A 227,469-nucleotide genomic window follows, 5' to 3' on the forward strand; every position below is an offset into this window, starting at 1 on the left:
GCAGTTCGACCCCGACACCGCGATGCCGGTGCGCGAGGCGATCCCGGGTCTGGGACACGCGCTGGAGCTGCGGGCCTACCGCTCCGCCGGCGTGCTGCACCTGGACTGGTGGTATGACAGCCGACGCATCGAGGAGCCGGTGGTGCGCGCGATCGCCGAGGGGTTCACGACGGCCGTGATGGATCTGGTCCGCGAGGCCATCGCCGAAGACGAGCTGGACTCGGCCGACGCTGCAGACGGGGAAATGACCCTGGTCGAGCTGTCGTAGTTTTCAGGATTTAGGAGAGAACCGAAAGTGTTTGCCACGTCGGTCATTCGGAAGCTCGCGATCAGTGAGGAGATGCTTGCCGAGACCCACAACTTCGTGGGCCTGGCCGCGCACGTCACCGGTCCGGTCGACATCGACCTGCTCTCGGAGGCCTACGAGGCGCTGCTGGAGGCGCATCCGATCCTCACGGGTCGGCTGGAGCGACTGCCCGACGGCCGGCACCAGTTCGTCACCGATGACCTGATGCCCGACGGCATCGAGGTCATCGAACTCGCTCACCCCGACGCCGAGCCGCCGGCCCCGCATTTCGATCAAACGGAGTCGCTGGTTGCGCTGCGGGTGATCATCGCCGACGGTCAGGCGCAGCCGACGCTGTATGTGCACCACGCCGTCGCCGACGGTCACCACATGTACGCGCTGATCGAGGAGATGCTCTCCTATTACACCGATCTGGTGACCACCGGAAGGATCGGCGCGATCAACGTCGAGCCCGCGCCGCAATCGATCGAGGCGGTGCTGGCAGACCGGGGGATCGAAAAGCAGCAGCGCTCCGGCATCGAGCGGTTCATGCCGGCATTGTTCGCCTACGACCTTCCTCCCACCCGGCGGGCCGTCGCGGGGGAGACGCCGTCGTCGCCGGTGCGGGTTCCGATGGCGTCGTGCCGGCTGACTGAAAGCCAGACCAACGACGTGGTCGCATTCGGGCGGGCCCACGATCTGAGCCTGCATGCGGTGCTGTCGGCGGCCGTGCTGATGGCCGAATGGCAGTTGCGGGGCAAACTGAGCATTCCGGTGCCCTACGTCTACACCGTCGACCTGAGATATTTTCTGTCACCGCCGGTTTCGGCCACCGGATGCACCAACCCGATCGGTCTGGCCACCTATCTCGCTGAGATCGACGCCAAGACCGACCTGGTCGCGATCGCCCGCGACATCGCCGAGAACTTCCAGAAAGACCTCGATGAGGGCGTCATCCAGCAGTCGCGGCTGCACTTCAGCCCGCAGTACGTCGGAAACCCACCCGGCTTGCCCGACGTCGTGGTGCTGAGCAACAACGGTCTGGTTCCGCCGGTGCGGACACCACCGGGTGTGGAGGTGACCACCACCCACGGCGAACTGTATTTCGCGGTGAGCGCCGGGATCGACATCTACTTCACCCAGATCTTCGCCGGCCAGCTCAACATCGAATACCACTCGCACGGGCCCGAGCCGGAGCGCTCGGTGGAGGCGATCCGTTCACTGCTGTGCGGCATCGCCGAGCAGCATGCCGCCGCAGGCGTCAGCTGACCGGGCCGAAAGCGTAGCGGTGATACTGCAGCATGGTTCGCAGCGGCGGCAGCGCACGGGCAACCCGGGCGGAGCGCCGGAAACCGGCCGGCACCCGGCCGAAGGTCTCCGCGTCGAAGAGATTCGCCGCGGCCAGCAACCGAAGCCCGTCGACCGAGTCCAGAATGTCGTCGGGGCTGTTGACCGCCCAGTGCAGCGTGGCACCGGACTGACGTTGCAGCCGGTGGGTCTTCTGCGACTTGATCCCGAACCAGTTGTAGAAGTCGATCTGCAGTTCGCCGGCGGGGAACCTGTCGACGACACTCTGCAGCAGCGTCACCCCGTCGGATTCGGTCAGGTACATGCTGATGCCCTCGGCCAGCAACAGCACCGGGCGGTCAGCGGGAATCTCGTCCAACCAGGACGGATCGGTCGCCGAGGTCGCCATCAGGTGGTAACCGGGGCGGTCGGGATAGATCTGCTCGCGCAACGCGATCACCGGCGGCTGGTCGACGTCGTACCAGGTGACCTCCGGCCCCGGATCGATCCGGAAGACCCGGGCGTCCAGGCCGCAGCCCAGGTGGATGACGGTGGCCCGCCGGTGAGCGGCCAGGAACTGGCGCGCCCAGATGTCGTACTGGGCGGTGCGCACCGTCACCAGCGGCGCCCACCGGCCCGGGGCTTTGAGTGCGTCCCAGTCGAAGTCGATGCGCTCGACCGCCTCCTTGGCGTACCGATCGCCCAACACCGGGGAGTCGAAATCGGCGTCGAGGGCCTTGAGGTACAGCGTCGTCAACATGGTCTGTGCGGCGCCGTGCAGGTCGACGGGGATCTTGTCTGCCACGTCGGCGAGCCTAATACCCTTGACGGGCACGCGATGCACCGCACGGCCGAACCCGGCGGTTCAGCGAGGCTCGACGGAGGAGAGCCGAAGCTGGGACCGCCGCATGAACCGGGCGGTTCAGCGAGGCTCGACGGAGGAGAGCCGAAGCTGGGACCGCCGCATGAACCGGGCGGTTCAGCGAGGCTCGACGGAGGAGAGCCGAAGCTGGGACCGCCGCATGAACCGGGCGGTTCAGCGAGGCTCGACGGAGGAGAGCCGAAGCTGGGACCGCCGCATGAACCGGGAGGCACAGATGGCAGATGAGAACACCGCCCGCAACGGGCGGGCGCCGCGGGTGCTGCTGCTGTACTACAGCTACACCGGGCAGGCGCTCAAGGTCCTCGAGGCGGCCGGCGAGGTGTTCGCCGAGCGGGGCTGCGAGGTCACCAAGGCCGGTATCGAGTTCACCGATCCGCGCTACGCGCAGCGGTTCTCGCGGTTCCCGATGCGCCGGGTGTGGCCGGACATGCTCAGCGTGCTCAAAGCCCAGCAGCAAGGCGAGACGGGCCAGATCCGCACACCCGACGCGGTGCGCGACGGCGACTACGACCTGATCTGCATCGGCTCACCGACCTGGTGGAAGGCGCCGGCCATGCCGATCCGGTCGTTCCTGCAAACCGACGAGGCGCGAAAGCTGCTGGACGGCAAGCCGTTCGCGGTCTTCACCGTGTGCCGGGAGTACTGGCAGGAGAACTACGCCGAGGTCTGCCGACTCGGCGAGGAGTGCGGTGGCCGTTACACCGACGAGATCCACTTCACCTATCCCGGCGACCCGCTGCGCTCGATGCTGTCGCTGACCAGCTACCTGGGCAGCGGGCGCTACCGCAAGCGCTACCTGGGGCTGCGCCTTCCGCCCACCAACGTCCAGCCCGAGCAACTCGACCGGGTGCGCGCGTTCGCGGCGGGCCTGGCGAGCCGGCTGTTCGGCAAGTAGGGGAAAGGCAGGCATGCCCCGTTCCTTCGACATCGTGTTCGAGTCGCCGGCGAGCGTCGAACAGATTCAATCCGCGTTCGGCTCGCGTGATTACTGGCTGGCCCGCAACGCCGAGTTCGACGGCGGCGAGAAAACGCTGGACTCGCTGACCGTCGATGAGCAAGGCGCGGTCCGGGTGGTGGTCACCGAGGATCTGCGTCACGGCGCGCTGCCGGGGATGCTGACCAAGGTCTACCGCGGTGACCTCAACATCGTGACCACCGAGGTCTGGACGCCCACCGGCGACGGTCGGGTCAACGGCGACATCGACGTCGCGGTGGTCGGGGCGCCCGGCCGCGGCGGCGGGACCGCCCTGCTGCAGCCGGCCGGCAGTGGTTCGCGGATGAACCTCACCGGCACCATCGAGTTCAAGATCCCGCTGGTGGGTGGGCCGATCGAGCGGTTCCTGGCCAAGGAGTTCGCCGAGGGCATTCCTAATATTCAGCGGTTCACCGCCGGCTGGTTGGCCGACCATGGCTGACACCGTGCGGTTCATCCCCGCCAACGTGCCCGCTACCGCCGAGGCGCTGGCCCGGCTCGACATGCCGCTGGGCGAGGCCATGATGACCCAACGTGCGGTGCGCCGGGTCTACTCCGAACCGGTCGACGACGCGGTGGTGCTCAGGTGCATCGAGCTGGCGCTGCGGGCCCCCACCGGCAATGACGGGCAGAACTGGGAGTTCATCGTCGTTCGCGACCGCCGGGTCAAGGAGGAGCTGGCCAAGCGTTACCGGCAGGCGTGGAAGATCCAGCGCGACGTGGTATTGCGGCGCAGGCTCAAGACCGACGAGTCGATCGCCGGGATCGCACGGGCGATGGAGTGGCAGATCGACCACTTCGCCGAGATCCCGGTGCTGGTGGTGGCCTGCCTGCGGTTGGGGGCCCGGGAAGGACGACTGCCGGTGGTGCGGATGCCGCATATCGCCGAGTCGGCCTACTGGGGGTCGATCTATCCCAGTGTCCAGAACCTGCTGCTGGCGGCCCGTGCGATGGGGCTGGGCGCCTCGCTGATCACGCTGCCGCTGTGGAGTCAACGGGCGTCGCGGCGCATCCTGGGCCTGCCGCGCGACGTCACGCCGTGCTGCATCGTGCCGCTGGGCTGGCCGCGCGGACGCTACGGTCCGACCACCCGCAGGCCGGTCGGCGAGGTCGCCCATCTAGACGGTTACGGTAACCGAGCTTGGCTGGAAGAATGAGCCGTTTTCGGATGAAATAGTCCGGTCTGGTAGCCGAAAAGGCATCCTATCCGTCCTAGAAGATTATGAAGCCTTGTTTTTATTGGTTATCGCAAACCGAGTGATGTAGATTCAGCCGATCCTGTGTAACACATCGGTCGGGGGGCTCATGGACACGGCGAAATACACATCTGATTCGAAGGCTGCGCTCGCGGCGGCGGGAATGCTCGCCGCCGCGCTGGTCACACCGGTGGCGGCCGTGCCGGCGGGCCCCCTCGTCGTGGGCCGGGACCTGGTATTGGCCAGCGCTGGAGATTCGCTGCTCAATATTCCGCTGAACCTGTTCCAGGCCATTGTCAACATTCCCAGCACCGAGCTCGGCGCGATGACCGTCCTGGGTAACTCGCTGATCTACAGCGGGAACTGGTGGTCGCCGAGCGCCACCAACATCTGGGGTGAGGACCCGGGGGATCCGGGGCATTTCATGGGCACCATCGATATGGCGTTCCCGTTCACCCAGATCTCCGGGCAGGGCAGCCCGGCGCCGGGGGCTCCCGGTTTCGACTGGGATGAGGCGGCCGCCGGCCACCTGGGGCTGGGCCAGCAGTTCACCCTGCTCGCCGATGCCGAGATCCCGACGAGCGCGTCCAGCGATGCCGACTACAGCGCACCGCTGCTGCCGTCGAGCGAGATCACCGGCTCGTCGTTTCTCGACCACAACGCCTGGTTCTTCGCCGCGCTGTCCGGTATGCAGCCCTACCCGCTGTTCGACAACTGGTTCGGCGTGCCGCTGTCGGATCTGATGGCCGGCTATACCTTTCCGACGGTGATCAACCCCTCGATGGGGATCGGTGTCGACAGCGAGGGAAACTCCGACGGCTCCGTACCCGGTGATCCGGTCCTGGGTTTTGCGGGCACCCACCCGGCCACCCCGGACGACATCGCGAACCTGCCGCAGGACGCCGCGACCCAGTCGCAGGGCATCCACGTCGTGCCCGGCACCGACGAGGTCGTCAACGGCAACGGCAACCCGGTGCACCTGATGCCGTGGTCCAACGAGACCTTCAAGCTGGACCTGCTGTATCCGTTCCAGAACTTCTACGACAGCCTGCAGGCCCCGGTGGAGCTCAACACCTACGTCAGTGGGTTCCAGATCCCGACATTCGACGAGGTCGGCCGGGCGCTGCAGACGCTGGCCGCGGGCATGGTCATCGCCTTCGACCCGTCGTCTCCGGGCGACCCCTTCTGCGGTAGCACCTGTCTGGCGTATCCGTGGGCCACCCCGCTGGCGCTGGTGGCCGGCCTCGACAAGATGTGGCCGGGCAACCCCTATCTGGAGAACTGGCTCGCGCTGGCCAACGCGGACAGCCCGCTCAATGCGTTCTACGGCATGGCCAACGGGCCGACACCGCACCAGGTCGACGTCAATGACGCGGTGTCGCAGTCGCTACAGCAGTGGTTCGATGTCGGCAACGCCTCGCCGGATGACCCGCCGGCCAACGTCGACACCCCGATCGCATTCTCGCCGTCGCCGATGATGCAGCAGCTCATCGACTTCATGGAGCAGTCGGGGGTCCAGCAGTTCTTCGCCGACTGGGCCAATCTGGCCGGCTACCAGCCGGTGGACTTCGACGACTTCACCCCGGTCCTGGGGGCCGGCCCCGATCCCGGCGACATCGGTGGCGCGGCAGCCGGCACCGCGGACGGGTTCGCCGGCCTGCTCGACGCCGTCGGGCTGGCAGATCTGGCAGCGCTGCTCTAGAGCGGGGTCGCCCTGGTGCTGTGGCCCCGGGCCCGGTGCCGTCACCGGGTGCGGCCGGCCACGTCGTGCGGTATGGTCCGGCTGAATCGGCGGCGCGAAGTACATCCGGTGGTGACCAACGGTGACCGAACCGGTGAAACGGAGTAGAAGACCCGCCAAAGACGATCATGATGTACCACTTAGCAGACGCTTGTCCGCGCCCCATGTAAATTAATCGACACTCGCTTAGACACCGGACCGCGCCGCCGTTATGCTGGCACGGTTCGGTGGGGACTCAAGGGGGACATGTGAAGAATGGTGTGACGCGGAAGCGTCGGTATACGAACGCGGGTCGACACCGAGCGGTTCCTGCGCGTCGGAATCCGATCACAGGTACTCATCGCCTGGTCCCGCAGCGCCGCCACGTGACCGCCGGTGCCGCCGTCGCCGCCGCGGGCGTTGTCGCCATGGCGCCCGTCGCCCCGGTCGCGCCGTGGGAAGCCGGCCTGAGCGCCGCGGAGCGGGCGGTGGCGCTGGCCGCCGAGGCCTCCATCCTGAACATTCCGTTCAACCTGTTCCAGGACTTCGTCAACATCCCGTTCAACAACGTCCAGGCGACCAATGTGCTGGCCAACTCGTTCTTCTTCACCGGGAACTGGTTCACCCCCAGCGCAACCAACATCTGGGGTGAGGACCCGGGCGACCCGGGCCACTTCATGGCGGTGATGGACTACCTGTTCTCATTCTCCCCCCACGTCTCCGGTGCCTTCGACCCGACGATCGACCCGGAGGCGCTGGAGAACGGCACCGCGGGTCTGGGTCAGCAGTTCGCCATGTTCGCCGCCGCCCTGTTGCCGGTCAGCGCATCGTGTGACTCGATCCAGTGTTTTCCGATGTCGCCGGTGGAGCCGATCACCGGGGTGACCGCCATAGACGCCATGCTGAACTTCTTCATCAAGTTCAGCAACTTCCCCAACGACGACAACCAGCTGGACCTGTTCAAGTACTGGCTCAAGGTGCCCATCCAGGACATGCTGAACGGGTACACGTTCCCGGACAGCCCGTGGAGTGACCCCGACAACCCGACCTCTGCCGGCATCGCCAACCCGGACGCCGGTGTGGGTGAGGGCGGCGCGGTGCCGGGCTCAGACTTCGACGCGGTCCCGGGCAGCCACGCCCAGCCCGGCTTCGGCTTCCCGGGCACCGTTCCGCTGACCGACGCGGACGGCAACCTGATCCTCGACGAGTACGGCAACCAGGTCAACCTGATGCCGTGGGCGGGCCTGACCTTCAAGCTGGACCCGTTCGGCCCGTTCCAGCGGTGGTTCGACAGCCTGATGCAGCCGGTCGACTGGAGCGTCAACGGCGACGACCCGCTCACCGGCTTCCACTTCTCCGGCCCGGAGGAAATCTTCCAGACGATGAAGGCCCTGATCGCCGGGCTGGTCGTCGACTTCAACCCGTACGTCCCCGGTAGCCCGATGTGCCCCGGTCTGTGCAATATGCCACCGGTCTCCCCGCCGTGGGGGGTGACCACGCTGGATCTGGTCAAGTCGATCCAGACCATCGGCGCGCCCAACCCGCTGATCCAGCAGTGGATCGACCTGACCGAGCAGGAAGCCGCCAACGCCGTCGGCAATGCCAACGGCTCGACCGACGAGCAGGTGATGGCGGGTATCTCGGCGCTGCAGACCGGGATATTCACCTTCGACGCGGACACTCACAACGGAATCATCGATTTCCTGGCTGACATCAACCCCTGGTTGCCGAACCTGGTGGTGAACGGCGGCCTGATGACCGACCCGGGCTTGCTGGGGCCGTGGTCGATCAACCCGGAGACCGGCTACTACACGCCGCCGACCTATAACCCCGACCTGCCGCTGGACATGCAGGAGATCGGCGAATACGGCGGCAAGAACTCGCTGCTGCTCTGGAACGACTTCATCATGTTCCTCGACCCGAGCGGCGGGCTCAACACCACGCTCGAAGACCTGTGGGCCGAGATCGCGAGCTGGTTCACCTTCTAGACCCGCACGCAAAGTAGCCCGGCAACTGCGTTTCCGGGACGGGAGTGCTATCGGTTGCACTTATGTAATTCTTTGGTAGATTGCATAAGCGCTCTTAGGTCATGCCGTTCTGGCGTGCCTTCCCCCTCGGCTTCGGAGGTCCGCCAGGATGGTTTCTGCCCTGCGCTCCTACTTCAGTGCTGGGCTGGCGATCACCGCCGTAGGCCTCGTCGCCGTCACCCCGATGGAGCCGCCCGTGCCGGTTCCCGACGCCACCACCATTGCGCACCCGGCGCCCCGCTTGACCGCTGATGAATCGCTGCTGAACGTCCCGCTGAACCTTTTCCAGGACCTGGTCAACGTTCCGGCGAACTACATCCATGCGCTGGACACGATGGCAAAGTCACTGTTCTACAGCGGCCCGTGGTTCGTCGGCAGTCCGACCAACGCCTGGGGCGAGGACCCCGGCGACTTGGGACACTTCGAATTCGTCGCTCAACTGCTGGTTCCGTTCCCGGAGCTGTCCGGAGCCGGCCACGAAGGAGACTTCTTCCACCCGGGTCTGGGCCAGCAGCTGTCCATGCTGGCCAACGTGGAGATCCCGGTAGATCTGAGCTGCGCGGGGCTGGACTGCCTGCCGGTGATGCCGACCAGTCCGATCACCGGCTTCACCTGGATCGACCAGGCCATCTGGAGTTTGCTGATCGCCACCGGTGTGCAGAAGTTCCCGTTGATTCAGAATTGGTTCCAAATCCCGTTCTCGGCCATGATGAACGGAAATGCCTATTACTTCGACCCCAATGGTCCCGGCATGGTCAATGTCGGGTTCGCTCATGACGGGTTCTACTGGGAGGGCACCCGCACGCTGGAGGAGTTGGGGCTGAACCCGGAGGACTACCCCGATATCGACCCGGACGCCCCGCTGCAGCCGTGGGCGGGCAGCTACTACGAGATGGACTTCGAACAGCCGTTCATCAACTTCTTCGACAGCCTGATGCAGCCCTTCGACGTCGACAAGTTCCAGCTTCCCGACTTGGTGGAGTTCGGCAGGGCGCTGCAGGCCGTGATCGCCTCGTTCCTGGTGGCCTTCAACCCCTTCATCCCGGGCAGCCCGTTCTGCCCCGGGCCGTGCCTGCTGCCCGAACCCGGCGGCGACATCTTCAACCCCGAGGACTGGAACACGCCCAGTTACTACCTGCTGGCGAAACTGATCGGGGACCTGTGGCCGGGCAACCCCGTGATCGACGAATGGCTGGCCGCCTATGACGGCGGCACCGCCAATGTCTCCACGCCGGAGATCATCGAGCATGAGGCATGGCTGTGGCGACTGGGCACCGTGCTGCTCGACCTCAAGAATCCGCTGCCGGACGACCCGGCGATCGACACCACCGACTTCCTGCCCACCGTCGATCAGGTCCGGGATTTCCTCGGCGACTATCTGTTCAATATCGCCGACAACATCGGGATCATCGGGCCCTTCGATATCCAGGGGCTCTGGGATGCGGTGTTCGACGTCACCGCGGCTTGATCACCGGCCGGCCGGGCTGACCCGACCGGCCGGACGCGCTAAACGCCGATGAGCCCTGACAGGTCGGGCAGGTAGGGGTACAGGTCGGGCAGCTCGCTCTCCGGCAGCATCCCCAGTTGGACCTGGGCGGCTGTCCACCCCTGCTCGAAGCCCAGCTCGAGGTTCTGCGCCACGGTGTCCCAGTCGATCGTGGGCAGGCTCCACGACACCGGCGTGAGGACGTCGGCGGGATCGCTGCGGTCGTATCCCAGGTCGATCAGCACCCGCAGGGCGGGCTGCACCAGGTCGGCCATCGCCGGCCCGAAGAAAGGAACCCAACGGATCCCGTCGAGCAGCGGCAGGTTCTGCGTCGGGATGAGGAAGTAGTCGGTGTTGACGTCTTCCGAGGTCGGCAGCTGCACCGCGTCGGCGACCGAGCTCGGGTCGAACGTCGTCGGCCACCCGGGTAGCAGCGCCGGGTGCAGGGAGACGTAACCGGCCATCGCGTTTGCCAGGGCGAGGAAGTTCAGCGGGTACTTCGGGAAGTCGGTCGCCCCGCTGTACTCGATGGTGTAGCTGTCGGTGTGGTAGATCCCGTCCGGAGGGGTCATCGGCATGCCCGAGCCCTCGAAGCGAGTGAAGAACCCGCCGTTGGGGGTGCCGAGGTTTTCCAGCAACACGAAGCTCAAGTGATCTGGATCCGGCTGCTCTCCGGGGGGCAGTGCCAGCAGATTCACCAATTCCTGAGTCGCCACCGCGGCACTCATCGAGTATCCCCAGACGGTGACATTGTCGCCGTTGGCCAGGTGCTCCAAGATCGCCTTGTCGATGTCGGCGACGCCCTGGGTCAGGCCCGGGCCATAGTCGGTCTGCGGTGTGGTCACGCCGACGGGGCTGTAGCCAGGAAATGTGGGCTGTCCCGGAAATGGGTTCTGCGGGTTGAGGAAATAGTCCATGACCTGGTCGATATAGGAATCCTTCGGCGTCGGCTGAAATGCCGAGCCCATGATCAGCGCGGTGTCGTCACCGAGGGCCACCCCGGCCCCGACCGCCGACGTCATTCCCAATAGGCCGGCGCAGCCCCCCGCCAACAATCCGACCGTCATCCAGCGATTTCTCGAGCGTGTCATCAACGTCCCCCATTTACATCACACACATGTCCGCGTCAGCGTACACAGGAACTCGTCCCAGCGCCCGCCGAGGTAGGAGAAAGTTTCGCAAGCGTCAAATGATTTGGCGGGGGAGTCCGCCGACAAGCCGGGCGATAGGGTGGCCAGGTGGCTCTACCAGCACCGGGTCGCGACCGCGCGGCCATCGTCACCGGCGCGTCGTCGGGGATCGGTGCGGCGATGGCGCGCGAACTGGCCCGGCGTGGCCATCAGCTGATCGTGGTGGCGCGTAGCGCCGACCGGCTGCACGCGCTCGCCGCCGAACTGAGCCCACACCCCGTGCATGTGCTGCCGGCGGACCTGTCCTGCCGCACCGAACGCGCGGCCTTGGCGGGCCGGATCGCCGACCTGGGCCTGGTCGCGGACATCCTGATCAACAACGCTGGCCTGTCGGTGGTGGCACTGGCCGCCAACACCGAGCCGGCGAGCCAACTGAATCTGGTCGAGGTCGACGTGGCGGCCGTCGTCGACCTGTGTTGCCGGTTCGTGCCGGGCATGGTGGCGCGCGGCCGAGGGGCCGTGCTGAACGTGTCGTCGGTGGCCGGCTTCGGCCCGCTGCCCGGTCAGGCGAGCTACGGCGCCGCGAAAGCGTTCGTCGCCTCCTACACCGAGAGTCTGCGCAGCGAGCTGCGAGGTACCGGTGTCAGCGCCACCGCCCTGTGCCCGGGGCCGGTCGACACCCGATTGGACATCGACGCGGGGTTCCGCGAGGGCGAACGCAAGCAGGTCTTGCCCGCGGTCATGTGGAAGTCGGTGGATACCGTCGCTCGCGCAGCGGTCGACGGCATGGCCGCGGGGAGGGGCCGGGTGACACCCGGATGGGCGAACCGGCTGCTGGTGGCCGCCTACCGGATCGTGCCGCACGGCCCGCTGCTACCGTTGCTGGCGCGGCGCACTCCGCTGTCGACTCGCAGCGCGGGTGAGGGGCACACCGGGATCTCATCGACGTCACGGGACGGTCGATCACCGGACAGGGGGAGCAGTGTGATGCTTGAGGTGATCGACAAGGGCTGCGTGAGTGAAGCTCATCCTGCTCCGCTGCTGTTCGTCCACGGCGCCTGGCACGCGGCCTGGTGCTGGGACGAGAATTTCCTCGGATACTTCGCCGACCTGGGTTATCGCGCGGTGGCGGTCAGTTTTCGTGGCCACGGCGGCAGCGCGATCGACAAGCCGCTGCGCCGCTGCAGCGTCGAGGACTACGTCGAGGACGTCAGGTCGGTGGCCGACAGTTTGCCGGCGGAGCCCGTGGTGATCGGCCACTCGATGGGCGGGCTGATCGTGCAGAAGTACCTCGAGGGCCGTCGCGCACCGGCCGGGGTGCTGATGGCGTCGATTCCCCCGCAGGGCAACTACGGGTCCAGCCTGCGCTGGCTGCGGAGCCACCCCTGGCAGGCGATCAAGATGGCCGTCACCGGCAAGTCACTGCGCTACATCAATACGCCGGAACTGGCCCGGGAGAAGTTCTTCTCCGATCAGACCCCCGAAGATCAGGTGCTCGAGTGCGCGGCGCGACTGCAGGAGGACAGCGCCCGCGTGAGCATCGACTGCCTGATGCTCAATCTGCCCCGCCCGGCCCGGATCACCGCGCCGCTGCTGGTGCTCGGAGCCGAACAGGACGGTGCGCACACCCGCAAAGAAGTGCAGGCGACGGCGCGCGCTTACGGCACCGAGGCGGAATTCTTTCCCGGCATGGGCCACAACATGATGCTCGAGCCGGGCTGGGAATCGGTGGCCGAACGCATCCACGACTGGCTCGGCGGTCGCGGCCTGTAGCCGCCGTCCCGAACGGTCAGTCCTTGGCGAAGCAGTACAGCCGGTAGACGAATTCGCCGTTGCGCAGGGCGCCGTTGAACGTCCAGTCCGTTGCGGCGCTGGCGAAGCGGGCCATGCTGCCGTGGTGGGCGATCATGTCCTGCTTGCGGGCGAGGTTCTGTTCGTTACCGCGCAGCACCGCCATGCTGATGTCCTCCTGGGTCACCAGCCGCAGTCCGGTGTTGGCCAGCTCGGCGTCCCACTGGGCCAGCTCGCTGCGCCGGCGGAAGTCGGTGTAGAGGAAGTGCCCGCCGGGTGCCAGCACCCGTGCGGCGCCGTCGAAGAACCGTGCCGGATGCGGGTACAGGTGCGACGCCTCGACCTGGAACACCACGTCGAACGAGCCGTCGTCGAAGGGCAGGTTCTGGGCGTCGCCCTGCACGAAGTCCAACCCGGGCAGCCGGTGGCGCTGCCGGCAGAACTCGATGGCGGTCTCGTTGAGGTCCAGGCCGGTGTAGGAGGCGGGTTTGAAGGTGCGCGCCACATACGACGCGCCGCCGCCGTGGCCGCAACTGACCTCGAGCACCTTCTTGTCGGCCAGGTCCACCTGCGCGGCGGTGCGGTGGTACTGCTGGATGAAGAACCGGTTGGGTTCGTCGGACGCCTCCAGTGGCACCGCCATCGGCGGGTCTTCCTCGTAGCCGTAGTTCAGGAACAGCCAGTCGTCACCGCTGAGCAGCTTGGTCTGGGTGGCGAACCGCTTGGTCACGAACGAGGTGAACAGCAGGTGGTAGACGAACGGGTTCGTCATGACGCGGTGGGTTACCGGGTTGAATATCAGGCGGTTCATCGTGGCCACCGAGGGAGTATGTCACGGAAGAGGTTTGCGGCCAGTGATGGGGTCAGCGGCCCGCGATGGCTCAGTCCCGCAGTCCGCGCATCAGGATTCGATCCCACATCCGGTCGGTCAGCAGCGCCCGGGCGAGCACGGTGAGTTTGCCGGAGAGCCCGACGATATAGCGGGGCCGCGGGTTGTTCGCCCGGACCACCCGCTCCACGGCTCGGGCGACGACATCGGGTCCGATCATCACGCCGCGCTTCGCCGACAGCTGGCGAGTGTTCTCGGCGTAGCGTCGTTTGAAGTCGCCGTAGGGGTCGTCAGCGGCGTAGGAAGGCTGCGCCTCCTGCTGTGAGGTGACGAATGGGGTATGCACCACCGTCGGGTCGAGCAGGACCACCCGCACCCCGAACGGCGCCAGTTCGGCCCGCAGCGACAGCGACAACGCCTCCATGGCGTACTTCACCACGTGGTACCCGCCGGCACCCGGACTGGCGAAACGTCCACCGGTGCTGCCGATGTTGACGATGACCCCGGTCCCACGCTCACGCATGGCCGGCAGTACCGCTTGTGACAAGTTGAGTGCCGCAATGACATTGGTCTCAAACAGCTTGCGCAGATCCGACAACGGCAGTTGCTCAAGCGGACTGGTCAGCGGGAATCCCGCGCAGTTGACCAAGACGTTCACCGCGCCATGGTCGGCGTCGATCTCCGCGACGAGCCGCCGCGCCGCTGCCTCGTCGGTGACATCGAGGGTGCGGGCATCCAGTCCCCTCGCCGCAAGGCGTTGCAGCGCTTCGGGATTGCGGCCGACGGCGATGACGCGGTAGCCGGCGGCCCGCAGCCGGTCGGCGGTCGCCTCGCCGATCCCGCTCGTCGCCCCGGTGACCAGCGCAACCTGCTGGGCCGTCATCGGCTGCCGGTGGACCGCAGGTCGGTCGCGGTCCCGGCGGCGCCGGCCTCGGCGGGCACCAGCTCGACGGGCAGGTGCTCGAGGCCGCGCATTGTCGCGTTCACCAGGTAGCGGTACTCGCCGGCCAGCCGGATCTCCTTGACGTGGGGGATCAGCTGCGTCAGCACCCGGCTCACCTCGATGCGGGTCAGGTGGGTGCCCAGGCAGTAGTGCGCACCGCCGCCGAACGCGAGATGGTCGGTCGGATTGCGGTCCAAGTCGAAGGTGTCGGGGTGGGGGTAGTGGCGTGGATCGCGGTTGCCGGCCGCGTACAGCACCAGCACCCGCGCACCCGCCGGGATGGTGTGGTCGCCGACCCGGTAGTCGCGGGTCGCGGTCCGGTAGAACCCTTGCACGGGGGAGACCAACCGCAGCTGCTCCTCGATCGCGGCGGGGATCAACTCCGGGTGTTCGCGCAGCCGGGTGTAGACGTCCGGGCGCTGCGCCAGCGTCAGAAACAGGCCCGAGATCAGGTTCGTCGTGGTCTCGCTGCCGGCACCGACGAGCATCGATGCGCTCCAGAACACCTCGTCGTCGGAGAGGGTGTCCTCGCCGCTTGGCGCGGCCAGCATCGAGATCAGGTCGTCGCCGGGTGCGGCGCGACGCGCTTTGATCATCGGGTCCAGGCTGCGGTGCATCGCGATGACGGCCTGGCTCGAGCGCATGTTCAGCGCCATCCCGCGCGCGGTCAGCGGTGCGAACGCCGCTTCGTTGATGGTGTCGGCCCATTCCAGGAACTGGTGGCGGTCTTCCTGCGGGATCGCCAGCATCATCGTGATCAGCCGGTTCGGCAGCGGCTTGGCCAGGTCGTCGACGATCTCGACGCGGCCGCGTTCGATCATCGCGGCGACGAGTTCGTCGGCGACGCGATTGATGTTGATCTCCCACGCCTTCATCGCACGCGGGGTGAACGCCCGCGACACCGACCGCCGCAGCCGAGTGTGCACCGGCGGGTCTTGGGCGTTCATTGTCTGCAGCCGGACCCGGAAGCGGGCCTGGCTCTGCGCCGACGACAACGCCTCATCGTCGCGCAATGCCTGGCGCACCGCGTCGTACCCCGGGATGATCCAGATGCCCCGTTTGCGGCTGTACCAGACCTCCGGACCGCTCAGCAGCGTGCGGTATCCCGGGTAGGGGTCGCGCATCGTCGCGGGAGCGAACGGGTCGAAATCAGTCAGCGGTGCGGTCTCGCGGCCGGTCAGCGCGTACCGATAGGCGGTCGCCCGGTCACGGGCCACCCCGACCAGCCCGTCGATGCCGATCCTGAGCAGGCTGGCGCGAAAGCGAAGCCGACGCGTCAGTTCCCTCTGGTCCATCTGGCAAGCCCCTCGATCGTCAGATTTTTCAGCGCGATTGGCCCGCGATCGGGCACAGCCGTCACCCTAACCCGGTTTCCGGCGGCCGAAGCGACGCCGGTCGCAGAAAAGAAGCACCGGAGCGGGGGACAGCGTCCCGGCCCGCTCCGGCGATCCGAATGCCCTCGGTGGTTCTCAGTCCTTGACGAGGTCGAAGATGCGGTAGGTGATCTCGCCGCGGTCCAGGTCGCGATAGAACAGCGAACCCTCGACCACCGCGAATTCCCGGGCGAAGCGGCGCAGGAAGAACGGCATCCGCTCGTTGATCAGCTCGTTGGAGCGCGGCGAGTTCGCCGCCAGGCCACGGACGACCTCGCGGCTGATATCGCGCTCATTGACCAGTCGCAGCGGCGGCGTGGCCAGCGTCTGCTGCCAGGACTCGATGTCCTCCTTGGCGCGGAAGTCGGTGTGCAGGAAGTGCCCACCGGGACGCAGCACCCGCCCCACCTCGCGAACGAACTGCGCGAAGTCGGGGTAGATGTGGGAGGCCTCGACGTTGACCACCGCATCGAAGGAATTGTCCGGGAACGGCAGGTTCAGCGCGTCACCCTGCACGAACTCCAGTCCCGGCACCTGGTGGCGCTGCTGGCAGAAGGCCACGCCGTCGGGGTTGAAGTCCAGGCCGGTGTAGGAGGCCGGCTTGAGCGTGCGAGCCAGGAAGGATGCGCCGCCGCCGTGGCCGGAGCTGACTTCCAGCACCTTCTTGCCGGCCAGGTCGATCTGGGTGGCGGTCTGGTGGTAGAGCTGGATCGAGTACCGGTTCTCCTCGTCGGACTCGTCGAGTTTCAGGCCCAGCGGCGGATCCTGTTCGTAGCCCCAGTTGAGGAAGACGACGTCGTCGTGCCCCATCCGCTTGGTCATGAACGGGTACCAGTACTTGAAGGCCTTCTTGTACATCGGCATCGCCGAGATCCGGTAGACCAGATCGGCGCCGACTTTTTCCAGGGTCTCAGACGGAGAACGAACCATACCGGAAGTATGTCACAGCTCAGCGGGTGCTTTAGACCGCGGTGACTTGCGCAGCCAGCTGGGTGCGCTGCGGTTCGCCACGGTAACGCGACGGGGCACCGTCGATCTTGCACAGCCGCCACATCAGTCGTCCGGCGGGAGTCATCAACCCGATGTCGCCGCAGAGCATCCGGATGTCGGCGAAGGTGTCCCGCAGCGTCTGGCGCGACTCGGGCGAGCCGACCTGCAGCTGCTTGCGCACCGAACGCGGCACCTCGAACTGCCGGAAGAAGCGTCGCGGCGGCTGCACCATCGGCTTGGCCAGCAATCGCATGACGAACGGCACGTACACCGACATCCACAGCCGGTTGATCCGCCACACCTTCGGGACGCGTTTGCGCAGATACGCGTCGGCGAATGAGATATGCCGGGCCTCCTCGGCGATGTGGATGGCCATCACCTTCTCCACGACCGGATGCCCGGAGCCGGCCTCGCGAAGCGCGTTGGTCTGCAGCACGTCGACCGGCACCTCGCCTGCCAGCACACCGAAGAAGAACACATTCGGGAACGGTCCGGCGTACAGCGGCATCAGCGGAGACAGCCAGCGCATCCACCACTGCATCCCGGGCACGTCGAACCCGATGCGGTTCACCAGCTCCTGGAACATCAGCACGTGGTTGCACTCTTCGACCGACTCGTGCAGGCAGTAGCGGTGTTCCGGAGAGCCGTTGGGCACCCGCGACGCGTACTGCACCAGGCCGCGGATCAGCATGCTCTCGAACTGCAGGGTGACCTTGGCGATGTTGGCCTGCCGCCACATCCCGATCTCGATCTGCTTGCTCAGTGGCTGGCTGCGATACCAGCTGGTACGTGCCAGCGGATCGTCTTTCAGCACCCAGCGCGGGTCATCGGGCGTGATCGCGTACTCCGGCGCGTCCCACTCGATGTCGGTGAACGGATCGAAGCGGCGACGTACCGAGCTTTCGGAGAGGTTCGCCAGGGTCGCCATGTACTGGGTGTCGTCGGTGACGTCCATGTTGCGGCGGTAGCGGGCCATGGCGCGCACGCCGAGGACGAATGCCAACCCGGCGATCAACAGACCACCCACCAGTCCGACGATGTCAAGCCAGATCGGCATGAGCGAACATTCTCCCGTCGTTGGCGACGTGCGCTGAAACTGCGCGGCTGGGCCGAAGCTTACCGCCGAGTCTGGCAAATTACTAAGACAAGTCACGGTGTTGTGGTGTGATTGCCGCCATCTCGCGATCGCGCAGCGGCCGTTACTTTACCTTCGACCGGCATCGCCCGCAGGCCAAGGCGACCTGCGTGCACAGCGCCGCGTCATGCTGTTGCGGTAGCGTGTTCTCCTTATGGGGACCCAGCAGTACCAGCACTACCAGGCCGTCATCGTGGGTGCGGGCTTCGGTGGCATCGGCGCGGCGATCCAACTGAACCGGCTGGGTTACGACAACATCCTGATCCTCGACCGCGAGGACGGCCTGGGCGGGACGTGGCGGGTCAACCACTACCCGGGTCTGTCCGTCGACCAGCCGTCGACCACCTACTCCTATTGGTTCGAGCCCAACCCGTACTGGTCACGGCTTTTCGCGCCGGGCAACGAGGTCCGGGCCTACGCCGAGCATGTCGCGGACAAATACGACGTCCGCCGCTACATGCGTTTCAACGCGTGCGTCGACGGCGCGCAGTGGGACGAGGAGAGCCAGACGTGGCGGGTGGCGCTGGCCGGCGGCGAGACCCTGACGGCACAGTTCCTCATCGTCGCCACCGGTTTTCTGTGCCAGCCGAAGATCCCCGACATCCCCGGCATCGACACGTTCGCCGGGAAGATCATCCACACCGCCGCCTGGGATCACGACTACCCGATGGCGGGACGTCGTGCTGCGGTCATCGGAACCGGCTCCACCGGGATCCAGGTCATCCCCGAACTGGCCAAAGAAGTCGCCGAGCTGACCGTGTACCAACGGACCCCGATCCTGGTGACCCCCAAGTCCGACGTGGTGTTCCCCCCGGTCGTCCAGCGGATGTTCGCGCGGGTGCCGTTCACCCAGCGCATCGTGCGGTGGATCACCGACAACGTCACGGACTTCATGATGGTCTTGACCATGTGGCGCTACCGGCGCTTCAAGTTTCTCAACAAGGCGATGGCGGCCCAGTCCGCCCTGCATCGGCTGATGTCGGTGCGCGACCGCGAGCTGGCCCGCAAGATGAGCCCCGACTTCGACTTCGGCTGCAAGCGTCCGTCGATCTCCAACGACTACTACCCGACGTTCACCAAGCCGAACGTGCACCTGGAGACAGCCGGTATCGAGCGGATCGAGCCGGGCGGCATCGTTTCGGCCGACGGCACCAAGCGCGACGTCGACACCCTGGTGCTGGCGACCGGTTACGACGTGTGGGAGGGCAACCTGCCCGCCATCGAGGTGGTCGGTCGCGGCGGGCGCAACCTGGGCAAGTGGTGGCGGGAGACGCGTTTTCAGGCCTACCAGGGCATGACGGCGCCGCAGTTCCCCAACTTCATCCACATGGCCAGTCCGTTCGCCTGGGTGGGATTGTCCTGGTTCAACACCGTCGAGTACCAGATGCGGCACATGAACCGGTTGTTCGGCGAGCTGCAGCGGCGCCAGGCGCGTACCTTCGAGGTCACTGAAGAGGCCAACACCGCGTTCTACGAGCGGATGATGGGGCTGCTCGACAGTTCGGTGTTCCATCGCGGTAACTGCGCGACGTCGAACTCCTATTGGTTCAACCACAACACCGGCGAGGCCCCGCTGTTCCGGCCGACCTCGGTGCGCAGCGCGGTGAAGGAGCAGGACCACTTCCCGCTGTCGGACTACCTGATCGGGTAGTTTCCTTCGCCGCGGTCCTGAACTGGGGGTTAAAGTGATCGCTTGGGGTAAATCGTCTGGGGAGGGCCCTGGAAAGTGACGAAGACACACCACCTGGGCCTTGGCCGGTCGTCCGCGGCAGGGTTCGTCCGCAGGTTCGCGTGGCCGATAATCCTGGGCTGGGTGGCCATCACGGCGCTGGTGAGCGTCGCGGTGCCGCAGTTGGAGCAGGTCGCCAAGGACCATCCGGTGTCATTGAGCGCCAAGGACGCACCGTCGATTCAGGCGATGGCGCGGTTGGGGCAGGTGTTCGCCGAATCCGACACCGACAGCGCGGCGATGATCGTCATCGAGGGCGACGAGCCCCTCGGCGACGCCGCTCACCGTTACTACAACGAGCTGATCGCCCAGCTCAACGCGGACACCACGCACGTCCAGCACATCCAGGACTTCTGGGGCGACCCGCTCACCGCGGGCGGTGCCCAAAGCGCCGACGGTAAGGCCGCGCTGGTGCAGCTGAACCTCGCCGGCAACCAGGGCGAGGCGCTGGCGAACGACTCCGTCGAGGTGGTCCGCGACATCGTGAACCGCACGCCCGCCCCGCCGGGGGTGCGCGCCTACGTCACCGGCCCGGCGCCGATGGTCACCGACATGAACACCAGCGGCGACCGCGCGGTGCTGAAGATCCTGATAGCCACCGTGTCGGTGATCTCGCTGATGCTGTTGCTGCTGTATCGCTCGTTCAGCACCGTCGCGCTGTTACTGGCCGTGGTCGGGATCGAACTGGCGGCCGCGCGCGGCATAGTCGCGTTCCTCGGCCATGTCGGGTTGATCGGGCTGTCGACATTCGCGATCAACATCCTGGTGACGCTGGCGATCGCCGCGGGTACCGACTACGGCATCTTCTTCATCGGCCGCTATCACGAGGCCCGGCATGCCGGCGAGGATCCCGAGACGGCGTATTTCACCACGTATCGCGGGGTCGCCCATGTGGTGCTGGCATCGGGTTTGACGATCGCGGGCGCCACGTTCTGTCTGAGCTTCACCCGGTTGCCGGTCTTTCAGACGATGGGCATCCCGTGCGCGGTCGGCATGCTGGTCGCGGTGGCGATCGCGCTGACCCTGGTCCCCGCGGTGCTCGCGGTCGCCAGTCGCTACGGCTTGCTGGAACCCCGGCGCAAGATGTCGGATCGCGGCTGGCGCAAGGTGGGTACGGCGATCGTGCGCTGGCCCGGACCGATCTTCGTGGCCGCCAGCGCGGTCGCACTCATCGGACTGCTGGCGCTGCCCGGTTACCAGGTGAGCTATAAGGACCCGTCGTTCATTCCCCAGGACACCCCGGCCAACCTCGGCTGGGCCGCCGCGTCGCGGCACTTCCCGGAGTCTCGCCTGCTGCCGGAGGTGCTGCTGGTCGAATCCGATCACGACATGCGCAACTCGGCGGACTTCCTGGTGCTCAACAAGCTGGCCAAGAGTGTCTTCGCGGTCGAGGGTGTCGCCATGGTGCAGGGGGTGACCCGGCCCGAGGGGACGCCGTTGGGGCACACCTCGATCCCGTTCCTGCTCAGCATGCAAAGCGCCGGTCAGATGCAGAACCTGGACTTCATGAAGAGCCGGGTCGCCGACATGCGCAAGCAGGCCGACGATCTCGAGGGCACCATCGCGTCACTGCAGCGGATGTATGGGCTGATGCAGCAGTTGGGTACCAATACCCATGAAGCGACCGGCGTTTCGCACGAGGCGATGGATCTGGCCCAGCAGATGCGCAGCCACATGGCCGATTTCAACGAGAATTCCAAGTTGCTGCGCGAGTCGGTTGACACCCAGGATTGTCGTGGCGACCCGACCTGCCTGTCACTGCGGTCGGCGTACGCGTCGATGGACGGCGCGACCCAGCTCACCGACAAGCTCAACGAGCTGGCGCCGGTGATGAGCAATGTCGATGTGGTGACGCCGCAGCTGCTGGAGATGATGCCGGCGCAGATCGCTGCGCTGCGCAGCCTGCAGACCATGATGCTGACGCTGCACAGCACCATGTCGGGGATGATGGCGCAGGTCGAGGAGGTCGGCGGGGATTCGGCCGCGATGGGCCAGGATTTCGATGCGGCGAAGAGCGACGACTCCTTTTATCTGCCTCGGGAGGCGTTCGACAACCCCGACTTCAAGCGGGTGATCCAGCTCTTCCTGTCGCCGGACGGTCACGCCGCGCGGTTCTTCATCACCCACGACGGTTACCCGGCGACCCCGGAAGGCATGGCCCGGGTGAACCTGATCAAGAAGGCCGCCACCGAGTCCCTCAAGGGGACGCCGTTGTCGACCGCCCAGGTCTATGTCGCCGGTACCGCCGCGCTCTTCAACGACTTGCAGGGAATCGCCGACTATGACCTGTTGATAGCCGGGATCACCGCGCTGGCAATCATTTTCATCATCATGTTGTTGATCACGCGGAGCTTCATCGCCTCGCTGGTGATCGTCGGGACGGTGCTGGCGTCGCTGGGGGCGTCGGTCGGGCTGTCGGTATTGGTCTGGCAGTACATCTTCGGCATCCACCTGCACTGGCTGGTGATGGTGATGTCGGTGATCATCCTGCTGGCGGTGGGTTGTGACTACAACCTGTTGCTGGTCGCCCGATTCAAGGAGGAGCTCGGCGCCGGGATCAAGACCGGCATCATCCGGACGATGGGGGGTACCGGAAAGGTGGTCACTGCCGCCGGACTGGTATTCGCGTTCACCATGGCCTCCATGCTGGTCAGTGACCTGCGGGTGGTGGGCCAGGTGGGCACCACGATCGGGCTCGGCCTGCTGTTCGACACCCTGATCGTCCGCTCGTTCATGATGCCGTCGATGGCGGCGCTGCTCGGCCGGTGGTTCTGGTGGCCGCTGAACGTGCGGGAGCATCCGCCGCGCGCACCGCGTGCGGTGGCGCCGGTCATGGCCGGGGCGGCCGCAACGGCGGCCGGCGATTCCGCCTCGGTCGCAGCGCATGCCGCGCCGGCCGCGGAAGCCACCGCGGCGACGACCGGCCCGTCCGACGCCCACGAGTGGACGTTCGAGGACATGGTGGCCACCGCGTTCCCGGAACTGTCGGCACCACCGGCACAACCGGCCGAGGACCGGCCCACCGAGGTGCTGGCCGCCACCCCACCGCCGGAGGACGAAACCGAGCACTAGAACGCCGCTGATCCGCCCTGGCCAGCACCCCGCCAATGGACTAGATTTAGACAAGTCCTGATTGTAAAAAATAAGGCGGGTTCCGGCTCGGTTCGGGCGGTGTCCGCACCGGCAGAGGAGGCGGCGGATGAGCATTGCGGATCGGACTGTGCAGACCAGCTGGGAAGGGCCGCTGGCAACCGGGGCGGGCGCCCTGGGCAGCGGCAGCAGCGGTGCGCTCGACGGGCTGCCGGTGACCTGGGCCGCCCGCACCGAGCAACCGGGCGGAAAGACCAGCCCGGAGGAATTGGCCGCCGCCGCCCATTCCTCGTGTTTCGCCATGGCGTTGTCGCTGAAGCTCGGTGAGAACGACACACCGCCGCAGCGACTCGACGTCACCTCGACGGTCACCCTCGCCGAGGTCGACGGGCTGCCCACCATCACCACGTCGAAGCTGACCGTTCGCGGCGAGGTCGCCGGCCTGGACGCCGCCGGCTTCGCCCAGATCGTCGACGCCGCCGCCGCGCTGTGCCCGGTGTCGCGGCTGTTCGCCGGTGCCGAGGTCAGCGTCGACGCGCAGCTTGCCTGAGGGGAGTGGGTGAAATCATGTCCACCGCAACGCTTTCGGTCGCACTCGAACGTGAACACCAGGAAGTCGACGCCGGGCTCGCGGACTTCCTGGCGAAGCTGGCTGCCGGCAGCGTGGCCGCCGACGCGCTGCGCGACACACTGGCCGTGCTGCGACGCCACATCTACCTGGAGGAACAGCTGCTGTTCCCACCGATCAGCAAGGGTGCGCAGATGATGTCGGTGTTCGGGATGATCCGCGGCCACGGTGAGATCTGGCGCACCATGGACGCACTCGAGGATCTGGCGGCCGGACCGGGCGATGCCGCCGACCACAATGAGTTGCGGGAAGCCTGCCAACGGCTGTTGACTCTACTTGCCGACCACAACAAGGTGGAGGAACCGGTGATCTATCCGGCCGCCGACACCGGCCTGGCCCCGGAGCAGGCCGCCGAGGTCGCCGACTTCCTCGAATCCGGCCGGATGCCCGACGGCTGGGTTTGTGCGAAGGCCGCTGCGTAGAGGTAGTAAGGAGATCGCAACGCCCCCAGAGAAAGCCCGCGTGGCCGTGTCGGCCGCCCTGGAGCGCGAGCACCAGCAGATCGACGCCGGTCTCGAAGCCTTCCTGATCGACCTTCGCGACGGCCGGGTGGACGCCGCCGGCCTGAGCGCGGCTCTGGAAGGGCTCCGCAAGCACATCTACCTCGAGGAGCGGATCCTGTTCCCGCCGATCCGGCAGGCCGGCATGGCGATGCCGGTTGCGGTCATGATGACCGAGCACGGCGAGATCTGGCGCACGATGGACGCGCTGGTCGGACTGCTGCCCGACGGCGACACCGCGGCGCTGATGGCGGTCTCCCGGCTGCTGCTCGATCAGCTTGCGGTGCACAACTCCAAGGAGGAGCAGGTCATCTACCGTGCCGCCGACAACGGGCTGGAACCCGACCAGGCGGCAGCGGTGACCGAGTTCATCGAGACCGGCTTGCTGCCCGACAGCTGGGAGTGCCTGGAGGCAGGCTAACGGTTTGAACGAATCCGGGCGGCAGGGCCGGCGCAGCACCGGACATGAGGGCCGGGCCGCGTCCGGGGAATCGGCGGCGCTCCGTACAATCGGCTCATCGGCAATGATCCGGCCATCACCGGGGAGCCTTCGGAGGAACGGGCCCAGCGCTTGACAGCCGGGCCTCACTAGAACCGAACGGGTTGGCCCGTCACAGCCTTGTGGAGCGGTCGCGCCGGCAGCGCGGCAAGCGGGGTGGTACCGCGGTGCTCGCGCAACCCGCGCGGCGTCGTCCCCGGGCCGGGCGCTTGGGAGGCGACACAGCATGAGCAAACGCAGCTATCCGAAGCCGGCCGCCGGTGCCCCCGACTTCCCGGCGGCTGAAATCGAGGTCCTCGACTACTGGGCGGCCGACGACACCTTCCGGGCCAGCATCGCCCGCCGCGACGGCGCCGAAGAATACGTGTTCTACGACGGCCCGCCGTTCGCCAACGGGCTACCGCACTACGGGCACCTGCTCACCGGCTACGTCAAGGACATCGTGCCGCGGTATCGCACCATGCGCGGCTACAAGGTGGAACGCCGGTTCGGCTGGGACACCCACGGGCTGCCCGCCGAACTCGAGGTCGAACGCCAGCTCGGCATCACCGACAAGTCGCAGATCGATGCGATGGGCGTCGCCGCGTTCAACCAGGCCTGCCGGGAATCGGTGCTGCGCTACACCGCCGAATGGCAGGACTACGTCACCCGGCAGGCCCGCTGGGTCGACTTCGACAACGACTACAAAACCCTCGACCTGCCGTTCATGGAATCGGTGCTGTGGGCGTTCAAACAGCTGTGGGACTCCGGCCTGGCCTACGAGGGCTATCGCGTACTGCCGTACTGCTGGCGCGACGAGACGCCGCTGTCCAACCACGAACTGCGGATGGACGACGACGTCTACCAGAGTCGGCAGGACCCGGCGCTGACCGTCGGGTTCCGGGTGGCCGACGGGGGACCCGCCGCTGAGCTGGCCGGCGCGCACCTGCTGGTGTGGACCACCACGCCCTGGACACTGCCGGCCAACCTGGCGGTGGCGGTCAACCCGGAGGTGACCTATGTGCAGGTAGCGGTCGGGGACCGCCGGTACCTGCTCGCCGAGGCACGGCTCGGCGCCTACGCGCGCGAATTCGGGGAAGAGCCACAGCTGTTGGGCAGCTACCGCGGTTCGGAGCTGATCGGGATGCGCTACCTGCCGCCGTTCCCGTATTTCATGGCGGCGGCGGGCGCATTTCGGGTGCTGGCCGCCGACTTCGTGTCGACCGACGACGGCACCGGCATCGTGCATCTCGCGCCGGCCTACGGCGAGGACGACAAGAACACCACCGACGCCGCCGGGATCTCCCCGGTCACCCCGGTCGACGCCAAGGGCCGCTTCGATTCCAGCGTCGCCGACTACGCCGGACAGCACGTCTTCGACGCGAACAAGGCGATCATCGCCGACCTGAAAGCGGGCGCTGGCCCTGCTGCCCCCAATGGCGCGGTGCTGGTCCGCCACGAAACCTACGAGCACTCCTACCCGCACTGCTGGCGGTGTCGCAACCCGCTGATCTACAAGGCGGTGTCGTCGTGGTTCGTGCGCGTCACGGAATTCCGGGACCGCATGGTCGAACTCAATGAGCAGATCACCTGGTATCCCGAGCACGTCAAGGACGGGATCTTCGGCAACTGGCTCCGCGGTGCGCGCGACTGGTCGATTTCGCGAAACCGCTACTGGGGCACTCCGATCCCGGTGTGGAAATCCGACGATCCGGCGTACCCCCGAATCGATGTCTACGGCAGCCTCGATGAGCTGGAACGCGATTTCGGGGTGCGACCCGACAACCTGCACCGGCCCTACATCGACGAGTTGACCCGGCCCAACCCCGACGACCCGACCGGCGCCTCGACGATGCGACGCATCCCCGATGTGCTCGACGTGTGGTTCGACTCCGGGTCGATGCCCTATGCCCAGGTGCACTATCCGTTCGAGAACCGCGACTGGTTCGACGGTTCGGCGGCCGAGCCCGCGCACTACCCGGGCGACTTCATCGTCGAGTACATCGGCCAGACCCGCGGCTGGTTCTACATGATGCACGTGCTGGCCACCGCGCTGTTCGACCGTCCGGCGTTCAAAACCTGTGTGGCACACGGCATCGTCTTGGGCTCCGACGGGCAAAAGATGAGCAAGTCGCTGCGCAACTATCCCGACGTCAACGAGGTGTTCGACCGCGACGGTTCCGACGCCATGCGCTGGTTCCTGATGGCCTCGCCGATCCTGCGGGGCGGCAACCTGGTCGTCACCGAGCCGGGCATCCGCGAGGGGGTGCGCCAGGTGATGCTGCCGCTGTCGAACGCCTACAGTTTCCTGGCCCTCTATGCGCCCGAATCCGGTGTGTGGCGCACCGATTCACCGCACGTGCTCGACCGCTACATCCTGGCGAAGCTGGCGGCGCTGCGCGACGATCTGACCGCCGCGCTGGACGGCTGCGACATCTCCGGGGCGTGCGAGGAACTGCGCCAGTTCACCGAGGCGCTGACCAACTGGTATGTGCGACGCTCCCGGCAACGGTTCTGGGACGAGGACCCGAACGCCATCGACTCCCTGCACACCGTGCTCGAGGTGACCTGCCGGCTGGCCGCACCGCTGCTGCCGCTGACCACCGAGAAGATCTGGCGCTCGCTGACCGGGCAACGGTCGGTGCACCTGACCGACTGGCCCGAGGCCGACGAGCTACCGCACGACCCGCAGCTGGTCGAGGCGATGGATCAGGTGCGCGACGTGTGTTCGGCCGCGTCCTCGCTGCGTAAGTCGCACCAACTGCGGGTCCGGCTGCCGCTGCCCAAACTCACCGTTGCCGTTGAGGACCCGCAGCGGCTGGCGCCGTTCTCCGGGCTGATCGCCGACGAGCTCAACGTCAAGGCCGTCGAGCTGACCGAGGACATCGACCGCTACGGCCGCTTCGAGCTGGCGGTCAACGCCAAGGTGGCCGGTCCGCGGCTGGGCAAGGACGTGCAGGCCGCGATCAAGGCCGTCAAGGCGGGGGAGGGCGTGGTCAACCCGGACGGCACGCTGAGCGCCGGGCCGGTGGTGCTGCTCGACGGCGAGTACACCGCGAAACTGGTGGCCGCCGACCCCGAATTCACCGTGGCGCTGCCCGACGGCGCCGGGCTGGTGGTGCTCGACGGCACGGTGACCGAGGAACTCGAAGCCGAGGGCTGGGCCAAGGACCGCATCCGCGAACTGCAGGACCTACGAAAGAACACCGGCCTGCAGGTTTCCGACCGGATCAGCGTGGTGATGTCGGTGCCCGACTCGCGGCTGGGCTGGGCACAGGCCCACGCTGAGCTCATCGCCGGTGAGATCCTGGCCACCGGCTTCGAATTCGGCGAGCCGGGCGCCGATGCGGCCGAGATCGGCGACGGGGTGCGGGTGACGATCACCAAGGCCTGAGCGACGCCGCCGAACGGCCGGCAGCTCAGCGTTTGACGGCGCGCCAGCGTTGCCGGCCGGCTGCGGTCGCGACAGCGACGTCGGTGAATCCGCTGTGCCGCAACCGGTCCGGCAGCGACTCGGGGGGCATCGGGTTGTAGGTATCCCGGAAGTGGAGCAGCCGAAAGTGCCAGGACGGCACCCCGTCGCTGCCGGCGAACACCCCGCCGGGCCGCAGCACCCGGAACGCCTCGGCGAACAGTCGGTCCTGCAACTCCGGTGTCGGCACGTGATGCAGCATCGTGAAGCACACCACCGCGCTGAACGCGCCCGCGGGCAGCCCGGTGGCGGTGCCGTCGCCGTTGATGATGCGTGCGCGCGAGCCGTACTCGCCCTGCAACCGCTCGGCGAGCACCGGATCGATCTCCACCGCGGTGTAACGCGCAGCCCGGTCGATCAACACCTTGATATTGGCGCCGTAGCCCGGGCCGATCTCAAGGACGTCGTCCCCGAGGTCGACGCCGGTCAGCGCCCAGGGGACCAGCTGGTCTTCGACTTGCCGGGCCCACCGCCGTGAGCTGCAGCAGCGACGGTGCAGCAGGTTCATCGCCATGTCGACCACCCTAGGCGGCGGCGCAATAACATTCATCGGTGTGGATGCCCGGTGGGTCCTGCACCTGGACATGGACGCATTCTTCGCCTCCGTCGAGCAACTGACCCGCCCGACGCTGCGCGGTCGCCCGGTGCTGGTCGGCGGGCTGGGGGGCCGCGGTGTGGTGGCCGGCGCCAGCTATGAGGCGCGGGTCTTCGGGGCGCGTTCGGCGATGCCGATGCACCAGGCGCGCCGACGGGTGGGCGCCCCGGCGGTGGTGCTGCCGCCGCGCGGGGCGGTGTACGGGGTGGCCAGCCGGCGGGTGTTCGAGACCGTGCGCGCGGTGATCCCGGTCGTCGAGCAACTGTCCTTCGATGAGGCGTTCGGCGAACCGGCCGAGTTGTCCGGCGCCGGCAGCGAAGACGTGCACAGGTTCTGTGAGCGGTTGCGCCGCCGGGTGCGCGACGAGACCGGCCTGGTGGCGTCGGTGGGGGCGGGCTCGGGCAAACAGATCGCCAAGATCGCCTCCGATCTGGCCAAACCCGACGGGGTGCGGGTCGTCACCCGCGCCGAAGAACGACTGCTGCTGGACGGGCTGCCGGTGCGCCGGCTGTGGGGTATCGGTCCGGTGGCCGAGGAGAAGCTGCACCGGCTGGGCATCACCACCATCGGCGCGTTCGCCGCGCTGACCGACAGCGAGGTCGCCGACATCCTGGGCGCCACGATCGGGCCCGCGCTGCACCGGCTGGCCCGCGGGATCGACGACCGTCCGGTCGCCGAACGCGCCGAGGCCAAACAGATCAGCGCCGAATCCACCTTCGCCACCGATCTGACCACGCTGGAGCAGCTGCGGGCCGAGGTCGGCCCGATCGGCGAACACGCCTACCGCAGGCTGCTGCGCGACGGGCGGGGCGCCCGTACGGTTACGGTGAAACTCAAGAAGGCCGACATGAGCGTGCTGACCCGCTCGGCGACGCTGCCCTATGCCACCACCGACGCCGCCGCGCTGACGGCCGCCGCCGGCCGGCTGCTGCTCGACCCGGCGCAGATCGGCCCGATCCGGCTGCTCGGGGTGGGATTCTCCGGGCTGACCGATGTCCGTCAGGAATCGCTGTTCCCGGAGCTGGAGTTCTCGGAGGCCGCCGCTAATTCACCCGAAACACCAGCGCTGCAACCGGTTTCACCGTCGATCGCGGCGTCGTGGCGGGTCGGCGATGACGTCACCCATGTCGAGCTGGGGCACGGTTGGGTGCAGGGCTCCGGCCACGGAGTGGTAACGGTGCGGTTCGAGACCCGCAGCTCCGGCCCGGGCCCGGTGCGGACCTTCGCCGTCGACGAACCCGGGATCACCCGCGCCGATCCGGTCGCCAGCCTGGACTGGCCCGACTACCCGGCCGTCCCGGACGAGCCCGGGTAAAACCGCATCACCACAGCACACCGTAGACAGCGGAGATGGTGAAACCATGGGACCCGTAGCCTTGGCAGGTCACGGTGCCCTGGTAGCCGACCGCGCAGCGCGAACCCCAGTTCTCCAGCCGGTAGCCCTGCGGCAACACATCGACGTCCCTGGTGAACGATGCGGTCTCGGCGCGGCGGTAGGACGCGGGCACGCCGCCCACTTCGATCACGGTCTGGTTGGCGCCGGCCGGCGCGTCCATCGGCACCGCGTCGCAACCGATCGGCCCACCGTTGGGGCCGATTCCGCAGGACCGGCCGTCCGGGGTCTTGAAGAAAACCCAGTAGAAGTCGCCGGGTGAGGAGTAGCGGCCGGTGGCGATCGGGTAGCTGTCGACGGCCCCCGCTCCGGGCGGGGGCTCGGCCCGGGTTGCCGGAGCCAACCCGACCGCGAGAACCGCGGCGCAGCCAAGCGACAGAACTTTTCTCACCGGTCAACCCCACCGGTCCACGGCGTCGGCCACCGGCGGGCCCGCGCACAGCGCCGCCATCAGCAGCACCCGCGCCTGCGGCGGGCGAAGCCGGGGCACCATGACCGCACCGGCGTCGACCAGTGCCCGGCCCGGTCCGTAGGCCGCCCCGACCCGCGCGCCGGGCACCCGGCTGGACACCGCGACGGCCACCCCGTCGCGGCAGTGCCGGCGCACCCCGTCGATCACCGCTGTTCCGGCGTTGCCCGACCCCAGCGCCTCCAGGACAATTCCGCGCGCGCCCGCGGCCACGCAGGCGTCCAGTGCTGCCGCATCCGCGCCGGCGTAGAGCGCGACGATGTCGACTCGGGGCGGGGCTGTCACCGGCAGTTGCGGCCGCACCTTTTCGCCGTCCAGGGACACCCGATCGCCGGCCACCGTGCCCACCCGTGCGCCACTGAAGCCGGTCAGGTCGGAGGTGGTGGTCTTGTGCAGCCCGAGCGGGGCCAGCACCTGCCCGGCGAAGCACACCAGCACACCCAGACCGCGGGCCGCGGGATCCGCGGCCAGCCGCAGCGCGTCACGCAGGTTGCCCGGCCCGTCGGCATCCGGGGCATCGGCGCTGCGTTGCGCCCCGGTCAGTACGACCGGGGCGTCGCCGGTGTAGCCCAGCTCCAACCACAGCGCGGTCTCCTCGCAGGTGTCGGTGCCGTGCGTGACGACCACCCCGTCGGCACCACCGTCGACGCCGGCCCGCACCGCGGCCAGCATCCGGCCCCAGTCGACCGGGGTCAGCTCCGAGCTGTCGCGCGCCATCAGGTCCACCACGGTGACCTCGGCGGAGCCGGCGCCGACCCCGGAGACCAGGTCCGCACCGTGGACGGTGGGCCGGCGCACCCCGTCGTCGTCGGTGCTGGCGGCGATGGTTCCGCCGGTGGTGATGACGGTCAGGCGCTTGGACACCATGCCGCGATCATGCCGTACCCGCGTTAAGGAATGATGGGGGCGTGACTGAGGAGACAACCGACTCGACCGAGCCGGCCACCGAAGCGGCGCCGGCGCCGGCCGCGCCCCGCCGACGGCTGGGCCTGCTGCTGTCGGTGGCCGCGGTCGTGCTACTGGTCGACGTCGTCACCAAGGTGCTCGCGGTGAGGCTGCTGACCCCTGGCCAGCCCGTGCCGATCATCGGCGACACCGTCACCTGGACCCTGGTGCGCAACTCGGGGGCGGCGTTCTCGATGGCCACCAGCTACACCTGGGTGCTGACGCTGATCGCCAGTTCGGTGGTGCTCGGCATCATCTGGATGTCGCGCCGGCTGGTGTCGCCGTGGTGGGCGGTCGGATTGGGCATGATCCTCGGCGGGGCACTGGGCAACCTGGTGGACCGGTTCTTCCGGGCGCCCGGGCACTTGCAGGGCCACGTCGTCGACTTCCTGTCGATCGGTTGGTGGCCGGTGTTCAACGTCGCCGATCCCGCGGTGGTCGGCGGTGCGATCTTGCTGGTCACCCTCTCGGTGTTCGGTTTCGACTTCGACACGGTGGGCCGCCGCCGCGCCGGCGACGATGCGCGACGGGGCGACGCGAAACGTGACGATGCCGGTCGGGACGATGCCGGAAGTGACGACGCCGAGGAGCAGCGCGCGTGAGCACTGCCGGCAGCGACCAGGCTTGCTGCGGTCGTGGCTGAACGCTCCATGCCGGTGCCCGAGGGGCTGGCCGGCATGCGCGTCGACGCCGGGCTGGCCCGCCTGCTGGGGCTGTCCCGGACCGTTGCCGCGACGCTGGCCGAGAACGGTGATGTCGAACTGGACGGGACGCCCGCCGGAAAGTCCGACCGGTTGGCCGCCGGCGCGTGGTTACAGGTGCGGCTGCCCGAGGCGCCGGCTCCGTTGGAGAACACCCCGGCCGAGGTCGAGGGCATGGCGATCCTGTACTCCGACGCCGACATCGTCGCCGTCGACAAGCCCGCCGGGGTGGCCGCGCACGCCTCCGTGGGCTGGACCGGATCCACCGTGCTGGGTGGGCTGGCGGCGGCCGGCTACCGGATCACCACCTCCGGGGTCCCCGAACGCCAGGGCATCGTGCACCGGCTGGACGTCGGCACCTCCGGGGTGATGGTGGTGGCGATCTCCGAGCGGGCCTACACCGCGCTGAAACGGGCCTTCAAGGCGCGCACCGTCGAAAAGCGCTATCACGCACTGGTGCAGGGCCATCCGGATCCGTCCAGCGGCACCATCGACGCACCCATCGGCCGGCAACACGGCCGCGACTGGAAGTTCACCGTCACCGCCGACGGCCGGCACAGCATCACCCACTACGACACGCTGGAGGCGTTCGTCGCGGCCAGCCTGCTCGACGTGCATCTGGAGACCGGCCGCACCCACCAGATCCGGGTGCATTTCGCCGCGCTGCGTCATCCCTGCTGCGGCGACCTCACCTACGGCGCTGATCCCACGCTGGCGAAAAAACTCGGGCTGGAACGCCAGTGGCTGCATGCCCACTCGCTGGCCTTCGCCCACCCGGGCGACGGTCGGCGCATCGAGATCACCAGCGAATATCCGGCCGATCTGCAGCACGCCCTGGACGTGCTGCGGCGCTGACTCAGCTCTTCCTGGCCTCCACCAGCACCCGGGTGGCGTGCGCGACGAACGGGCCCTGGGACTCGATGAGCTCATGCATCTCGCGCAGCCGGTCACGGTGGTCGTCGACGGCGAAATCGGGCACCGTCCAGATCACTTTGCGCAGGAAGTAGATCACCGCGCCGACGTCGAAGAACTCGGCGCGGAGCCGCTCGAGGCGCAGATCGAGAATCTCCATGCCGACGGCCGTCGCGCCGGCCCGCACCGCCTCCGGCTCGTATTCGGCGCCCTTACCGGGCATCGGCCCGAGAAAGAACTCGCTGAGTTCCAGCATCGTCGCCGGCCCGATCTGCTGGGCGAAGTAATGGCCGCCGGGCCGCAGCACCCGGGCGATCTCGGACCACCACGTCTCCAGCGAGTGCCGACTGCTGACCAGGTCGAAGGCTTCGTCGCCGAACGGCAGCGGCGGCCGGTCGGGCACCGCCACCACCACGACGCCGCGCGGATGCAGCAGCTCGGTGGCGCGTTTGGCATTCGGCGGCCAGGATTCGGTGGCCGCCATCGTCGGGGGGAACGTGCCGAACTGCTCGATGCCGGCCAGCACCTCGCCGCCACCGGTGTGCAGGTCGACGGCGGCCGAGACGCCCGACAGCCGGCGTGCCAGCTGACGCTGATAGCCCCAGGACGGCCGCTGCTCGGTGGCTCGGCCGTCGAGCCAGGAGAATTCCCAGCCGTCGACCGGAGCGGCGGTGGCCTCGACCACCAGGTCGTCGAAGCTTCGCGACATCGGGGCGGTCAGCCGGAGTCGCGCGGCGATTTCGGCGGCCGGATCTTGAACGAGATCCGCAGTTTGGTGCGGTAGATGATCCCGCCCTTGTCGTCGAGGGTGAGATCCTGCTCGACGACCTGGGCGACGCGGATGTCATCGATGGTTTGCTTGGCGCGGTGCACCGCTTCGGCCGCGGCGTTCTCCCAAGACGACGGGCTGGTCCCGATGATGTCGATCACCCGGTACACGCTCATGTATGTGTCTCCTCCGCTTCAGACGAACTTCAACGTAGTGCACGGCGGCGGCCGCTGTCGCGCGAAACGCCCGCCGGGAAGACACACCCGGCGACACGCCCGGCTCGGTCGGTGGCCGGCCATAGACTGGCGGACCTATGGGATCTTCGTTTGTACACCTGCACAATCACACCGAGTACTCGATGCTCGATGGCGCGGCGAAGATCGCCCCGATGCTGGCCGAGGCGCAGCGTCTGGAGATGCCGGCGATCGGAATGACCGACCACGGAAACATGTTCGGCGCCAGCGAGTTCTACAACGCCGCCACCGCAGCCGGTATCAAACCGATCATCGGGGTGGAGGCCTACATCGCTCCCGGTTCCCGGTTCGACACCCGCCGGGTCCACTGGGGGGACCCCGGCCAGAAGAGCGATGACGTCTCCGGCAGCGGCTCCTACACCCACCTGACGATGGTGGCCGAGAACGCCACCGGCTTGCGCAACCTGTTCAAGCTGTCCTCGCTGGCCTCCTTCGAGGGCCAGCTCGGCAAATGGTCGCGGATGGACGCCGAGATCATCGCCGAGCACGCCGAGGGGATCATCGCCACCACCGGCTGCCCCTCGGGGGAGGTGCAGACCCGGTTGCGGCTGGGCCAGGACCGCGAGGCGCTGGAGTCGGCCGCCAAATGGCGGGAGATCTTCGGGCCGCAGAACTACTTCCTGGAGGTGATGGACCACGGCCTGGCCATCGAACGCCGGGTTCGCGACGGGCTGCTGGCCGTCGGCCGCAAGCTCGGCATCCCGGCGCTGGCCACCAACGACTGCCACTACGTCACCCGCGACGCATCCCAGAACCACGAGGCGCTGCTGTGCATTCAGACCGGCAAGACGCTGTCGGATCCCACCCGGTTCAAGTTCGACGGGGACGGCTACTACCTGAAGTCGGCCGCCGAGATGCGTGCGCTCTGGGACGACCAGCTGCCGCAGGCGTGCGACTCGACGCTGCTGATCGCCGAGCGGGTGCAGTCGTACGCCGACGTCTGGGCGCCGCGCGACCGGATGCCGGTGTTCCCGGTTCCCGACGGCCACGACCAGGGCTCCTGGCTTCGCCACGAGGTGGCGGCCGGGCTGCAACGGCGCTTTCCGGCCGGGGTGCCGGCCGAATACACCGATCGGGCCGCCTATGAGATCGATGTCATCTGCGGCAAGGGATTCCCGTCCTACTTCCTGATCGTCGCGGACCTGATCAACTACGCGCGTTCGATCAACATCCGGGTTGGCCCGGGCCGCGGCTCGGCCGCCGGATCGCTGGTGGCCTACGCGCTGGGCATCACCAACATCGACCCGCTCCCGCACGGGCTGCTGTTCGAACGCTTCCTCAACCCGGAACGACCGTCGGCTCCCGACATCGACATCGACTTCGACGACCGCCGGCGCGGCGAGATGGTGCGCTATGCCGCCGAGCGGTGGGGTAGCGACCGGGTCGCCCAGGTGATCACCTTCGGCACCATCAAAACGAAAGCGGCGCTGAAGGACTCGGCCCGTGTCCATTACGGCCAGCCCGGTTACGCGATCGCCGACCGGATCACCAAGGCGCTGCCGCCGCCGATCATGGCCAAGGACATCCCGTTGTCGGGCATCACCGACCCCAACCACGAGCGGTACAAGGAGGCCGCCGAGGTTCGCACGCTGATCGACACCGATCCCGACGTGCGCACCATTTACGAGACCGCGCGGGGCCTCGAGGGCCTGGTCCGCAACGCCGGTGTGCACGCCTGCGCGGTGATCATGAGCTCCGAGCCGCTCATCGACGTGATCCCGTTGTGGAAACGGCCGCAGGACGGCGCCATCATCACCGGCTGGGACTACCCGTCGTGTGAAGAGATCGGCCTGCTGAAAATGGACTTTCTGGGCCTGCGCAACCTGACGATCATCGGGGACTGCCTGGAGAACATCAAGGCCAATCGGGGCATCGATCTGGATCTCGAATCGGTGCCGATGGACGACCCGGCCACCTATGAGCTGCTGGGCCGCGGCGACACCCTGGGGGTGTTCCAGCTCGACGGCGGCCCGATGCGTGACCTGTTGCGCCGCATGCAGCCCACCGAGTTCAACGACATCGTCGCGGTGCTGGCGCTGTACCGGCCCGGCCCGATGGGCATGAACGCCCACAACGATTACGCCGACCGCAAGAACAACCGCCAGGCGATCAAACCCATCCACCCCGAGCTCGAAGAGCCGCTGCGCGAGATCCTCGCCGAAACCTACGGCCTGATCGTCTACCAAGAGCAGATCATGTTCATCGCCCAGAAGGTGGCGTCCTACACGATGGGCAAGGCCGATGCGCTGCGCAAGGCCATGGGTAAGAAGAAGCTCGAGGTACTGGAAGCCGAGTACAAGGGCTTCTACGAGGGAATGACGGCCAACGGGTTCTCCGAGAAGGCCGTGAAGGCGTTGTGGGACACCATTCTTCCGTTCGCCGGCTACGCATTCAACAAGTCGCACGCGGCCGGCTACGGCCTGGTGTCGTATTGGACGGCGTATCTGAAGGCCAACTACCCGGCCGAGTACATGGCCGGCTTGTTGACATCGGTCGGTGACGACAAGGACAAGGCCGCCATCTACCTCGCCGACTGCCGCCGGCTGGGGATCACCGTGTTGCCGCCGGACGTCAACGAATCCGAATTGAATTTCGCCTCGGTGGGTTCCGACATCCGCTACGGGCTCGGCGCGGTGCGAAACGTCGGCGCCAACGTGGTCGGGTCACTGATCGCCACCCGAACCCACAAGGGCCGCTTCACCGATTTCTCCGACTACCTCAACAAGATCGACATCGCAGCCTGCAACAAGAAGGTCACCGAGTCGTTGATCAAGGCCGGCGCCTTCGACTCGCTGGGCCATCCGCGCAAGGGCCTGTTCCTGGTGCACACCGATGCCGTGGACTCGGTGCTGGGCACCAAGAAGGCCCAGGCGATGGGCCAGTTCGATCTGTTCGGTGGCGGCGATGGCGAAAGCGCCGGAGCCGACGCGGTTTTCGGCATCCGGGTACCCGACGAAGAATGGGCCGACAAGCACAAACTGGCCCTGGAACGGGAGATGCTCGGACTCTACGTCTCCGGGCACCCGCTCAACGGCATCGCCCATCTGCTGGCCGCCCAGGTCGACACCGCGATCCCCGCCATCCTGGAGGGCGACATCGCCTCCGACACACAGGTGCGGGTCGGCGGGATCCTGGCATCGGTGAACCGCCGAGTGAACAAGAACGGTCTGCCCTGGGCGTCAGCGCAATTGGAGGATCTCACCGGCGGCATCGAGGTGATGTTCTTCCCGCAGACCTACTCCGCCTACGGCGCCGAGGTCGTCGACGACGCCGTGGTGCTGGTCAGCGCCAAGGTGAACATCCGCGACGACCGGATCTCGCTGATCGCCAACGAGCTGGTGGTGCCGGACTTCTCCGCCAACGCCGCGGATCGCCCGCTGGCGGTCAGTCTGCCGACCCGGCAATGCACCATGGACAAGGTCAGCGCACTCAAACAGGTGCTGACCCGCCATCCCGGAACGGCACAGGTGCAGCTGCGGCTGATCAGCGGGGAGCGGATCACCGTGCTGGAACTGGACCCGTCGCTGCGGGTCACGCCATCGTCGGCGCTGATGGGGGACTTGAAGGCGCTACTAGGGCCGGGCTGCCTCGGCGGCTGATACATCTGACTACATGTAGTCATGGCTGCTCCGACCTCTGTCCGGTTCGACGCCGACGTCGCCGCCCGGCTGGCCCGGTTCGTTGCCGCCCGTCCCGGCTTGAGTGCCTCTGCGGCGACGAATCAGCTGGTCGACGAGGCGCTTCGGTGCCAAGAGCACCCCTTGGTGGTGTTCCGGGACGGCCCGGCGGGCCGCCGGGCTCGACTGATCGGCGGGCCGGATGTCTGGGAGGTGGCCCGCGCGCTCCCACGACCGCTGGGTACGTGAGCAGGAACTGCTCGGCCAGTGACGCCGGGGCTGCTTCTCGACGAGATGTTCCACCCCCGCATTGCCACCGACTTGATCGCGCGCGGCCACGACCGCCTGGCGGTTGCCGGACACCCGGATCTCCGAGAAACCTCGGACGCTGACCTGCTGCAACGAGCCGTCGAGGAGTAGCGGCGCTCAGCGGGCATTCAGCGTCACCGCCACGATGGCACTGTCGGGCCAGAGGGCGCGGCTGCGCGCCCGACGCAGTTTTTGGCGCAGCGGCAACTCCCGATGCACATTGGTCACGCCCGGGACCTGGATCATCGGAATCACGTTCCACTGCCAGCCGTAGCGCCGGTGCAACCTGCGATTGGCGGCCTCGGCCTCGTCGCCGGAGAGAATCGTGGCCCGGCCGGCAACGGTGATGGCGCCGGGGCGGCACCGGCCGCGGTAATCGCAGGGGACCACCTCGACATCGGGGTGTAGCGCCAGTCGCCGGGTCTTCGGGCCGATCTTGGTCCGGAACACCACGGTGTCGCCGTCCAGCGCGAACCACACTGGGGTGGCCACGGGCGAGCCGTCGCGGCGGAAGGAGCGCAGCAGCGCATAGCGGGCTTGGTGCAGCTCTTCGAGTCGTTGTGTGGGCATGGCGCCAGTGAACAACCTAGAGTTGGCTCTAAGTCAAGCACCGGGGGGGTCCTGTTGTCCGGCCGATTGACCATTGGTGAGGTGGCCCGCCGCAGCGGCGTCGCCGCGACCACCTTGCGCTACTACGAGCAGATCGGCCTGGTGGCACCGCCGGCCCGAATCGGTGGACAGCGTCGGTACGACGAGGCGATGCTGGCCCGGCTCGAGATCATCGGGCTGTGCAAATCCGCGGGTTTCGCTTTGGCCGAGATCCAGCTGTTGTTCGGCGACGACGCGCCCGGGCGTCCGGCAAGCCGCGCGCTGGCGCGGGCCAAGCTCGCCGAGATCGACGCCCAGCTGGAGTCGTTGGCTCGCGCCCGCCAGGTCATCGAGTGGGGCATGCGCTGCACCTGCCCGTCCATCGACGCCTGTAGCTGCGGTGTTCACCCACCGCCCCGCCCCGGCGCGAGCTGAGCGGCTGCCGGCCCGGCAACCAGCTGAACCTAAACGTAACGTTTAGGTCCGTTTCCGATAACAACACCGCATCACCGGTGTACCGTCTGAAACTTCACACACAACTTGTGTGACCCGGGGGGAAGGGGACCATTTGTGATGCCTGTGCGACACCGCGTTATAGCGCTGCTTGGAGGAGCGGCCGCCGCCCCGCTCGGTGGCGTGGTGATGCCGGCCGCTACAACCGGTACGCCGATGGTGCGGCCCCGGCTTTCGTGTGGAATAGTCTCGATAACTCGAGTTATGTCGCGGCGCCCGACTACCTGGCTCCCGATGACCCGTGGGCGGTCTGGACTTCGACCCCAGCGAGTACGGAGCGGTGGCGTAACCGTGGAGCAGCACATAGGGTGTCGAAGTTGAACAAACTGCGCGCTCAGTGTTAACAAAAAAATACGTCAGATTCGGATGTGAATCGGGTAACACAAGTGTAACGTTTGGTCACCTGAGCTTCACAGGTACACATTTGCAACAAGCTTAACGGAGGCAGTCATGTGGAAATCGCGCCGTCTTCTTACCCTGCTCGGGGTGGGCGTCGCTGCTGGGTTCGCCGCGCTGGTGCTGCCTATGTCGGTCGCTAACGCTGCGGGCGAGTCCGGTGGCACCAGCCCGGTGCCCGGTTGGGACGGTCCCTACGAGACCTGCGACGGGGTGGTCTGCCTAGTGATGGAGCCCCTTACTCGGGAGAGCGTGGGCCGCGACTGGTCTTACGAAGGTATCCGCCCGTGGATCACCGACTGGAAGGGCGACCAGCTCTACAACGTCGAGGTGAACGGCGAAGAGGTCGGTGGCTACAACATCAAGATCGAGGACTTCTGGAACTCGTTCTACTCGACCTCGGCGTACCAGTTCGGTGACTTCATGCCTAACGCTGACACCCCCGACGACTTGAGTGCGCTGGGCAACTTCGGCTACCTGTCCGGAGCCTCGATCTACCAGATCAACCTCTTCGACGGCGCGTTCACCAATCTCACCATGAACGGCGTGGGGCCGCACGATCTGAACTACTGGGTGATGTCGGCCAACGATCTGACCTACTCGGTGGTCACCGACCCCCTCAAGGGTGTCTCGGCGGCCTTGATCCAATTCGGCGACGACGCGCCAATGCAACTGTGGAACAGCCTGTTCCACTCCTGGACCCCGGAGATTCCGGACTACCTCATCCCGAACGACCCATTCGCCGCGCTGGACTTCGATCCGTGTGACTTCCTTGGTCTCTGCGACCTCGTCGGTTAACCGTTCGGCTCAGAATTTGTAGCGCAGCACCCGGGCCTTGCCTGCCACCGCTTTGAAGCGGCCGGCAAGCCGGGTCATGCGCCGGGCCGCCGGGGGGAATGAGTCGACCTCGGCGGCATGCGCGAGGCAGGCCTGCTCCACCAGGCGCAGCCGCGGCTCCCACCGCTCCGGGGTGTGCGGATCGGTGAAGCCGGGGTTGGCCCACACGTGGCGCAGCAGACTGAACATGCCGCGCGGCGCGAGCTTCATCGACAGCGAGCTGAGCGGCCCCACCCGGCCGTAGTCGTTGAACGCCAGCTCACCGCTGCCGAAGTGGTCGATGAGCTGCCCCAACACCGCGGTGACCTGCGCTTGGGTGAGAAACGCGAACAGGCCGTCGGCGATCACCATGGTGGGCCGGCCGGCCGGGATGCCGGCCGTCCAATCGGCCGCGGTCAGATCGGCGGCGATGACGTGCTCTGAGGGCTGGGCCGGCAGCAGTTTGTCGCGCAACGCGACGACACGCGGGAGATCGATGCTGTACCAGTCGACACCCGACGGCGGCTGCACCCGGACGAGCGGCTCGTTGAGGCCGGCCCCCAGATCCACGACGACGGCCGCCGGGTTCGCGGCGGTATACCGGCGGACCCGATCGTCAAGCATCTTGGCGCGCAGTGCGGTTTGGCGCACCACACTGGCCGGAATCCGCAACCCGGCGAAGTCGTAGTCGATCAGGCCGATGACCCGGTCGGAGAACGCGTCGCCGAGGATCGGCGTCTCGGCGCGGTGGTCGAGGGCGCGCGCGTAGGCGGTGAGAAATGCTGTCTGCTCGACCTGGCTGAATTCGGTGACGGCAATCGGCATGAGGCCACCGTAAGCGATCCAGCGGCGCCCGGGCGGGCGCGGGCAAAGCCGCGGCGCCGCGGTGGCGGCGCCGCTACCGTCGACACCATGGAATCGCAGCAGGCCGCCACCGTCGCGGTGACGGCGGACGGTGCGCTCGGCTCGATCACGTTGAATCGCCCGGACAAACTCAATCCGTTGAGCACGGTCACCCTCGAGGAGTTGGTGGCGGCGGCCCGCTGGTTCGACGCCCGGCCCGCGGTAAAGGTCGTGGTGATCTCCGGCAGCGGCCGGGCGTTCTCCGCCGGGGCGGACCTGGCCGCGTTTGCCGCCGCCACCGACGGCGCTGCAGCCCTGCGGGAGGCTGCCGACGCCGGACGGCGGATGGCCGATGCGATCGAAGCGATGCGGGCGGTGACGGTGGCGCGGCTGCACGGTCACTGCGTCGGTGGCGGCGTCGTGCTGGCCGCCGCCTGCGATCTGCGGGTGGCCGCTGCCGACACCCGGTTCTCGATACCCGAGGTCGATCTGGGTATCCCGCTGGCATGGGGCGGCATCCCGCGGTTGGTTCGCGAGATCGGGCCCGCATTGACCAAGGAGCTGGTGATGACCTGCCGGCCGTTCGGCGCCGACGAGGCGAAGGCGGCCGGCTTCATCAACCGGGTGGTCGCCGAGGCGGACTTGGACGCCGAGGTCGAGGCGTTGGTCGGCCGGTTGGCCGGCAAGTCCGCGCTGACCCTGGGCGGCACCAAGCGCCAGGTCAACGCGGTCACCGAGGGCATGGTGGGCACCGCGCGCAGCTGGAACGATGCCGACGCGCTGGTCACTGCGGTGCACGACACCGAATCGCAGGCCTCGGCGATGGCGTATCTGGAACGGGTCCATCGCCGCTGAGCCCGCCGACGACAGGAGGAGTAGATGACAGGAACACCGCCGGCGACGACCCTGTGCGAGGCGTTTCAGCGCACGGCCGCCACCGATCCCGACGGGGTGGCACTGCGGACCGTCGGCGGCGGGCAGACGCTCACCTGGCGTGAGTATGCGGCACAGGTGCGGCAGGTCGCGGCCGGACTGGCCGGGCTCGGGGTGTGCCGCGGGAACACGGTATCGCTGATGATGGCCAACCGGATCGAGTTCTATCCGCTCGAGGTCGGCGCTCAGCACGCCGGCGCCACGTCGTTCTCGGTGTACAACACGCTGCCCGCCGAGCAGCTCGGCCACCAGTTCGGCAACGCCGGCACCAAGGTGGTGATCTGCGAACAGCCCTATGTCGAGACGATCCGGTCCAGCGGTGCCCCCGTCGAACACATCGTGTGCATCGACGGCCGTCCGGACGGCACCTTGTCGCTCGCGGATCTGCTGGCCGCCGGGCGCCCCGATTTCGACTTCGAATCCAGTTGGCGGGCAGTGCAACCCGACGACGTCATCACCCTGATCTACACCTCGGGCACCACCGGCGCCCCCAAGGGGGTGGAGATGACCCATACCAACCTGCTGTTCGAGGCGGCGGCGCTCGATGCGGTCCTCGGGGTGCGCTTCGGTGACCGGATCACCTCCTACCTGCCGTCGGCGCACATCGCCGACCGGGCGATGGGGCTCTACAACCAGGAGATCTTCGGTGTCCAGATCACCGTCGTTCCCGATGTCCGGGCCATCGGGGCCGCACTGCCCGACGTGCGTCCCACCATCTGGGGAGCGGTACCGCGGGTCTGGGAGAAGCTCAAGGCGGCCATCGAATTCGCGGTCGATGCCGAGCCGGACGGGGACCGTCGCGCAGCACTGCAATGGGCGCTGTCGGTAGGCGCCAAACGCGCTGCGGCGCTGATCGGCGGTGAGCCGGTTCCCGACGCCGTGGCCGCCGAGTGGTCGCAGGCCGACGAGCTGGTGCTGTCGAAACTTCGCGCCAAGCTGGGCTTCGGCGAACTGCGGTGGGCGGTGTCGGGCGCGGCGCCGATTCCCAGGGAGACGCTGGGATTCTTCGCCGGAATCGGCATTCCGATCAGCGAGGTGTGGGGCATGTCGGAGCTCAGCTGCGTCGCCTCGACCACCCATCCTCGCGACGCCCGGCTCGGCACCGTCGGAAAGTTGTTGCCCGGGCTCGAAGGTCGCATCGCCGACGACGGCGAGTTCCTGGTGCGGGGACCACTGGTGATGCGGGGCTACCGCAAAGAGCCGGCCAAGACCGCCGAGGCGATCGACGCCGACGGCTGGCTGCACACCGGCGACATCCTCGAAGCAGACGCCGAAGGCTATCTGCGCGTGGTCGACCGCAAGAAGGAACTGATCATCAACGCCGCAGGCAAGAACATGTCCCCGGCGAACATCGAGAACGCCATCCTGGCGTCGTGCCCGATGATCGGGGCGATGGTCACCATCGGGGAGTCCCGGCCCTACAACACCGCCCTGCTGGTCTTCGACGCCGACTCGGTCGGCCCGTATGCGGCCGCGCACGGATTGCCGGAGGCGACACCTGCGGCGCTGGCCGCCGACCCGGCGGTGATCGCACAGATCGCCGCCGGGGTGGCAGCCGGCAACGCCAAGCTCTCGCGAGTCGAACAGATCAAGCGCTTCCGGGTGTTGCCCACGCTGTGGGAGCCCGGCGGTGAGGAGGTCACACTCACCATGAAGCTCAAACGCGGGCCGATAGCCGCGAAGTACGCCGACGAGATCGAGGCGCTCTACGCGCCCGAACCCGCACCGCACATCCATCACCCGGCGGGCGCCGAGGATGCCCGCCCGGCGACGGCCGTCTGACAGGGGGCCTACCACGGCGATTTTCACCTTCGGGCACGGCACCGCGGACGCAGCGGAGATCACCGAGCTGCTGACCGGCGCCGGGGTGCGCGGTCTGGTCGACGTGCGCAGCGCACCGGGCAGCCGCCGCAATCCCGACAGCGCACGCGAGGCGATGCAGCAGTGGCTGCCCGAAGCCGGCGTCGGATATCGGTGGGAGCCGCGGTTGGGCGGTTGGCGGCGGCGCAGCGGCGACAGCCCGGATGTCGGACTGCGCAATGATTCATTCCGCTCCTATGCAGGCTATATGCGCACCGAGGACTTTCGGGGCGGCATCGCCGACCTGCTGGCCGAAGCGGCCGACCGGCAGGTCGCGGTGATGTGTGCGGAGACCGTGTGGTGGCGATGCCATCGGAAGCTGATCGCGGACTACCTCACGCTGATCCACGGCGTGCAGGTGTGTCACCTGATGCACGACGGAAAACTGCGGGAGCACCGCCCGATGGCGGAGGCGCGGATCGACGGTGATGTCCTGGTGTACGACGGTCCGTCGGACTAGCCCAGCTTCAAGCCCAGCGCCAGCCATAGCGCGGTGCAGACTCCGGCGGCGCTCAGCACCGCGGCCGCGGCACTGGCCGTGGCGGCGCCGACGACCAGCAGGGTGGCCAATCCGACCGCCAACGCGATCAGCTTGTAGGCCGGCCACGGCACGCCGGCGATCGGCACCTGGTGCCGTGGGCGCTCGGCCGTCGTCATGCTGTTAACGGTACGCGATAACCAATTGTTCGACCACCCGAAATTCCACAGACGGCTGGCCGTGTTGCGGTACCGGTCTAGTCTGGGCGGCATGCCTCTGAGCGGAGAATACGCACCCAGCCCGTTGGATTGGTCCCGGGAGAACGCCGAACAGTACATGTCTTCCGGTGGCACCGAGGGCACCGAGATGAAGGGCAAGCCGGTGGTGCTGCTCACCACCGTGGGAGCCAAGACCGGCAAGCTGCGCAAGACCCCGCTGATGCGGGTGGAGCACAACGGGCAGTACGCGATCGTCGCCTCGCTGGGCGGCGCGCCCAAGCACCCGGTCTGGTACCACAACGTCGTCAAGAATCCGCGGGTCGAACTGCAGGACGGCACCGTCACCGGCGACTACGACGCCCGCGAGGTGTTCGGCGATGAGAAGGCGCAGTGGTGGGAACGCGCGGTGGCCGCCTGGCCGGACTACGCCGACTACCAGCAGAAGACCGACCGCGAAATCCCGGTGTTCGTGCTGACCCCGGTAGGCTGAACCCGCTGCTGGGTGGCACCATATTGCGGTGTCCGCCGAACTGCGCCAGAACCGTGGCTCCAACGCCTACCCGCTGAACGCGGCCGATATCGACGCGGCGGCGAAGCGAATCGCCGACGTGGTGGCGCCGACTCCGCTGCAGCTCAGCGACCGGCTCTCGGCGATCACCGGTGCCACGGTGTACCTCAAGCGCGAAGACCTGCAGTCGGTGCGGTCCTACAAGCTGCGCGGTGCCTACAACTTGCTGGTGCAGTTGACGGCCGACGAGATCGCCGCCGGCGTGGTCTGCTCATCGGCCGGCAATCACGCACAGGGCTTCGCCTACGCCTGCCGATCGCTGGGCATTCGCGGTCGGGTGTACGTGCCGGCCAAGACACCCAAGCAGAAGCGCGACCGGATCCGCTACCACGGCGGGGAGTTCATCGAGCTGATCGTCGGCGGGGCGACATATGACATGGCTGCGGAGGCGGCGCTGGCCGACGTGGCGCGCACCGGGGCCACACTGGTGCCGCCCTACGATGACCTGCGGACGATGGCTGGTCAGGGCACCATCGCCGTGGAGCTCCTCAACCAGCTCGACACGGCGCCGGACCTGGTCGTCGTTCCGGTCGGCGGCGGCGGCTGTATCGCGGGGATCACCAGCTACCTCGCGGAGCGGACCGCCGAAAGTGCGGTGCTGGGGATCGAACCGGCGGGGGCGGCCTCGATGATGGCCGCCCTGGCCGCCGGCGAACTGGTGACCCTCGATCACGTCGACCAGTTCGTCGACGGCGCGGCCGTCAAGCGTGCCGGCGCCCTGCCCTACGCCGCGCTGGCCGCCGCCGGCGACATGGTGTCGGTCACCACCGTCGACGAGGGCGCGGTGTGCACCGCGATGCTCGACCTCTACCAGAACGAGGGGATCATCGCCGAGCCGGCGGGTGCGCTGTCGGTGGCCGGGCTGCTCGAGGCCGACATCACGCCCGGTGCCACCGTGGTCTGCCTGATCTCCGGCGGGAACAACGACGTGTCGCGCTACGGCGAGATCTTGGAACGCTCGCTGGTCCACCTCGGCCTCAAGCACTATTTCCTGGTCGATTTTCCCCAGGAGCCGGGCGCATTGCGGCGGTTCCTCGACGAGGTTCTCGGGCCGGGGGACGACGTCACGCTGTTCGAATACGTCAAGCGCAACAACCGGGAAACCGGCGAGGCGTTGGTCGGAATTCAACTGGGCTCGGCGGCGGACCTCGGTGGACTGCTGGCCAGGATGCGTGCCTCGCAGATCCACGTCGAGCCGCTGGAGCCCGGCTCGCCGGCGTATCGCTTTCTGCTCTGACGGCCGGATCCGGCAACGGGGGTGACCCGGGGTCACTGAGCGGGTAGCCGATGGGCATGGTGTCATCGGAGACGATGAGTATGGATGAAACCGATGTTCGCCGGGTGCTCGATATCGCCCTGCGGTTCGGGCAGCTGCTGTTGGGATCGCAGGCTGGAACCGCCGATGTCGCCTCGAGCATCCTCGCGATCGCGACCGCTTACGGGCTGCCGCAGACCCAGGTGGACATCATGGCGAACTCGATCAGGGTGTCGGTGCCTCGCGGGGTGCCGGGCGCCCCGGTCACGGCGATGTATCTGGTGCAGTCGCGCTCACTGGACTACACCCGGCTGCAGCTGGCCACCGACCTCGCCGAGCATGTCGTCACAACCACGCCCGATCCCGAATGGGTGCAGCAGCAACTGGACATCGTCAGCCGGGCCGACCATCCCTATCCGCGATGGGTGGCCACCGCCGGCTGGGCGGTCATGGCCGGTTGCTTCTCGGTGCTGATCGGCGCCGGGCCGGTGATTGCCGTGATCTCGGCGGCCACCACCGCACTGATCGACCGGGTCGGCAGGGTACTCAACGGCTGGCGGCTACCGCTGCTGTTCCAGCAGGTGGTCGCCGCAGCGGTGGCCACCGGCGTGGCCATCGTTCTGCACGCCGTCGGCTGGCTGCCCGCCGGCGCGTCGGTGTCACCGGTGGTGGCCGCCAACATCGTGGTGTTGTTGTCGGGGCTGGCCACCGTCGGCTCGGTGCAGGACGCCATCACCGGCTACCAGCTCACCGCGGTCTCGCGGGGCATGGACATCCTGCTCTCGTCGGCGGGCATCCTGGTCGGCGTGTCCATCGCGGTGCGCATCGGTGGCTGGTTCGGCGCCCAAGTCCGGGTGAGCGCCGAGATACCGGTCGCAGTGCTGAGCATGCCGGTGTACGTGCTGGCGGGCGCCATGGGCGCCGCGGCCGCGGCGATAGCCGGTTACGCGCAGCTCAAGGCGGCATTGGCGGCAGGCCTTGCGGGGGCGACCGCCACGTTGCTGGTATTCGGACTGCGACTGGTGGACGCCGACCCCATTGCGGGCTCCTTCATAGCGGCCGCGGCGACCGGTCTGGTCGGCACCCTGCTGGCGCCCCGGCTGCGGGTGACGCCGCTGGTGATCATCATGGCGGGGATCATTCCGCTGGTCCCCGGGCTGACCGTGTTCCGCGGCTTCGTGCAGTTCGTCAACGGGCACCCCAATGCCGGGGGCACGGTGGGCCTGGCGATCGGGCTGGCGTTGGCGCTCGGTGCCGGCGCGGTGTTGGGCCCGTTGCTGGCGCCCTCGGTGCGCCGGGAACTCGGCCGCTATCAGCTGCGTGGCCACGGGCACCGGACCCGCCGGCTGCGCAGCCCGTATCGGGTTCCGCAGCTGGCCGGTATCCGCTACCGCGGGCCTCGACCGCGGCGCACTGCTTAGTGGCGTTTTCTTGTCGCGTGCCCGACCCGGCGGCCGCCAGGCTTCATCATGATGCGTTGATGATTCGATGGGTCGGTGCCCTGGGCCGAGATCCCCGACACCAATTCTGGTCGGAGAGTCTGTCGTTCGCCGATGTCACGCTCACGGGCGTCATCGGCCATCGGCAGGTAACCAGGTCCTCAGCGGCTCCTGCACAAGATGATCAGTGAGCGTGCCGCCACGGTGACGGTATGTCCCGCCTCAACCGACAGCTCGCTGCGGCCCGCGGCGTCGGCGGTGTCGATCACCGCGCGCCAGCCCTGCGCGTAGCCGCCGTCAGGGGTCACGAAGTCCACTGGTGTCTCGCCGGCGTTGAAGCACAGCAGAAACGAGTCGTCGACGATGCGCCGGCCGCGGGCATCGGGTTCGGGCAGTGCCTCGCCGTTGAGGAAAACCATGACGCACCTGCCGAATTCGCTGTCCCAGTCCTGCTGGGTCATCTCATGCCCGGCCGGGGTCAGCCAGGCGATGTCGCGCACCTGGTCACCGCCGCGGATCGGTCGGCCCTCGAAGAACCGCCGCCGCCGGAACACCGGGTGAGCGGTGCGCAGCGCGGTCAACGCCCGGGTGAACGCCAGCAGGTCGGCGTTCTTGTCGACCAGCGACCAGTCCATCCACGACAGCTCGGAGTCCTGACAGTAGACATTGTTGTTGCCGTGCTGGGTGCGGCCCAACTCGTCGCCGTGGGCGATCATCGGGGTGCCCTGGCTGATCAGCAGGGTGGCCATGATGTTGCGGACCTGGTGCGCGCGCAGCGCCAGGATGGCGGCGTCGTCGGTCGGTCCCTCGACGCCGCAGTTCCACGATCGGTTGTAGCTCTCGCCGTCGGTGTTGTCCTCGCCGTTGGCCTCGTTGTGTTTCTCGTTGTAGGACACCAGATCCGCCAGCGTGAAACCGTCGTGGCAGGTGACGAAGTTGATGCTGGCACCGGGACGGCGGCCGGTCGCCTCGTACAGGTCTGACGAGCCGGTCAGTCGGGAGGCGAACTCGCCGAGGGTTTCCGGCACACCGCGCCAATAGTCGCGCACGGTGTCGCGGTACTTGCCGTTCCACTCCGTCCACAGCCCCGGGAAGTTGCCCACCTGATAGCCGCCTTCGCCGATGTCCCACGGCTCGGCGATCAGCTTGACCTGGCTGACCACCGGATCCTGTTGCACCAGATCGAAGAACGCCGAAAGCCGGTCGACGTCGTGCAGTTCCCGGGCCAGCGTCGAGGCGAGGTCGAAGCGGAACCCGTCGACGTGCATCTCGGTCACCCAGTAGCGCAGTGAGTCCATGATCAGCTGCAGGGTGTGCGGATGCCGGGCGTTGAGACTGTTGCCGGTGCCGGTGTAGTCGGTGTAGAGGCGCGGATCGTCATCGGACAGCCGGTAGTAGGCGGCGTTGTCGATGCCGCGGAAGTTGATCGTCGGGCCCAGGTGGTTGCCTTCGGCGGTGTGGTTGTAGACCACGTCGAGGATCACCTCGATGCCGGCCTGGTGGAAGGTGCGCACCATCGCCTTGAACTCCGCTACCGCGCCGCCGGCTTGGCGGCTGGCCGCATACGAGTTATGCGGCGCGAAGAATCCGACGGTGTTGTAGCCCCAGTAGTTTCGCAGCCCCAGCTGCCGCAGCCGATGATCGTGCAGGAACTGGTGCACCGGCATCAGTTCGATGGCGGTCACGTTCAGCGACTTGAGGTGATCGATGATCACCGGGTGTGCCAACCCGGCGTAGGTGCCGCGCAACTCCTCCGGGACGCCGGGATGGGTCTGCGTCATGCCCTTGACGTGCGCTTCGTAGATGATCGTCTCGTGGTAGGGCGTGCGCGGCGCGCGGTCGGCCGCCCAGTCGAAGAACGGGTTGATCACCACGCTGGTCATGGTGTGCCCCAACGAGTCCAGCGTAGGGGGAGGGCCGTCGGGATCGTTCAAGTCGTAGGAGAACAGTGCCGGGCCGAAGTCGAAGTCGCCGTGGAACGCCTTCCCGTAGGGATCCAACAACAGCTTGTCGGGGTCGCAGCGTTGGCCCGCGGAAGGGTTGAACGGCCCGTGCACCCGGAATCCGTAGTGCTGACCGGGCCCGACGCCGGGCAGATAGGCGTGCCAGACGTACCCGTCGACCTCGTCGAGGCCGATGCGGGTTTCGGTGGTGTCGCGGTCGTCGATCAGGCACAGCTCGACGCGGTCGGCGACCTCGGAGAACACCGCGAAATTGGTTCCGGCCCCGTCGTAGACGGCGCCGAGCGGGTAACTGTGGCCTGGCCAGACCGCGGCGACCGGGCTCACCACCATCCGGTGGCCGCACCCATCTGCCGGCCGAGCTCACCGGTCATGGTGCGCATGTAGGTCGCCGAGAGGTGATGGGAGTCGTGATAGATCAGCACATTGCCCTCCACCGCGCGGCAGATATCGGTGTCGCACACGGCGTCGGACAGATCCAGCGGCTTGAGTAGCGGGAAGCGTTCGACGAAATCCAGGGTGGGGTTGCGGTCGACGAGGACTTCGGAGCGTTTGATGCCGCAGGACTCCGCGTCGCCGCCGGAGGCCAGGCAGTCGGCCGGCTGGAATGGTTTGCCGTCGCGCACCAACCAGGGGGTGTCACGTACCCCGAGGATGGGAATCTTGTTCTCGGACAACCTTTTCCAGATCCCGATGTAGGTTCCCGGCATCACGTCACCGGGTTTGATGTTCCACGGCCGGGTGGCGGTGGTGAACACGTAGTCCGGGTGGTCGGCGATCAGCTTGTCCATGGTCTTGCCCACCCATTCGTAGCATTGCGGGTAAGGCGCGTTGTTGCCCATGATCAGCGGCACCTTCTCGGTGGACAGCGGGCAGCCCATCTTGAGGTAGGTCACCACCTTGAAGTGGTGTCGCTGGCCGAGGATGTCCAGTGCCGGCAGCCAGTGCTCGGCGTGCGATCCGCCGGCCAGCGCAACGGTGCGGCTGGCGTCCGGGTCGCCGTAGGTGCAGTTGATCAGGGCCGGATTGCTGAACGTGCTGATGCAGCCGTCCCGGGTGGAGCGGGGCAGGTCCTTCTTGGCCTCCAGGATGGTGGGCCGCATCCGCAGCTTGGGCACCCGCTGGTGTTTGAGCAGAGCGCGGGCGCCCGGGTAGTCGTCTTTGCTGAGTTTGGCCAGTTCCTTGCCGCTGGCGCGCTGGACGGTGACGTGCTCCCGCCAGGTGAACGACGTCGCCGTCAGCGCCACGCCCAGCAGCACCACCGTGGAGCCCAGCGCCAGCGTCGGTCGCTTCCACCAACCGGGCGATGGCTTGCGCCAGGGGTTGCGCCGCGCCGGAGGGGCGCCGGCGCCGGCCGGACCGCGGTAGCGCAGCGGGTCTTCGACGAGCCGGGTGGTCAGGTAGGCCAGCACGCCGGACAGCAGCAGGATCACCGCCCCCTCGAGCACCGACGCGTGCCGGTTGCCGGTATAGGACAACCAGAAGATCAGCAGCGGCCAGTGCCACAGGTACAGCGAGTAGGCCATCGCCCCGAGCCTGACCAGCGGCCCGCTCGCCAGCCACCGGTTGGGCCACGGCAGTTTGTCGCTGGTGCTGGGGTGCGCCTGGCGGTTGGCCCCGGCCAGGATGAACGCCACCGTGGCGCCGACCGGCACCAGCGCCCAGGGGCCGGGGAACTCTTGCACCCCTTCGATCAGGGCGCCACAGCTCAGGATCGCGGCCAGCGCCAGGGTGGCCACGGTGGTGCGCAGCCACATCGGCCAGCGGATGTAGGGGATGAGCGCCCCGGCCAGGGCGCCGAGCAGCAGTTCCCAGGCGCGGGCGAAGCTGTTGTAGTAGGCCAGCGCCTGGTTGGCCTGGTGCGCGACAATCGCGTACCAAAACGACGCCACCGTCAGCGCGGTGAGCAGTACCACGAAGGCCGAGCGCAGGTGGGTGCGCAGCAGGCGCCGGAAGGCGAACGCGAAGCCGAAGATCAACAGCAGGAAACTGAGGTAGAACTGGCCCTGCACCGACATCGACCAGATGTGTTGCAGCGGGCTGACGGCCTCACCGGCGCGCAGGTAGTCCGAGGCGGTGCGCGCCAACTCCCAGTTCTGGTAGTAGCCGAGGCTGGCCAGGCTCTGGTCGGCGAAGGTCTCCCAGCGGGTCTGCGGCTGGATCCATATCGTCAGCACCGCGCACGCTGCCAGCACCACGACCAGGGCGGGCAGCAACCGGCGAACCAGCCGGATCAGGTCGGGCACCGGGGACAGCGACGAGGACGGGTTCAGCGCCACCCGCAGTAGCTTGCCGCCGAAAAAGAACCCGGACAGCGCCAGGAAGACGTCGACTCCGCCGGAGACCCGCCCGAACCAGACGTGGAACACCGCCACCAAGGCGATCGCGATGCCGCGCAGCCCGTCGAGGTCGTGGCGGTAGAAGCCCGCCTTGCGGGTTCCCATCGCGGCGGCGGTCCCGGCGGCCGGCCCGGCGGCCGGAACGGATCCGGCAACGGACCCTCCGGCGGGGGGTGCCGCAGCAGGTGTTGCCGCCGGTCGCGGCGGGGAGAGGGCAATCATGATCGCCCGATAATCTACCTAACCGGGCGGTAGAAACCGCATTCCAACCGGTGTGACGTCCGCCGGGTGTGTCAGGGGATGACCCGGGTCAGATACGGGACCATGTTGGAGGTACGCGCCGGCGATACGGCGACCGCCGGGCTGGTGCCCTCGATCATCTGATTGTTGCCGAGGTACAGTGCGACGCTTTGCGTGCCGCCCGGCCCGTAGCAGAGCAGGTCGCCGGCCCGGGCCTGCGCGGGCGGGACCTTCTGCCCGACGCTGCACTGTTCGCCGGAGGTGCGCGGCATCTTGATGCCGGCGCCGGCGAACGCGTACTGGATCAGGCCGGAGGCGTCGAACCCGACGGTGGTGGTGTCGGGGATGTCCTCGCCGGGCGCCGGCGTGGTTCCCGGCAGGCCGGGGGTGGTGCTGCCGGCCGCGATGGGGCCCCCGGGCCGGCTGGTGCGGCCGGTGAGATCGGTCAGCGCGCCGCGGGTGGTGGCCGCCCTGGCCCGTGCATTGTTGGTCGGGCCGTTGATGTCGCCGCCGCCGTAGACGAAGGGCACGCCGCGTTGCGACAGCGCGCGCTGGACAACGCGGTCGATGAGCTGGTTCTGGCCGGTCTGGGAGAGCGGGTCGGCCCCGGCCGGGCCGGCGGCGCTCAACGTCGGGGCCATTGCCGCTGCCAGTGCGATCGCGGTGGCGCAGATGCGTTTCATCGGTCATCTCCTTTCGCGCCGGTAATCACGGCAGCATCATTGGTCACTCCTGTCACAGAGCCTACCGGCGCTTACGCGTGGTTCCGCGCCGCTGGGGAGAAATTGGGCAACCTGTGACCGAACGGTTACGCCGGCGGTCGCCCGCATTACTGTCGTCAGTCATGTCCGCGTTGAGTCCCGAGCAGATCAGCGCGATCGACGCCGCACATTTGTGGCACCCCTACAGCACGATCGGGTCCGAAACGCCGGCCCCGACGGTGGCGGTGGCGGCCCGGGGTGCCTACCTGACGCTGATCGTCGATGACGCCCCGGTCGAGGCGCTCGACGCCATGAGCTCCTGGTGGACCGCGATCCACGGGCACGGCCATCCGACGCTGGACGCCGCGCTCACCGCGCAGCTGGGCACCATGAACCACGTCATGTTCGGCGGGCTCACCCACGAGCCGGCCGCCCGGCTGGCACAGCTGCTGGTGGACATCACCCCGGCCGGGCTGGACACGGTGTTCTTCTCCGACTCGGGTTCGGTGTCGGTGGAGGTGGCGGTGAAGATGGCGCTGCAGTACTGGCGCGCGCGCGGCCGCCCCGGCAAGCACCGGCTGATGACCTGGCGCGGCGGCTACCACGGCGACACGTTCACCCCGATGAGCATCTGCGATCCCGACGGCGGCATGCACACGTTGTGGACCGGCACGCATTCGGTGCTGGTCCGGCAGCTGTTCGCCCAGCAGGTGCCCCGCGATTACGACCCGGCCTATGTCGCCGCGTTCGAGGCGCAACTGGAGCGTCACCGCGACGAACTGGCGGCCGTGGTGGTCGAGCCGGTGGTCCAGGGCGCCGGTGGGATGCGCTTCCATGATCCGCGCTACCTGTCGGATCTGCGCGAGGCCTGCAGCCGGCACGGCGTGCTGCTGATCTTCGACGAGATCGCCACCGGTTTCGGCCGCACCGGTGAGCTGTTCGCCGCCGAGCATGCCGGTGTCAGCCCCGACATCATGTGCGTTGGCAAGGCGCTGACCGGCGGCTACCTCAGTCTGGCCGCCACGCTGTGCAGCACCGAGATCGCCCATGCCATCAGCGGCGGGGAGGCCGGTGCCCTGATGCACGGCCCGACCTTCATGGCCAACCCGCTGGCCTGCGCGGTGTCGGTCGCCAGCACCGAGCTGCTGCTGGGCCAGGACTGGCGGTCCCGCGTCGGCGAGATCGGCTCCGGGCTGACCGCCGCGCTGCAGCCGGCCCGCGACCTGCCCGGCGTCGCCGATGTGCGGGTGTGCGGAGCGATCGGGGTCATCGAATGCGAACGGCCGGTGGACCTGGCGCTGGCCACCCCGGCCGCACTGGCTGCTGGGGTGTGGCTGCGCCCGTTCCGCAACCTGGTGTACGCGATGCCGCCGTATATCTGCACGCCCGAGGAGATCGCCCGGATCGGTGCCGCGATGCTCGGTGTGGTCCGTGCCTTAACCTGAACGGTGTTCAACGACGAGGGAGCACACGGTGACCCGCACGGACCTGTCGCCACTGGCCTGGCTGGCCGAAGTGGAACAACGCCGTCGGCAGGCCGGGCTGCGCCGCTCGCTGCGGGTGCGGCCCGCGGTCGCCACCGAGCTGGACCTGGCCTCCAATGACTACCTCGGGCTCGCGACGCACCCGGACGTCATTGCCGGCGGCATCGAGGCGCTGCGCATCTGGGGGGCCGGCGCCGGCGGGTCCCGGCTGGTCACCGGCAACACCGAACTGCACGCCCGGTTCGAACAGGACTTGGCCGACTTCGTCGGTGCGCCGGCGGGCCTGGTGTTCTCCTCGGGCTACACCGCCAACATCGGCGCCGTCGTCAGCCTGTCGGGGCCGGGCTCGCTGCTGGTCTCCGACGCTTACTGCCACGCGTCGCTGGTGGACGCCTGCCGGTTGTCGAAGGCGCGGGTGGTCATCACCGGTCACCGTGACGTCGACGCGATGGCCGCGGCCCTGGCCGACCGTGCCGAGGAGCGCGCCGTGGTCATCACCGAGTCGGTGTTCAGCGCCGACGGGGCGCTGGCCCCGCTGCGCGAGCTGCACGAGGTATGCCGCCGGCACGGCGCGCTGCTGATCGTCGACGAGGCACACGCGGTCGGTGTGCGCGGCGACGGCGGCCGCGGCCTGGTACACGAGGTCGGGCTGGCCGGGGCGCCCGACGTGGTGATGACGACGACGCTGTCCAAGGCGCTGGGCAGTCAGGGCGGTGCGGTGCTGGGACCGGTTGCGGTGCGCGATCACCTCATCGACGCCGCCCGGACCTTCATCTTCGACACCGGCCTGGCTCCGGCGGCGCTCGGCGCTGCGTCGGCCGCCCTAGGCGTGCTGGCCGCGGAGCCGTCGCGCGCCACCGACGTATTGCGCCACGCCCGCACGCTGGCCGCGGTCTGCGGGGTGCCCGAACGCCCGGAGTCCGCAGTGGTCTCGGTGATCCTCGGCGACGCCGAGACCGCGGTGTCGGCCGCGGCCGCCTGCCTGGATGCCGGGGTGCGGGTGGGCTGTTTCCGGCCGCCGACGGTGCCGGCGGGAACGTCGCGGCTGCGGTTGACCGCCCGAGCGTCGCTGACCGAGGCGGATCTGGAGCTGGCCGGCCGGGTGCTGACCACGGTGTTGCGTGATCACCCCGCCGTGACGCGATGACGGTCCTGGTGATCACCGGCACCGGCACCGGTGTCGGCAAGACGATCGCCACCGCGGCGTTGGCCGGTTGCGCACGGCAGGCCGGCCTGGAGGTGGCGGTGGGCAAGCCGGTACAGACCGGCACCGCCGGCGGCGACGACGACCTGGCCGAAGTCGGCCGGTTGTCCGGGGTAACCGACCTGTTCGGGACCGCCCGATACCCGGAGCCGCTGGCCCCGGTCGCCGCCGCGGAGCAGGCCGGGATGGCACTGCCCACCGGCGCTGAGTTGCTGGCCGCGATCCGCGCCGCCGACCGGCCGGGCCGGTTGACCCTGGTCGAAGGCGCCGGCGGGCTGCTGGTTGAACTGGCCGCCGATGGTGTCACACTGCGCGATCTGGCAGTCGATCTCGGCGCCGCCGTGCTGGTGGTGGTCAACGCCGAACTGGGCACCCTCAACCACACCGCTCTCACCTTGGAATCGCTTGCCGGACAGGGATTGTCGTGTGCCGGCCTGGTGATCGGCAGCTGGCCGGGCCAGCCGGGTCCGGCCGCCGCCGGCAACCGGGCCGCGTTGGGTCGCCTGGCGCCGGTGCGCGCGGTGCTGCCGGAGGGTTGCGGACGGCTCGACGCGTCGCAGTTCTCGGGCATGAGCCGCACCGCGTTCGACACCGGCTGGGTGCGCTCGCTGGTGGGCTGAGCGATGGTGCACTCGATCGAGTTGGTCTTCGACACCGACACCGAGACGGCCATTCGGCGGATCTGTGCGGACCTGGCCGCTGCCGGGGTCCCGAGCCAGGCGCCGGCTGGGCGCCCGCACGTCACCCTGGCGGTCGCCCAACGCATCGATCCGCAGGTCGACGACGCGCTGACCACGGTGCTGGAGCGGCTGCCGCTGGAATGCGTCCTGGGCGCGACGGTGATCTTCGGGCGCTCCCACGGTGTGCTTGCCCGGCTAGTGGTACCGACCGTCGAGCTGCTGGAACTGCATGCGCAGACGTACCGGGTGTGCGCCCCGCACCTGATTCCCGGACCGATGCCCAACGTCGTGCCCGGCCGGTGGACCGCCCACGTCACGTTGGCCCGGCGCGTCGGCCCAGCGCAGTTGGGCCGCGCCCAGCGCATCGCCGGGCGCGGTGAGATCACCGGCCGATTCGTCGGATTGCGGCGCTGGGACGGCGACAGCCGCACCGCGTACCGGGTCTGACCGCCAGCCGTTGTCAATAACGCGGCCCTGACAAATAGTTTGGGCAGTGGATTTCGGGTATAGTCGAATGTATGTTCGAACAGTCTTCGTCGAGGCTTCCGTCGCCAGAGTCGGTCGCGCGGCTCAATGAGCGGTTTCGGCGGCGTTATCCGGCGGCGACGCCAGAGTCGGCGGCGTTGGTGGATCGGATCTGCGCCTCGGCGCGGGCGGAGAACCGGGCGGCAGCAGCGCACCTGGTGGCGATCGGGGAGTTGTTTGCGCTGCGGTTGAGCCGCTGTGGTGAAACTCAGGACTGGGCGGTCGATACCGAGGCGGCAGTAACTGCGGAGGTGGCGGCGGCGTTGCGGATCAGCCAAGGGCTCGCCGGCAGTCGGTTGCGGTATGCCCGGGCGATGCGTGAGGAGTTGCCGCAGGTGGCGCAGGTGTTTACGGCCGGCGATATCGATATCCGGCTGTTCCAAACCATCGTGTATCGCACAGGTTTGATCACCGATCGTGAAGTGTTGGCGGTCGTCGATAGGCAACTGGCGGCGCAGGTGACGCGCTGGCCGTCGCTGACCAGGAACCGGTTGGCGGCGCGCATCGACAAGATCGTCGCCAAGGCCGATAAGGACGCGGTGCGGCGCCGCAAGGATCGCCAAGCCGAACGCGAGATTCTGTTCGGCACCTTTGCCGAAGGTGGGCTGTCGGAGATCCAGGGCAGCATGTTCACCCCCGATGCGCGTGCGCTGGATAAGGCGTTGGATGCGCTGGCCGCCACGGTGTGTAAACACGATCCCCGCACTCGCGAGCAGCGCCGTGCCGACGCGATGGGCGCGTTGGCGGTGCGAGCCGAGCGGCTGGGGTGCCGTTGTGGTCGCTCCGACTGCGCAGCGTCAGGGCGCCCAGCCGCCTCACCAGTGGTCATTCACATCATCGCTGAGCAGGCCACCGTCGACGGAGCCGGTGATGTGCCGGGCTCCTTAGTCGAAGCTGACGGGCTGATCCCGCCGGAGCTGATCGCTGAACTCGCCCGATCGGCCCGGTTGGTGTCGTTGGTGCACCCCGCTGACGCTCCGCCCGAGTCCGGGTATGCGCCCTCGAAGGCGTTGGCTGACTTTGTGCGGTGTCGGGATCTGACCTGCCGGTGGCCGGGCTGTGATCGGCCGGCGGCTGACTGCGACATCGACCATACGATTCCTCGTGGCGACGGCGGACTCACCCACCCCTCGAATCTCAAATGCTATTGCCGCACACATCATTTGGCGAAGACATTCTGGGGCTGGCGCGATCAGCAACTGCCGGACGGGACGGTGATCCTGACTTCGCCGGCGGGGCAGACCTACGTCACCACCCCGGGCAGTGCGTGGCTGTTCCCGGGCTTGTGTGCACCCACCGCAGAACTACCGACACCGCAGCCACGTGAAGATGACCGCTGTGGTGATCGCATCGCGATGATGCCCCGCCGCCGACGCACCCGCGCCCAACACCGCGCGGCCCGCATCGCCACCGAGCGCAACCAGAATCGCAAGGCTCGCGAAGCACGACGCGCCGCCTTCGAAGCCGTCTGGTTTCCCAAAGTCGACGTCACCGCTGACGACGACCCGCCGCCCTTCTAACGGGGTGAACGTTCCATCTACCTCACCCGTTGCGCCGGCCACCGGGGTCATGAACCACGTCAGCGACTAACTCGGCGAAGCACGGGCTCCTTGGGCTCCATGGCACCGAAGTCTTTTGGACCTCGACGGGTCCTAGCCGAGCGTAGCTCCGGCCCGCATCGCCAGCCCGTCGATCAGCAATCCCAGCCCGAACCCGAATGCGCTGCTCGGGTCGGCCTCGGACGTGATCTCGGCAGCCCCGGCGGCGTCCCACTGCAGGCGGGACTGTTCGTCGGCGGTGAATCCCAAGACGTAGTAGACGACGGTGCGGGCGACCTGCCCGGCCTGATCCGGGTGCACGCCTGCGGCTGTCGCCGCCTCCGCCAGCAGGGCCAGGATGTCAGTGGCCGCCCGGGACTGACCCGCCGCCATGCTGGCCGACACCAGCTCGGCCCCGTCGGTGTGCGATAGCAGCGCATCCCGCAGGCGTTCACCCACGGTCTGGATCCGCCACTGCCAGCCGCCCGGCCCGGGGTCGACGCGGGCCGGCGTCAGCACGCGGTCGGCGACCGCGCCCAGCAGTTGCTGCTTGTTGGCGAAGTGCCAGTACAGTGCGCTGGGGCTGACGTTGAGCTCACGCGCCAACCGGCGCATCGACAGATCGGCGATGCCGTAGTCGTCCAACAGGGTGGCCGCCGCGGCGACTATCCGGTCTTTGGAGTCAGGTTTGTGCAGCTGCACCCCGCTACCCTAACCTGAACACCGTTCAAGTCTTTGAGGGGAACACCTTGTGACCCGCGTCGACGGCGATGCAGTGCGGGCACCCGGCGAGGGACGAAGCGATGAGAAGGAGCTACCGCGCATGACGGACGACATCCTGGCGCTGGCGCGTGAACAGGTACTGGAGCGCGGCGAGGCGTTGGGGGCCGATCAGGTCCTCGAGGTGCTGCGGCTGCCCGACGACCGGCTCGAGGAGCTACTGGCGCTGGCCCACGATGTGCGGATGCGCTGGTGCGGCCCCGAGATCGAGGTCGAGGGCATCATCAGCCTGAAAACCGGTGGCTGCCCGGAGGATTGCCACTTCTGTTCGCAGTCGGGGCTGTTCTCCTCGCCGGTGCGCAGCGCGTGGCTGGACATCCCCAGCCTGGTCGAGGCGGCCAAGCAGACCGCCAAGACCGGAGCCACCGAATTCTGCATCGTGGCCGCGGTGCGCGGGCCCGACGCGCGGCTGCTGGCCCAGGTCTCGGCCGGTATCGAGGCGATCCGCAATGAAGTCGACATCCAGATCGCGTGCTCGCTGGGCATGCTGACCCAGGAGCAGGTGGACCAGCTGGCCGCGATGGGCGTGCACCGCTACAACCACAACCTGGAGACCGCCCGCTCCCACTTCCCCAACGTGGTCACCACCCACACCTGGGAGGAGCGGTGGGAGACGCTGCGGATGATCGGCAAGGCCGGGATGGAGGTCTGCTGCGGCGGCATCCTGGGCATGGGCGAGACCCTGGAGCAGCGCGCGGAGTTCGCCGCCGAGCTCGCCGAACTCGACCCCGACGAGGTGCCGCTGAACTTCCTCAACCCGCGTCCGGGCACCCCGTTCGGTGACCTGGAGGTGCTGCCGGCGGCGGATGCGCTGCGCGCCGTCGCCGCGTTCCGGCTGGCGTTGCCGCGCACCATGCTGCGGTTCGCCGGCGGCCGGGAGATCACCCTGGGCGACCTGGGCGCCAAGCAGGGCATCCTGGGCGGTATCAACGCCATCATCGTCGGCAACTACCTGACCACGCTCGGCCGTCCGGCCGAGACGGACTTGGAGCTGCTCGACGATCTCCAGATGCCGATCAAGGCGCTCAACGCCACCCTGTGATGGTTCGTGATCTGCCCGCTCCGGTGGGAGCCGGCGTCTACAACGTCTACACGGGCGTGCAGTGCGACGATCCCGCCGGTGGATCGCTTCCCACGGCCGCCCAATTGGGACTGGAGCCGCCGCGGTTCTGCGGCGCCTGCGGACGCCGGATGATGGTGCAGGTTCGGCCGGATGGCTGGTGGGCCAAGTGTTCTCGGCACGGGCTGGTGGATTCTGCCGACCTGGACACCCGGCGATGAGTATTCCGGGCGCACCGTCGGGCCATGCCGCGCCACGGCTGAGCCGCCGGCGGGCCTGCCTGATCCTCGCCGCGGGATTGGGCATCGCCGGGCTGCCGGTGGGGGCGCTGTGGGGGTGGATCGCGCCACCGGTGCACGGCGTGGTGGCCCTCACCCGGGGCGGTGAGCGGGTACAGGCCTACCTGGGCAACGAGGCCGACCATTTCTTCGTCGCGCCGTTTCTGCTACTGGGCATGTTGGGGGTGGTCGCGGTGGTGGCGGCCACGCTCGCCTGGCAGTGGCGTGCCCATCGGGGCCCCGGCATGGTCGCCGGGCTGTCGGTGGGCCTGACCGCGAGTGCGGCGCTGGCGATGCTGGTCGGCGGCGCGGTGGTGCGTCACCGTTACGGCGTGATCGATGTGGACGGTGCGCCGGTGTCTGCCGAGAATCGGGTGCACTACGTCGTGGAAGGCCCGCCGGTGTTCTTCGGGCACACGCCATTGCAGATCGCGGCCACGTTGCTGTTGCCGGCGGCGACGGCGGCGTTGGTGTACGGCTTGTGCGCCACCTGGAGTACCCGTGATGACCTGGGCGGCTATCCGCCCGAGCCGGCGAGGCGGTTGCCGCCGGCCCCGGCCGTCACAGTGGAAGGCGGCGCAGCGCCCCACCGGTGATCACCCGCGCCGCCACCAGGCCCAGTCGCGCCAAGCCCAGGTAGGTCTTGGGGTTCAGCAGCGTCGGCCACTGGGTCTGCACCGTGCCGGCGGGCAGCGGCCGGTTGGCGAACCGGTCACGCAACCAGTCCAGCACCATCGGCGCCGACAGCGGGTGCAGCAGGATGTGCTCGCTGAGCAGATCGCGGTGATAGGTCAGCCGGGCGCCGGCGGCGATATAGGCCTCCGCCAAGTGATCGATGTGCACGACGGAGATCACCTGGTCGTGAACTGCTTGCAGCATCAACACCGGCGGTTTCGGAGCATGGTGACCGAGCTTGGTGTCCTCGAAGACGTGTTGTACCGCAGGCAGTTCCACCAGGTCCTGGAGCGGCTGATCGATGAACTCCCCGAGTGACTTGTGGTGCATCCGCATGATGGCGCCGACCGTGGTCATTGACTCGAGTGAACGCATCAATGCCTTGCCCTCGGCGGTGGCGTGGTCGTCGATCACCTTCTGCAAGTCGGGGTAGACCTTCGCCAAGGTGGCGATCATCACCGCGGGCAACCCGGAGAAGAACGTCCCGTCCAACCCGAGGAAGGTGTGCCCGAGATCGCCCACCGGCGACCCGAGCACCGCACCGACGATGTTGAGTTCGGGGGCGTAATCGCCGCCGACTTCCGCCGCCCAGCCGGTGGCCAAACCGCCGCCGGAATAGCCCCACAGGCCCACCGGGTCGTCGCGGGACAATCCCAGTTGCTCGCAGCCCAAGGCGGCGCGCACCCCGTCGAGCACGCAGTAGCCCGGTTCGTAGGGTGCTCCCCAGCGGCCGTCCCGCCCCTCGTGGTCGGGGATCGACACCGCCCAGCCCTGCTCGAGGGCCGCGACGATGAGCACGAACTCGAGCTGGGTGAACGAGCCGTGACCCTTGGCTCGCCGGCGCAGCGCATAGGAGGGAAAGCAGCGGCCGTCCACCGCGTCGATCGCGCACTGGTAGGACACGATCGGACAGCGGCGGCTGCGATCACGGTTGGCCGGGACCAGCACCGTTGTGACCGCCGCCTGCGGGACGTTGTTGCGGTCGACGGTGCGGTAGAGCAGCTGGGTGGCGACCAACTGCTGCGGGATCAGACCGAGAAACGCCAGCTCGACGTCGCGGGAGCGCAACACGGTGCCGGGCACGGCGTGCTGGAAGCCGGCCGGCGGTTCGTAGAACGGGTCCTCGGCCGGCCGCAGCGGGCGGTCGCCGGATGTTAGTGGCTCGTGGGGGGCCTGCCCGATCCACTCGACAGAGGTTTCGCGGGCCAAGCTGTCGAAGTCCATCCCGGCATTGTTGCTTAAGAGGGCACTAAGATTCCAGTCCGACCCACCCTGGCGGCCGCAGTGCCGCGAATTCGTCGGTCACCCGCAACTCGGAATCGGTGAACCGGTACCGGGCGGCCGGGCGTCCGCCACTGCGTCCCGAGCGGGCGGTGGTGCCGGTGCGCGTGATCACCCCTCGGCGAACCAGCACCCGCTGCAGATTGGTGGCATCGACCTGGTAGCCGAGCACGACGCTGTAGATGTCGCGTAGTGTTGAGATGATGAATTCGGTTGGCGCCAACCCGAATCCAATATTCGTGTAGGACATCTTGGCCACCAGACGGCTGTGGGCGTGCGCCACCATCGGAGCGTGGTCGAACGCCATCGGCGGAAGGTCGTCGACCGGATGCCAGTGCGTGTCGCCGGGCAGCTCGGGGTCGGCGGGGGAGGGCACCAGTCCCAGAAACGTCGAAGCGATGGTGCGTGCGCCCGGAACCCGGCCCGGGTCGGAGAACACAGCCAGCTGCTCAAGGTGGGCGATCTCACGCAGGTCCACCTTCTCGGCCAATAGCCGGCGAGCCGAGGTGGTCACGTCTTCGTCGTCGCGCAACAGTCCACCCGGCAGCGACCACCGTCCGAGCTGGGGTTCTCGAGCCCGCTGCCACAGCAGAACGTTGAGTCGGGGGCGGGGTCCTTGCTGGCCGCCGCCGTTGCCAACCTGGAAGACCGCGGTGAGCACTTCATGCGCGGTGCTAGTATGAACCATGTTTTCGATTGTAAGTCGAAAACCTAATTCGCGAGAGGAGTCACCATGACCACCCTCACCGAGACCGGTGTGCAGGCCGGCCGCCTGGCCGACCGCATCGTCAACTCGCCGGCCGGCTACAGCGGTATCGAGCCCGACCAGGAGTGGGTGGCCGAGATCCTCCGGCTCAAGAAGCAGCGCAACGCCACGATCCTGGCGCACAACTACCAGCTGCCGCCGATCCAGGACATCGCCGACCACGTCGGGGACTCGCTCGGACTGGCCCGCATCGCTGCCGAGACCGACGCCGACACCATCGTGTTCTGTGGCGTGCACTTCATGGCCGAGACCGCCAAGATCCTGTCGCCGGACAAGACGGTGCTGATTCCCGACGCCCGGGCCGGCTGCTCGCTGGCCGATTCGATCACCGCCGAGGACCTGCAGGCCTGGCGTGACGACCACCCCGGCGCGGTGGTGGTGTCATATGTGAACACCACCGCGGCGGTCAAGGCGCTCACCGACTACTGCTGCACGTCGTCCAACGCCGTCGACGTGGTCAATGCCATCGAGCCGGACCGCGAGGTGCTGTTCCTGCCCGACCAGTTCCTGGGCCAGCACGTCGCGCGGGTCACCGGGCGCAAGAACATGCACATCTGGGCGGGCGAGTGCCACGTGCACGCGGCGATCAACGGCGACGACCTCGAGGAGAAGGCCCGGGCGAACCCGGATGCCGAATTGTTCGTGCACCCCGAGTGCGGGTGCGCGACGTCGGCGTTGTACCTGGTCGGCGAGGGCCACTTCCCCGAGGAGCGGGTCAAGATCCTGTCCACCGGCGGCATGCTCGAGGAGGCCCGGCGCACCCAGGCGCAGAAGGTGCTGGTGGCCACCGAGGTCGGCATGATCTACCAGCTGCAGAAGGCGGCACCGCAGGTCGACTTCGAGGCGGTCAACTCCAAGGCGGCCTGCAAGTACATGAAGATGATCACTCCCGCGGCCCTGCTGCGCAGCCTGACCGAGAATGCCGACGAGGTCCACGTCGACCCCGAGACGGCGCGGCTGGCGGCACGCAGCGTGCAGCGCATGGTCTCGATCGGGCACTCCGCCCCGGTCAGCAAGTGAGCGGTGGCCCCGGCTGGCAACAGCGTGCCGACGTCGTCGTCATCGGCACCGGGGTCGGCGGGCTGGCCGCCGCCCGCGCCGCACGCCGGGCCGGCCGGGAGGTGGTGGTGCTCAGTAAGGCAGCCAGTGGATACGCGGTGACTGCGACACACTACGCCCAGGGCGGGATCGCGGTGGTGCTGCCGGGCACCGACGACTCGGTTCAGGCCCACGTCGCCGACACACTGGCCGCAGGCGCGGGGCTGTGCGACCGCGACGCGGTGACCTCGATTGTCGCCGACGGCTATCGCGCGGTCTCCGAATTGGCCGGTGCCGGTGCGCAATTCGACCAGGATCCCGACGGCAACTGGGCGCTGACCCGCGAGGGCGGGCATTCGCGACGGCGCATCATCCATGCCGGCGGCGACGCCACCGGAGCCGAGGTGCAGCGGGCACTGGATCACGCCGCGGCCGGCCTGGACATCCGTCACGGCCAGCTGGTGCTGCAGATCCTGCGTGACGCCGACACGGTCACCGGTGTGCTGGTGGCCAACGCCGACGGCATCGGGGTGATCCACGCCCCGTCGGTGGTGCTGGCCACCGGAGGTCTGGGCCAGCTGTACCGGGCGACGACCAATCCCGGCGGCGCCACCGGGGACGGCGTGGCCCTGGCGCTGCGTGCCGGGGCCGCGGTGAGCGATCTGGAATTCATCCAGTTTCACCCGACCATGCTCTACAGCGACGCCGCCGGTAGCAGACGCCCGCTGGTCACCGAGGCGGTGCGCGGGGAGGGCGCGAATCTGATCGATGCGCGGGGCGCCTCGGTCACCGCCGGGGTCCACCCGATGGGCGATCTGGCGCCGCGCGACGTGGTGGCGGGCGCCATCGACACCCGACTGCGGGAGACCGGCGACGCCTGCGTCTACCTTGACGCCCGCGGGATCGCCGGCTTCGCTGACCGGTTTCCGACCGTCACCGCGGCCTGCCGCGACGCCGGTATCGACCCGGTGGCCCAACCGATTCCGGTGGTGCCCGGCGCACACTACAGCTGCGGCGGCGTCGTCACCGATGTCACCGGCCGCACCGAGCTGGCCGGGCTGTTCGCCGCCGGCGAGGTGGCCCGGACCGGCATGCACGGCGCGAATCGATTGGCCTCCAACAGCCTGTTGGAAGGGTTGGTGGTCGGGGAGCGCGCCGGGTCGGCGGCAGCCGCTCACGCCGTGGCGTCCGGACCGGTGCAGGCCGTCGCGGCCGAACCGGCCCGGCAGGTCGCAGTCGAGCGACAGACCCTGCAGCAGGCCATGTCTCGCGATGCGTCGGTGGTCCGCGACGCCGACGGACTGCGGCGGCTCGCCGAGCTGCTGTCGGACGCCGAGGAGCGGACTGCCGCTCATCGCAAGGGTTGCGAGGACGCCGCGCTGACGCTGGTGGCCCGAGTGGTCGCCGAGGCCGCGTTGGCGCGCACCGAGAGCCGCGGCTGTCACTATCGGGCCGAATACGCCGGTCCCGACGCCGGCCAGGCCCGCAGCACCACGGTCCGACTGCGTGACGGCGCAGTGGTACTCGAGGAGCCGGTGGCGCTGTGACACTTTCGCAGCCGCTGTCCCAGACCGAACTCGACGAGGCCCGTCTCATCATCGCCCGGGCCCTGGACGAGGATTTGCGGTACGGCCCCGACGTCACCACCACCGCGACTGTGCCGGCCGATGCGGTGACCGAGGCCGCGCTGGTGACCCGGGCCGCCGGTGTGATCGCCGGGGTCGACGTCGCGCTGCTGGTGCTCGACGAAGTACTCGGGCGCGATGCCTACCGGGTGAACGACCGGGTGGCCGATGGCGCCCGGCTGCAGCCCGGTGCGGTGGTGCTGAGCCTGCAGGCCGACACCCGCGGGCTGCTGACCGCCGAACGCACCATGCTCAACCTGATCTGTCACCTGTCCGGGATCGCCACGGCCACTGCGGCCTGGGTGGACGCCATCAGCGGAATCGCCGGCACGTCGGCGCAGATCCGCGACACCCGCAAGACGCTGCCCGGCCTGCGGGTGCTGCAGAAGTACGCGGTGCGCGTCGGTGGCGGGGTGAATCACCGGATGGGGCTGGGAGATGCCGCGCTGATCAAGGACAACCATGTCGCCGCGGCCGGATCGGTGGCCGCGGCGCTGCGCGCGGTCCGCGCCGCCGCCCCCGAGGTGGCCTGCGAGGTCGAGATCGATTCACTGGAACAGTTCGACGAAGTGCTCGCCGAGGGGCCCGAGCTGGTGCTGTTGGACAACTTCCCGGTGTGGGCGACCCAGACCGCGGCGCAGCGACGCGACTCCCGGGCGCCCGGGGTGTTGCTGGAGTCATCCGGCGGACTGACCCTGGACAGTGCGGCCGCCTACGCCGCCACCGGTGTCGACTATCTGGCCGTGGGTGCGCTCACCCACTCGGTCCAGGTGCTCGACATCGGCCTGGACATGTAGCTTCTTTCCGCCGAGAAGACGTCAGGCGATGTCGGTCACCAGCACCGCCACCTTGCGGTTCTGCAGCCGGACTGCCCACGGCAAGGACGCGTCGGCGGTACCGGCCGGCAGGATCCGGGGATTGGTCAGGTGCAGCTCGCTGCGGAACAGTCGCACGTCGGCCTCCCCGGCGGCCAGCACGTTCTTGACCCAGTCGGCCTTGCCGTGGCCCAGGGCGATCGCCAGCACATTTCCCTTCCGATAGGTCGTCACCACCGTTTCGTAGGGCTTACCGGATTTGCGGCCCCGATGCTTGATCACCGACATGCCCGGCAGGAACTTGGACAGCGGTTTGACCACCGGGTTCATGTATTTGATCTGCAGTCGGTCCAACCATGGCGGGAACACCACCGGCAGCTTGGACGCGTCACCGGCACTCTTGTCGACAGCCATACGGACTCCGTTTCTCATGGGTACTTCAGGTGATGTCTGCGGCCAGTATCCCGACCCACCGCGCTCCCACGCGCGCGACCAACGGCAGGCCGTCGGTATCACCGCCGACGGGCACGATCCGCGGGTTGGTGATGTGGACGTCGCGCCGGAACAGGCGCACGTCGGCCTCGCCGGCGGCCAGCACGTTCTTGACCCAGTCGGCCTTGCCGTGACCGAGCAGCACCGCCAGCACCGGCCCTTTGCAGAACGCGCGCACCACCGTCCGGTACGGGTTGCCGGATTTGCGGCCCCGATGTTCGATGACCGCGAAGGTGGGGAGGTGGAATCGTTTGACTAGGGGGCTTTCGATCGTGCGCTGCAGGTGATCCAGCCAGTCCGGAAAGATGTAGGGCACCCCGGGAACGCTCTTCGGGTGATCCTTGGTGGACAACCGGCGACTCCTTTCCCGAGCTCACATGTGCCGTCCACCCTAGTCGGGTTGTCGACCGCACCGGAGCGGCTTCAACCGCCGTCGAGTGAGCGGTTTGGGCGCCTTCCCGGCCCGAATCCCGGCCAAACCGCGCACTCGACTCCCAGGGCGCCGACCGACGGGGCGAAATCCACTTGAGCTGTTCTGGGACAATGGTCGGCGTGACCACACCGCTGATGTCGCGCATCGATTTGCGTGGCGCGAACCTGTCGGCAGCTTCGCTGCGGGCCGCCCTGCCGCGCGGCGGTGTCGACGTCGAGGCGGTGTTGCCACAGGTGCGCCCGATCGTCGAGGCGGTCGCGGAACGCGGCTCGGCCGCGGCGCTGGAGTTCGGCGAATCGTTCGACGGGATACGCCCGGCCGCGGTCCGGGTGCCCGAAGCGGCGCTGGAGGCCGCGCTGGCCGAGTTGGACCCGGCGGTGCGCGCCGCCCTGGAGGTGGCGATCAGCCGCGCCCGCGCGGTACACGCCGACCAGCGACGCACCGACACCACCACCATGCTGGCGCCGGGTGCGACCGTCACCGAACGCTGGATTCCGGTCGAGCGCGTCGGGTTGTACGTGCCGGGCGGCAACGCCGTCTACCCGTCCAGCGTGGTGATGAACGTGGTGCCGGCCCAGACCGCGGGGGTGGACTCGCTGGTGATCGCCAGCCCGCCGCAAGCGGACCTGCAGGGCCAGTTTCAAGGCCTGCCGCACCCGACGATCCTGGCCGCGGCCCGCATGCTCGGCGTGGCCGAGGTCTGGGCGGTCGGTGGCGCCCAGGCGGTGGCGCTGCTGGCCTATGGCGGCACCGACACCGATCAGGCAGAGCTGGTTCCGGTCGACATGATCACCGGGCCCGGCAACATCTACGTGACCGCCGCCAAACGGCTGTGCCGTTCCCAGGTCGGCATCGACGCCGAAGCCGGACCCACCGAGATCGCGATCCTGGCCGACCACACCGCCAACCCGGCGCATCTGGCCGCGGACCTCATCAGCCAGGCCGAGCACGACGAGCTGGCCGCCAGCGTGCTGGTCACCACCAGTCCGCAACAGGCCGACGCGACCGACCGCGAAGTGACCGCGCAACTCGAGACCACCGTGCACCGCCAGCGGGTCGTCACCGCACTGACGGGACGCCAATCGGCGATCGTGCTGGTCGACGACCTGGACGCCGGTATCCGGGTTGTCAATGCCTACGCCGCCGAGCACCTGGAGATCCAGACCGCCGACGCCGCCGCGGTGGCCGCCCGGATCCGTTCGGCCGGAGCTATTTTCGTCGGCCCGTACGCCCCGGTCAGCCTCGGTGACTACTGCGCGGGCTCCAACCACGTGCTGCCGACGGCGGGTAGTGCACGGCACTCCAGCGGGTTGTCGGTGCAGACCTTCCTGCGCGGTGTCCACGTGGTGGACTACACCGAGGCCGCGCTCAAAGATGTCAGCGGGCACGTGATCGCGCTGGCCGACGCCGAGGATCTGCCCTCGCACGGCGAAGCGGTCCGGCGGAGGTTCGAGCAGTGACCCGGCCCGGAGGCGAGATCACACTGGCCGACCTGCCGCTGCGCGACGATCTACGCGGCAAATCACCCTATGGGGCGCCGCAACTCGAGGTGCCGGTGCGGCTGAACACCAACGAGAATCCGCACCCGCCCAGTGCGGCGCTGGTCGACGACGTCGCGGCTTCGGTGCGGCAGGCCGCGGCCGAGTTGCACCGCTATCCCGACCGTGACGCGATGGCGCTGCGCACCGATTTGGCCGGTTATCTGAGCACCCAGACCGGCGTCGGGGTCGGCCCGGAGAACGTCTGGGCGGCCAACGGCTCCAACGAAATCCTGCAGCAACTGCTGCAGGCGTTCGGCGGCCCCGGCCGCAGCGCGATCGGCTTCGTCCCGTCGTATTCGATGCACCCGATCATCTCCGACGGCACCCAGACCCGGTGGCTGGCCGCGAACCGGGCCGAGGACTTCGGTTTGGACGTTGCCGTCGCGGTCACCGCGATCACCGACAGCAGGCCCGACGTGGTGTTCGTCGCGAGCCCGAACAACCCGTCGGGCCAGAGTATTTCGTTCGACGAGCTGCGCAGGCTGCTCGACGCGGCACCGGGAATCGTGATCGTGGACGAGGCCTACGGGGAGTTCTCCTCGCAGCCCAGCGCGATCGGGCTGATCGGTGACTATCCGGCGAAGCTGATCGTCACCCGCACCATGAGCAAGGCCTTCGCGTTCGCCGGTGGCCGGCTCGGCTATCTGATCGCTGCCCCGGCGGTGATCGAGGCGATGCTGCTGGTGCGGTTGCCCTATCACCTATCGGTGGTCACCCAGGCCGCCGCCCGTGCCGCGCTGCGGCACGCCGACGACACGCTGGGCAGCGTTGCGCAGCTCGTCGCCGAACGCGAACGTGTCTCGGCCGCGTTGGCCGCCATGGGATTTCGGGTCATTCCCAGCGACGCCAACTTCGTGCTGTTCGGCGAATTCGCCGACGCGCCCGCAACGTGGCAGCGCTACCTGGATGCCGGCATCCTCATCCGCGACGTCGGCATCGCCGGATACCTGCGCGCCACCACCGGACTGCCGGAGGAGAACGACGCGCTGCTGGCCGCCAGCCAACGCCTGGCGGCCACCGAACTCGCACAAACATTAGGAGCCTCATGACCGGCAGCCGCCGCGCCCGGATAACCCGCACCACCCGCGAATCCGACATCGTGGTCGAACTCGATCTGGACGGCACCGGAGTCGTCGACATCGACACCGGGGTGCCGTTCTACGACCACATGCTGACCGCGCTGGGCAGCCACGCCAGCTTCGACCTGACGGTGCGCGCCAAGGGCGACATCGAGATCGAGGCGCACCACACCGTGGAGGACACCGCGATCGTGCTCGGCCAGGCCCTCGGCCAGGCGCTCGGCGACAAGAAGGGGATCCGCCGGTTCGGTGACGCGTTCATCCCGATGGACGAGACGTTGGCGCACGCCGCCGTCGATGTGTCCGGGCGGCCCTACTGCGTGCACACCGGCGAGCCCGACCATCTGGTGCACACCACGATCGCCGGTACGCAGGCGCCGTACCACACCGTGATCAACCGGCATGTGTTCGAGACGCTGGCCTCCAATGCGCGCATCGCGCTGCACGTCCGGGTGCTCTACGGGCGCGATCCGCACCACATCACCGAGGCCCAGTACAAGGCGGTCGCCCGTGCGCTGCGGCAGGCGGTGGAGCCCGACCCGCGGGTGACCGGCGTGCCGTCCACCAAGGGTGCTCTGTGAGCGCCGAACCCGCGGTGGTGATCCTGGACTACGGCTCGGGCAACCTGCGCTCGGCCCAGCGTGCCCTGCAGCGCGCCGGCGCGGAAGTCGAGGTCACGGCGGATGCCGACGCGGCGGCCGCCGCGGACGGTCTGGTGGTCCCGGGCGTCGGGGCGTTCGCGGCGTGCATGGCCGGACTGCGCCAGGTGCACGGCGAGAAGATCATCGCCGAACGGGTGGCTGCCGGTCGTCCGGTGCTGGGCGTGTGCGTCGGAATGCAGATCCTGTTCGCCCGCGGCGTCGAGTTCGGCGTCGAGACGGCCGGCTGCGGCCAGTGGCCGGGCGTGGTCAGCCGGCTGGACGCCCCGGTGATCCCGCACATGGGCTGGAATGTCGTCGACGCCGCACCCGGCAGCACGCTGTTCGCCGGGATGGCTGCCGACACCCGGTTCTACTTTGTGCACTCCTATGCCGCGCAGCACTGGGAGGGCCGTCCGGAGGCTTTGGTGACCCGAGCGACCCATCAGGTACCGTTCCTGGCGGCTGTCGAGGACGGGCCGTTGGCCGCCACCCAGTTTCACCCCGAGAAGAGCGGGGATGCCGGGGCGAGACTGCTGAGCAACTGGGTGGAGGCACTGTGAGTACGTCTGTGAACAACGCACTGGTTCTGCTGCCGGCCGTCGACGTCGTCGACGGCCGTGCGGTGCGGCTGGTGCAGGGCAAAGCCGGCAGCGAGACCGAGTACGGCTCGGCGCTGGATGCCGCGCTGGGCTGGCAGCGTGACGGCGCCGAATGGATTCACCTGGTCGACCTGGACGCCGCCTTCGGGCGCGGTTCGAACCGAGAGCTGCTCGCCGATGTGGTTGGGCGCCTTGACGTCAAGGTCGAACTGTCCGGCGGCATCCGGGATGACGAGTCGCTGACGGCTGCGCTGGCCACCGGTTGCGCCCGGGTGAACCTGGGCACGGCCGCGTTGGAGAACCCGCAGTGGTGCGCTCGCGCCATCGCCGAGCACGGCGAGAAGGTCGCGGTCGGGCTGGATGTGCAGATCGAGCCCGGCCATCCCGACGGCGCGCACCGACTGCGGGGCCGCGGTTGGGAGACCGACGGCGGTGATCTCTGGCCGGTTCTGGAACGCCTTGACCGTGAAGGCTGTTCGCGCTATGTCGTCACCGATGTGACCAAGGACGGCACGCTGGGCGGTCCCAACCTGGAACTGCTCGGCGAAGTCGCCGCCCGCACCGACGCACCGGTGATCGCATCCGGGGGAGTGTCCAGCCTCGATGACCTGCGCGCCATCGCCACGTTGGTGGACCGCGGCGTCGAGGGCGCGATCGTCGGCAAAGCGCTCTACGCCGGACGGTTCACGCTGCCCGAGGCGCTGGCCGCGGTGCGGGGCTAGGACCGCACGTGGCGCTGGACACCGCAGAACTGGACGCCCTGGTCGTCGAGGCGTCGAGAATCCTGGATGTCGCGGCGCAGCCCTTCCTCGAGGGCCACCGGGCCGGCTCGGCAGTTCGCAAGGGGGGCAACGACTTCGCTACTGAGGTCGACCTGGCTCTGGAGCGTCAGATCACCGAGGGGCTGGTGTCGGCGACCGGAATCGGTGTGCACGGCGAAGAGTTCGGCGGTCCACCGATCGACTCGCCGCTGGTATGGGTGCTGGACCCGATCGACGGCACGTTCAACTACGCCGCCGGATCGCCGATGGCCGCGATTCTGCTGGGTCTGCTGCGCGACGGTGAACCGGTCGCCGGGCTGACCTGGCTGCCGTTTACCGACCAGCGCTATACCGCGGTGGCCGGTGGGCCCCTGCTGCGCAACGGGGTGGCGCAGCCGAGGCTGGGTCCGGCGGCGCTGTCGGACTCGTTGGTCGGCGTCGGCACGTTCAACGTCGACTGGCGTGGACGCTTCCCGGGCCGCTACCGGCTCGAGGTGTTGACCGGCCTGAGCCGGGTGACGTCGCGGCCGCGGATGCACGGTGCTACCGGAATCGACCTGGCCTATGTCGCCGACGGTACCCTCGGCGGCGCGATCAGTTTCGGCGACCACATCTGGGACCACGCCGCCGGAGTCGCCCTGGTGCGCGCCGCCGGCGGCATCGTCACCGACCTGACCGGTGCGCCCTGGACGGCCCAGTCGCGCTCGGCACTGGCCGCCGCACCGGGGGCGCACACCGAGATCCTCGACATCCTTTCCGCCGTCGGTGCACCGGAGGACTACTGACATGCAGCAGCACAGCGGTTCAGCGAGGCTCGACGCAGGAGAGGCGAAGCTGGGACCGATGCATAAGCACAGCGGTTCAGCGAGGCTCGACGCAGGAGAGGCGAAGCTGGGACCGATGCATAAGCACAGCGGTTCAGCGAGGCTCGACGCAGGAGAGGCGAAGCTAGGACCGATGCATAAGCACAGCGGTTCAGCGAGGCTCGACGCAGGAGAGGCGAAGCTGGGACCGATGCATAAGCACAGCGACGTCGCGGTGCGGGTCATCCCGTGCCTGGACGTCGACGACGGCAGGGTCGTCAAGGGTGTGAACTTTGCGAACCTGCGCGATGCCGGCGATCCGGTCGAGCTGGCGGCGGCCTACGACGCCGAGGGCGCCGACGAACTGACCTTCCTCGACGTCACGGCGTCGTCGTCGGGCCGGGCCACCATGCTCGAGGTGGTCGCCCGCACCGCCGACCAGGTGTTCATCCCGCTCACCGTGGGCGGCGGGGTGCGCACCGTGGCCGACGTCGACGTGCTGCTGCGGGCCGGCGCGGACAAGGTGTCGGTGAACACCGCCGCCATCGCCCGCCCGGAGCTGCTGGCCGAGCTAGCCCGCCACTTCGGCTCGCAGTGCATCGTGTTGTCGGTCGACGCCCGCACGGTTCCGGCCGGATCGGCGCCCACCCCGTCCGGGTGGGAGGTCACCACCCACGGCGGTCGGCGCGGCACCGGCATCGATGCGGTCGAGTGGGCGGTGCGCGGTGTGGAGCTCGGGATCGGTGAGATCCTGCTGAACTCGATGGACGCCGACGGCACCAAGGCGGGGTTCGATCTGCCGATGTTGCGCGCGGTGCGGGCGGCGGTGAGCGTGCCGGTGATCGCCAGTGGGGGTGCCGGCGCCGCCGAGCATTTCGCGCCGGCGGTCGCCGCCGGCGCCGATGCGGTGCTGGCGGCCAGCGTGTTTCACTTCCGGGAGCTGACGATCGGACAGGTCAAGGCTGCGATGGCGGCCGAAGGAATCGTGGTGCGATGAGTGAACGCCGTTTGGATCCGGCGATCGCGGCCCGGCTCAAGCGCAATGCCGAGGGATTGATCGCCGCGGTGGCACAGCAGCGGGGCAGCGGCGAGGTCCTGATGGTCGCCTGGATGGACGACGCCGCGCTGGCCCGCACCCTGGCAACCCGTGAGGCGACGTATTTTTCGCGGTCCCGCAACGAGCAGTGGGTCAAGGGCGCCACTTCCGGGCACACCCAGTACGTACATGCGGTGCGGCTGGACTGCGACGGTGACACGGTGCTGTTGGACGTCGATCAGACCGGCGGCGCCTGTCACACCGGAGACCGCAGTTGCTTCGACGCTGACGTGTTGCTCGGTCCCGCAGATTGATTCACCCGCGGCGGCCGGGCGGTATGCTGGCCGACTGTGAACTCCGACGAGCCTGACGACTGGTACCGGTTGGAACACCAGCAACGGCCCAGAGGTTTGGAGCTGGAGCGGCTCTCGGCGCAGATCGACGCCCACTACGCCAAGGGGACGGTCAGCGACATCGAGGCGCACATGCCCCGCGACGGGTCGCGGATCGTTGCGCTGACGAATCAGTTGAGTGAGTCGCAGGCGAACCTGGAATCTACGTCGGCGCGTTTCAACGAGTTGGCATCGGAAATCCCCGGCGATATCGTCGGATTAAGTGAACGACTGTCCGGAATTCTCAACGGGGCGGTCGCCGAGGCCGATGATATTCGTGCTGAGGCTCAGCGCTTCGCCGACGAGGTGCGCAGCGCCGCCGAGAACGAGGCGGCCGCGATCCTCCAAGACGCCGAGGCGCAACGCCGAGAGGCGGCTGAGTTGCGGGCCGAGCTGGAGACCCAGCACAAGCAATTGCGCACTCAGGCCGCCCAGCTGCGCCGACAGGCCGTGATGAGCGCCGCCGAGATCATGCGAGAAGCCGAGAACCACGCTTCGGCGATCTTGACCGAGATGAATCAGGCGATCAACAGCCACGTGGCCGACGCCCAGCAGCGCCTGGCCGAACTCATCGACGCGCGGGCGAAGATCGTCAACCAGATAGAGCGCACGACGTTTCAAGTGAATCGCAGGCCCGAAGTTAACGACGCAAACCCGGTTAACGACGCCGTTCCGGTCAGCCGGGAATCGACGCCACCGCCCAGGGAATCCTGGTTTCGCGAGAATCGTCCCCACTGACCCCATTTTTTCGCTATCGTAAATTTCGGCTGACACCCAGCCATCATCTGCTACGCTCACCTCGCACGGCGGCTTGACCATGCCTGTTGAGCTGCCCTTATTCGGCGAACAGTCGGCTAGACGCCCGGTGTTGTCGAGCCGAGGGCAAATCCTGTCGGGAGGAGTTGAACCGGTGGTGCCAGCGATTCCGGAATTCGAAATGCAGCTACGCGGGTTCGATCGCAATGAGGTCTCCAATTACATTGCCCGGCTCCATCATGAAATCGGAATTCTGCAGGAGAACACCAAATCGCTCGACGCCGTCAAAGCGCAGGCCCGATTTGACCGTGAGCAACTCGCCGCCGAGGTGAAACGGCTTCAGCACGACATTGTGCGGATGACCGCCGACGCCGAGGCCGAACGTCAAGAACTCACCGCGGAACTGCGGCGACTGCAAAGCCAGTTCGAGCAGGTCAGCGCTCCGGTCGACTCGGTGGAAGGCATGTCGGATCGCATCTCGCGGATGATGCGGCTCGCCTCCGAGGAAGCGCGGCGCACCAAGGAGTTGGCCCAACAGGACGCCGAGTCGCTGACCGCGGAACTTCGTGAGCAACTGGAGGCCGCCAGGCTTGACCGGGCCGCCGCCGGCGAGGCATTGGCTGAGCTGCAGGCTTCCGCGAACTCGCGGCGGGCGAAGATCCTCGAGGTCGCAACCGCCGAAGCCGAGGAGATCCTGCGACTCGCGCACCGGGAACGCGCCCGGATCACGCAGGAGATCGAAGCCGCCGAACGCAGCCGCCGAGAGGTCTACCAGCGGCTGGCCGAAGACGACGAGCGCAACCGCCGGGCGGCGCAGGAGGCCCTCGACGAGCAGGTCAAGCTGGCCTGGGAGGAAGACGAGCACAACCGGCGGGAGGCGCGGCGGCGGCTGGACCAGAAGATGCAGGCCGCATGGGAACAGACCGAGGCCAGTATCGCCAGGCTCGACAACGAAGCCCGGCTGGAGGCCTCGACGCTGATCGCCACGGCCCGGCGCGAGGCCACAGTGCTCAGCGATCGCGCGCGGACGGCGGTGGAGCTACTGGGGCGAGAGCGTGCCGACATCCTCACGCACCTCAACGCGATCAGGAGCTGGATCGACACCGCCGTCGGCGACAACGGCGAGCGGCATTCATCGGCTTGACGCAAACGGCGAATCGTCCGGGCGGGCAAAAGAGTCCTCATTTCGCGAAAGCCGTCCGCGCTTGAGCTGAAGTCTGCCCCCGATGAGACCGGTGACACGCTCTGCCAGGTCTGATACGCTCCGTCGCACGGTGCGTTGAGTGCGCATGCCCATTTAGCTTCGCGCGCAAGCCAACTCAGTTGCACGCTGCTTGGCTGTCGAACCGAGAACCGAACCTGACGGGTACCTAGGAGTAACGCCGGTGGCGCTGGAGATTCCGGAATTCGAAACGCAGATGCGCGGTTTCGATCGCAATGAAGTAGCCGACTACATCGCTCGCCTCCACCGGGAAATCGACATTCTGCAGGACCGCAACAAATCCCTCGAAGCCGCCAAGTCGCAAACTCGATTCGACCGGGAGCAACTCAGCGCGGAGGTCACGCGGCTGCAGAACGACATCGTGCGGCTGACGGCTGAGGCCGAGTCCGAACGGCAACGTCTCACCGGCGAACTGTCGCAACTGCAAAGCCAGTTCGAGCAGGTCACCGGTCCGGTCAACTCGGTGGAGGGCATGTCGGACCGGATCGCGCGGATGATGCGCATCGCCTCCGAGGAAGCGCGGCGCACCAAGGAATTGGCCCAACAGGACGCCGAGTCGCTGACCGGACAACTGCGCGAGCAGTTGGAGGCCGCCAGCCACGACCGTGCCGCCGCCAGCGAGGCGCTGGCCGAATTTCAGGCTTCCACCAACGCGCGCCGGGCGAAGATCCTCGATGCCGCGACCCAGGAGGCCGAGGAGATCCTGCGGATTGCGCACGAGGAGCGCAGCCGCATCGCACAGGAGATCGAAGAGGCCGAGCGCAGCCGACGCGAGGTCTACCAGCGGCTGGCCGAGGAAGACGAGCGCAACCGCCGGGCGGCGCAGGAATCCCTCGACCAGCAGATCAAGCTGGCCTGGGAAGAAGACGAGCGCAACCGCCGCGAAGCCCAGCACCGGCTGGACCAGAAGATGCAGGCGGCCTGGGAGCAGGCCGAGGCGAACATCGCCAAGCTCGACAAGGAGGCTCGGCTGGAGGCGTCCACGCTGATCGCCACCACCAAACGCGAGGCCAAACTGCTCACCGAGCGCACCCAGTCCGAAGTGGATCTGTTGGTACGGGAACGCTCCGGGATCGTCACCCACCTCACCGAGATCCGCAACTGGATCGACACCGCCGTCGGCGACAACCTGCGGGCACCCGAAGACGTCCCGCCGGCCGCTTCCGACGAAGCACCCGAAGCCGAACAAGCCGACGACAACGACACCGCTGACGACAACGACACGGCCACCGACGAGTAGACATCCCCAACCCGCCGGGCCGGCCCGGCGGTCTAGGCGGAGGAACGCGCCCGCAGCAGCTCCAGCGCCTTGTCGGCGTGGGCATCCATGGCGAACTCGCTGGCGATCACGCCCAGCACCGTGCGATCGGTGTCGATGACGAACGTGGTCCGCTTCACCGGCAGCAGCTTGCCCAGCAGCCCGCGCTTGACGCCGAACCGGGCGGCCACCGTGCCGTCGGTGTCGGACAGCAGCGGGTAGTCGAAGCCCTGCTGATCGGCGAACTTGGCCTGCTTGGCCACCGCGTCGGCGCTGATGCCCACCCGTTGCGCCCCCACCGCGGCGAACTCGCCGGCCAGATCCCGGAAGTGGCACGCCTCCTTGGTGCAGCCGGGAGTCATCGCCGCCGGGTAGAAGAACAGCACCACCGGCCCGTCGGCCAGCAGCGCACTGAGTCGCCTCGGTGTTCCGGTCTGGTCGGGGAGCTCGAAGTCGGCCACGGTGTCGCCAGTGTTCATGGCCGCCAGGCTACTCCCGGCCGCACGGGTGGGGTCTGGGAAGATGGGCCCGTGCACACCCCCAGCAGCGCCGGCGTCACCTCCCGGGCGGACTTTCGGGCGCTGGCCGCCGAGCACCGCGTGGTCCCCGTGCTCCGCAAGGTGCTGGCCGATGCCGAGACGCCGCTGTCCGCCTACCGCAAGCTGGCCGCGAACCGGCCCGGCACCTTCCTGCTGGAATCGGCCGAGAACGGCCGGTCCTGGTCGCGGTGGTCGTTCATCGGCGCCGGGACGTCGTCGGCGCTGACGGTCCGGGACGGCGAAGCGGTGTGGTTGGGTCCGGTGCCGCAGGACGCCCCCACCGGCGGCGACCCGCTGCAGGCGCTGCGCGAGACGCTGGCACTGCTGGAAACGGCCGCCATTCCCGGGCTGCCGCCGCTGTCGAGTGGCTTGGTGGGCTTTTTCGCCTACGACATGGTGCGCCGGCTGGAACGTCTTCCGGAGCTGGCCGTCGATGACCTGCAGCTGCCCGACATGCTGTTGCTGCTGGCAACCGACATGGCCGCGGTCGACCACCACGAGGGCACCATCACGCTGATCGCCAATGCGGTCAACTGGAACGGCACGGACGAGCGGGTCGACGAAGCCTACGACGACGCGATCGCACGGCTCGACGTGATGACCGCGGCGCTGAGTCAGCCGCTGGAGTCCAGTGTCGCCACCTTCGACCGGCCCGAGCCGGTCTACCGGCGGCAGCGCACCCCCGAGGAGTACGGCACCATCGTCGAGCGGCTGGTCGGTGAGATCGAGGCCGGCGAGGCGTTTCAGGTGGTGCCCTCGCAACGTTTCGAGATGGACACCGACGTAGATCCCATCGACGTCTACCGGATGCTGCGGGTGTCCAATCCGAGCCCGTACATGTATCTGCTGCAGGTGCCCGACGACGTTGGGGGAGTGGCCTTTTCGATCGTGGGATCCAGCCCCGAGGCGCTGGTGACCGTCCAGGACGGCCGCGCGACCACCCACCCGATCGCCGGGACTCGCTGGCGCGGTGCGACCGAGGAGGAAGACCAGCTCCTGGGCAAGGACCTGTTGAACGACGAGAAGGAGCGCGCCGAGCACCTGATGCTGGTCGACCTCGGCCGCAACGACCTGGGGCGGGTATGCGTCCCGGGCACGGTGCGGGTGTCCGACTACAGCCACATCGAGCGCTACAGCCACGTCATGCACCTGGTCTCCACGGTCACCGGGCTGCTCGCGCAGGACCGCACCGCACTGGACGCGGTGACCGCCTGCTTCCCGGCCGGCACGCTGTCCGGGGCGCCCAAGGTGCGGGCCATGGAGTTGATCGAGGAGGTCGAGAAGACCCGCCGCGGGCTGTACGGCGGCGTCGTCGGCTATCTCGACTTCGCCGGCAACGCCGACTTCGCGATCGCGATCCGCACCGCCCTGCTGGCCGGCGGTACCGCCTACGTGCAGGCCGGCGGCGGCGTGGTGGCCGACTCCAACGGCCCCTACGAGTACACCGAGGCCTCCAACAAGGCCCGCGCGGTGCTGGCCGCGATCGCGGCTGCCGAAACGCTGACGGTACCGGGCAGCGATGACTGAGGACGGGGTCCGCGGCGGCAAGCGGGCGCTGCGGGTGGCGCAACTGCTGCTGGTGCTGGCCGCCGGCGGGTTGTGGGGCGCCGCTCGGCTGCCATGGGTGCTGATCCGCTCCTTCGACGGGCTGGGACAGCCCAAGGACATCACGGTCAGCGGCGCGTCCTGGTCGACGGCGCTGGTGCCGTTGGCCTGGGTGTGCCTGGCCGCCGCGGTCGCCGCGGTGGCGGTGCGGGGCTGGAAATTGCGGGTGCTGGCGGTGTTGATGGCCGCGGTGAGCCTGGCGGCCGGCTATCTGGCCGTCAGCATGTGGGTGGTGCGCGACGTCGCGCTCCGCGCCCTCGATATCGCCGAGATCCCGCTGACATCGCTGCTGGCGGCCGACCGCCGCCTCACCGGGGCGGTGTTGAGCTTGCTGGCGGCGCTGGGTGTGCTGGCCGCTGCGGCGTTGCTGATGCGGGCCGCCGCCCATCACACGAACGACAACGCCAAATACGAGACGCCGGCGGCGCGGCGGGCGGTGACGCGGGACGCCGACGCCGCCGCGGGGACCCCGGAGATGTCGGAACGAATGATGTGGGACGCGCTCGACGAGGGTTGCGACCCGACAGAACCGCCACCCGGGCCGGCGGCCGAGGGCCGGTGACACCGGTGACGGTGACGGTGGTTACCCTTCGATGAAGGTCCCGGACAAGGGGAGCCAAGCGGGAGAGGAACCGGCAGACATGAGTTCGGCAACCGTGCTCGACTCCATCATCGAGGGAGTCTGCGCCGACGTTGCCGCCCGGGAGGCCGTCGTCAGCCTGGCGGAAGTCAAGGCGGCAGCCGAGGCCATGCCCGCGCCGCGCGACGTCATGGCGGCCCTGCGAGAGCCTGGAATCGCGGTCATCGCCGAGGTCAAGCGCGCCAGCCCGTCCAAGGGGCAACTGGCCCCGATCGCCGACCCGGCCGAACTCGCCTGCGCCTACGCCGAGGGCGGAGCCCGCGCTATCAGCGTGCTGACCGAGGAGCGCCGCTTCAACGGCTCGCTCGCCGACCTCGACGCGGTGCGTGCCGCGGTGTCGGTTCCGGTGCTGCGCAAGGACTTCATCGTGCGGCCCTACCAGATTCACGAAGCTCGCGCCCACGGCGCGGACATGCTGTTGCTGATCGTGGCGGCGCTCGAACAGCAGGCGCTGGTCTCGATGCTCGACCGCACCGAGTCGCTCGGGATGACCGCCCTGGTCGAGGTGCACACCGAGGAAGAGGCCGACCGGGCCCTGACCGCCGGCGCCAAGGTGATCGGGGTCAACGCCCGCGACTTGCACACGCTGGAGGTCGACCGGGACTGCTTTGCGCGGATCGCGCCGGGCCTGCCGACCGAGGTGGTCAAGATCGCCGAGTCCGGCGTGCGCGGCACCGCGGACCTGCTGGCCTATGCCGGTGCCGGTGCGGACGCCGTCCTCGTCGGCGAGGGACTGGTCACCAGCGGCGACCCGCGGGCGGCCGTTGCCGATTTGGTCAGTGCGGGTAAGCATCCGTCCTGCCCGAAGCCCGCCCGCTAAATGTCGGATACCGCGCACCCGAACCTTCCGCGCGCCAGCGCCGGAGTCGCCGAACCCAGCCGGCACGACCCCGATGCCCGCGGGCACTTCGGCGCCTACGGCGGCCGCTACGTCGCCGAGGCGTTGATGGCGGTCATCGAAGAGGTCACCGCCGCCTACGACAAGGTGCGCAACGACCGGGAGTTCCTCGACACCCTCGACAACCTGCAGACGCACTACACCGGCCGGCCCTCGCCGCTGTACGAGGCGCAGCGCCTGACCGCCCACGCCGGCGGCGCCCGCATCTTCCTGAAGCGCGAGGACCTGAACCACACCGGCTCGCACAAGATCAACAACGTGCTGGGCCAGGCCCTGTTGGCGCGGCGGATGGGCAAGACCCGGGTGATCGCCGAGACCGGCGCCGGCCAGCACGGGGTGGCCACCGCCACCGCCTGCGCCCTGCTGGGCCTGGAGTGCGTGATCTACATGGGAGCCGTCGACACCCGCCGCCAGGCGCTCAACGTGGCCCGGATGCGGCTGCTGGGCGCCGAGGTGGTCTCGGTGGAATCGGGCTCGCAGACGCTCAAGGACGCCATCAACGACGCGTTCCGGGACTGGGTGACCAACGCCGATCGAACCTACTACTGCTTCGGGACCGCGGCCGGGCCGCACCCGTTCCCGACCATGGTGCGCGACTTCCAGCGGATCGTCGGGCTGGAGGCCCGCACGCAGATCCAGCAACTGGCCGGCCGGCTGCCCGATGCCGTGGTGGCCTGCGTCGGCGGCGGGTCGAACGCCATCGGCATCTTCCATGCGTTCATCGACGACCCCGCGGTGCGGCTGATCGGCTACGAAGCCGGCGGCGACGGCGTGGCCACCGGTCGGCACGCCGCGACGTTCGCCGGTGGCTCCCCGGGGGCGTTTCAGGGCTCGTTCTCCTACCTGCTGCAGGACGAGGACGGGCAGACCATCGAGTCACACTCGATCTCGGCGGGTCTGGACTATCCCGGCGTCGGCCCGGAGCACGCCTGGCTGCGCGAGACGGGGCGCGCCGAGTATCAGCCGATCACCGACGCCGAGGCGATGGAGGCGTTCGGAATACTCTGCCGCACCGAGGGAATCATCCCGGCGATCGAATCAGCGCACGCGGTGGCCGGCGCGCTCAAGCTGGCCGCCGAGCTGGGCCCGGGCAAGGTCATCGTGGTCAACCTGTCCGGACGCGGCGACAAGGACGTCGAAACCGCGGGCAAGTGGTTCGGACTGCTGGGCGACGATGACGATGCAGCGCGAAGCGATGCCGACGAACGGCGCGTGATCCAGAACGAGGGTGGGCCGGCATGACCGGCCACATCGGCGACCGGCTGGCCCCGATGTTCGCCGCGTGCCGGGCCGAGGGGCGCGCCGCGCTGATCGGCTACCTTCCCACCGGGTACCCGGATGTGCCCGGGTCGGTCGCGGCCATGACCACACTGGTCGAATCGGGTTGCGACCTCGTCGAAGTCGGCGTGCCCTACTCCGATCCGGGAATGGACGGCCCGACCATCGCGCGGGCCACCGAGGTGGCCCTGCAGGGCGGCGTCCGGGTCCGCGACACCTTGACCGCGGTCGAGGCTATCGCTGGTGCCGGTGGCCGTGCGGTTGTGATGACCTATTGGAATCTGGTGCTGCGCTACGGCGTCGATGCGTTCGCCCGCGATCTGGCCTCGGCCGGTGGGCTGGGGCTGATCACACCCGATCTGATCGTCGACGAGGCCGACGACTGGCTGGCGGCATCCGAGCAGCATGGGCTGGATCGCATCTTCCTGGTGGCGCCGTCGTCGACACCGCAGCGATTGGCCGAGACCGCGCATGCCTCAAGCGGATTCGTCTACGCGGCGTCGACGATGGGTGTCACCGGTGTCCGCGACACGGTGTCGAACGCAGCGCCGGAGCTGGTGCGCAGGGTCCGGGAGGTCTCCGACATTCCGGTCGGGGTGGGCCTGGGTGTGCGTTCCGGCGCACAGGCCGCCGAGATCGGCACCTATACCGACGGTGTCATCGTCGGCTCGGCGCTGGTCACCGCGCTCGCCGATGGCCTGGGTGCCTTGCGCTCGCTGACCGAAGAACTGGCATCCGGTGTGCGTCAAAGGATTCCACAGCCATGACGTTGAACTGGCTCACGTACTTTCCCAGTCCGGCTCGCGGTGTCTGGCATCTCGGTCCGGTCCCGATCCGCGCGTATGCCCTGTGCATCATCATCGGCATCGTCATCGCCCTGCTGATCGGTGACCGCAGGTGGCGGGCGCGGGGCGGTGAACCGGGGGTCATCTACGACATCGCGTTGTGGGCCGTACCGTTCGGCTTGATCGGTGGGCGGCTGTACCACCTGATGACCGACTGGCGAACCTACTTCGGTGAGGGCGGCGCCGGCTGGGAGGCGACGCCGCGGATCTGGGACGGTGGCCTGGGGATCTGGGGTGCGGTGGCACTCGGTGGGATCGGCGCATGGATCGGCTGCCGGCGTCGCGGGATCCCGTTACCGGCGTTCGGTGACGCGGTCGCGCCCGGCATCGTGTTGGCGCAGGCGATCGGCCGGCTCGGCAATTACTTCAACCAGGAGCTCTACGGCCGGGAGACGACCTTGCCGTGGGGCCTGGAGATCTTCTGGCGGGAGGACGCCGCCGGGGTACGCGATCCGCACCTGCTCGACGGTGTGTCGACCGGCGAACTGTACAAGATCGTGCAACCGACGTTCCTGTACGAATTACTCTGGAATTTGGCCGTTTTCGCGGTGTTGATCTATGCCGACCGGCGGTTCCGCATGGGTCACGGCCGGCTGTTCGCGCTCTACGTCGCCGGTTACTGCATCGGGCGCTTCGGCATCGAACTGCTGCGCGACGACGCGGCCACCCACATCGCCGGGATCCGGGTCAACTCGTTCACATCGACGTTCGTGTTCATCGGAGCGGTGGTCTACATTCTGCTCGCCACCAAGGGCCGCGAGGACCCCGAGGTCATCCGTCGCGCGTGGGAACCCGGCGCACCGGACGACCAGGCCGCTGTGGCCGAACCCGAGCCGGCACCGGAAGAAGAGCTGGTGGCGGTCGGCGCTGCGAACGGCGTCGGGTCCGTGGTCCGGATACCGAATCGGCTTGCCGGCGAAGACGAAACCGAGCCGGACGAGGCCGGTGCCGACGACACCGTGGGCCCGGGCACCGACGACGCAGAGGCCTCCGACACCGAGGCAGGCGACGGTACCGACGTCGAAGGCGACGAGACCACCGAGCTCGAGGCTGACACCGACCGCGACGGCGTCGTCGAGCAGGCTGACGAAGCCGACGAGGCCGAACCCGAGGACGTTGCCGAAGACGACGGCAGCGTCGCCGACGAACCGGCCGAGGGTGACGAAGTCGCCGAGGGTGACGAAGTCGGCGAGGGTGACGAAGTCGCCGAACCGGTGGACCAGGCCGACGAGGACACGGCGGAGGCCACCGAGGAATCCGTCGCGGACGGCGCCGAAGTCGTCGAAGACACCGAAGATCTTGTGGCGGCACCGGAGCCCGACGAAGCTGCAGAGACCGAAACCGACCCGGTCGCCACAGCCGACGACGATTCCGACGATGATTCCGACGGCGGCGCCGACGGGGAAACCGACGTCGACAGCGACGAGGACACGGCTGAGGCCGACGCGGCCGACGTGGCTGACGGGGACGACGAGCCCGACCAGCGCTGATTTCGCTCCGACCGGCATCGCCGGTTTTTCTGGCATGCTGCAAGACATGACCGATCCGTCGTGGCCGCCGGCAGGTCCGCCGGACGGTTGGCAGCACCACCCGCACCAGCCCGGCTATCCGCCCCCGTATCCGGGCTACCCCGACGCGTTGGCGCCGCACGGCCGCCATCCGGTCACCGGGCAGCCGTACTCGGACAAGTCGAAAGTGATCGCAGCGCTGCTGCAGCTTCTGGGCTTGTTCGGCTTCCTCGGATTCGGGCGTATCTATCTGGGCCAAACCGCGCTGGGTATCGCGCAGTTGCTGGGCTGTCTGCTCTTCACCGCGGCGACGTGGGGCATCGGTGCCGCGGTCCCGATCATCTGGGGCATCGTCGATGCGATTCTGATGCTCGCCGGGCGGGTGAGCGACAAGCAGGGTCGACCGCTGCGCGACGGGACCTGACGCGCCAGACGGCCGCTCGCCACGCGGCTTTCGGCCGGCGCCAACCGTTCCTGAGGGGAGCGGCTCAGTCGGCCCGACTATGCTTGGGTCGTGAATCGACGCGGCAAGATCGTCTGTACTCTCGGTCCGGCGACCCACTCCGCGGAGATGGTCCGAGCATTGGTCGACGCGGGCATGGATGTGGCCCGGCTGAACTTCAGCCACGGCGACCACAAAGACCATCAAGCCTCTTACCAATGGGTGCGCAGCGCTTCGGATGCGACCGGGCGGGCGGTCGGTGTGCTGGCCGACCTGCAGGGACCCAAGATCCGGCTGGGACGCTTCGCCGACGGCTCCGCCTACTGGGCCAACGGCGAGACCGTCCGCATCACGGTCTCCGACTGTCCGGGCGGCCATGATCGGGTATCCACCACCTACAAACACCTCGCGGCCGACGCCGCACCCGGCGACCGTGTCCTGGTCGACGACGGCAAGGTCGGCCTGGTGGTGGAACACATCGACGGCGAAGACGTGGTGTGCACCGTCACCGAGGGCGGCACGGTCAGCAACCACAAGGGCATATCGCTGCCGGGCATGAACGTCTCCGCTCCCGCGCTGTCCGAGAAGGACATCGAAGACCTGGAATTCGCGCTGAACCTCGGCGTCGACATGGTGGCACTGTCCTTCGTGCGCTCGCCGTCGGATGTGGAGCTGGTGCACGAGGTGATGGACCGGGTCGGTCGCCGGGTCCCGGTGATCGCCAAACTGGAGAAGCCGGAGGCCATCGAGAACCTCGAGGCCGTGGTGCTGGCGTTCGACGCGGTGATGGTGGCCCGCGGCGACCTGGGGGTGGAGCTCGCACTCGAAGAAGTGCCGTTGGTGCAGAAGCGCGCCATTCAGGTGGCGCGCGAGAACGCCCGCCCGGTCATCGTCGCGACCCAGATGCTGGAGTCGATGATCTCGAATTTCCGGCCCACCCGCGCCGAGGCGTCCGACGTGGCCAATGCGGTGCTCGACGGCACCGACGCGGTGATGCTGTCCGGTGAGACGGCCGTCGGCAAGTACGCTCTGGAGGCGGTACGGACGATGAGCCGGATCGTGTGCGCGGTGGAGGAGAATTCCACTGCGGCACCGCCGTTGTCGCATATTCCGCGGACCAAGCGCGGGGTGATCTCGTATGCGGCCCGCGAGATCGGCGAGCGCCTCGACGCCAAGGCACTGGTGGCGTTCACCCAGTCCGGTGACACCGTTCGCCGGCTGGCCCGGCTGCACACCCCGCTACCGCTGCTGGCGTTCACCGCGCTTCCCGAGGTCCGTAGCCAGCTCGCAATGACCTGGGGCACTGAGACTTTCATTGTTCCGCAGATGCAGTCGACCGATGGGATGATCCGTCAGGTCGACAAGGCACTGCTGGACCTGGGCCGTTACAAGCGCGGCGACCTGGTGGTGATCGTCGCGGGCGCGCCGCCGGGCACCGTCGGTTCGACCAACCTGATCCACGTGCACCGGATCGGCGAGGACGACGTCTAGTGGCGGCCGAGCCGAACACGGACTTCCAGGAGCTGTTGGCCGTTTTGGACCTCGAGGCCACCGAACCCGACGTGTTCACCGGATCGCACCCGAGCAAGACGCCGCTGCGCACTTTCGGCGGACAGTTGATGGCGCAATCGTTCGTGGCCGCGAGTCGTACCGTCTCGGAGCACCTGCCGCCGGGCGCGTTGTCGGTCCACTTCATCAACGGCGGGGATCCGGGCCGCGACATCGAATTCCGGGTCCACCGGCTGCGCGACGAGCGGCGGTTCGCCAACCGCCGGGTCGACGCGTTGCAGGGTGACACCCTGATCGCCACCGCGATGGTCTCGTATCTCTCCGGTGGTCGCGGGCTCGAGCACGGCGCGGAAGCGCCCGCGGTCGCCGATCCGGAGACGCTGCCCCGGGTCCGGAAGCTTCTGGAGGGCTACGAGGAGGTCGTGCCCGGCTTCGTCAATGCGCCGCACCCGATCGACTGGCGCTACGCCAACGATCCCGCCTGGGTGATGCGGGACAAGGGAGGGCAGCTCGCCCATAACCGGGTCTGGATGAAGGCCGACGGGGTGTTGCCCGAGGATCCGGTGCTGCACACCGCGCTAATGGTGTACTCGTCGGACACCACGGTGCTCGATTCGATCATCACCACCCATGGGCTGTCGTGGGGTTTCGACCGGATCTTTGCCGCGAGCGCCAACCACACCCTGTGGTTCCACCGGCCGGTGCGTTTCGACGACTGGGTGCTGTACGCGACGTCATCACCGGTGGCTGCGGACTCCCGCGGGCTGGGCGCCGGGCACTTCTTCGACCGATCCGGGCAGGTGATCGCCACCGTCACCCAGGAGGGTGTCCTGATGTACTTCCCCAACGCCAAGCGCTGAGCGACTGCCGGCGCGGCTTGGCCGCCCTTGCGGTCTTCGTTAGGCCGGCATCAGTGCCGAGTCCGACGACTCCTGCACCATAGGGGCTTCGGCGGTGCCGAACTTGTTCTCGAAATGCTCACGGAACCGGTCGGTGCACTGCTGCTGGGCGGCCGCGTCCGATCCCGCTTTCGTCATGCAGTCCACGTAGTCGCCGCCGCCGGCCGTCCGCCAGATGCCGACGTAGACGAAGATGCAGCCGATTCCGGCGACGACCGCCAGGGCGCCGAGCACGATGCCGGAGATCGCGACCCCGCCGTTGTCGGCTTCACCGCGTTTGGCGCGGCCGCGGCCGATGAACCCGAGGACCACCGCCACGATCCCCAGCACCACACCGCCGACCACCGACAATGCGGTCACGATTCCGGCGATGGCGACCACCAGGGCGGCGATGCCCGCACCGTTGCGGGGGGCGCTGACCTGGCCGGGCGGTGGGTAGCCCGGATAGGTCCCGGGCGCCGGATATGGGTACGGGTACGCCGGCGGGGGGTAACCACCGCCGGCCGGAGGCCAGGACGGTTGAGACTCGGGCATTGCGCGCGCTCCACATCAGGGCATTCGACAGGTGTCAGCAGGGTCAGATCTCAGGGTACCCGCGTCGGCCCGTTCGGGCGCTGGAGCAGGCGGGCGCCCGCTAGGGGCCCGACAATGCCGTGGCGACGTTGCGGGCGGCCCGTCGGATGCTGATGGCGGTGATGATCTCGGCGATGCCGATGACGATCAGCCAGCTGCCGACGACCAGCGCCAGGATCCACAGCGAGGTGAACGGCGCGGCCAGGGTCACCAAGCCGGCCAGCAGGCTGAGCACGCCCATGAAGATCTGCCAGCCGCGGCCGGGCAGTTCCGGGTCGCTGATACCGGCAACGGCGGTGGCCACACCGCGGAAGATGAAGCCGACCGCGATCCAGATGGCCAGCAGCAGCACCGCCAGCGCTTCCTCGTCGGAATTGAAATGCCGGAAGCACAGCACGGCCAGGATCAGCGACGCCGCCCCGCTGATGAAGAGCAGCACCCGGCCGCCCACCGACATCACCGGCAAGCTGAACGCGAAAATCGTCTGTGCCACACCGGTTATCAGCAGGTAGACGCCGAACAGAATCGCGGCAACCAGGATCGAGTTACCGGGCCGAGCCAGGATCAGCACGCCCAGCACCAGAGCGAGGACACCGGAGACCAGCGTCGATTTCCACAGATGCGGTAGCAGTTTCGGGGCGGCCGTCGTTTCCATGCCCGGAGTTTGGCACATGGGCCGCTGGAGGGGGCGGTTTCAGCGTTACCGGCGTGCCGTGTCCCGGGCGTAGATTTCGGCGAGGAACTGCTCGACGGCCACCGCGGTGTGCGCCGCCCGTGGCGAGCCGAAGATGTCGAATGCGTGCTGGGCCACCGGCAACTCCGCATAGACAACGGGGTTCGCGCTGACATGGCGCAACCGGGCGGTGAACGCGCGGGCCTGCTCGACCGGGACCAACGAATCGTTGCTGCCGTGCAGCACGAAAAACGGCGGGGCGTCAGCCGAGATGTACGTCATCGATGACGCGGTGCGATAGGTGTCGGGGAACCGGCGCCGGCTCTGTTTGAACACATACGCGCTGAGCGCCGGTGCCAGCAGCGGATGCAGATCGGTCTCGCCGGTGAAGTCGTAGACGCCGTAGAACGGAACGGCCGCGCGCACGCTGGTGTCGGCATCGGCGAAGCCCGGCTGGAACTTTGGATCGCCCGCGGTCAGTGCGGTCAGCGAGCACAGGTGGCCGCCCGCCGAGCCGCCGGTGACCGCGACCCAGTCCGGGTCGCCGCCGTAGTCGGCGATGTGGGCTTTGGTCCAGGCCAGCGCCCGCTTGACGTCGATGATGTGGTCCGGCCACGTGGAGCGGGGGCTGAGCCGGTAGTTGATCGACACGCACACCCAGCCCCGTTCGACTAGATGGCTCATCAGCGGATGCGCCTGACCGCGTTTGCTTCCCACCATCCAGGCGCCGCCGGGGACCTGCAGCAGGACGGGAGCGCGGCCGTCACGGGGCAGGTCTCGGTGCCGCCATACGTCGAGGGTGTTGCGGCCGCCGTATTCGCCGTAAGGAATGTCGGCATCGGTGGCGTAGTCGCGGTAGACCCGCATCATGCGCACCAGACCGGTTGCCTTGGCGATCTCGCCGTCCGGGCCCGGTCGCTTCCAGAGCTCGCGGCCGTCGGCGCGCCGATCCGCACCGAGTTCGGCGTCCAACGCAGCGGTCAGCGGTCGATTCGCGGTGCGACCGAGATGGTTGAGCCCGAGCAGGCCCAGCCAGGACAGCACCGAAACCAGCCAACTGAACCGTCGTACCCGCGGCGGCAGCCCGCGCGATACCGCTGCCAACGCCGCGGACTGCCCGGCCACGAGTTGCAGCGGAAGCTCCGAGGCGAACACGCCGAACGCGAACGCATACAGCGACGGATAGCCGTGCTTGCTGAGCGGGCGGTAGCCATTGAGCGTGGTGGCGAGTCCGGCGAGCGAGCCGAATACAGCCAACAGCCTCGTCATTGCGCTCCTTCGCATTGGGGGATGACCCTCCGGCACCCTACCGAAACCGGTCGAATCGCCCCGTCAGCGCGCAGGCACCGACAGTGATCGTGACGCCGGACCGCGGGAGGCCGGCGGGCGCGCGCCGACCAGGAACCAGGTATGCATGACGCCCTTGCCCTTGACGTCGACGTCGCCGCGCTCCTCGAACACGAATTCGCTGGTCAACCGCTCGTAGACGTCCTGTGGAACCTGGATACGGTTCGGTACGCCGGTCGACTCCATCCGGGAGGCGAGGTTGACCGCGTCCCCCCACACGTCATAGAAGAACCGGCGATTGCCGACCACGCCGGCGACCACCGGGCCGGCGGCCAGACCGATCCGCAGCGACACCGGCCGGCCCAGCGGATCGCGCAGTTCGGCAATGGTGCCGGCGATGTCGAGGGCCAGTTGCGCCAGCGCGTGCAGATGGTCGGGTCGCGGATCGGGGACTCCGCTGACCACCATGTAGGAATCACCGCTGGTCTTGATCTTCTCCAGCCCGTGCCGATCGACGAGCCGATCCAGCCCGGTGTAGATCTCGTTGAGGAATTCGACCAGCTGCCCAGGGTCGGTCTGGCTGGCCCGCCGGGTGAAGTCGGCGATATCGGCGAACAGCACCGAGGCATCGGGATAGCTGTCGGCGATGACGTCGACCGCCGGGTTCTTCAGCCGGTCGGCTACGGCGGTGGGCAGAATATTCGCCAGCAGCGCTTCGGACCGATCGTATTCGGCCTCCATCGCCGCTTCGGCGTGGCCGATCTCGCGCAGCGCGTACCAGATGGTGGCGATCACTATGAAGCACGCCGAGACCACCACCAGGGCGAAGGACAGGTCGCGCAGCCAGGCCGGCTGATCCAGCTTGTAGGTGGGAACCAGGAACTGCAGGGCGATCGTCAGCGCCGCACCGATGCCCGCCACCACCGCGGCCAATTTGATCCGGTCCACGCCGAGAATGAGCACGCTGATCGACGCCGAGGCCAGGAAGTAGAACTGGACACCCGATCCGGTCCCGACCACCCAGCAGATTACGAAGGTCGTCAGGTAGGCGATGCCGACGAACGCCAGGGGCGCGATCAGCTCGCCGTAGTGGTAGAGCAGCGGGGTCAGCACAAAGGCGGCGGCGGCGATGAGATTGAGCGCACCGATCCACCAGTAAGCGGGGTCCGCCCAGATCTCCAGCAGTCCGAAGCCCGCGCTGATGATCGCGGCGAGGCCGGCGGAGACCTTGAGGATCCGCAGCCGCTGCGACAGCCGCGCTGCGTAGTGGCGGGTGCGCGCCGGCATGCAACGCCAGTGCCGGTCGGAAGGCTGGGATTCCGCCGATACCGCGAGAAACCGCTTGACGGTCACCTTCAACAGCCTAATCCCGTGAGGTGCGGAGCTGGGCTTTCATTCGGCGGCTAGGGTCACCGAGCATGCTGCTGCGTTCCATTGCGCTGTTCGTGCTGGCCGCCGTCGCGGAGATCGGCGGTGCCTGGCTGGTCTGGCAGGGGGTGCGTGAGCACCGCGGGCTGCTGTGGGCCGGGGCCGGTGTGATCGCCTTGGGCCTGTACGGCTTTGTGGCGACGCTGCAGCCCGACGCCCATTTCGGCCGGATCCTGGCCGCCTACGGTGGGGTGTTCGTCGCGGGCTCACTGGCCTGGGGCATGGCCTTCGACGGTTTCCGGCCCGACCGGGCCGACGTTCTCGGCGCGCTGATCTGCCTGCTGGGCGTGGGTGTGATCATGTACACGCCCCGCTGAGCCCGAAGCAGCAGGGGACTCGCCCGTGCGGGTCTCCGGCGCGATGTACGGTCGGTGACCGGGTGTTTCTCAGTGCCCTCGGTGAGATTCGAACTCACACTGTACGGGTTTTGAATCCGTTTCCTCTGCCAGTTGGGATACGAGGGCCGAGCGCCTGCGCGCGGGTCTCCACGATAGACGATGCCCCGAAGGGTTGCCGCCGCCGGCAGGCGCGACAGAATGGGGTGATGACTGCGTCGACATCCGAGGGCGCTCCGCGTCCTGCCCGCCGGGTCCTGATCGCCGAGGACGAAGCGCTGATCCGGCTCGACCTCGCCGAAATGCTGCGGGAAGAGGGCTACGAGGTCGTCGGCGAGGCCGGCGACGGCCAGGAGGCCGTCGAGCTGGCGGAGCTGCTGCGCCCCGATCTGGTGATCATCGACGTCAAGATGCCGCGCCGCGACGGCATCGACGCGGCGTCCGAGATCGCCGGAAAACGCATCGCGCCGATCGTCATGCTCACCGCATTCAGCCAGCGCGACCTGGTGGAACGGGCCCGCGACGCCGGGGCGATGGCCTATCTGGTCAAACCCTTCTCGGCCGGGGACCTGGTGCCCGCCATCGAGCTGGCGGTCAGCCGCTCGGAGGAGATCACCGCGCTGGAACGCGAAGTCAGCAGCCTGTCGGAGCAACTCGAGACCCGCAAGCTCATCGAGCGCGCCAAGGGACTGCTGCAGAGCAAGCAGGGCCTGAGCGAGCCGGACGCATTCCGGTGGATTCAGCGGGCGGCGATGGACAAGCGGACCACGATGCGCCAGGTGGCCGAGGTCGTGCTGGAAACCCTCGACACGGCGGCGACCCCCCCGACCTGACCACCGTTGCCCTGGTTCAACCAGTAGTCTCGATGACGTGCAGCGCAGAATCATGGGCATCGAGACCGAGTTCGGTGTCACCTGCACCTTCCACGGCCACCGGCGACTGTCACCCGACGAGGTGGCACGGTATCTGTTCCGCCGGGTGGTGTCCTGGGGTCGCAGTTCGAATGTGTTCCTGCGCAACGGCGCCCGGTTGTATCTGGATGTCGGTAGTCATCCGGAGTACGCCACCGCCGAATGCGACAACCTGGTGCAGCTGGTCACCCACGACCGGGCCGGCGAACGGGTGCTCGAAGACCTGCTGATCGATGCCGAGCAGCGGCTGGCCGATGAGGGGATCGGCGGCGACATCTACCTGTTCAAAAACAACACCGACTCGGCGGGCAACTCCTACGGCTGCCACGAGAACTACCTGATCGTCCGCGCCGGGGAGTTCTCCCGGATCTCCGACGTGCTGCTGCCGTTCCTGGTGACCCGCCAACTGATCTGCGGCGCCGGCAAGGTGCTGCAGACCCCCAAGGCCGCCACCTTCTGTCTGTCGCAGCGCGCCGAGCACATCTGGGAGGGCGTGTCGAGCGCCACGACCCGATCGCGTCCCATCATCAACACCCGCGACGAGCCGCACGCCGACGCCGAGAAGTACCGCCGGCTGCACGTCATCGTCGGGGACTCCAACATGTCCGAGACCTCCACCCTGCTCAAGGTGGGCAGCGCGGCACTGGTGCTGGAGATGATCGAGGCGGGGGTGCCCTTCCGCGACTTCTCGCTGGACAACCCGATCCGGGCGATCCGCGAGGTCAGCCACGACGTCACCGGCCGACGCCCGGTGCGGCTGGCCGGCGGGCGCCAGGCCGGCGCGCTGGACATCCAGCGCGAGTACTACGGGCGGGCGGTGGACTACGTGCAGACGCGGGCCAGCAACCCGCAGCTCGAGCAGGTCATCGACCTGTGGGGCCGCCAGCTCGACGCCGTCGAAACCCAGGATTTCGCCAAGGTGGACACCGAGATCGACTGGGTGATCAAACGAAAGCTGTTCCAGCGCTACCAGGATCGCTACGACATGGAGCTGTCCGATCCGAAGATCGCGCAGCTGGACCTGGCCTATCACGACATCAAGCGGGGCCGCGGGGTGTTCGATCTGCTGCAGCGCAAGGGGCTGGCCGCCCGGGTCACCACCGACGAGGAGGTCGACGAGGCGGTCGACACGCCGCCGCAGACCACCCGCGCCAAGCTGCGCGGCGAATTCATCAGTGCCGCACAGGCCGCCGGCCGGGACTTCACCGTCGACTGGGTGCACCTCAAGCTCAACGATCAAGCCCAGCGCACCGTGCTGTGCAAAGACCCGTTCCGGTCGGTCGACGAGCGGGTCAAGCGCCTGATCGCCAGCATGTAGCACCCACTTCCGACCGACCCGCCCGCCGCCACCGCCTATCCTCCTTGCATGGCGACTGCCAAAGTCGAACGACTACTGAATCTGGTCATCGCATTGCTGTCCACGCGCGGTTATCTCACCGCGGAGAAGATCCGCGCCACCGTGATCGGCTACGGTGACAGCCCCAGCGACGAAGCGTTCTCCCGGATGTTCGAGCGGGACAAGAACGAGCTGCGGGATCTGGGCATTCCGCTGGAAACCGGGAAGGCTTCGGTGTTCGACACGGTCGACGGCTACCGCATCAACCCCGATGCTTACGCGCTGCCCGCCATCGAGCTCACCACGGAGGAGGCCGCCGCGGTTGCCGTGGCGGTCCAGCTGTGGCAGTCGCCCCAGCTGCGGGCCAATGCCCAGGGGGCGGTGGCCAAACTGCACGCCGCCGGTGTCGAGGTGGACCCGGCGCGCGCCGACGTACTGGTGGCGCCCCCGGCGGCGCTCCCGGGCATCCACCGAGCCGAGCCGGCGCTGGGCGCCCTGATGGACGCCGTGCAGGCGGGGCAGGCCGTGCAGTTCGGCCACCGCCCGTCGCCGGTCGATCCGTACGTCACCCGCACCGTCGAGCCGTGGGGGGTGGTGACCCACGGCGGCCGCTGGTATCTGGTCGGCCATGACCACGATCGCGATGCGGTGCGCACCTTCCGGATGTCACGGATCGCCGACGAGGTCACCCCGATCGGGTCGCCGGGTTCGGTCACCCGCCCCGACGGCGTCGACCTGCGCGCGATCGTCGCCGAGGCCGTCGGCGAAGCCCCGACCGGGCTGCAGGCCCGGATCTGGGTCGCCGACGGCCGGGCGGTGGCATTGCGCCGGGCCGGCGCCGTGCTGGGCCGGCAGGCGCTCGCCGGCCGCGACGGCGACATCGTCGGCGTCGACATCGGCACCCACGACCGGCTGGCCCGCGATATCGCCGGGCACGGCGCCGACGCCGTCGTGCTGGATCCGCCGTCACTGCGCGACGACGTGGTGGCCCGGCTGACCGCCAGCGCCCGGGGGGTGCTCGCGTGAGCCAACTGTCCAAGCGGCTGGTCCGGCTGCTGAACATGGTGCCGTATCTGCAGGCGCGGCCCGGCATCACCAAGAAGCAGGCCGCCGCCGAGCTCGGCGTGAGCCTGGCGCAGCTGCAGGCCGACCTGCATCAGCTGGTGATGTGCGGCATGCCCGGTTACGGGCCGGGAGAGCTGATCGACGTGACGTTCTACGACGACCGCCTCGACGTGCACGAGACCGCGGGGGTGGATCGGCCGTTGCGGCTGACGTCGCCGGAGGCCACCGCCATGCTGATGGCGCTGCGGGCGTTGGTCGACATGCCCGGCATCGTCGACCCCCGAGCGGCACGCAGCGCGATCGCGAAGATCGAGAACGCCGCCGGCGAGGCCGCCCACCGGGCAACCGACGCCGCGGACGAGGACGACCCGGTCGCCGCGGTCGTCCGTGACGGCGTGCACCGCCGCCGGGCGATCAGCATCGACTACTACGCCGCCTCGCGGGACACGTCGTCGCGCCGGGTCGTCGACCCCATCCGGGTGGTGCTGATCGCAAACCACAGTTACCTGGAAGCCTGGTGCCGCGACTCCGCCGGGGTGCGGTTGTTCCGCTTCGACCGCATCGACGACGCCGAGCTGCTCGACGAACCCGCGGCGCCGCCGGAACCGGCACGCCAGGCCGAGACCGACACCTCGCTGTTCGACGCCGACCCGTCCCTGCCGGTCGCCACCGTGAGGGTGGCGCCGGCGGCGGCCTGGATGTTCGAGTACTACCCGATGCGACTGGTCGGTGATTCGGCCGACGGCTGGCGGGAAGCGGAGATGACCTACGCATCCGACGAATGGTTGACGCGGCTGCTGCTGGGCATGGGTGACGAGGTGCAGATCGTGGCACCCGAGTCGGTGGTCGACCGGGTGCGCGAGGCCGCGGCCGCCGCGCTGGCGGCCTACGGGGAAGTACGCGCGTGACCGCATTCAGTGCCGGGATGCTGATAGCCGATGTCGTCTTCCTGGCCGTGGTGATAGGCGTGGTGGTCGGCATCGTTTTCCTGGTCAAGGCCAAGTCGAAGCCGGCGGGCCAATCAGCGGTGCCCCCGGCTTGGTATCCGGATCCCGCCGACCCGGAACTGCTCCGCTACTTCGACGGTCAGAGCTGGACGGGGGCCACCCGTCCGCGGCGTGCGCCGCCGGGGTCCTGAGCTGCGGTAGCATCGATACGACGTCTGGAGGTAAGCAAAGTGAACGCTTTAGGACCGTCGCACCTGGCGATCCTCGCCGTCGCCGTGATCATCTTGTTCGGCGCCAAGCGCCTGCCCGACGCGGCGCGCTCGCTCGGTAAGTCGATGCGCATCTTCAAATCCGAGGTCCGCGAGCTGCAGAACGAGGCCAAGCCGGATTCGACCGCCAACTCGACCACCGTCTCCTCCGAGCGGGTCGATCCGCCGGCGGCCGGCGGTCCCTCGGCGTAGCCCGGCATCGCCGTCGCGGCATCCGCGTCTGATCTACTGTGCCCACGCTCGGAGCTCTGCGGCGGCTGGACCCGCGACTGCGTCGCAGCCGCACCAATCCCGACGGGACGATGTCGCTCGTCGATCACCTGCGTGAGCTGCGGACCCGGTTGCTGATCTCGCTTGCCGCGATCGTGGTCACCACCATCATCGGCTTCGTCTGGTACGGTCGGCCGTTGTTCGGGCTGGAGAGTCTCGGTGAGTGGCTGCGCCACCCGTACTGCGAGCTGCCGGCGTCCTCGCGCGCCGCGATCGCACCCGACGGGCAGTGCCGACTGCTGGCCACCGCGCCCTTCGACCAGTTCATGCTGCGGCTCAAGGTGGGGCTGGCCGCCGGAGTCGTGCTGGCCTGTCCGGTCTGGTTCTACCAGTTGTGGGCGTTCATCACGCCGGGGCTGTACCGCAAGGAGCGGCGCTTCGCGGTGGTGTTCGTCGTGTCTGCGGCGGTGCTGTTCGTCACCGGCGCCATCCTGGCCTATCTGGTGCTCTCCAAGGCGCTGGGTTTTCTGCTGACCGTGGGCAGCGATGTTCAGGTGACCGCGCTGTCCGGTGACCGCTATTTCGGATTCCTGCTCAACCTGCTGGTGGTGTTCGGCATCAGCTTCGAGTTCCCGCTGCTGATCGTCATGCTCAACCAGGTCGGGGTACTGAGCTACGCCCGGTTGAAGGAGTGGCGGCGCGGCCTGATCTTCGCGATGTTCGTGTTCGCGGCCTTCTTCACCCCCGGGTCGGACCCGTTCTCGATGATCGTGCTCGGCTGCACGTTGAGCCTGCTGCAGGAGTTCGCCATCCAGATCGCCCGACTGCACGACAAGCGCAAGGCCCGGCGGGAGGCCACCACGCAGCTACCCGACGACGCAGCCTCGCCGCTCGAGGCGCCGGCACCCGTGACAACCCCGCATGAGTAGTCCTCCCGGCACTCCCGGCGCCACTGAGCTCACCCGGTTCACCGCGGACCTGCCGTTCGGACTCGACGACTTCCAGCGCCGCGCGTGCCTGGCGCTGGCGGACGGTCGGGGAGTGCTGGTCTGCGCACCGACCGGCGCGGGCAAAACCGTGGTCGGCGAGTTCGCGGTGCACCTGGCGCTGGCCGCCGGCGGAAAGTGCTTCTACACCACCCCGATCAAGGCATTGAGTAACCAGAAGCACACCGACCTGGTGGCCCGTTACGGCAAGCACCGGGTCGGTTTGCTGACCGGCGATCTGTCGGTCAACGCCAACGCGCCGGTGGTGGTGATGACCACCGAGGTGTTGCGCAACATGCTCTACGCGGATTCACCCGCGCTGCAAGGGCTTTCCCACGTGGTGATGGACGAGGTGCACTTTCTGGCCGACCGGATGCGGGGCGCGGTCTGGGAGGAGGTCATCCTGCACCTGGCCGACGAAGTGCGGTTGGTCAGCCTCTCGGCGACGGTCAGCAACGCCGAGGAGTTCGGCGGCTGGATCCAGACGGTGCGCGGGGACACCGCTGTCGTCGTCGACGAGCACCGCCCGGTGCCGCTGTGGCAGCACATGATGGTCGGCAAGCGGCTTTTCGACCTGTTCGAGTCACGACCCGACACCGACGGGCAGGGAGCCGCCGGCCGGCCTCGCGTCGACCCACAACTGTTGCGGCACATCGCACATCGTCGCGAAGCCGACCGGCTCACCGACTGGTCGCCACGACGCCATGGCGGTCGGGGCGGCCCGGGGCGGCCGAGCTACCGGCCCCCGATGCGCCCGGACGTGATCGCGGTGCTGGATTCGGCCGGACTGCTGCCCGCGATCACCTTCGTGTTCTCCCGGGTCGGTTGCGATGCCGCCGTCAAACAGTGCCTGCGCTCACCGCTGCGGCTGACCACCGAGTCGGAGCGCGCCCGCATCGCCGAAGTGATCGACCACCGCTGCGGCGACCTCGCCGACGACGACCTGGACGTGCTGGGCTACTACGAATGGCGGGAGGGGCTGCTGCGCGGGCTGGCCGGCCACCACGCCGGGCTGCTGCCGGTGTTTCGCCACACCGTCGAAGAGCTGTTCGCCGCCGGCCTGGTCAAGGCCGTGTTCGCCACCGAAACCCTGGCGCTGGGCATCAACATGCCGGCCCGCACCGTGGTGCTCGAACGGTTGGTCAAGTTCAACGGTGAACAACATGCCGCCCTGACGCCGGGCGAATACACCCAATTGACGGGCCGGGCCGGGCGGCGCGGCATCGACGTCGAGGGCCACGCGGTGGTGCTGTGGCATCCGGGGGAGAGCACCGCCGACCCCGAGCAGGTGGCCGGCCTGGCGTCCACCCGTACCTTCCCGTTGCGCAGTTCGTTCGCCCCGTCCTACAACATGACGATCAATCTGGTCCAGCAGATGGGCCCCGAGCAGGCCCACCGGCTGTTGGAGCAGTCGTTCGCCCAGTACCAGGCCGACCGGTCCGTCGTCGGCCTGGTGCGCGGCGTCGAACGCGGCGAACGGACCCTCGAGGAGATCGCCGCCGAACTCGGCGGCCGCCATTCGCCGGTGCTCGACTACGCCCGGCTGCGGGCGAAGATCTCCGAACGGGAACGGGCCCAGGCGCGCGCCTCACGGCTGCAACGCCGTCGGGCCGCCAGTGACGCCCTGGCCGCGCTGCGCAAAGGCGACATCATCACCCTCGCGCGCGGTCGCCGCGGCGGTCTGGCAGTGGTGTTGCAGGCCGATCGGGATTCGGACGAGCCGCGGCCACTGGTGCTCACCGAGCATCGCTGGGCGGGCCGGATCTCCGCGGCGGACTACTCCGGCGCCGAGGGTCCGATCGGCTCCATGAACCTGCCCAAGCGGGTGGAGCACCGCCAGCCGCGGGTCCGCCGCGATCTGGCCTCGGCGTTGCGGTCGGCGGCAGAAGGTCTGGCGGCGCCGAAGCCGCGCGGCCGACGCGGCGGCGGGGCCCAGGAGGACCCGGTGGATCCGGAGCTGGCCGCACTGCGGCAACGGATGCGCGACCATCCCAGCCACAGCGACGCCGACCGCGAGGACAAGGTCCGCACCGCCGAGCGTTACCTGCGCGTGGAGGCCGACAATGCGCAACTGCGCAAGAAGGTCGACGCGGCGACCAACTCGCTGGCCCGCACCTTCGACCGGATCGTCGGCCTGTTGGCCGAACGCGGCTTCATAACGACCGGTGACGGCGATCCGAAGGTGACCGCGGATGGCCGGATGTTGGCCCGGATCTACAGCGAGAGCGACCTTTTGGTCGCCGAATGCCTACGCACCGGCGCGTGGGACGGGTTGGGGCCCGCCGAACTGGCCGCGGTCGTCTCCGCGGTGCTCTATGAGTCCCGCGGTGCGGACGGCCCGGACGGCCCTCCGACCCCGTACCCGCCCACCGAGCCGGTGCGCCGCGCACTGCACCGGACCCGCAAGCTCTCGGCGACGCTGCGAGCCGACGAGAGCCGGCACCGTATCGCCCCCAGCCGCGAACCCGACGAAGGGTTCGTCGCCGCCGTGTACCGCTGGGCCCGCACCGGCGACCTGGCGTCGGCGTTGGACGCCTCGGAGGGATTGGCGGCCGGTTCCGCGGCGTCGTTGTCGGCGGGTGACTTCGTGCGCTGGTGCCGCCAGGTGCTCGACCTGCTGGATCAGCTGCGCAATGCGGCGCCCGGCGCCGAATTGCGGACGACCGCAAAACAGGCGATCGACACGGTTTTACGCGGCGTCGTCGCCGTTGACGCCGGGTAGGCTGGTCCGGGCGCTACGGTGGAGAGCCGGCGGTGATCAGCACCCGCTACGTGAGAGGACTTGAGGAACAACGATGAGCGGACCGCAGGGATACGACCCGACGCAGCCGTGGCAGCCTCAGCAGCCCGGGCAGCCCGAAGAGCAGCCCGGCAGCGGGCAGGGACCTGCAGCCGGCGCCGAGCAGCAGTGGCAGCCGCCGGCCTACACGCCGTCGCAGTACCCGCAGTCCTACCCGTCGGCACCGCAGTATCCCGGCTACCCGCAGCCGGAGCAGTACGGCCAGCCCGGCGGTTACGGCCAACCCACCCAGTACGGCCAGCCCGGCGGTTACGGCCAACCCACCCAATACGGCCAACCCGGCCAGTACGGTCAACCCGGCCAGTACGGTCAGCCCGGCCAGTACGGTCAGTATCCGCAGCAGCCGGGCCAGTTCGGCCAGCCCGGCTCCGGCGGCAAGCGCCCGACGGCGCTGGTGGGCACCGTGCTCGCCGCGTGCCTGGGCATCGCCGCACTGGTGGTGCTGGTGCTGGGCTTCTGGAAGCCCGGGTTCTTCGTGACCACCAAACTCGATATCGACAAGGCGCAGCAGGGCGTGCAGCAGATCCTGGCCGACCAGACCAACGGCTACGGCGCCAAGAACGTCAAGGACGTGCGCTGCAACAACGGTCAGAGCCCGGTGGTCAAACAAGGCGACACGTTCAACTGCGAGGTCAGTATCGACGGCACCAAGCGCCAGGTGACCGTCACCTTCCAGGACAACTCCGGCACCTACGAGGTCGGCCGGCCCAAGTAGTCCGCGTTGACCCGGCTCAGTCCGGCAGCGTGTCCAGGGCCCGCTGCAGCCGGGCGATCGAAGACCCGACACCGAGTCGGTCCGCCAGCTCGGCGACCCGGGCCGGGTCGGCAGCCACCCGCGGCAGGGTGTCCGAGGGCGTCGACAGCGTGACCAGCGCGTCGGTGGCCACCCGCACCACCGGACCGGCGGCGGCGATGTAGTCGCGGGCCGCCTGCAGCTTGGCCCGCACCCCCTTGGCCATCGCGGAAGCCGGATCGGCGGCAGCGGCCAGGACCGCCGCCAACGAACCGTACTGGGCCAGCAGCCCGACCGCGGTCTTCTCGCCGACGCCGGGCACTCCGGGCAGCCCGTCGGACGGATCACCGCGCAGCAGCGCCATTTCGGCGTAAGCGGCGCCGGCCCGCTGCGCCGGCAGCCCGTAGCGCTCGGCCACTTCCGCGGGCCCGAACAGCGTCGCCCGTGCCAGCCCGCGTCCCAGGTAGAGCACCGACACCGGTACCGGCTGCTCAGCGACAACCTGCAGCAGATCCCGATCCCCGCTGACGACGATCACCGGGTCACGCCGCTCCGCTGCCGCCAGCGTGCCCAGTACGTCGTCGGCCTCGTGGTCGGGGGCGCCGGCGGTAGCGATCCCGAAGGCATCGAGCAGTTCGATGATCATGTCCACCTGCGGACTGAGCTCGTCGGGGACCTCCTCGATGTCGGTGCCATCGGCGTCGTCCGGTGCTTCTTGGGCCACCCGGTGCGCCTTGTAGGACGGCACCAGGTCCACCCGCCACTGCGGGCGCCAGTCCAGATCCAGACAGACCGCCAGCCGACCGGGTTCGTGGCGGGTGATCAGGGTGGCCACCGAGTCGAAGAAGCCGCGCACCGCGTTCACCGGCCGACCGTCGGGCGCGGTGATCGAGGACGGCACCCCGAAATAGGACCGGAACCACATACTGGCACCGTCGAGCAACAGCACGGGAGCAGGCATGGCAGCCACCCTATTTGCCGCTAGTCACCCCGCGAAACGGAACACTACGACACCTCTCAGGCGTGTCGCGTCGTGAGTTTCCCACTCGCCGACCGGATAGCCTGATGTGCGTGACTTCCCGGTTCGACAGCAGCGTCTACGCCCACCGCCTGGCCGCCGCGGCAGCCGCCGCCGCGAAAGCCGGCCTGGCCGGCCTGGTGATCACACCGGGCTATGACCTGCGCTACCTGACCGGGTCGCGGGCTCAGACCTTCGAACGGCTCACCGCGCTGGTATTGCCGGCGTCGGACCCGCCCACCATGGTGGTGCCGCGACTGGAGCTGGCGGCGCTGCGCGAATCCGCGGTGGCGGATCTGGGCGTGGCGGTGCGCGACTGGGTCGACGGCGAGGACCCCTACCGCATGGTGGGTGAGGCGCTGGGGGGCCGGCCGGCGACCGCGGCGGTCACCGATGCGATGTCGGCGCTGCATCTGCTGCCGCTGATCGATGTTCTCGGCGCCGCCCCGGTGCTGGCCACCGCTGTGCTACGTCAACTGCGAATGATCAAGGACCCCAGCGAGATCAACGCGCTGCGCAAAGCCGGCGCGGCGATCGACCGGGTGCATGCCCGGGTACCGGAGTTTCTGGTGCCGGGCCGCACCGAAGCCGACGTCGCCGCCGACATCGCCGAGGCGATCGTGGCCGAGGGCCATTCGGAGGTGGCCTTCATCATCGTCGGTTCGGGCCCGCACGGCGCCGACCCCCACCACGAGTGCTCGCAGCGTGAACTTGCCGCCGGCGACATCGTGGTCGTCGACATCGGCGGCCCGGTCGAACCCGGATACCACTCCGACTCGACTCGGACCTACAGCTTGGGCGAGCCGGAACCGGTGGTGGCCCAACGGTATTCGGTGTTGCAGCGAGCACAACGTGCCGCGGTCGACAGCGTCCGTCCGGGAGTCACCGCGCAGCAGGTCGACGCCGCGGCACGCGATGTGCTGGCCGAGGCGGGGCTGGCGGAATACTTCGTGCACCGCACCGGCCACGGCATCGGCCTGTCGGTGCACGAAGAGCCTTACATCGTCGCCGGTAATGACCTCGCGCTGGCGGCCGGGATGGCGTTCTCGATCGAACCCGGCATTTACTTCCCCGGCGAGTGGGGCGCACGTATCGAGGACATCGTGATCGTCACCGCCGACGGCGCCGAGTCACTGAACAACCGGCCTCACGAGCTGGTGGTGGTCGAGGTCTAGCGGGTACCGCGGTCGAGCAGATCCGCCGACCCCAGCACCCGTTCCACCTGCACCTCGATCACCACGCGCTGCGGATTGACCCGCGGGGTCCGGTATCGCTGGGCGTAGCGCAGCTCGGCGTCGCGGACGGCGGCGACAGCGTCGTTGACCGTCGCGCGGCCCTCCAGCGAGAGCCAGCGCGCGCCGTCGACCTGGCTGAGCACGGCCACACCGGCACGGTCGGCGTTGACCGCCTTCTGCGAGCCGCCGGTGGTGATCACCCGAGCGATATGGGTTTTCGGGTCGAACGTGAAACCGACCGCGACCACATGGGGTGAGTTGTCGGCGCGCAGGGTGGTCAACATCGCCAGGTGGCGCTCAGTGAGAAACGCCAGTGCGTCACTGGTGAGCCGGGTCGTCGCGTTCGCCATCACCGTTCACGCTAGCGCAGGCGATAATCACAGCCGTGAACGACACGGTTGACGGGCCGGTGGTGGTTTTCGGCGGGCGCAGTGAGATCGGGGGAGAACTGGCCCGCCGGCTGGCGCCCGGGGCGACAGTGGTGCTGGCCGCCAGGTCCGCTGACCGGCTCGACGCGGAGGCCGCCGCGGTGCGCAACGCGGGAGCCGTGGCCGTGCACACCGTCGAGTTCGACGCCGACGACCTGGCGAGCCACGGGCCGCTGGTCGCGCGGCTCATCGCCGAGCACGGACCGATCGGCACGGCCGTGGTGGCCTTCGGGATGCTGGGCGACCAGGTACGCGCCGAGGCCGACGCCGCGCACGCGGTGGCCATCGTCCACACCGACTACGTCGCTCAGGTCAGCCTGCTCACTCACCTGGCCACGGCGATGCGAGCCGCCGGCCGGGGACGCATGGTGGTGTTCTCGTCGGTGGCCGGAGTGCGGGTGCGGCGCGCCAACTACGTCTACGGCTCGGCCAAAGCCGGCCTCGACGGGTTCGCCGGCGGGCTTGCCGATGCGCTGCACGGCAGCGGGGTGGGGTTGCTGATCGTCCGCCCCGGGTTCGTGATCGGACGGATGACCGACGGCATGAAACCGGCTCCGTTGGCCAGCACCCCGGCGCAGGTGGCGGCGGCGACGGCCCGCGCACTGGCCCGCGGGCGGCGCACGGTCGCGGTTCCCCGGCGGCTGCGGATGATGTTCGTCGTGATGCGACTGGTGCCACAGACCCTCTGGCGCCGGATGCCGCGGTGAGGCCCGAATAGCCCCTGCTACCGGGCAATTTCGGGCCGTCGGAACGCCCTAACCTATCAAGTTAATTAACATTCACATGTAAATCACATGTGATGAGCTGGTTTCCGCCCGCCGAACAGGACTATGGTGTAAAACCATGGACGACCGTGATAAAGACCCCTCGGTGGTGCTGCCGTACCTGATCGGCCGGCCGCTGCCCGCCACCGAGGTTTACGAGGCCTTTGGCTACCGCAAATCCGCCTATTACAAGGCGGCCCACGAGGGCAGGCTGATCACCGCCGACAACCTGCTGCGGGTTGCCCAGCACTTCGGCCTGAACGCCGTGGACCTGCTGGTGCGCTACGGCCTGATCTCGCCCGACGCGGTGGCCGCCTACATCGACTCGGCGCCGCCGACGGCCCCGCCGTTGCCCAAGATCGCCGAACTGCACCCGGTCGCGAGCCGGCCCCCGCTGTAGCCGCGCCGGCGCAGCTCACCCGTTGGCGGATCGTCCCCGGCGCCGCGGCGCCGGGCGAGTAGATTCGCCACTGTGGCCCCAACCTTCGCCGAGATCGCCAAATCCGACTACTTATTGCTGACCACGTTCACCAAGGACGGTCGCGCCAAGCCCACCCCGGTATGGGCCGCCCCGGATGGCGATCGGCTCTTGGTGATCACCCAGGAGTCCTCCTGGAAGGTCAAGCGGATCCGCAACAGCCCGCGCGTCACCTTGGCGCCGTGCGACATGCGGGGCCGGCCCAAGGGCGAGGCCATCGAGGCGGTGGCCGCCGTGCTGGACAAGGCTCACAACGGCGCCGTCTACGCCGCGATCGCCAAGCGCTACCCGATCATCGGCCGAGTGTTCAACGTGTTCAGCAAACTGCGCGGCGGGATGCGCACCAATGTCGGGCTGGCGTTGACGCCGGCTGCCGGCTGAGCCCGGCGATTCAGCGAGGCTCGACGAAGGAGAGGCGAAGCTGGGATCGCCGCATGAACCCGGCGGTTCAGCGAGCCTCGACGGCGGAGAGGCGAAGCTGGGACCGCCGAATAAGCCACGACTGCGTCACATATAGTGGACTTTAATCATTAAAATTAGGATGGTTGGTCCGAACCACCCGCCGACAACGAGGAGTTCCCGTGGCCGCCTTCACCTCCGACCAGATCCTCGGCGACATCGTCACCGCCGACCCGTCGACGACCCGCATCCTGAGCAGGTTCGGGATCGACTTCTGCTGCCACGGCCAGCGGACGCTGCGTGATGCGTGCGCCGCCGACGGCGTCAACGCCGACGAGTTGCTCGCGGCGCTGAACAGCTCCGGTGAGCCCGCTCAGCGCGCCGACTGGGCCGACTTCGACGACACCTCGCTGATCGCCCACATCGTCAGCACCCATCACCGGTTCCTCTGGGACGAGTTCCCGCGGCTGGCGGAGCTGGTCGACAAGGTGGCGCGGGTGCACGGGCCCAACCACGGTGAGCTGGTACGCGTCCGCGAGCTCTTCCATCAGTTGCGCGCCGGCATGGAACCACACCTGCGCACCGAGGAGACCATGCTGTTCCCCGAGATCAGCCTGCGGGCCGGCCGGCCAGACCGGCCGCTCTCCGACGAGCTGCGCAACGAGCTGGCCGAGAACCAGCAGGAGCACGACAACGCCGGCCACCTGCTCGCCGAACTGCGCAAGCTCACCGACGACTACACCGTTCCGGCGGACGCCTGCGCCAGCTACACAGCGATGCTGGCCGGCCTGGCGGACCTGGAGAGCGACATCCACCTGCACGTGCACAAGGAGAATAACGTGCTGTTCCCGCGGGTACTCGCCGAAGCCGGCAGCCCAGCCTGAGCTCAGCCGGCAGCCTGCAGGTGTTCGCCGAAGAACGCGAACACCCGCGCCCAGGCGTCGGCGGTCGCGGCCTCGTTGTAGCCGAAGCCGGCGATGCGCAGCAGCGGCTGGGCCGGCAGGTTGTTGGCGAAGCTGTGACCGGCTCCCGGATAGGTCTTGATGTCGTGCGGGATGTCGTGGTGCTCGACAACCCGGCGTAGCCGGTCGGGCGCGCCTCGGCCCAGCGGATCACGGCCGCCGAAGCTGGCGACGATCGGGCAGGCGCCGCTGAGGGTCTCCTCGAGATGCCGGGGCAGTGGGGTGCCGTAGAACGGGGCCGAGGCTCCGAACCCCTTGGGCGACAAGACCAGTGAGAACTGCCCGCCCATGCAGAAGCCGGCGATTCCGACCTTGCCCGAGCATTCCGGCACGCCCAGCAGGTGATCGCGGGCGGCCAGGATGTCATCCAGCGCGCGGCCACGCTGGGTCAGCAGTTCCCGGAATACCCGGGTGATACAGCGTGCCCGGCCGCCGCGGGAGTACAGGTTGGGCGACACGGCCAGATAGCCCGCGTCGGCGATGCGCTCGGAGATGGCTTTCATGTCCGCGGCGTAACCGATCGCATCGTGGACCACCACCACGCCGGGCCACGGTCCGGGCCCTTCCGGAATGTCCAGCAGCGCTTCGATGGGCCCGTCGGGAGTGGCAATGTCGATGGTCGTCATGGCCTCAAGGTATTCCCCGGGGCGCCGGGTGGGAACCTCCTCGACGGTTCAGACGTTGGGGTGGCATGGCGAGCGCTGTGTTGCGGATCGTGCTGATCTACGTCTTGGTCGAGTCGGCGGCGGTTGCCGCGCTGATCTGGGGGATCGGTTTCGGCTGGACCGCACTGCTGTTGTTGGGCGCATTTCTGGTGGGCCTGGCATTGTCGGCCGGGCAGATCAAGCGCCAGGTAGCCCGGTTGCGTTCCGGCGCGGGGCAGCGTGTGCTCGCCGACGGTGGGCTGATCGCGGCGGGCACGCTGCTGGTCGTGGTCCCCGGACCGGTGACCACGCTGGCGGGCCTGGCACTGCTGGCGCCTCCGACCAGGGCTGCTGCCCGCCCGCTGCTGGCCGGGGCGGCAGCCGCCGGGCTCGGCCGTCGCACACCACTGGTGGCTGCCACGGTCGTCGGTCGACGCTGGTACACCGCCCGGCGCACGCCGGGCCGCCGCACCGACTACATCGACGCCGAATTCGTCGACGTCACCGAGACCCACCGGCCCGCCCTGTCCCGCGGTTGATCCGACACCCCGTACTTTCTACGTCGTGACCGTTGTGCCCGGGGCTCCCACGTCGCTGTTGCTCGGCGGACGTATCCACAGCCCGAGTCATCCCGATGCCACCGCGATGGCCGTCCGCGACGGGGTGGTCGCCTGGCTGGGCAGCGACGCCGTCGGTCGCGAGCAGTTTCCGCAAGCCGACGTCACCGACCTCGACGGGGCTTTGGTGACGCCGGGTTTCGTCGACAGCCATGTCCATGTCACCGAGACCGGGCTGTGCCGCACCGGCCTGGATCTGCGGCCGGCCAGCTCACAACGGCACTGCCTGCAGTTGATCGCCGATTACGCGGCGGCTCATCCCGACCAGCCGATCTGGGGGCACGGTTGGGACGAGTCGGGCTGGCCCGACGGTGCCGCCCCGGACACCGAAGCGCTCGACGCGGTGGTGGGCGAGCGCCCGGCCTACCTGTCCCGGGTCGATGCCCACTCGGCGCTGGCTTCGAGCGGGCTGCGCAAGCGGGTGCCGAAACTGTCGGCGGACTCCGGCATCGGGCCGCTGTCCGGCTCCGACCACCACCTGGTTCGCGCCGCGGCCCGAGAGCTGCTCACCGCACCGCAGCGCGCCGCTGCCCGCACCGCCGCCCTGGATGCCGCCGCCGCGGTGGGCATCGTCGCGGTCCACGAGTGCGCCGGCCCGGACATCGGCGGCTCCGATGACTGGCGGGAGTTGCGGGCACTGCACCACGGTGTCGAGGTCATCGGTTACTGGGGCGAACCGGTCACCAGTGCCGCCCGGGCCCGCGAACTGCTCGCCGACACCGGCGCCCGGGGTCTGGCCGGCGATCTGTTCGTCGACGGTGCGCTGGGCTCACACACCGCCTGGCTGCATGAGCCCTACGCCGACGCCGCCGGCTGCACCGGGGTGTGTCACCTGGACGCCGAGTCCGTCGCCGCCCATCTGTGGGCGTGTACCGAGGCCGGGGTGACCGCCGGGTTCCACGTCATCGGGGACGCCGCGGTATCCGCGGTGACCACGGCGCTGCAGCAGGTGGTGCAGCACTTCGGAGTCGCGGCGGTGGCGGCCTGCGGGCACCGGCTGGAGCATCTGGAGATGGTCAGCGTCGAGCAGGCCGCCCAGCTGGGATCGTGGGGCGTGATCGCCAGCATGCAGCCGGGATTCGACGCGCTGTGGGGCGGCGACGACGGCATGTACGCCCAGCGGTTGGGCGCGCAACGCGCCGCGGGACTGAACCCGTTCGCGCTGTTAGCATCCCGAGGCGTGCCCCTCGCGTTCGGTTCCGACAGCCCGGTCACCGAGCTCGATCCGTGGGCCGCGGTCCGCGCGGCCGCGCACCACCGCACGCCGGGCAGCGCGGTGTCGATGCGGGCGGCATTCGCCGCCGCAACACGCGGTGGCTGGCGCGCCGCCGGCATCAACGACGGCATCAGCGGCACCCTGGTGCCCGGCGCACCGGCCTCCTACGCCGTCTGGGAGCCCACCCGGCTGGCCGTCGAGGCGCCCCGCGACACGGTTCAGCGATGGTCGACCGATCCGCGCTCACGGGTGCCGGCGCTACCGGTACTGGAGCCGGGCGACTCACCGTTGTGTCGGCGCACCGTGCACCGGGGTGTGGTGCTGCATGGCTGAGACCACCGACCATCCCGACACCGTGGTCGATGCCGGCCCGAATCGGTTGGAACGCCTCGGTATCGCGGCAGCCGACCGCTGGGCCCAACTGGCGGCGTCGGTGTTGGCCGGGATGCTGCTTCGGGCCAGCTTCCCGCCGCTGAACTGGTGGTGGGCGGCGATCCTGGCCTTCGGGCTGCTGGGGTGGGTGCTCATTCGCCGCGAGACCACCCTGGCCGGCGGTTTCGGTTACGGCCTGCTGTGCGGCCTGGCGTTCTATCTGCCGCTGCTGCCGTGGGTGGGCGGGCTGGTCGGCGCGCTGCCCTGGCTGATGCTGGCGCTGCTGTGCGCGCTGTTTCCCGCCGTATTCGGGGCGGCGGCGGTGGCGGTGCGCAATCTGGCGGGCTGGCCGGTGTGGTTCGCGTTGCTGTGGGCCGCGCAGGAATGGGCGAAGTCGGTGATCCCGTTCGGCGGATTCCCTTGGGGGGCTGTCGGATACGGCCAGACGGCCGGACCGCTGCTGCCGCTGGTGGCGCTCGGCGGGGTGCCGCTGCTGTCGCTGGCCGTGGCGCTGACCGGCTGTGCCGGGACCGCGCTGAGCGTCGAGATCATCCGGTGGCTGCGGTCGGATACACCGCCGACCGCGGACAACGGCCGCCCGCCGGCGGTGCTGCTACCCGGCCTGTGCATCTGTCTGGTGCTGTTGTCGGCGGTGGTGGTGTGGCCCGGGGTGCGCCGCTCCGGCGCGGGCGCCGGTGACGACCCGGCGATCACGGTGGCGGCGGTGCAGGGCAACGTGCCGCGGCTCGGGCTGGACTTCAACGCCCAGCGCCGCCAGGTGTTGGACTATCACGTCCGGGAAACGCTGCGGTTGGCCGACGACGTCGAGGCCGGGCGGGCGGCCGCGCCGTTGTTCGTGATCTGGCCGGAGAACGCGTCCGATATCGATCCGATGGCGAACGCCGATGCCGCGCGAGAGATCACCATGGCCGCCCAGGCGATCGACGCCCCGATCCTGGTGGGCACCGTGCGTGCGGCGCCCGGCTGGACCCGGGAGAACCCGGTGGCGACGAACTCGGTGCTGGTGTGGGATCCGCAGACCGGTCCGGGGGAGAGCCACGACAAGCGGATCGTGCAGCCGTTCGGGGAGTACCTGCCGTGGCGCGGGTTCTTCCGTCACCTGTCCGGCTACGCCGACCGGGCAGGCTATTTCGTGCCGGGCGGCGGCGACGGCGTGGTGCATGTCGCGGGCGTTCCGGTCGGCGTGGCCACCTGCTGGGAGGTGATCTTCGACCGGGCGCCCCGGGAATCGGTCTTGGCCGGCGCCCAGCTGCTGGCGGTGCCGTCGAACAACGCCACGTTCGACGAGGCGATGAGCGAGCAGCAGCTGGCGTTCGCCAAGGTGCGCGCGGTCGAGCATGACCGCTACGTCGTCGTCGCCGGCACCACCGGGATCAGCGCGGTGGTCGCTCCCGACGGGCGCGAACTGGCCCGCACGGCGTTCTTCGAACCCGCCTACCTGGACGCTCACGTGCGGCTCAAGACCGCGCTGACCCCGGCCACCCGGTGGGCGCCGATCCTGCAGTGGGTGCTGCTCGGCGCGGCTGTTGCCGGCCTGCTGGCGGCAGTACGGCAAAATGGTCGCTTCACATGGTTCAAGCGTCGTAGCACCGGCGCCGATGTTGACTCCGAGGAGCGGCGCCGATGAGTGATCGTCCCAGCCTGCACACGCTGGTGGTGGTTCCCACCTACAACGAGTTGGAGAATCTGCCGATCATCCTCGGCCGGCTGCAGCAGGCCCGCCCAGACGTGCACGTCCTGGTGGTCGACGACGGCAGCCCCGACGGGACCGGCAAGCTCGCCGACGAGCTGGCCGCCGCGGACCCGGAGCGTATCCACGTGATGCACCGCACCGCCAAGGCCGGCCTGGGCGCGGCCTATCTCGCCGGTTTCGCTTGGGGGCTGGCCCGCCATTACGAGGTGATCGTCGAGATGGATGCCGACGGCAGCCATGCCCCCGAGCAGCTGTACCGGCTGCTGGAGGCGATCGACGCGGGAGCCGACGTGGCGATCGGTTCGCGCTACGTCGACGGCGGCGCGGTGCGCAACTGGCCGGTGCGCCGCCTGGTGCTGTCCAAGACCGCCAACACCTATGCCCGGCTACTGCTGGGGGTGGGTATCCACGACATCACCGCCGGGTACCGGGCCTACCGCCGCGGGGTGCTGGAGAAGATCGGTCTGGACGCGGTGGACTCCAAGGGCTACTGCTTCCAGGTCGACCTCACCTGGCGGGCGGTCAACAACGGTTTCACCATCGCCGAGGTGCCGATCACGTTCACCGAGCGCGAACTGGGCGTCTCCAAGATGAGCGGCTCCAACATCCGCGAAGCGATGGTCAAGGTCGCCCGCTGGGGGATCGGCGGCCGGATCAACCGGCTCCGGGGCCGGCGCGGCTGAGAAAACCCGGGGGCTCAGCCGCGGCGGCGGCTCTTGATCAGGTCCAGGCGCTCCTTGAGCAGCTCTTCGAGGTCTTCGATCGAGCGGCGCTCCAACAGCATGTCCCAGTGGGTGCGCGGCGGCTTGACCTTCTTCGGCTCGGGCACGTCGCCCTCGAGCAGGGTGCCCTCCAGGCCGTTGCGGCACATCCAGGTGCCCGGGATCTCCGCGTCGTCGGCGAACGGAACCTCGAACTCTTCACCGTTGTCGGTGCGGTACCGCGCCATCCGGCGTGGCGCCAAGTCATGGTTGCGGTCGGTCTCGTAGCTCACGGCACCCAGTCGACTGCCCCGCAGTACACGATCAGCCATGACCCACACTCCTTAGAACCTGTTTGTCTTCGAATTCGTCTCGCATTGACAACGCGAGCGGGCCCTGTGCAGTTCCCGGCGCACGCGGCACAGCCCCTAATGATACCGGGATCGGCGCAACGGCCGGACTAAGGTGTTCAGGCGTGCCGCGCAGTCCCCGCCCCCAACCCTGTCGCTGGTGCGGCCGCGACGTGGGCGACGCCGGGATCGGCCGGCGCCGACAGTACTGTCGGCAATCTTGCCGGCAGCGCGCCTACGAGCAGCGTGCCCTGATCAGCAGCGGTAAGACGACCGTGCTGGCGCCCGATTCGGTGGTGCTCTCCGCCGAGGAGGCGACGGCCTTGTCCGACCGGGTGTATCAGGTGCGGTGCGCGGCCGAGGACATCGCGACCGCCCTGGCCGAGGACGCGCCACACGATGAGCTGCGGCAGCTGTGTGAGGCGTTGCTGCAGGCCGTCGAATCCGCCGACCGGTGGCGTTGAAGCGTCAGCTGGCGCAGCTGTACAGCTTGCCGGCGTCGGCGGGCGGCGGCACCGGACGCAGGCAGCCGAACACGCCGATCTCTTCCGGGCTGAACCGCACCGCCGAGCGGTGCGCGTAGTTCACGCAGAACAACCCGGCCCGATCCGCCCGGCAGCGGTAGTCGCCGAACGACAGCACCGCTCCGTCGGGCAGTTCGGCCCCTTCGCCGTGCAGGAATCGGCCCGGGTCGCCGTGAGCAGACCCGACACGCAGCGTGTCGCCGGCGTAGTCGACCCAGCCGCCCTTCCACTGCCCGTAGATCTGCTCGGGCTGCGCCGGCGGGTTCACCAGGTCCACCACGCAGGCCAGCGGGCTGTCGGCGGAGTCGGAATCGGTCATGCATTTGGTGGCGCGGCGCGGCGCGGCCGAGACGGTGAACGCGACGTCCTCGATCAGGTCGGTGGTGGCGCCGTCGCGGGTCGCGCTGTGGTAGCCGGCGGCGTCCACGAGCCGGCCGGCCTCGATCCAGGCGATGACGTCGGCGATCGGCGCGCCGGGGGCGGGAGCGGCCGCCGGCTTCGGCGACGTCGAGGCCGGCGGGGCCGCTGATGACGGTGCGCTGGTAGCCGTGGTACTCGACCCGCTCGGGGTCGGCTCCGGCTCGTCGACCGTCGCGCGGGAGCATCCGGCGAGCAACAGCAATACGACGATGAGCCCGGTGAGACGCATGCCGTTAGGCTAGCCGCCGGCCGGTTCGCTAACGTTCGGCTCATGCATGACAACCCTGTGCAGGCCAGCATCGCCACCGGTGTCGTGGAGGGTTTCGCCCGCGACGGGGTGCGCCGGTGGCGTTCCATTCCGTATGCCCGGCCGCCGGTGGGCCCACTCCGCTTTCGGGCGCCCGAGCCTGCTGAGCCGTGGTCGGGGGTACGGCATTGCCACGGGTTCACCAACTGCGCGCCCCAGGCGCGGATGTACACCATGCTGGGCCCGGGCCGCTTCCAGCCCACCAGTGAGGACTGCCTGACCCTCAACGTGGTGGCCCCCGAGGAAGCCGGTGACGGCCCGCTGCCGGTCATGGTGTTCATCCATGGTGGCGGCTACATTCTGGGCAGCTCGGCCACCCCGATCTACGACGGGGCGGCGCTGGCCCGCCGCGGCTGCGTGTACGTGTCGGTCAACTACCGGCTCGGTGCGCTCGGCTGCCTGGATCTGTCGTCGCTGTCGACCTCCGCGGTCACCGTGGACAGCAACCTGTATCTGCGGGATCTGGTGTTGGCGCTGCGCTGGGTCCGCGAGAACATCGCGGCGTTCGGCGGCGACCCCGGCAATGTCACCATTTTCGGCGAGAGCGCCGGTGCGCACATCGTCGCCACGCTCCTGGCGGTGCCGCAAGCCGAGGGTCTGTTCGCCCGGGCGATCGCCGAGAGTCCCGCTGCCGGCATGGTTCGCGGTCCCGAAGTGGCCGCCGAGTTCGCCGACCGGTTCGCGGCGCTGCTGGGGGTGCGTTCCCCCGACGCCGCGCACACCCTGCTGCGCGTGTCGCCGGCCGAGCTGCTGGCAGCCCAGGACCGGTTGCTCGCCGACGGCACCCGCGACATGCTCGGCGCGTTCCCGATCGGGCCGGTGTTCGGCGACGACCTGTTGCCGCTGGACCCGGTCGAGGCGATGCGACGGGGTTCGGCCCACCAGGTACCACTCATCGTCGGCAGCAACGCTCACGAGGGCCGGTTGTTCACCCGGTTCTTGAAGATGTTGCCGACGACCGAGCCGATGGTCGAGGCGGTGCTGGCCAACACCGAGGCGGGCGTGCGCGACCGCATCATCGCCGCCTACCCCGATTACCCCGACCGGAAGGCCTGCATCCGCTTGGGCGGCGACTTCGCCTTCAACGCGGCGGTGTGGGAGATCGCCGAAGCGCACGGGGCGCACGCACCCACCTACGTCTATCGCTACGACTACGCGCCGCGGATGCTGCGCTGGTCGGGGATGGGCGCCACGCATGCCACCGAACTGTTCGCCGTGTTCGACGTCTACCGCAGCGGCGGTCTCGGCCGGCTGCTCACTGCCGGCGCGGACCGGCGGGCGGCGCTGCGGGTCAGTGGCCAGGTGCAGCGGCGCTGGCGGGCATTCGGCCGGGACGGAGTGCCCGGCGACGACTGGCCGGCCTACGACCGATCCGACCGTGCCGTCATGGTGTTCGACCACAAGACACGGGTGGAGTTCGACCCGTCGCCGGAGCGCCGGATGGCCTGGGCGGGGTTCACCCTGGCGCGCTAGCGATCGGGCGCGCCGCCGATCAGGTGCGAATCACCCGGGTGCCGCCGGCCAGCTCATCGTGCTTGCCCTGTTTGGTCGCGCTGCCGCTGATCGTCACCGCGATCACGAGATAGGCGACGAAGGCCAGCAGCGGACCGAGGTAGGGCAGTACCGCCAGCAGCGTGAAGGCATTGCGGACGGCCGACTGACCCAGCGTGGGCTTGGATGCACCGTCGGGTCCGCGCACCGCCAGCCCGAGCAGCCGTTTGGCCGGGCTGGACCCCTGGGTGACCTCGAACAAGACGAAGTAGCCGTAGGTCAGCACGCCGGAGAACAGGCCGGTCACCAGGAACGGGTAGTCGTCGGCGAACACGAACAGTGACAGCGCGAAGGCCACGATGCTGACCAGCACACCGTCGATGAGCCGGGCCCAGAAGCGCCTGCCCAGGCCACCCGGCTTGTGCCCCCATGTGGGCTGCTGTCCCCAGCCCTGCGGCGGCGGGTAGGGGCCGGGCTGGCCATAACCGGGGCCGTTCGGGCCGAAATCGCCGCTTGCCATCAGATGCGCTCCTGACCACGTTGGATGTCCGCCAATGTACCGTGGCGGACCGGGACGAAACGGGATTCTGCGCCCACTATCTGACCGGCGTTGCTCTACCCGGCCGGCTGGAGCGCAGCCGTCGAGGCGGCGGTGCTGGCAGCCGTCGGCGTGTCGTGGGTGATCTACGGCCGGGCCGTGCTGCGGCGCCGGCGATACGGTGGTGATCATGCGGGCGCTGATCATCGTCGACGTGCAGAACGACTTCTGTGACGGCGGCGCGCTGCCGGTGACCGGCGCTGTCGCGGTCGCCCACGGCATCACCCGTTACCTCGACAGCGAGACCGCACGCGACCGCTACCACTACGTCGTGGCGACCAAAGACTGGCACATTGACCCCGGTGGGCACTTCTCGCAGCGGCCGGACTACGTGACGTCGTGGCCGCCGCATTGCCGTGCCGGAACACCCGGTGCGGATCTTCATCCCGCGCTGCGCACCGACCGGATCGACGCCGTCTTCACCAAAGGTGACTACGACGCCGGCTACAGCGGATTCGGCGGCGTCGACGACGCCGGCACCGCCCTGGGCGACTGGCTGCACCAGCGCAACGTGGACCGTGTCGATGTGGTCGGCGTCGCGACCGACTACTGTGTGCGCCGCACCGCCGAGGACGCGGTCCGCGCCGGGTTCGCCACCGCGGTGCTGCCGCAACTGACCGCGGGGGTGGCCGCCGACTCGGCGGCCGCTGCGCTGACGGCAATGCGCAGCGCCGGTATCGCTGTGGGGGAGGAAGCCCGATGACGGACTCGATAGCGCAAGATCTGCTGGCCACCGTCGAGCAGTCGCCGGTCGCGGCCGCCGCCCACGACCGGACCGGCTGGGTGGGTCTGTTCAGCGCCGACGGCCAGGTGGAGGACCCGGTGGGCTCCCGCCCGCACGTCGGTGCCGAACAGATCGGCCGGTTCTACGACACGTTCATCGGGCCGCGCGGCATCACCTTCCACCGCGACCTGGACATCGTGCGCGGCACGACGGTGGTGCGGGACCTGGAACTCGAGGTCGCGATGGGGCCATCGGTGATCATGCACATCCCGGCGATTCTGCGATATGACCTGACCGAGGACGACCTGACCGCGAACGACCTCACCGAGGCCGGCCGCCGATGGAGGCTGCGGCGGTTGCGGGCCTACTGGGAACTGCCGGCGATGATGCGCCGGTTCCTCGGCAACGGCGTTGCGGCGACGCCCGCCGCGGTTCAGCTGTCGCGATCACTGCTGCGCAACCAACGCCTCGCCGGCACCGCCGGGTTCACCGCCGGATTTCGCCGTCCGGCCGGCCGGGGCAAAAGGCCGGTGCGGGCGTTCCTCGCCGCCGTCTCCTCCGGCGAGTTGTCCACTGTCACTGCGGCGCTATCACCCGCTGTGACAATGACCTACGGCGATGACACCGCCATCGATCTCGCCGAGCTCGCCACCCGGCTGGTGGGCGCCCGCCCGACGAAGTTGCTGGCGGCCGGCCGCACCGTCGCGGTTTCCCTCACCGCTGCGCAGCAGCGCGGGGTGCTGTTCGCCGACGTGGACCGCGGCGGCCGGGCGATCACCACGATCCGGTACTTCGCAGAAGACTGAGTCGCCGGTCCCGGCGAGGATAAGCTCAACGGCGTGCCAAGCTTTCGAATCGCCGAAGTCGCCGAATTGCTCGGGGTCAGCGACGACACCGTGCGGCGCTGGATCGACTCCGGTCGCCTGTCGGCGTCCACGGGCAGTGGACCTCGGGTGGTCGACGGAGCCGAGCTGGCGCGGTTCGCCCAGGAGCGCGCGTCAGTGGAGCCGGTGTCGCGCAATCCGGTGGTGGGCCAGTCCGCCCGTAACCGGCTGGTCGGGCTGGTCACCAACGTGACCCGTGACACGGTGATGGCGCAGGTCGATGTGCAGGCCGGTCCCTTCCGGCTGGTGTCGCTGGTCAGCCGGGAGGCCGCCGACGAACTGCAGTTGCAGCCCGGCAGCCTGGTCGTCGCGTCGGTGAAGGCCACCAACGTCGTGCTGGAACTGCCGCGCCGGGCCGGTTCCGCCGGTCACACCGATCCGGCGGCCGAGTTCGGATAGCTCAGGCCAGCAGCATCACCAGCGACGCCGTCGACAGCACTAGGTACACGGCGGGAAAGCCGATGTTGTGCCACACGCCGGCCCGCAGATGCGTCACGACGGCCCCGATGAAGAAGGCGACCAGCCCGGCCGCGGCGGCCGGACCGATGAGCGGGACGCCCGCCAGTCCGATGAGCAGACCGGCGCCCCCGGCCAGCTTCAGCCCGCCCAGCATCGGCAGCCACGATCGCGGCACCCCCACCTGAGCCGAATTGGCCAGGACGAACGGTGCCGGAATGAAGTCGGCGACGGCGATGGCGATCGTGATGACGGCCGTCACGGTGATGGTCGCCAGGTAGAGGGTCGATACGCTCATGATGTTGGTCTTCCTTTCGTCGGTGGATATGGCTATCCCTGTCAATGACGACTCCCGGACGGCGAAGGTGACCCATGAACGATGTGAAAGTCCTGGCGGAGCAGTTCGAAGACCTTCGCCACCGCCTGCACGCGGTGGCATTTCACCTGCTCGGGTCGAGCGCCGACGCCGACGACGCGGTTCAGTCGGCCTGGCTGAAGGCCAGCGGTGCCGACTTCACCGCTGTGGACAACCTGCCCGGCTGGCTCACCACGATCACCGCCCGCACCGCGATGGATCAGTTGCGGGCGCGTGCCCGGCGCGGCGAGCGACCGCTGTCCGAAGCAATCGGCAGCGCCGCCGTTCCGGCCGCCGACGAAGCGGTGTTGCGCTCCGATGCGGTCAGCCGTGCGCTGCTGGTGGTGCTGGACCGGTTGTCGCCGGCACAGCGGGCCGCCTTCGTGTTGCACGACGTGTTCGACATACCGTTCGAGCAGATCGGTGACGTGCTGGATCGGTCAGCGGATGCGGCCAAGAAGCTGGCCAGTCGGGCACGCGCCCGATTACACGCCGGGCCGGTCGCCGAACCGCGGCGCCGTGCCGAGCATCTGCGGGTGGTGTCGGCCTTTTTGGCGGCCTCGCGCGGTGGCGACATCCCGGCGCTGCTCGAGTTGCTGGCGCCCGAGGTGGTGCGCCGGGTCGACCCGCTGCTGGTGCCCGCCGATGTGCCCGTCGAGCTGCGTGGTGCCGCCGACATCGCCACCGAGACCCGCCGCTTCACCCGCCGGGCACGCGCCGGTGCGGTGCTGTTGGTCGACGACGCACCCGGCATCGCGATCGCGCCCGGGGGCCGGCTGCTGGCCGTGCTGCGCATCGGTATCGGTGACGACGGGCGCATCGACTCCATCGATATCGTCGGCGATCCCGACCGGCTGCGCCCCTTGACGCTGCGGCTGCCGGGAACCGGCCGGGCGTGAACCCCCGCGACGGCTGATCGCCGCCGCCCGGTTCTGCTTGGATGGGTCACGCGAACCGATTCGGCCGTCGATAGGGGGCATCTCATGCCAGAGGAAGTGAAGGCTCCGGAGGAAGCGAAGGCTCCCGCGGAAGCGCCGGTGGCGGTCAAGGCACGCGGCATCGCCATGACCGGCCCGTGGGGGCGGGTTTTCGGCCCGCTCGATCTGGACGTCCAGGCCGGCGGGGTCAGCTTGCTGATCGGACCGCCCGGATCGGGCCGCACCGCGTTGCTGATGAACCTCGCGGGCCGGATGAAGCCATCGGCGGGATCGGTCACGGTGTTCGGACACAGCAAGGCCCGCGACATCTTCGGTGTCGCCGCCCTGGCCGGCGTGGAACACCTCGACGCGATCTTCGAGTCGGTCACGGTCCGCGACCTGATCACCGAGCAGATCCGCTGGAACGCAGCCTGGTACCGGCTGGTACGGCGCGCCGGCGACGCCGAACGCGACGCCGTGTGCGGGCCGGTCTTCGGTGAGCTGCCGCTGCCCCGGCTCGACGACTACGTCGAGCAGCTTGACGAACTGACCGGTCTGTTGTTGCGCATCGCGCTGGCCAATACCGCGCGTCCGCCGCTGCTGGTGGTGGGCAGCATCGACCAGGTCACCAGCGACCGCGACCGCCAGGTGCTGGTCGGCCGGCTGGTCGAGCTGGGGGAGCACCAGACCGTGATCACCGCCTCGGCCAACGAACTCCCGGAGGGCTCGGGGGTCGCCGCGCAGATCCACGTCGAACACCTGGAACCGGCCGAAGTCACCGGTCACGGCAGACACGAGAAGAGGGACTCCTGATCATGCTCGCCGGAATGTCGTTGGGCACCGACCTCAAACGCTACTCGCGCGGCACCATGCCGCGAGTGGCCCTGCTGACCATCATCGTGCTGCCACTGCTCTACGGCGCCATGTACCTGTGGGCGTTCTGGAATCCGTTCGCCGCCATAGACAAGATCCCGGTCGCGCTGGTCAACTCCGACACCGGCGCCACCGTCGAGGGACAGCAGCTGCGGGCCGGCGACGAGGTGACCCGCGGGTTGGTCGACTCCGGTCAACTCGATCTACACGAGGTGTCGGAAAGTGAAGCCGCCAAAGGGGTTTCCGACGGCACCTATTACTTCTCGATCACGCTGCCGCCAAACTTCAGCACGGCGGTGGTCTCACCGGCCGGTCCGCACCCGCAGAAGGCGCAGATCCAGTTCCGGTTCAACGACGCCAACAACTACCTGGCATCGGTCATGGGGCAGAACGCCGCCCGCGAGGTGCTCAACGAGGTCGGCGCCAAGGTCGGCCAGCAGGTGATCGGGACCGCGCTGACCCAGGTGACCGACGAGGTGAAGCAGGCGGCCGACGGCGCCGGCCAGCTGTCGGAGGGCTCGAAGACGTTGGCCGACAATCTCGGTACGGCACGCGACGGTTCTGCCGCGCTCGCCGATGGCAGCCGGCGGTTGTCGGCGGGCATCCAGCAGGCCACTGATCCACTGCTGAAGCTGACCGACGACCTCGACGCCATGGGCTTCGACCCGAACGCCGCCGGCGCCGCCGCGACCGCGTTGAGCGGCAACATCAAAACGGTGTCCGACCGGATCGCCTCGCTCAACGTCAATTACCAGCAGGCCGCCGGAATCGTCAACCAGGTGGTGGACGCGTTGCGCGCCAACCCCGACCCGGCGGTGCGCGGGCTCGGTGACACCCTTGCCGGCGCTCAGCGGCTCCTCGCCGTCAAGGGGCTCGACCCGGCCACCGACGAGGGACTGAACCAGTTGCGCGGTAACGCCCAGAAGCTGGAGGGCGACCTGGCCGACCCGGGTAGCGGGCTACGCACGTTCATCACCCACGCCCTCGACGGCGGACTTAAGAACGATCTGGTCGCGCTGCGTGACGGCGCAACCGACCTCGACGCCGGAGCGCACCAGCTCAGCGACGGCCTGGTCCAGCTCGCCGACGGCAGCAACCGACTCGAGGACGGTGCCAGGCAGTTGGCCGACGGGCTGGGGCAGGCGGATCAGCGCGCCTCGACGATCACCGACCAGCAGCGCGTGGAGGTGTCGCAGATCCTGGCCAGCCCGGTCGGTGTCGACATGGACTTCACCCATCACGCCGCCACCTTCGGCACCGGGTTCGCCCCGTTCTTTTTGCCGCTGGCATTGTTCATCGGTTCGCTGATCGTATGGATGTTGCTGACCCCGTTGCAGACTCGTGCCATCGTCAACGGCCTCGGCGCGGTGCGGGTGGTGCTGGCCTCCTATTGGCCCGCGCTGCTGCTGGGTGTCTGCCAGGTGGTACTGATGTATGCGGTGGTGCATTTCGGGGTGGGGCTGCAGGCGCGCTACGCCGCGGGCACGGTCGCCTTCCTGGCGTTGATCGCCGCGGCGTTCCTGGCGATGATCCAGGCCTTCAACGCGGTGCTGGGCGTCGCGGTCGGCCGGGTGGTCGCGTTGGCGTTCCTGATGTTCCAGCTGGTGTCCTCCGGCGGGGTCTATCCCGTGGAGACGACCGCCAAACCGTTCCAGATCCTGCACCCCTACGATCCGATGACCTACGCCGTCAACGGGTTACGGCAGTTGACCGTCGGTGGCATCGACACCAGGTTGTGGACGTCGGTGGCGGTGCTGGCAGGCATCCTCGTCGTATCGCTGGCGGCCAGCGCCTGGGCCGCGCGCCGAGATCGCCAGTTCACCCTCGAGCGCCTCTACCCGCCGATCGAAGTGTGACGGTCGCGCCGGTGCGGTCTTCGAGCGGAACACCGTTGCGGCGTCGCACCGTGCTTCGCGGTGCCGCGGCGCTGGGGCTGGCCGCCGCGGCACCGTGGCCCTCGGCGTGCGGAGCCGACGACGACGCCCTGCGGTTCTTCTTCGCGGCCAACCCGGAGGAGGCCGACGCCCGGATGCGCATCGTGGACGCCTTCCAGCACCGGCACCCCGACATCCGGGTGCGCACCGTGCTGGCCGGAGGAGACCCCACCCAGCAGATCTCGACGTTCTGCGCCGGCGGCAGGTGTCCGGATGTGCTGATGGCCTGGGAGTTCAACTACGCCGAGCTGGCCGGACGCGGCGTGCTGGCGGACCTGAACGCCCTGCTGGACGCCGACCGCGAGTTCGCCGCGGCGTTGCGCGCCGACAGCATCCCGGCACTCTATGAGACGTTCGGCTTCAACGGCGGTCAGTACGCCTTTCCAGAGCAGTGGTCGGGGGCGTTCTTGTTCTACAACACCGCGATCTTCGCCGAGGCCGGCGTTCCGCCACCGCCGGGACGCTGGGATGAGCCCTGGTCCTTTGGCGAATTCCTGGACACCGCAACCGCACTGACCCGGCGCGACACCAACGGCAGGATCATCCGGTGGGGGTTCGTCGACACCTGGTCACCGCCGTATTCGGCGGCGTTGTTCGGCATGAACAACGGCACACCCTGGGCGGTGCCGCGGTTCAACCCCACCCACCTCAATTACGACGACGACGCCTTCCTCGCCGGCATCCAGTTCTACGCCGACCTGGCAAACGTGCATCGCGTGGCGCCGGCCGCCTCCGACACCCAGGCGATGTCCACCATGGGCTTGTTCACCGCGGGCAAGGCGGCGATGGCATTGGGCGGGCATTGGCGCTACCAGACTTTCGCCCAGGCCGAAGATCTCGATTTCGATGTGGCGGTGCTACCGACGGGGCCGGCCGCGGCCGCCAAGGGCCTGGCCGCCCGCTCGGCCATCGGCAGCACCGGCCTGGCCATCGCCGCCGCCAGCCGCCACCGCCGGCAGGCGTGGGAGTTCGTCAAGTTCGCCGCGGGCCCGGTGGGCCAGTCGCTGATCGGGGAGTCCGGGCTGTTCGTGCCGGTGCTGCGATCCGCGATCGCCGCACCCGGGTTCACCGCCGCCCACCGCGGGATCACCAATCTGGCGGTGCTCACCGGCGGCCCGGCCCACTCCGAGGGACTGCCAATCTCGCCGGACTGGCAGCGGGTGCACGCCTTGATGGACCGGGCGATCGGGCCGGTGCTGCGCGGAAAGCGCCCGGCCGCCACCCTCAAGACCGGTCTGTCACCCCAGATCGACGAGTTGTTGGCTTCCTGATGAATCCCACACGAGCATGAACCCGACACGCAGGCGGGCGCGGGCGGGCCGGTGGTTCATCGCCCCGAATCTGGCGGCGGTCGCGCTGTTCATGGCGTTTCCGCTCGCGTTCTCCCTCTACATGAGCTTTCAGCAGTGGGATCTGTTCACGCCGCCGAGGTTCATCGGCGCAACGAACTACTCCGACCTGTTGACCGGGGACCCGCTGTTCGGTATCGCGGTACGCAACACCACGGTCTTCACCGTCGGCACGGTGGTGCCGACGGTGGTGATCAGTCTGGCGGTGGCCGGATTGCTGAACCGGGCGGTCAGAGGCATCGGGTTGTTCCGGGCGATCGCCTTCCTGCCGTTGGCGGTGTCCTCGGTGGTGATCGCGGTGGTGTGGCAGTTCGTGTTCAACACCGACAGCGGCCTGCTCAACATCATGCTCGGCTGGTTCGGCGTTTCGCCGGTGCCGTGGCTCACCGAGCCACACTGGGCGATGGCATCGCTGTGCCTGGTCAGCGTGTGGAAGAGCGTGCCGTTCGCGACGGTGATCCTGTTGGCGGCCATGCAGGGTGTTCCCGAGTCGCTGCACGAGGCGGCCCGCATCGACGGCGCCGGGCAGGTCCGGCGCTTCGTGTCGATCACGGTGCCGATGATCCGGGGCGCACTCTGGTTCGTCGTGGTGATCTCGGTCATCAACGCGTTTCAGGCGTTCGACCTGGTCTATGTGCTCACCGGCAGCAGCGGCGGCCCGGAGACCGGCACGTATGTGTTGGCCATCATGCTGTTTCAGCACGCGTTCGCGTTCCTGGACTTCGGTTACGCATCCGCCCTGGCGTGGGTGATGTTCGCCGTGCTGCTGGTGTTGACGATCATCCAACTGCGGTTGTCGCGGCGAAACGCGGTGGACCAGTGACGGGGCGGCCGGTGCGGCACCGCATCACCGGACTGCTGGCCGTGTACGCCGGGTTGGCCGGCGTCGCGGCATGTGCGCTGTTCCCGATCCTGTGGGCGCTGTCGGGGTCACTGAAGCGCCAGGCCGAGATCAGCCTGCCGATGCTGTTGCCGGCGCATCCGCAATGGTCGAACTACCTCGAGGTGTTCGCCCGGATGCCGTTCTGGCGGATGTTCTTCAACACCGTGCTCTACGCCGGTTGTGTGACGGTAGGGCAGGTTTTCTTCTGCTCGCTGGCCGGCTATGCCTTCGCCCGGCTGCCGTTCACCGGACGCGACACCCTGTTCGTGCTGTACCTGGCCACGTTGATGGTGCCGCTGACGGTCACGGTGATCCCGCAGTTCATCTTGATGCGAGTGTTCGGCTGGACCGACACCGTGTGGGCGATGATCATCCCGGGACTGTTCGGCAGCGCGTTCGGCACCTATCTGATGCGGCAGTTCTTCGCGACGTTGCCCGTCGACCTCGAGGAGGCGGCCATTCTCGACGGCTGCTCGCCGTGGGGTGTCTATTGGCGGATTCTGCTGCCGCACGCCAAGCCGGCGGTGATGGTGTTGGCGGTACTGACCTGGATCAACGTCTGGAACGACTTCCTGTGGCCGCTGTTGATGATCCAACGCGAGGAGATCGCCACCCTTACGCTCGGACTGGTGTGGATGCAGGGGGAGTACGTCGCCGAATGGCCGGTGCTGATGGCGGCGTCCATGCTGATGTTGGCTCCGCTGATCCTGATCTACGCCGTGGCGCAGCGCGCTTTCGTCAGCGGGATCGCCGCCACGGGCTTCGGCGGACGGTAGCGGGGGCGCAGTGGCTTCAGTGACGTTCGACTCGGTGACCCGGCGCTATCCCGGTGCCGAACGCCCGGCGCTGGACGCCTTGGAGCTGTCGGTGCGTGACGGTGAGTTCATGGTGCTCGTCGGGCCGTCCGGATGCGGCAAGACAACCACCCTGCGGGTGCTCGCCGGCCTGGAACCCGTTGACGCCGGCCATATCTTCATCGGCGACGACGAGGTCACCGAGACTGACCCCGGCCATCGCGACATCGCCATGGTGTTCCAGAACTACGCGCTGTATCCGCACATGACGGTGGCGCAGAACATGGGTTTCGCGCTCAAGGTGGCCAAGACCCCGAAGGGCGAGATCCGCGCCCGGGTGCTCGAGGTGGCCCGGCTGTTGGGGCTGCAGGACCACCTGCAGCGCAAGCCCAAGGACCTGTCCGGCGGTGAACGCCAGCGGGTCGCGATGGGCCGGGCGATCGTGCGGCGCCCGCAGGTGTTCCTGATGGACGAGCCGCTGTCGAACCTGGATGCCATGCTGCGGGTACAGACCCGCAATCAGGTCGCCGAACTCCAACGCCGGCTGGGCATCACCACCGTCTACGTCACCCACGACCAGGTGGAGGCGATGACGATGGGTGACCGCGTGGCGGTGTTGCGCGACGGGGTGCTGCAGCAGTGCGCCACGCCACGCGAGCTGTACCGCAGCCCGGCCAACGTGTTCGTCGCCGGATTCATCGGCTCGCCGGCGATGAACCTGTTCACCGTCCCGGTTGTCGAGGGCGGGTTCGCGCTGGGCGGCCACACCATGGCTCTGCCGCGCGAAAGCGGTTCCGCGGCAGCCGAACTGATTGTCGGTGTCCGGCCCGAGCAGCTGCACCTCGCCGATCGTGGGATCGGGGTCGAGGTCGACTTCGTCGAGGAACTGGGTGCCGACGCCTACCTGTACGGTCGGACCGTCGGCCCGCAGCCGCCGCAGTCGGTGGTGGCCCGGGTCCCGGGCGGCACCGACGTGGACCGGGGCTCCCGGTTGTCGCTGCAGCTCGACGTGGCGGACCTGCACTTGTTCACCGCCGACGGCGCCCGGCTGGGTTGATGCGCCTGATCCCCGCGTGCGGCTAGCGTGCCCGCTTGGGCGCTTCGGGGACCAACGTCACCGCGAGGTGGTGCAGCATCAGAACGAACGTTATGGCCCAGGCGGCCAGCGCGATCCAGCTCTGCACCGAGCCGATGTAATAGACGATCGGCAGGTGGTCAGCCTGCCCCAGATAGTGGCTGCCCACCCCGTACATTCCCAGCGGGAAGATCACGCTCCACCACGGTGCCTCGTAGCGCAGTGAGATGCGGTGCACCACATGCCGCCACACCCCGGCGGCGATCAGCGGCGGGATCAGCCAGGTGCCGAAGGCCCAGAACAGCACCGACGTTCCGGCGATGAGACCACGGGTGGCGGTGACCATCGGCGCCTCGGCCATCTCGACGATCCTGGCACCGGCCAGCACCGTGATCGAAGCGGCGCCCATCGCCACCCAGTACTGCGGGATGAGGTCCCGGGGCAGCAGCGGGTAGAGCAGCAGTCGCAGCGCCACGAAGATTCCGGCGGCGCCATAGAGGAACACCCCGATCGACCACGAGACCACCGCCAGCAGCGCCAGACTCTGGCGCCAGGGCTCATCGATCTCCACCTCGAGGACCGCCGCCAGCACCGCGACGGATTGGCTGGCGACCACCCAGATGAACCAGGTGCCGTTGGCGCGTCGCACGACCGGCCGCTCCGAGCTGCCCAGCACGGCGGTCCAGGGAATCAGATAGCCGAGCACCAGCCAGGCCAGCGTACTGACCGACAACAGGCCGACCGCAACACCGGTGTGACCGTCGATGACCAGCCGGGCTCCCAGCACGTTGGTCGCCGAGACGAAGGTGAACAACCCGAACGCGCGACCGGAGTCCGACAGGTCGGCCCGGAACTCGTGGCGAAAGGCGATGAGCCGCACCGCCGATACTGCCACTAGGACCAGATACGATAGCACCGTCACCCACAGCAGCGGGACCGACAACCAGTAGGCGTCCTGGTGGTACATGGCCATCGACACCATTCCACTGGCCATCACCAGCGCGAAGTAGCCCGGGTTGAGGGTCCGCACCGCCTCTCGGATCCCGGTCGTCGGCCCTGTCATCGTTGCGCCCACCCGGTTCCAGCCCCTTTCATCGCGTATTGAAAGCGTGTCTGGGTATACCACCGGGCCGCATTCCGCGATGGCGGGTTAGGGGCAATCGACACCGATCTCTACGCTGCCGCCCACCCCGCCGGAAGTAGATCGCGCGACGATGTTCTTGCGGTTCAGTCGAGCAGTTGCCGCAGCACGTACTGCATGATGCCGCCGTGCCGGTAGTAGTCGGCCTCACCGGGGGTGTCGATGCGCACCTTGGCGTCGAACTCCACCGATCCCGCCTTCACGTGCACCGTGTCGGGGATGGCGTCGTCCAGGGCGGTCACGCCGGTGATGTCGAAGGTCTCCTCACCGGTCAGGCCGAGCGAGTCGGCGTCGGCGCCGTCGGGGAACTGCAGCGGCAGCACCCCCATCCCGATCAGGTTGGAGCGGTGGATGCGCTCGTAGGAGACCGCCAGCACCGCTCGCACGCCGAGCAGCACGGTGCCCTTGGCGGCCCAGTCGCGGGAGGAACCGGACCCGTATTCCTTGCCGGCCAGGATCACCAACGGCACCCCGGCGTCGAGGTAGTTGACCGACGCGTCGTAGATGGTGCTGACCGGAGCGTCCGGTTGGGTGAAGTCGCGGGTGAAGCCGCCCTCGGTGCCGGGCGCCAGCTCGTTGCGCAGCCGGACGTTGGCGAATGTGCCGCGGATCATCACCTCGTGATTGCCGCGCCGGGAGCCGTAGGAGTTGAAATCCTTGCGCTCAATACCGTGCGCGGACAAGTACTTTCCCGCGGGTGAGTCATACCGGATCGATCCGGCCGGGCTGATGTGGTCGGTGGTGACCGAGTCGCCCAGTTTGGCCAGCACCCGGGCCCCGGTGATGTCGGTGACTGCCGCCGGCTCGGGGGTCATGCCGTCGAAATACGGCGGCTGGCGCACGTAGGTGGAGTCGGGATCCCAGGAGAAGGTGTCGCCCGCCGGCACCTCCAGGGCCCGCCAGCGGTCGTCGCCGGTGAAGACGTCGGCGTAGCTGGCGGTGAACATCTCGGCCTGCAGGTTGTCGTCCACCACGGCGGCGATCTCCTCGGTGGTGGGCCAGATGTCGCGCAGATACACCGGCTCGCCGTCGCTGCCGGTTCCGATCGGGTCGGTGAGCAGATTGATCCGCAGCGTGCCGGCCAGCGCATAGGCGACCACCAGCGGGGGCGAGGCCAGGAAGTTCATCCGCACCTCGGGGTGGATGCGGCCTTCGAAGTTGCGGTTGCCCGACAGCACCGAACACACCGTCATGTCGTTGTCGACGACGGCCTTGCTCACCTCGGGGATGAGCGGACCGGAGTTGCCGATGCAGGTGGTGCAGCCGTAGCCGACCAGGTTGAAACCGAGCTTGTCCAGGTACGGGGTCAGGCCGGCCCGTTCGTAGTAGTCGGTGACCACCCGGGACCCGGGCGCCAGCGTGGTCTTCACCCACGGCTTGCGCGACAGTCCCTTGTCGACGGCGTTGCGCGCCAGCAGCGCCGCGCCGACCATCACCGACGGGTTGGAGGTGTTGGTGCAGGAGGTGATGGCGGCGATCACCACATCGCCGTTGTCGAGGTCGGTCTTGGTGCCGTCGGCCAATTCGATCGACTCGGGATCGCTGGGCCAGGGCAGCTTGTCGTCGCCTTCCCATGGTCCACGCGGCTTGCCTTCGGGCTGGGGTTGGGCGAAGGCGATCGGGTCGCTGGCCGGGAAGGAATCCGCGGACGCCTCGTCCAGGGCCGACAGTGCCTGCTCCGTCGTTTCGGTGCCGCTGAGCAGCGCCGAGACGGTGGCCGGGGCCAGCCGCAACGGGATCCGGTCCTGCGGGCGTTTCGGGCCGGCGATGGACGGCTCGACGCTGCTCAGGTCCAGTTCGAGGATCTGCGAGTACTCCGGTTCGTGTCCGGGGTCATGCCACATGCCCTGTTCCTTGGCGTAGGCCTCCACCAGTTTGATCCGATGTTCGGACCGGCCGGTCAGCCGCAGGTAGTCGCAGGTGACGGCGTCGATCGGGAAGATCGCGCAGGTGGCCCCGTACTCTGGGCTCATATTGCCGATCGTCGCCCGGTTGGCCAGCGGGACGTTGGCCACGCCGGGGCCGAAGAACTCGACGAACTTGCCCACCACGCCGGTGCGTCGCAGCAGTTCGGCGACGGTGAGCACCAGGTCGGTGGCGGTGGTGCCGGTCTGCAGCTCACCGGTGAGTTTGAGCCCCACCACCTGGGGGATGAGCATGCTCATCGGTTGCCCCAGCATGGCGGCCTCGGCTTCGATGCCGCCGACACCCCAGCCGAGCACACCGAGACCATTGACCATCGGGGTGTGCGAGTCGGTGCCGACCAGCGTGTCCGGGTAGGCCTGTGGGCCTTCGTCGCTGTCGCGGGTGAACACCACGCGGGCCAGGTACTCCAGGTTGACCTGGTGGCAGATGCCGGTGTCGGGCGGCACCACCGAGAAGTCGTCGAATGCCTGCTGGCCCCAGCGCAGCAGTTGGTAGCGCTCGGCGTTGCGCTCGAATTCCAGTTCGGCGTTGATGGCGAACGCGTCGGTGCGACCGAAGACGTCGGCGATCACCGAGTGGTCGATCACCAGCTCGGTCGGGCACAGCGGGTTGATGCGTTTGGTGTCGCCGCCCAGCTCCGCGATCGCGTCGCGCATCGCCACCAGGTCGACGACGCACGGGACGCCGGTGAAGTCCTGCATCAGCACGCGGGCTGGCGTGTAGGCGATCTCCCGGCCGTGCTCGGCTTTCGGGTCCCAGGCGGCCAGCGCGTTGATCTGATCGACGGTCACCAGCCGGCCGTCCTCGTTGCGCAGCAGGTCCTCCAGCAGCACCTTGAGGCTGTAGGGCAATCGCGCCGAGCCGTCGATGCGATCGAGGCGCCGAATCTGATAGCTGGTGTCGTCGACGGACAGCTGGTCTTTGGTTCCGAAGCTGTCGAGGATGGTCTGCTCGGCCATGGTGGGCCCCTCTCGCTGGGCGAATCGGGATACCACCGACCATAGTCCGCACCGGCGGCACGACCAGCAGGAAGTCGAACCTAACTAATTTAGTGGATGTTATTTGTGGACGGCGAAATGGGTGATCGCGCCGGAACATTCGAGTTCGTCGACCGTGAGGCCGGCTTCGGTGAACCACCGGCGGGCGTCGGCCAGGGTGCCGCCGGGCCCGAAGGTGCCGCTGGCCCGCATCAGCACCATGTAGGCGTCAGCGCGGGGAACCTGCCCGCGGGTGGCGAAATCGCCGACCAGCCGGCCGCCCGGCTTGAGGCAACGGGCGATCTCGCGGATGGCGGCGGCCGGGTCGGGTAGACAGTGCAGCCCGTTGAAGCTCACGCACAGGTCGAACTCGTCGTCGGCGAACGGGATCGCTTCGATGCTCGCCTCGACGAACTCGACGGTGTCACGCTGCTCGGGGCGCAGCCGCCGGCGGGCGTGGTCGAGCATGCCCGCCGAGATGTCCATCGCCACATAGCGCACGCGTTTGCCGGGCGCCAGGCGGGCGATGGTGATGCCGCCACCGCAGGGCACATCGAGTACGGCCGAGCCGTCAGGCAGCTCCGCGACGACGTCCATGGCCTGATAGATGCGGTCGACGTCGGTGCCGAAGAGCAGCCGGCCAAAGACTCGAGCCGCCGCGGGCCGTTCGATTGCGCGGGCATAGGCCGCGCCCACGGTCGCGGCGAAGATCCTGTTCTGCCAGAGCCGGCTGACGTTCATCAGCCGTGCTGGGCGGCGGCCTGTTCCAGCACCGGCCGCTTGTCCGGGCAGTAGGTGTGGATGGCCGCGCCCAGGAACTGCCAGACCTGCGGCTGGGTGGTGCCCTTCTGCAGGTTCGGGGTGATGAAGCGGACCGACTTGGCCGCGTCGCCGTCCACGCCCTTGTCGAGGCGCTCGCAGACGATCTTGCCCAGCCACGCGTTGTAGTCCCGAGGCCCGTAGATCCCGTAGCTGTGCAGTTCGTTGGCGAAATCAATGTCGGGGTCGGCCTGCGCCGGTGCGGCCAGCGCCACCGCCAAGCCCAGGACCGCCGCGGCGAGGGTCGTCGACTTCATGAGTTGCAGTGTAGACCCAGCTGGTTAGGTGGGCTTCCTTTGCGGTCGCCGGGGCGCTCGGGCACGCCCCGCCCACCTGGGTGAACGGCGAATTCGGGGCAGCGGGAAACCCAATCCGGTGTGACGGGTCAGACATAAGGAATTTATGAGGTTTATAAATTTGTGACTATTAGCCGAATTTCTCGTATCCTGTCTTTCCGTGGGCCGACATGAGTTAGCCAGGAAGCGCCAACGGTCATCGGTTTTGATGGCTGCGCTCATCGCACCGGCAGCTATGTTCTTTGCTGTGGGAGGCAGTGCCAATCCTACGGTCGCGAAAGAAGCCGATCCGGTGGTTGCTGTAGACGATTCACCGGGCGGATTGCAGTTGGTTGCGGCTCCTGCCGATTACCTGCGGCAGGGTAGTCCGGAAGGCGTTGCCGCGGCCTCGCGAATGCGGATGGTGTCGCGCTTTCTGCCCGCCGGGGTCGCCTCCGAACGCGGCCTTCAGGTCAAGACGATCCTGGCCGCCCGCAGCATCAGCGACGCCTTTCCGCAGATCCACCAGATCGGTGGGGTGCGCGCCGACGCCTTGCGCTGGCACCCCAACGGCCTGGCGCTCGATGTCATGATCCCCAACCCCGGCAGCGCCGACGGCATCGCACTCGGCGACGCGATCGTGGCCTACGTGATGGAGAACGCCGATCGGTTCGGCCTGCAGGACGCCATCTGGCGCGGGATGTACTACACGCCCGGCGGTGGGGCGCAGCGCGGTGGCTACGGCCACTACGACCATGTCCACGTCACCACCACCGGTGGCGGATATCCCAGCGGCAGCGAGGTCTACCTGCGCTGAGGCTGCCGGTCGACGAAGAAGTCCATCAGCGGCTCGGGCCCGCCGCCGTAGACCGAGAAGTCCGTCACACCGGTCTCGGCCAGCACGTCGGCATCGATGAAGCACTGCCCGCTGGCCTCGGAGGCCGAGCGGCGCAGGATCGCCACGGCGGCGTCCGCCATGATCTGCGGACTGCGGGCCTTCTCCAACAGCTCGCCGCCGTCGGGGGAGTTGGCCACCGCTGATGTCGCGATGTAGGTCTCCGGCCACAGGCAGTTGGCCGCGATTCCGGCGTCGGCGTATTCAGCAGCCCAGCCCAGGGTCAACAACGTCATGCCGTACTTGGACAGCGTGTAGGACGGGTGCACGCCCAGCCAGTAGGGGTTCATGTTGATCGGGGGAGCGACCGTCAACACGTGCGGTGCAGCAGAGCGCTGCAGGTGCGGCAGGCACGCCTTGGTCAATAAAAACGTCCCGCGGACGTTGATGTCCTGCATCAGGTCGAACTTCTTGGCGGACAGCTTGTCCGTCGGCTCGGTGGCGATCGAGCTGGCGTTGTTCACGCAGATGTCGATGCCGCCGAACCGCTCCACGGCGGCATCGACGGCGCGCTGCACGTCCTCTTCGCTACGCACGTCTCCGACGACGGCCAGGGCGTTGCCGCCGGCCGCCTCGACCTCGGCCGCGGCGGTGTGCACCGTGCCGGGCAGTCGCGGGTGCGGTTCGGCGGTCTTGGCCAGCAGCACCACGTTGGCGCCCAACCGAGCGGCGCCCAGGCCGATCGCCAATCCGATGCCACGGCTGCCGCCGGACACCACCATGGTGCGGCCGGAGAATTCGCTGCCTGCCACCCGCTGACTCCTCGTTCGTCGATGCGTTGCCGTAGCGCCTATCCGAGCGGATTCGCCCGCCCCGCGCCCGACCGCAAGAGTGACAGTTTGATACAGAATTGTAAAGTTCGCCAGGTGTCTGCCGGAGCCTTGAGCGCGGCGGCCGACACCTGATTGCGGGTCGGGCCGGCGCTCACCAGATCAGTCCCTTGACCATGGCGACCGGAGGGATGTCCTCGACGGCGATCAGCCCGGCGGGGGCATCACACACCCAGTCGATCACGTTGACGATGCGCGCCGCCGTGGAGATACAGCCGGCGTCGGTCGAGTCGTAGTCGGGGTGCGAGAGTTGGGTGTTGAGCTCCACCCGCGGCTCACCTTCGACGACGACCCGGTGTACTCCGATCTGACCGTCCGGTGGGTACTCCCAGTCGGGCGCCGACGCCGGAGTGAGGCGGGTGATGTGTTCCATGGTGATGACCGGTGCACCGTTGATCACTCCCTCGACGGCGAACCGGGCGGCGGCCATCTGCCCGGGCTCCACTGTGGTCATGGCGCATTCGATCCGATCGGTGGCATACCAGGCATCGGCGCGTTGCCGCACCTCGTCCAGCTCGATTCCCAGATGGTGGGCCAGATTTCGCACCGGTCCACCCCACATCGAGGTGATCACACCGGGCAAGAACAACGCCGGCATCACGTCGCTGCCGCGGGGTAGCCCGAAACCCATGGTCCTTCCGGTGAATTCGAAATCGTCGTAGTTGCCGTAGTCAAAGATCTCTTGCACGGTCACGGATGTGATGCGGGTGGCCAAGCTCATGGCCGCGAGCGCCTCGGTGTCGCCCGAATACCCGGGATCCACTCCGTTGACGTAGAGCGAAGAGTTTCCGGCCTTGCAGGCCTGGGCCAGTGGTTCGCGCAGCCAGTCGTCGGCCAGGTGCGGCGTAACCATCCAGACCATCGACGAGGCGACGACGTTGCTGCCGGCGGACAAGAACCTCGCCATCTGCTCGATCGCGTCGAGCGGACGTGTCTCGGCCTGGGCCGTGTACACCACGCAGTCTGCGCCGAGCGCCAGTAGCGCATCGATGTCGTCGGTGGCGAGCACTCCGGTGGGTTCACGGCGGCCGCAGAGTTCGGCCGCGTCGCGACCGATCTTGTCCGGACTCGAGGCGTGCACGCCTACCAACTCCAGATCCGGCCGGCCGATGATCGCCCACAACGAATGGCGTCCGACATTGCCGGTGGAGAACTGAACTACTCTGCGCATCCTCAGTCCGTTCAATTGGAGAACAGCGGTGCCCGGATCATGGACGGTAACCATGTTGACTGACTCGAGTCAACAACCGGGCCGCTGCCCCGAGCGCCTAACGACGCCGCTGCCGGCGAACGAGCTTGATGAACTCCACCGTCGATCTGCGCACCGACTCGAATTCCAACGACAGCAGCAATGTGTCGACCATCGCGAAGGGCAGCGTTGTTGCCACGGCACCGCGGCCGTACTCGATGTGCCAGGAGTTGGGCGCGATGGTGAGGCCCCGGGCGCGGCCCCTCTCGAGGCAGGTGTGCTCACCGGGTAGCAACGTCATCGGCTCAGCGTCGTCGGATTCGAGGTCGTAGGAGTCGATCCGTCCGGCCAGCAGGAATTTGTGAATGTCCACGCGCTTGTAGCGCCCCGAAAACCCCTGGGTGCCGGTGGGGGAGCCGAAGATGACGACGTACTCCCGCGGGCTGAAGTAAAGAAAGCGGACCTTGCCCAGGATGCCGCCGGCCTTGCTGCCGACCCAACGACCTGCCGTCGGATCGATCAGGTCCGGATACTCCTCCGCGAGCAACACGACGGCCCGCGTGACCGCTTCGTCACGCACCGCTGACTCGGCAACGACCTGTTTGGCGACCCTGTGCAAGGTCTCCGGGTCGATCTTGTATGCCATCGTTCGAACACTAGCGACACAGCAGTGCCACCGCCCCCGGATCGGTACTGACCGGTACCTACGGTTGGCCGGTGGTCGGCGGTCCTACGACCTCTATCCTCGGCGGAGTGCCCGAGCCCTCCGTAGCAGCCTTGCGCAGCCGGCTCGACGGCCTGACCATTCGCGACGCCGCGCATTTCGGCAGGCGCCTCAAGCAGCTGCGTGATGGCCAGTCGCAGCAGCTGCGGCAACTGGCGGAGCAGCTCACCGCCGCCGAAGCAGTCCTCGCCGCGAGACGCGCCGCCGTACCGGCGATCAGCTATCCCGACCTGCCGGTCAGCGATCGGCGTGACGAGATCGCCGCGGCGATCCGGGCGCACCAAGTGGTGGTGGTGGCCGGGGCGACCGGGTCGGGCAAGACGACGCAGCTCCCGAAGATCTGCCTCGAGCTCGGCCGGGGCATCCGCGGCATGATCGGCCACACCCAGCCGCGTCGGCTCGCCGCGCGCACGGTCGCTCAGCGCATCGCCGACGAGCTCGACACCCCGCTCGGCGACGCCGTCGGTTACAGCGTGCGGTTCACCGACCGGGTCAGCGACCGCACGTGCGTCAAGCTGATGACCGACGGCATCCTGCTCGCCGAGATCCAGCGGGACCGGCGGTTGCTGCGCTACGACACGGTGATTCTCGACGAGGCCCACGAACGCAGCCTCAACATCGACTTCCTGCTGGGCTACCTGCGTCAGTTGCTGCCCCGACGGCCCGATCTGAAGCTGATCATCACCTCGGCGACCATCGAGCCGCAGCGCTTCGCGGCGCACTTCGGGGGCGGGACGCCCATCATCGAGGTGTCCGGCCGGACCTATCCGGTGGAGATCCGTTACCGCCCACTGGAAGTGGCGGTCACCACGAGTGCCGACGACGACCCCGACGATCCCGACCGGGAGATCGTGCGCACCGAGATGCGCGACGAGATCGAGGCGATCATCGACGCGATCGGCGAGCTGACGGCTGAGCCGCCCGGCGACATCCTGGTCTTTTTGTCCGGTGAGCGCGAAATCCGCGATACCGCCGACGCATTGCAAGGACTGCGTCCAGGCGGCCACCCCCTTGAGGTATTGCCGCTGTATGCCCGGCTGCCGACCGCCGAACAACAGAAGGTGTTCGCCCGGCGCCCGGCATCCAACATCACCCGGCGAGTGGTGCTGGCGACCAATGTGGCCGAGACGTCGCTGACCGTGCCCGGCATCCGCTATGTCATCGACCCCGGCAACGCCCGAATCTCGCGCTACAGCAGGCGACTGAAGGTGCAGCGACTGCCCATCGAACCGATCTCGCAGGCGTCGGCCGCCCAGCGATCCGGCCGCTGCGGGCGCACCGCCCCGGGGGTATGCATCCGGCTGTACTCGCAAGCCGACTTCGAGGCCCGGCCCGCCTACACCGACCCCGAGGTGCTGCGCACCAATCTCGCCGCAGTGCTGCTGCAGATGGCGGCACTGCGGCTCGGCGAGGTGGCGGACTTCCCGTTCCTAGACCCACCGGATGCGCGCAGCATCCGCGACGGGGTGGCGCTGCTGGTCGAACTCGGCGCGTTCGACGCGAACGGGCAGATCACCGATCTGGGTCGCCGGTTGGCCCGGCTGCCCGTCGACCCGCGGCTGGGCCGGATGATCCTGGCCGCCGGCACCGAAGGCTGCGTTCGCGAGCTGCTGGTGGTGGCGGCGGCGCTGACGATCCCCGACCCGCGGGAACGCCCAACCGACCGGCAGGAGGCCGCCCGCGCCCAGCACGCTCGCTTTGCCGACGACGAGTCGGACTTCATGTCCTACCTGAATCTGTGGCGGTATCTCAATGAACAGCGAAAGACGCTGAGCGCCAGCGCGTTCCGGCGGATGTGCCGAAACGAGTTCCTGCATTATCTGCGAATCCGCGAGTGGCAGGATCTGGTGGGGCAGCTGCGTAGCGTCGCGCGGGATCTGGGCCTGGATGAGTCCGGGGTCGATGTCGACGAGCCGGCCGGCCGGGCCCGGGTGCACGCGGCGCTGCTGGCGGGGTTGCTGTCGCACGTGGGGATGCGTCGGGTGGACGGGCGCGACTATCTGGGGGCGCGCAACTCCCGGTTCGTGTTGGCGCCCGGATCGGTGCTGGCCAAACGACCGCCGCGGTGGGTGGTGGTGGCCGAGCTGGTCGAGACCAGCCGGCTCTACGGGCGCACCGCGGCGCGCATCCAGCCCGACGTCATCGAGCGGGTGGCGGGGGAGTTGGTGCAGCGCAGCTACAGCGAACCGCACTGGGATGCGCAGCGCGGTGAGGTGCTGGCCTACGAACGGGTGACGCTGTACGGGCTGCCGCTGGTGGCGCGGCGCCGGGTCGGCTATGCCCGGGTCGAGCCGACGCTGGCCCGCGAGCTGTTCATCCGGCACGCGCTGGTGGAGGACGACTGGCAGGGCCGCCACGGTTTTGTGGCCGACAACGCGCGGTTGCGGGCTGAGCTCGACGAGTTGCAGGACCGGGCCCGCCGTCGCGATCTGATCGTCGACGACGACGAGATCTACGCGTTCTACGACGCCCGGATACCGGCCGACGTCGTCTCCGCCCGGCACTTCGACGGCTGGTGGAAAAAGCAACGGCGTCAGACCCCCGACCTGTTGACGTTGAGCCGCGACGATCTGCTGCGTGCCGATGGCGCGGTTGTCGCCGGCCGGCCCGACAGCTGGCAGACCGGTGACGCCAGCCTGCCGCTGAGCTACCGGTTCGAGCCCGATGCCGCCGACGACGGCGTCACGGTGCACGTGCCGATCGATGTGCTGGCCCGGCTCGGCGGTGACGCCTTCACGTGGCAGGTGCCGGCACTACGCGAGGAGTTGGTGACCGCGCTGATCCGCTCGCTGCCCAAGGAGCTGCGGCGAAACTTCGTGCCCGCCCCCGACACCGCCCGCGCAGTGCTGCCCGCGCTCGACCCCGACGGCGGCTCCTTGCTGGCCGCGCTGCAACGCGAGCTGCGACGGCGCACCGGTGTCCTGGTGCCCATCGAGTCGTTCGATCTGAGCGGGCTGCCTGCCCATCTGCGGGTGACGTTCAGCATCGAAGCTGCCGACGGCTCGGAGTTGGCGCGCGGGGAGGACCTGGGCGCCCTGCAGGAGCGCTTCGCCGCGTCGGCGCGCGACGCGGTCGCCGGGGTGGTCGCCGGTGAGCTGCAGCGGAGCGGACTGCGCGACTGGCCCGCCGACCTCGAGGACCTGCCGCAGGTGGTTGAGCACGTGGTCAGCGGGCGGGTGGTCCGCGGCTATCCGGCGTACGTCGACACCGGTACCGCCACCGACCTACGAGTCTTTGCCACCGCCGGCGAACAGGCCACGGCCATGACGGCCGGCATCCGACGGCTGCTGCGCTGCTGCGTCCCATCGCCCGTCAAAGCGATTGAGCGGCAGCTGGATCCGGGCACCCGGTTGGCATTGAAGGCCAACCCGGACGGGTCACTGACCGCCCTGCTCGATGACTGCGCCGACGCGGCAGTCGAGTCGCTGATGGACGGCCCGGTATGGACGCGCGAGGCGTTTTCCACGCTGCGGGCCGCGGTGGGCACGGCCCTGCCCGCGACGACGCAGGACATCGTGGTTCGCGTCGAAAAGCTGCTCGCCGCCGCCCGCGACGTCGATCTGCTGGTGCCCGCGCAGCCGCTGGCCGCCCACCGCGACGCCGTCGCCGATATTCGCGACCAGCTGCACCGGCTGTTGGCGCCCGGCTTCGTCGCCACCGCGGGGCGCGCACGCCTGACCGACATCACCCGCTATCTGGCCGCGATCCGGCGGCGCCTCGACCAGCTGCCGCACGCCAGCACCGCCGACCGGCAGCGGATGGACCAGGTACACGCCGTGCAGGACGCCTACGGCGAACTGCTCGCCGAATTGCCCCCGGCTCGGCGCACCGCCGCCGACGTGCGCGACATCGGTTGGCAGATCGAAGAACTGCGCGTCAGCCTGTGGGCTCAACAGCTCGGCACCCCGCGGCCGGTGAGTCAGCAGCGGATCTACCGGGCGATTGATGCCGCCGGCGGCTCCGATTGAGCTGTGGCCGGGACAGTCCTGCGGTTATGGTGCTAGCTGTGAGCACCGTCGCGATTCCGCCGCCGCTCGTCGACCGCCACGGCATGAGCGCAGAATGGTTCACCCAGGTGCTGCGGCACTGCGGCGCCCTTACCGACGCCACGGTGACCGCCGTGACCGCAGCGCCCATCGGCACCGGCCAGGTCGCAGACACGCTGGTGTTCACCCTCAGCTACGACCGGGCCGATTCGGGCGGGCCGGCCAGTGTGGTGGCCAAACTACCGGCCGACGACGCCAACAGCCGCCAGGCCGCCGTCATGCAGCGGCTCTACGAGCGTGAGGTGCGGTTCTACCAGAACCTGCGCGACCAGACCGCCGTGGCGACACCGGGCTACCTCTACAGCGACATCGACCCCGCCACAGGCCAGTTCGTGCTGCTCCTGGAGAACATGACCCCAGTGGCCGCGGTCGACCAGCTCAGTGGGTTCACCGTCGAGCACGCCCGCTGCGCGCTTGCCCAGGCGGCGGCATTGCACGCGCCGTTCTGGGGTCGCTCGGAGTTCGGCGACCACGACTGGCTCAACCACAGCCGCAACACCGCCGATATTCTCGCCGAGGTCGTTCCGCTGTTGATCGAGCAGTTCTGCGAACGGTACGCCACCCAACTGGGACCCGACATCACGGGGCGGATGCGCCGGCTCAGCGTCCACGCGCAACAACCCGCCGAACCGCAAGGCCCGATCACCGTCGTACACGGCGACTTCCGAACCGACAACATGCTCTTCGACGCGAAGGGTGGCGACGTGCCCGTGGCGGTGGTCGATTGGCAGACCGTCGACCGGGGCAACGGATTGATCGATGTGGCGTTCCTGCTCGGCACCGCATTGGATCCGGAACTTCGGGCGGCCCACGAGCAGGAACTGGTCCGCTCCTACTTCGACGCGCTCACCGCCGCCGGAGTGTCCGGCTACGACTGGACACAGTGCTGGAACGACTACCGACGTCAGGCGGCCTACGCGGTGTTCTTCCTGGCGCCGGCCGCCATGCTCGTCGAACGCACCGAGCGGGGCGACGCGATGTTCCTGACGATGATCCGCCGGGCATGCGCCCAGATCAGCGATCTGGGCACCGAGGCACTGCTGGACAGCTAGAGCACCGCCGTGTTGACACCGTTCGACGACTACCCCGTCCATCAGGCCCCGGTAGCACTGGCGCACGCCGGCAACGGCAACCCCGACCACTACGACAGGTTCTGGTTCAACGGCTACACCAAAGACTTCTATTTCGCTGTGGCACTGGGCATCTACCCGAACCGGGGCGTCATCGACGCCGCACTCAGTGTGGTCAGTGACGGGGTGCAGCGCTCGGTTTTCGCCTCCGGCCGTGCGCCGTTGGATCGCACCCAGACGGCGATCGGGCCCATCAGGATCGAGATCGTCGAACCGATGCGCATCAACCGTGTCGTCGTCGACGCACCCGAGTACGGGCTGGGCGCCGATATGACGTTCACGGCGCGCACCGCCGGGTACGAGGAACCCCGCCAGACCCGTTACGTGGGCACCCGGTTGGCCATCGACATGACACGTGCCTCCCAGCTGGGCCGGTGGGCGGGATCGCTGACGGTCGACGGGGCCACCAACGACTTCGACAACCAGACCGTCTACGGCACCAAGGACCGCTCCTGGGGTCTGCGTCCAGTGGGGCTACCGGCCTCGGCGGCGCCCGAACCGTCGGCGGGGCAGATATTTTTTCTCTGGGCCCCGTTGAATTTCGACGACGTCGCGCTGCACTACCTGACCTTCGAGGATCAGACCGGGGCCTCATGGGCTCAAAGCGGAGCCGTGCTGCCCATTCTGCGGCCCGGTGATCCGGTCTACGGTCCCCAGGACGGTGTCGAGCATGTCGATGTCAGTCACACGATCGATTGGGCGCCGGGGCTGCGCCGCTCTCGTGGGGCGCGCCTGGACTTCCGCCGCGGTGACGCCGCGGAAAGCGTTGAGCTACAGCCGTTGCTGACCTTCCGGATGAAGGGAGCAGGGTATTTCCATCCCCGGTGGTCGCACGGCCTGTGGCACGAGGAACTCGCCGTGGGTGGCGAGCAGACCCCGGTCTCAGAGCTCGACAACCTTGCACTGGACAACATTCATGTCCAGCAGGTCATGCGGGCGCGGTGGGGGGACCGCACCGGCATCGGGGTGCTCGAACAGCTGGTGATCGGGCCTCACGCCCCCAGCGGGTTCACCGGCCTGGTGGATGTGCCCGCGGTTGGGTGATCCGCCGTCCACTCGGCGTTTGTAGGACGTAGATTCGCCGGTGGAAGCTGCCGCGGTTGCGACGGTGAGAGGAGCTGCGATGTCTGATGACCTCGCCATCCTGCAGAGCTACATCGACCGCTGCTCCAACTGGGGCCGATGGGGAGCCGATGATCAGCTCGGCACCATCAATCTCATCACTCCGGAGAAGGTTCGCGAGGCCGCGGGATTGGTCAAAACCGGCAAGACCGTGCACAACTGGACGGCAAGAATCGTGACCCGCGGGGTGTTCGTCGACCTGGCCGCAGACCGCGGCGTCGAATCCCTCGAGCTCGGGTATGCGATCACCACCGATGATCTTGAGGAATACCTCGACGCCAAGGGTCTCGAAATCCGTTCCGGCGATGCACTGCTCATCCGGACCGGTTTCATGACCGCCCGTCGAGGTTGCTGGGGCGACTATGCCGGCGGCCCGTCACCCGGATTATCGTTGCACACCGCGCCGTGGCTGCATGACAGAGACATCGCGGCCGTCGCGACCGACACCTGGGGGATCGAGGTGCTGCCCAGCGAAATCGATTGCTGGGAGCCGCTGCACATCGTGTGTCTGGTGCACACCGGCCTGGCGTTCGGGGAGATCTTCGACCTCGATACGCTCTCGGCCGATTCGAGGGCCGACGGGGTGTACGAGTTCATGTTCGCCGCATCGCCGCTGCCGTTGAGCGGCGCATCCGGGGTAGTCCGGTCGCAGCGATGGCGATCAAGTAACGCACGTGGTTACCAGCCCGACCGCAAACGTGGGTTGTCAAAGGCCGGCCAGCAGTGCGCCGATGTCACGCGTCTGCCACAGGTTGAGCACGTTGACCAACTTCTGCAGCGGAGCGCGGACGCTTTCGTCGTGTTTGATCGGTGCGTCGTACCTGGTCATCGCCCGGGCTGATTCACCGAGGCGGGAGGAGATCAGTGCCGGCACGTCAAGCAGCCAACTGACCCCCATGATGCCGGCATAGATCAGGACCTGGCGGGTCAGTTCGCCCGGGTCGATCGGCGGGCCGCCCGCGGCGGCCAGCTCGGTGACGAACAGCGTCACCAGTGCATCGAAATGTTCATTCCATAAGGCGGTCTCGGCCGCCGACATCGCACCCCACAGCGCCATCGCCACATTCATCTGACTGACGCATCCCCAGTCCATCAAGCCACACTGCAGAACATCGTCGGCGTCACGCCAGAACCACGCGTTGTCGACGTTGGCGTTCCAATGGCACAGCGCGATGTGGTTCGGATCAGCTGCCAGGTGCCGCCACACCGCCGCTTCTGCCCGAGCGATCATAGGTACCTGTTCTGCGAAGCCCGAAAGGAAGTGCGGTGCGCGGACGCCGGCGGGGAACAGCCGGGGATGGGTGCTGGTGAAGTCGGTGAGACGTGCCAGCTGCCGCGCCAATCTGTTTTCGCTGAGGGGACGCCGCTCGCCGACACTGGCTGCCTGAAGGCCGACGGGGAAGTCGTCGATCGCACCGCCGGCGGCACCGCTGCGGTGCCAGCCGGCCAGCCTGGCCAGCGAGACCGTCACGGTCCGGTAGTGATCCAGCGGATCAGGCATCTCATAGTCCAGGCACTTGTGGTGTTGTTGCTCGATTCCGTTGTCACCAAACATGATCCGCTCGCTGATCAGCAGTCCGGTGCCGGACTCGCTGTGATAGTCGGCGAACAGCGTGGCGGGCACGGTGATCGGAAATCCGGGGGTGCGAGCCAACTCGGCAAAGCGAACTTCGGCCTTCATCTGTGTTCTGCCGGCATCACGAACGGGGTCATCGAGATCGCGGGAGAACTTCGCGAAAAGTTCGGTGGGCAGCTGCGGATCACGACCGGCGTACTCCACCGACAGCCGAGCCTTGCGGCCGGTGCTTCCGCCGCCGACCTCCGCGAACTCGGTGACGTTCGCTACCGCATTGTCTGCCGCCAGAGTTCCGTAGCTGCGCAGCGCACGGGTCAGATATCCGCTCCCACAGCTCAACAACTCTCCGGGACCGACCGGCAGCGCGATGCCGGTGTCATCGCCGGGAACCGCGGTACCAGCGGTGGCCGATACCGGGCGAGAAGGTGTCATGGCTACCAGATCTATTCCGTGGGGCGCAGCAACAGTATGTGGTTGACCGCGATGCGCGCCGACCGCGGGTGACCGAGAGTTCTCTTACTCTTCTTGCACCGAGCAAAATCAACCAGTCCATCGTTTCACACGGCGCCGTGGTGGCTGCTTCCTGTGCCTGCACAGGCAATGTCACGCACCGTGCTCGTGGCCTTCATTTCGTCACCGCGACTATTGGCGTCCACGCGTCCCCGGTGGAATTCGTGATTGCGACTCCGCCGGAGGGGGTAGTGCTAATGGATCGACATCCAGATCGGGGATCTGGACACTTCCGAGGAGGGAGGCAATCATGGGGAAGTTCGTTTTTCGCATGGCATGCGCCGCGGCCGTGGCGTTCGCACCGGGCGTGTATGTGACAGCGGTAGCGCCCGGCGTTGGCTCGGCTCAACCGCCTGATTGCGGTCCTGGCAATTTCTGGAACCCGGGCGCCAATGCCTGCCAGCCGTCAGCGCCGCCCAATTGCGGTCCTGGCAACTGGTGGAACCCAGGCGCCAATGCGTGTCAGCCGGTAGCCCCGCCGCCGCCGCAACGGTAAAGCGACGGCGTTGCAACATCGATGACGCTGAGCGTGACGGGTCCGCTGCGTTAGAGAGCGGATGGCGGCGCCCCGTCATGTTCACGCAGGCATACTGAGCAGCATGCCGACTATCACCGCGGTTTGCGGCGACATCACCGAGCAGCGGGGCGACGCCGTAGTCAATCCAGCCAACAGCGCTATGCGCGGCGGTGGCGGCGCGGATGGCGCGATCCATCGCGCCGGCGGCGCCGCCATTCTGCGCGACTGCATCAAGAGGTTCCCCAACGGGCTGGCCACCGGTGACGCGGGATGGACGACCGCAGGCGACCTGCCTGCCCGGTGGGTCATTCACACGGTCGGTCCGAATTTCAACGCCGGCCAGACAGACCGTTCACTGCTGGAGTCCTGCTACCGTCGGGCTTTGGAGGTTGCCGACGAACTTGGTGCGCGAGTCGTCGCCTTTCCGCTCATCAGCGCCGGCGCCTACGGCTGGCCGCAGCGAGATGCCATCGCCGCCGCCATCGAAACCATTGCCGCCGTCCACACTCGGGTCGACGAGGTGCGACTGGTGGCCTTCGACGCCGGGATGCACGAGCACGTACTGGCGCAGTTGGCTTTATGAACCCCGATCCGCATCTTGCAACGGGTTCAGGTCCTACCCCATGCGGCTACCACCGATTGCGCATTCTGCCGGGAATGAGTCCCTCCGGGATGTACTGGCGAGTCAAGATCACCGTGTGCGACAACCGGATCGCGATATGGCACGCCCGGATGCCGTCTTCCTCGACGCCGTAGCTCGATACTCGACAGGCGGGTTCAGCGAATTCGCCGGGGGCGGTGACCACCCCGGAGTGATCCGCGTGACTGTCGCCGGAAAGGGGCCGGTCTGCCCTCGAACGCCCGCGCCGAGAAGGCAATTCGAACTTTTGGTCACTTCCCGAGAGGTACGACGCATTCGGGCATCTGACCAGCGCAGCTGAGGAGCGTCGCAGTGATGCTGTCGCGGGCCGAGCTAGTCCTCAGCGGTGGTGAAGCGGCTGCGGTACGAGGTCGGGGTAGTGGCGTACCGCGCTACGAAGTTCTGGCGGAAGGTGACCGCGCTGGCGAAACCGCACGCTTTCGCTACCCGCGTGACTGGCCAGCTTGTGGCCTCGAGGAGGTGCCGTGCCTCATCGAGTCTGCGTGCGAGCACCCATCGCGCCGGACTCAGGCCTGTCGCCTCTCTGAAGCGTCTGGAGAAGTTGCGAGGGCTCATGGATGCATGGGCGGCCAAGGTCTCGACGTCGAGGCTGTCATCGAGATGCGCTAAGGCCCAGGTGATCGTCTCGCCGAGCGGGGTGGCGTCGGCATCAAGGATCGGCCGGTCGATGTATTGGGCTTGGTCCCCATCGCGGTGCGGTGCCACCACGAGGTGCCGGGCGATCGTTCGCGCTGCGTCTGACCCCAGCGCGGCACGGACGAGGTGGAGGCTGGCGTCGAGGGAGGATGCCGTACCCGCGGAGGTGAGCACATCGCCATGGTCCAGGTAGAGGGCGTCAGCTTCCAGATCGACATCGGGAAACTCCGTTGCGAAGCGACCGGCCGCTGCCCAGTGCGTCGTCGCGCGTCGACCGTCGAGCAGTCCTGTCGCCGCTACTGGAAATGCCCCTAGGCAGAAGCCTGCGATCCGGGCTCCTCGTCGGTGAGCAGAGACAACTCGATCCACCAAGTCAGTCCCTGGGTCAGGAAGGTCCAGCGGCCATGACGGAAACACGATGAGATCCGCTTCGTCGGTGACTTCAGGCCCGGCGAGATCGCCAAGGGTCGGCCCGTCGCACGTCGGGACGGGACCTGAATCCGAGGACCAGACATCGACGGACCACCCGGCATCGGAGTATTGGCGGACTACCTCACCGAAAACGAGAAGGGGAGCGGCGAGGTGGAAGGTGGTGATCCCTGGGAACGTGTGGATGGCTGCAGCGAAGGCTAGCGACATCCCGGTCGTGGTGGTCAAGCACGAGTTTCCGGCTGGAGCGCCGGTCTTCGCAGCCGGGTCACCGACCTGCGAGAACCATCCCATCGTGGCCAAATACGAGGCGGATGCGGACAACCGGATCACCAAGGTGATCTCCGACGCCACCGGCGCAGTCGACATCGCAAACGATGCCGGCTCCGCTAGTGCGCAACAGGTCCACGAAACACTGATGGCGCTCTTGCATTCGAACTGGGCGGCCGTCACTGGCACGAGTAGATGGAAGTCCGCCATCGCCACGGGGCACGCCCTGGACCGAAGCGACCTCGGCAGCTCGGCGGCAACGGGTCGTGCGGCCCACCAGGCCGGGTGAAGTCACCGCGAGCGAAGCGAAGATCAGACACATCGCCGGACCCACAAGTCCACGTGGCGAGCGCCAGAACGATGTTGGCGGATCTTCGGAGCGCGGCACCCCGCTTCCTGTTCCTCGGAAGCTATTGTCCGTTGTCGATCTATCTGGGGCAGGTCTGGGACCCTGACCTGCGGTGCCTCAGATCAAGTGACGACCGGCAACGGACGGTTTGCCATTTGAACTGGGGTAGGTCGACTTTCGTGGCAGCGAGCGAGCTTGATGGGGTCTCAGTTGTCTCTGGAGCGGAGTCGCCTGTGGGGTAGGGGCGGGAGGATTCCGAACGCCTGGTCCAGCGCGCGGCCGGGGTTTGTCAGCCATCAGCGGGTCCTGCTTGGTCCGGCTGGGACCTGAAGATGCCGCCAGAAACCCCGGCCCGCGCTCGCGCCGTCGACACAGTCCACGTCAGCCTCGCTCACCGGTTCCCGGAACGCCCTGACCATGCCTGGCCAGTCCACCAGTGGATGTACGATCAGCAACTCATGCGGCACGCCGGCCGCGATGACGGTGCCGCACGTTGGGCCACCAGCTGGCTTCGCGCAGCAGTGTGGCGATGGCGGGGACGGTGAGGGTGCGCACCAGGAAGGTGTCGAGGAGTAGCCCACAGCCGATGATGAGTCCGGCCTGGATCATGATGGCGATCGAGCCGGTGGTGAGGCCGAACATGCTGGCGGCGAAGATCAGGCCGGCTGAGGTGATGACGGAGCCGGTGTTGGCGACGGTGCGTAGTACGCCGACGCGGATATTGGGTCCGGATTCTTCGCGCAGCCGTGAGACGAGCAGCATGTTGTAGTCGGCGCCGACTGCTACCAGGATGATGAACGCCAACAGGGGTACCGGCCAGGCGATTTCGTATCCGAGGCCCCATTGGAATATCAGAACGCCGATGCCTAGTGAGGCCAAGTAGTTCAAAACGACGGTGCCCAGCAGGTACAACGGGGCCACTATGGCGCGCAGCAACACCACCAGGATGAGCCCGACAATGAGCAGGGTGGCGATGGCCAGTTGGGCGAAGTCCGCCCGCAGCAATCGCTGGATGTCGGAGTTGACGGCGGGGAACCCGGCAACCGAGACGGAGGCGTCGGCCAGTGAGGTGTTGGGCCGCGCCGCGTTGGCAACGTCGACGATCTTGTGTGCCAGGCGGATTGCTGCGCCACTGTAGGGGTCGGGGGTCGATTCGATGGCAAAGCGTGCGGTTTTGCCGTCGGCTGACAGGAATTGTTTCGCTACATCGGCGAATCGGCGGTTCTCAAAGACATTGGCGGGCAGGTAGAAGCCGCTGGCGGAGTCCGAGGAGGCGCTGGCGCGAGCGGAGTTCTGCAGTTGGGTGGCGATCTGGTTCATCCCGGACAGCAGTTCGATGTTGCTGTCGACCAGCGTGTGCACGCCGGTCGCCAGTGCTTGGGCGCCCGCGGCGAGTTGGCTGATGCCGTCTTGGAGTCGACTGATGTTGCCGGCCAGGTCGGCGGGATCACCGAGGGCTCCGAAGGCCTTGTCCAAGGCGGTGACCGCGGTTTGGACATTGGCGAGGGTGCCGGCCACGGTGGCATTAGTGTCGGGGTTGTAGTGGTCGCCGAGGTCGGCGACCTCGGTGAAGAATCCGCTGTCGCGCAAGCTCACCAGAATCTGAACTTGATCGCGGATTTGGGCGCACTGCGGTGTGGTGGCGCACCACGGGGAGGTGTTGAGGGCGCCGACGAGGGGGTTGAGGATGGCGATGGCGTTTTGGGCTTGTTCGGCCAGGGGCCGCAGCCCGGGGCCGGATTGGATGGCTTTGTCGACGGCCGGGGCGGTGGCTGAAAGCTGTTGCAGCAAAGGCTGGAACCGCTGAACCTGAGTGCCGGCGGACTGAGCTTGAGCCAGTATCCCGGTCAGTGGTGTCAAAGCGCTGCGCAGGGTGGTGTCAAGCTGAGCGAGCCCGCCGGCGAGTTGGTCGGCGCCGTCGGTGAGCCTGGCGAGATCGTCCTTGCGTTCGTTGCCGTCGGCGACGGCGCCAGCCAACTTGTCGCCGATCTGGCCGTTCTGCCACGAGAGTTGGGCCTGCTCGAGGCGCTCTCCGGTGGGCCGGGTGACCCCGGAAACTTTTTTGACGCCGGGAATCTGGGAGATGCGGGAGGCCATTTCGTCGAGGTCGGCCAGCCCCTTACCGGTGCGCATGTCGGTGGGGCTTTCCACGACCAGGAATTCGGGGATGACGATATCTTTGCCGAAGTGGCGGTCCAGCAGCTGGTAGCCCTGGTTGCTGGCGGTGCTGGTGGGCTGGCCTTTGCGGTCGTCGTAGCTGATTTTCATCGTCGCCGCGACTCCTGCCAGAGCCAGCAGGATGACCAGGCTGGTGATCAGCAACCGGCCGGGGCGCCGGACCACCGCGACGGCGACGCTGTTCCAGTACCGGCGGGTCCGATCGGATTTTGGTTCGCCGATACGGCGTTTGGCGGCCAGCGCCAGCACCGGCGGCAGCAGCGTGACCGTGGCTGCGAATCCGACGAGCACCGCGACCGCGCACGCCGGGCCGAGCGCGGCGAACACACTCAGGCGGGCGAAGACCATCGCCAAAAACGCGAACGCGACGGTGGCCGCCGAGGCCAGGATCACCCGGCCGATGCTGGCTGTAGCGTGGATAACGGCCTGATCGGCGGGCACCTGCGCGCGGCGCTGCTCGTGATAGCGGCTGATCAAAAACACCGTGTAATCGGTGCCCGCGCCCAGCAGGATCGCGGTCATAAACGCCACGGTGAACTGCGAGACAGGCATACCCATCTCGCCCAGTGCGGACAGCACACCGCGCCCGACGGCCAGGCTCACCCCGATCACCAGCAGCGGCAGCAGCGCGGTGAACACCGACCGGTACACGATCAGCAGGATCAGCGCGATCAGACCTGCAGTCGCGATCGAAATCAGCAGCAGGTCGTGCTCGGCAGAAGCGATCATGTCACTGAACGTCGCCGGCGGCCCCGTCACATACGCCGTGGTCGACGTGCCGGCGAACACCCCAGCGGCGATGCCACGCACCGCCTGCACGGAGGCGGCCGCGGTGGGATCACCCAGCGTGCCGGCCACGCCCACCGGCAGATACCAAGCCTGGTGGTCGTGGCTGACCGCGTGGGCCGCGGTGACCGGGTCGGCCAGCAGGTCTTCAACCAGCAAGACGTGATCGGTGTCGGCGCGCAGCCGCGCCACCAGCTGGTCGTAGTGCTGCCGCGCCGCGGGGGTCAACCCGGCGGGGTCTTCCATCGCGACGAACACCATCGTTTTGGAACCCTGTTCGCCGAACGCCGCGCTCATGCGGTCCACCGTTTGAAACGACGGCACATCGCGCGGGAGCAGGTTCACCGACTGCTGCCGCACCACCGTCTCCAACTGGGGAAACAACAGCGCCAGCACCACCGCAACGCCGACCCATGCCCCCATCACCAGCGCCTTGTGCCGCACCGTGAACCCAGCCAGCGCCGCCAACCGCGCGCTGTACTCGCTGGAATCGGCCGTAGGGGTCGAACGACCATTGCGCTTCAGCAGTGTCGCCGTGGTACCCGAGAAGTCCCGATCGCCGTCGGCCACCACACCTCCATCAAACGAAACTATCGATATCGCTACGCTACTCGCAGTACCACATCGTCGATACATGCGCTATTCAGCGGCGCACGCGCGACGCAGCGCGGAATAGACCATTAACGACGTGCGGCGAGATCTACCTCGGCGTCGTCGGCCTCGGGGATGTCATAGCGGACCACCCGGACCCGCCCATGCGGCAGGCACGCCATGTAGCCGTGGTGCCTGCCGTACAACTCCCAGGCGGTGACCTGCGGGTGGGCGTCAACATCGATGCGGTGTCCGCTGGAAAAACCAAGGTGCAGCCCACCACCATCGCCGCACCATGCCTGCGTGCACACCGCGCCGGCGAGATCCAGCAGTGGGCGCTCATGAGTCGCGACCCGGCCGGGATCGATGAACACTGCCTCGACCGGAAAGTCACCGACGGCGGGCAGCGTAAGCCGCAGCGGGCGGTAAATGACCACCTCATTGCAGTCATCGAAGTCCAACACCAGCCCATCACGCAGCGACACGCGTTGCACAACGCACGCTTGAATCCATTGGGGGTACATGGCGCCTCCGTCGACACATCCTCGGGTGATGCACAAATAGTACTACTAGTAGCGCTCCGCTACTAGTAGTAGCGTTAACTGCGAGCCACGGAGGCCGAACGGACACTACGGCGCTCCCACTACGAACCGTTTCGCTGCGCTACCGTTAGTGCCATAACCGTCGGCCTAAGCGCGCAACGCCGGCCAAAAACGCGGAAGCAGCGAGGTGAGCGAGGGTGAGCAGCCGGCTGGAGTTCGGCCACGACGACGGCAACGACGATGACAACATCGACCCCCGCCGGATCCGATCCCGCAATCGCCTACTGGACGCAGCGGCCGCACTGCTCACCAGCGGCGGCATTGAGGCCGTCACCATCGATGCGGTCACCAAAGCCTCCAAGGTGGCTCGCACCACCCTCTACCGCCATTTCAACAACTCGTCGCAGTTGCTCGCAGCGACCTTCGAGCGGCTGCTACCTCAAGTCACCCCGCCCGCACCGGCCAGTGGAACGCTGCGCGAACGGCTCATCGAACTGCTCACCCGCCAGGCCGCCTTATTCGCCGACGCTCCGCTGCACGTCACCGCGCTGGCCTGGCTCGCCCTGGGCCCCACCGCAACCACCGATCACACCAGCGGTGAGCACGCCCCCAGGGCGCTACGCGCACGAGTCATTGACCAATACCGACAACCCTTCGACGCCATCCTGCAAAGCACCGAAGCCCGCGCCGAACTCGGCGACTTCGACGTCGAACTCGTACTGTGCCAACTCATCGGGCCATTCGCCTTCGCGCGAATGACCGGCCTACGCACCATGACTGCCCACGACTGCACACGCATCGTCGACGACTTCCTCACCGCCCACCGTCACAACGACAGCGAACCCGCAACCACACAGGTCGGCGATAATTTCACCGCAGGTCAGGCACCAAACAGTGCCTCAGGTCAAACGAGAACGGACACCCGCGCTGGCCGTGGCCGACGCGCACCCACTTCTCGGCCGAATGAGGGCGATTAGCCGACGTTGCACTACGTTGCGGGCTCGTTCCCTGCCTTGGAGTCGGGCCGGTTGACGCGTGTGGCGCTGAGTTGCTGATCATAGATCCACTGTTCGATGGGGCGGGTGTGGTCGCGGCGCCGGGGAAACCGGCCGCCGATACTGACGTAGACCGCATCGACGGCGCGGGCTCGCGCGGGTGTTGCTGCCACGGTGTTCCAGATCCGGACGCGAGCGTCAGCCAGGATGGCGGCCAAGGCGATCAGATCGGGGTAGGCGGCGATGTGGGCGTCGACGTCGGCGTGGGCGGGCGGCAGCGTGAACAGGCCCGCGCTGCGTGACCAGCAGCGGTGGATCCGCGCGGCATCCTTGACCGCGAAGCGCGCGGTGTTGTTGTGGCGGCGGTGCAGTCGGGCATGGCGCTGCGCGGCGGCGATCACGACGGGTGCACAGCGCAGATCGCGTTGATCATCGAGGGTGTGGGTGCCCGGACCGATCCATCTGCGGTGTTGGCGGCAGACGGTGGCGTAGTCGGGCAACCAGCAGTAGACGGGCTCGTAGACCCCGCGGCGTGCCATGCAGAGCCGGCATGCGGGCCGGGCGTGGCGGCGTTGTCGGGTGGTGTGGCGGTCGCGGTCGGCCAGCCCTATTAGTCGGGCATCAAGAGTGACTAAAGGGTGGTTGCTGGCGGTTGCCAACCAGTCCGGCCTGGGACGGCAGATCGCGGGACCGTCGGCCAGGTAGCACCGCAGCTGCCGGGGTTTCACATGGTTGGCGTGCGCGAGGCGATCAAGGTAGGACTGGACGGTCTCGGTGTGAAACGGTGTGACGGTTCGGGGTAACGGCGCCACGGGCCCCTGGGGCCACGCCGGGGCGGTAGACACCTCAGCTGGCACTGCGTTGTGCCGATGTTTGGGCCGCGTAGTCGATGAGCACGGTGTCCATCAGCTCTCGGGTGACGCTTTCGGTTTCGTCGAGCATGCTGCGGATCGCCGCCGCGCGGATCAGGTGCGCCAGGCTGCCGATCATGCCGCCGGTGCGTTGATGCAGGTACTTGGCCTCGGCGACCAGCGTTCCCGCGTTGTGACGGTGCAGCCGCAGGGTGCCTTCCATCGCGGCCACCAGCGACTTCCATTCTCCGGCGTATGGGAACGAGCTGGTGTTGATCACGCCGCAGCGCCCGGCGAGCTGGCGGCCGCGGGTGCCGGTGAACACGCCGGAGCGCTCGACGTCGATGCCAGCGTAGACGAAGGTGGCCGGTAGGTGTTCGGTGAAGTACTTCAGATGATCGGACAGTTCTTCGCCGGCGCGGGTGTCGAGGTTGAGGTTGTGGATCTCATCGACGATCACAATGTCGGTGCGGGCGTCGATGAGGACCTGACAGACAGCATCAGAGATGTCGGTGACGTTCATCCGCGGTTGTATCATCGGAAGGCCCAGAAATCGGGCGAACTCCATCGCGAGTTTGCGCGGCGAGCCTTTCGGCGGCGCCGTCGCATACACCACCGGAATCCGGGACTTGTCGGCGAATCGTGTCCGGATACGCAGTTCGTGAAACCGACCGAGCTGTTTGACCGCGGTGGTCTTCCCAGTTGCGGCTGCCCCGGAAATGATCAGTCCGCGCCGGGCGCCGATCTCGCGTTGGTTGAGCAGCGTCAGCAGCCGGCCCTCGTTGGTGATGCGCTGGATCGCCGACGTGGTGACCACGACCAATTCACTGTGATGAGCGACGCGGGCCTCGTTGTAGTTGGTCCGCTCGGCCTCCGACAGGGCGCTCCACTGCGCATCGGGCAACAGGATGAACTCGGGTGGATCCGCATCAACGAAACGGCGCCAACCCTCCAGCGTGGTGGTGGGTTGGCGCCGATCCTCGAGTTGGCTCACCGGGGCAATCGTGTTCACAGCCGCCACGATTCAGCCTCCTTGCGTGCATCAAACACCGGAAGTGGTATGACCTGCGCGGTCTCGGCGTCCTCGCCGTCGTCTTCGTCGTCTGACGGCGCATCTGCCTCAACGGAGGGTGCTGCGGCGTCCGGCCGTGGCCACGCCGGCGCCGTGGTCGCCCGCGTTCGGCCCGCCACCCGGCGATCCTTCGATTCCTGTCGGGAGGGTTCGGGGCCTTGTGCGGCTCGGTCGAGCAGTTCGTCGGCCGCGCGGGCGATCTCGGCCTCGGTCGCTTGATCCTGCCCGCGCTGGGCCAGCACGGTACGCGCATGCTGCCACATCGATTCGCCGAACGGCACCGGGTGGGTGCGTAAATACGTCCAGGTCGCGGCCAGCCAGCCCTCGTCGTGATGGTTGCGCACCCAGATCCGCGACACGTCGTAAGGGTCGTGATGCACTTCCCACTGGCCCTTCTTGGATTCCACCCCCGAATGCTGGCGGCGGTAGGGGTTGAGTGCCTTGGCGTCGTAGGTGCGGTTGTTGACCCGAATGCCGTAGGAATTGATGCGTCGCCAGCACGACGGCAGCAACTCGATGTAATCGTCGGCCGACAGCGGCACCGGAACATACCCGGCGACTTCGACCAAAGCGGCGTACTTCTCGTTGGGAGTCAAGGGTTTTCCCGGGGTGACGGGGTCACGCAAGCCGTCGTGGGGACGGTTTTGCCAGACTGCGACGATCCACTCGTCCAGCAGGGCTTGCAGTTCCACGATCGACCACACCGCGTCCTGTTCGGCGTTCTTGCCGCGCCGCTCGACGCTGGAGCCGACATACCCGGCGACATGCTGGGCGAACAAGGTGGCCACCGACTGCAGCGTCCGCTCGATCTTGGGTTTGTCGGTCGGCGTGTCGGGATGGGCGGGCTGCAGATTGATACCCAGCGTGCAACAAGCCTGGCGGAAGGTTTGCGACAGATAGGCCTTCCCGTGGTCCCACACCACGGTCTCCGGGGCGATCACTGGCCGGGCGGCCGCATCGGCCAACCGCTGATCCACTTCGGTCAAGCAGCGGTGCGGCAGCACTGAGCGCGACATGCGCAGCGCATCGGACCATCCCGGCCGCATCGGCTCCGGCGTCAGTGCCCGCGCCAGCAGCAGCGCAGCGTCGACCGCTTTGGTCGTGGGCCGCAATACCGCCGCCGGAACTGAGCGGGTCGCATCGTCAACCATGCCGGTCAGCTCGACCCGGTCGACCGTCCCGTCGTCGAGGACCACCCGCACATCCAGTGGAGTCGAATCAATCTCGACCATCTCACCGGGCCGTGCCACCGTCAGCACACCGAACGGGCTACCTGGCTGTTTGGCCAGCGAACGGCGGGTGCGCGCGGACCCGAACGTGTGCCGGCCCGCCGACAACCTCTTCACCAGGCGATAGAAAGTGCGCTGCGAGGGCATCGCCGGAGCGTCCTGCGCGCCGTATTGAGCCACCAACGATTTTGTCACCCGTCGCTGCAAGCGGCTGACCGTCCCGGTCGACAGGTCGGTCTCGTCATCGATTGCCTGCCGGATCGCGGCCACCAGCCGCTCGTCGACGCGGCCGAACACCGGCCGGCGGGGGATGTGACGACGATCGACAACGCCCAATAGGCCGTCTCGTTCGTAGGCATAGCGTTGCCGCTGCAACGTGTTCAAGCTGATCTCGTGGCCGGCCGACTGCAGCTCGGCGAGCTTGGTCAGCTCGCGCTGCCGCAGCGAACACGACGTCGGATCGAACTCGGGTCGCGGCCGACTCCCTGCCTCGGCATCAACCCGTCGACCCGTCAACACCTCGATCAAGTGCCGTTCCCACCAGCGGGCCCGCTCCGCGGCAGCCTCCGGCACACCGGCCAAGGCTTCCTCGGAACACAGAGCAGGTCGCGACCCCGACACCAACTCCAACGTCGTGTCACCCAGCAGCCGAGACAGCGGTACCACCGACTGCCCGCCGACCGCATCGGTCAGCCTGGCTGCGCCACCAGAAAGTGTGGCAACCGTGAACACCCCGTCGGATAAACGGATTTCATCGCCTTCACGGATGACACCTGAACGCATACCCGTCATCGCCACAAGGCGGGGCCGACGATCGACTCCTCGGCCAACACGGCCCCGCAAAGGTCAACACCCAGCCGCCCATGCCACAGCAGGTGGAACAGCACCGGCAACACCATGATCGCTTCGCCGACCGATCTCACACCGGCCATCAGCGGCCGCGCCGAGTCGAACACCGCTTCCAACGCCGCAGCGACCGCCGGGCGGTACACCCGTGGATGCCGATACCCAGATAACCAGCGCAGGTTCGCCGTCACCACCGGATCTGCCTCGCCCACACGCTGATAGGCCCATCCGAGCGACCGGCACGCCTGATCCGATCGAGCGAATAACTCAGCATCAGCATCCGATATCCGGTCATCGCGGCGCACGTCGAGAACCCTCGCGGATCCGTCGGACAAACGCACGAAGTAGTCAGGCACGTGGTGCCTGCCATCACCCCAGTGCAACCGGAACGGCTGCGACGCAACGCCAGTGACCGCGGGGTCAGCATCCAGCGCCATCAAATGGTCACGCTCCACCCACGACTCATACCCGATGTGTTCACGAGTCGTCGAAAACCACCACATCCCTGGATAATTACTCTGTCCACGAAACGACGGGAAACCGCGGATAGGTGAACAGTCCAACTCAAAGTCCGCCGTGGCGCACTCCGCTAGCGGCAAGCGCGAGCGCCCTCCTCCGGTGGAGCTGAATTCAAGCTCAACACCACCGTTGACCTGCGGCCACAGCGCCGCCGGAGCCGTACGCACCTAAATAACGCTACCGGCGGTACCTCAGATAGATTGGCAAAGACACGCCGATACCTCAGATATCGCGACAATGCCCAACGTCGGATGTCAACGGACAGCTATGCGCGGGAAGATAATTCGGCAGCCGGGACACCCGAATATTTCGTCACTGTGACGTATTGCCAGCCAGGCGGGAACCGCTGCGCGTCCGACACTTGCCACATCCAGACGGATTGGGGTCCGGCCGGGGTGATGCCGATCTGAGGTTCGTCGATTGGCAGCAGCGTTCGCGCTGGGGCGGCCGCCAGTGTCCGATGGTTTCGGGAAGCCGGACGCAACCGGTCAGCCGTCAAGTCGTCGCAGCTTGTTGCCAACTTGTTCCGGATCGACAGAAGAGATCAGCGACACCGGCTCGGTCGGAAGCCACATCCAGCGGACATACCTGCTGGTACCGGTGCGTGCTCGGCAGGTGCGAGTTGCCGCGTGGCCGCGGCGAGGAACATCGGCCTTAATTCAAGCCGATCATCGGCCGTGATTTAGGCTAATGTGGATGACATGCGGATACTGGCCATCTCGAAGATGAAGGACAAGCTCAACGAGTACGTCGATGCGGTCGCCCAAACGCAGGATCAGATCACGATCACCAAGAACGGTGCACCGGCGGCGGTGCTCGTCGGCGCCGACGAGTGGGAATCGTTGCAAGAGACGCTCTACTGGCTTTCCCAGCCCGGGATCAAAGAATCGATTGCTGAGGCCGACGCCGATATTGACGCTGGGCGCACGTACGGCGAGGACGAAATTCGTGCCGAGTTCGGCGCGCCTCGGCGTGCCGGCTAACGTAGCCGATGGGTTACACGGTTAGGTTCACCAGCACCGCGCGGCGCGACCTGCACAAGCTGCCGCCACGGGTGCTCTCGGCCGTGATTGAGTTCGCTTTCGGCGACCTGGCACACGAACCGCACCGCGTTGGCAAGCCGCTCCGGCGTGAACTGACCGGGCTGTATAGCGCCCGGCGCGGACCGTACCGCCTGTTGTACCGGATCGACCAGGGGCGCTCACTGGTGCTGATTCAGCGTGTCGATCAGATAGCGTCCCGCTGAGTGGTGGACTTCGGATCTGGCGTGGTTCACGCGTTGCGATCAACGAGTCATGTTGAACGCTAGGCGATTTGGTGTTGTTTGGCAAGTGCTTCCGCGGCGTGTTTCTTCGCGATGACCGCCCGTAGTTCGTCCATGGAGACATCGGAGAGATAACGCCGGGTGACTTGCCATTCGTCGTGGGATTCGATGACCACCGCGGTCGCCAGGCGCAGAAACGAAGCCGGGTTGGGGAAGATCTCCACGACATCGGCGCGGCGTTTGATCTCCTTGTTCAACCGCTCGATCGGATTGTTCGACCAAATCTTCTGCCAATGGGCCTTGGGGAACGCGGTGAACGCCAGCACATCGGTCTTGGCCTCGCCCATCATTGCTGCGACCTTCGGGAAACTTTCCGCCAGGGTGTCAGCGACGCGGTCCCACTGCTCGGCCACCTCCTCGGGGTCGGTGTGAGCAAAGATCGTCTTGACCGCCGCCGTCACCGCTGGAGCATGCTTGGCCGAGACCGCAGTGTGCAGATTCCGCATGAAATGCACCCGACACCGCTGCCACGACGAACCGGCGAACTGCTGGGCCACCGCCGATTTCAGGCCGGCGTGGGCATCAGAGATCACCAGATGCACCCCCGCGAGGCCACGTGCCTTCAGCGAGGCGAGAAACTCACGCCAGAACTCATAAGACTCACTGTCACCGACAGCGGTCCCCAGCACTTCGCGGGTGCCGTCGATGGACACCCCGGTGGCCACCACCAGGGCCTGAGAGACCACGTGCGCCCCGATCCGGACCTTGCAAAACGGGCTCTTCCGAGTTAGCAGGGGCGTAGCCGCCTGGCTCTGAGTGGCGCTCGCCGTGATTGGCGGGTGCAGGCCCACCGTACTCGGCGGCGTTGGTTGGTGGGGTTACGGAAGCCGAAGGCGGTCCGGCCGACGTGCTTGACGATCCGGTTGTAGCCTTCACTGCGGGCATTTGTCAGGCCGGTGGTGATCGCGAGAATCATTGGTGCCTGCCAGGTTTCGATGGTCTTTGCCAGGTCGTGAATCTCCGGGACAGCGGTGGCGGCGCAGAAGTCGTAGAACTGCCACAGGGCGGCGTTGACGTCGGCGCGAGCGCCGCCGGTCGTAGCGCAGGCCAGCACGTCGCGCAGCAGCTCTTTGGCGATCCAGGCGGCCAGGATGTTGCCGGCGGGATCAGCAGCGGCCAGGGCGGCGACCAGGCGAGCGTGCTGGTCATCGGTGAGACGTTCAGCAGCACGCAGCAACCGGCGCCGGTTGAGCCACTCGCCGTCGGCTTTGCGGCCCCGTCGTCCCCGGTTGTCCCAAGTGGTGCGCCGGCGCACCGCCTCAACGGTCTGGTTGGCTCGTTTGACCAGGTGAAACTTGTCGACGATCAGCTGGGCGTGGGGCAGAGCGTCGCGGGCGGCTTTGGCGTAGGTGTTCGACATGTCGATCGCCACGTAGTCGATGGCGGCCCGCCAGGCTGGGTCACGCTCAGCGAGCCAGTTGGCTACGGGTTTGGCCGAGCGGCCGTTGATCTGCACCAGCAGGCCCCCGGCGCCGGCGATGTCGACCAGTCCGGTGTCGAAGCGGTCGACCCAGATCCGCGCGCCGGTGTCGGGGTCGGTCTCGTAGTGGGCCTTGCCGCGGCGGGTCTCATCCATGCCGAGCACGGTGATCGGCTCGGGCTCACCGTCAAGGGCCGCATCGGCGGTCGTGGCCACCGCGGCGTGGCAGGTGTTCCAGGTGCAGCCGTAGGCGTCAGCGACCGCGACCACCGACCGGTCATCGTCGAGGACCGCGTGGGCCATCTCGGTCTTCGCCCGTAGCGTGATCCGGGCACGCGGTGGGACCGCTGGTGTCGCCTCGGTGAACGTCTTCTTCTCACATGAGTCGTTGGTGCACAGCCATTTCCGCTTCCGCCACACCATCAGCGGTCGTCCTGGCCCCATCTTGACATCACGCGGTCGGGTGATCACCCAACCGCGGTGGCCGGCAGTGGACCGGGTCTGGCACGTCGTGCACCGGCCGACCCAGTCCGGGGCGGTGCGGACCTCGAGCACCCGGACACCATCGTGACCGACGCGGACCGCATCGACGACGATGCCATCGAGACCGAGCAGCAAGGAACTATCGTTGGACAAGGCTCGCGCCCTTCTTGTGTTGGATGCGTGAAGAACACCCAGTTCACAAGGGCGCGAGCCCTCAATCAGTCACCGACACGATCCGAATCGGTCACCCCAGGACCCCCATCAAGTCGGAAGAGCCGCAAAACGTCGCGTCACAGAACACGTACGGAAACGTCGTGTGAGCCAGGCTGCGGGTCCGAAACGCTTCGATCTCCTTGTCGAGGCCAGCGCAGATCCGCGAGACCTCCGATTTGGACACCCCTGACTGCACGCCCATCGCGGCCACCAGGTCATCGACACTGCGGGTGGACACGCCGTGCACGTAAGCCTCCATGATGACCGCGTGCAGTGCGCGGTCGATGCGGCGGCGGCGCTCCAGCAGCGACGGAAAGAACGACCCGGCCCGCAGCTTGGGGATGCCCACCTCGACATCACCGGAGGTGGTCGACACCGTCTTGGGCCGATGGCCGTTACGGTGCACCGTGCGCCCATCGGCGCGCTCATAGCGGCCGGCACCGATCGCAGCAGTGGCCTCGGCCTCGATCAGCGCCTGCAGCCCAGCACGGATCAGCTCGGCAAACACCGCGCCGCCATCAGCGGACTTCAGTGCATCGAGCTGAGCAAGCAGGGCAGAATGATCCTGGGTCATCGCGTCGTGTGTCTTCCTGTTGAGTCACTTGGTAGGTAACTCACTGACCACTACGCGATGGCCCACCCCAACACCGGCAACGACACACCTCGAACGTGTCCGCACAGTTCAACCCCGGTCACGAAACCCCACCACCCCAGGGGACTTACCCGTCGATCATCGCGCGGACGTTTACCGGCGCTGAGGATGGCAGCCCCGGCGGAACGTAACTTTGCACCCGCCACAAGGTCCGACAGCCGAATCGTCATCAAGGGGTGCGAGCCCTTTCACCTAATGCAACTCGGTGTAGTCTAACGCCGATAACGTACATTATGTCAGCTCAAGGTCGCCGATTTGCCGTTCGCTCCGACCCCTAGCGCCTCAGCACGATCAGCCTCGTCCTCCGCAAGGCTTTCCGCTTCGGCGCGGTAAGTCGGCGTATGACACTGCCCCTGACGCGAGTGCGTAGTAGCCGACGACGCCCCCCTGGCACGTGACGAAGCAGCGAGATGCGCCGCCGGCGTGGTTGGCCAGCGCACGGGTGCGGAGGTAGTCGTCCAGACTTAGTTCTCCACCGTCAAATATCCCGACATCGTCGGACTCGCTGAGTGGCCGTGGGCGGCTGTAGCCACTCACGCCTCAGGATCGAACAGCGATGGCTTGTCGAACATCTTCGCCAATGCCGGCCTGTATTGGACGGGCCGGTCGAGCAAGGCGCTGAACTCAGCCCAATTGGCGTCATCGAGTAAGAAGTGCCGCCGGTCTGCGAGAACATCGCGAGCGTGCGCGACGGTGGCACACACCGTAAAGGTTGTCAGGTCGGTCCCCTCCACCTCGGCGGCACGGCGAAATCAATGCGTCCTGCTCAGGTGTCAGGCGCACCGCGAAATGGGGTGACCGTAGGCGAAGCGATTCACAAATTCATTGCCGCTACTCGTCCTCGGCGTCATCGCGGCGCGCAGCGTCGATCACCTCAGGCGATACCGGCCTGCGCAACCACGCCTGCAGTCGCATCAGCCCGCCGGCGATCGTCCCGACAGCGAGCATGGCAACAATGATCCAGAGCGCGGTCGACATGCAGCAATTCTCCCCGTGCCCAGGCGGCATGAGGCGATATTCTCAGCTCTAATGTTTCGCGCTGAGGTGTTTACGCGCCCACTCCTCGGTGGTCGTGGTGGGGATGCCGCGGGTGACGTTGAACGTACCGGCCTTCGGCCATGCCACGCCCTTGCCCTGGGCAAACACCGCACGGTACTTCCTCAGTCCGTCGTCGGGGTTCCGGTCGAGGTCGTGCAGTAGATGCGCGACGGTCCATTCATTGCGGATGACCTGGGCTCCCCTGGTCCGTCCGACGATCTCGGCGAGTTCGCGGTACGTGATCGTGTCACCGGCGACGTATATGACCTGGTTCGCGATGCGCGGGCGGGTCTGGACGATCTCCGCGGTGAGCACGCCGATGTCCTCCGGAGTGGTGACGGTGACTTCGGTGTCCCAACTGCCAAGTGCGTTAACAGTATTGGCGGGGAGGTCGACGACGCCGAAGCCGGGTTCGAAGAGGAAGCTGGTGAACATGCCCGTCGACACGATCACCCACTCGGTGGTGCTCTGGGCGCGGAGCATATCGCGCACGTCGAGTTGTTCGTCGAACAGGTCGTGAGGACTACCGCGTCCGATCGCGTCATAGTCGACGCCGAATTGCCACGGCAAGTATCGCGAAACCCGCGCCGCCAATGCGGCCTCGGTGATCTTTCGTTGGGTTCCCACCCCCGCCGCGAATCCGATGCAGCTCACCACCGTGTGGAACCGTCTAAGCACTGTCGACAGCTCAGCCGCCGACACCGTCGCAATGTCGGCCTCGACGATTCCGACGCCGCGGGCCGCGAACTCATCGCGGAGGCGGGCATGTCGGGGTGTGTCCGACGACCGTAGCAGCACCGTCACCGGCGGTGCGTCATCCCGACGAGTCAGTGCGGCAACAACGTTGCCGCCGAGCTCACCGGCTCCGATGACGAGGTGCTCTCTCCCAGTTGATGCTTGCTGTGACGCCATGATCCCTCCGGGGCGCTGATCAGGTCACGAATGCGAACGGTCGCGACAACAACCCGCTGCGGCGCAGCATTCCCCGCCATCGAAGTCGTGCCATGCAGCCGCCACGACCGCAATCGGCGCTTCACAGGAGCCGGCCCCGGCGGTGATCCTTTCGACCCGACCATTGGTGAGCTGCCGCCGTCCCCCCCGTAGGCTCACCGCATGCACAAGGTGACGCTGGCCAGCTCCGGGCAAGCGGCGATCCTGACAGTGGGACTGTCGGTCTATGCAGCGTTGGTCCTCGCCAGCATCGCGGTGGCGATCGACAGCGCCCACCGAGGCCGGCGACGCCGCGCGATCTGCTTCTCGGCGATCGCTGGGGTGCTGACCCTGGGCGGGCTGGTTGCGGCGATTTTCAGCAGCGTCGCGTGAACCCTCACAAAGCAGGACGGTCAACCCCGGATGATTGGCGGCGTCGGCCCAGCGCCTCTGCCCTGACAGATTCCATCTGACCTGCTGCTCCGCATCGCCGGGAATACGGCGGGATCGAATACGGCGGATTTCCAGCCATCTACGTCGTATTGCACTGCTAGCCAACGTCTTTCGGCGCGCCGCCGAGTCGACACGCCCGCGAGCCGAACGTCATAGATCGAGGACGACGCGTAATACCTGGTCAAGGGCCCGCATCTGGTCTGAGCCGATCATTCCTTGGCGAGATGACAGGCGTTCGACTGAGACGGCTCGCAATTGGTCGCAGCGAGCGTAGGACGTGTGATTCAGTCCGCTACCCTCGGGCTCCAATTCAACGTGGCTTCGCAGGCCGTAGCGGGCGGTCGTGATCGGGACGACCATCACGAGCCCGCCCGGCCCGTTGTTGAGGATGTCGACCGACACCACGACCGCTGAGCGGCGGAAAGCCGGCTCGTGGCCGACTGGCTGACCGAGATCTACGTAGTAGATCTCTCCTCGCCAGATCAAGCCAGTGCGTCCCACTCGTGACGCTCACCCAGATACTGCTCCCAGAGGTCGGGGTCCTTGCGCAGCCGCTGGTAATCCTCGTTGAGTCCCCGGAGGAACTCCTGCCGCTCCAAGGCGTCGATTGCTGCGTGTACGACGTCGACGACGGCGGCTTGACGATCCTTGGCCAGCGAGTGGAGACGCTCAGAATCCGACCGGCGGACTCGCACAGTGGTGGTTTCTGCTGCCATGCACTAAGTGTAGACGAAATGTAGATGCGAGGTAGGTCGTGGCTATCCAGGCTCCGGGTGTGTGACCACACGCAGGTCTAGCTGGGGTATCCCAGAGAAGTCACTGGGATTGCACGTGTACAACGGCACACCGTGCGCGACGGCACTGGCCGCGATGAGCGCGTCGTAGGCCCGCGCGGCGGGTTTGCGGCCCGACGTCCGCAGCGCGGCAGCGACGCCCCCAAAAGCACGTGCGCTCTCGGCGTCGAACGGAAGGGCCTCGAAATCCGCCTCCGCCTGCTGCAAGTGTTGCTGACGGGCACTACGTTCGGCATCGGTTCGAGCGACATGCGGCCCCACGGACAGCTCGGCGAGAGTGATGGCACTTATTACCGACTCGTTCGGCAACTCGTCGGGATCCGCCAATCGGCCGAGCAGAATCACCGTCGACGTGTCGAGCATGCCCCTTGACTGGCCAGCCGATCCCTTCACAGCGACGGATCCATCACGCTGTCCACGTCCGAACGCAACGCCGCGACGTCCACCCGCGGCAGGTTCCGGCGCCGGCGAATCAGCTCAGTCGGACTCACGCTAGGCCGTGGCAACGGGCACAGTTCGGCCACTGCCGCGCCATCACGCGTCACCACGATTCGTTCGCCCCGTTCCACCCTGCGCAGCACTTCCCCACCGTGGTTGCGCAGGTCGCGAACGGTCACCACCCCAGCCATATGCACAGGGTATCACCGGTGATACATATCTGCGCGGACGATGCAGCATCGTCCGCAACAACCTTGCGAGCCAGGAATACGGCAGGATCGAATATGGCGGGTTTCCGGTACTACGGAATCAAATATGGCGGATGCCACTAAGGTCGGTCAGCCGGCCGACTCGAGCCTGGACGTTCGCCCTTGACCCTGCGTTACAGCCCGGAGGGTACGGCCTTGCCGTTGACCGTCACCTCGACCTGGCCGGTCTTCGTGTCGTAGGCGATCTTTCCGTGCTCGAACGTCGACACCAGTTGATCGCCCACGGTGGTCTGGTCACTCGTTGGGATGCCCAACGGCCCCGCCGAACCGTTGTTCCCGGGAACTGCAGGCACGCCATCCTGGTCGCGTTCGACATTCCAGGCGTCCCGGATCTTGCCCTCGGCGATGTATGCCGGCGTGCCCGCTTCGCCGTTCTTGGCGACGATCGCGCCGCCTTGGAATTGCTGAAACACCACGCCGCTCTCTCGTGTGCCTGCGTTGTGGTCGCCAGTCAGCGGCTTGCCGAGAGACTCCTTCTGACTCTCAGTTGCCGACGAGTACTTAGCAGCGATCGGCCCTGTCAGGGTTACCTCGACGCCTCGCTCCCCGATGAGCTTCACATCGGCAGGTGGCGCCGGGACTCCAGCCGTGGTGGTGGCGATCAGCAAGACCTGAGGTGGCGCCGATGCGTCGGAAGTTTCTCGATGGCTGCACCCCACCGCGGTCACTGTGACGGCGATCAGGCCGATGGCTGCGGCGTGGCGGTGTGTGATCGTCCTCATGGACTTCCTCTCGCGCTTTGCTGTTCACCAAATCAGGCTGATCTCCTCGCCCGAACAGGACTATAGCCAAACCAGTAGCGTGGCGCAGGCGTGCCGCCTTGTCCACGGCATCCCATCGATCCTCGGCCCGGCGCGAATGGATGAAGTGTAGACATAACGCGATCATGACCAGGCTTCGAATTTCTGCGTCCGAACTCGATTCTGCGGCAGCACATTTAAGTGTCGTAATGATTCCCGTCACTGCGGGGTCGGCTTGGGCCTTGCTGGGATATCTGCGGGGTTGGCGAACTGGCAAGCGCGACAGTCCAGATCGTGCGCCATCCCGACGTCCCACCACCTCAAGAAACCCGCCTGGTCTAGCTGACCGGCGCCGCTACCCAGCCGCCAGCGACACGGTGTCGGTGTAGAACAGCATGCGTTCGCGCAGAGCCTGCGGGTCGATCCCGAAGTCGGTGGCCACGTACCGATGTTGGCCCTTTCCGTGGCGGGGTTGGGCACTGTGGTGCTCAGCGATCATCGCCGTGGAGTCCCCGGCGTCCAGGTCGGCGGCGGCGTAGATCCGGCGCAGGGTCGCGTCCGGATCGGAGACCAGGTCTGGGTAGTGGATGTCCAGCCATTTAACGGTCTGTGCCGCTGAGGATTTGCGAGCTGTGACCGCGCGCCGCAGCCACAGCTCGGTCTGCTCGGTCTGGAACCGGCCGACATCGTGACCGTCGACATGATCGCTGTAGGTGGATCGGTAGGTGGCGAACAGGCTGGCCCCGGAGACCACCGTCTCGACGATGTCACGGTGCAACCAGATCACGCAGGCACCGGGATAGGTCGCGATCAGATGTTCGAGCTCAGCGGTGTGTGCCGGCGCCTTGAGGACCCATCGCCGTCCGTCGTCGGCATCGAGGATCTGCAAGATGCGCCGGTGTTGAAAGTATTCCGCGGCGAACGACTCGCCTGCCAGCCAGCGGGCATACCCGTCCAGCCGGGTGGTGGCGGTGAAGCCCCAGTTACGCAACGTGGTGCCCATCGCCAGGACGCATTCCTCGGCCAGGTCCGGGCCGGAATCGTGGACGGCCGCCATGGTCGGGTTCAGGATGTGCAGCATCTGATGGCCGGATGCGCCGGCAGCCAACCGTTCTGCTCGCTGCTGGGGCTTCAGATCGCCGGCCATCAGCCAGGGCGCGCCGAGTTCCGCGGGCAGCGGTACCCGCAGTCGGGAGTCGCGACCCAGCAGCCGGAACAAGAAGGTGGTCCCGGTACGCCAGCCGCCGGTGATGATGATCGGTGCGGTCAGCGGCCGCTGCTCCAGGTCGGGATGCTCGCGCAGGTACGTGTCGATCGCCGCTCGGGCACGCAGCCGTCCCACCGCGGTGCTGTGCGCATTCTTGGCACCCAGGGCGTTGAGCCGGCCGTCCTCGGCCGCCGACCCCAGATAGTGCTCCAGGCCGGGCTTCCAGTCCGCCACCTCGCCGAACATGGCATCGCCACGTCCACGCGAGGCCCGGTCGATCACCGGGTCTATGGCGTCGACACCGAGCCGATACCTCTCGGGCCGCACGCCCCGGTCCTCTTCGGCCGACCGGTAGATCTGCTGTGCCGCGGCAGTCCGCTGCGGCGCATGCCACCGGGTCATCCTTGCGCCCGGATGTCACTGCGCCGCACACGCGTGACCGTGGGAAGCTGCGGTGTGCGGACAGGCTGCAAGAACCGGATCACCACGATGCCCTCCGGACGGCCCTCGGTGTCGATCCAGTCGGCGTCACTCGCCCCCGGATCCTCGGCAGCCAGCACGAACCGGTACCGGTCGCCGACGACGGTGGCGGTGGCTCCGGTGTAAGAGACGCGGCGATGACGGTGGTCGAGGGAATTGAGAAAGCGGCTGTAGACCAAAATGTTCCAGTAGCGGCAGTCCACCGTCTCCCCCTCGATCAACAGTGCCTCGCCTGGTGCCAGTTGCCACCCCCCGCGCACGTAATGGATGCCGGGCTCGGTGTACACCGCCCCGCCGGTCATCTCCTCCCAGTGCCGCATCTGGTTGGGTTGGGCCAGGTCTGCCGCGGTGGCGGCGGCCCAGATTTGCGGCAGATAGGTTGTCGCCGTTGCGAATCTGATCAGCTGGCGGGAGAACCTCTCCAGGTCGATCGGCACCGGTATCGCAGGTTGGGCGGCCGGGTCGATGGCACACCATCCGATGGCGTCGTGATGGACGTCATTGTGAAAGTGCCGGACCCACACCACGGTCGCGCCCGCGGGCAGATCCAGCCAGTCCCCCGTCGTCGGCCGCTGACCGCCGAGACTGACCTGATAGCCGCCGGCTTCATCGAAAGTCAGGGCGTCACTGTCTATCCGCGCGCTGGCCTGGGCATCGGTACCGCCGGCACCGGCATAGACCGTGATCGAGACATAGGCGGCATCGCCACGGTTCCCGCGAATCCGGTACCGCCCATCGGCACGGATGTCGGCGACCCAGTAGCGAAAATCCGGGTTGTCCATCAGGAACTTCTGCCGCCAGCCGTTGAACGGGACCAACTCGGGTTTGTCCCGGTCGACCTCGAAGCGGCCCAATTGATTCGCGAACGACCGCAGCAGCGCCCGGAGTCCGTCGGCCTGCTCTATTCGAGACAGCTCCGCGGTATCGGTGAGCACCTGCTCCCCCGCGGCACGCATGGCGTCGACAAGCCGGCGCCAGGCGTCGGCCTCGGGGCCTGGCGGCTCTGCAAGTCCGTCATGCTCCGTCGCACTCATACGTGATTCACCCGCGGATCGTGCCGGCAGTGGGTGAAGGGTCTTCAATGCGGATGCCCGCCTCAGCAGCACACACCGCGGGCCCCTTCCTGGCAGCGGGCTTCATCGCCCTGACACCGTGAAACACTATCGTGCGATGTGTCCGCAGGAGCCCGATCACTGCGGGTGACGTGTCAGCACCAGTACCGCCTCGTTGTACGGGAACAGCAGGTATAGCGGCCGCGAAAGCGGTTTGACGGTGTGAGCGGCTTGGCTCTTGCTGAGCAGGCGCGGCTTGGCGACCTGGTGGGTGCGGCCGTGCTTCCGGATGGCGGCCGAGCCATGGACGAGAACGTTGCGGACCCAATGCGTCGTAGGCCCGTAGCCGATGAGCAGGGCGTAGCCGTCGGCGGTGTCGAAAACGAGCAGCGGTGTGCGGTAATGGTTTCCGGTTCGGTGTCCGGTATGTTCTAGTATTCCCAGGGCGGGCAGGCGTCCTACGACCCGCAGCGCCGCCCGGTTGGTGAAGCGGCTATTGAATCGAGCAACCGAGCGCCCAACGCGCATTGTCGCCTCCTTGTTCGGCGGGTCAGCGTGCGCCAAGCGGTACCGCTGCCGCGGGGATGGCGTTGTCGATGAGGACGGCGGCGATGGCGGCTGCGGTGGCGAAGTTCTCGGAGTTGAGGACGCGGTTGCGTGCCGAGGCGCCGTCGAGCAGCAGAGCCAGTTGTTCGCCGAGCTGGTCGGGATCGGTGGCGCCGGCCTCGCGTGCGGTCGCGCTGAGCCGCGCGGCAAAGGCTTTCTTGTAGTCGCGGGCGTGCAGGCGGGCCGGGTGGTCCGGGTCGTTGATCTCGACGGCCGCGGCGATGAACGGGCACAGCGGGCCGTGGATGTCGAAGGCGGCAAGCAGCCGTTCGCGCGGGCTGAGGTCGCTGCGGTCGAACACCTCGGGCAGCACGTCAGGATCGAATCGGCGTAGGTGCTCAGCGATCAGCTCATCCTTGCCGCTGAAGTGCTGGTAGAACGTCCGTTTGGACACCTGGGCCACCGCGCAGAGCTGATCCATGCCGGTGCTGTTGATGCCTTGATCGCGGAACAGCTGTTGGGAAGCGCGCAGGATGCGTTCTCGTGCACCCCTGCCGCGGCGCAGCCCCTGCGGCCCCTTCTCCATCTCCGTCATCCGCCCAGCATAGCCCAGTTGGGTACCGATCGGTGTGCATAGCTTGTCATCGCTGCGATCTTCCGATACGGTACATACACTGATCGGTATACATAGTCTCAAATGAAGTGAGCGGAGCGGATCATGGGAAAGCTCGAGGGCAAGGTCGCGGTGATCACCGGCGGGACGAGCGGTATGGCGCTGGCCGGTGCCAAGTTGTTCGTTGACGAAGGGGCGCAGGTCTTCATCTCGGGCCGGCGCAAGGATGCGCTGGACGAGGCCGTCGAACTGATCGGCCGGAACGTGACCGGCGTGCCGGGCGATTCAGCCGACCTCGACGATCTGGACCGGTTGTTCGACACAGTCAAACGGGAAAAGGGCGCGATCGATGTGTTGTGGGCCAGTGCCGGGACGGGCGAGCAGGCCACACTCGGCGAGATCACCGAGGAGCAGTTCGATGCCACTTTCGGGCTAAACGCGCGCGGCACGCTGTTCACCGTTCAGAAGGCGCTCCCGCTGTTCAACGATGGCGGCTCGATCTTCATGACCGGGTCGAACGCATCGCTGCGGGGCTACCCCAACTGGAGCGTCTACGCAGCGAGCAAGGCCGCGCTATCTGCCTACGCACGGGTGTGGGTGTCGGAGTTGCGGGACCGCAGGATCCGGGTGAACGTGCTGATCCCCGGGCAGGTCTCCTCGCCGATGCTGGCGAAGGTGATGGACGAGGAAATGAAGGCGCAGTTCGAGTCGGTGATCCCGCGCCGCGAGATGGGCAAACCCGAGGAGATCGCTTCGGCCGCATTGTTCCTCGCCTCCGATGACTCGAGCTACGTCAACGGCATGGAGTTGGTGGTCGACGGCGGCACCACGGTCATCTGACACGGAGAGACAAGGACACAAGGAGTAGCCATGACCACATTCGCCCCGCACCGCGAGACGGTAGAGGCCTTTGTCGACTGCATGAACGGCGGTGCAGACAAAGACGCCCTTTCCGGCATTCTTGCCGAGGACGTGGTCCTGTACAGCCCACTCGACGACGAACCGGTCACCGGCCGTGAGGCGGTGCTGGAAGCCATCCGGACCGTCAGCGTGATGGCGGCCGACCTCCGCTATGGGGAGGTTCTCACCGGCGAGACGCACCACGCCGCGCACTTCCGGTTGGAGATCAACGACACCGGGGTCAATGGAATGGACAACATCCGCCTCGACGCGGACGGCCAGATCGCCGAGGTGACGATCTGGTGGCGCCCGCTGCCGACCGGCGTCGAGATGCAGGGACATCTTGCCGGTCTGCTCGGCATGAAGCCCTGGGAACTCCTCACCCACACGGGGTAACGGCCAAGCCCACCCCGACCTCACCCACCCAGACCGTCGGCCTGCACCCGAACGAGACCACAACCGGAAGAGAGCACATCATGAACAGCATCAGCATCATCGGCTCGGGCAACATGGCCAGCGCCATCGGCACTCTCGCCGTCAAGGGCGGCAACGCCGTCGAAATCATCGGTCGCGATGCGGCCAAGGCCGCAGCCCTGGCCGGGACGCTCGGCAACGGCGCGACGGCCGGAACGTGGGGCGCCACCCCAACCGGCGACATCGTCATCCTCGCAGTGCTTTTCGACAGCGCCGTACCGATCGCCAGCCAGTTCGGGGACGCGCTGGCCGCAAGACCATCGTCGACATCACCAACCCCTTCAACCCCAGCGCGACCGGACTGGCTGTCCCCGACGACACCTCCGTCGCGACAATGATCGCCGAGGCCGCCCCGGTCAGCGCCCACGTCGTCAAGGCGTTCAACACACTCTTTCGCGACGTACTGGCCGCCGGTGGTCCGCTGGATGTGTTCATCGCCGGCGATGACGCTCAGGCCAAAGCGCGCGTGTCTACGTTCATCAGGAGCCTCGGCATGCGCCCGCAGGACACCGGCGATCTGGGCATGGCGCACTGGCTGGAGGGCGCCGGCCTGCTGTCAGTAGGCCTGGCCGGCAACGGCGTGGGGAACTTGAACTTCTCTCTCGGCGTGAACCTCGGCTGAGACGCCGGTGCGGGCCAAGCCGGAGGAGGTTTCGCTATGTCAGAAGTCAGCTCAGGCCGACAATTGTGCGCCTGGAGAGGATTCACGCGATGAAGCTCGGTTCCGTCATTCCCATTGTCGAGCCTGCCGTTACCAGCGCTGTTGGCCTGAGCGCATTCTGCCGAGGTGCACATGCGGGCCATCTATCCGGGCAAAGAGCAGCCGTACCCGCCGCAGATGACCCGCTACCTCGATCCGGTGCTGCTGTGGACGGTCGCCGCCACGGCGACCAACCGAGTGCGACTGAACGCCAGCACGCTTAGCACGTTCTACTACGAGCCAACGCATTTGGCCCGGCAGCTGACAACGCTCGACGTGCTCAGCGACGGCCGCCTCGACATCCGTGTGGGAGTCGGCTGGATGAAGGACGAACATGACACCGCCCGGGGCGCCGACTGGCGCCGCTACTCGACTTCGCCGGCCACGCAATCACCACGTGGGGCAATCGTCGGACGGTCTGACGGGCTTGGTGGTCACTCCCCGGTCGTGCGTAACTCCCAGGGCTGCATACCGATTGCATCCGCCAGGTTTCGTTGCAGCGCAACGCCATCTGGCAGGGTGCGGTAGAAGATGCTCACCTCGGCGATCTTGCCGTCCGCGTCGGGCAGGACGAAGAATATGCCGTTGACCGCCGCATCTCCGACTTGCAGCCGGAAGTGTGCGGCGTGGTGGGTCTCGCCGCTGAGCACCTCCAGGTAACTGTCGTCGGATGCGAGTCCGTTCACGGTCTTTATGGTCTCCACCGCGACCTCGCGGCCGGTGACCGGCTCACCGCCGAACGGGCTGTAGATCACCACCTCCTCGGCGAGCAGATTGGCGAGGGTGTCTTTGTCGGCGCCGCCATGAATGCAGTCGACGAAGTACTCCAAGGTTTCGCGGTGCGGGGCGAACGTGGTCATGAACCCTCCTGGGACTAGGTGTGGTCGGGCGCGCGGCTAGGCCGTCAACCGGCCGGGGAAGTAGTTCCCGTTGTCCAGATCGGCGAGCAGGCTGGGTTGAGTGGGTTCCCAGCCGAGGGTTCGGCGCGTAATGAGGTTGGAGGCCGGAAGGTTCAGTGTGACCAGATTCGTGAACATGCCGAAGTATCCCGGCAGCATCAGTTCATCCACCGGAATGCTCACGACGGGCAGGCCCAGACGGCCGCCGATGGCCTCAGCAATCTCCCGGAACGGGATACCCCCGTCTTCCACCGCGTGCCAGTAGCTGCCGACCGGGCCCTTTTCCAGCGCCAAGCGGAACAGGCTGGCGACGTCGCGGATATGCACTGCGCCCCAGAGGTTCTCGCCGTCGCCGGGGTAGCCGACGATGCCCTTCTCTTTCGCAAGCGCGATCACCCCCGGCAGGAAGCCGGCACGATCGGTCGTGCTGTGCGCGACTGTGGGCAATCGCACGATCGAAGACCGCACTCCCCGCTCGGCGAGGCCGATTACGGCGAGTTCCACAGCATTGCGGAAACGCAGGGTGCCCCCGTACTCGTTCCCACTGGGCCGGGCCGGGTCCGCCTCGGTGACCGGACGCCCCAGGTTCCCGGGCGAGGCCATGCTGCCCGCCGCGACCAGTGGCTTCCCGGTTCCCGCGAGTGCCTCGCCGTAAGCGAGCATGACCGGTACTTCCGCGGCGGTCACGGCGTCGATCCCGCCGGACGGAAGCAGGTCTTGGCGGTGCGCGACGTGGATCACCCCGTCGGAGCTCGCGGCCGCCTCCTTGAGCCCGTCGAGATCTTCAAGGCTGCCGCGGTGCACTTTCGCGCCGAGCGCGGTCAGGGCCGCGGCTGCCGTGTCCGACCGGGCCAGGCCGGTGACCTCGTGCCCGGCGGCGACGAGTTCGGGGATGATGTACGAACCGGAGTGGCCGGTCCCGCCGGCGACGAAAATGCGCATGTGACTGTCCTTTTCAATGGAGGTGCAAGGGGTGGTTGTTCTCGGGTTGTCGCTCAGCTGAGAACGTTGGCGCCGACGAAGAAGTCGGTGTGCTTGATGGAGTGGTTGAGAAGGCTTAGCTCCAGCAGGCCGACATTCTCAAGTGCCCGCGCCATCGACAGCGGCCCGGCGTCCAGCGGACGCAGCCCCAGGCTCTCGATGAAGTCCGACACGCGCGCCTTGGCCGACGCGTCGTCGCCGGCGATGAACACGTCCGCCGGGCGGCCCTGGGCCGGGCTGTCCGCCACAACGTTGGCGAACAAGGTGTTGAATCCCTTGACGACATGCGCGCCGGCGGGGGCGGCCTCGGCGATCTCCTGCGCGCCGGAACTGCCTTCGGGGGTGACAAAACCCGTCAAATCGGGGGTGACGGGGTTGGTGATGTCAACGACGACCTTGCCGCGCAAAGCATCCCCGTACTCGCTGACCACCGCTGCTGCGCTGGCGTACGGCACGGCCAGGATGACGATATCGCCGGCCGGAGCGGTCCCGGCCGTCCCGGCGGTGGCGCCGAGCGCGGCGGCCAACTCCTTGGTTTGGACCGGGTCGCGGCCGATGATCTCGACTTCGTTGCCGCCGGCGAGCGCCCGACCGGCCAGCGCGCCGGCCATGTTGCCCAGGCCGATGATGCTGATGCTGTTCATGAGATATCCCGTCTTGGTCGACGAATCAAAAGGTTGACCTCTCAACCTTAATCCGATTTGGATGATGCGTCAACCAATTTGGGGTAGCATCTGTGGATGGAACCGAACTGGCTGAACCCTCGTGAAAGCCGCGCCTGGCGAGCCTTCATAGACGCCAACCAACAGATCGAAGCCCACTTGAGCCGGCGCTTGCTGGAGGCCGGCCTGTCCGGGGCCGACTACTCGGTCCTGGCGGCGCTCTCGGCTCTCGACGGAGACCGCATGTCCGCCCGCCAGTTGAGCCAGACACTGGGCTGGGAGAAGAGCCGCCTCTCCCATCAGGTGCGGCGCATGCAGAAAGACGGGCTGATCGGCCGCGAGCCCAACCCCAACGACGCCCGCAGCACCATGGTCTGTCTGCTGCCGGCCGGCCGCGCCGCGATCGAGAAGGCCGCACCCGGACACGTCCAGGACGTCCGCCGGAACTTCGTCGACCTCTTCACCCCGGCTGAGCTGGACACGCTCGCCACCCTCAACGAACGAATCCTGCACCACCTGGCCACACACCGCGACTCCGCCATCGACGCGGAGCCTTGATGACTCCTGCCGATGGCGGCCGGCACTTCGGCGCGAGCCGGCGAACCCGGTTCGCAGCCGACGTGCCGGATCGGCTTTCCCCCATTGGACGTTTGCTCGCCGAACTTGTCGGACACTCCTGCAATGCTGATGTCATGTCCTCGACCGCACCTGCCGGCAGCACCAAGTTGGGTCCGTGCCAGCGCATTGATGTGCTGTTCGATGAGTTGGCGGAGTTGGCCGGGCAACGCAATGCCATCGACGGGCGCATTGTGGAGATCGTCGCCGAGATCGAACGTGACCAACTGTGGGGGGGCCACTGGGGCGCGCTCGATCCCGGCACTGGTGGCCTGGAAGACCGGAGTGTCCCCGAGTAACGCGCACACCATCAGCACCGTGGCGCACCGGCTCGACGAGTTTCCACGCTGCGCACAGGGGATGCGGGAAGGCCGGGTGTCGCTGGACCAGATCGGGGTGATCGCCCAGCGCGGCGGCGACGGCTCCGATGAGCACTACGCGGAGCTGGCCGGGATGGCCACCGTCAGCCAGCTGCGCACCGCGGTCAAACTCGAACCACGCCCGCAACCCGACCCCCGGCCAGAACCGGCACGCTCGATCACCAAGACCAGCGACGAACACGGCAGCTGCTGGCGCATCAAACTCGACCACCACGACGCGGCGAAATTCGACGCCGCCCTGCAGTCGCATCTGGATGCGCTGATTACCGCGTGGAAACACGACCATGACAATGATGACCGCGCATCAGGGCAGCAGCTGCCGTTGCCGACTACCGCCGATGCGTTCATGCGCCTGATCGAAACCGGCTGGGACAGCGAAGCCGCCCGCCGACCCCACGGCCAACACACCACCGTGGTGGTGCACCTCGACGTCGAACACAAGGCCGCCGCACTGCACCTGGGCCCAGTGCTCTCCGAGGCTGAGCGCCGCTACCTGCTCTGCGACGCCACCTTTGAGGCCTGGTTCGAGCGCAACTGCGAACCCATCGGCGCCGGGCGCACCACCCGCGGAATCAGCCGCCGGTTGCGCCGCGCCCTCGAGCATCGCGACCGGACCTGTGTGGTTCCCGGCTGCGGCGCCACCCGCGGGCTGCACGCCCACCACATCGTGCACTGGGAAAACGGCGGGGAAACCGAACTCAGCAACCTGGTGCTGGTGTGCCCGTATCACCACCGCCAGCATCATCGAGGCATCATCACCATCGCCGGTCCACCCGAGCACCTGGTGGTGACCGATAGCGGCGGTACGGAACTCCATTCAGGGTCGCTGGCGCGCCCGCCCAGCGGCCCGCCGCCCGAGGTTGCGCCCTACCCGGGGCCGACCGGTGAGCGTGCCGATTGGTGGTGGTACCAGCCGTACCAACCGCAGGCGCCACCGACGGTCAACTGACGCCCGCCGGCTACGAGCCGGTCGGTCCCTGGGCCCCGCAGCAGCCGAACAACGGCGCTGATCCGACCGCCAGGCGCGACATCAGTTGCACAGATACTGCCTGTTGAGCACACAGTTCACTGGTGGCGAATACGTCCCGGTCAGCACGCCCCGGAAACCACCGGTGGCCGAACCACCCGGCGCGATGATGCGATTCCAATTGGCGGGACCGAGAACATGGTGCGTACCCGATCTCGCAAAGGTGCTGCTCCAACTGTGCGAGATGGACTGTCCCGCCGGCATGTCGAATTCGAGCCGCCAATCGGTGAGCGGCGCCGCGCTCCTGTTCGTGACGACGAAGCGCGCGATGAAGCCGGTCTGCCACGTCGATGTCACCGACAGCGTCGCGCTGGCCGCAGCCGCATGAGCCACGGCGGTGGTGGCCAGTCCCAGGATGACAACCATCAATGCCGCCACGCCGACGTGAAGCGCAGTACGTAAGCGCTTCGCGCACCTGTCCAGCCGGCCCATAGCAGCAGACCGTAGATCCGGACAGCTGATTTCGGCCCTAGGGCACGGCACAAGCTGCCATACGTTGCCTCAACCGACATCGTCGTGAAATCTTCACCTCGACATTCAAGAACTGGTCTGACCACTTGACCTCTGGCCACGAATCGGGCAAGTTGGCAGTATGGCTCTGCGGCAGGTGACTCGACGCTCGGTACCCGAACACGTCTTCGAGCAGATCATGTCCGAGGTGCTCAGCGGCGAGATGGCACCCGGCGAGGTGCTGCCGAACGAGCGCCGGCTCGCCGAAGTGCTCGGCGTGTCCCGACCGGCGGTTCGGGAGGCACTCACTCGGCTCAACGCTGCCGGCCTGATCGAAGTCCGGCACGGCGACGCCACCACCGTGCGGGACTATCGCCGTCACGCGGGCCTGGACCTGCTGCCCCGCCTGCTGGTACGCGGTGAGGAGTTGGACCTCGAGGTCGTGCGCAGCATCTTGGAGGCCCGGCTGCACAACGGGCCCAAAGTCGCCGAGCTGGCGGCCCAGCGCAGCGGCCCGCAGGCGGCCGCGGTGCTCAACGGCGCCGTGGACGCCCTTGTCGCCGAAGCGGACCCGGTGCAGCGTCAGCGCGCGGCACTGACGTTCTGGGACCACGTCGTCGATGCCGCCGACTCCATCGTCTTCCGGCTGATGTTCAACACGCTGCGTGTCACCTACGAACCGGCCCTGGAAGCCCTTGCGACCGTGATGGCCGTCGAGGTCAGCCATCCGCAGCCGTACCAGCGGGTGGCACAGGCGATCGCCGCCGGCGACCCGGCGGGCGCCCGCCGCGCCGCCGTCGAGCTGCTCGCACCGGCCACCGACGCCCTGCTCACCGCCCTGTCCGGCTTGGACCAACAGCAATGACCACCCGTGCGCGATGCCGCCTCACGCTGTCCGATGCGGGCCGGGAGTTTTGGCGCCATCCCTCCCCCTGGTGCCTGGCGCTGACGTTCATCGCGGCGCTGACCGCCCGGATCGCCGTCGGCGACTGGCAACTCACCGATGCTGTGCTGCCGGCGCTTATGATCGTCGCTTTTCCAGTGTTCGAGTGGGTCATCCATGTCGGCATCCTGCATTGGCGGCCCCGCTCGGCCGGCCGCTTCACCCTGGATCCGTTGCTGGCGCGCAAACACCGCGAGCATCACCGTGACCCGCGGCAGGTCGAGCTGATCTTCATACCCCGACAGACCCTGCTCTGGTTGATCCCGACTGCCGTCGCGGTGCCGTTGCTCGTCTCCAACCGGCTCGGCCTGGGACTAACATCGGTGGTCGTGTTGACCGGCCTCGGGTTGGTCTACGAGTGGACCCATTACCTCATCCACACCGACTACAAGCCGAAAACCAGTGCCTACCGGTCGATTTGGCGCAATCACCGCCAGCACCACTTCAAGAACGAGAACTACTGGTTCACGATCACCACCACCGGCACCGCCGATCGGCTGCTCGGTACACACCCGGATCAGTCGACGGTACCGACATCCCCGACCGCTAGGAATCTGCACGGCGCGACCCGCTGATCCGCGAGTCACGCCGCACAGCCCACGAAACCGGGCACCGCGGGAACGCTACGGTTGCCTCACATCGAAATCGCCCCGGCCGCGAAGGAGCACCGACATGCTGAAGTACGAGGTCCACGGCACCGGTGCGCCGCTGGTGCTCGTCCACGGGATCACCCACCGCAGGCAGGCGTGGTATCCGGTGCTTGAGCACCTCACCGACCACCGCACCGTGGTGCTCTTCGACCTTCCCGGGCACGGCGAGTCCCACGACCTGGTGGTCCGCGACGGCGATGTGCAAGGAACCTTGCGTACCGAGCTGGTCGCGATGCTGGACCAGTTGGGTCTGGAGCGCCCGCACATCGCCGGAAATTCGCTCGGCGGACGGATCGCGCTGGAGGCCGCCGCAGATGATCTGGTAGCCAGCGCGACCGTGCTGTCCCCCGCCGCGTACTGGCACAACGCCCTCGATTTCGCCTACATCCGGTTCGTCTTCTGGTGTCTGACTACTAGCGCCCGCGCACTGGCGCCCGTGGTCCCGACGCTCGCGCGGTCGGCGCGGGCCAGGCGGATGATGGGCGCGGTGGTGTCGGCCCACCCCGACCGGATCCCGGCCGACGAGTTCGTGGCCGACCTCAACGGCATGCGGCGGGCCGTCCCCGCGATGAAGAAGATCTTCCCGGCCGCCGAAGTGTTCCACCGCGAGATCCCGGCCGACATCCCGGTGACCGTCGCCTGGGCCGCGCGTGACCGGATCCTGCTGCCCTATCAGGCACGGATCGCCGAGCGACGACTCCCCAAGCCCGCCACATCCGACTGTCGGGGTGCGGCCATGTGCCGATGGCCGACGACCCCGAACTCGTCGCACGCGTACTACTCGAGGGCAGCGCCCCCGACCGGCGGGCCGAGGCCTCGTAGCACGTGCGGTGAATTGGGGCCTCGCTTGGCGGCTTCACGGCGCACCGCGAGTGCTTGAATGAGCTGTGGCCAACCGCATTCAGGCGCTGCTCGGGGTCGACTGCGCCACGGCCTCGATCTGCCCGCGGGCCCCCAGCTGGGTCGCCAGGCTGGGCGAGGCACGACCTCGGGTTGGACCGTGACCTCGCCGGTTCCGCGGCGCGGTTCCGCAAACTCACCGGCTCAGTTGTTCGCGGCGCTCGGAGTGATCGCCGTACCGGCCTTCGGCTGGTTCGGTCAGCATTGGTCCGGCGCAACGACGCTGGTGGTGTACTGGTTCGAGAACGTCGCGATGTGCCTGTTGATGATGGCGCGCATCGCCGTGCACCAACGTCTCTCACCCAAATCCGGTCATTTCCGCTATCGCGGCCCGGGAACCGGCGGCCCGGCGACCTCTTCCTTCTTGTCGGGCTTCACTCTGGTCAGTCTGGCTTTCTGTGCTGCCCACGGGGCCTTCCTCGGGGCCATTCTCGCGCTGCTGACTCACAACCGGGCGCCGCAGCTTCAGCTGATCGACCTCGACTGGCGCAGCGTCGGGTGGGGATGTCTGTCGGTATTGCTGTTTCTGGCGGTGGGTTTCCTGCTCGATCTGGTCCATCTGCGCCGATGGTCCTTCCGCGACCTCGAACGCGCCGCCGACGTCGGACTGGGCCGAGTGATGGTCGTGCAGCTGACGTTGCTGCTCGGCTTCGCCGGGATCGCCGCCACGGACGCGCCGGGCACGCTGTTCGGGATTTTCGTCATCCTCAAGACGCTGGCCGCGCTCAGCGCCGTGGTTCCCCAATGGGAGCCGGACCGCCCGCCGCGTTGGCTGAGCAACCTGATGAACCGAATGCCCAATGTGCATCCGGGAGAACGCTTCGAGGACTTCTGGGCGCAGGATCAAGACCGCGAGCGGGATCGGCAGCGACGCAACGAGCAGCCCTGGCGGACGGCCCCGTAGCGCTAACCGCCGGAGATCCGGCGCGCGATCTGGCCGTACCGCTCAAAGCGTTCTGGATCGCCGAGAGCGTTGTACAAGACCAGCCGAGTCGCCACTGCGCCATACTTGTCGAGCAGCTTGTCGGCCAATTCATCCCAGGTCGACTCGGTCGCAAAGGTAGCCAAGTGCTCATCGGTGATCTGTGCCGCCATGCCCGCGAAGTCGCCCGCCTTCTGCTTTTCGCGGAGTCGGGCGGTGGTGCCTTCGAAGCCGGCCTCATCCCAGATGAACGCATAGTTCGGGGTGCTGCCGTAGAAGCTCATGCTGGCGCGCACCAACTCTCGTTCCCGGTGTCGCTCTTCATCGCTGTCGCCGACGATCGTCATCGCGGGCACGATGATGGCGATGTCCGACGGTGCGCGGCCCGCCTTCCGGGCGCCTTCGGCCACCATGGGCACCACGTGACGTGTGAGGTAGCCGGGTTCGCCGAGCGGATGGACGTGCACACCGTCGGCCACTTCGCCTGCCATCCGCAGCATCCACGGATTCACCGCCGCAACATCGACTTTGGGGTCGGGCGCCTCGATGGGTCCGGGACTCCACTGCGGAGTGATGAAATCGAGGTCGTAGAACTCTCCGTGATGGTTCAACGTCCCCGTCCGGAACGCGTCGAAACACGCCTTCACGGCGAGCACGTAGTCACGCAGCCGAGGGCCGGGGCGGTCGAACGCCGCACCGTAGCGCCGCACGACGTGGGTACGAACCTGGGTTCCCAGACCCAGTCGAAACTTCCCGGCGGTCGCCTCCTGCAACTCCCAGGCCGTCGCCGCCGTGACGAACGGGCTACGCGGAAAGGCAACCGCGACTCCGGTCGAAAGCTCCACTCCGGGAGCGGCCTGAGATGCCGTGGCGGCGTTGAGATATGCGGTACGACCGGCTTCGGTGAACAGCAGGCCCGAGAAGCCCGCGGCCTGGGTGCGCCGGGCCAATGCGCCGACCTTTCCCAAGGGCTGCGGAACGGTCATCACGTCAGTCTGCACGGTGCGATCCTACGTGCTGGGACCTGCCGGAAGACGGTCGCAGCCCGAGCGTCTAACCGGCGACGGCGACCACCACAGCCGCGGCCAGGAACACGATCTCCTCGGCGGTGCGCACCGACAGTCGCGTCGTCATCGACTTGGGCGGAGCCGGCATCCGGGCTGCGTAGATGTTGGCCGGGAACATCGCCAGCATCAACAGCACGAGACCGACGGCCGCCACGCCGCGGGTGGCGGGCATCAGCAGACCGACCGCCCCGGCGAGTTCCAGCACACCCGTCACGCTGACCAGCAAGCCCGGAGCGGGCAGCGCCGGCGGAACGATCGCGATCAGATCGCGTCGCAGCGGCGGTGCGAAATGCGCCGCCCCGGTGACCACGAACATCGCGGCCAGGCCGACGGCGATCGCGCGGACCCAGCCGTCGACGTAGTCGATACCGCACCAGCCGGCGATCCGGGCGACGACGCTGCCGACCAGCAGTGCGATCAGTGGCACCACGGCCATCCTCCAATCTAGACGTTGCCAAGTTACCGCCGCCGAGATTACGAGTCGTATCTAGTCGCTGTCAAGACTCGGGGTATGCTGCTCGTCATGGCTCGCTCGACGTACCACCACGGCGATCTACGCGCGGCGATCCTGTCCGAGGCCGCCCGCATGGTGGCCGAACAGGGTGCGGACCGGATGTCGCTGCGGGAGCTGGCGCGCGCCGCCGGGGTGTCACATGCGGCCCCGGCGCATCACTTCACCGACCGGCGCGGCCTGTTCACCGCATTGGCCGCCGAAGGTTTTCGGCTGCTGGCCGAGGCACTCACCGCGGCTCGGCCACGGTTCATCGACGCCGCCCTGGCCTACGTACGGTTCGCCCTCGCCCATCCGGGCCACTACCAGGTGATGTTCGACAAGTCGCTGCTTGACGCCGCAGATCCTGGCCTGGGTGCGGCAGAGGCGGCGGCCGCCGCGGAGTTGTCCCGCGGCGTGGCCGGGCTGGCCGACCCGCACGCCCGTGACGACCCGACCGGCGCCGAGCTGGCGGCCTGGTCGCTGGTGCACGGCTTCGTCACGTTGTGGCTCAACGACGCCGTCGACGCGGCGGTGAAGGCCACAGATCCCATGCGCACCGTCGAACGCATCGCCCGCATGCTGTTCGACGGCTAGTTTCATTGTCGCTGCCGGGTGCCCGAAGGCGTATCCCCGCCCATCGGTGCGCAATCCGGTCCAGACTGTAGGTCGTGACGATCACCGCCGACATCGCGGCCGAACGGGCAGCACTTGCGGCGTCGTTGCTCGCCGCCGGCGCCTCGGCGCCGACCGGTTGCGGTGACTGGACCGCGCTGGATCTCGCATCGCATTTGGTGGCCGAGGAGCGCCTCGGCGGCCTGACCACGTTCATCGCACGGTCGCTGGCGGTGCGCGGCGTGGCGGTGGCGGGCCCGCCGACCTTGGTCGACAACGCCATTCGCCTTGAGCGCCGACACGGTTTCGCAGCCCTGGTCAACCGATTGCGGCTCCCGGTGCCACGATTGCTGCTGCGGCCGCGGGTGGCGCCGCTGGCATTGTTCGAGTACTGGACCCACCACGACGACCTCACCCGCGCCACCGGGAGCGCCCATGCGGTGCCGGCGACCCTGAGCACGGTCATCCCGTTACTGCTGCACCATCAACGCAACAAGCTGCCGGCCGCTGTGCGGGTCACCGTCGCCACTGCCGACAACACCATTCGGTGCTCCGCCGGGCCTCTATCGGCTGCTGAGGTCACCGTCTGCGGGAGCACCGAGAACCTGGTGCGCTGGCTCGCCGGACGCCGACCGCCGACCGGCATCACCATGACCGGCGCCGGACCCCCGGTGCAGATGCTTCGGGCGTTCCGGGCTCAGGTCTGACATCACCGGTCTCCGCCCCGCGGCGTTGTCGCGCTACCACTGGTCAAGCGCATTTCACCCGGGCGCCAAGACGGCGGCTGACGGCTGCGAAAAAATCCTCCGATCAGCGTTTGGGGCGCCTTTCGCCGGGGAAACCTGCGCGGCAGCGCGCCTCGGTTCTCAATAGGCAATCCCGCCGAGCTGAGACCGCTGACCGTTGTGCAGCGGGTACGAGTGGGTTCAGCGTTGCGCCCACGATTCGGTGCGTGGCGGCCTGGCCGCGGCTAACCACCTAGCGGGAGAAAGCTGATGACCGACACCGAACTCAAGCCGGACGTTGCGCACGTCCAATCGCACTACGACCGGTCCAACGAGTTCTTTCGGCTGTGGCTGGATCCGACGATGACCTACAGCTGCGCCTACTTCGAGCGCGACGACATGACGCTGGAACAGGCACAGCTGGCGAAAGTGGACCTGGCGCTGGGAAAGCTGGGACTGCAGCCCGGGATGACACTGCTCGACATCGGCTCGGGATGGGGGTCCACGATGCGGCGCGCCATCGAGAAGTACGACGTCAACGTGATCGGGCTGACACTGAGCGAAAACCAGGTGGCCCATTGCGAACGCAAGTTCGCCGAGATGGACAGCCCGCGATCCAGGCAGGTGCGGTTGCAAGGTTGGGAGCAGTTCGACGAACCGGTGGACCGCATCGTGTCACTGGGCGCCTTCGAGCATTTCGCCGACGGCGTGGGCACCTACGAGCGCTACGACGACTTCTTCAAGATGTGTTATCAGGTCCTGCCCGACGACGGGGTCATGCTGCTGCATTCGATCGTGGTGCCTTCCGAAGCGGAAGCCGAGCAGATGGGGCTCAAGCGCACGATGTCGCTGATGCGCTTCATCAGCTTCATCCGCAAGGAGATCTATCCGGGCGGCCGGCTGCCGATGATATCCGTGGTCGACGAACACGCCAGCCGATGTGGCTTCGAGATCACCCGACACCACATGATCGGCTCGAATTACGTTCGCACGCTGGACACTTGGGCCAGGGCCTTAGAGGCCCACCGGGATGAAGCGATCGAGCTCAACGGTGAGCAGATGTACGACACCTTCCTGAAATACCTGACCGGCTGCCGGGAGCTCTTCCGCGACGGCTACACCGACGTCTGCCAATTCACGATGGAGAAGCCGACCAGGTAAGGACACACCGGAGGTGACGACGATGACCGATCTGAAGCCGTTCTACGAAGAATCCCAGGCGGCTTACGACATCTCGGACGAGTTCTTCTCGCTGTTCTTGGACCCCAGCATGGCCTATACCTGTGCGTACTTCGAGCGCGGGGACATGACCCTGGAAGAGGCCCAGAACGCCAAATACGATCTGGCATTGCGCAAATTGAACCTGGAACCCGGCATGACCGTACTCGACATCGGCTGCGGCTGGGGCGCGGGGCTGGTCCGAGCCGTGACCATGTTCGACGTCAACGTCATCGGCATCACGCTCAGCCGCAACCACTGCGCCTACAGCGCCGCCACCTTGGCGAGGTTGCCGACCGACCGTCACGTCGAGGCTCGTCTACAGGGCTGGGAGGAGTTCGACGAACACGTCGACCGTATCTTCACCGTGGAGGCGTTCGACGCGTTCAAGAAGTCTCGCTACGCCGCATTCTTCGAGCGCGCCTACGATCTGTTGCCGCGCGACGGCCGGCTGTTGCTGCACAGCATCTTCACCCATCCACAGACCTACTGGCGCGAGCACGGCATCCGAATCACCATGGACGATCTGCGGTTCGTCCGGTTCCTTGGCAAGGAGATCTTTCCCGGCGGCCAGATGGCGGGCCTCGACGACATCTATGACTACTCGAAGGCCGCCGGTTTCCGCCTCGAGCACGCCGAGTTCCTGCCCGAGCACTACGTGCGGACGCTGGAGATCTGGGCGGCCAACCTGTCGGCCAACCGCGAACGAGCGATCACGCTGCAGTCCGAAGGGGTTTACCAGCGCTACATGCGTTACCTCACCGGCTGCGCGGATCTGTTCCGCCGCGGCATCAGCAACGTCGGCCAGTTCACCCTCAGCAAGTGATTCGCCGCCAGGAAACCGGATAAACGACCATGACCAGGTTCTCGACGGGCAACGGATTTCCCGATGTGGTTGTCACCGGCGTCGCCATGACGACGGCGCTCGCCGCCACCGTGGACGACACCTGGAAGAAGTTGCTGGACGGTCAGAGCGGCATCCGCCACCTCGACGACCCGTTCGTCGAGCAGTACAACCTGCCGGTGCGCATCGGCGGACACCTACTCGAAGAGTTCGACCACGAGCTGACCCGCAAGGAACTGCACCGGTTGTCGTATCTGCAGAAGATGTCCACCGTGTTGGGCCGACGGGTCTGGGCCAACGCCGGATCCCCCGAGGTCGACACCCGCCGCCTGATGGTGTCGATCGGTACCGGCCTGGGCTCCCCGGAAGAACTGGTCTGGGGCTATCAGGGCATGGTCGAGCGCGGCATGAAAGGCGTGTCGCCGTTGGGAGTTCAGAAGTACATGCCCAACGCGGCGGCCGCCGCGGTCGGCCTGGAACGCGGCGCCAAGGCCGGGGTGCTGACGCCGGTCTCCGCGTGCGCCTCCGGCGCCGAGGCCATCGCCCAGGCCTGGCGTGACATCGTCTACGACGAAGCCGACATCGCCATCTGCGGCGGCGTGGAGACCAAGATCGAGGCGGTACCGATCGCCGGCTTCGCCGCAATGCGCATCGTGTTGTCGACGACCAACGACGACCCGGCCGGCGCCTGCCGCCCGTTCGACCGGGACCGCAACGGGTTCGTGTTCGGTGAAGGCGCCGCGATGCTGGTCATCGAAACCGAACAGCACGCCAAAGCGCGCGGCGCCACCATCCTGGCCCGGCTGATGGGCGCGGCGATCACCTCCGACGGTTACCACATCGTGGCGCCCGACCCGTCCGGGGAACGGGCCGGCTACGCCATGACCCGGGCCATCGAACTCGCCGGGCTGGCACCGTCTGACATCGACCACATCAACGCCCACGCGACCGGCACCCGCATCGGTGATCTGGCCGAGGCGCAGGCCATCCACAACGCGATGGGCAGCCACCAACCAGCCGTCTACGCACCGAAATCCGCGCTGGGCCATTCGGTCGGCGCGGTCGGCGCCGTCGAGGCGATCCTGACCGTTCTGGCGCTACGCGACGGGGCGATCCCGCCCACGCTCAACCTGCACCACCTCGACCCGGAAATCGATCTGGACGTGGTTGCCGGCCAGCCGCGGCTGGGCGACTACCACTACGCCATCAGCAATTCGTTCGGGTTCGGCGGTCACAACGTGGCCCTGGCCTTCGGAACCTACTAGTGCCAGAAAGCAGCTGCCTTATGCCCAAAGATCTCGAACCGCATTTCGACGATGTACAGGCCCACTACGACTTGTCCGATGAGTTCTTCCGGCTGTTCCTCGATCCCAGCCAGACCTACAGCTGCGCCTACTTCGAACGCGACGACATGACGCTCGAGCAGGCCCAGCTCGCCAAGATCGATCTGTCGCTGGGCAAACTGGGCCTGCAACCGGGGATGACGCTGCTCGACATCGGCTGCGGTTGGGGCGCGACCATGCGGCGCGCCATCGAGAAATATGACGTCAACGTGATCGGCCTGACCCTGAGCAAGAACCAGGCCGTCCACGCCCAGGCGTCACTCGACGCGATGGACACCTCCCGTAGCCGCCAGGTCCTGCTGGAGGGCTGGGAGTGCTTTGACGAACCGGTCGACCGGATCGTCTCCATCGGCGCATTCGAGCACTTCGGTCATGACCGCTACAACGAGTTCTTCGCCCGGTGTTACGACATCCTGCCCGACGACGGCCGAATGGCGATCCAGAGCAGCGTCAGTTACCACCCCTACGACCTCAACGCCCGCGGCAAGAAGCTCACCTTCGAAACCGCGCGCTTCATCAAGTTCATGGTCACCGAGATCTTCCCCGGCGGTCGGCTGCCCACCACCGAGATGATGGTTCAGCACGGCGAGAAGGCCGGATTCGTGGTCCCGGAAGCCCTCTCCCTGCGGCCGCACTACATCAAGACTTTGCAGATCTGGGGTGACGCACTCGAAGCCCACAAGGACGAGGCCGTCGCGATCCAATCCGAGCAGGTCTACCAGCGCTACATGAAGTACCTGCGCGGATGCCAGCATTACTTCACCGACGAGATGCTCGATGTCAGCCTGGTCAGCTACCTCAAACCTGAGGCCGAATCGATCACGACGCGGTGAACCAAGCCCCGCCCCGGGTGGTGATCAGGGGGGTGGGGCCGATCAGCCCAGTGCTGCGATGGCCGCGTCGTAGTCGGGCTCGCTGGCGATCTCCGGTACCAGCTCGGTGTAGGCAACCTTGCCGTCCGCGTCAATGACCACCACGGCACGCGCAAGCAGGCCAGCCATCGGACCGTCGGCGATGGTCACCCCGTAGTCACCGCCGAAGCCCGAGCGGAAGGCCGAGGCCGTCGTCACGTTCTCGATGCCCTCCGCACCGCAGAAGCGCTTCTGCGCGAACGGCAGATCGTTCGACACGCACACCACGGTAAGACCGCTGGCGGCGGCGCGCTCGTTGAACGTCCGCACGCTCGTCGCACACACCGGGGTGTCGATGGACGGGAAGATGTTCAGCAATAGCGGCTTGCCGCCGAACTGAGCACTCTCGACCGCACCGAGGTCCGTTCCGGTCAGCGAGAACGCGGGCGCCGCATCCCCAACCGCGGGTAGTTCTCCGGCCGTCGTCACTGGATTTCCACGCAAAGTTATCTGTGCCACGCCAGTAGTCTGCCAGTTGCCGCCCACCCTGCGGAAGGCAGCTGCCGGACACTCTCGGATTGCCGATTCGGGCACTGTCCAAAACCGTTGTCCGCCAGCTATTTTAACGACCATTGCCAGTCGCAAGCCCATCCGGTACCGTGCGCTCATGGCCGATCGAAACCGTCGCTTCCTGCTCCGCGAGCGCCCCACCGGCCGCATCGGCCCGGACACCTTCGAATTCAGCGAACAGGCGGTGCCGGCGATCGGCGACGGCGAGGCGTTGGTGCGCGTCGAATGGATCTCGCTGGACCCCACCAACCGCATGTGGATCAACGACACGCCGTCGTACCTACCGCCGGTCGCCATCGGCGAGGTCATGCGCGCGGCCGGACTCGGTGAAGTCGTCGCGTCGAACAACCCGAATTATCCGGTCGGCCAGGTCGTGCAAGGTCTGACCGGTTGGCAGGACTATGTGGTCGTCTCGGACGCCATGCCGCTGTTCCCCGTCGACGTCGCGCAAGGTGTCTCACCGAGCACGTACCTCGGTGCACTCGGGATGACCGGCCTCACCGCGTGGATCGGAATCCGCGACATCGGCAAACCCAAGCCCGGCGAGACCGTCGTCGTCTCGGCCGCGGCAGGCGCGGTCGGTTCGGTCGCCGGTCAGCTGGCCAAGGCCGACGGCGCGCGTGTCGTCGGGATCGCCGGCGGCCCGGAGAAGTGCGCGCTGCTGACCGACCAGCTCGGTTTCGACGCGGCCGTGGACTACCGCGCCGACGACTGGGGCGCCCGGCTTGCCGCCGAGACCCCCGACGGCATCGACGTGGACTTCGAGAACGTCGGCGGCGACATCATGGATGCGATCTTTGCGCGCGTCAACGTCGGCGCCCGGATTGCACTCTGCGGGCTGATCTCCGGTTACAACGCGACCGACCCGCCGCCCGGGCCGCGCGCGTTCGGAAACCTGCTCATCCAGCGGGCAACCCTGCAGGGCTTTATCGTGCTCGACCACTTCCTGCGCGCACCGGAGGCCAACAGCGAGATCGCCGAGCTGATCGCCGCCGGAAAGCTCACTCCGCTCGAGACCGTCGTCGAGGGCTTCGAGCAGCTACCGACGGCCATCAATATGCTGTTCGACGGCAAGAACGTCGGCAAGCTCGTGGTGAAGACCGCCGGCTAGGTCCGGTACACCGGGCCGCGAACGTGCTTTCGGCAGCTGACTGCCGGTGTGCGGCCGAGCCGGGCTGTAGCGTTGCGCAGGTGAATTCTTTTCGTGCGCCCTATGTCCTCGCCGCCGGTGTCCTCTGCTTGGGAATGACGCTCACCGCGTGCGGCGGCTCCGACACCAATACCTCATCGGAACGCACCTCGACGGTCACCGATCTGTTCGTGCCGCCGGCCAACCAGACGCCGTCGGCGTGCCCGTCGTCGGCCCCGGCCGACGACGGCGCCGCCGATTGGACGCTGCCCGGCGCGACCGGCAGTGTCGCGGTGACCGGCTCCACCGACACCGCCGCACCGCGGGTCGCTGTGGAGGCGCCGTTCAAGGTGACCCAGACGCAGGTGCAGACCCTCAAGGCCGGCGACGGACCGGTTGTGGCGGACACCGCGACCGTCTCGGTCTGCTACATGGGCGTCAACGGACGTGATGGTTCCGTCTTCGACAGCAGCTATGAACGCGGCGAGCCGGTGGAATTCGGGCTCGACCGCGTTGTACCGGGTTTCCAGAAGGCGATCGCCGGCCAGCAGGTCGGGTCGACGGTGGCGGTCGCGATGGTTCCCGCCGACGGCTACCCCGAGGGCCAGCCGGCTGCGGGCATCCTGCCGGGCGACACCCTGGTCTTCGCGATCAAGATCCTCAAGGCGCGCTGAGCCACAGACCCATGGAATCGGCGCGGGTGGATCGACGGCTGTGGGCGGTGCGGGTGACCAAGACCCGGCCGGGCTGAGGCGTTACTGCGGGTGCGCGGCCAGGTACTGCTCGACCGGAATCCGCGTCGTCGAAACGTAGCCGATCGGCAGCAGCAGATCACCGGCCGTGGTGCGGTAGTAGGTGTCCCAGCGGTAGTAACTCGCGAACCCGGCCGGATCGCCGCCGATGACAGCGGCATAGTCGTTGACTGCCCGCACGTAGTGGTCGGAATGGTTGTAGCCCCAGATCGCTTTGTCGCGATTGGTGGCAAACCCGTTGGCGGCCAGCAGCCTTCCGGCTGCCATGATGGCATCGCGCGGCGAGTTGATGTCGCCGCCGTTGCCGTAGGCGGCGAACGTCGAGGGCAGGAATTGCATCGGGCCCTGCGCAGCGTCATCGCTGACGCCGTTGATGCGGCCGAAGCCGGTCTCGACGAAGTTGATCGCGGCCAGGTAATTCCATGGCACACCTGAGGCGGCCTCGGCGGCACGGTAGGCGGCCATCAGCTCGTTGGCCGGTACCGGTGGCACAACGCGCCACGGCGGCATGGTGGATTTGGGCTCGGTGAGTGCCATGAGTTGCCGGCGGGCATCGATGTTGCGGTCGTAGACCTCCAGCAGTGCGGCTGGGATCTGCGGGCGGACGATGGCGTCCCACTCCGGATGTGCGCCGAGGGTGCGGTAGGCGACCTGCTGGCGGCGGGCCGCGGCAGCGAGTACCTGCTCGGGCGCGGACGGGTTACGCAGCGCCTGGTCGGCGGCGACCAGATCGGCGGCCACCGCGGCGGGATCCGCTCCCGGCGCCGCACCGGCAGGTACCGTTCCCGCCACCGTCAGAGCGAGGACGAACACGGCGATAACGCGCAGAAACCGAACAGCCATACCGATCATCTTGGCCTTTGAACCGGCCGAAACGGCGCAAGGCGGCGAGTCGAACGTTTTCCGCGATGACTAGAACACGTTCCCTTCGCAACTGGATGCACATCTATACACGCTGGTCACCCTCATTTGGAAGTGACTATGGACTGTTACATTGATGGCCGACCAGCTCATGCCATCGAGGGGACAGCGCGTGACCACCACCAGTGTGACGACCGACGTCGTCATCGTCGGATTCGGCGCGGCCGGCACCTCCGCCGCGATCACCGCCCGCGAACACGGCGCCGAGGTCATCGCGGTGGACCGGGCCAACGGCGGTGGCGCCACCGCCATCTCCGGGGGCATCATCTACGCCGGAGGCGGGACGTCGGTCCAACAGGCCGCCGGCGTCGACGACAGCGCCGAGCAGATGCTGGACTACCTGCGCCTGGAAGTCGGCGACGCGGTCAGCCCGGAAACGCTACAGCGCTTCGTCGACACCAGCCCGGAGATGATCGACTGGTTGCAGCGCCACGGGGTCCCGTTCAATCCGGGCCTGTGCCCCTACAAGACGTCGTTCCCGAACAATCGCTACTACCTGTATCACTCCGGCAGCGAGAACGCGGGCGTCTCCCGTGCGGTGACCCCGCCGGTGCAGCGCGGCCACCGCGCGTACGGCAAAGGCACCTCCGGGAAGCAGATCTATGCGCCGCTGGCCGAATCCGCCCGCCGGCTCGGCGTGGACTTCCGCCCGCACACCACCGTCACCGAGCTGACGCAGGACCCGTCGGGACGGGTGACCGGCGTGCGGGCCATGACGATGGGCCAGGCGCCCCGGCGCATCCAGCGCCGCTATGCCAGGCTGGCCGCCATCTCCTCGAAACCCGGTGTCTACTACCCGCCGCTGCGTGCCGCGATGGACCGTCGCCTCAAGAAATTGGAGCAGCGCTATGCCCGGCCCATCGAGATCACCGCGCGCCGCGGGGTGGTCATCTGCGCCGGCGGTTTCATCGCCAACACCGAATGGCGTAAGCGCTACGCCCCGGAATTCAACGGCGGACTTCCGTTGGGCACCAGCGGCGACGACGGCAGCGGCATCGCGCTGGCGGCCAGCGTCGGCGGCGTGCCGGACCGGATGGACAATGTCTCGGCGTGGCGGTTCATCACCCCGCCCAGCGCGTTCATCTCCTCGATCGTCGTCGACGAGAAGGGCAGTCGGGTGATCGACGAGACCCGCTACGGCGCGGCGCTGGGGCAGGCCTTGGTGAAAAACCATGGCAGCAAAGGCTGGATTCTGGCCGACGCCACCCTCATGGCCGAGGCCCGGCGCCAACTGCTCACCCAGACGCTGTGGTTCCAGCGCGCCCAGGCCGCGGCGTTGATGTTGACCGGCGCGGCGCGCGGCAAGACGCTGGCGGACGCCGCCCGAGCCGCCGGGATCGACCCCGAGGGCCTGCGGGCCACCGTCGCCGCGCACAACGACGCGATCGACTCCGCGACGGAGGATCCGGCCGGAAAGCCGACCGAATTTCGCCGCCGCATCGACCGCGCCCCTTTCACCCTGCTGGACATCTCGGTGCGGCCAAACGTCTTGCTGCCCACCCCGATGCTGACGCTGGGCGGGGTGCGCGTCGCCGAGGACACCGGCGCGGTCATCGACGCCGACGGCACGCCGATACCCGGGCTCTACAGCGCCGGTCGCACCGCGATCGGTGTCGCCTCACGCTCCTATGTCAGCGGACTGTCGATCGCCGACTGCGTATTCGCCGGCCGTCGCGCCGGAGCCAGCGCGGCCGGTGCCACCGTCTAACACTGCGCTGCAACGAAATAGCCGCGCGGCAGGTCGGGGCCCTCGGAGGCCTGCCAGCGATTCCAGCGCATGCCCGGTTCCGCCACGTCGGTCACGGTGGCCGACCAACCGAGACGTTCGGCCAGCTGTCCGGGCTCGTCGGTACCGAAAAGCCACGGCGAGCCCTGCTGCGCCATGGCTTGCAGCAACGGCGCCATCGACGGCGCTTCCAGCAATGTCTTACCGACGACGTCGTAGAGCAGCATCGATCCGGGCGACGACAGCGCATCCACACGCTCGAACAGAGTCGCTACCGCCGCTTCGTCGAGATACTGCAGCAGCCCCTCGATAAGCCAGACGCTGGGAGCGTGCGCGTCGAAGCCGGCGGCTTGCAGGGCGCTGGGCCAGTCGTCGGCCAGGTCGATACCGATCGGCACACGCCGGCAGCGCGGCCGATCGTCGGCGAGCAGGTCGGCTTTGGCGGCGATCACCGCCGGTTGGTCCACCTCGTAGACGGTGGTCAGCTCCGGCCAGGGCAGCCGGTAGGCCCGGGCGTCCATGCCGGCGGCCAGGATGACAACCTGCCTGATCCCCGCCCGCAGCAGGGCCTCGTCCCAGAACCGGGTGCGGACCACGATCGCCCAGGTCGACTGATCGCCGGCGTCCGCGATGGCCGCCGCCAGCATCCGCCGACCCTGCTCCCCCGCAAGCCCGTCGGCGAGCGGATCCTGGAACAGGGCGTCCTGGCGGGCGGATTCCCTGGCGCGGATCGCGGCCACCAGGATTCCGGTGCTCGCCACGGCCTCTCGGGTGCGGTACATGACCCCATCATCTGGGATGACGGCGACGGCCGTCTTGGATATTTTTGTCGCTGTCGACGAAGTCGACATGCCCGGGTAACCACGAACGACGCCGCTGGTACTCGGTGGGGGTTGTCTCGGTGAAGGCCCGGAACTCCCGCACAAAATGGGCCTGATCGAAGTAGCCGAGCTCGGCCGCTATCGCCGCACCGCTCACCGGGCCCATGTGAAGGCGCCTGAGCGCAGCCTGTAGCCGCCGCACCCGCAGGTAGGCCTTGGGTCTCAGGCCCAGCTGGTCCCGAAACAAGGTGATCAGCCGTCTGTGTGACAAACCGGTCAGCGCAACGGCGTCCGCGACCCGCATCGACGGGTTGTGTTCGGCGCATGCCAGCACCGCGGCCACACCAGGGTCGACAGAAAACCCTTCTACCCGCATCCGGTTCAACAGAAACGTTTCGACCAGGCTGACCCGAGCCGCAGCGGACGGGGCATCAGTCAACCGCTCACGCAGCGCTATCGCCTCGTGGCCCCACAGCTCACCGATGCCGACGCAGGCATCGGTCAGGTCCCCCAACGCCGTCCCCAGGAACGGTAGCGCGCCACCGGCCCGGAAATGAACCGTGACGACCGTCTGAGGCGCATCGATCTGCGTCACGTATGAGGCGGTGCCGGCACCGATGAGAAACGCCGGCGGAACCGGCAACCGGGTGCGCCCATCGGTGGCGAAGAAATCCACCTCCGGCCGGTCACCGACGTCGATGACGATGGTCGCCGCCCCGCGCGGCAGGGCTCGGCTCTGGTGGGCACCGCCCGTTCGGCGGTCCCAATACCCGAAGTACTCGACGCTCTCGGCCAGCGGCTGGCGGGGCCGAAACAGGCGTGGTCCCATCATGTCTCCTCGAGCAGGTCGCGGAACCGCGATGCCGGGAGGCTGGCCGCGCCCGCCTCGGTGACCCGCTGCGCCAACCCGAGATCGGAGGTCACCACGATGATGTCGTGCGGGCAGTCGTCGGCCCTAACCAGCCGGACGATCTCGTCGTCAGCGGAGTCGGCGCCGGCCCGCGGCGCTGCGGCGATCCCCACGACCTCGGAGCTGATCGGCGGCGAGGGCGGCTTCTCGAACACCACCGTGACGCGCTGGTGCTCCGCCGTCGCCCACTGTTCGAGCTGGCGGGTCAACCGGACCATCGCCGCACCACGGTCCTTCCACCAGCCGTCCGGGCGGGAACCGATCACGTTCATCGCGTCGACGATCCAGCGCACCTCTCCGACGGTACGGTGACGCCATGAGCCCGCGCCACGACGATGCGGAGCGTAGCGACGACGAGGAGGGGCGCCATGAAGCTGGTCACCTATGAGTGCGAAGACCATGTCGCGACCATCACCCTGAACCGCCCTGAGGCCCGCAACGCCATCAACGGCGCGATGCGCACCGATCTCAACGCCGCCTGGGAGGCGTTCCGTGCCGACGAGGACGCCTGGGTGGGGATCCTGACCGCTACCGGCGACGTGTTCTGCGCCGGCGCGGATCTCAGGGATTCCGAGGGCGCGGTCGGCACGTTCGCCGGCACGTTCTGGGAGAAGCCCACCATCAACTCGTTCGAGTCCGGTATGGAGCTGTTCAAGCCGACCATCGCCGCGGTTCACGGCCCGTGCGTCGGCTACGGCCTGACCGGATTGCTGTTCTGCGACTTCGTGATCGCCAGCACCGAGGCGGTGTTCCGCTTTCCGGAGGTGCGTCTCGGGGTCCCCACCATCGTCGGGGCGATCCGGCTGCCGCAGCGGGTGGGCTGGGCCAATGCGATGGAGCTGTTGTTGACCGGAGAGCCGATGAGCGCGCAACGCGCCATGGACATCGGCCTGGTGTGGAAGCTGGTGGAGCCCGACGAGCTGCAAGACGCGGCCCGGTCCTGGGCGCACACCCTGACCAAAGCCGCTCCGCTGGCTCAGCGGGCCACCAAGGAGGTGGCGTGGCGGAGCGACGGCATGAGCTGGATCGACGCGGTCCGCTTCGGGGAGACCATGCGCAAGGTCGCCGGGGCCACCGAGGACGTCGCCGAGGGAGTGCGGGCCTGGCGCGAGCAGCGGCCGCCGCGCTGGCGGGGCCATTGATTAGGGGCTGAGTCAGCCCGTCGCGGCGGGCGCCGGCGTCGCCCGCTCGACGGCATCCGGCAGGATCGGCGGGACCGTCGCCGCGGCCGCGACACACAGGTAGGCCACCGTGAAGCAGCCGATCGTGTACCAGAGGCTTCCCACCGGGTCGCCGTTGGCGGTGACGCCACCCACGGCGTCGAGGTAGGCCGGCAGCGCCGTCAGCCACAGCACCGTCATGACCGACAGATATACCGCGGCGTAGCGCACCATCAACGGGTTGTCGTGGCGGCCGTCGATGATCAGGTTCAGCCGCAGCCGCCGCCACTGTGCCACGAGCACCGGAACGGCGACCGCGACGATGACCAGAAGCTCTGCGGCATAAGCGATGCCCAGCAGCCTGCCATCGGTGGCGGCTCCCAGCAGTGTTGCCGGCAGCGGCAGGATGCCGGTTCCCAACGATGCCAACAGCCCGACGACCACGGTGCGCAGCAGCACCTGCAGCCCGCTGAATCGCCTGCCCTCGTCGACGTGGCGCCCCACCAGCAATTGCACGCAGAACGCCAACGACGCCGGCCACAGCGCCGCGAAGACCACCACGCTGCCCATCGGGACCGAGGCGAACATCGGCTGATTCAGCGGGTTGTCCACCGACCACTCCCACCAGCGCAGCTGCGGGCCGAGGTGGTCGAAGATCTCGTAGAAGGCGTGGTGGACGAAGCCCACGCACACGGCGCCGACGACGACGCCGTAGCGGCGGAAGACCCCCAGGATTCGGACGATCTCGAACGCGACGGTCGCCATCATCGGATAGATGGCGATGATGTACAGCGGCAGCCGTCCCCACAGGAAATCGACGCTGAACACGTTGTGCGCGAACATGGTATCGACATGCTCGGCGATCCCGAACGCCGCCGGGAAGTACAGCGGGGGCTCGATGATCAGCAGGTAGGCGATCGCGCCGAACCACAGCGTCAGGTTGGTGGCATCCCCGTGGCGCCGGAACCGGTTGATGGCGTAGACCAGTGCCAGCACCGCCCCGACGATGACGGTGATCTCCAGGACCGGCAGCGTCCAGTTCTCCAGCTGCAGCGGATTGCGGAACTCGACGAGCCCGCCGGCCTCCGCGCAGGAGAAGCCCAGCGATTCGGCGAGCCGCTCGAAAGTCGGGGCACACAGATCAGACATCAGGCGCTCTTCTCCTCGGCGGTGTACCACTTGGTCACGTCGTAGCCGTCGGCGTAGCGGGCGAACCACTTCTCGGCCAGGACGGGGATCTTCTCGTGCGCCGGTTTGTGATTGGGCAGCTGACTACGCACGATACCGGTCACCGCAGTGAGCATCTCCCCTTTGGGCAGATGCTTGAAGGCGTCGGCCACCGGCCCTTGATCGGCCGGCCAGCCGAACGGCATGCGCCGCCGCCAGGCCTGTTTTCCCCGATAGGTGCTGAACAATGACAGCGCGTCGACCTTGCGGTCGGCCAGCGGGACGTGTTTGTTGAATCCCAGGCAGGCCACCTTGATCACGCTCATCACGTGCTTGAAGATCGACGGCGCCATCCGCATCCGGTACCAGGGATCGTCGATGACATGGTCGTAGATGATCAATGCCGAACTACGGTGCTCGACCTCTTCGACGAAGTGCCACAAGAACAATGAGGCGACCCGGTCATCCCCGGGGGCGAACAGCGTGTCGTCGTGATCCAGCATCAGCTTGAAGACCGGGGTGAAGGTCGCCTCGAGGTCGGCGGTGTAAGCCAGCCGATAGGCCAGCGACTTCTCGGCGGTCATCCTGTCGAACATCGCGTTGCACTCGTCGACGGTCTCCTTGAGGGCCGGGTAGGCCTTGACCAGCGCCTTGGCGTGGCCGCGGTGGGCCATCGAGTGCTGACCCTCCTGGCGGACGAAGGCGTCGGCCTCCTCGGCGACGGCCGGGTCGGTGATCAGCGGCATGGCCTCGCTGATCATGCCGCCGATCATCTTCTCGAAGCCGATCGCCAGCAGCGAGACCGCATTGGCCATCGACGAGAACGCCGGGTTGGCCTCGTTCCACAGGAACGGCACGGGATGATCGGCGAATGCGAACCGCAACTTGCGCACGATCAGGTCGGTCATGGCCACCCTTACTATCACCATACAAATGAACGTCTTGGCGTATGATTGTTCGGTGTCCGTCGGTTGTCAAGGGGGTCGCTGATGGCACGCCGACGTGGCTGGGGGGGTAATCCGCCCCACAGCGACGAGGAGGCGAGCCGGCGGATCATCGCCGCGGCCGTCGACCTGGTCGCCGAGACGGGTGCGGCGGTGTCGCTGGCCGACGTCGCCGGCTCGCTGGGCGTCATCCGGCAGACGGTGTATCGCTACTTCCCCACCGCCGACGCCCTGATGCGCGCCGTGGCGATCGCCTCGGTCGACGACTTCCTCGACCGCCTCACCGACCACGTCCGCGGCATCCATGACCCCGCCGACGCGCTCACCGAGGGCACGCTCTACACCCTCGATGCGGTCACCGGCTCCCCGCACCTGGGCGCGATGCTGTCGTCGACCTCCCCGCTCAACCGGGAGATGACGTCCGAGGAGTCCCTGACGTTCGGAATGCGCATGGTCGACCGGTTCGACGTCGATTGGGCGCAACACGGCTACGACGCAGCGAGCCAGCGCGAACTGGTCGAGTTCACCCTGCGCGTCATGTTGTCGTTCATCGTGGCCCCCAACGACCCCGGCCGCTCCCCCGATGAGCTGCGCCGGTTCCTGCGGCGCTGGCTGGGCGAAGCGGTCGCCGCGCAACGGCGCCGGCCCACCCGGTAACGCCGATCACAGGCCGGCCGGGCACCGCTGCGACCCGATAGATACCCCTGGGGGTATATTGACGCACATCGGTCGAATCGAGGGAGGTGCCGAAGATGGCCACCATGTTCACCATCGCGAAGCGGGCCTGGGTGCCACTGGTGATCGCTGCCGCCGCGGTCGCCGGAACCGTGGCGGTGGTCAACCTGCGCGGCGCGTTCGGATCCGACGAGATCTTCCACTGGGACGGCAGCGGCTCGGCGCCCATCGACTCCATCAACGAAAAACAGGTCGTCTACGAGCTTTTCGGCCCGCACGATTCCGCGGGCGGGGTCAGTTACCTCGACGAGCAGACGCAGCCCGTGCAGGCGACATTCACCCGGCTGCCGTGGCGTTACACCATCACCACGACGAGCCCCGCCGTGATCGGCAACCTAGTGGCCCAAGGTGATGGGGACCGGATCGGTTGCCGCATCACCGTCAACGGCGCCGTCAAAGATGAACACATCGCCGTCGGGCACCACGCTCAGACCTTCTGTCTGGTCAAAGCGGCATGAGCGGCCACAGCAACCCCCGCCCGCGCTACATGCGCCTGGTTCGCCGGCTGGCCTGGCCGCTGATCGTCTTCTGGCTGCTGCTGACGGTCGGCCTCAATGTGCTGGTGCCGCCGATCGAATCGGTGGCGCGCGAGCACGCGGTGACGATGTCCCCGCAGGATGCGCCGTCGCTGATCGCCGCGAAGCACATCGGTGCGAAGTTCCACGAATTCGACTCCGACTCCCTGGTCATGCTGGTGCTCGAGGGTGAGAACGAACTCGGCCCGGAGGCGCACCGCTACTACGACACGCTGATCGCCAAGCTGTCCGCCGATCCCGAACACGTCCAGCACATCACCGACCTGTGGGGCGATCCGATCACCGCCGCCGGCGTGCAGAGCAGTGACGGGAAAGCCGCCTACGCGCAGATCAACACCGCCGGGGATCAGGGCAGCACACTGGGCAACGAGTCGGTCGACGCGGTGCGCAAGATCGTCGCCTCGGTGCCGGCGCCGGACGGGGTGAAGGCCTACGTCACCGGCCAGGCGGCGCTGACCACCGATATGACCGAAGCCGCCGACAAATCCATGCTCAAGATGATGGGGGTCACCGGCGTCGTCATCATCATCATGCTGGCGCTGGTCTACCGTTCGGCGGCCACCGTGGCGCTGGCGCTGGTGATGGTCGGCTTCGAGATGGGCACCGCCCGCGGTCTGGTCGCGCTGCTCGGCAACGCGGGCCTACTGGGCTTTTCGACGTTCGTGGTCGCGATGCTGTCGTCGCTGGCGATCGCGGCCGGCACCGACTATGCGATCTTCTTGATCGGCCGCTACCACGAGGCCCGCAACGCCGGGGAAGACCGTGAAACCGCGTGGTACTCGATGTTCCGCGGCACCTGGCACGTGATCCTGGGCTCGGGGCTGACGATCGCCGGCGCCTCGCTGTGCCTGCACTTCGCCCGGCTCTCCTACTTCAAGGCACTGGGCATCCCCTCGGCGCTGGGCCTGCTGGTGGTGATCGCCGGTGCGCTGACCGTCGCTCCGGCGATCGTCGCGGTCGCCGCCCCGCTGCTCGACCCCAAGCGGGTCGAGGGGCGCGGCTGGCGCCGGATCGGCACCGCGAACGTCCGCTGGCCCGGCCCGGTGTTCGTGGCCGCGTTGCTGGTCACCCTGGTCGGGATGCTCGCGGTGCCGGGCATGAAGATCAGCTACAACGACCGGTATTACATCCCGGCCGATCTGCCGGCCAACGTCGGCTACGAGGCCGCCGAACGTCATTTCAGCGCCGCGCGGATGAATCCCGACGTGCTGATGGTCGAGGCCGATCACGACCTGCGCAACCCGGCCGACATGATCATCTTGGACCGGATCGCCAAGAACATCTTCCGCACCCGCGGGGTGGAACGCGTCCAGAGCATCACCCGGCCGCTGGGCAGCCCCATCGACCACACGTCGATACCGTTCCAGGTCAGCATGGGCGCCGTGCCGATCCAGCAGAACCTGCAGTTCATGAATGAGCGGCTCGCCGACATGCTCACCATGAGCGACGAGCTCGGCGCCACCATCGACTCGATGAACCGGCTGCGCGAGTTGGTCATGCGGATGGGCGATACCACCGGCCGGATGCATACCGACATGGCCGACATCACCTCGACCGTCGACGAGATCCGCGACCACATCGCTGATTTCGACGATGTGGCCCGGCCGGTGCGCAACTACTTCTACTGGGAGCAGCACTGCGTCGACATCCCGGTCTGCCATGCGGTGCGGTCGGTGTTCGACGCCTACGACGGCATGGATCAGTTCAGCGAGAAGATGCGGCCGCTGCTCGATGACATCAACGACATGGACGCGGTGATCCCGCAGATCGTCGGCCAGTTCACCCCGATGATCGCGGTGGCCGAATCCATGCGGGCCAGTCTGCTGCGCATGCACAGCAGCTTCGCCGGACTGGTGACCCAGATGGCGCGGATGACCGACACCGCCACGGAGATGGGGCGGGCCTTCGACGCCTCCAGGGCCGACGACTACTTCTATCTGCCGCCGGAGGCCTTCGACAACCCCGATTTCCAGAAGGGCTTGCAGCTCTTCGTGTCTCCGGACGGCACTGCCGCCCGGTTCATCGTCACCTACGACGCCGATCCGGCCACCCCCAAGGGCATCTCCGTCGTGGAGCCGATGCTGGCCGCCGCCCACGACGCGGTGAAGGGCACCCCGCTGACCGGCGCCACGTTCTATCTCACCGGGACCGCGGCGGTCTACAACGACATCCAGTCCGGTTCCGCCTACGACATTCTGATCGTCGGCGTGGCCGCGGTGACGCTGATCTTCATCGTGATGCTGCTGATCACCCGGGCGCTGGTGGCCGCCGCGGTGATCGTCGGGACGGTGCTGCTGTCGCTCAGCGCGGCGTTCGGGCTGTCGGTGCTGGTGTGGCAGCACATCTTCGGGCTGCCGCTGAATTGGATCGCCCCGGTGTTCGGCGTGATCATCCTGCTGGCCGTCGGCTCGGACTACAACCTGCTGTTGGTCTCGCGGTTCGCCGAAGAGATCGATGCCGGAATCAACACCGGGATCATCCGCTCCATCGGCGGAACCGGGTCGGTGGTCACCGCGGCAGGCCTGGTGTTCGCGTTCACCATGATGTCGATGGCGGTCAGCGACCTGTACTCGATCGGCCAGGCGGGCAGCACGATCGGACTGGGGCTGCTGTTCGACACCTTGATCGTGCGGTCGTTTCTGACCCCGTCGATCGCGGCGCTGCTCGGCCGCTGGTTCTGGTGGCCGCTACGGGTACCACCGCCGCATGCCGCGGGTACTCCCGGCGTTTCGACGGCCGCGCCAGGCTCGGCGGCTACCCGGCCGCCGGTGACCGCGGGATCACCGTAGGCCGAAAGTCGTACTGGGTGGCCGTCGCGCCGATACCCCCGCGCCCGGCCAGGTTGCCGACCGGGACCATCGGCGGCACCGCTGCCGGATGTCCCGCCGGTCCCGCCACCGAACCGGTGAGAGGCAAGCCCGCGGCGGTCGGGCCGGTCGCCGCACCCACACCGGTCCAGCCGGGCGGCACCGACAGCGCGCCGATCGAGGCGCCCCGCCCCAGCCCGGCCGTTGCCGCTTGCCCGGTCGTGAGGCCGGTCAGCGTCACCGTACCGCTGCCGGTGGTCAGCGCCCCTGACGCTGCAATCGGTGCCGCCGCACCGGCCGCAGCCCCCTTGGCGCCGTTGGTGCCGGTCATGAGCATCCGCATCAGCATGGTCATCGGCATCATCGCCATCCGCAACGGCATGGTCAGCGAGGTGAGGCCGGACAGCGAGGCCGACGACGCATTCGAGGGCGTCTCAGTCGCCGGCGCCGCCAGCCCCTGCAGTGCCGTCGGGGTTGCCGAGATCAGCTGCGGCCCTTGCGACATCAAAGCCTCGGTGTCGGTTCCGGTGGTGGCCGCCGCGGACTGCGCGACCGAGTAGGACTGGGTGATCTGGCCGGACGGGTCGGTGGTCTGCGGCGGTGAGGTGAACGGACTGACGCGGGTGGCTAGCGCCGACGCCCCGGCATAGCCGTACATCGCCGCCGTGTCCTGAGCCCACATCTCCAGGTAGTCCGCTTCGGTAGTGGCGATCGCCGCGGTGTTCTGCCCCAGGATGTTCGTCGCCGTCAGCGTCGCCTGCAGACTGCGGTTCGCCGTGATGAGTGGCGGCGGAACCGTGGCGGCGAACGCGGTTTCGTAGGCCGCCACCGCCGCCGACACCTGGGCCGCGGCCTGCTGAGCCTGCGCTCCGGTGGCGTTGAGCCAGGTGATGTAGGGGCCGGCCGCAGCCGCCATGGCCACCGACGACGGCCCCGCCCACGACCCGGTGGTCAGGCCGGCGATCACCGAACCGTAGGACGCGGCTGCCGAGTTCAGTTCGGTGGCCAGCTCCTGCCAGGCTGTGGCGGCGGCCAGCAACGAACCCGGCCCCGCACCGGCGTAGATCCGCGCCGAGTTGATCTCCGGCGGCAGGGCTCCGAAATCCATTGCCTCCCCTTATATCCTGGCCGACGAACGGCCGACGAGTCTCTAAGGAGGCTAATTAGCAGTTTTTGGTGTCCCGCATGTCCGCGCTGTGCGCCCGCTGTGCGGTGCCGGCGATGACGCGCCAGGGCCGGCGTCAGGCCAGCCCGCCCGCGAGATACTGCTCGCGACACGCCGTACGTCCGAGTTTGCCGCTGGTGGTGCGCGGGATCGCCCCCGCCGGGACGAACACGACGTCGGCGGCGGCCAACCCGTGCACCCGTGACACCTCCGCGCGGATCGCCGCGACCGCCGGCCCCGGATCCTTGCGGCCGGTCCCGGTGGCGCGCTCGGCGACGATCACCAACCGGTCGGCGGGATCGGCAGTGAACGCCACCGCGTATCCGGGGCGCACCATCGGTGAGGCCTGCGCCACCGTGGCCTCGACATCGTGCGCGTAGTGGCCGCGACCGTCGATGGTCATCAGGTCCACCGTCCGGCCGGTCACATACAGTTCGCCGTTGCGATAGAACCCGAGATCGCCGGTGCGCAACCAGCTGCCGTCGATGGGCGCACGCTCGGCGTGACTGCCCTCCAACCGGCGCTGCAGCCGCGCGCCGAAGACTCGCCGGGTCTCCTCCGGTCGGCGCCAATAGCCGGCGGTGACATTGTCGCCGTGCAGCCAGATCTCGCCGACATGACCGTCGGGTAGTTCCTCACCGGTGCCGGCGTCGACGATGACCGCCCACAAGCTGCGGGCGACCCTGCCGCATGACACCCGAGTCACCGCATCCGGGGCGTCGGCGGCCACCGGCACCGCGCGGCCCGCACCGAGTTGCTCGCGCCCCAGATGCAGCACACTCGCCTCGGCGTCGGGGTCGATCGTCGCCACGAACAGGGTGGCCTCGGCGATACCGTAGGAGGGCTTGATCGCGGTGCGCGGCAGCCCGAAGCGGGCGAACGCCTCGTTGAAGGCGGTGATCGCCGACATGCTCACCGGTTCAGATCCGATGATCATCACCACGTTCGACAGGTCGACACCGGCATCCGGCGCCGGCAGGCCACGTTGGGCGGCGAGTTCGTAGGCGAAGTTCGGCGCCGCGGTGACCACCCGGCCGCGCCGTGAGGCGTCCGACAGGGCGTTGATCCAGCGTTGCGGCCGGCGGATGAACGCGGTCGGTGAGATCAGCGTGGAGTGCCCGCCGTAGACCGCGGGAAACCCGATCATCGACAGACCCATGTCATGGTAGAGCGGTAACCAGCTGAGCCCGTGCGTGTTTCGGTCCAGCATGTCGATCGACAGGATCATCTGCAGCAGGTTGGTTCCCACCGAACGGTGGGTCACCTGCACGCCCACCGGCGGCCGGGTGGCGCCGGAGGTGTACTGCAGATGCGACACACCGTCGATATCGATCTCCACCGGCACGAATGCTGCGGCGGCCGAATCCGGGATCTCGTCGATGACGACGACCCGCGGCGGCAGCGGCTGCGAGAGCCCGCGGAGGAAGTCCTCGACGATGGGCCGTACCGCTGCCGTGGTCAGGACCACCGACGGGGCGGAGTCGCGCAACGCGGTGTCGAGGCGTTCGGCGTGGCCCGGCAGTTCGGGGGCGAACAGCGGCACCGCGACGGTTGCGCACTTGACCGCCGCGTAGAACCCGACGACGTACTCGAGCCCCTGCGGCGCCAGGATCGCCACCCGGTCACCGCGCGCGGTGACCTGCTGTAGCCGGGCCGCGACCGCGCGTAGCCGCCGCCCGAACTGCGCCCAGGTCAGTTCTACCGCGCGGCCCTCGTCCGGGCCGGCGTAGTCGAGATAGCGGAACGCCACCGCGTCACCGACATTGGCGATGTTGCGGTCGATCAGCGAGATCAGGGTGTCGTCGGGCGGCAAGACGATACCGCCGTCGGCATCCAGGCACTCCTCGATCTGGACCAGGCCCTTGGGTGCCGCCGGGTGCTGCGGGGGATGCATGCCCCGCAGTCTAGGGTTCGGCGTCGGGCCGCTTCCCATTGTCCGGCTTGCTCACCCGAGGATGCCGTTGCCGCGATCGATGCTGCGCCGCAGGCTGCGGTGGTCCGGTGTCGGCAGCGCAGACGGCCGGCAGGATCAGCGTGTCGATGACGCTCCGGATGAACGTCGCGTCGACGCTCTGACCGTTGATGGCCCGCATCAGGCCCATGCCGGTCAAGGCGTCGGCGATCAGCGACCAATCCCGGTCGGGCGGGAGCTCACCGCGTGTCGTCGCCTGTTGCAGGATGGCGGTCACCATGCGCCTGCCCTTCAGCAGCATCAGGTCGTCGAGCGCCGAGCTCAGGTGGGGATCATGCATCGCCTCCATCGCCACCCGCAGCACCAGATCGTTGGGGATCCGCTCGCTGTCGTTGCGCGCCACACGTTCAACCAGCGCGTCGAAGTCACCGGCCAGGCTGCCGGTGTCGGGGGCGTCGTCGTCGATAAGGTCCGGCCGCCAGTACAACAGCGCATCGGTGATCAACGCGGCCTTCGACGACCAGCGGCGGTAGATTGCGGCCTTGCCCACCCCGGCACGGGTGGCGACGTCGTTCATGTTCGTGCCGTTGTAACCGTGCTCGGTCAACGCGGCCAGCGCGGCGTCGAGAATCGCGGAATCACGCGAGCGATCCAGCCGACCGTCAGTGCGTTGGCGCAGTTTGGATCTCGCGTCCCTCCTGCGTCCCCGACCAGCGACCGGCGACTCATCACCTGCGTCCACGATCACCTACCGCGGTGGCCGGTGATCTTGTAGGTGTCCAGCGGCCACCAGAACCAACGGCCCAGAGCCGCGGCGATCGACGGCGTCATGAAAGCCCGCACCATCAACGTGTCGATGACCAGGCCGATACCGATCGTCATACCCAGTTGACCGACGACACGCAGATCGCTGACCAGCATTGCCATCATGGTGAAGGCGAACACCAACCCGGCGGCGGTGACGACCCGCCCGGTGGCGCCCACGCCACGGATGATGCCGGTGTTGAGTCCGGCGGGGATCTCCTCTTTGAGGCGCGAGACCAACAGCAGGTTGTAGTCCGAGCCCACTGCCAACAGGATCACCATCGACAGCGGCAGCACGATCCACTGCACTCCCAAGCCCAGGATGTCCTGCCAGAACAGCACCGACAAGCCACACGCGATGCCCAGCGATGCGGCCACCGTGCCGACGATCACCAGGGCGGCCACCACGCTGCGGGTGATGATCAGCATGATCGCGAAGATCAGGATCAGTGACGCGATGAGGGCGACCATCAAGTCGATGGTGACGCCGTCCTGCATGTCCGAGTAGAGCGACGCGGTGCCGGCGAGCGAGACCTTCGCGCTGGCCAGCGGAGTGCCCTTGAGGGCGTCCGCCACGACGTCTTTGAGATCCCGGACGTGTGCGATGCCCTGCACCGAGGCTGGGTCGCCCTGGTGGGTGATGATCATCCGAACCGCCTTGTGATCCGGCGACATGAACATCTTGATTCCCCGCTGGAAGTCGGGGTTGTCGAACACGTCCGGCGGCAGGTAGAAGAAATCGTCGTTCTTGGCCTGATCGAAATACAGGCCGATCTCGGTGGCGCCCTTGGCCAGTTCTTGTTGCTGGGCCTGGGTGCCGGCCATGGTGCTGTGGGTCGCGATCATCATGTCGCGCATCCGGTTCATCGACTCGATGTTCTCCCTCAGCACCGGCAGCATCTGCGGCATCAATTCGTCGAGGCGGTCGATGTCGATGGTCAGCCCCTGTATCTGTTGGGCGAGTTGATCGACCCCGTCCAGGGAATCGAAGATCGACCGCAGCGACCAGCAGATCGGGATGTCGAAACAGTGCGGTTCCCAGTAGAAGTAGTTGCGCATGGGTCGCCAGAAGTCGTCGAACTCGGCCAGTCGATCGCGCAATTGATCTGTGGTGTCGGCCATCTCGTGCGTCCTACCCGCCATGCTGTGGGTGGTTTCGCTGGTCTCCTTCATGATCGTGTACATGCGTTCCAGGCTGGCGGCGGTCTTGGCCATCTCGTCGGCCTGCTCGAGCAGCTGTGCCGAATTGTCGTTGTTGAACTTCGCGGCCTGCAGCGTGCCGGCGTTCTGCGCGCCGAGCAGGAACGGGATGGAGCTGTGCTCGATCGGCGCCCCCAACGGCCGGGTGATGGTCTGCACCCGATCGATGCCCCGCATCCGGAAGACGTTCTTGGCGACCTTCTCGATCACCAACATGTCCGAGGGAGTCCGCAGGTCGTGATCGGCCTCGAGCATCAACAGTTCGGGATTCATCCGGGCCTGGGAGAAGTGGCGATCCGCGACATCCATGGCCAGGTTGGCGGGCATGTCGGACGGCGTGAAATTCTGGTCGTTGTACTGAGGCTCATAGGTCAGCAGGCTGACGAAACCCACCACGGCGACCATGCCCGTCAGCAAGATGATCGGGATGGGCCAGCGGACCGTGCTGGTTCCGACTTTGCGCCAGCCCCGCGTCGACAGATTCTGCCTGGCGTCGAGCAGTCCGAATCGCGACGCCACCGTGAGCACCGCCGGCGCCAGGGTCAGTGCCGCGGCGATGACCACCAACAGCGCGATCGCGCAGGGCAGGCCCATGGTCTGGAAGTAGGGCAGCGTGGTCATGTTGAGGCACAGCAACGCACCGACGATGGTGAGTCCGGAACCCAGGATGACGTGCGAGACCCCGCTGTAGGCGATATAGAACGCCGCTTCGGGCTCAAGGCCTTTCGACCTCTCCTCTTGGTAGCGGCCCCACAGGAAGATCACGTAGTCCGTTATGGCGGCCAGCGACAGCATGGTCACCATGCTCACCGCATACGGCGTCAGACCGATGATGTTGAGATTGCCGGCGGCGGCCGTGACACCCATCGCGGCAAACAGCCCCAACCCGATGACCACCATCGACACCAGCATCGTCACCACGGAGCGGTAGATGGTCAGCAGCATCATGATGATGATGGCCACCGACACCAGCTCCATCGTGGCCATGCTCTGATGACCGGCCACGCTGGTGTCGGCATTGAGCACCGTGTTGCCCGCGACATGGGCGGTGATGCCCGGCGGCGGCGTCAGCGAGGCGACGATGTCACGCACAGCCGCCACCGATTCGTGGCTTTCGCTGGTGCCCTGCGAGCCGTTGAGGAAAATCTGCACATAGGCGGACTTGCCGTCCACACTCTGCGCGCCGGCCGCGGTCAGCGGGTCACCCCAGAAGTCCTGAACGTTCTGGACGTGCTCGCGGTCCGCCTCGAGTTTGGCGATGATCTCGTCGTAGAACTGGTGCGCGGCGTCGCCGAGGTGGTCCTCGCCCTCCAGCACCACCATCGCGGTGGAGTCCGAGTCGTACTGCTCGAACACCTTGCCGATATTGAGCATCGCCTGATACGACGGTGCGTTCAGCGGACTGAGCGGCACCGACCGGGTCGCCGCGACCTCCCCCAGCGAGGGGACGAACGTGCCCAGGACGACCGCGAGGAACACCCACGCCAAGACGATCGGCAGCGAGAAGACCCGAACCATCCGGCCGAGGAAGGGGCGATGCGGCGGTAGGGCGCTCATACCGACTTCACCAGGCAGTAGATGAATGGTTTGACGGTGTCGGTGCTGGCGCGGTCATCGCGCACCACGTCATCGACGGTCACCCGGCACCGCAGCCCGCTGACCTGGCGGTCGCCCTGGGCCATGATGTTGGCCGACATCGACGGCAGCGTCGTCACGATTGTGAATGACCAAGGCAGCGAGGCGTTCTCGATGAGATTCGGTTGGCCGTTCTCGTCGAGGTAATTCAGGCTGGCGGTGCCGCCCGTCCCGGTGACCTCGTAGGTGATGTGCTTCGGATTGAAGTTCTCGGTGATCGCGGAGCCCTCCGCCAGATTGGGACCGTGGTGTCCCAGCGAGCCGCGAATCCGCGTGATCGCGTACCCGCCCAGTGTCACGACGACCACCAGCAGTAGTGGAATCCAGAACCGTTTCAACACTCGATACACCGGGTGCGCACCTCCCCCACGTTGGTCTGGGTCACTCCGACGCAGGACAGTCCGATGCGGGCCGGGCAGCGGTGCTCTCACCGACGCGGAACCCGGGTTCCGTCATTGCGACGATCGCAACAGTACCGCACGCGGGCGGCTGGTCTGAGCATCGCGCCGCTGCCGAAGCTGCGGGCTCAGCTCACCGGCGCAACTCGGCCGGCGGGTTCACATCGCCGGTTCGTGCAGCGCCAGGCTGACGAAGAGATAGCCCATGCAGATCAGCAGGTTCAACGCGGCCAGCGTCAAACCGGCGATGATCAGCAACTGAACGAGGCGCCGGCGGTTGCGCCGCGCCCGGGCCAGCCGCTGCTCGCGTTGGATCGCCGTCGCGGCGAGCGCGAAGGTGTAGTCGATCGACTCCGCCGACGCCGGCGGCGCGCCGGCCATCATCTCGCGCAGCCGGGCGGCCGGGATCTGTACGCCGACGCCGGCGAAGCGCCGACTCATCCGCCGCGCCCCCCAGCGGCCCACCGGTCGGACCACCGAAGCGATACGCTGCGGCGGCTGATCCCATGGGGTGTCCCAGCGGCCTGACCGGGCCGTCATAACAGATCACCATAGCCGCGAAAGCCGCCGAATCCACCGGCTTCAGGCAACTTCCGCGACGCCGCCCGCGGCGTGGCCAAGATGTATGGCAAAACTGCGCTATCGCTCAGCGAGCGGCGGCACAATACGTGGCAGCGGCACGCGGAACCCGGCGGTTCACGAGGCTCGACGAAGGAGAGGCGAAGCTGGGACCGCCGCAACAACCCGGCGGTTCACGAGGCTCGACGAAGGAGAGGCGAAGCTGGAACCGCCGCAACAACCCGGCGGTTCACGAGGCTCGACGAAGGAGAGGCGAAGCTGGAACCGCCGCAACAACCCGGCGGTTCACGAGGCTCGACGAAGGAGAGGCGAAGCTGGGACCGCCGCATGACCCCGGCGAACAGGAGCGTAATTCCATGACGACGATCGAGACGAACGCGGCGACGAGCGCACCGGTCCAACGAGACATCGAAGCCGACGTCGCGGCGACACAGCACTACTTCGACAGCCCGCGCTTCGAAGGCATCACCCGCCTCTACAGCGCCCGCCAGGTGGTCGAGCAGCGCGGCACCATCCCTTCGGACTACATCGTGGCGCGCGAAGCAGCGACGGCGTTCTACGCCCGGCTGCGTGAGCTGTTCGCCGCCAAGAAGAGCATCACCACGTTCGGCCCGTATTCGCCGGGTCAGGCGGTGGTGATGAAGCGGGTGGGCATCGAGGGCATCTACCTGGGCGGGTGGGCCACCTCAGCCAAGGGGTCCATCACCGAGGATCCGGGGCCCGACCTGGCCAGCTACCCGCTCAGCCAGGTGCCCGATGAGGCGGCCGGGCTGGTGCGTGCCCTGCTCACCGCCGACCGCAACCAGCACTACCTGCGCCTGCAGATGACCGAGGAGCAACGCGCCGCCACCCCCGCCGTGGACTACCGGCCGTTCATCATCGCCGACGCGGACACCGGTCACGGCGGTGATCCTCACGTACGCAACCTGATCCGGCGTTTCGTGGAGGCCGGCGTGCCCGGCTACCACATCGAGGATCAGCGTCCCGGCACCAAGAAGTGCGGCCACCAGGGGGGCAAGGTGTTGGTGCCCTCCGACGAGCAGATCAAGCGGCTGAATACCGCCCGCTTCCAGTTGGACCTGATGGGCGTCCCCGGCATCATCGTCGCGCGCACCGACGCCGAGGCGGCCAACCTGGTCGAGAGCCGCGCTGACGAACGCGACCAGCCGTTCATCCTGGGCACCACCAACTTGAAGATCCCGTCCTACAAGGCCTGTTTCCTGGCGATGACGCGCCAGTTCTACAACGCCGGGATCACCGAGATCAACGGCCATCTGCTCTACGCCCTCCCCGAGGGCGAGTACACCGCCGCCGACACCTGGCTGGAGCGCAACGGCATCACCGCGCTGATCACGGCGGCGGCCGAGAGTCGGCGCGGCAATGGGCAATCCGTGGACGGCATCTACGACGAGATCGAATCGAAGTTCGTCGAGGCGTGGCAGAACGACGCCGGGCTGATGACGTTCGGGGACGCCGTCGCCGAGATGCTCGAGTTCGCCGAACGTGAAGGCGAACCGAAAGACATGAGCGCCGCGGAATGGCGGGAATTCGCCGCCCGGGCACCGCTTTACACCGCGCGACAGAAGGCAACCGAACTCCATGCCGACCCGGGCTGGGACTGCGAACGGGCCAAGACTCCCGAAGGCTACTTCCAGGTGCGCGGCGGCATTCCCTACGCGATCGCCAAGTCGCTGGCCGCCGCCCCCTTCGCCGACTTGTTGTGGATGGAGACCAAGACCGCCGATCTCGACGACGCCCGCGAGTTCGCCGAGGCGATCCACGCCGTGTATCCCGACCAGATGCTCGCCTACAACCTGTCCCCCTCGTTCAACTGGGACACCACCGGCATGACCGACGAGCAGATGCGGGCCTTCCCAGCTGAACTCGGCAAAATGGGGTTCGTCTTCAACTTCATCACCTACGGCGGCCACCAGGTCGACGGGGTGGCCTCCGAGGAGTTCGCGGCGACCCTGCTGCAGGACGGCATGTTGGCGCTGGCCCGGCTGCAGCGCAAGATGCGGCTGGTCGAGTCGCCCTACCGGACCCCGCAGACCCTGGTCGGGGGACCGCGTAGCGACGCCGCACTGGCCGCCTCGTCGGGCCGCACCGCCACCACCAAGGCGATGGGCGCAGGCTCCACCCAGCATCAGCACCTGGTGCAGACCGAGGTTCCCAAGAAGCTGCTCGAGGAATGGCTGGCGTTGTGGGCCGAGCACTATCAGCTCGGGGAGCGACTGCGCGTGCACCTGCGGCCGACCCGGCCCGGCTCCGATGTGCTGGAACTGGGGATCTACGGTGACGACGACGAGAAGCTCGCCAACGTGATCGTCGACCCGATCAAGGACCGGCATGGGCGCAGCATCCTGACAGTGCGCGACCAGAACACCTTCGCCGAGAAGTTTCGGCAGAAGCGGCTGATGGACCTGACCCACCTGTGGCTGATCCACCGCTTCAAGGCTGCGGCGGTGCACTATGTCACGCCCACCCAGGACAACCTGTATCAGACCGAGAAGATGAAGGCACACGGCATGTTCAGCAGCGTCCACCAGGAGGTCGGCGAGATCATCGTCGCCGACGTGAACCAGCCGCGCATCGACGAACTGCTGGCACCGGACCGGGCGGCGCTGGGCAAGCTGATCAGCAAGGAGGACTAGTCAGCCCCGCGGAGCTCCGTCAACTGCGGGCGGTGGTACGGAACCGGTCCCGGTAGGCCTTCGGTGAGACACCGAAACGGTCGATGAACACCCGCCGCAGGGTTTCGGCGCTGCCGAATCCCGCCCGGCCGGCCGAGTCGGCGACCGAGTGGCCGGCGTCGAGCGCGGCCCGGGCAGCATCAACGCGCACCTTTTCGACGTAGCGGGCCGGGGTGGTCCCCAGTTCGGACTGGAACAGCCTGGTCAGTTGCCGCTTGCTCAAGGCGGCGCGCACCGCAAGCGAATTCACGCTGTGATCGGCCGCCGGGTCCGCTGCGATCGCGTCAGTGACCGCGCGCAGCGCAGACTGCTGCGGCGGGTGGGCCTCGACCAGCACCGAGAACTGAGACTGACCGCCCGCACGCTTGAGATAGACGACCAGCCACCGGGCCACCTCACGCACCAGTTCACTGCCGTAGTCCATTTCGACCAGCGCCAACGCCAGATCGATGCCCGCCGACACCCCGGCCGAGGTGAAGACGTCGCCGTCCCGGATGAAGATCGCATCCGGCTCGACGGTGACATCCGGGAACGCCCGCGCCAACAACGGCGCGTCGTGCCAATGCGTGGTGGCGCGCCGCCCGCTGAGCATTCCAGCCTGGGCGAGAATGAACGAACCCGTGCAGATCGACGCCAGACGCCGGGTCCGGCTCGCCACTGATCTGACGGCGTCGACGAGCTGCGGATCGATCGCTCGCCGGGGCAGCAGGTCACTGCCGGCGACCATGACGGTGTCGGCCGAGTCGACGGCGGCGATGCGGTCGGTGACGCCCAACCGGGCCCCGATCGAGGTCGCCACGTCGCGGCCGTCGACTGAGGCGAACCTCACCCGATAGTCGGCACCGAATCGGTTGGCCTCCACGAAGACTTCCGCCGCCCCGGCGACATCGAGCATCGTCACGTCGTCGAAGACCACGATCACCACCACCCGTGGTCCCACACCGGCCTGCGCCACCTGGCCATTATGTCGGCCGGCGCCCGGGCGTCTCGCGCGACGGGCTGCGGCGAGTGTCGCAATCTGTGGGAAAACTGGCGCGAACAGCCGCGGTGCGAGCATCAGGTGCCACGCAGACTGGGCGTACCCGAAACGGAGGAGATGCGACCATGGCCACCCAGTCCATCGAAACAATCGCTGACATCACCATTCCCGACACCGCGCTGGCTCGCGAGATCACCGAGTTCATCCGCGACACCGAAGACGACTTGCTGTTCAACCACTCTCGCCGGGTCTTCCTATTCGGCGCACTGCAGGGCCGGCGCCGCGGCCTGCAACCGGACCTGGAACTGCTCTACGCCGGAGCCATGTTCCACGACCTCGGCCTGACCCGGCGCTACCGCACCTCGACGGTGCGCTTCGAGGTCGACGGCGCCGACGCAGCACGCGACTTCCTACTGCAACGCGGCGTCGACAAGGCTGACGCCGACAAGGTCTGGCTGGCCATCGCCTTGCACACCACGCCGGGGGTGCCCGAGTTCCTCGACCCGGAAATCGCCCTGGTCAGCGCCGGTGTCGAAACCGACGTGATCGGCATCGGACGCGATGACCTGTCCCCCGAGGACATCGCCGCCGTCACGACGGCCCATCCGCGCCCCGACTTCAAGAGACAAATCCTCGCCGCCTTCAACGACGGGATGAAACACCGCCCCCACACCACTTTCGGCACCATGAACGCCGATGTCGTGGCGCACTTCGACCCGGGGTTCGTGCCGACCGATTTCACCGACCTCATCCTCGGCAACTCATGGCCCGAGTAGGCGCCGACATGCGTCTGGTGATCGCCATGACCGGTGCCACCGGTGCCGCGCTGGGCCCGGCGGGACGAGTACGGGATCGGCATCCCCTACTTCGGCGACGCCGGACGGGAAATGCTGACCCTGGAGAAGTTGAGCAGGCGCTTCCAGCAGGTCTGAGCCGGTTCCATCGCCTCCCTCGAGTCCCCTGGCACCGTGCTCTTCGCCGGAGGCGGCGACGCCGGTTAGCCGCGGATCCCCGCGACGGTATCGGCCAGTGTGTCCCGGGGATCGCGGAACACGACGGCGAGGTCGCGTTCGGCCGGGGAGTCATCGGAGGCGGGCATCTGGGTGTAGTACTGCATACCGGCCTCGGTGAACGGGGTCGAGATCGGCAGCGCCCGCTCGACCTGGTCCAAGACACGTCCCGCCCAGCGCAGGGCGAGGTCCGGGACGGGCACCGCGAGCATCGGCGAACCCGACACCTCGGCAAGCAGGCTCGCCAACCGTCCCGGGGGCACCCGCCGACCGCCGGCCATGTAGCGGCGCGGGCCGCGCCCAGGCTCCAGCAGCGCGACATGCATGGCAGCCAGGTCACGAACGTCGATCACCAGCCAGGCTGCGCCGCGCCCGGGGATGACATGCATCTCCAGCGCGGCCCGCACTCCTTCGCCGGCCTCCCCCAGCCGGTCTCCGACCGGCGGGCCGAGCACCATGCCCGGATAGGTGATGTTGACCGGGGCACCGGCATCCTGCAAGCCACGCGCATACAGATCCTCACGGGCTTTCGACCGACCGTAGCCGTCGGCGCCACCGGCCACCGGCAGGTCGGCCCGCAGCGTCTTCAGGCCCGGGTGGAACAGCGCGGTGAAGCTGGAGACGTGAATGATCGGGTCCAGCCCCAACGCGACCGCCCCGCCGAGCACGTTGTGGGCGCCGGCCGAGTTCGTGCGCAGCATCTGCGCGGTCTGGCGTGGATCGGTGGCGACCACCGCGGCGGCATGCACGACCGCGTCGCAGCCGCGCAGCGCCTCGCGTACCGAGTCCGCGTCGGTGATGTCACCGACGACGTAGTCGGAGACGTCGACACCGAGCCGTGCCACGCTGCTGTGCAGACCGGCCGGGTTTCGGACCAGGAACCGCGGCCGGTGCCCGGCATCGGCGATCGCCTTGGCGGTCCACCCGCCGACGAATCCGGTTCCCCCGGTGATCAATACCCGCATGGTCAGGTCCTTTTCGGCAGTTGGCCGGCGATCAGGGGGACGATCTTGTCGGCCATGTAGGCATGTCCGGCATCGGTGGGATGCACGCCGTCGGGGCCGATCAGCTCCGGCCGGCCGACGAACCAGCCTTCGGCGAGCGGATCGACGAACTCCGCCCCCACCACGCGCGCCTCGGTGCTCAGGATGTCGCGGATCCGCCACAGATCGGCGGGCACCTCCGCGGTGGGCCACGGCGGCCCGATCACCAGCATCCGGGTCGACGGTGCCGCCCGGCGTGCCAGCCCGAGGGTGTCGGCGACCAACCTGGTCAGCTGGCCCGGTTCGACGTCCTGGTCGTTACGGGAGCCGAAGAACACCACCAGTGCGTCGTCTGGCTGCACCACCCGGGCGGTCAGGTCCCCGAACAGGCCGCCCCGGTTACCGCGCACCGCGTAACCCGCGCCGCCCTCGGCCGCCACGTCGGCGTGGACGTAGGTGCCGCGGCCGGCCAGCGTCTGCCAGGCCCGCTCGGTCCAGTTCGCCGCACCGCGACCGGTGTCCTCGTATCCGGAGGTGTAAGAGTCGCCGATCACCGCGATCCGGTTCGGCGAGGCACTCAGCGACACCGTGTCGTAGTGGCGCGCGGAATCGTCATCGCGTGCCAGGTAGCCGGTGCAGGCGACGACGGCGAGCACGATGGCCACCAGCGAGCCGGCGAACATCGTCAGCCGGCCCACCGCTCACCTCCCCCGAACGGGTCAGTGCACACTGACCGGAACCGCCTCGGTGCGTCCGTTCCGGAGCCGCTCATCCGCCGCCACGGCGGCGACCGGGTCGACGGCCAGCGGATCCTCGACCGGCGTGACTTGCGCCGTCTCCGGCCGGGCCCCGATCATCCGGCGCATCCAGCGCCGACCCGGCTCCTCGACGGCGTGGAACAAAAACACCGACAACAGCGTCGCCCCCGCCAGCAGCCCGCACACCATCCACTTGGCCGCACCCGCCCCCTCGTCCAACACGATCTCGAATTGTATTGCGGCCCAGTTCCACGCGGTGTGCACCAGCTCGTGGACCATGTACAGACAGAACGAGATCTGCCCGCCGTAGACCATCACCCGAGTCGACAGCAGCACCGGCAGGCTGCCGGTTCCGATCGCCAGCGCCATCACCAGCGGCACGAACAGCACATCGACCAGCCCGCCGCTGTCGTACAGCCCGGAGATCGGATGCGCGTCGAAGTAGTACAGGGTCCCGACGATCGCAACGATGAGCAACACCGAGCAGTAGCCGGCGCCACGGCGGGCCCGGTCGCTCGGCCCCAGCTTGCGCACCGACGCGCAGGCCAGCGCGCCGGCGGTGAACTGCATGACGATGCGCGGCAGCCAGCTCCACGGGGTGTAGAACTGGCCGGTGGCCAGCAACAGCAGCAGCGGCGGCAGCGAGGCGATGACCGCCAGCGCGGCCAGGCCACCGGCCGACGTCGCCCGCATCACCCGGTAGATCACCAGGATCAGCCCACCGAACAGCAGGTATGCCAGCCATTCGGCACTGATCGACCAGGCCGGCCCGTTCCAGCTGGTCCCGTCGAAGAACGGCTCGAACCACAGCTGCATCAGCAGGACCTGTCGCACGTAGCTGGTCGCGGTCATCCTGCTGAGGTCTTCGGTCGGCACATGGCCGACGTGCAGGGTGAAGATCACCCACAGCAGCGCCAGGTGCAAGGTGACCAGGTAGATCGGCCACACCCTGGCCAGCCGCAACCACAGGAAGTGCAGGGTGGCCCGCGGTGAGAAGGACTCCCCCATCCGTTCCAGGTAGTTCCAGGTCAGCACGAAGCCACTGAGGATGAAGAACAGATCGACGCCCTGAGCCCCGCAGTCGAGCACCGGGGCGAGCGCATCGCTGAAGGCCGGCGACCCCAGTCGCAGCAGCGGCCGGAAGTGGAACAGCACCACCCACACCGCGGCGATGATGCGAAGCCCGGTGAGGGCTTTGATCTCTCCGCTGCGCACAACACTCTTTCGCCGATGGGCTGTAGCCGTCTTGACTGGCCTCTGTCGCGGGGACAGCGTATCGACCGGGACTGCCGAATCGCGAGCGACCACGCCCGGTGATACTTGAGCGATGCCAGAGGAGTATCGGGTGGGCCGCGGGATCGCCGACATCACCGGCGAGCCGGCCGAATGCGGAATGCTCGGCTACGGCGTGGCCTCCCAGCAGACCTCCGGCCTGCACAACAGGTTGCGCGCCCGGGCGTTCGTGATCGTCCACCCCGCCAGCGAGGTGCGCCTGCTGCTGGTGGTGTGCGAACTGCCGCTGCTGCTGGAAAGCGTGCACCGCGAGGTGCTCGGTCGGCTGGCCGCCGCCCACGGCGAGCTGTACACCGTCCACAACGTGATGCTGACGGCGACACACACCCATTGCGGTCCGGGCGGCTACTCCGACCACCGGCTCTACAACTCCAACACCGGCGGATTCCGGCCGCAGACGTTCGCCGCGATCGTCGACGGCATCTGCGAAGCCGTCGAGCGCGCACACGCCGACCTCGCTCCCGCCAGCCTGAGCCTGGCCGTCGGCCGGTTGCACGACGCCAGCAGCAACCGCTCGCCGTCGGCGTTCGCCCGCAACCCGGAGGCCGAGCGCGCCCACTTCCCCGACGCGATCGACCCGCAGACCACGCTGCTGCGCATCGAACGCAGCGGCCGGCTGGTCGGCGCGGTGAACTGGTTCGCCACCCACGGCACGTCCATGACCAATCGCAACACCTTGATCAGCGGCGACAACAAGGGCTACGCCGCCTACCGGTGGGAGCGCATCGACCGCGGCGTCGACTACCTGGCACCCGATCCGCCCGACTTCGTCGCGGCCTTCGCCCAGACCAACAGCGGCGACATGTCGCCCAATCTCAACCACCGTCCCGGCAGCGGCCCCACCGAAGACGAGTTCGAGAACACCCGAATCATCGGGGAACGGCAGGCCGCCGCGGCCGCCGACCTGACGACCGGGCACGGCGCCGAGGTCACCGGCGGCCTTGCCGCCCTGGCCACGTACGTCGATCTGTCGGATTTCGAGGTCTCACCCGAGTTCACCGGTGACGGCCGAACCCATCGCACCGGCCCCGCGGTGGCCGGGGCGGCGGCACTGGCCGGTACCGATGAGGGCCCGGGCCCGCTGCACCCACTGCTCAGACAGGGCCGCAACTGCATCGTCGACTCGCTGGTCGACGCCACCGTCTACCGCGTGGCGCCGCGACTCCGCGACGCCCACGCACCCAAGGGCCTGGTGGGGCCGGGCAGCCGACTGAATCGGGCCCTGACGCTGATGCCCAACGGCGGCCCCGTGCAGTTGCTGCGCATCGGGCAGCTGTATCTGATCGGCATCCCCGCCGAGGTGACCATCGTGGCCGGGTTGCGATTACGGCGCACCGTGGCCGCCATCGTGGGCGCCGAGTTGCGCGATGTGCTGGTGGCCGGCTACAGCAACGGCTACCTGCACTACGTCACCACTCCCGAGGAGTACCAGGAACAGCGCTACGAGGGTGGCAGCACGCTGTTCGGACGCTGGGAACTGGCCGCGCTGCAGCAGGTGGCGGCCGGGCTGGCCACCGCGATGCGTGATCGGCGGCCGGCGCCGGTCGGCAACGCTGCGGCCGAGCCACCCCGCAGGCGGCGGTCGCGCCGGCGGGTCAGCGCCGACGAGCCGGCCGCCGGCCGCCGGTTCGGCGAGGTGCTGGCACCGCCGCTGGCCCACTACCAGCCGGGGGCCACGGTGACGGCGGTGTTCGCCGGCGCCCACCCGAACAACGACCTGCACCGTGGCGGCACCTACCTGCGGGTTGAGCGGCAGACCGGCGGTGCCGAGGGTGGCTGGAGCACCGTGGCCGACGACGGGGACTGGTCGACGACGTTCCGCTGGCGCCGCGCCGGGCGCCGCGGGTCGACCGTCACCGTGACCTGGACGGTGCCCGAGAACACCGCCGCCGGACGCTACCGGCTGCGCTATGACGGCGACGCCCGCGGGCTCGAGGGCCAGCGCACCGCTTTCACCGGGTCGACCGAGCCCTTCGAGATCTCACGAAAGCGTTAAGAGGCCGCCCAAGCTGCCTTAACTTCGCCGCCTAACGTCGGGAAATGTCACCGTCGGCCACCTGCCGACAATGACCGGATATCGGAAGCGGGGGCTGGTATGGCTATCACGATCACCACTCGGAGCGCAGCGCGGATCGGTCAGCAAGGCAACCCCACCGTGAAGTGCGGTGACGCGCAGATTCGAGCGCACTCCCGGCACCTCGCGACGGTGATCACGATCCGGGGCCGCATCGACTCCAGCAACGTCGACGAGCTCAGCGAGCACGCCCGTCGCTTCGTCCTGGCCAAGGAGCCGCTGCTGCTCGATCTGAGTGGAGTGACCTCGTTCGCCGCCGCCGGCATCTGGCTGCTGTGCGTCCTCGACGGTGACTGCCGCGCCGCGGGCGTCGACTGGACGCTCATCGAGGGCCCCGCTGTCAGCGAACTGCTCGGTGACTTCGACGAGGACGCCATGTTCCCGACGGCCCGCTCAGTCGAGCAGGCGCTGCACGCGCTCGCCGACGGCAACGACCGGCGCCGGCAGGCACTGCTGCCACTGTTCCAGAAGTCGGCCTAGCAATAGGCCGGAGGTACCCCGGCGCCGCCGCGGCGCTGCGCTGGTGGCCGCCGGTCGGCGTGCTGGCGACGCTGGCCCTGGGATGGGCGGTAGGCCGCGGCTCGACACCCTTCGACGGCTGGTTCAGCCATCGCACCCGCGAGGTGTTCGGTGAGCAACCGCGGTGGCTGTTGGCCTTCACCAGCGGCTGGCTGGTGCTCGCAGTGCTGGTGGGATGTTTGGCGGTCACCCTGCTCAGGCGGCAGTGGGCGCTGACGGCGGCGGTGCTGATCTGCCCGTTCGTCGTCACCGCGGCCGCCCAGGGCCTCAAGCACCTCTTCGACCGCCGCAACGGCCCCTACCTGGCATATCCCAGCGGACACACCGCACTGCTGGTCGCGGTGCTGGCCATGATGGTCGTGGTGGCCCACGCCTGCCGGGAGGCTCGGCGCTGGGCGCTGGCACTGGCGGCGGCGCTGAGCGTGCTGGGCATGCTCGGGCTGGTGGCCTGCGGCTACCACTTCCTCACCGACACGCTCGGCGCCGCGATGCTCGCCACTGCGCTGGTGTGCGCGGCCGCTCGGTTAACCTCTGCGCTGTGATCGTGCTGCTACCCCCGTCGGAGACCAAGCGCACCGGCGGTGACGGGCAGCCGTTGCGACTCGACGCACTGGGGTCGCCGCAACTGAACGGGCTGCGGGCGACGCTGGTGGACGAGTTGATCGCGCTGGCCGCGGACCCGGAGGCCAGCCGGCACGCGCTGGCGCTCTCGGCTGCCCAGGACGCCGAGATCGAACGCAACGCGCAGCTGCGGACCGCGCCGACGGCGCCGGCGATCAACCGTTACACCGGGGTGCTCTACGAGGCGCTCGACGTCGATTCGCTGCGCGGCGCAGCGGCGGCGCGTGCAACGGCTCGGCTGGCGGTCGGATCGGCGCTGTTCGGGCTGCTGCGGGCGACCGATCAGGTGCCGGCCTACCGGCTCTCGGCGGCCTCGAAGCTGCCCGGACAGCCCGGGCTGGCCAAACGCTGGCGGCCCGTCCTGGAGCCGGTGCTGGCCGACATCGCCGCCGCCGAACTGGTCGTCGACCTGCGATCCGGCGCCTATGCGTCGCTGGCCAGGATTCCCGGTGCCGTCGGCGTCGACGTCGTCGCCGAACATCCCGATGGCCGGCGGGTCTCGGTCAGCCATTTCAACAAGGCCCACAAGGGCCGGCTGGCGCGGGCGCTGGCCTCGGCCAAGGCCGAGCCGGACGACGTCGCGGGCGTGGCGGCGACCGCCCGGCGAGCCGGGATGCGGGTGGAACGCGACGACCACCGCTTGACCATCGTGGTTGCGGCATGAGACGCGACAATGGCCGAATGGCGACGCTGCGGATCCTGATGTTCGCCGCGCTGATCGCCGGCTGGCTGCCGGCCGGGCCGGCCGCGGCGGCCCCCGGGGGCGACGTGCCGCCGCTGCCCGCACCCGCCCGCGCGGCCGGTTTCGTCGACGTCCGCAGCGCCGTGCCCGACGCGATCATCGACCTGCGGTACGCCACGACCAACAACTTCACCGGCGTGCAGCTGTATCCGGCGAACGCCCGGTGCCTGGTGCACGAGTCGCTGGCCCCGGGGTTGGCGGCGGCGGCCGATGTGTTGCGCCGCCGCGGCCGAACGCTGGTGTTCTGGGACTGCTACCGCCCGCATGAGGTGCAGGTCCGGATGTTCGAGGTGGTGCCGGACCCGAATTGGGTTGCCCGCCCGGGACCGCTGGCCCGCAGCCACGAGACCGGGCGGTCGGTCGACGTGACGACCGCCGACCCGCGGGGCCGGCTGGTCGAGATGGGCACCGGCTTCGACGACTTCTCGCCCCGTGCCGCTGCGTTCGCCGAGGGGATCGGCGCGCAGGCCGCCGCCGAACGCGCCGCCCTGCGCGAGGCAATGAGTGCCGGCGGCCTCGCCGTCTATTCCGGGGAGTGGTGGCACTTCGACGGGCCGGGCGCCGGCGTCGGCAGACCGATCCTCGATGTGGCGGTCAACTGAGCGGTGGCGCCGCCAGGTGCCGCTCCACCGACTCCACCTTGGTGCTCATCGCGTCGACCGCGCCGGCTCGCCAGTCGGCCTTGATCACCGTGCTCACTCGTGGTGACCGGGCAGCCACCGCTTCCACCGCCCGCTGCACGACCGCCATCGCCTCGGCCCAGCTGTCGCTTTCGATCACGGTGAACATCGCATCGGTGCGATTCGGCAGGCCCGACTCGCGAACCACCCGCACCGCTTCCGCGACGATCTCGCCAACTCCCTCGCCCACCCCCAGCGGCGTGACCGAGAACGCAACCAGCACCGACACCTGACGCCCCTCTCGGAGTTCCCAGCGCGAGCGTACCTACCATCGAGCCCGTGCGGGTTCTGGTGCAACGAGTCTCGTCGGCGCGAGTCACGGTCGACGGCGAAACCGTCGGCGCCATCGCCCCGGACGGACAGGGACTGGTGGCGCTGGTCGGGGTCACCCACGACGATGACGTGAAGACAGCCCACCGGCTCGCCGAAAAACTCTGGCAGTTGCGCATTCTCGATGAGCAACGTTCGGCCTCCGATGTCGGCGCACCGATTCTGGTGATCAGCCAGTTCACCCTCTACGCCGACACCGCCAAGGGGCGCCGCCCGTCCTGGAATGCCGCTGCGCCCGGCGCTGTCGCCGAGCCGCTGGTGGAGGAGTTCGCCGAGGCGCTGCGGCGGCTGGGCGCCCGGGTGGCCACCGGCCGATTCGGGGCGCACATGCACGTCGAACTGGTCAACGACGGCCCTGTCACCGTGCTGCTCGAGCTCTGAGGCGAAACTCGCCGTGCCCGGCCCGGCGCCCCGTTAACGTTGCCAGGACGGACAAGTGGGCCAAGCCGTGCGCACCATACAGACTATGTGGAATGCCATCGGCACCCTATTCGGCAGCAACGCCCTGTTCTGATCTACTTGATTGCGTCGGGACACAGTTCCTGTTGTGCGGTACCAGCAATACCGTGACCGTCTCCGAGAATGCCGCTCCCTCCCGGGAATCCGGCCACGGTATCCAGGCTTGAGCCATCTCGCGATGCCGAGCACATGAAGTGCCCGAGGGCGGCGTACCGCCTACACGGTCTGCTCAAACACGGGCTGCGTCGAAATCGGCTCACCGGCGGAAGCCGCTTACCGGTGCCGTGGTCGACTCACCGGAGACTGCGGTTTGTCGCGATTTTCACTTCGGACCTTCGAGGGTGTCTGGACACAGCTCGCGCTGCGCGGCGTTCACCCACGCCCAACCGTCGTCCCACCTGTACGACTCGGCGATCACGTGCGGTGGCGTACCGGTCTTGATCATCGTGCAGATCTGGTAACCGTTCGCCAGGCGACCCGCATCGGTGGTCCACATGCCGATGTAGGTGCGCGGCGGAATCTGGTCCAGAAACGCCTCGTCATCCGCCCCCGCAGCTCCCGCAGCCCCCAGGGCCATCCCCGCGATGACTACGCCGACAGCTGCCGCTCCCGTAGTCCGTCTCATCATCCATTCCTTCTAAGGAGGCCGGTGAAGCCGCATATCAACCAGCTTGGCCAACTCAAGCTGCGTGAGATTCCCGAGCCGGGCCCGGATGCCACCCGCTCGACAGGGCCATGTGGGCCTTTGCCGATGCCCTGAATTGTCCAGTATCACCCGACGGCACGATTTACGACCTGCGGTTTGTCAACATTCCCGTGCTCGCGCGCCACCTCGCGCGCGACGGAATCGTCCCTGTTGCTGGGCAGGCCGTGATCGCCCGAGGAACAGCCACCGGCCATCGACGGTTGGCCCGAAGCTGGGTGACCACCGCGGCGCTAACGAGGGCCCGGCGGCGCGGGCATCCCGTGAGCCGAGACCGGCGGCAGGTAGACGCCCACCAGGCTGCGATGCCACCACGCCCGATCCCGCCGACGCTCGGCGGGTGTGGTGAAGCGGTACTCGTAGAGCAGCGCCCGCACGTAGCGCGGCGGTTCGTCGGGAAACGGGTTGTGGCGCAACAGCCGCAAGGTATCGCGGTCGTTGCGCAGCAGACGTTGCAGCAGGGCGTCGCGCCACGGACGCGCGTAAGCCGGTGAGAGCGCAGCGAACCACATCAGCCAGTCCAGCCGCAGATGGTATGGCGCCCATTGCCGCGGCAGCCGATCCAGCGCACCGGGTTTGCCCTTGAACTCGTATTCTTGCCAAACCGTCCGGTCGGTGAGCTCGGTGGCTGCGGTCCCCTCGATGACCACTTCCCGGCGGCAACGGCCGACCGTGCCGAATGCTCCGTAACTGTTGACCAGATGAAACGGGTTGAACGAGGCGTTCATTCGCTGCTGCCGCCAGGCCAAGTTGCGCACCGGCCAGTAGCTGAGCACGACCACCGCGGCGGTGAACGCGATCACCACAGCGGTGAACCACACCGGGGATTCCGGCATCTCCGGTGGCCGCAACCCGGGAAACAGTCCGGTGAGCCAGGATTGGTCGAGCGCCGCGGCGGCCAGCACGATCGTCACCCAGTTCAGCCAGGCGAAGTTGCCGGAGGCCACCAGCCACAGCTGGGTGACGATGATGATCACCGCCGCCACCCCGGCGATCGGCTGGGGGGCGAACAGCCCGAACGGCACCACCAGCTGGGCGAAGTGGTTGCCGGCGGCTTCAATACGGTGCAGCGGCTTGGGCAGCTGGTGGAAGAACCAGCTCAGCGGGCCCGGCATCGGTTGGGTCTCGTGGTGGTAGTACAGGCAGGTCAAGTCGCGCCAGCAGGAGTCGCCGCGCAGCTTGATCAACCCCGCCCCGAACTCGAGCCGGAACAGTAGCCACCGGGCCAGCCACATCACCAGCACCGGCGGTGCGACCCGGTCGTTGCCCAAAAACACCGCCAGGAACCCGGCCTCCAGCAGGATCGATTCCCAGCCGAACGAGTACCACGCCTGGCCGACGTTGACGATCGACAGGTACATCACCCACAGCAGCAGCCAAATCGACATCACCGCCCACAGCGGCACCAGCTCGCCGGCACCGGCCACCAGCGCCGCCGCCAGCGCCGCGCCGGACCAGCAGGTGGCGGCGAAGAACCGATCCGAGTAGTGCAGCTGGAAAATACTGGGCGCCACCCGGAATGACCGCCGGCGCAGATACCGCGGCACCGGCAACATGCCGCTCTCGCCGATCAGCGCACGGAACTGCCGCGCGGCGGCGACGAACGCGACGACGTACACCGCGGCGATGCCGCGTTCCAGCACCAGCCGGCCCAGCCAATAGCCGGATCCGCCGAACCACGCCCACTGTGTGTCCACGCCCGCAACTCCTCGGTGTGACGTTCATACCACCGGTTGCGGGTCACCATCAGCCAGTTGACAATGCGCGCCGCAGCAGATGCATCGCCACCGTCGTCGACCGTTCCCGGACGTCGGCGCGGTCCCCGGGCAGCCGAGTCGTCCGGGTGAGCAGCGTGCCGTCGCCCAGGGCAACGCTGAAACAGACCGTGCCCACCGGCTTATCCGGCGTTCCGCCACCGGGCCCGGCGATTCCGGTGATCGCCACCGCGGTGTCCGCGGCGAATCGGCGCAGCGCGCCGGCGGCCATCGCCTCGGCCACCGGTTCGGAGACCGCGCCGTGCTCGGCGATCAGTGCCGGGTCGACGCCGAGCAGGTCCGCCTTGGCGTCGTTGGAGTAGGACACCACCCCGCCGGCGAGATAGTCCGAGGCCCCGGGCGGGTCGGCCAGTCTGCCCGCCAGCAGTCCCGCGGTGCAAGATTCCGCGGTCGCGATCCACCGGCCGGCCAATAGCCCCGCGACCAGATCGTCGATCCGCGAACCGTCTTCGGAGAAGATCGCCCGGGCGTGCCGCTCACGCAGCACCGCCAGCAGTTGGCCGTAGGCCGCCGCCGCGTCGGGCTCGTAGCGGGTGACGATCTCGAGCTCACCGCCACGAAGGCAGGTGGTGATCTCCAGCCGCACGAAGTCCGCGATCACTTGTTGTGCGTGCCGCAGTGTGTCGGCCAGACCGGACTCGGGCAACCCGAACATCCGCACGGTCTGCTGTTCGTAGCGGGTCCGGCCGGCGATCGCCTGCTGCACCTCGGGGGTGCCGATCGCCTTGTGCCACATCGGTTGCAATTCGCGGGGCGGGCCCGGCAGCACCACCACCGTCGGGGCGCCGGGCACCACCACTCCGGGGGCGGTGCCCACCGGGTCGAGCACCGTCGAGCCGGCCGGGATCAACGCCTGTTTGCGGTTGGCCGCCCGGACCGTCGCGAAATCCGGGGCGCCCGGACCGGTGAAGCGCGCCATCAGCGGCTTGATGATCTCGGCGATCCGGGCCTCCAGTGCGGCGTCGAGCACCACATCCCGGCCACAGAACCGGGCGACGGTGTCGACCGTCAGGTCATCAGCCGTCGGCCCCAGTCCGCCGCTGGTGATGATCAGGTCGACACCCTCGCCGGCCAGGAACCGCAGCTGTGCCTCGATGTCGCGGGGCCGGTCGCCGCAGATCGTGATGTGCGCCAACTCAACTCCGAGCTCCAAGAGCCGGTCGGCCAGCCACGGTCCGTTGCGATCTGCGATCCGCCCGGTGAGGACCTCGGTACCGGTGACGACGATTCCTGCGCGTGCGCTCACCGATCCGAGGTTACGGCCTCAGCGTCAGGGCAAGCCGGGAATCAGCATGACCTCCATCGGCGTCACCGGAGCCGTCGGCGCGAAGGCGCCGGGGACCATCGTGGTCGGTGCGGCCGCCACCGGCGTCGTGCCGCCGAAGTTCGGCATCGGGAACGGCAGCACCGAACTCAGGTTGGCCGGGAGACCGGACAGCCCCGGCAGGCCGGTGGGCTGGCTGGCCGGCGTCGTGGTCTGCGGCACGTTGAGTGTGGCGGTGGCGATCGGCGACTGCGCCGGCGACGCGGCGGGCGCCAGCGGCGTTCCACTCAGCGCGGAGGTGGTGGTCTGCAGCAACTGCTGCGGAATGGCCGTCGAGGACGCGACCATCTGCTCGACCACACCGGGCAGCCCCGGGTTGATCGGAGCGGTGTCCGCGGTCGCGGCGGTGCTGGAGGCGAGCGCCCCCAGGAACATTCCCGCGGCGGCACCGGCCGCAACGGTGAGGTACTTACGGATTCGTGACATGGCTTCTTCCCCATCCCGATAACAACAAGGTCGGGACCGAAGTTAGCCGTGTGAAAATTGTCGCCCAGAGTGACACGAGGGGCGGTTATGCAACCGTTGCGAACCGGAGCCGCCCCGGTTACCGAGCGCTATCTGGCCAGCCAGCTCTGGATCTTGCCCAGGTCGGTGGTGTAGGCCAGCAACACAGAGTCCTCATAGTGCGCGCCGCCGTTGAGGGTGCCGGCATCGCGCCACACGGCGTGGACGTGGAAGACCCCCCGGCCGTAGACGTCGACGCGCTCCCGCTCGGTTCGCTGCCAGCCCAGCTGCTCGGCCCGCTCGGCCAGGGCCTGGCGCACCTCGCTCGCAGCGGTCTCACTGGTCGTCGAGGCGGTCTGTTCATCCATAGGCCGAACACGCTATCAGCTGCCGGTTTCGCGACCACCGGTGCGGCGCGTGACCACCACCGCCGGCGGGGCCGGCCGTAACATCGACGCCGATGACCAGCGATCTGATCGCCGAGATCGGCAGCACCGAGCCGGGAGCCCGGGTCGGGGCGTTCTTCGACCTGGACGGCACGCTGGTGTCGGGGTTCACCGCCACCGCGCATGCCGGCGACCGGATCCGCCGGCGCCAGGCCCGGGCCGGCGAGGTGCTCGGCGTCGTCGAGGCCGCCGTGCGGTACCGGTTGGGCCGCATGCAATTCGAACGACTCCTGGTGCGCGCGGCGGGTTACCTGCGCGGCGAATCGATCCGTGAGCTCGACGAGATCGGTGAGCGGCTCTTCGTCGACCACATCACCGGCCGGATATACCCGCTCATGCAGCAGGTGGTGCGGGCCCACCAGCAGCGCGGCCACAGTGTGGTGCTGAGCTCGTCGGCGCTGACCATCCACGCCGAACCGGTCGCCCGGTATTTGGGTATCGGACAGGTGCTGTGTAACCGGTTCGAACTCGACGAACATGGCCTGCTGACCGGTGACATCGTCAAACCGGTGGTGTGGGGTCGCCAGAAGGCGGCTGCGGTGCAGCGGTTCTGCGAGGACAACGGGATCGACCTCGGCCAGAGCTTCTTCTACGCCGACGGCAATGAGGATGCCGCGCTGATGTCGCTGGTGGGCCGGCCCCGGCCGGTCAATCCGCGCCCCGGCCTGGCGGCGCTGGCCGCCGAGCACGGCTGGCCGGTGCTGCGTGTCAGTGGGCCCGGCCGTGCGCCCGGCCGTTCCCTGCGTCGCGCGGCCGGTTTCGGGGTGGCGGTGTTACGCGCTGTCGCCACGCGCTGATCGGTTACACGATCGGCGGTAGTGTGAGCTGCAGAGCGCTCACCTGGTGGCCGACTGGCCTAGCCGCGCCCGGGTCTGGTACTAAATTAGAACACGTTCCACTTCCATCCGCCGCCCTGCGAAGGAGTAGGTCATGCACACTCCCCTCTGCGACGAACTCGGCATCGAGTTCCCGATCTTTGCGTTCACCCACTGTCGCGACGTGGTCGTCGCGGTGAGCAAGGCCGGCGGGTTCGGGGTGCTCGGCGCCGTCGGCTTCACTCCCGAGCAGCTCGAGATCGAACTGAAGTGGATCGACGAGAACATCGGGGACCACCCGTACGGCGTGGACATCGTCATCCCGAACAAATACGAGGGCATGGACTCCGGGCAGTCCGCCGAGGAACTCGCCGAATCGCTTCGCAAGCTGGTGCCGCAGGAGCACCTCGACTTCGGCAAGAAGCTGCTCGCCGAGCACGGTGTCCCGGTCGAGAACGCCGCAGAGGACAGCCTGCAGTTGCTCGGGTGGACCGAGGCGACCGCCACCCCGCAGGTCGAGGTGGCGCTGCAGCATCCCAAGGTGACGATGATCGCCAACGCGCTGGGGACTCCCCCGGCCGACATGATCAAGCACATCCACGAGGCCGGCCGCAAGGTCGCCGCGCTGTGCGGCTCCGCCTCGCAGGCGCGCAAGCACGCCGCGGCCGGGGTGGACATCATCATCGCCCAGGGCGGCGAGGCCGGCGGCCACTGCGGCGAGGTGGGTTCGATCGTGCTGTGGCCCGAGGTCGTCAAGGCCGTGGCACCGGTGCCGGTGCTGGCGGCGGGCGGCATCGGCAGCGGCCAGCAGATCGCCGCGGCCCTGGCGCTGGGCGCCCAGGGCGCATGGACGGGCTCGCAGTGGCTGATGGTCGAGGAGTCCTCCAATACCGAGGCGCAGCACGCCGCCTACATCAAGGCGACCAGCCGCGACACCGTCCGCAGCCGCTCTTTCACCGGCAAGCCGGCCCGGATGCTGCGCAATGAGTGGAC

The 227,469-nt window shown here is 67.9% G+C and carries 224 protein-coding genes, 1 tRNA gene and 8 pseudogenes (2 of these 233 cut by a window edge); 137 read left to right on the top strand and 96 right to left on the bottom strand.

Translation table 11 applies throughout. From position 1 onward, the window contains the following. Positions 1-268, top strand: partial view of a type I polyketide synthase gene (locus G6N19_RS19095; protein WP_049793025.1) — the 3' portion only. It extends 4,091 nt beyond the left edge of the window; the window shows 268 of its 4,359 coding nt (coding positions 4,092-4,359); its start codon lies beyond the left edge, outside the window; the stop codon is at positions 266-268. A gap of 27 nt (positions 269-295) precedes the next feature. After that, entirely contained in the window at positions 296-1,555 is a 1,260-nt protein-coding gene (locus G6N19_RS19100; protein ID WP_193465445.1) for a phthiocerol/phthiodiolone dimycocerosyl transferase family protein, read from the top strand. Here the strand turns inward: G6N19_RS19100 and G6N19_RS19105 are convergent. Continuing rightward, a complete protein-coding gene (locus G6N19_RS19105) occupies positions 1,548-2,378 on the bottom strand; it encodes a class I SAM-dependent methyltransferase (protein ID WP_193465446.1) in 831 nt (276 codons plus the stop codon). The genes G6N19_RS19100 and G6N19_RS19105 overlap by 8 nt on opposite strands. 274 nt (positions 2,379-2,652) lie before the next feature. Here G6N19_RS19105 and G6N19_RS19110 point away from each other — a divergent pair, with 274 nt between their 5' ends. From G6N19_RS19110 to G6N19_RS19135, 6 genes are all read left to right on the top strand, one after another. After that, positions 2,653-3,351, top strand: a complete 699-nt coding sequence (locus G6N19_RS19110; RefSeq protein WP_193465447.1) for a flavodoxin family protein — start codon at positions 2,653-2,655, stop codon at positions 3,349-3,351. A gap of 13 nt (positions 3,352-3,364) precedes the next feature. Beyond that, positions 3,365-3,871, top strand: coding sequence for a DUF2505 domain-containing protein (locus tag G6N19_RS19115; protein WP_013829139.1), 507 nt, complete (start codon positions 3,365-3,367; stop codon positions 3,869-3,871). Then, positions 3,864-4,586: a nitroreductase family protein gene (locus tag G6N19_RS19120; RefSeq protein ID WP_013829138.1), complete on the top strand. Its 723-nt coding sequence runs from the start codon at positions 3,864-3,866 to the stop codon at positions 4,584-4,586. The genes G6N19_RS19115 and G6N19_RS19120 overlap by 8 nt, the downstream gene beginning before the upstream one ends. Positions 4,587-4,734: 148 nt before the next feature. Beyond that, positions 4,735-6,327 carry a hypothetical protein gene (locus G6N19_RS19125; RefSeq protein WP_193465448.1) on the top strand — a complete coding sequence of 531 codons (1,593 nt, stop codon included), beginning with the start codon at positions 4,735-4,737 and terminating at the stop codon, positions 6,325-6,327. 404 nt (positions 6,328-6,731) lie between these two features. Next, a complete protein-coding gene (locus tag G6N19_RS19130; RefSeq protein WP_013829136.1) occupies positions 6,732-8,333 on the top strand; it encodes a hypothetical protein in 1,602 nt (533 codons plus the stop codon). Positions 8,334-8,481: 148 nt separating this feature from the next. Beyond that, positions 8,482-9,840 (top strand): hypothetical protein, encoded by a 1,359-nt coding sequence (locus G6N19_RS19135; protein WP_193465449.1) that lies wholly within the window; start codon positions 8,482-8,484, stop codon positions 9,838-9,840. A gap of 38 nt (positions 9,841-9,878) precedes the next feature. On the opposite strand, the gene G6N19_RS19140 is transcribed toward G6N19_RS19135, so the two are convergent. Further along, on the bottom strand, positions 9,879-10,925 hold the full coding sequence (locus G6N19_RS19140; RefSeq protein ID WP_083039270.1) for a PE-PPE domain-containing protein: 1,047 nt from the start codon (positions 10,923-10,925) through the stop codon (positions 9,879-9,881). Between the two features lie 171 nt (positions 10,926-11,096). Between G6N19_RS19140 and G6N19_RS19145 the strand changes: the two are divergent. Together G6N19_RS19145 and G6N19_RS19150 are read left to right on the top strand one after the other, a co-directional pair. Further along, a pseudogene (locus tag G6N19_RS19145) lies at positions 11,097-11,900 on the top strand (SDR family NAD(P)-dependent oxidoreductase); the annotation flags it as partial. A 75-nt stretch (positions 11,901-11,975) separates the two neighbouring features. Next, entirely contained in the window at positions 11,976-12,761 is a 786-nt protein-coding gene (locus tag G6N19_RS19150; protein ID WP_193466451.1) for an alpha/beta hydrolase, read from the top strand. A gap of 16 nt (positions 12,762-12,777) precedes the next feature. Here the strand turns inward: G6N19_RS19150 and G6N19_RS19155 are convergent, their stop codons facing one another. The 5 genes from G6N19_RS19155 to G6N19_RS19175 all read right to left on the bottom strand — a co-directional run bounded on the left by G6N19_RS19155 (position 12,778) and on the right by G6N19_RS19175 (position 17,971). Further along, entirely contained in the window at positions 12,778-13,590 is an 813-nt protein-coding gene (locus G6N19_RS19155; protein WP_013829132.1) for a phthiotriol/phenolphthiotriol dimycocerosates methyltransferase, read from the bottom strand. 70 nt (positions 13,591-13,660) lie between these two features. Next, a complete protein-coding gene (locus G6N19_RS19160) occupies positions 13,661-14,491 on the bottom strand; it encodes an SDR family NAD(P)-dependent oxidoreductase (RefSeq protein WP_013829131.1) in 831 nt (276 codons plus the stop codon). Beyond that, positions 14,488-15,846 carry a cytochrome P450 gene (locus tag G6N19_RS19165; RefSeq protein WP_013829130.1) on the bottom strand — a complete coding sequence of 453 codons (1,359 nt, stop codon included), beginning with the start codon at positions 15,844-15,846 and terminating at the stop codon, positions 14,488-14,490. The genes G6N19_RS19160 and G6N19_RS19165 overlap by 4 nt, the downstream gene beginning before the upstream one ends. A gap of 174 nt (positions 15,847-16,020) precedes the next feature. Next, the gene (locus tag G6N19_RS19170) at positions 16,021-16,788 is read right to left on the bottom strand and encodes a phthiotriol/phenolphthiotriol dimycocerosates methyltransferase (protein WP_193466452.1); all 768 of its coding nucleotides are present in this window, start codon (positions 16,786-16,788) and stop codon (positions 16,021-16,023) included. A gap of 97 nt (positions 16,789-16,885) precedes the next feature. Next, the gene (locus G6N19_RS19175) at positions 16,886-17,971 is read right to left on the bottom strand and encodes an AurF N-oxygenase family protein (RefSeq protein WP_232062432.1); all 1,086 of its coding nucleotides are present in this window, start codon (positions 17,969-17,971) and stop codon (positions 16,886-16,888) included. A 232-nt stretch (positions 17,972-18,203) separates the two neighbouring features. Between G6N19_RS19175 and G6N19_RS19180 the strand changes: the two genes are divergently transcribed. The 6 genes from G6N19_RS19180 to ileS all read left to right on the top strand — a co-directional run bounded on the left by G6N19_RS19180 (position 18,204) and on the right by ileS (position 27,868). Next, on the top strand, positions 18,204-19,700 hold the full coding sequence (locus G6N19_RS19180; RefSeq protein ID WP_013829127.1) for a flavin-containing monooxygenase: 1,497 nt from the start codon (positions 18,204-18,206) through the stop codon (positions 19,698-19,700). 75 nt (positions 19,701-19,775) lie between these two features. After that, complete coding sequence (locus G6N19_RS19185; protein ID WP_408632451.1) at positions 19,776-22,850, top strand: MMPL/RND family transporter; 3,075 nt, start codon at positions 19,776-19,778, stop codon at positions 22,848-22,850. A 127-nt stretch (positions 22,851-22,977) separates the two neighbouring features. Beyond that, entirely contained in the window at positions 22,978-23,418 is a 441-nt protein-coding gene (locus G6N19_RS19190) for an OsmC family peroxiredoxin (protein WP_013829125.1), read from the top strand. A 17-nt stretch (positions 23,419-23,435) separates the two neighbouring features. After that, entirely contained in the window at positions 23,436-23,918 is a 483-nt protein-coding gene (locus tag G6N19_RS19195) for a hemerythrin domain-containing protein (RefSeq protein ID WP_013829124.1), read from the top strand. 40 nt (positions 23,919-23,958) lie between these two features. Then, the gene (locus tag G6N19_RS19200; protein WP_013829123.1) at positions 23,959-24,417 is read left to right on the top strand and encodes a hemerythrin domain-containing protein; all 459 of its coding nucleotides are present in this window, start codon (positions 23,959-23,961) and stop codon (positions 24,415-24,417) included. Between the two features lie 304 nt (positions 24,418-24,721). Then, positions 24,722-27,868, top strand: a complete 3,147-nt coding sequence (ileS, locus tag G6N19_RS19205) for an isoleucine--tRNA ligase (protein ID WP_193465450.1) — start codon at positions 24,722-24,724, stop codon at positions 27,866-27,868. A 25-nt stretch (positions 27,869-27,893) separates the two neighbouring features. Here ileS and G6N19_RS19210 read toward each other — a convergent pair whose 3' ends face one another. Next, positions 27,894-28,460: a class I SAM-dependent methyltransferase gene (locus G6N19_RS19210; protein WP_041319869.1), complete on the bottom strand. Its 567-nt coding sequence runs from the start codon at positions 28,458-28,460 to the stop codon at positions 27,894-27,896. 40 nt (positions 28,461-28,500) lie between these two features. Here G6N19_RS19210 and G6N19_RS19215 point away from each other — a divergent pair, with 40 nt between their 5' ends. Beyond that, complete coding sequence (locus tag G6N19_RS19215; protein ID WP_456320076.1) at positions 28,501-29,856, top strand: DNA polymerase IV; 1,356 nt, start codon at positions 28,501-28,503, stop codon at positions 29,854-29,856. Positions 29,857-29,863: 7 nt separating this feature from the next. On the opposite strand, the gene G6N19_RS19220 is transcribed toward G6N19_RS19215, so the two are convergent. Further along, positions 29,864-30,325, bottom strand: a complete 462-nt coding sequence (locus tag G6N19_RS19220) for a hypothetical protein (protein WP_193465452.1) — start codon at positions 30,323-30,325, stop codon at positions 29,864-29,866. Between the two features lie 3 nt (positions 30,326-30,328). Further along, on the bottom strand, positions 30,329-31,270 hold the full coding sequence (locus G6N19_RS19225) for an asparaginase (protein WP_013829118.1): 942 nt from the start codon (positions 31,268-31,270) through the stop codon (positions 30,329-30,331). A gap of 41 nt (positions 31,271-31,311) precedes the next feature. Between G6N19_RS19225 and lspA the strand changes: the two genes are divergently transcribed. Further along, the gene (gene lspA, locus G6N19_RS19230) at positions 31,312-31,950 is read left to right on the top strand and encodes a signal peptidase II (RefSeq protein WP_193465453.1); all 639 of its coding nucleotides are present in this window, start codon (positions 31,312-31,314) and stop codon (positions 31,948-31,950) included. Positions 31,951-31,983: 33 nt separating this feature from the next. After that, positions 31,984-32,904 carry an RluA family pseudouridine synthase gene (locus G6N19_RS19235; protein ID WP_193465454.1) on the top strand — a complete coding sequence of 307 codons (921 nt, stop codon included), beginning with the start codon at positions 31,984-31,986 and terminating at the stop codon, positions 32,902-32,904. A gap of 1 nt (position 32,905) precedes the next feature. Here G6N19_RS19235 and G6N19_RS19240 read toward each other — a convergent pair whose 3' ends face one another. After that, on the bottom strand, positions 32,906-33,670 hold the full coding sequence (locus G6N19_RS19240) for a class I SAM-dependent methyltransferase (protein WP_013829115.1): 765 nt from the start codon (positions 33,668-33,670) through the stop codon (positions 32,906-32,908). 8 nt (positions 33,671-33,678) lie between these two features. Further along, the gene (locus G6N19_RS19245) at positions 33,679-33,906 is read right to left on the bottom strand and encodes a dodecin family protein (protein WP_013829114.1); all 228 of its coding nucleotides are present in this window, start codon (positions 33,904-33,906) and stop codon (positions 33,679-33,681) included. Between the two features lie 137 nt (positions 33,907-34,043). Here G6N19_RS19245 and dnaE point away from each other — a divergent pair, with 137 nt between their 5' ends. From dnaE to G6N19_RS19260, 3 genes are read left to right on the top strand one after another with little or no spacing between them, the layout of a single operon-like run. Continuing rightward, the gene (gene dnaE, locus G6N19_RS19250) at positions 34,044-37,583 is read left to right on the top strand and encodes a DNA polymerase III subunit alpha (RefSeq protein WP_193465455.1); all 3,540 of its coding nucleotides are present in this window, start codon (positions 34,044-34,046) and stop codon (positions 37,581-37,583) included. Positions 37,584-37,604: 21 nt separating this feature from the next. Further along, positions 37,605-37,850 carry a hypothetical protein gene (locus G6N19_RS19255; protein WP_193465456.1) on the top strand — a complete coding sequence of 82 codons (246 nt, stop codon included), beginning with the start codon at positions 37,605-37,607 and terminating at the stop codon, positions 37,848-37,850. Positions 37,851-37,868: 18 nt separating this feature from the next. After that, entirely contained in the window at positions 37,869-38,021 is a 153-nt protein-coding gene (locus G6N19_RS19260) for a DUF5615 family PIN-like protein (protein ID WP_158019471.1), read from the top strand. Positions 38,022-38,027: 6 nt separating this feature from the next. Here G6N19_RS19260 and G6N19_RS19265 read toward each other — a convergent pair whose 3' ends face one another. Further along, positions 38,028-38,480 carry a PPOX class F420-dependent oxidoreductase gene (locus G6N19_RS19265; protein WP_013829110.1) on the bottom strand — a complete coding sequence of 151 codons (453 nt, stop codon included), beginning with the start codon at positions 38,478-38,480 and terminating at the stop codon, positions 38,028-38,030. A 54-nt stretch (positions 38,481-38,534) separates the two neighbouring features. Here G6N19_RS19265 and G6N19_RS19270 point away from each other — a divergent pair, with 54 nt between their 5' ends. Beyond that, a complete protein-coding gene (locus G6N19_RS19270) occupies positions 38,535-38,933 on the top strand; it encodes a MerR family transcriptional regulator (protein ID WP_193465457.1) in 399 nt (132 codons plus the stop codon). A gap of 564 nt (positions 38,934-39,497) precedes the next feature. Next, positions 39,498-40,205 (top strand): hypothetical protein, encoded by a 708-nt coding sequence (locus G6N19_RS19275; RefSeq protein WP_158019470.1) that lies wholly within the window; start codon positions 39,498-39,500, stop codon positions 40,203-40,205. A gap of 9 nt (positions 40,206-40,214) precedes the next feature. Here G6N19_RS19275 and G6N19_RS19280 read toward each other — a convergent pair whose 3' ends face one another. Beyond that, positions 40,215-41,048 carry a class I SAM-dependent methyltransferase gene (locus tag G6N19_RS19280; protein ID WP_193465458.1) on the bottom strand — a complete coding sequence of 278 codons (834 nt, stop codon included), beginning with the start codon at positions 41,046-41,048 and terminating at the stop codon, positions 40,215-40,217. A gap of 87 nt (positions 41,049-41,135) precedes the next feature. Here G6N19_RS19280 and G6N19_RS19285 point away from each other — a divergent pair, with 87 nt between their 5' ends. From G6N19_RS19285 to G6N19_RS19295, 3 genes are read left to right on the top strand one after another with little or no spacing between them, the layout of a single operon-like run. Continuing rightward, positions 41,136-41,921: an enoyl-CoA hydratase/isomerase family protein gene (locus tag G6N19_RS19285; protein WP_013829106.1), complete on the top strand. Its 786-nt coding sequence runs from the start codon at positions 41,136-41,138 to the stop codon at positions 41,919-41,921. Positions 41,922-41,945: 24 nt separating this feature from the next. Continuing rightward, positions 41,946-43,781: a fatty acid--CoA ligase FadD11 gene (fadD11, locus tag G6N19_RS19290; RefSeq protein ID WP_193465459.1), complete on the top strand. Its 1,836-nt coding sequence runs from the start codon at positions 41,946-41,948 to the stop codon at positions 43,779-43,781. After that, positions 43,756-44,319 carry a DUF488 domain-containing protein gene (locus G6N19_RS19295; protein ID WP_193465460.1) on the top strand — a complete coding sequence of 188 codons (564 nt, stop codon included), beginning with the start codon at positions 43,756-43,758 and terminating at the stop codon, positions 44,317-44,319. The genes fadD11 and G6N19_RS19295 overlap by 26 nt, the downstream gene beginning before the upstream one ends. Here G6N19_RS19295 and G6N19_RS19300 read toward each other — a convergent pair. Beyond that, entirely contained in the window at positions 44,316-44,516 is a 201-nt protein-coding gene (locus tag G6N19_RS19300; RefSeq protein ID WP_041317987.1) for a hypothetical protein, read from the bottom strand. The two genes, G6N19_RS19295 and G6N19_RS19300, sit on opposite strands and share 4 nt — an antisense overlap. A 91-nt stretch (positions 44,517-44,607) precedes the next feature. Between G6N19_RS19300 and G6N19_RS19305 the strand changes: the two genes are divergently transcribed. The 3 genes from G6N19_RS19305 to G6N19_RS19315 all read left to right on the top strand — a co-directional run bounded on the left by G6N19_RS19305 (position 44,608) and on the right by G6N19_RS19315 (position 47,799). Then, positions 44,608-45,045 carry a nitroreductase family deazaflavin-dependent oxidoreductase gene (locus tag G6N19_RS19305; protein ID WP_041319866.1) on the top strand — a complete coding sequence of 146 codons (438 nt, stop codon included), beginning with the start codon at positions 44,608-44,610 and terminating at the stop codon, positions 45,043-45,045. Positions 45,046-45,073: 28 nt separating this feature from the next. Then, the gene (ilvA, locus tag G6N19_RS19310) at positions 45,074-46,360 is read left to right on the top strand and encodes a threonine ammonia-lyase IlvA (protein ID WP_193465461.1); all 1,287 of its coding nucleotides are present in this window, start codon (positions 45,074-45,076) and stop codon (positions 46,358-46,360) included. A gap of 74 nt (positions 46,361-46,434) precedes the next feature. After that, positions 46,435-47,799, top strand: a complete 1,365-nt coding sequence (locus G6N19_RS19315) for a threonine/serine exporter family protein (protein WP_232062434.1) — start codon at positions 46,435-46,437, stop codon at positions 47,797-47,799. Positions 47,800-47,978: 179 nt separating this feature from the next. On the opposite strand, the gene glgX is transcribed toward G6N19_RS19315, so the two are convergent. The 3 genes from glgX to ripD form a co-directional block, all read right to left on the bottom strand. Continuing rightward, positions 47,979-50,111, bottom strand: a complete 2,133-nt coding sequence (gene glgX, locus G6N19_RS19320; protein ID WP_193465462.1) for a glycogen debranching protein GlgX — start codon at positions 50,109-50,111, stop codon at positions 47,979-47,981. Continuing rightward, positions 50,102-52,339, bottom strand: coding sequence for an acyltransferase family protein (locus tag G6N19_RS19325; RefSeq protein ID WP_408632452.1), 2,238 nt, complete (start codon positions 52,337-52,339; stop codon positions 50,102-50,104). Before G6N19_RS19325 ends, glgX begins: the two co-directional genes overlap by 10 nt. A 71-nt stretch (positions 52,340-52,410) precedes the next feature. Beyond that, positions 52,411-53,040, bottom strand: coding sequence for an NlpC/P60 family peptidoglycan-binding protein RipD (gene ripD, locus G6N19_RS19330; RefSeq protein ID WP_013829096.1), 630 nt, complete (start codon positions 53,038-53,040; stop codon positions 52,411-52,413). A gap of 161 nt (positions 53,041-53,201) precedes the next feature. Here ripD and G6N19_RS19335 point away from each other — a divergent pair, with 161 nt between their 5' ends. From G6N19_RS19335 to G6N19_RS19355, 5 genes are all read left to right on the top strand, one after another. Then, the gene (locus G6N19_RS19335) at positions 53,202-54,503 is read left to right on the top strand and encodes an adenosylmethionine--8-amino-7-oxononanoate transaminase (RefSeq protein ID WP_193465463.1); all 1,302 of its coding nucleotides are present in this window, start codon (positions 53,202-53,204) and stop codon (positions 54,501-54,503) included. Between the two features lie 28 nt (positions 54,504-54,531). Then, positions 54,532-55,689 (top strand): 8-amino-7-oxononanoate synthase, encoded by a 1,158-nt coding sequence (locus G6N19_RS19340; RefSeq protein WP_193465464.1) that lies wholly within the window; start codon positions 54,532-54,534, stop codon positions 55,687-55,689. After that, entirely contained in the window at positions 55,686-56,366 is a 681-nt protein-coding gene (gene bioD, locus G6N19_RS19345; protein ID WP_193465465.1) for a dethiobiotin synthase, read from the top strand. The genes G6N19_RS19340 and bioD overlap by 4 nt, the downstream gene beginning before the upstream one ends. Before the next feature lie 3 nt (positions 56,367-56,369). Next, on the top strand, positions 56,370-56,873 hold the full coding sequence (locus G6N19_RS19350; protein WP_193465466.1) for a 2'-5' RNA ligase family protein: 504 nt from the start codon (positions 56,370-56,372) through the stop codon (positions 56,871-56,873). Between the two features lie 71 nt (positions 56,874-56,944). Further along, positions 56,945-58,471 (top strand): HNH endonuclease signature motif containing protein, encoded by a 1,527-nt coding sequence (locus tag G6N19_RS19355; protein ID WP_083038259.1) that lies wholly within the window; start codon positions 56,945-56,947, stop codon positions 58,469-58,471. A 132-nt stretch (positions 58,472-58,603) separates the two neighbouring features. Here G6N19_RS19355 and G6N19_RS19360 read toward each other — a convergent pair whose 3' ends face one another. Then, on the bottom strand, positions 58,604-59,191 hold the full coding sequence (locus G6N19_RS19360; RefSeq protein WP_193465467.1) for a TetR/AcrR family transcriptional regulator: 588 nt from the start codon (positions 59,189-59,191) through the stop codon (positions 58,604-58,606). Positions 59,192-59,312: 121 nt separating this feature from the next. Between G6N19_RS19360 and bioB the strand changes: the two genes are divergently transcribed. Genes bioB through G6N19_RS19375 form a run of 3 tightly spaced genes read left to right on the top strand, consistent with a single transcriptional unit; the run spans position 59,313 to position 61,203 of the window. After that, positions 59,313-60,311 carry a biotin synthase BioB gene (gene bioB / locus G6N19_RS19365; protein ID WP_013829089.1) on the top strand — a complete coding sequence of 333 codons (999 nt, stop codon included), beginning with the start codon at positions 59,313-59,315 and terminating at the stop codon, positions 60,309-60,311. Beyond that, positions 60,311-60,550, top strand: a complete 240-nt coding sequence (gene bsaP, locus G6N19_RS19370) for a biotin synthase auxiliary protein BsaP (protein ID WP_193466455.1) — start codon at positions 60,311-60,313, stop codon at positions 60,548-60,550. Before bioB ends, bsaP begins: the two co-directional genes overlap by 1 nt. Further along, a complete protein-coding gene (locus G6N19_RS19375) occupies positions 60,547-61,203 on the top strand; it encodes a DUF2567 domain-containing protein (protein ID WP_013829087.1) in 657 nt (218 codons plus the stop codon). The genes bsaP and G6N19_RS19375 overlap by 4 nt, the downstream gene beginning before the upstream one ends. Here the strand turns inward: G6N19_RS19375 and G6N19_RS19380 are convergent. Then, positions 61,169-62,506, bottom strand: coding sequence for a lipase family protein (locus tag G6N19_RS19380; RefSeq protein WP_193465468.1), 1,338 nt, complete (start codon positions 62,504-62,506; stop codon positions 61,169-61,171). The two genes, G6N19_RS19375 and G6N19_RS19380, sit on opposite strands and share 35 nt — an antisense overlap. A 25-nt stretch (positions 62,507-62,531) precedes the next feature. Beyond that, positions 62,532-63,251, bottom strand: a complete 720-nt coding sequence (locus G6N19_RS19385) for an NUDIX hydrolase (RefSeq protein WP_041317979.1) — start codon at positions 63,249-63,251, stop codon at positions 62,532-62,534. Between the two features lie 45 nt (positions 63,252-63,296). Here G6N19_RS19385 and nadA point away from each other — a divergent pair, with 45 nt between their 5' ends. From nadA to nadC, 3 genes are read left to right on the top strand one after another with little or no spacing between them, the layout of a single operon-like run. Next, complete coding sequence (gene nadA / locus G6N19_RS19390) at positions 63,297-64,349, top strand: quinolinate synthase NadA (RefSeq protein WP_193465469.1); 1,053 nt, start codon at positions 63,297-63,299, stop codon at positions 64,347-64,349. Then, positions 64,346-65,914: an L-aspartate oxidase gene (locus G6N19_RS19395; RefSeq protein ID WP_193465470.1), complete on the top strand. Its 1,569-nt coding sequence runs from the start codon at positions 64,346-64,348 to the stop codon at positions 65,912-65,914. Before nadA ends, G6N19_RS19395 begins: the two co-directional genes overlap by 4 nt. A 14-nt stretch (positions 65,915-65,928) precedes the next feature. Further along, positions 65,929-66,789: a carboxylating nicotinate-nucleotide diphosphorylase gene (gene nadC, locus G6N19_RS19400; protein WP_193466456.1), complete on the top strand. Its 861-nt coding sequence runs from the start codon at positions 65,929-65,931 to the stop codon at positions 66,787-66,789. Positions 66,790-66,810: 21 nt separating this feature from the next. Here the strand turns inward: nadC and G6N19_RS19405 are convergent, their stop codons facing one another. Both G6N19_RS19405 and G6N19_RS19410 read right to left on the bottom strand, forming a co-directional pair. Beyond that, positions 66,811-67,221 carry a nitroreductase family deazaflavin-dependent oxidoreductase gene (locus G6N19_RS19405; RefSeq protein ID WP_013829081.1) on the bottom strand — a complete coding sequence of 137 codons (411 nt, stop codon included), beginning with the start codon at positions 67,219-67,221 and terminating at the stop codon, positions 66,811-66,813. 25 nt (positions 67,222-67,246) lie between these two features. After that, positions 67,247-67,651 carry a nitroreductase family deazaflavin-dependent oxidoreductase gene (locus G6N19_RS19410; protein ID WP_193465471.1) on the bottom strand — a complete coding sequence of 135 codons (405 nt, stop codon included), beginning with the start codon at positions 67,649-67,651 and terminating at the stop codon, positions 67,247-67,249. A gap of 212 nt (positions 67,652-67,863) precedes the next feature. Here G6N19_RS19410 and hisD point away from each other — a divergent pair, with 212 nt between their 5' ends. The 11 genes from hisD (at position 67,864) to G6N19_RS19465 (ending at position 77,802) form a co-directional block, all read left to right on the top strand. After that, entirely contained in the window at positions 67,864-69,192 is a 1,329-nt protein-coding gene (gene hisD, locus G6N19_RS19415) for a histidinol dehydrogenase (protein WP_193466457.1), read from the top strand. Further along, positions 69,189-70,322, top strand: a complete 1,134-nt coding sequence (locus G6N19_RS19420) for a histidinol-phosphate transaminase (RefSeq protein WP_193465472.1) — start codon at positions 69,189-69,191, stop codon at positions 70,320-70,322. The genes hisD and G6N19_RS19420 overlap by 4 nt, the downstream gene beginning before the upstream one ends. Next, a complete protein-coding gene (hisB, locus tag G6N19_RS19425) occupies positions 70,319-70,933 on the top strand; it encodes an imidazoleglycerol-phosphate dehydratase HisB (RefSeq protein ID WP_013829077.1) in 615 nt (204 codons plus the stop codon). The genes G6N19_RS19420 and hisB overlap by 4 nt, the downstream gene beginning before the upstream one ends. Continuing rightward, the gene (hisH, locus tag G6N19_RS19430) at positions 70,930-71,553 is read left to right on the top strand and encodes an imidazole glycerol phosphate synthase subunit HisH (protein ID WP_013829076.1); all 624 of its coding nucleotides are present in this window, start codon (positions 70,930-70,932) and stop codon (positions 71,551-71,553) included. Before hisB ends, hisH begins: the two co-directional genes overlap by 4 nt. A 20-nt stretch (positions 71,554-71,573) precedes the next feature. After that, complete coding sequence (gene priA / locus G6N19_RS19435; protein ID WP_041319863.1) at positions 71,574-72,314, top strand: bifunctional 1-(5-phosphoribosyl)-5-((5-phosphoribosylamino)methylideneamino)imidazole-4-carboxamide isomerase/phosphoribosylanthranilate isomerase PriA; 741 nt, start codon at positions 71,574-71,576, stop codon at positions 72,312-72,314. An 8-nt stretch (positions 72,315-72,322) separates the two neighbouring features. Continuing rightward, positions 72,323-73,138 carry an inositol monophosphatase family protein gene (locus G6N19_RS19440; protein ID WP_013829074.1) on the top strand — a complete coding sequence of 272 codons (816 nt, stop codon included), beginning with the start codon at positions 72,323-72,325 and terminating at the stop codon, positions 73,136-73,138. Positions 73,139-73,367: 229 nt separating this feature from the next. After that, a complete protein-coding gene (hisF, locus tag G6N19_RS19445; protein ID WP_013829073.1) occupies positions 73,368-74,153 on the top strand; it encodes an imidazole glycerol phosphate synthase subunit HisF in 786 nt (261 codons plus the stop codon). Continuing rightward, entirely contained in the window at positions 74,150-74,506 is a 357-nt protein-coding gene (gene hisI / locus G6N19_RS19450; protein ID WP_193465473.1) for a phosphoribosyl-AMP cyclohydrolase, read from the top strand. The genes hisF and hisI overlap by 4 nt, the downstream gene beginning before the upstream one ends. Before the next feature lie 96 nt (positions 74,507-74,602). Further along, complete coding sequence (locus tag G6N19_RS19455; RefSeq protein ID WP_232062436.1) at positions 74,603-75,322, top strand: M protein; 720 nt, start codon at positions 74,603-74,605, stop codon at positions 75,320-75,322. 79 nt (positions 75,323-75,401) lie between these two features. Next, positions 75,402-76,484: a coiled-coil domain-containing protein gene (locus G6N19_RS19460; protein ID WP_232062437.1), complete on the top strand. Its 1,083-nt coding sequence runs from the start codon at positions 75,402-75,404 to the stop codon at positions 76,482-76,484. A 241-nt stretch (positions 76,485-76,725) separates the two neighbouring features. Next, complete coding sequence (locus G6N19_RS19465; RefSeq protein WP_013829069.1) at positions 76,726-77,802, top strand: coiled-coil domain-containing protein; 1,077 nt, start codon at positions 76,726-76,728, stop codon at positions 77,800-77,802. A 32-nt stretch (positions 77,803-77,834) separates the two neighbouring features. Here the strand turns inward: G6N19_RS19465 and G6N19_RS19470 are convergent, their stop codons facing one another. Continuing rightward, positions 77,835-78,299 (bottom strand): peroxiredoxin, encoded by a 465-nt coding sequence (locus tag G6N19_RS19470; RefSeq protein ID WP_013829068.1) that lies wholly within the window; start codon positions 78,297-78,299, stop codon positions 77,835-77,837. A 51-nt stretch (positions 78,300-78,350) separates the two neighbouring features. Here G6N19_RS19470 and G6N19_RS19475 point away from each other — a divergent pair, with 51 nt between their 5' ends. The 9 genes from G6N19_RS19475 to G6N19_RS19515 all read left to right on the top strand — a co-directional run bounded on the left by G6N19_RS19475 (position 78,351) and on the right by G6N19_RS19515 (position 87,944). Further along, positions 78,351-79,886 carry an anthranilate synthase component I gene (locus G6N19_RS19475; RefSeq protein WP_013829067.1) on the top strand — a complete coding sequence of 512 codons (1,536 nt, stop codon included), beginning with the start codon at positions 78,351-78,353 and terminating at the stop codon, positions 79,884-79,886. Beyond that, positions 79,879-80,526 carry a TIGR02234 family membrane protein gene (locus G6N19_RS19480; RefSeq protein ID WP_013829066.1) on the top strand — a complete coding sequence of 216 codons (648 nt, stop codon included), beginning with the start codon at positions 79,879-79,881 and terminating at the stop codon, positions 80,524-80,526. Before G6N19_RS19475 ends, G6N19_RS19480 begins: the two co-directional genes overlap by 8 nt. 79 nt (positions 80,527-80,605) lie before the next feature. Beyond that, positions 80,606-81,424 carry an indole-3-glycerol phosphate synthase TrpC gene (gene trpC / locus G6N19_RS19485; protein WP_013829065.1) on the top strand — a complete coding sequence of 273 codons (819 nt, stop codon included), beginning with the start codon at positions 80,606-80,608 and terminating at the stop codon, positions 81,422-81,424. After that, positions 81,425-82,744 carry a tryptophan synthase subunit beta gene (trpB, locus tag G6N19_RS19490; RefSeq protein WP_193465474.1) on the top strand — a complete coding sequence of 440 codons (1,320 nt, stop codon included), beginning with the start codon at positions 81,425-81,427 and terminating at the stop codon, positions 82,742-82,744. After that, positions 82,741-83,547, top strand: a complete 807-nt coding sequence (gene trpA / locus G6N19_RS19495) for a tryptophan synthase subunit alpha (protein ID WP_193465475.1) — start codon at positions 82,741-82,743, stop codon at positions 83,545-83,547. Before trpB ends, trpA begins: the two co-directional genes overlap by 4 nt. Then, positions 83,544-85,115 (top strand): prolipoprotein diacylglyceryl transferase, encoded by a 1,572-nt coding sequence (lgt, locus tag G6N19_RS19500; protein WP_083038279.1) that lies wholly within the window; start codon positions 83,544-83,546, stop codon positions 85,113-85,115. Before trpA ends, lgt begins: the two co-directional genes overlap by 4 nt. Positions 85,116-85,149: 34 nt before the next feature. Beyond that, positions 85,150-85,557 (top strand): NINE protein, encoded by a 408-nt coding sequence (locus tag G6N19_RS19505; protein WP_083038281.1) that lies wholly within the window; start codon positions 85,150-85,152, stop codon positions 85,555-85,557. A 90-nt stretch (positions 85,558-85,647) separates the two neighbouring features. Further along, positions 85,648-87,066, top strand: a complete 1,419-nt coding sequence (pyk, locus tag G6N19_RS19510; protein ID WP_013829060.1) for a pyruvate kinase — start codon at positions 85,648-85,650, stop codon at positions 87,064-87,066. Beyond that, positions 87,066-87,944 carry an acyl-CoA thioesterase II gene (locus tag G6N19_RS19515; protein ID WP_193465476.1) on the top strand — a complete coding sequence of 293 codons (879 nt, stop codon included), beginning with the start codon at positions 87,066-87,068 and terminating at the stop codon, positions 87,942-87,944. Before pyk ends, G6N19_RS19515 begins: the two co-directional genes overlap by 1 nt. Before the next feature lie 39 nt (positions 87,945-87,983). Here G6N19_RS19515 and G6N19_RS19520 read toward each other — a convergent pair whose 3' ends face one another. The 4 genes from G6N19_RS19520 to G6N19_RS19535 form a co-directional block, all read right to left on the bottom strand. Further along, a complete protein-coding gene (locus tag G6N19_RS19520; protein WP_013829058.1) occupies positions 87,984-88,517 on the bottom strand; it encodes a DUF4190 domain-containing protein in 534 nt (177 codons plus the stop codon). A gap of 100 nt (positions 88,518-88,617) precedes the next feature. Beyond that, on the bottom strand, positions 88,618-89,229 hold the full coding sequence (locus G6N19_RS19525; protein WP_408632453.1) for an HdeD family acid-resistance protein: 612 nt from the start codon (positions 89,227-89,229) through the stop codon (positions 88,618-88,620). A 27-nt stretch (positions 89,230-89,256) separates the two neighbouring features. Further along, positions 89,257-90,513, bottom strand: coding sequence for an alpha/beta hydrolase (locus tag G6N19_RS19530; RefSeq protein ID WP_193465478.1), 1,257 nt, complete (start codon positions 90,511-90,513; stop codon positions 89,257-89,259). Between the two features lie 48 nt (positions 90,514-90,561). After that, entirely contained in the window at positions 90,562-91,869 is a 1,308-nt protein-coding gene (locus tag G6N19_RS19535; protein ID WP_193465479.1) for an adenylate/guanylate cyclase domain-containing protein, read from the bottom strand. Positions 91,870-91,934: 65 nt separating this feature from the next. On the opposite strand from G6N19_RS19535, the gene G6N19_RS19540 reads away from it, so the two are divergent. Further along, a complete protein-coding gene (locus G6N19_RS19540) occupies positions 91,935-92,261 on the top strand; it encodes a YnfA family protein (protein ID WP_193465480.1) in 327 nt (108 codons plus the stop codon). A gap of 73 nt (positions 92,262-92,334) precedes the next feature. Here G6N19_RS19540 and G6N19_RS19545 read toward each other — a convergent pair. Beyond that, positions 92,335-92,408 (bottom strand) — tRNA-Leu (locus G6N19_RS19545). 80 nt (positions 92,409-92,488) lie between these two features. On the opposite strand from G6N19_RS19545, the gene G6N19_RS19550 reads away from it, so the two are divergent. The 9 genes from G6N19_RS19550 (at position 92,489) to G6N19_RS19590 (ending at position 101,518) form a co-directional block, all read left to right on the top strand. Then, positions 92,489-93,112, top strand: a complete 624-nt coding sequence (locus G6N19_RS19550) for an ANTAR domain-containing response regulator (protein ID WP_193465481.1) — start codon at positions 92,489-92,491, stop codon at positions 93,110-93,112. A 37-nt stretch (positions 93,113-93,149) separates the two neighbouring features. Beyond that, a complete protein-coding gene (gene pafA, locus G6N19_RS19555) occupies positions 93,150-94,508 on the top strand; it encodes a Pup--protein ligase (protein WP_013829052.1) in 1,359 nt (452 codons plus the stop codon). Between the two features lie 48 nt (positions 94,509-94,556). Further along, positions 94,557-95,552 (top strand): helix-turn-helix transcriptional regulator, encoded by a 996-nt coding sequence (locus tag G6N19_RS19560; RefSeq protein WP_193465482.1) that lies wholly within the window; start codon positions 94,557-94,559, stop codon positions 95,550-95,552. Then, on the top strand, positions 95,549-96,499 hold the full coding sequence (locus tag G6N19_RS19565) for a helix-turn-helix transcriptional regulator (RefSeq protein ID WP_013829050.1): 951 nt from the start codon (positions 95,549-95,551) through the stop codon (positions 96,497-96,499). Before G6N19_RS19560 ends, G6N19_RS19565 begins: the two co-directional genes overlap by 4 nt. Further along, on the top strand, positions 96,496-96,729 hold the full coding sequence (locus G6N19_RS19570; protein WP_013829049.1) for a DUF2510 domain-containing protein: 234 nt from the start codon (positions 96,496-96,498) through the stop codon (positions 96,727-96,729). Before G6N19_RS19565 ends, G6N19_RS19570 begins: the two co-directional genes overlap by 4 nt. 39 nt (positions 96,730-96,768) lie before the next feature. Further along, positions 96,769-96,999: a Sec-independent protein translocase subunit TatA gene (tatA, locus tag G6N19_RS19575; protein WP_013829048.1), complete on the top strand. Its 231-nt coding sequence runs from the start codon at positions 96,769-96,771 to the stop codon at positions 96,997-96,999. A 110-nt stretch (positions 97,000-97,109) separates the two neighbouring features. Then, positions 97,110-97,946, top strand: coding sequence for a twin-arginine translocase subunit TatC (gene tatC / locus G6N19_RS19580; protein WP_013829047.1), 837 nt, complete (start codon positions 97,110-97,112; stop codon positions 97,944-97,946). Next, entirely contained in the window at positions 97,939-100,725 is a 2,787-nt protein-coding gene (locus tag G6N19_RS19585) for a DEAD/DEAH box helicase (RefSeq protein WP_193465483.1), read from the top strand. Before tatC ends, G6N19_RS19585 begins: the two co-directional genes overlap by 8 nt. Before the next feature lie 73 nt (positions 100,726-100,798). Then, the gene (locus G6N19_RS19590) at positions 100,799-101,518 is read left to right on the top strand and encodes a DUF4333 domain-containing protein (RefSeq protein ID WP_013829045.1); all 720 of its coding nucleotides are present in this window, start codon (positions 100,799-100,801) and stop codon (positions 101,516-101,518) included. A gap of 16 nt (positions 101,519-101,534) precedes the next feature. Here the strand turns inward: G6N19_RS19590 and G6N19_RS19595 are convergent, their stop codons facing one another. After that, the gene (locus G6N19_RS19595) at positions 101,535-102,497 is read right to left on the bottom strand and encodes a 5'-3' exonuclease (protein ID WP_193465484.1); all 963 of its coding nucleotides are present in this window, start codon (positions 102,495-102,497) and stop codon (positions 101,535-101,537) included. A 104-nt stretch (positions 102,498-102,601) separates the two neighbouring features. Between G6N19_RS19595 and G6N19_RS19600 the strand changes: the two genes are divergently transcribed. Beyond that, positions 102,602-103,729, top strand: coding sequence for a M24 family metallopeptidase (locus tag G6N19_RS19600; protein ID WP_193465485.1), 1,128 nt, complete (start codon positions 102,602-102,604; stop codon positions 103,727-103,729). On the opposite strand, the gene G6N19_RS19605 is transcribed toward G6N19_RS19600, so the two are convergent. After that, a complete protein-coding gene (locus G6N19_RS19605; RefSeq protein ID WP_013829042.1) occupies positions 103,726-104,139 on the bottom strand; it encodes a F420-dependent biliverdin reductase in 414 nt (137 codons plus the stop codon). The genes G6N19_RS19600 and G6N19_RS19605 overlap by 4 nt on opposite strands. A 35-nt stretch (positions 104,140-104,174) precedes the next feature. On the opposite strand from G6N19_RS19605, the gene G6N19_RS19610 reads away from it, so the two are divergent. The 4 genes from G6N19_RS19610 (at position 104,175) to ric (ending at position 106,742) form a co-directional block, all read left to right on the top strand. Next, the gene (locus tag G6N19_RS19610; protein ID WP_013829041.1) at positions 104,175-104,924 is read left to right on the top strand and encodes an SDR family NAD(P)-dependent oxidoreductase; all 750 of its coding nucleotides are present in this window, start codon (positions 104,175-104,177) and stop codon (positions 104,922-104,924) included. Positions 104,925-105,060: 136 nt separating this feature from the next. Continuing rightward, on the top strand, positions 105,061-105,381 hold the full coding sequence (locus G6N19_RS19615; protein WP_041317948.1) for a hypothetical protein: 321 nt from the start codon (positions 105,061-105,063) through the stop codon (positions 105,379-105,381). Between the two features lie 72 nt (positions 105,382-105,453). Next, positions 105,454-105,840, top strand: coding sequence for a PPOX class F420-dependent oxidoreductase (locus G6N19_RS19620; RefSeq protein ID WP_013829039.1), 387 nt, complete (start codon positions 105,454-105,456; stop codon positions 105,838-105,840). A gap of 200 nt (positions 105,841-106,040) precedes the next feature. Beyond that, the gene (ric, locus tag G6N19_RS19625; RefSeq protein WP_013829038.1) at positions 106,041-106,742 is read left to right on the top strand and encodes an iron-sulfur cluster repair di-iron protein; all 702 of its coding nucleotides are present in this window, start codon (positions 106,041-106,043) and stop codon (positions 106,740-106,742) included. 2 nt (positions 106,743-106,744) lie between these two features. Here ric and G6N19_RS19630 read toward each other — a convergent pair whose 3' ends face one another. Next, positions 106,745-107,446 (bottom strand): dienelactone hydrolase family protein, encoded by a 702-nt coding sequence (locus G6N19_RS19630; protein WP_193465486.1) that lies wholly within the window; start codon positions 107,444-107,446, stop codon positions 106,745-106,747. Positions 107,447-107,511: 65 nt separating this feature from the next. Between G6N19_RS19630 and G6N19_RS19635 the strand changes: the two genes are divergently transcribed. From G6N19_RS19635 to G6N19_RS21840, 4 genes are all read left to right on the top strand, one after another. Continuing rightward, complete coding sequence (locus G6N19_RS19635; RefSeq protein ID WP_013829036.1) at positions 107,512-108,003, top strand: FxsA family protein; 492 nt, start codon at positions 107,512-107,514, stop codon at positions 108,001-108,003. Between the two features lie 106 nt (positions 108,004-108,109). Beyond that, positions 108,110-109,630 (top strand): amidohydrolase, encoded by a 1,521-nt coding sequence (locus G6N19_RS19640; protein WP_083038333.1) that lies wholly within the window; start codon positions 108,110-108,112, stop codon positions 109,628-109,630. Continuing rightward, positions 109,623-111,317 (top strand): apolipoprotein N-acyltransferase, encoded by a 1,695-nt coding sequence (gene lnt, locus G6N19_RS19645; RefSeq protein ID WP_083038298.1) that lies wholly within the window; start codon positions 109,623-109,625, stop codon positions 111,315-111,317. Before G6N19_RS19640 ends, lnt begins: the two co-directional genes overlap by 8 nt. Then, the gene (locus G6N19_RS21840; RefSeq protein ID WP_083038299.1) at positions 111,314-112,066 is read left to right on the top strand and encodes a polyprenol monophosphomannose synthase; all 753 of its coding nucleotides are present in this window, start codon (positions 111,314-111,316) and stop codon (positions 112,064-112,066) included. Before lnt ends, G6N19_RS21840 begins: the two co-directional genes overlap by 4 nt. Before the next feature lie 14 nt (positions 112,067-112,080). On the opposite strand, the gene G6N19_RS19655 is transcribed toward G6N19_RS21840, so the two are convergent. Further along, entirely contained in the window at positions 112,081-112,416 is a 336-nt protein-coding gene (locus G6N19_RS19655; RefSeq protein WP_013829032.1) for an RNA polymerase-binding protein RbpA, read from the bottom strand. Between the two features lie 143 nt (positions 112,417-112,559). On the opposite strand from G6N19_RS19655, the gene G6N19_RS19660 reads away from it, so the two are divergent. Then, positions 112,560-112,898, top strand: coding sequence for a hypothetical protein (locus G6N19_RS19660; RefSeq protein ID WP_041317945.1), 339 nt, complete (start codon positions 112,560-112,562; stop codon positions 112,896-112,898). A gap of 4 nt (positions 112,899-112,902) precedes the next feature. Here G6N19_RS19660 and G6N19_RS19665 read toward each other — a convergent pair whose 3' ends face one another. Further along, entirely contained in the window at positions 112,903-113,607 is a 705-nt protein-coding gene (locus G6N19_RS19665) for a hypothetical protein (protein ID WP_013829030.1), read from the bottom strand. Positions 113,608-113,649: 42 nt separating this feature from the next. On the opposite strand from G6N19_RS19665, the gene G6N19_RS19670 reads away from it, so the two are divergent. After that, on the top strand, positions 113,650-115,158 hold the full coding sequence (locus G6N19_RS19670) for a carboxylesterase/lipase family protein (RefSeq protein ID WP_041317942.1): 1,509 nt from the start codon (positions 113,650-113,652) through the stop codon (positions 115,156-115,158). Positions 115,159-115,177: 19 nt separating this feature from the next. On the opposite strand, the gene G6N19_RS19675 is transcribed toward G6N19_RS19670, so the two are convergent. Further along, positions 115,178-115,696: an RDD family protein gene (locus tag G6N19_RS19675; protein WP_013829027.1), complete on the bottom strand. Its 519-nt coding sequence runs from the start codon at positions 115,694-115,696 to the stop codon at positions 115,178-115,180. Between the two features lie 208 nt (positions 115,697-115,904). On the opposite strand from G6N19_RS19675, the gene G6N19_RS19680 reads away from it, so the two are divergent. Genes G6N19_RS19680 through G6N19_RS19690 form a run of 3 tightly spaced genes read left to right on the top strand, consistent with a single transcriptional unit; the run spans position 115,905 to position 117,781 of the window. Beyond that, entirely contained in the window at positions 115,905-116,477 is a 573-nt protein-coding gene (locus G6N19_RS19680) for an isochorismatase family protein (RefSeq protein WP_041319851.1), read from the top strand. Next, complete coding sequence (locus tag G6N19_RS19685) at positions 116,474-117,304, top strand: ketosteroid isomerase family protein (protein ID WP_193465487.1); 831 nt, start codon at positions 116,474-116,476, stop codon at positions 117,302-117,304. Before G6N19_RS19680 ends, G6N19_RS19685 begins: the two co-directional genes overlap by 4 nt. A 33-nt stretch (positions 117,305-117,337) precedes the next feature. Further along, complete coding sequence (locus tag G6N19_RS19690; protein ID WP_013829024.1) at positions 117,338-117,781, top strand: TOBE domain-containing protein; 444 nt, start codon at positions 117,338-117,340, stop codon at positions 117,779-117,781. Between the two features lies 1 nt (position 117,782). Here G6N19_RS19690 and G6N19_RS19695 read toward each other — a convergent pair whose 3' ends face one another. After that, entirely contained in the window at positions 117,783-118,136 is a 354-nt protein-coding gene (locus G6N19_RS19695) for a DoxX family protein (RefSeq protein WP_013829023.1), read from the bottom strand. 74 nt (positions 118,137-118,210) lie between these two features. Between G6N19_RS19695 and G6N19_RS19700 the strand changes: the two genes are divergently transcribed. The 7 genes from G6N19_RS19700 (at position 118,211) to G6N19_RS19730 (ending at position 126,000) form a co-directional block, all read left to right on the top strand. After that, positions 118,211-119,092 (top strand): sigma-70 family RNA polymerase sigma factor, encoded by an 882-nt coding sequence (locus G6N19_RS19700; protein WP_013829022.1) that lies wholly within the window; start codon positions 118,211-118,213, stop codon positions 119,090-119,092. An 84-nt stretch (positions 119,093-119,176) separates the two neighbouring features. Continuing rightward, entirely contained in the window at positions 119,177-119,923 is a 747-nt protein-coding gene (locus G6N19_RS19705) for an ATP-binding cassette domain-containing protein (RefSeq protein WP_041317938.1), read from the top strand. 2 nt (positions 119,924-119,925) lie between these two features. Beyond that, complete coding sequence (locus G6N19_RS19710; RefSeq protein ID WP_193465488.1) at positions 119,926-121,839, top strand: YhgE/Pip domain-containing protein; 1,914 nt, start codon at positions 119,926-119,928, stop codon at positions 121,837-121,839. Positions 121,840-121,850: 11 nt separating this feature from the next. Then, positions 121,851-123,188 (top strand): ABC transporter substrate-binding protein, encoded by a 1,338-nt coding sequence (locus G6N19_RS19715; protein WP_232062438.1) that lies wholly within the window; start codon positions 121,851-121,853, stop codon positions 123,186-123,188. Between the two features lie 16 nt (positions 123,189-123,204). After that, a complete protein-coding gene (locus tag G6N19_RS19720; RefSeq protein ID WP_013829018.1) occupies positions 123,205-124,089 on the top strand; it encodes a carbohydrate ABC transporter permease in 885 nt (294 codons plus the stop codon). Beyond that, a complete protein-coding gene (locus tag G6N19_RS19725; RefSeq protein WP_013829017.1) occupies positions 124,086-124,925 on the top strand; it encodes a carbohydrate ABC transporter permease in 840 nt (279 codons plus the stop codon). The genes G6N19_RS19720 and G6N19_RS19725 overlap by 4 nt, the downstream gene beginning before the upstream one ends. Positions 124,926-124,935: 10 nt before the next feature. Continuing rightward, positions 124,936-126,000, top strand: coding sequence for an ABC transporter ATP-binding protein (locus tag G6N19_RS19730; RefSeq protein WP_013829016.1), 1,065 nt, complete (start codon positions 124,936-124,938; stop codon positions 125,998-126,000). A gap of 22 nt (positions 126,001-126,022) precedes the next feature. On the opposite strand, the gene G6N19_RS19735 is transcribed toward G6N19_RS19730, so the two are convergent. From G6N19_RS19735 to G6N19_RS19750, 4 genes are all read right to left on the bottom strand, one after another. Beyond that, positions 126,023-127,081, bottom strand: a complete 1,059-nt coding sequence (locus G6N19_RS19735; protein WP_083038310.1) for a tellurite resistance/C4-dicarboxylate transporter family protein — start codon at positions 127,079-127,081, stop codon at positions 126,023-126,025. A 164-nt stretch (positions 127,082-127,245) separates the two neighbouring features. Continuing rightward, the gene (gene acnA, locus G6N19_RS19740) at positions 127,246-130,044 is read right to left on the bottom strand and encodes an aconitate hydratase (protein ID WP_193465489.1); all 2,799 of its coding nucleotides are present in this window, start codon (positions 130,042-130,044) and stop codon (positions 127,246-127,248) included. Between the two features lie 99 nt (positions 130,045-130,143). After that, the gene (locus G6N19_RS19745) at positions 130,144-130,803 is read right to left on the bottom strand and encodes a class I SAM-dependent methyltransferase (protein WP_013829013.1); all 660 of its coding nucleotides are present in this window, start codon (positions 130,801-130,803) and stop codon (positions 130,144-130,146) included. Beyond that, on the bottom strand, positions 130,803-131,138 hold the full coding sequence (locus tag G6N19_RS19750; RefSeq protein ID WP_013829012.1) for a DUF732 domain-containing protein: 336 nt from the start codon (positions 131,136-131,138) through the stop codon (positions 130,803-130,805). Before G6N19_RS19750 ends, G6N19_RS19745 begins: the two co-directional genes overlap by 1 nt. A gap of 199 nt (positions 131,139-131,337) precedes the next feature. On the opposite strand from G6N19_RS19750, the gene G6N19_RS19755 reads away from it, so the two are divergent. After that, a complete protein-coding gene (locus G6N19_RS19755) occupies positions 131,338-131,973 on the top strand; it encodes a hypothetical protein (protein ID WP_041317935.1) in 636 nt (211 codons plus the stop codon). On the opposite strand, the gene G6N19_RS19760 is transcribed toward G6N19_RS19755, so the two are convergent. From G6N19_RS19760 to G6N19_RS19770, 3 genes are all read right to left on the bottom strand, one after another. Continuing rightward, the gene (locus tag G6N19_RS19760; RefSeq protein ID WP_232062725.1) at positions 131,961-132,773 is read right to left on the bottom strand and encodes an SDR family oxidoreductase; all 813 of its coding nucleotides are present in this window, start codon (positions 132,771-132,773) and stop codon (positions 131,961-131,963) included. The two genes, G6N19_RS19755 and G6N19_RS19760, sit on opposite strands and share 13 nt — an antisense overlap. Positions 132,774-132,975: 202 nt before the next feature. Further along, positions 132,976-134,052 carry an NAD(P)H-dependent amine dehydrogenase family protein gene (locus tag G6N19_RS19765; RefSeq protein ID WP_013829009.1) on the bottom strand — a complete coding sequence of 359 codons (1,077 nt, stop codon included), beginning with the start codon at positions 134,050-134,052 and terminating at the stop codon, positions 132,976-132,978. 97 nt (positions 134,053-134,149) lie between these two features. Further along, positions 134,150-134,716 carry an isomerase gene (locus G6N19_RS19770; protein ID WP_193465491.1) on the bottom strand — a complete coding sequence of 189 codons (567 nt, stop codon included), beginning with the start codon at positions 134,714-134,716 and terminating at the stop codon, positions 134,150-134,152. A gap of 107 nt (positions 134,717-134,823) precedes the next feature. Here G6N19_RS19770 and hrpA point away from each other — a divergent pair, with 107 nt between their 5' ends. From hrpA to G6N19_RS19790, 4 genes and pseudogenes are all read left to right on the top strand, one after another. Next, positions 134,824-138,762 (top strand): ATP-dependent RNA helicase HrpA, encoded by a 3,939-nt coding sequence (hrpA, locus tag G6N19_RS19775; protein WP_193465492.1) that lies wholly within the window; start codon positions 134,824-134,826, stop codon positions 138,760-138,762. Positions 138,763-138,800: 38 nt separating this feature from the next. Beyond that, complete coding sequence (locus G6N19_RS19780; protein WP_013829006.1) at positions 138,801-139,892, top strand: aminoglycoside phosphotransferase family protein; 1,092 nt, start codon at positions 138,801-138,803, stop codon at positions 139,890-139,892. Between the two features lie 9 nt (positions 139,893-139,901). After that, complete coding sequence (locus G6N19_RS19785) at positions 139,902-141,014, top strand: hypothetical protein (RefSeq protein ID WP_193465493.1); 1,113 nt, start codon at positions 139,902-139,904, stop codon at positions 141,012-141,014. Positions 141,015-141,093: 79 nt separating this feature from the next. Continuing rightward, positions 141,094-141,761, top strand: a pseudogene (locus G6N19_RS19790) (cyclase family protein). A 37-nt stretch (positions 141,762-141,798) separates the two neighbouring features. Here the strand turns inward: G6N19_RS19790 and G6N19_RS19795 are convergent. Beyond that, a complete protein-coding gene (locus tag G6N19_RS19795; RefSeq protein ID WP_193465494.1) occupies positions 141,799-143,100 on the bottom strand; it encodes a hypothetical protein in 1,302 nt (433 codons plus the stop codon). Positions 143,101-143,777: 677 nt separating this feature from the next. Here G6N19_RS19795 and G6N19_RS19800 point away from each other — a divergent pair. Next, entirely contained in the window at positions 143,778-144,278 is a 501-nt protein-coding gene (locus tag G6N19_RS19800; protein ID WP_193465495.1) for a macro domain-containing protein, read from the top strand. Between the two features lie 390 nt (positions 144,279-144,668). Here G6N19_RS19800 and G6N19_RS19805 read toward each other — a convergent pair whose 3' ends face one another. Continuing rightward, positions 144,669-145,649: a GlxA family transcriptional regulator gene (locus G6N19_RS19805; RefSeq protein WP_332101760.1), complete on the bottom strand. Its 981-nt coding sequence runs from the start codon at positions 145,647-145,649 to the stop codon at positions 144,669-144,671. Between the two features lie 67 nt (positions 145,650-145,716). On the opposite strand from G6N19_RS19805, the gene G6N19_RS19810 reads away from it, so the two are divergent. Continuing rightward, positions 145,717-145,980, top strand: coding sequence for a hypothetical protein (locus G6N19_RS19810; protein WP_193465496.1), 264 nt, complete (start codon positions 145,717-145,719; stop codon positions 145,978-145,980). A 516-nt stretch (positions 145,981-146,496) separates the two neighbouring features. Here the strand turns inward: G6N19_RS19810 and G6N19_RS19815 are convergent. Together G6N19_RS19815 and G6N19_RS19820 are read right to left on the bottom strand one after the other, a co-directional pair. Further along, complete coding sequence (locus tag G6N19_RS19815) at positions 146,497-149,574, bottom strand: MMPL/RND family transporter (protein WP_407663421.1); 3,078 nt, start codon at positions 149,572-149,574, stop codon at positions 146,497-146,499. Positions 149,575-149,684: 110 nt separating this feature from the next. Continuing rightward, positions 149,685-150,119 carry a DUF6188 family protein gene (locus G6N19_RS19820; RefSeq protein ID WP_041317922.1) on the bottom strand — a complete coding sequence of 145 codons (435 nt, stop codon included), beginning with the start codon at positions 150,117-150,119 and terminating at the stop codon, positions 149,685-149,687. A gap of 215 nt (positions 150,120-150,334) precedes the next feature. Between G6N19_RS19820 and G6N19_RS19825 the strand changes: the two genes are divergently transcribed. Continuing rightward, positions 150,335-151,114, top strand: coding sequence for a TetR/AcrR family transcriptional regulator (locus tag G6N19_RS19825; protein ID WP_013828997.1), 780 nt, complete (start codon positions 150,335-150,337; stop codon positions 151,112-151,114). An 11-nt stretch (positions 151,115-151,125) separates the two neighbouring features. Here the strand turns inward: G6N19_RS19825 and G6N19_RS19830 are convergent, their stop codons facing one another. From G6N19_RS19830 to G6N19_RS19845, 4 genes are all read right to left on the bottom strand, one after another. Beyond that, positions 151,126-151,671: a hypothetical protein gene (locus G6N19_RS19830; protein ID WP_220096837.1), complete on the bottom strand. Its 546-nt coding sequence runs from the start codon at positions 151,669-151,671 to the stop codon at positions 151,126-151,128. Positions 151,672-151,978: 307 nt separating this feature from the next. Continuing rightward, a complete protein-coding gene (locus tag G6N19_RS19835; RefSeq protein ID WP_013828995.1) occupies positions 151,979-153,004 on the bottom strand; it encodes an ATP-binding protein in 1,026 nt (341 codons plus the stop codon). Further along, positions 152,992-155,067, bottom strand: a complete 2,076-nt coding sequence (locus G6N19_RS19840; protein ID WP_232062439.1) for a Mu transposase C-terminal domain-containing protein — start codon at positions 155,065-155,067, stop codon at positions 152,992-152,994. The genes G6N19_RS19835 and G6N19_RS19840 overlap by 13 nt, the downstream gene beginning before the upstream one ends. Before the next feature lie 5 nt (positions 155,068-155,072). After that, positions 155,073-155,816: a TnsA-like heteromeric transposase endonuclease subunit gene (locus G6N19_RS19845; protein ID WP_165757716.1), complete on the bottom strand. Its 744-nt coding sequence runs from the start codon at positions 155,814-155,816 to the stop codon at positions 155,073-155,075. 534 nt (positions 155,817-156,350) lie between these two features. Here G6N19_RS19845 and G6N19_RS19850 point away from each other — a divergent pair. Both G6N19_RS19850 and G6N19_RS19855 read left to right on the top strand, forming a co-directional pair. Next, the gene (locus G6N19_RS19850; RefSeq protein ID WP_041319839.1) at positions 156,351-156,632 is read left to right on the top strand and encodes a type II toxin-antitoxin system Phd/YefM family antitoxin; all 282 of its coding nucleotides are present in this window, start codon (positions 156,351-156,353) and stop codon (positions 156,630-156,632) included. A gap of 8 nt (positions 156,633-156,640) precedes the next feature. Further along, positions 156,641-156,895, top strand: coding sequence for a type II toxin-antitoxin system RelE family toxin (locus G6N19_RS19855; protein WP_232062440.1), 255 nt, complete (start codon positions 156,641-156,643; stop codon positions 156,893-156,895). 59 nt (positions 156,896-156,954) lie between these two features. Here the strand turns inward: G6N19_RS19855 and G6N19_RS19860 are convergent. The 7 genes and pseudogenes from G6N19_RS19860 to G6N19_RS19885 all read right to left on the bottom strand — a co-directional run. After that, positions 156,955-157,686: pseudogene (locus G6N19_RS19860) on the bottom strand (IS256 family transposase); the annotation flags it as partial. A gap of 14 nt (positions 157,687-157,700) precedes the next feature. Next, positions 157,701-159,076: pseudogene (locus G6N19_RS19865) on the bottom strand (ISL3 family transposase). A 77-nt stretch (positions 159,077-159,153) separates the two neighbouring features. Further along, a pseudogene (locus tag G6N19_RS19870) lies at positions 159,154-159,663 on the bottom strand (transposase); the annotation flags it as partial. A gap of 399 nt (positions 159,664-160,062) precedes the next feature. Further along, positions 160,063-160,278 (bottom strand): annotated as a pseudogene (locus tag G6N19_RS21720) (GNAT family N-acetyltransferase); the annotation flags it as partial. Next, a complete protein-coding gene (locus G6N19_RS21460; protein ID WP_408632454.1) occupies positions 160,275-160,475 on the bottom strand; it encodes a type II toxin-antitoxin system TacA family antitoxin in 201 nt (66 codons plus the stop codon). The gene G6N19_RS21460 and the pseudogene G6N19_RS21720, both read right to left, overlap by 4 nt. A gap of 97 nt (positions 160,476-160,572) precedes the next feature. After that, the gene (locus tag G6N19_RS19880; protein WP_193465498.1) at positions 160,573-160,719 is read right to left on the bottom strand and encodes a hypothetical protein; all 147 of its coding nucleotides are present in this window, start codon (positions 160,717-160,719) and stop codon (positions 160,573-160,575) included. Between the two features lie 48 nt (positions 160,720-160,767). After that, the gene (locus G6N19_RS19885) at positions 160,768-161,691 is read right to left on the bottom strand and encodes an aromatic alcohol reductase (protein ID WP_041317916.1); all 924 of its coding nucleotides are present in this window, start codon (positions 161,689-161,691) and stop codon (positions 160,768-160,770) included. A 201-nt stretch (positions 161,692-161,892) separates the two neighbouring features. Between G6N19_RS19885 and G6N19_RS19890 the strand changes: the two genes are divergently transcribed. Beyond that, entirely contained in the window at positions 161,893-162,102 is a 210-nt protein-coding gene (locus tag G6N19_RS19890) for a hypothetical protein (protein ID WP_013828986.1), read from the top strand. Positions 162,103-162,312: 210 nt separating this feature from the next. Here G6N19_RS19890 and G6N19_RS19895 read toward each other — a convergent pair whose 3' ends face one another. The 9 genes from G6N19_RS19895 to G6N19_RS19935 form a co-directional block, all read right to left on the bottom strand. Further along, on the bottom strand, positions 162,313-162,663 hold the full coding sequence (locus G6N19_RS19895; protein ID WP_232062441.1) for a type II toxin-antitoxin system PemK/MazF family toxin: 351 nt from the start codon (positions 162,661-162,663) through the stop codon (positions 162,313-162,315). Beyond that, positions 162,645-162,878 (bottom strand): hypothetical protein, encoded by a 234-nt coding sequence (locus G6N19_RS19900; protein WP_041317910.1) that lies wholly within the window; start codon positions 162,876-162,878, stop codon positions 162,645-162,647. The genes G6N19_RS19895 and G6N19_RS19900 overlap by 19 nt, the downstream gene beginning before the upstream one ends. Before the next feature lie 42 nt (positions 162,879-162,920). Further along, the gene (locus G6N19_RS19905) at positions 162,921-163,319 is read right to left on the bottom strand and encodes a type II toxin-antitoxin system VapC family toxin (RefSeq protein WP_041317907.1); all 399 of its coding nucleotides are present in this window, start codon (positions 163,317-163,319) and stop codon (positions 162,921-162,923) included. A 26-nt stretch (positions 163,320-163,345) separates the two neighbouring features. Further along, a complete protein-coding gene (locus G6N19_RS19910; protein WP_041317904.1) occupies positions 163,346-163,585 on the bottom strand; it encodes a type II toxin-antitoxin system Phd/YefM family antitoxin in 240 nt (79 codons plus the stop codon). Positions 163,586-163,776: 191 nt separating this feature from the next. Continuing rightward, on the bottom strand, positions 163,777-164,385 hold the full coding sequence (locus tag G6N19_RS19915) for an LGFP repeat-containing protein (RefSeq protein ID WP_193465499.1): 609 nt from the start codon (positions 164,383-164,385) through the stop codon (positions 163,777-163,779). A gap of 373 nt (positions 164,386-164,758) precedes the next feature. Then, positions 164,759-166,012 carry a sulfotransferase family protein gene (locus G6N19_RS19920; protein ID WP_193465500.1) on the bottom strand — a complete coding sequence of 418 codons (1,254 nt, stop codon included), beginning with the start codon at positions 166,010-166,012 and terminating at the stop codon, positions 164,759-164,761. Further along, positions 166,009-167,046: a DUF1214 domain-containing protein gene (locus tag G6N19_RS19925; protein ID WP_193466460.1), complete on the bottom strand. Its 1,038-nt coding sequence runs from the start codon at positions 167,044-167,046 to the stop codon at positions 166,009-166,011. Before G6N19_RS19925 ends, G6N19_RS19920 begins: the two co-directional genes overlap by 4 nt. Before the next feature lie 234 nt (positions 167,047-167,280). Continuing rightward, positions 167,281-167,670, bottom strand: a complete 390-nt coding sequence (locus G6N19_RS19930; protein WP_041319838.1) for a nitroreductase family deazaflavin-dependent oxidoreductase — start codon at positions 167,668-167,670, stop codon at positions 167,281-167,283. Between the two features lie 22 nt (positions 167,671-167,692). Next, positions 167,693-168,283: a TetR/AcrR family transcriptional regulator gene (locus tag G6N19_RS19935; protein ID WP_041317895.1), complete on the bottom strand. Its 591-nt coding sequence runs from the start codon at positions 168,281-168,283 to the stop codon at positions 167,693-167,695. Positions 168,284-168,406: 123 nt separating this feature from the next. Between G6N19_RS19935 and G6N19_RS19940 the strand changes: the two genes are divergently transcribed. The 5 genes from G6N19_RS19940 (at position 168,407) to G6N19_RS21475 (ending at position 170,903) form a co-directional block, all read left to right on the top strand. Continuing rightward, a complete protein-coding gene (locus G6N19_RS19940; RefSeq protein ID WP_193465501.1) occupies positions 168,407-169,141 on the top strand; it encodes an SDR family NAD(P)-dependent oxidoreductase in 735 nt (244 codons plus the stop codon). Between the two features lie 30 nt (positions 169,142-169,171). Then, complete coding sequence (locus G6N19_RS19945; RefSeq protein ID WP_013828978.1) at positions 169,172-169,597, top strand: nuclear transport factor 2 family protein; 426 nt, start codon at positions 169,172-169,174, stop codon at positions 169,595-169,597. An 80-nt stretch (positions 169,598-169,677) separates the two neighbouring features. Further along, the gene (locus G6N19_RS21465; RefSeq protein ID WP_013828977.1) at positions 169,678-170,013 is read left to right on the top strand and encodes an NAD(P)-binding domain-containing protein; all 336 of its coding nucleotides are present in this window, start codon (positions 169,678-169,680) and stop codon (positions 170,011-170,013) included. Next, positions 170,010-170,297: an NAD(P)-binding domain-containing protein gene (locus tag G6N19_RS21470; RefSeq protein WP_232062442.1), complete on the top strand. Its 288-nt coding sequence runs from the start codon at positions 170,010-170,012 to the stop codon at positions 170,295-170,297. Before G6N19_RS21465 ends, G6N19_RS21470 begins: the two co-directional genes overlap by 4 nt. Positions 170,298-170,513: 216 nt before the next feature. Further along, the gene (locus G6N19_RS21475; protein ID WP_232062726.1) at positions 170,514-170,903 is read left to right on the top strand and encodes an LLM class flavin-dependent oxidoreductase; all 390 of its coding nucleotides are present in this window, start codon (positions 170,514-170,516) and stop codon (positions 170,901-170,903) included. Here G6N19_RS21475 and G6N19_RS19960 read toward each other — a convergent pair. From G6N19_RS19960 to G6N19_RS19970, 3 genes are read right to left on the bottom strand one after another with little or no spacing between them, the layout of a single operon-like run. After that, the gene (locus G6N19_RS19960; RefSeq protein WP_013828975.1) at positions 170,810-171,235 is read right to left on the bottom strand and encodes a nuclear transport factor 2-like protein; all 426 of its coding nucleotides are present in this window, start codon (positions 171,233-171,235) and stop codon (positions 170,810-170,812) included. The two genes, G6N19_RS21475 and G6N19_RS19960, sit on opposite strands and share 94 nt — an antisense overlap. 36 nt (positions 171,236-171,271) lie before the next feature. Further along, the gene (locus tag G6N19_RS19965) at positions 171,272-172,216 is read right to left on the bottom strand and encodes an SDR family oxidoreductase (protein WP_013828974.1); all 945 of its coding nucleotides are present in this window, start codon (positions 172,214-172,216) and stop codon (positions 171,272-171,274) included. A 53-nt stretch (positions 172,217-172,269) separates the two neighbouring features. Next, positions 172,270-172,899: an NADPH-dependent F420 reductase gene (locus G6N19_RS19970; protein ID WP_013828973.1), complete on the bottom strand. Its 630-nt coding sequence runs from the start codon at positions 172,897-172,899 to the stop codon at positions 172,270-172,272. 96 nt (positions 172,900-172,995) lie between these two features. Here G6N19_RS19970 and G6N19_RS19975 point away from each other — a divergent pair, with 96 nt between their 5' ends. Together G6N19_RS19975 and G6N19_RS19980 are read left to right on the top strand one after the other, a co-directional pair. After that, on the top strand, positions 172,996-173,475 hold the full coding sequence (locus tag G6N19_RS19975; protein WP_041317892.1) for a MarR family winged helix-turn-helix transcriptional regulator: 480 nt from the start codon (positions 172,996-172,998) through the stop codon (positions 173,473-173,475). A gap of 134 nt (positions 173,476-173,609) precedes the next feature. Then, positions 173,610-174,861 (top strand): annotated as a pseudogene (locus G6N19_RS19980) (HNH endonuclease signature motif containing protein). A gap of 81 nt (positions 174,862-174,942) precedes the next feature. Here G6N19_RS19980 and G6N19_RS19985 read toward each other — a convergent pair. Further along, positions 174,943-175,371 (bottom strand): cellulose-binding domain-containing protein, encoded by a 429-nt coding sequence (locus G6N19_RS19985; protein WP_083040271.1) that lies wholly within the window; start codon positions 175,369-175,371, stop codon positions 174,943-174,945. A 160-nt stretch (positions 175,372-175,531) separates the two neighbouring features. Between G6N19_RS19985 and G6N19_RS19990 the strand changes: the two genes are divergently transcribed. The 4 genes from G6N19_RS19990 (at position 175,532) to G6N19_RS20005 (ending at position 178,786) form a co-directional block, all read left to right on the top strand. Beyond that, a complete protein-coding gene (locus G6N19_RS19990) occupies positions 175,532-176,254 on the top strand; it encodes a FadR/GntR family transcriptional regulator (RefSeq protein WP_013828969.1) in 723 nt (240 codons plus the stop codon). After that, positions 176,251-176,907, top strand: a complete 657-nt coding sequence (locus G6N19_RS19995; RefSeq protein WP_013828968.1) for a sterol desaturase family protein — start codon at positions 176,251-176,253, stop codon at positions 176,905-176,907. Before G6N19_RS19990 ends, G6N19_RS19995 begins: the two co-directional genes overlap by 4 nt. A gap of 97 nt (positions 176,908-177,004) precedes the next feature. Further along, a complete protein-coding gene (locus G6N19_RS20000; protein ID WP_193465502.1) occupies positions 177,005-177,862 on the top strand; it encodes an alpha/beta fold hydrolase in 858 nt (285 codons plus the stop codon). Positions 177,863-177,982: 120 nt separating this feature from the next. Further along, positions 177,983-178,786, top strand: a complete 804-nt coding sequence (locus tag G6N19_RS20005; RefSeq protein WP_232062443.1) for a DUF6498-containing protein — start codon at positions 177,983-177,985, stop codon at positions 178,784-178,786. A 2-nt stretch (positions 178,787-178,788) separates the two neighbouring features. Here the strand turns inward: G6N19_RS20005 and G6N19_RS20010 are convergent, their stop codons facing one another. Further along, a complete protein-coding gene (locus G6N19_RS20010) occupies positions 178,789-179,805 on the bottom strand; it encodes a TIGR03617 family F420-dependent LLM class oxidoreductase (RefSeq protein ID WP_193465503.1) in 1,017 nt (338 codons plus the stop codon). 52 nt (positions 179,806-179,857) lie between these two features. After that, positions 179,858-180,301, bottom strand: coding sequence for a DoxX family protein (locus G6N19_RS20015; protein WP_041319834.1), 444 nt, complete (start codon positions 180,299-180,301; stop codon positions 179,858-179,860). Positions 180,302-180,394: 93 nt separating this feature from the next. Between G6N19_RS20015 and G6N19_RS20020 the strand changes: the two genes are divergently transcribed. From G6N19_RS20020 to G6N19_RS20045, 6 genes are all read left to right on the top strand, one after another. After that, a complete protein-coding gene (locus G6N19_RS20020) occupies positions 180,395-180,958 on the top strand; it encodes a TetR/AcrR family transcriptional regulator (RefSeq protein ID WP_041319832.1) in 564 nt (187 codons plus the stop codon). Between the two features lie 74 nt (positions 180,959-181,032). Next, positions 181,033-181,683 (top strand): maleylpyruvate isomerase family mycothiol-dependent enzyme, encoded by a 651-nt coding sequence (locus G6N19_RS20025; protein ID WP_193465504.1) that lies wholly within the window; start codon positions 181,033-181,035, stop codon positions 181,681-181,683. Positions 181,684-181,971: 288 nt separating this feature from the next. Then, positions 181,972-182,862, top strand: coding sequence for a cyclopropane mycolic acid synthase family methyltransferase (locus G6N19_RS20030; RefSeq protein ID WP_013828961.1), 891 nt, complete (start codon positions 181,972-181,974; stop codon positions 182,860-182,862). Positions 182,863-182,884: 22 nt separating this feature from the next. Further along, positions 182,885-183,745: a cyclopropane mycolic acid synthase family methyltransferase gene (locus G6N19_RS20035; RefSeq protein ID WP_013828960.1), complete on the top strand. Its 861-nt coding sequence runs from the start codon at positions 182,885-182,887 to the stop codon at positions 183,743-183,745. Positions 183,746-183,774: 29 nt separating this feature from the next. Then, positions 183,775-185,028, top strand: coding sequence for a 3-oxoacyl-ACP synthase KasB (gene kasB / locus G6N19_RS20040; protein WP_013828959.1), 1,254 nt, complete (start codon positions 183,775-183,777; stop codon positions 185,026-185,028). 20 nt (positions 185,029-185,048) lie between these two features. Beyond that, positions 185,049-185,939, top strand: a complete 891-nt coding sequence (locus G6N19_RS20045; protein ID WP_193465505.1) for a cyclopropane mycolic acid synthase family methyltransferase — start codon at positions 185,049-185,051, stop codon at positions 185,937-185,939. A 42-nt stretch (positions 185,940-185,981) separates the two neighbouring features. On the opposite strand, the gene tpx is transcribed toward G6N19_RS20045, so the two are convergent. Beyond that, positions 185,982-186,476, bottom strand: a complete 495-nt coding sequence (gene tpx / locus G6N19_RS20050; protein WP_041319831.1) for a thiol peroxidase — start codon at positions 186,474-186,476, stop codon at positions 185,982-185,984. A 148-nt stretch (positions 186,477-186,624) separates the two neighbouring features. Between tpx and G6N19_RS20055 the strand changes: the two genes are divergently transcribed. Together G6N19_RS20055 and G6N19_RS20060 are read left to right on the top strand one after the other, a co-directional pair. Next, complete coding sequence (locus G6N19_RS20055; protein WP_083040285.1) at positions 186,625-187,638, top strand: NADP-dependent oxidoreductase; 1,014 nt, start codon at positions 186,625-186,627, stop codon at positions 187,636-187,638. A 134-nt stretch (positions 187,639-187,772) separates the two neighbouring features. After that, positions 187,773-188,330 carry an FKBP-type peptidyl-prolyl cis-trans isomerase gene (locus G6N19_RS20060; protein ID WP_013828954.1) on the top strand — a complete coding sequence of 186 codons (558 nt, stop codon included), beginning with the start codon at positions 187,773-187,775 and terminating at the stop codon, positions 188,328-188,330. Positions 188,331-188,411: 81 nt separating this feature from the next. Here G6N19_RS20060 and G6N19_RS20065 read toward each other — a convergent pair whose 3' ends face one another. Then, positions 188,412-189,251, bottom strand: a complete 840-nt coding sequence (locus G6N19_RS20065; protein WP_013828953.1) for a lytic transglycosylase domain-containing protein — start codon at positions 189,249-189,251, stop codon at positions 188,412-188,414. Between the two features lie 169 nt (positions 189,252-189,420). Between G6N19_RS20065 and G6N19_RS20070 the strand changes: the two genes are divergently transcribed. Continuing rightward, a complete protein-coding gene (locus tag G6N19_RS20070; protein WP_193466462.1) occupies positions 189,421-191,037 on the top strand; it encodes an FAD-binding protein in 1,617 nt (538 codons plus the stop codon). Here the strand turns inward: G6N19_RS20070 and G6N19_RS20075 are convergent. Genes G6N19_RS20075 through G6N19_RS20085 form a run of 3 tightly spaced genes read right to left on the bottom strand, consistent with a single transcriptional unit; the run spans position 191,034 to position 193,079 of the window. Further along, positions 191,034-191,837, bottom strand: a complete 804-nt coding sequence (locus G6N19_RS20075; RefSeq protein WP_083040320.1) for an SAM-dependent methyltransferase — start codon at positions 191,835-191,837, stop codon at positions 191,034-191,036. The genes G6N19_RS20070 and G6N19_RS20075 overlap by 4 nt on opposite strands. Positions 191,838-191,844: 7 nt before the next feature. After that, a complete protein-coding gene (locus G6N19_RS20080) occupies positions 191,845-192,708 on the bottom strand; it encodes a helix-turn-helix domain-containing protein (RefSeq protein WP_041317879.1) in 864 nt (287 codons plus the stop codon). Further along, positions 192,705-193,079: an NYN domain-containing protein gene (locus tag G6N19_RS20085; RefSeq protein WP_013828949.1), complete on the bottom strand. Its 375-nt coding sequence runs from the start codon at positions 193,077-193,079 to the stop codon at positions 192,705-192,707. The genes G6N19_RS20080 and G6N19_RS20085 overlap by 4 nt, the downstream gene beginning before the upstream one ends. A 75-nt stretch (positions 193,080-193,154) precedes the next feature. On the opposite strand from G6N19_RS20085, the gene G6N19_RS20090 reads away from it, so the two are divergent. Beyond that, positions 193,155-193,928 carry an enoyl-CoA hydratase/isomerase family protein gene (locus G6N19_RS20090; protein WP_013828948.1) on the top strand — a complete coding sequence of 258 codons (774 nt, stop codon included), beginning with the start codon at positions 193,155-193,157 and terminating at the stop codon, positions 193,926-193,928. A 12-nt stretch (positions 193,929-193,940) separates the two neighbouring features. Here G6N19_RS20090 and G6N19_RS20095 read toward each other — a convergent pair whose 3' ends face one another. Both G6N19_RS20095 and G6N19_RS20100 read right to left on the bottom strand, forming a co-directional pair. Then, complete coding sequence (locus G6N19_RS20095) at positions 193,941-195,095, bottom strand: hypothetical protein (RefSeq protein ID WP_013828947.1); 1,155 nt, start codon at positions 195,093-195,095, stop codon at positions 193,941-193,943. Next, the gene (locus G6N19_RS20100) at positions 195,095-196,021 is read right to left on the bottom strand and encodes a metal-dependent hydrolase (RefSeq protein WP_041317876.1); all 927 of its coding nucleotides are present in this window, start codon (positions 196,019-196,021) and stop codon (positions 195,095-195,097) included. The genes G6N19_RS20095 and G6N19_RS20100 overlap by 1 nt, the downstream gene beginning before the upstream one ends. 81 nt (positions 196,022-196,102) lie before the next feature. On the opposite strand from G6N19_RS20100, the gene G6N19_RS20105 reads away from it, so the two are divergent. The 3 genes from G6N19_RS20105 to G6N19_RS20115 all read left to right on the top strand — a co-directional run bounded on the left by G6N19_RS20105 (position 196,103) and on the right by G6N19_RS20115 (position 200,117). Continuing rightward, the gene (locus tag G6N19_RS20105) at positions 196,103-196,714 is read left to right on the top strand and encodes a TetR/AcrR family transcriptional regulator (protein ID WP_013828945.1); all 612 of its coding nucleotides are present in this window, start codon (positions 196,103-196,105) and stop codon (positions 196,712-196,714) included. A 104-nt stretch (positions 196,715-196,818) separates the two neighbouring features. Further along, positions 196,819-197,250, top strand: coding sequence for an MmpS family transport accessory protein (locus G6N19_RS20110; protein ID WP_041319828.1), 432 nt, complete (start codon positions 196,819-196,821; stop codon positions 197,248-197,250). Then, complete coding sequence (locus G6N19_RS20115) at positions 197,247-200,117, top strand: MMPL/RND family transporter (protein WP_013828943.1); 2,871 nt, start codon at positions 197,247-197,249, stop codon at positions 200,115-200,117. Before G6N19_RS20110 ends, G6N19_RS20115 begins: the two co-directional genes overlap by 4 nt. On the opposite strand, the gene G6N19_RS20120 is transcribed toward G6N19_RS20115, so the two are convergent. The 6 genes and pseudogenes from G6N19_RS20120 to G6N19_RS20145 all read right to left on the bottom strand — a co-directional run bounded on the left by G6N19_RS20120 (position 200,083) and on the right by G6N19_RS20145 (position 207,789). Further along, positions 200,083-201,243 carry a PPE family protein gene (locus G6N19_RS20120; RefSeq protein WP_013828942.1) on the bottom strand — a complete coding sequence of 387 codons (1,161 nt, stop codon included), beginning with the start codon at positions 201,241-201,243 and terminating at the stop codon, positions 200,083-200,085. The genes G6N19_RS20115 and G6N19_RS20120 overlap by 35 nt on opposite strands. A 133-nt stretch (positions 201,244-201,376) precedes the next feature. Then, entirely contained in the window at positions 201,377-203,194 is a 1,818-nt protein-coding gene (locus tag G6N19_RS20125) for a fatty acyl-AMP ligase (RefSeq protein WP_193465506.1), read from the bottom strand. A gap of 112 nt (positions 203,195-203,306) precedes the next feature. Further along, positions 203,307-203,954 (bottom strand): annotated as a pseudogene (locus tag G6N19_RS20130) (TetR/AcrR family transcriptional regulator); the annotation flags it as partial. Between the two features lie 2 nt (positions 203,955-203,956). After that, positions 203,957-206,773: an MMPL/RND family transporter gene (locus tag G6N19_RS20135; RefSeq protein WP_041317873.1), complete on the bottom strand. Its 2,817-nt coding sequence runs from the start codon at positions 206,771-206,773 to the stop codon at positions 203,957-203,959. After that, on the bottom strand, positions 206,770-207,201 hold the full coding sequence (locus tag G6N19_RS20140; RefSeq protein WP_041317870.1) for an MmpS family transport accessory protein: 432 nt from the start codon (positions 207,199-207,201) through the stop codon (positions 206,770-206,772). Before G6N19_RS20140 ends, G6N19_RS20135 begins: the two co-directional genes overlap by 4 nt. A gap of 207 nt (positions 207,202-207,408) precedes the next feature. Next, complete coding sequence (locus tag G6N19_RS20145) at positions 207,409-207,789, bottom strand: hypothetical protein (protein WP_232062444.1); 381 nt, start codon at positions 207,787-207,789, stop codon at positions 207,409-207,411. 395 nt (positions 207,790-208,184) lie between these two features. On the opposite strand from G6N19_RS20145, the gene aceA reads away from it, so the two are divergent. Continuing rightward, on the top strand, positions 208,185-210,482 hold the full coding sequence (gene aceA / locus G6N19_RS20150; protein WP_013828936.1) for an isocitrate lyase ICL2: 2,298 nt from the start codon (positions 208,185-208,187) through the stop codon (positions 210,480-210,482). A 19-nt stretch (positions 210,483-210,501) separates the two neighbouring features. On the opposite strand, the gene G6N19_RS20155 is transcribed toward aceA, so the two are convergent. Continuing rightward, complete coding sequence (locus tag G6N19_RS20155; protein WP_232062727.1) at positions 210,502-211,416, bottom strand: GlxA family transcriptional regulator; 915 nt, start codon at positions 211,414-211,416, stop codon at positions 210,502-210,504. A 209-nt stretch (positions 211,417-211,625) separates the two neighbouring features. Here G6N19_RS20155 and G6N19_RS20160 point away from each other — a divergent pair, with 209 nt between their 5' ends. Next, complete coding sequence (locus G6N19_RS20160; protein WP_013828934.1) at positions 211,626-212,276, top strand: HD domain-containing protein; 651 nt, start codon at positions 211,626-211,628, stop codon at positions 212,274-212,276. Between the two features lie 221 nt (positions 212,277-212,497). Here G6N19_RS20160 and G6N19_RS20165 read toward each other — a convergent pair whose 3' ends face one another. From G6N19_RS20165 to G6N19_RS20175, 3 genes are read right to left on the bottom strand one after another with little or no spacing between them, the layout of a single operon-like run. Further along, a complete protein-coding gene (locus tag G6N19_RS20165; RefSeq protein ID WP_013828932.1) occupies positions 212,498-213,475 on the bottom strand; it encodes an NAD-dependent epimerase/dehydratase family protein in 978 nt (325 codons plus the stop codon). Between the two features lie 2 nt (positions 213,476-213,477). After that, positions 213,478-214,176, bottom strand: a complete 699-nt coding sequence (locus G6N19_RS20170; protein ID WP_081465652.1) for an Rv0518 family GDSL lipase — start codon at positions 214,174-214,176, stop codon at positions 213,478-213,480. A 36-nt stretch (positions 214,177-214,212) separates the two neighbouring features. Beyond that, entirely contained in the window at positions 214,213-215,466 is a 1,254-nt protein-coding gene (locus G6N19_RS20175) for an acyltransferase family protein (protein WP_013828930.1), read from the bottom strand. 112 nt (positions 215,467-215,578) lie between these two features. On the opposite strand from G6N19_RS20175, the gene G6N19_RS20180 reads away from it, so the two are divergent. From G6N19_RS20180 to G6N19_RS20200, 5 genes are all read left to right on the top strand, one after another. After that, positions 215,579-217,540 carry a neutral/alkaline ceramidase gene (locus G6N19_RS20180; protein ID WP_041317865.1) on the top strand — a complete coding sequence of 654 codons (1,962 nt, stop codon included), beginning with the start codon at positions 215,579-215,581 and terminating at the stop codon, positions 217,538-217,540. 99 nt (positions 217,541-217,639) lie between these two features. Next, entirely contained in the window at positions 217,640-218,098 is a 459-nt protein-coding gene (locus G6N19_RS20185) for an STAS domain-containing protein (protein WP_013828928.1), read from the top strand. A gap of 59 nt (positions 218,099-218,157) precedes the next feature. Then, on the top strand, positions 218,158-218,679 hold the full coding sequence (locus G6N19_RS20190; protein WP_013828927.1) for a phosphatase PAP2 family protein: 522 nt from the start codon (positions 218,158-218,160) through the stop codon (positions 218,677-218,679). Further along, a complete protein-coding gene (yaaA, locus tag G6N19_RS20195; RefSeq protein WP_013828926.1) occupies positions 218,676-219,422 on the top strand; it encodes a peroxide stress protein YaaA in 747 nt (248 codons plus the stop codon). Before G6N19_RS20190 ends, yaaA begins: the two co-directional genes overlap by 4 nt. 17 nt (positions 219,423-219,439) lie before the next feature. Next, positions 219,440-220,102: a M15 family metallopeptidase gene (locus tag G6N19_RS20200; protein ID WP_013828925.1), complete on the top strand. Its 663-nt coding sequence runs from the start codon at positions 219,440-219,442 to the stop codon at positions 220,100-220,102. Here the strand turns inward: G6N19_RS20200 and G6N19_RS20205 are convergent. Beyond that, the gene (locus tag G6N19_RS20205; protein ID WP_013828924.1) at positions 220,095-220,409 is read right to left on the bottom strand and encodes an MTH1187 family thiamine-binding protein; all 315 of its coding nucleotides are present in this window, start codon (positions 220,407-220,409) and stop codon (positions 220,095-220,097) included. The genes G6N19_RS20200 and G6N19_RS20205 overlap by 8 nt on opposite strands. Before the next feature lie 50 nt (positions 220,410-220,459). On the opposite strand from G6N19_RS20205, the gene dtd reads away from it, so the two are divergent. Further along, complete coding sequence (gene dtd / locus G6N19_RS20210) at positions 220,460-220,891, top strand: D-aminoacyl-tRNA deacylase (protein ID WP_013828923.1); 432 nt, start codon at positions 220,460-220,462, stop codon at positions 220,889-220,891. Positions 220,892-221,291: 400 nt separating this feature from the next. On the opposite strand, the gene G6N19_RS20215 is transcribed toward dtd, so the two are convergent. The 5 genes from G6N19_RS20215 to G6N19_RS20235 form a co-directional block, all read right to left on the bottom strand. Then, positions 221,292-221,594, bottom strand: a complete 303-nt coding sequence (locus G6N19_RS20215) for a DUF732 domain-containing protein (protein WP_158019467.1) — start codon at positions 221,592-221,594, stop codon at positions 221,292-221,294. Between the two features lie 311 nt (positions 221,595-221,905). Continuing rightward, positions 221,906-223,369, bottom strand: a complete 1,464-nt coding sequence (locus G6N19_RS20220) for a lipase maturation factor family protein (RefSeq protein ID WP_013828921.1) — start codon at positions 223,367-223,369, stop codon at positions 221,906-221,908. A 49-nt stretch (positions 223,370-223,418) separates the two neighbouring features. After that, positions 223,419-224,693, bottom strand: coding sequence for a competence/damage-inducible protein A (locus G6N19_RS20225; protein WP_013828920.1), 1,275 nt, complete (start codon positions 224,691-224,693; stop codon positions 223,419-223,421). A 24-nt stretch (positions 224,694-224,717) separates the two neighbouring features. Beyond that, positions 224,718-225,197 carry a hypothetical protein gene (locus tag G6N19_RS20230; RefSeq protein WP_193465508.1) on the bottom strand — a complete coding sequence of 160 codons (480 nt, stop codon included), beginning with the start codon at positions 225,195-225,197 and terminating at the stop codon, positions 224,718-224,720. A 128-nt stretch (positions 225,198-225,325) separates the two neighbouring features. Next, positions 225,326-225,583 carry a hypothetical protein gene (locus G6N19_RS20235; protein WP_193465509.1) on the bottom strand — a complete coding sequence of 86 codons (258 nt, stop codon included), beginning with the start codon at positions 225,581-225,583 and terminating at the stop codon, positions 225,326-225,328. A gap of 92 nt (positions 225,584-225,675) precedes the next feature. Here G6N19_RS20235 and G6N19_RS20240 point away from each other — a divergent pair, with 92 nt between their 5' ends. After that, a complete protein-coding gene (locus G6N19_RS20240) occupies positions 225,676-226,458 on the top strand; it encodes an HAD family hydrolase (RefSeq protein WP_193465510.1) in 783 nt (260 codons plus the stop codon). A gap of 133 nt (positions 226,459-226,591) precedes the next feature. Beyond that, positions 226,592-227,469, top strand: partial view of a nitronate monooxygenase gene (locus G6N19_RS20245; RefSeq protein ID WP_083038537.1) — the 5' portion only. 253 nt of this gene lie beyond the right edge of the window; the window shows 878 of its 1,131 coding nt (coding positions 1-878); it begins with the start codon at positions 226,592-226,594; the stop codon falls past the right edge of the window.

It is taken from the genome of Mycobacterium novum (assembly GCF_010726505.1).
GTDB classification, from domain to species: domain Bacteria; phylum Actinomycetota; class Actinomycetes; order Mycobacteriales; family Mycobacteriaceae; genus Mycobacterium; species Mycobacterium algericum.

Bases quoted from the DNA above. Each gene is read 5' to 3' on its own strand.
- G6N19_RS19110 (WP_193465447.1), top strand. From the start codon at position 2,653: ATGAACCGGGAGGCACAGATGGCAGATGAGAACACCGCCCGCAACGGG.
- G6N19_RS19115 (WP_013829139.1), top strand. From the start codon at position 3,365: ATGCCCCGTTCCTTCGACATCGTGTTCGAGTCGCCGGCGAGCGTCGAA.
- G6N19_RS19120 (WP_013829138.1), top strand. From the start codon at position 3,864: ATGGCTGACACCGTGCGGTTCATCCCCGCCAACGTGCCCGCTACCGCC.
- G6N19_RS19125 (WP_193465448.1), top strand. From the start codon at position 4,735: ATGGACACGGCGAAATACACATCTGATTCGAAGGCTGCGCTCGCGGCG.
- G6N19_RS19135 (WP_193465449.1), top strand. From the start codon at position 8,482: ATGGTTTCTGCCCTGCGCTCCTACTTCAGTGCTGGGCTGGCGATCACC.
- G6N19_RS19140 (WP_083039270.1), bottom strand. From the start codon at position 10,925: ATGACGGTCGGATTGTTGGCGGGGGGCTGCGCCGGCCTATTGGGAATG.
- G6N19_RS19150 (WP_193466451.1), top strand. From the start codon at position 11,976: ATGCTTGAGGTGATCGACAAGGGCTGCGTGAGTGAAGCTCATCCTGCT.
- G6N19_RS19155 (WP_013829132.1), bottom strand. From the start codon at position 13,590: ATGAACCGCCTGATATTCAACCCGGTAACCCACCGCGTCATGACGAAC.
- G6N19_RS19160 (WP_013829131.1), bottom strand. From the start codon at position 14,491: ATGACGGCCCAGCAGGTTGCGCTGGTCACCGGGGCGACGAGCGGGATC.
- G6N19_RS19165 (WP_013829130.1), bottom strand. From the start codon at position 15,846: ATGGACCAGAGGGAACTGACGCGTCGGCTTCGCTTTCGCGCCAGCCTG.
- G6N19_RS19170 (WP_193466452.1), bottom strand. From the start codon at position 16,788: ATGCCGATGTACAAGAAGGCCTTCAAGTACTGGTACCCGTTCATGACC.
- G6N19_RS19175 (WP_232062432.1), bottom strand. From the start codon at position 17,971: ATGCCGATCTGGCTTGACATCGTCGGACTGGTGGGTGGTCTGTTGATC.
- G6N19_RS19180 (WP_013829127.1), top strand. From the start codon at position 18,204: ATGGGGACCCAGCAGTACCAGCACTACCAGGCCGTCATCGTGGGTGCG.
- G6N19_RS19190 (WP_013829125.1), top strand. From the start codon at position 22,978: ATGAGCATTGCGGATCGGACTGTGCAGACCAGCTGGGAAGGGCCGCTG.
- G6N19_RS19195 (WP_013829124.1), top strand. From the start codon at position 23,436: ATGTCCACCGCAACGCTTTCGGTCGCACTCGAACGTGAACACCAGGAA.
- ileS (WP_193465450.1), top strand. From the start codon at position 24,722: ATGAGCAAACGCAGCTATCCGAAGCCGGCCGCCGGTGCCCCCGACTTC.
- G6N19_RS19210 (WP_041319869.1), bottom strand. From the start codon at position 28,460: ATGGCGATGAACCTGCTGCACCGTCGCTGCTGCAGCTCACGGCGGTGG.
- G6N19_RS19225 (WP_013829118.1), bottom strand. From the start codon at position 31,270: ATGGTGTCCAAGCGCCTGACCGTCATCACCACCGGCGGAACCATCGCC.
- G6N19_RS19240 (WP_013829115.1), bottom strand. From the start codon at position 33,670: ATGTCGCGAAGCTTCGACGACCTGGTGGTCGAGGCCACCGCCGCTCCG.
- G6N19_RS19245 (WP_013829114.1), bottom strand. From the start codon at position 33,906: ATGAGCGTGTACCGGGTGATCGACATCATCGGGACCAGCCCGTCGTCT.
- dnaE (WP_193465455.1), top strand. From the start codon at position 34,044: ATGGGATCTTCGTTTGTACACCTGCACAATCACACCGAGTACTCGATG.
- G6N19_RS19255 (WP_193465456.1), top strand. From the start codon at position 37,605: ATGGCTGCTCCGACCTCTGTCCGGTTCGACGCCGACGTCGCCGCCCGG.
- G6N19_RS19265 (WP_013829110.1), bottom strand. From the start codon at position 38,480: ATGCCCACACAACGACTCGAAGAGCTGCACCAAGCCCGCTATGCGCTG.
- G6N19_RS19280 (WP_193465458.1), bottom strand. From the start codon at position 41,048: ATGCCGATTGCCGTCACCGAATTCAGCCAGGTCGAGCAGACAGCATTT.
- G6N19_RS19285 (WP_013829106.1), top strand. From the start codon at position 41,136: ATGGAATCGCAGCAGGCCGCCACCGTCGCGGTGACGGCGGACGGTGCG.
- fadD11 (WP_193465459.1), top strand. From the start codon at position 41,946: ATGACAGGAACACCGCCGGCGACGACCCTGTGCGAGGCGTTTCAGCGC.
- G6N19_RS19295 (WP_193465460.1), top strand. From the start codon at position 43,756: ATGCCCGCCCGGCGACGGCCGTCTGACAGGGGGCCTACCACGGCGATT.
- G6N19_RS19300 (WP_041317987.1), bottom strand. From the start codon at position 44,516: ATGACGACGGCCGAGCGCCCACGGCACCAGGTGCCGATCGCCGGCGTG.
- G6N19_RS19305 (WP_041319866.1), top strand. From the start codon at position 44,608: ATGCCTCTGAGCGGAGAATACGCACCCAGCCCGTTGGATTGGTCCCGG.
- G6N19_RS19315 (WP_232062434.1), top strand. From the start codon at position 46,435: ATGAGTATGGATGAAACCGATGTTCGCCGGGTGCTCGATATCGCCCTG.
- glgX (WP_193465462.1), bottom strand. From the start codon at position 50,111: ATGGTGGTGAGCCCGGTCGCCGCGGTCTGGCCAGGCCACAGTTACCCG.
- G6N19_RS19325 (WP_408632452.1), bottom strand. From the start codon at position 52,339: ATGATTGCCCTCTCCCCGCCGCGACCGGCGGCAACACCTGCTGCGGCA.
- ripD (WP_013829096.1), bottom strand. From the start codon at position 53,040: ATGAAACGCATCTGCGCCACCGCGATCGCACTGGCAGCGGCAATGGCC.
- G6N19_RS19335 (WP_193465463.1), top strand. From the start codon at position 53,202: ATGTCCGCGTTGAGTCCCGAGCAGATCAGCGCGATCGACGCCGCACAT.
- bioD (WP_193465465.1), top strand. From the start codon at position 55,686: ATGACGGTCCTGGTGATCACCGGCACCGGCACCGGTGTCGGCAAGACG.
- G6N19_RS19350 (WP_193465466.1), top strand. From the start codon at position 56,370: ATGGTGCACTCGATCGAGTTGGTCTTCGACACCGACACCGAGACGGCC.
- G6N19_RS19355 (WP_083038259.1), top strand. From the start codon at position 56,945: ATGTTCGAACAGTCTTCGTCGAGGCTTCCGTCGCCAGAGTCGGTCGCG.
- bioB (WP_013829089.1), top strand. From the start codon at position 59,313: ATGACGGACGACATCCTGGCGCTGGCGCGTGAACAGGTACTGGAGCGC.
- bsaP (WP_193466455.1), top strand. From the start codon at position 60,311: ATGGTTCGTGATCTGCCCGCTCCGGTGGGAGCCGGCGTCTACAACGTC.
- G6N19_RS19375 (WP_013829087.1), top strand. From the start codon at position 60,547: ATGAGTATTCCGGGCGCACCGTCGGGCCATGCCGCGCCACGGCTGAGC.
- G6N19_RS19380 (WP_193465468.1), bottom strand. From the start codon at position 62,506: ATGGACTTCGACAGCTTGGCCCGCGAAACCTCTGTCGAGTGGATCGGG.
- G6N19_RS19385 (WP_041317979.1), bottom strand. From the start codon at position 63,251: ATGGTTCATACTAGCACCGCGCATGAAGTGCTCACCGCGGTCTTCCAG.
- nadA (WP_193465469.1), top strand. From the start codon at position 63,297: ATGACCACCCTCACCGAGACCGGTGTGCAGGCCGGCCGCCTGGCCGAC.
- G6N19_RS19405 (WP_013829081.1), bottom strand. From the start codon at position 67,221: ATGGCTGTCGACAAGAGTGCCGGTGACGCGTCCAAGCTGCCGGTGGTG.
- hisB (WP_013829077.1), top strand. From the start codon at position 70,319: ATGACCGGCAGCCGCCGCGCCCGGATAACCCGCACCACCCGCGAATCC.
- hisF (WP_013829073.1), top strand. From the start codon at position 73,368: ATGCATAAGCACAGCGACGTCGCGGTGCGGGTCATCCCGTGCCTGGAC.
- hisI (WP_193465473.1), top strand. From the start codon at position 74,150: ATGAGTGAACGCCGTTTGGATCCGGCGATCGCGGCCCGGCTCAAGCGC.
- G6N19_RS19460 (WP_232062437.1), top strand. From the start codon at position 75,402: ATGCCTGTTGAGCTGCCCTTATTCGGCGAACAGTCGGCTAGACGCCCG.
- G6N19_RS19470 (WP_013829068.1), bottom strand. From the start codon at position 78,299: ATGAACACTGGCGACACCGTGGCCGACTTCGAGCTCCCCGACCAGACC.
- G6N19_RS19480 (WP_013829066.1), top strand. From the start codon at position 79,879: ATGACTGAGGACGGGGTCCGCGGCGGCAAGCGGGCGCTGCGGGTGGCG.
- trpC (WP_013829065.1), top strand. From the start codon at position 80,606: ATGAGTTCGGCAACCGTGCTCGACTCCATCATCGAGGGAGTCTGCGCC.
- trpB (WP_193465474.1), top strand. From the start codon at position 81,425: ATGTCGGATACCGCGCACCCGAACCTTCCGCGCGCCAGCGCCGGAGTC.
- trpA (WP_193465475.1), top strand. From the start codon at position 82,741: ATGACCGGCCACATCGGCGACCGGCTGGCCCCGATGTTCGCCGCGTGC.
- lgt (WP_083038279.1), top strand. From the start codon at position 83,544: ATGACGTTGAACTGGCTCACGTACTTTCCCAGTCCGGCTCGCGGTGTC.
- G6N19_RS19505 (WP_083038281.1), top strand. From the start codon at position 85,150: ATGCTGCAAGACATGACCGATCCGTCGTGGCCGCCGGCAGGTCCGCCG.
- G6N19_RS19520 (WP_013829058.1), bottom strand. From the start codon at position 88,517: ATGCCCGAGTCTCAACCGTCCTGGCCTCCGGCCGGCGGTGGTTACCCC.
- G6N19_RS19525 (WP_408632453.1), bottom strand. From the start codon at position 89,229: ATGTGCCAAACTCCGGGCATGGAAACGACGGCCGCCCCGAAACTGCTA.
- G6N19_RS19530 (WP_193465478.1), bottom strand. From the start codon at position 90,513: ATGCGAAGGAGCGCAATGACGAGGCTGTTGGCTGTATTCGGCTCGCTC.
- G6N19_RS19540 (WP_193465480.1), top strand. From the start codon at position 91,935: ATGCTGCTGCGTTCCATTGCGCTGTTCGTGCTGGCCGCCGTCGCGGAG.
- G6N19_RS19550 (WP_193465481.1), top strand. From the start codon at position 92,489: ATGACTGCGTCGACATCCGAGGGCGCTCCGCGTCCTGCCCGCCGGGTC.
- G6N19_RS19560 (WP_193465482.1), top strand. From the start codon at position 94,557: ATGGCGACTGCCAAAGTCGAACGACTACTGAATCTGGTCATCGCATTG.
- tatC (WP_013829047.1), top strand. From the start codon at position 97,110: ATGTCGCTCGTCGATCACCTGCGTGAGCTGCGGACCCGGTTGCTGATC.
- G6N19_RS19585 (WP_193465483.1), top strand. From the start codon at position 97,939: ATGAGTAGTCCTCCCGGCACTCCCGGCGCCACTGAGCTCACCCGGTTC.
- G6N19_RS19590 (WP_013829045.1), top strand. From the start codon at position 100,799: ATGAGCGGACCGCAGGGATACGACCCGACGCAGCCGTGGCAGCCTCAG.
- G6N19_RS19595 (WP_193465484.1), bottom strand. From the start codon at position 102,497: ATGCCTGCTCCCGTGCTGTTGCTCGACGGTGCCAGTATGTGGTTCCGG.
- G6N19_RS19600 (WP_193465485.1), top strand. From the start codon at position 102,602: ATGTGCGTGACTTCCCGGTTCGACAGCAGCGTCTACGCCCACCGCCTG.
- G6N19_RS19605 (WP_013829042.1), bottom strand. From the start codon at position 104,139: ATGGCGAACGCGACGACCCGGCTCACCAGTGACGCACTGGCGTTTCTC.
- G6N19_RS19615 (WP_041317948.1), top strand. From the start codon at position 105,061: ATGGACGACCGTGATAAAGACCCCTCGGTGGTGCTGCCGTACCTGATC.
- G6N19_RS19630 (WP_193465486.1), bottom strand. From the start codon at position 107,446: ATGACGACCATCGACATTGCCACTCCCGACGGGCCCATCGAAGCGCTG.
- G6N19_RS19635 (WP_013829036.1), top strand. From the start codon at position 107,512: ATGGCGAGCGCTGTGTTGCGGATCGTGCTGATCTACGTCTTGGTCGAG.
- G6N19_RS19640 (WP_083038333.1), top strand. From the start codon at position 108,110: ATGGCCGTCCGCGACGGGGTGGTCGCCTGGCTGGGCAGCGACGCCGTC.
- lnt (WP_083038298.1), top strand. From the start codon at position 109,623: ATGGCTGAGACCACCGACCATCCCGACACCGTGGTCGATGCCGGCCCG.
- G6N19_RS21840 (WP_083038299.1), top strand. From the start codon at position 111,314: ATGAGTGATCGTCCCAGCCTGCACACGCTGGTGGTGGTTCCCACCTAC.
- G6N19_RS19655 (WP_013829032.1), bottom strand. From the start codon at position 112,416: ATGGCTGATCGTGTACTGCGGGGCAGTCGACTGGGTGCCGTGAGCTAC.
- G6N19_RS19665 (WP_013829030.1), bottom strand. From the start codon at position 113,607: ATGCGTCTCACCGGGCTCATCGTCGTATTGCTGTTGCTCGCCGGATGC.
- G6N19_RS19670 (WP_041317942.1), top strand. From the start codon at position 113,650: ATGCATGACAACCCTGTGCAGGCCAGCATCGCCACCGGTGTCGTGGAG.
- G6N19_RS19675 (WP_013829027.1), bottom strand. From the start codon at position 115,696: ATGGCAAGCGGCGATTTCGGCCCGAACGGCCCCGGTTATGGCCAGCCC.
- G6N19_RS19680 (WP_041319851.1), top strand. From the start codon at position 115,905: ATGCGGGCGCTGATCATCGTCGACGTGCAGAACGACTTCTGTGACGGC.
- G6N19_RS19685 (WP_193465487.1), top strand. From the start codon at position 116,474: ATGACGGACTCGATAGCGCAAGATCTGCTGGCCACCGTCGAGCAGTCG.
- G6N19_RS19695 (WP_013829023.1), bottom strand. From the start codon at position 118,136: ATGAGCGTATCGACCCTCTACCTGGCGACCATCACCGTGACGGCCGTC.
- G6N19_RS19700 (WP_013829022.1), top strand. From the start codon at position 118,211: ATGAACGATGTGAAAGTCCTGGCGGAGCAGTTCGAAGACCTTCGCCAC.
- G6N19_RS19705 (WP_041317938.1), top strand. From the start codon at position 119,177: ATGCCAGAGGAAGTGAAGGCTCCGGAGGAAGCGAAGGCTCCCGCGGAA.
- G6N19_RS19710 (WP_193465488.1), top strand. From the start codon at position 119,926: ATGCTCGCCGGAATGTCGTTGGGCACCGACCTCAAACGCTACTCGCGC.
- G6N19_RS19720 (WP_013829018.1), top strand. From the start codon at position 123,205: ATGAACCCGACACGCAGGCGGGCGCGGGCGGGCCGGTGGTTCATCGCC.
- G6N19_RS19735 (WP_083038310.1), bottom strand. From the start codon at position 127,081: ATGACAGGGCCGACGACCGGGATCCGAGAGGCGGTGCGGACCCTCAAC.
- acnA (WP_193465489.1), bottom strand. From the start codon at position 130,044: ATGGCCGAGCAGACCATCCTCGACAGCTTCGGAACCAAAGACCAGCTG.
- G6N19_RS19745 (WP_013829013.1), bottom strand. From the start codon at position 130,803: ATGAACGTCAGCCGGCTCTGGCAGAACAGGATCTTCGCCGCGACCGTG.
- G6N19_RS19750 (WP_013829012.1), bottom strand. From the start codon at position 131,138: ATGAAGTCGACGACCCTCGCCGCGGCGGTCCTGGGCTTGGCGGTGGCG.
- G6N19_RS19760 (WP_232062725.1), bottom strand. From the start codon at position 132,773: ATGGTGGTGTCCGGCGGCAGCCGTGGCATCGGATTGGCGATCGGCCTG.
- G6N19_RS19765 (WP_013829009.1), bottom strand. From the start codon at position 134,052: ATGCGCAGAGTAGTTCAGTTCTCCACCGGCAATGTCGGACGCCATTCG.
- G6N19_RS19770 (WP_193465491.1), bottom strand. From the start codon at position 134,716: ATGGCATACAAGATCGACCCGGAGACCTTGCACAGGGTCGCCAAACAG.
- G6N19_RS19795 (WP_193465494.1), bottom strand. From the start codon at position 143,100: ATGACACCTTCTCGCCCGGTATCGGCCACCGCTGGTACCGCGGTTCCC.
- G6N19_RS19800 (WP_193465495.1), top strand. From the start codon at position 143,778: ATGCCGACTATCACCGCGGTTTGCGGCGACATCACCGAGCAGCGGGGC.
- G6N19_RS19820 (WP_041317922.1), bottom strand. From the start codon at position 150,119: ATGTACCCCCAATGGATTCAAGCGTGCGTTGTGCAACGCGTGTCGCTG.
- G6N19_RS19830 (WP_220096837.1), bottom strand. From the start codon at position 151,671: ATGGCACGCCGCGGGGTCTACGAGCCCGTCTACTGCTGGTTGCCCGAC.
- G6N19_RS19840 (WP_232062439.1), bottom strand. From the start codon at position 155,067: ATGCGTTCAGGTGTCATCCGTGAAGGCGATGAAATCCGTTTATCCGAC.
- G6N19_RS19850 (WP_041319839.1), top strand. From the start codon at position 156,351: ATGCGGATACTGGCCATCTCGAAGATGAAGGACAAGCTCAACGAGTAC.
- G6N19_RS19855 (WP_232062440.1), top strand. From the start codon at position 156,641: ATGGGTTACACGGTTAGGTTCACCAGCACCGCGCGGCGCGACCTGCAC.
- G6N19_RS19880 (WP_193465498.1), bottom strand. From the start codon at position 160,719: ATGTCGACCGCGCTCTGGATCATTGTTGCCATGCTCGCTGTCGGGACG.
- G6N19_RS19885 (WP_041317916.1), bottom strand. From the start codon at position 161,691: ATGGCGTCACAGCAAGCATCAACTGGGAGAGAGCACCTCGTCATCGGA.
- G6N19_RS19890 (WP_013828986.1), top strand. From the start codon at position 161,893: ATGCACAAGGTGACGCTGGCCAGCTCCGGGCAAGCGGCGATCCTGACA.
- G6N19_RS19900 (WP_041317910.1), bottom strand. From the start codon at position 162,878: ATGGCAGCAGAAACCACCACTGTGCGAGTCCGCCGGTCGGATTCTGAG.
- G6N19_RS19905 (WP_041317907.1), bottom strand. From the start codon at position 163,319: ATGCTCGACACGTCGACGGTGATTCTGCTCGGCCGATTGGCGGATCCC.
- G6N19_RS19910 (WP_041317904.1), bottom strand. From the start codon at position 163,585: ATGGCTGGGGTGGTGACCGTTCGCGACCTGCGCAACCACGGTGGGGAA.
- G6N19_RS19915 (WP_193465499.1), bottom strand. From the start codon at position 164,385: ATGAGGACGATCACACACCGCCACGCCGCAGCCATCGGCCTGATCGCC.
- G6N19_RS19920 (WP_193465500.1), bottom strand. From the start codon at position 166,012: ATGACCCGGTGGCATGCGCCGCAGCGGACTGCCGCGGCACAGCAGATC.
- G6N19_RS19925 (WP_193466460.1), bottom strand. From the start codon at position 167,046: ATGCGTGCCGCGGGGGAGCAGGTGCTCACCGATACCGCGGAGCTGTCT.
- G6N19_RS19930 (WP_041319838.1), bottom strand. From the start codon at position 167,670: ATGCGCGTTGGGCGCTCGGTTGCTCGATTCAATAGCCGCTTCACCAAC.
- G6N19_RS19935 (WP_041317895.1), bottom strand. From the start codon at position 168,283: ATGACGGAGATGGAGAAGGGGCCGCAGGGGCTGCGCCGCGGCAGGGGT.
- G6N19_RS19940 (WP_193465501.1), top strand. From the start codon at position 168,407: ATGGGAAAGCTCGAGGGCAAGGTCGCGGTGATCACCGGCGGGACGAGC.
- G6N19_RS19945 (WP_013828978.1), top strand. From the start codon at position 169,172: ATGACCACATTCGCCCCGCACCGCGAGACGGTAGAGGCCTTTGTCGAC.
- G6N19_RS21465 (WP_013828977.1), top strand. From the start codon at position 169,678: ATGAACAGCATCAGCATCATCGGCTCGGGCAACATGGCCAGCGCCATC.
- G6N19_RS21470 (WP_232062442.1), top strand. From the start codon at position 170,010: ATGATCGCCGAGGCCGCCCCGGTCAGCGCCCACGTCGTCAAGGCGTTC.
- G6N19_RS21475 (WP_232062726.1), top strand. From the start codon at position 170,514: ATGACCCGCTACCTCGATCCGGTGCTGCTGTGGACGGTCGCCGCCACG.
- G6N19_RS19960 (WP_013828975.1), bottom strand. From the start codon at position 171,235: ATGACCACGTTCGCCCCGCACCGCGAAACCTTGGAGTACTTCGTCGAC.
- G6N19_RS19965 (WP_013828974.1), bottom strand. From the start codon at position 172,216: ATGCGCATTTTCGTCGCCGGCGGGACCGGCCACTCCGGTTCGTACATC.
- G6N19_RS19970 (WP_013828973.1), bottom strand. From the start codon at position 172,899: ATGAACAGCATCAGCATCATCGGCCTGGGCAACATGGCCGGCGCGCTG.
- G6N19_RS19975 (WP_041317892.1), top strand. From the start codon at position 172,996: ATGGAACCGAACTGGCTGAACCCTCGTGAAAGCCGCGCCTGGCGAGCC.
- G6N19_RS19985 (WP_083040271.1), bottom strand. From the start codon at position 175,371: ATGGGCCGGCTGGACAGGTGCGCGAAGCGCTTACGTACTGCGCTTCAC.
- G6N19_RS19990 (WP_013828969.1), top strand. From the start codon at position 175,532: ATGGCTCTGCGGCAGGTGACTCGACGCTCGGTACCCGAACACGTCTTC.
- G6N19_RS19995 (WP_013828968.1), top strand. From the start codon at position 176,251: ATGACCACCCGTGCGCGATGCCGCCTCACGCTGTCCGATGCGGGCCGG.
- G6N19_RS20000 (WP_193465502.1), top strand. From the start codon at position 177,005: ATGCTGAAGTACGAGGTCCACGGCACCGGTGCGCCGCTGGTGCTCGTC.
- G6N19_RS20020 (WP_041319832.1), top strand. From the start codon at position 180,395: ATGGCTCGCTCGACGTACCACCACGGCGATCTACGCGCGGCGATCCTG.
- G6N19_RS20030 (WP_013828961.1), top strand. From the start codon at position 181,972: ATGACCGACACCGAACTCAAGCCGGACGTTGCGCACGTCCAATCGCAC.
- G6N19_RS20035 (WP_013828960.1), top strand. From the start codon at position 182,885: ATGACCGATCTGAAGCCGTTCTACGAAGAATCCCAGGCGGCTTACGAC.
- kasB (WP_013828959.1), top strand. From the start codon at position 183,775: ATGACCAGGTTCTCGACGGGCAACGGATTTCCCGATGTGGTTGTCACC.
- G6N19_RS20045 (WP_193465505.1), top strand. From the start codon at position 185,049: ATGCCCAAAGATCTCGAACCGCATTTCGACGATGTACAGGCCCACTAC.
- G6N19_RS20055 (WP_083040285.1), top strand. From the start codon at position 186,625: ATGGCCGATCGAAACCGTCGCTTCCTGCTCCGCGAGCGCCCCACCGGC.
- G6N19_RS20060 (WP_013828954.1), top strand. From the start codon at position 187,773: ATGACGCTCACCGCGTGCGGCGGCTCCGACACCAATACCTCATCGGAA.
- G6N19_RS20065 (WP_013828953.1), bottom strand. From the start codon at position 189,251: ATGGCTGTTCGGTTTCTGCGCGTTATCGCCGTGTTCGTCCTCGCTCTG.
- G6N19_RS20070 (WP_193466462.1), top strand. From the start codon at position 189,421: ATGCCATCGAGGGGACAGCGCGTGACCACCACCAGTGTGACGACCGAC.
- G6N19_RS20075 (WP_083040320.1), bottom strand. From the start codon at position 191,837: ATGTACCGCACCCGAGAGGCCGTGGCGAGCACCGGAATCCTGGTGGCC.
- G6N19_RS20080 (WP_041317879.1), bottom strand. From the start codon at position 192,708: ATGATGGGACCACGCCTGTTTCGGCCCCGCCAGCCGCTGGCCGAGAGC.
- G6N19_RS20090 (WP_013828948.1), top strand. From the start codon at position 193,155: ATGAAGCTGGTCACCTATGAGTGCGAAGACCATGTCGCGACCATCACC.
- G6N19_RS20095 (WP_013828947.1), bottom strand. From the start codon at position 195,095: ATGTCTGATCTGTGTGCCCCGACTTTCGAGCGGCTCGCCGAATCGCTG.
- G6N19_RS20100 (WP_041317876.1), bottom strand. From the start codon at position 196,021: ATGACCGACCTGATCGTGCGCAAGTTGCGGTTCGCATTCGCCGATCAT.
- G6N19_RS20105 (WP_013828945.1), top strand. From the start codon at position 196,103: ATGGCACGCCGACGTGGCTGGGGGGGTAATCCGCCCCACAGCGACGAG.
- G6N19_RS20110 (WP_041319828.1), top strand. From the start codon at position 196,819: ATGTTCACCATCGCGAAGCGGGCCTGGGTGCCACTGGTGATCGCTGCC.
- G6N19_RS20115 (WP_013828943.1), top strand. From the start codon at position 197,247: ATGAGCGGCCACAGCAACCCCCGCCCGCGCTACATGCGCCTGGTTCGC.
- G6N19_RS20120 (WP_013828942.1), bottom strand. From the start codon at position 201,243: ATGGATTTCGGAGCCCTGCCGCCGGAGATCAACTCGGCGCGGATCTAC.
- G6N19_RS20125 (WP_193465506.1), bottom strand. From the start codon at position 203,194: ATGCATCCCCCGCAGCACCCGGCGGCACCCAAGGGCCTGGTCCAGATC.
- G6N19_RS20135 (WP_041317873.1), bottom strand. From the start codon at position 206,773: ATGAGCGCCCTACCGCCGCATCGCCCCTTCCTCGGCCGGATGGTTCGG.
- G6N19_RS20145 (WP_232062444.1), bottom strand. From the start codon at position 207,789: ATGACGGCCCGGTCAGGCCGCTGGGACACCCCATGGGATCAGCCGCCG.
- aceA (WP_013828936.1), top strand. From the start codon at position 208,185: ATGACGACGATCGAGACGAACGCGGCGACGAGCGCACCGGTCCAACGA.
- G6N19_RS20155 (WP_232062727.1), bottom strand. From the start codon at position 211,416: ATGCTCGATGTCGCCGGGGCGGCGGAAGTCTTCGTGGAGGCCAACCGA.
- G6N19_RS20160 (WP_013828934.1), top strand. From the start codon at position 211,626: ATGGCCACCCAGTCCATCGAAACAATCGCTGACATCACCATTCCCGAC.
- G6N19_RS20165 (WP_013828932.1), bottom strand. From the start codon at position 213,475: ATGCGGGTATTGATCACCGGGGGAACCGGATTCGTCGGCGGGTGGACC.
- G6N19_RS20170 (WP_081465652.1), bottom strand. From the start codon at position 214,176: ATGTTCGCCGGCTCGCTGGTGGCCATCGTGCTCGCCGTCGTCGCCTGC.
- G6N19_RS20180 (WP_041317865.1), top strand. From the start codon at position 215,579: ATGCCAGAGGAGTATCGGGTGGGCCGCGGGATCGCCGACATCACCGGC.
- G6N19_RS20185 (WP_013828928.1), top strand. From the start codon at position 217,640: ATGGCTATCACGATCACCACTCGGAGCGCAGCGCGGATCGGTCAGCAA.
- G6N19_RS20200 (WP_013828925.1), top strand. From the start codon at position 219,440: ATGGCGACGCTGCGGATCCTGATGTTCGCCGCGCTGATCGCCGGCTGG.
- G6N19_RS20215 (WP_158019467.1), bottom strand. From the start codon at position 221,594: ATGAGACGGACTACGGGAGCGGCAGCTGTCGGCGTAGTCATCGCGGGG.
- G6N19_RS20230 (WP_193465508.1), bottom strand. From the start codon at position 225,197: ATGTCACGAATCCGTAAGTACCTCACCGTTGCGGCCGGTGCCGCCGCG.
- G6N19_RS20235 (WP_193465509.1), bottom strand. From the start codon at position 225,583: ATGGATGAACAGACCGCCTCGACGACCAGTGAGACCGCTGCGAGCGAG.
- G6N19_RS20240 (WP_193465510.1), top strand. From the start codon at position 225,676: ATGACCAGCGATCTGATCGCCGAGATCGGCAGCACCGAGCCGGGAGCC.